Annotated in this window: 137 protein-coding genes and 1 pseudogene; 85 read left to right on the top strand and 53 right to left on the bottom strand. The window is 36.0% G+C overall.

Translation table 11 applies throughout. From position 1 onward, the window contains the following. Together AC07N0_RS18820 and AC07N0_RS18815 are read right to left on the bottom strand one after the other, a co-directional pair. Window positions 1-2627, bottom strand: a 2627-nt coding sequence (locus AC07N0_RS18820; protein ID WP_494590485.1) for a DUF6443 domain-containing protein, incomplete at its 3' end; no start/stop codon positions are given. 309 nt (window positions 2628-2936) lie between these two features. Then, window positions 2937-3605: a LuxR C-terminal-related transcriptional regulator gene (locus AC07N0_RS18815; protein ID WP_494590483.1), complete on the bottom strand. Its 669-nt coding sequence runs from the start codon at window positions 3603-3605 to the stop codon at window positions 2937-2939. Between the two features lie 1653 nt (window positions 3606-5258). On the opposite strand from AC07N0_RS18815, the gene AC07N0_RS18810 reads away from it, so the two are divergent. Beyond that, window positions 5259-5807 (top strand): transposase, encoded by a 549-nt coding sequence (locus tag AC07N0_RS18810; RefSeq protein ID WP_494590482.1) that lies wholly within the window; start codon window positions 5259-5261, stop codon window positions 5805-5807. On the opposite strand, the gene AC07N0_RS18805 is transcribed toward AC07N0_RS18810, so the two are convergent. After that, on the bottom strand, window positions 5739-6734 hold the full coding sequence (locus tag AC07N0_RS18805; RefSeq protein WP_494590481.1) for an IS110 family RNA-guided transposase: 996 nt from the start codon (window positions 6732-6734) through the stop codon (window positions 5739-5741). The genes AC07N0_RS18810 and AC07N0_RS18805 overlap by 69 nt on opposite strands. A 625-nt stretch (window positions 6735-7359) precedes the next feature. Between AC07N0_RS18805 and AC07N0_RS18800 the strand changes: the two genes are divergently transcribed. Together AC07N0_RS18800 and AC07N0_RS18795 are read left to right on the top strand one after the other, a co-directional pair. Continuing rightward, on the top strand, window positions 7360-8244 hold the full coding sequence (locus AC07N0_RS18800) for a hypothetical protein (RefSeq protein ID WP_494590480.1): 885 nt from the start codon (window positions 7360-7362) through the stop codon (window positions 8242-8244). A 63-nt stretch (window positions 8245-8307) separates the two neighbouring features. Continuing rightward, window positions 8308-10950, top strand: coding sequence for a DUF6443 domain-containing protein (locus AC07N0_RS18795; protein ID WP_494590479.1), 2643 nt, complete (start codon window positions 8308-8310; stop codon window positions 10948-10950). Here the strand turns inward: AC07N0_RS18795 and AC07N0_RS18790 are convergent. Both AC07N0_RS18790 and AC07N0_RS18785 read right to left on the bottom strand, forming a co-directional pair. Further along, complete coding sequence (locus AC07N0_RS18790) at window positions 10936-11451, bottom strand: RHS repeat domain-containing protein (RefSeq protein WP_494590489.1); 516 nt, start codon at window positions 11449-11451, stop codon at window positions 10936-10938. The two genes, AC07N0_RS18795 and AC07N0_RS18790, sit on opposite strands and share 15 nt — an antisense overlap. Before the next feature lie 257 nt (window positions 11452-11708). Further along, a complete protein-coding gene (locus AC07N0_RS18785) occupies window positions 11709-11867 on the bottom strand; it encodes a hypothetical protein (protein ID WP_494590478.1) in 159 nt (52 codons plus the stop codon). Between the two features lie 349 nt (window positions 11868-12216). Between AC07N0_RS18785 and AC07N0_RS18780 the strand changes: the two genes are divergently transcribed. The 6 genes from AC07N0_RS18780 (at window position 12217) to AC07N0_RS18755 (ending at window position 17403) form a co-directional block, all read left to right on the top strand. Continuing rightward, window positions 12217-12684 (top strand): hypothetical protein, encoded by a 468-nt coding sequence (locus AC07N0_RS18780; RefSeq protein ID WP_494590477.1) that lies wholly within the window; start codon window positions 12217-12219, stop codon window positions 12682-12684. A 6-nt stretch (window positions 12685-12690) separates the two neighbouring features. Continuing rightward, window positions 12691-13386: a hypothetical protein gene (locus tag AC07N0_RS18775; RefSeq protein WP_494590476.1), complete on the top strand. Its 696-nt coding sequence runs from the start codon at window positions 12691-12693 to the stop codon at window positions 13384-13386. 154 nt (window positions 13387-13540) lie between these two features. Then, the gene (locus AC07N0_RS18770; protein WP_494590475.1) at window positions 13541-14605 is read left to right on the top strand and encodes a leucine-rich repeat domain-containing protein; all 1065 of its coding nucleotides are present in this window, start codon (window positions 13541-13543) and stop codon (window positions 14603-14605) included. Then, window positions 14599-14991: a leucine-rich repeat domain-containing protein gene (locus tag AC07N0_RS18765; RefSeq protein ID WP_494590474.1), complete on the top strand. Its 393-nt coding sequence runs from the start codon at window positions 14599-14601 to the stop codon at window positions 14989-14991. Before AC07N0_RS18770 ends, AC07N0_RS18765 begins: the two co-directional genes overlap by 7 nt. Window positions 14992-15007: 16 nt before the next feature. Then, window positions 15008-15562, top strand: a complete 555-nt coding sequence (locus AC07N0_RS18760; RefSeq protein WP_494590472.1) for a hypothetical protein — start codon at window positions 15008-15010, stop codon at window positions 15560-15562. Between the two features lie 20 nt (window positions 15563-15582). Beyond that, entirely contained in the window at window positions 15583-17403 is a 1821-nt protein-coding gene (locus tag AC07N0_RS18755) for a T9SS type B sorting domain-containing protein (protein ID WP_494590471.1), read from the top strand. Window positions 17404-17849: 446 nt separating this feature from the next. Here AC07N0_RS18755 and AC07N0_RS18750 read toward each other — a convergent pair whose 3' ends face one another. The 7 genes from AC07N0_RS18750 to AC07N0_RS18720 all read right to left on the bottom strand — a co-directional run bounded on the left by AC07N0_RS18750 (window position 17850) and on the right by AC07N0_RS18720 (window position 27622). After that, the gene (locus tag AC07N0_RS18750) at window positions 17850-18311 is read right to left on the bottom strand and encodes an SRPBCC family protein (protein ID WP_494590470.1); all 462 of its coding nucleotides are present in this window, start codon (window positions 18309-18311) and stop codon (window positions 17850-17852) included. 139 nt (window positions 18312-18450) lie between these two features. Continuing rightward, on the bottom strand, window positions 18451-19371 hold the full coding sequence (locus tag AC07N0_RS18745; protein ID WP_494590469.1) for a helix-turn-helix domain-containing protein: 921 nt from the start codon (window positions 19369-19371) through the stop codon (window positions 18451-18453). Between the two features lie 12 nt (window positions 19372-19383). Beyond that, window positions 19384-20283, bottom strand: a complete 900-nt coding sequence (locus AC07N0_RS18740) for an NmrA family NAD(P)-binding protein (protein ID WP_494590468.1) — start codon at window positions 20281-20283, stop codon at window positions 19384-19386. Window positions 20284-20524: 241 nt separating this feature from the next. Further along, on the bottom strand, window positions 20525-22201 hold the full coding sequence (locus AC07N0_RS18735; RefSeq protein ID WP_494590467.1) for a RagB/SusD family nutrient uptake outer membrane protein: 1677 nt from the start codon (window positions 22199-22201) through the stop codon (window positions 20525-20527). Between the two features lie 41 nt (window positions 22202-22242). Further along, window positions 22243-25527 (bottom strand): TonB-dependent receptor, encoded by a 3285-nt coding sequence (locus tag AC07N0_RS18730; RefSeq protein WP_494590466.1) that lies wholly within the window; start codon window positions 25525-25527, stop codon window positions 22243-22245. 198 nt (window positions 25528-25725) lie between these two features. Beyond that, the gene (locus AC07N0_RS18725; RefSeq protein WP_494590465.1) at window positions 25726-26835 is read right to left on the bottom strand and encodes a FecR family protein; all 1110 of its coding nucleotides are present in this window, start codon (window positions 26833-26835) and stop codon (window positions 25726-25728) included. 196 nt (window positions 26836-27031) lie between these two features. Then, entirely contained in the window at window positions 27032-27622 is a 591-nt protein-coding gene (locus tag AC07N0_RS18720) for an RNA polymerase sigma factor (RefSeq protein ID WP_494590464.1), read from the bottom strand. 444 nt (window positions 27623-28066) lie between these two features. Here AC07N0_RS18720 and AC07N0_RS18715 point away from each other — a divergent pair, with 444 nt between their 5' ends. From AC07N0_RS18715 to AC07N0_RS18690, 6 genes are all read left to right on the top strand, one after another. Further along, the gene (locus tag AC07N0_RS18715; RefSeq protein ID WP_494590463.1) at window positions 28067-29710 is read left to right on the top strand and encodes a glycoside hydrolase family 28 protein; all 1644 of its coding nucleotides are present in this window, start codon (window positions 28067-28069) and stop codon (window positions 29708-29710) included. A gap of 75 nt (window positions 29711-29785) precedes the next feature. Beyond that, entirely contained in the window at window positions 29786-30781 is a 996-nt protein-coding gene (locus tag AC07N0_RS18710) for a pectinesterase family protein (RefSeq protein WP_494590462.1), read from the top strand. Between the two features lie 19 nt (window positions 30782-30800). Beyond that, a complete protein-coding gene (locus tag AC07N0_RS18705) occupies window positions 30801-32438 on the top strand; it encodes a glycoside hydrolase family 43 protein (protein WP_494590461.1) in 1638 nt (545 codons plus the stop codon). 9 nt (window positions 32439-32447) lie between these two features. Then, window positions 32448-33641 carry a glycoside hydrolase family 88/105 protein gene (locus AC07N0_RS18700; RefSeq protein ID WP_494590460.1) on the top strand — a complete coding sequence of 398 codons (1194 nt, stop codon included), beginning with the start codon at window positions 32448-32450 and terminating at the stop codon, window positions 33639-33641. Window positions 33642-33674: 33 nt separating this feature from the next. After that, window positions 33675-34661, top strand: coding sequence for an alpha/beta hydrolase fold domain-containing protein (locus tag AC07N0_RS18695; protein ID WP_494590459.1), 987 nt, complete (start codon window positions 33675-33677; stop codon window positions 34659-34661). A 62-nt stretch (window positions 34662-34723) separates the two neighbouring features. Further along, on the top strand, window positions 34724-35644 hold the full coding sequence (locus tag AC07N0_RS18690) for an alpha/beta hydrolase (protein WP_494590458.1): 921 nt from the start codon (window positions 34724-34726) through the stop codon (window positions 35642-35644). Window positions 35645-35784: 140 nt separating this feature from the next. On the opposite strand, the gene AC07N0_RS18685 is transcribed toward AC07N0_RS18690, so the two are convergent. Continuing rightward, the gene (locus tag AC07N0_RS18685) at window positions 35785-36252 is read right to left on the bottom strand and encodes a DUF6428 family protein (protein WP_494590457.1); all 468 of its coding nucleotides are present in this window, start codon (window positions 36250-36252) and stop codon (window positions 35785-35787) included. Window positions 36253-36321: 69 nt separating this feature from the next. Next, complete coding sequence (locus tag AC07N0_RS18680; RefSeq protein ID WP_494590456.1) at window positions 36322-36651, bottom strand: ArsR/SmtB family transcription factor; 330 nt, start codon at window positions 36649-36651, stop codon at window positions 36322-36324. A 99-nt stretch (window positions 36652-36750) separates the two neighbouring features. Between AC07N0_RS18680 and AC07N0_RS18675 the strand changes: the two genes are divergently transcribed. From AC07N0_RS18675 to AC07N0_RS18650, 6 genes are all read left to right on the top strand, one after another. Beyond that, a complete protein-coding gene (locus tag AC07N0_RS18675) occupies window positions 36751-37074 on the top strand; it encodes an ArsR/SmtB family transcription factor (RefSeq protein WP_494590455.1) in 324 nt (107 codons plus the stop codon). A gap of 6 nt (window positions 37075-37080) precedes the next feature. Continuing rightward, complete coding sequence (locus AC07N0_RS18670) at window positions 37081-37545, top strand: SRPBCC domain-containing protein (RefSeq protein WP_494590454.1); 465 nt, start codon at window positions 37081-37083, stop codon at window positions 37543-37545. Next, window positions 37545-37676, top strand: a complete 132-nt coding sequence (locus tag AC07N0_RS18665; RefSeq protein ID WP_494590453.1) for a hypothetical protein — start codon at window positions 37545-37547, stop codon at window positions 37674-37676. The genes AC07N0_RS18670 and AC07N0_RS18665 overlap by 1 nt, the downstream gene beginning before the upstream one ends. A gap of 26 nt (window positions 37677-37702) precedes the next feature. Then, window positions 37703-38281: a YdeI/OmpD-associated family protein gene (locus tag AC07N0_RS18660; protein ID WP_494590452.1), complete on the top strand. Its 579-nt coding sequence runs from the start codon at window positions 37703-37705 to the stop codon at window positions 38279-38281. Window positions 38282-38324: 43 nt separating this feature from the next. Then, window positions 38325-38891 carry a DUF4256 domain-containing protein gene (locus AC07N0_RS18655; protein ID WP_494590451.1) on the top strand — a complete coding sequence of 189 codons (567 nt, stop codon included), beginning with the start codon at window positions 38325-38327 and terminating at the stop codon, window positions 38889-38891. A gap of 168 nt (window positions 38892-39059) precedes the next feature. Next, window positions 39060-40832 (top strand): hypothetical protein, encoded by a 1773-nt coding sequence (locus AC07N0_RS18650; protein ID WP_494590450.1) that lies wholly within the window; start codon window positions 39060-39062, stop codon window positions 40830-40832. A gap of 72 nt (window positions 40833-40904) precedes the next feature. On the opposite strand, the gene AC07N0_RS18645 is transcribed toward AC07N0_RS18650, so the two are convergent. Beyond that, window positions 40905-41732, bottom strand: a complete 828-nt coding sequence (locus AC07N0_RS18645) for an SGNH/GDSL hydrolase family protein (RefSeq protein WP_494590449.1) — start codon at window positions 41730-41732, stop codon at window positions 40905-40907. Between the two features lie 196 nt (window positions 41733-41928). Between AC07N0_RS18645 and AC07N0_RS18640 the strand changes: the two genes are divergently transcribed. From AC07N0_RS18640 to AC07N0_RS18630, 3 genes are read left to right on the top strand one after another with little or no spacing between them, the layout of a single operon-like run. Continuing rightward, the gene (locus AC07N0_RS18640) at window positions 41929-43023 is read left to right on the top strand and encodes a Fic family protein (RefSeq protein ID WP_494590448.1); all 1095 of its coding nucleotides are present in this window, start codon (window positions 41929-41931) and stop codon (window positions 43021-43023) included. Window positions 43024-43034: 11 nt separating this feature from the next. After that, window positions 43035-44351: a glycerate kinase type-2 family protein gene (locus tag AC07N0_RS18635; RefSeq protein WP_494590447.1), complete on the top strand. Its 1317-nt coding sequence runs from the start codon at window positions 43035-43037 to the stop codon at window positions 44349-44351. A 12-nt stretch (window positions 44352-44363) separates the two neighbouring features. Continuing rightward, window positions 44364-45698: a GntP family permease gene (locus AC07N0_RS18630; RefSeq protein ID WP_494590446.1), complete on the top strand. Its 1335-nt coding sequence runs from the start codon at window positions 44364-44366 to the stop codon at window positions 45696-45698. A gap of 46 nt (window positions 45699-45744) precedes the next feature. On the opposite strand, the gene AC07N0_RS18625 is transcribed toward AC07N0_RS18630, so the two are convergent. Both AC07N0_RS18625 and AC07N0_RS18620 read right to left on the bottom strand, forming a co-directional pair. Further along, a complete protein-coding gene (locus AC07N0_RS18625) occupies window positions 45745-46806 on the bottom strand; it encodes an AI-2E family transporter (protein WP_494590445.1) in 1062 nt (353 codons plus the stop codon). A 140-nt stretch (window positions 46807-46946) separates the two neighbouring features. Further along, window positions 46947-47831, bottom strand: a complete 885-nt coding sequence (locus tag AC07N0_RS18620; RefSeq protein WP_494590444.1) for a diacylglycerol/lipid kinase family protein — start codon at window positions 47829-47831, stop codon at window positions 46947-46949. A 62-nt stretch (window positions 47832-47893) separates the two neighbouring features. Between AC07N0_RS18620 and AC07N0_RS18615 the strand changes: the two genes are divergently transcribed. The 3 genes and pseudogenes from AC07N0_RS18615 to AC07N0_RS18605 all read left to right on the top strand — a co-directional run bounded on the left by AC07N0_RS18615 (window position 47894) and on the right by AC07N0_RS18605 (window position 50336). Next, a complete protein-coding gene (locus tag AC07N0_RS18615; protein WP_494590443.1) occupies window positions 47894-48880 on the top strand; it encodes an App1 family protein phosphatidate phosphatase in 987 nt (328 codons plus the stop codon). Between the two features lie 61 nt (window positions 48881-48941). Continuing rightward, window positions 48942-49628, top strand: a pseudogene (locus AC07N0_RS18610) (CoA transferase subunit A); the annotation flags it as partial. Continuing rightward, window positions 49611-50336 (top strand): 3-oxoacid CoA-transferase subunit B, encoded by a 726-nt coding sequence (locus tag AC07N0_RS18605; protein ID WP_494590488.1) that lies wholly within the window; start codon window positions 49611-49613, stop codon window positions 50334-50336. The pseudogene AC07N0_RS18610 and the gene AC07N0_RS18605, both read left to right, overlap by 18 nt. Before the next feature lie 84 nt (window positions 50337-50420). Here the strand turns inward: AC07N0_RS18605 and AC07N0_RS18600 are convergent, their stop codons facing one another. From AC07N0_RS18600 to AC07N0_RS18565, 8 genes are all read right to left on the bottom strand, one after another. Beyond that, the gene (locus tag AC07N0_RS18600; protein WP_494590442.1) at window positions 50421-52127 is read right to left on the bottom strand and encodes a RagB/SusD family nutrient uptake outer membrane protein; all 1707 of its coding nucleotides are present in this window, start codon (window positions 52125-52127) and stop codon (window positions 50421-50423) included. A 145-nt stretch (window positions 52128-52272) separates the two neighbouring features. Then, entirely contained in the window at window positions 52273-55413 is a 3141-nt protein-coding gene (locus tag AC07N0_RS18595; protein ID WP_494590441.1) for a SusC/RagA family TonB-linked outer membrane protein, read from the bottom strand. A 55-nt stretch (window positions 55414-55468) separates the two neighbouring features. Next, the gene (locus tag AC07N0_RS18590) at window positions 55469-56347 is read right to left on the bottom strand and encodes a carbohydrate kinase family protein (RefSeq protein WP_494590440.1); all 879 of its coding nucleotides are present in this window, start codon (window positions 56345-56347) and stop codon (window positions 55469-55471) included. 31 nt (window positions 56348-56378) lie between these two features. Continuing rightward, window positions 56379-57707, bottom strand: coding sequence for a sugar porter family MFS transporter (locus AC07N0_RS18585; protein ID WP_494590439.1), 1329 nt, complete (start codon window positions 57705-57707; stop codon window positions 56379-56381). Between the two features lie 195 nt (window positions 57708-57902). Continuing rightward, window positions 57903-60599 (bottom strand): substrate-binding domain-containing protein, encoded by a 2697-nt coding sequence (locus tag AC07N0_RS18580; RefSeq protein ID WP_494590438.1) that lies wholly within the window; start codon window positions 60597-60599, stop codon window positions 57903-57905. A 154-nt stretch (window positions 60600-60753) separates the two neighbouring features. After that, the gene (locus AC07N0_RS18575) at window positions 60754-62286 is read right to left on the bottom strand and encodes a glycoside hydrolase family 32 protein (protein WP_494590437.1); all 1533 of its coding nucleotides are present in this window, start codon (window positions 62284-62286) and stop codon (window positions 60754-60756) included. 313 nt (window positions 62287-62599) lie between these two features. Next, the gene (locus tag AC07N0_RS18570) at window positions 62600-66076 is read right to left on the bottom strand and encodes a PAS domain S-box protein (RefSeq protein ID WP_494590436.1); all 3477 of its coding nucleotides are present in this window, start codon (window positions 66074-66076) and stop codon (window positions 62600-62602) included. A 339-nt stretch (window positions 66077-66415) separates the two neighbouring features. Then, the gene (locus tag AC07N0_RS18565) at window positions 66416-68863 is read right to left on the bottom strand and encodes a glutaminase family protein (protein WP_494590435.1); all 2448 of its coding nucleotides are present in this window, start codon (window positions 68861-68863) and stop codon (window positions 66416-66418) included. 211 nt (window positions 68864-69074) lie between these two features. Between AC07N0_RS18565 and AC07N0_RS18560 the strand changes: the two genes are divergently transcribed. The 7 genes from AC07N0_RS18560 (at window position 69075) to AC07N0_RS18530 (ending at window position 81423) form a co-directional block, all read left to right on the top strand. Then, window positions 69075-72212, top strand: a complete 3138-nt coding sequence (locus tag AC07N0_RS18560) for a ligand-binding sensor domain-containing protein (protein ID WP_494590434.1) — start codon at window positions 69075-69077, stop codon at window positions 72210-72212. Further along, complete coding sequence (locus tag AC07N0_RS18555; RefSeq protein WP_494590433.1) at window positions 72212-73000, top strand: response regulator; 789 nt, start codon at window positions 72212-72214, stop codon at window positions 72998-73000. Before AC07N0_RS18560 ends, AC07N0_RS18555 begins: the two co-directional genes overlap by 1 nt. A gap of 388 nt (window positions 73001-73388) precedes the next feature. Beyond that, window positions 73389-74021, top strand: a complete 633-nt coding sequence (locus AC07N0_RS18550; protein WP_494590487.1) for an RNA polymerase sigma-70 factor — start codon at window positions 73389-73391, stop codon at window positions 74019-74021. Window positions 74022-74202: 181 nt separating this feature from the next. Then, window positions 74203-75171, top strand: coding sequence for a FecR family protein (locus tag AC07N0_RS18545; protein ID WP_494590432.1), 969 nt, complete (start codon window positions 74203-74205; stop codon window positions 75169-75171). Window positions 75172-75406: 235 nt separating this feature from the next. After that, window positions 75407-78781: a TonB-dependent receptor gene (locus AC07N0_RS18540; protein WP_494590431.1), complete on the top strand. Its 3375-nt coding sequence runs from the start codon at window positions 75407-75409 to the stop codon at window positions 78779-78781. Window positions 78782-78793: 12 nt separating this feature from the next. Then, window positions 78794-80167 carry a RagB/SusD family nutrient uptake outer membrane protein gene (locus AC07N0_RS18535; RefSeq protein ID WP_494590430.1) on the top strand — a complete coding sequence of 458 codons (1374 nt, stop codon included), beginning with the start codon at window positions 78794-78796 and terminating at the stop codon, window positions 80165-80167. Window positions 80168-80295: 128 nt separating this feature from the next. After that, entirely contained in the window at window positions 80296-81423 is a 1128-nt protein-coding gene (locus AC07N0_RS18530; protein WP_494590429.1) for a redoxin domain-containing protein, read from the top strand. Window positions 81424-81503: 80 nt separating this feature from the next. Here the strand turns inward: AC07N0_RS18530 and AC07N0_RS18525 are convergent, their stop codons facing one another. Continuing rightward, window positions 81504-83036: a SulP family inorganic anion transporter gene (locus AC07N0_RS18525; RefSeq protein ID WP_494590428.1), complete on the bottom strand. Its 1533-nt coding sequence runs from the start codon at window positions 83034-83036 to the stop codon at window positions 81504-81506. A 193-nt stretch (window positions 83037-83229) separates the two neighbouring features. On the opposite strand from AC07N0_RS18525, the gene AC07N0_RS18520 reads away from it, so the two are divergent. Continuing rightward, entirely contained in the window at window positions 83230-83742 is a 513-nt protein-coding gene (locus tag AC07N0_RS18520; RefSeq protein ID WP_494590427.1) for a RidA family protein, read from the top strand. A gap of 63 nt (window positions 83743-83805) precedes the next feature. Here AC07N0_RS18520 and AC07N0_RS18515 read toward each other — a convergent pair whose 3' ends face one another. The 7 genes from AC07N0_RS18515 to kdpF form a co-directional block, all read right to left on the bottom strand. Further along, window positions 83806-85485: a HAMP domain-containing sensor histidine kinase gene (locus AC07N0_RS18515; RefSeq protein ID WP_494590426.1), complete on the bottom strand. Its 1680-nt coding sequence runs from the start codon at window positions 85483-85485 to the stop codon at window positions 83806-83808. Window positions 85486-85577: 92 nt separating this feature from the next. Then, the gene (locus tag AC07N0_RS18510; RefSeq protein ID WP_494590425.1) at window positions 85578-86696 is read right to left on the bottom strand and encodes a sensor protein KdpD; all 1119 of its coding nucleotides are present in this window, start codon (window positions 86694-86696) and stop codon (window positions 85578-85580) included. A gap of 1 nt (window position 86697) precedes the next feature. Next, on the bottom strand, window positions 86698-87777 hold the full coding sequence (locus AC07N0_RS18505; protein WP_494590424.1) for a porin: 1080 nt from the start codon (window positions 87775-87777) through the stop codon (window positions 86698-86700). Window positions 87778-87895: 118 nt separating this feature from the next. After that, window positions 87896-88468 carry a K(+)-transporting ATPase subunit C gene (locus AC07N0_RS18500; RefSeq protein WP_494590423.1) on the bottom strand — a complete coding sequence of 191 codons (573 nt, stop codon included), beginning with the start codon at window positions 88466-88468 and terminating at the stop codon, window positions 87896-87898. 64 nt (window positions 88469-88532) lie between these two features. After that, complete coding sequence (kdpB, locus tag AC07N0_RS18495; protein ID WP_494590422.1) at window positions 88533-90578, bottom strand: potassium-transporting ATPase subunit KdpB; 2046 nt, start codon at window positions 90576-90578, stop codon at window positions 88533-88535. 106 nt (window positions 90579-90684) lie between these two features. Then, on the bottom strand, window positions 90685-92394 hold the full coding sequence (kdpA, locus tag AC07N0_RS18490; RefSeq protein WP_494590421.1) for a potassium-transporting ATPase subunit KdpA: 1710 nt from the start codon (window positions 92392-92394) through the stop codon (window positions 90685-90687). A gap of 3 nt (window positions 92395-92397) precedes the next feature. Then, window positions 92398-92475, bottom strand: a complete 78-nt coding sequence (kdpF, locus tag AC07N0_RS18485; RefSeq protein WP_407652867.1) for a K(+)-transporting ATPase subunit F — start codon at window positions 92473-92475, stop codon at window positions 92398-92400. A 448-nt stretch (window positions 92476-92923) separates the two neighbouring features. On the opposite strand from kdpF, the gene AC07N0_RS18480 reads away from it, so the two are divergent. Both AC07N0_RS18480 and AC07N0_RS18475 read left to right on the top strand, forming a co-directional pair. Continuing rightward, window positions 92924-93493 (top strand): Crp/Fnr family transcriptional regulator, encoded by a 570-nt coding sequence (locus AC07N0_RS18480; protein ID WP_494590420.1) that lies wholly within the window; start codon window positions 92924-92926, stop codon window positions 93491-93493. Between the two features lie 76 nt (window positions 93494-93569). Further along, window positions 93570-94307, top strand: a complete 738-nt coding sequence (locus AC07N0_RS18475; RefSeq protein ID WP_494590419.1) for an SDR family oxidoreductase — start codon at window positions 93570-93572, stop codon at window positions 94305-94307. Between the two features lie 116 nt (window positions 94308-94423). Here AC07N0_RS18475 and AC07N0_RS18470 read toward each other — a convergent pair whose 3' ends face one another. After that, on the bottom strand, window positions 94424-95473 hold the full coding sequence (locus AC07N0_RS18470; protein ID WP_494590418.1) for an acyltransferase family protein: 1050 nt from the start codon (window positions 95471-95473) through the stop codon (window positions 94424-94426). 270 nt (window positions 95474-95743) lie between these two features. On the opposite strand from AC07N0_RS18470, the gene AC07N0_RS18465 reads away from it, so the two are divergent. Further along, window positions 95744-96082, top strand: a complete 339-nt coding sequence (locus AC07N0_RS18465) for a zinc ribbon domain-containing protein YjdM (RefSeq protein WP_494590417.1) — start codon at window positions 95744-95746, stop codon at window positions 96080-96082. A gap of 62 nt (window positions 96083-96144) precedes the next feature. On the opposite strand, the gene AC07N0_RS18460 is transcribed toward AC07N0_RS18465, so the two are convergent. Continuing rightward, on the bottom strand, window positions 96145-100269 hold the full coding sequence (locus AC07N0_RS18460) for a hybrid sensor histidine kinase/response regulator transcription factor (protein ID WP_494590416.1): 4125 nt from the start codon (window positions 100267-100269) through the stop codon (window positions 96145-96147). 226 nt (window positions 100270-100495) lie between these two features. Here AC07N0_RS18460 and AC07N0_RS18455 point away from each other — a divergent pair, with 226 nt between their 5' ends. The 5 genes from AC07N0_RS18455 (at window position 100496) to galA (ending at window position 110787) form a co-directional block, all read left to right on the top strand. Then, window positions 100496-103483: a SusC/RagA family TonB-linked outer membrane protein gene (locus tag AC07N0_RS18455; protein ID WP_494590415.1), complete on the top strand. Its 2988-nt coding sequence runs from the start codon at window positions 100496-100498 to the stop codon at window positions 103481-103483. Window positions 103484-103501: 18 nt separating this feature from the next. Then, window positions 103502-105109: a RagB/SusD family nutrient uptake outer membrane protein gene (locus tag AC07N0_RS18450; protein ID WP_494590414.1), complete on the top strand. Its 1608-nt coding sequence runs from the start codon at window positions 103502-103504 to the stop codon at window positions 105107-105109. Window positions 105110-105133: 24 nt separating this feature from the next. After that, complete coding sequence (locus AC07N0_RS18445; RefSeq protein ID WP_494590413.1) at window positions 105134-106189, top strand: SusE domain-containing protein; 1056 nt, start codon at window positions 105134-105136, stop codon at window positions 106187-106189. Between the two features lie 6 nt (window positions 106190-106195). After that, entirely contained in the window at window positions 106196-107245 is a 1050-nt protein-coding gene (locus tag AC07N0_RS18440) for a glycoside hydrolase family 53 protein (RefSeq protein WP_494590412.1), read from the top strand. A 137-nt stretch (window positions 107246-107382) separates the two neighbouring features. Beyond that, entirely contained in the window at window positions 107383-110787 is a 3405-nt protein-coding gene (gene galA, locus AC07N0_RS18435; protein ID WP_494590411.1) for a beta-galactosidase GalA, read from the top strand. 70 nt (window positions 110788-110857) lie between these two features. Here galA and AC07N0_RS18430 read toward each other — a convergent pair whose 3' ends face one another. Continuing rightward, entirely contained in the window at window positions 110858-111568 is a 711-nt protein-coding gene (locus AC07N0_RS18430; protein ID WP_494590409.1) for a FadR/GntR family transcriptional regulator, read from the bottom strand. Window positions 111569-111943: 375 nt separating this feature from the next. Here AC07N0_RS18430 and AC07N0_RS18425 point away from each other — a divergent pair, with 375 nt between their 5' ends. The 10 genes from AC07N0_RS18425 to AC07N0_RS18380 all read left to right on the top strand — a co-directional run bounded on the left by AC07N0_RS18425 (window position 111944) and on the right by AC07N0_RS18380 (window position 128284). Beyond that, on the top strand, window positions 111944-115216 hold the full coding sequence (locus tag AC07N0_RS18425; protein ID WP_494590408.1) for a SusC/RagA family TonB-linked outer membrane protein: 3273 nt from the start codon (window positions 111944-111946) through the stop codon (window positions 115214-115216). A gap of 18 nt (window positions 115217-115234) precedes the next feature. Continuing rightward, window positions 115235-116770, top strand: a complete 1536-nt coding sequence (nanU, locus tag AC07N0_RS18420) for a SusD family outer membrane lipoprotein NanU (RefSeq protein WP_494590407.1) — start codon at window positions 115235-115237, stop codon at window positions 116768-116770. A gap of 71 nt (window positions 116771-116841) precedes the next feature. Continuing rightward, the gene (locus AC07N0_RS18415; protein WP_494590406.1) at window positions 116842-117768 is read left to right on the top strand and encodes a dihydrodipicolinate synthase family protein; all 927 of its coding nucleotides are present in this window, start codon (window positions 116842-116844) and stop codon (window positions 117766-117768) included. Window positions 117769-117775: 7 nt separating this feature from the next. After that, window positions 117776-118924, top strand: a complete 1149-nt coding sequence (locus AC07N0_RS18410) for a hypothetical protein (protein ID WP_494590405.1) — start codon at window positions 117776-117778, stop codon at window positions 118922-118924. After that, window positions 118921-120162, top strand: coding sequence for an MFS transporter (locus AC07N0_RS18405; RefSeq protein WP_494590404.1), 1242 nt, complete (start codon window positions 118921-118923; stop codon window positions 120160-120162). Before AC07N0_RS18410 ends, AC07N0_RS18405 begins: the two co-directional genes overlap by 4 nt. After that, the gene (locus tag AC07N0_RS18400) at window positions 120149-121360 is read left to right on the top strand and encodes an AGE family epimerase/isomerase (RefSeq protein ID WP_494590403.1); all 1212 of its coding nucleotides are present in this window, start codon (window positions 120149-120151) and stop codon (window positions 121358-121360) included. Before AC07N0_RS18405 ends, AC07N0_RS18400 begins: the two co-directional genes overlap by 14 nt. A 2-nt stretch (window positions 121361-121362) precedes the next feature. After that, a complete protein-coding gene (locus tag AC07N0_RS18395; protein WP_494590402.1) occupies window positions 121363-122529 on the top strand; it encodes a sialidase family protein in 1167 nt (388 codons plus the stop codon). A gap of 30 nt (window positions 122530-122559) precedes the next feature. Next, window positions 122560-124119, top strand: coding sequence for a sialate O-acetylesterase (locus tag AC07N0_RS18390; protein WP_494590401.1), 1560 nt, complete (start codon window positions 122560-122562; stop codon window positions 124117-124119). 253 nt (window positions 124120-124372) lie between these two features. Next, window positions 124373-127171 carry a DUF7133 domain-containing protein gene (locus AC07N0_RS18385; protein WP_494590399.1) on the top strand — a complete coding sequence of 933 codons (2799 nt, stop codon included), beginning with the start codon at window positions 124373-124375 and terminating at the stop codon, window positions 127169-127171. A 63-nt stretch (window positions 127172-127234) separates the two neighbouring features. Beyond that, window positions 127235-128284: a sugar phosphate isomerase/epimerase family protein gene (locus AC07N0_RS18380; protein WP_494590398.1), complete on the top strand. Its 1050-nt coding sequence runs from the start codon at window positions 127235-127237 to the stop codon at window positions 128282-128284. An 82-nt stretch (window positions 128285-128366) separates the two neighbouring features. Here the strand turns inward: AC07N0_RS18380 and AC07N0_RS18375 are convergent, their stop codons facing one another. From AC07N0_RS18375 to AC07N0_RS18365, 3 genes are all read right to left on the bottom strand, one after another. Beyond that, on the bottom strand, window positions 128367-129218 hold the full coding sequence (locus AC07N0_RS18375) for a glycoside hydrolase family 16 protein (protein ID WP_494590397.1): 852 nt from the start codon (window positions 129216-129218) through the stop codon (window positions 128367-128369). A 33-nt stretch (window positions 129219-129251) separates the two neighbouring features. Beyond that, a complete protein-coding gene (locus AC07N0_RS18370; protein WP_494590396.1) occupies window positions 129252-130247 on the bottom strand; it encodes a glycoside hydrolase family 43 protein in 996 nt (331 codons plus the stop codon). 223 nt (window positions 130248-130470) lie between these two features. Further along, complete coding sequence (locus AC07N0_RS18365) at window positions 130471-134649, bottom strand: two-component regulator propeller domain-containing protein (RefSeq protein ID WP_494590395.1); 4179 nt, start codon at window positions 134647-134649, stop codon at window positions 130471-130473. A 442-nt stretch (window positions 134650-135091) separates the two neighbouring features. On the opposite strand from AC07N0_RS18365, the gene AC07N0_RS18360 reads away from it, so the two are divergent. From AC07N0_RS18360 to AC07N0_RS18345, 4 genes are all read left to right on the top strand, one after another. Beyond that, a complete protein-coding gene (locus AC07N0_RS18360; protein ID WP_494590394.1) occupies window positions 135092-138127 on the top strand; it encodes a SusC/RagA family TonB-linked outer membrane protein in 3036 nt (1011 codons plus the stop codon). A gap of 70 nt (window positions 138128-138197) precedes the next feature. Further along, a complete protein-coding gene (locus tag AC07N0_RS18355; protein WP_494590393.1) occupies window positions 138198-139904 on the top strand; it encodes a RagB/SusD family nutrient uptake outer membrane protein in 1707 nt (568 codons plus the stop codon). A 52-nt stretch (window positions 139905-139956) separates the two neighbouring features. Then, entirely contained in the window at window positions 139957-143082 is a 3126-nt protein-coding gene (locus tag AC07N0_RS18350; protein WP_494590392.1) for a SusC/RagA family TonB-linked outer membrane protein, read from the top strand. Between the two features lie 30 nt (window positions 143083-143112). Beyond that, entirely contained in the window at window positions 143113-144831 is a 1719-nt protein-coding gene (locus AC07N0_RS18345) for a RagB/SusD family nutrient uptake outer membrane protein (protein WP_494590391.1), read from the top strand. A gap of 250 nt (window positions 144832-145081) precedes the next feature. On the opposite strand, the gene AC07N0_RS18340 is transcribed toward AC07N0_RS18345, so the two are convergent. From AC07N0_RS18340 to AC07N0_RS18330, 3 genes are all read right to left on the bottom strand, one after another. Beyond that, window positions 145082-145981 carry a helix-turn-helix domain-containing protein gene (locus AC07N0_RS18340; RefSeq protein WP_494590486.1) on the bottom strand — a complete coding sequence of 300 codons (900 nt, stop codon included), beginning with the start codon at window positions 145979-145981 and terminating at the stop codon, window positions 145082-145084. Between the two features lie 128 nt (window positions 145982-146109). Further along, window positions 146110-146961 carry an SDR family NAD(P)-dependent oxidoreductase gene (locus AC07N0_RS18335; RefSeq protein WP_494590390.1) on the bottom strand — a complete coding sequence of 284 codons (852 nt, stop codon included), beginning with the start codon at window positions 146959-146961 and terminating at the stop codon, window positions 146110-146112. Between the two features lie 207 nt (window positions 146962-147168). Then, window positions 147169-149880, bottom strand: a complete 2712-nt coding sequence (locus AC07N0_RS18330) for an exo-rhamnogalacturonan lyase family protein (RefSeq protein ID WP_494590389.1) — start codon at window positions 149878-149880, stop codon at window positions 147169-147171. Between the two features lie 165 nt (window positions 149881-150045). Between AC07N0_RS18330 and AC07N0_RS18325 the strand changes: the two genes are divergently transcribed. The 3 genes from AC07N0_RS18325 to AC07N0_RS18315 all read left to right on the top strand — a co-directional run bounded on the left by AC07N0_RS18325 (window position 150046) and on the right by AC07N0_RS18315 (window position 155069). Then, window positions 150046-150735 carry a DUF6250 domain-containing protein gene (locus AC07N0_RS18325; protein WP_494590388.1) on the top strand — a complete coding sequence of 230 codons (690 nt, stop codon included), beginning with the start codon at window positions 150046-150048 and terminating at the stop codon, window positions 150733-150735. 255 nt (window positions 150736-150990) lie between these two features. Continuing rightward, the gene (locus tag AC07N0_RS18320; RefSeq protein ID WP_494590387.1) at window positions 150991-153468 is read left to right on the top strand and encodes a glycoside hydrolase family 95 protein; all 2478 of its coding nucleotides are present in this window, start codon (window positions 150991-150993) and stop codon (window positions 153466-153468) included. Window positions 153469-153629: 161 nt separating this feature from the next. Continuing rightward, a complete protein-coding gene (locus AC07N0_RS18315; protein ID WP_494590385.1) occupies window positions 153630-155069 on the top strand; it encodes a sialate O-acetylesterase in 1440 nt (479 codons plus the stop codon). Between the two features lie 184 nt (window positions 155070-155253). On the opposite strand, the gene AC07N0_RS18310 is transcribed toward AC07N0_RS18315, so the two are convergent. The 3 genes from AC07N0_RS18310 to AC07N0_RS18300 all read right to left on the bottom strand — a co-directional run bounded on the left by AC07N0_RS18310 (window position 155254) and on the right by AC07N0_RS18300 (window position 161956). Further along, the gene (locus AC07N0_RS18310) at window positions 155254-156981 is read right to left on the bottom strand and encodes a RagB/SusD family nutrient uptake outer membrane protein (RefSeq protein WP_494590384.1); all 1728 of its coding nucleotides are present in this window, start codon (window positions 156979-156981) and stop codon (window positions 155254-155256) included. A 67-nt stretch (window positions 156982-157048) separates the two neighbouring features. Further along, on the bottom strand, window positions 157049-160654 hold the full coding sequence (locus AC07N0_RS18305; RefSeq protein WP_494590382.1) for a TonB-dependent receptor: 3606 nt from the start codon (window positions 160652-160654) through the stop codon (window positions 157049-157051). A gap of 189 nt (window positions 160655-160843) precedes the next feature. Beyond that, window positions 160844-161956, bottom strand: coding sequence for a FecR family protein (locus AC07N0_RS18300; RefSeq protein ID WP_494590381.1), 1113 nt, complete (start codon window positions 161954-161956; stop codon window positions 160844-160846). 1318 nt (window positions 161957-163274) lie between these two features. Between AC07N0_RS18300 and AC07N0_RS18295 the strand changes: the two genes are divergently transcribed. The 9 genes from AC07N0_RS18295 to AC07N0_RS18255 all read left to right on the top strand — a co-directional run bounded on the left by AC07N0_RS18295 (window position 163275) and on the right by AC07N0_RS18255 (window position 179801). Then, window positions 163275-164693, top strand: coding sequence for a replication initiation protein (locus AC07N0_RS18295; protein WP_494590380.1), 1419 nt, complete (start codon window positions 163275-163277; stop codon window positions 164691-164693). A 242-nt stretch (window positions 164694-164935) separates the two neighbouring features. After that, complete coding sequence (locus tag AC07N0_RS18290) at window positions 164936-165889, top strand: ParA family protein (protein ID WP_494590378.1); 954 nt, start codon at window positions 164936-164938, stop codon at window positions 165887-165889. Window positions 165890-165897: 8 nt separating this feature from the next. Further along, window positions 165898-166839 carry a ParB N-terminal domain-containing protein gene (locus AC07N0_RS18285; RefSeq protein ID WP_494590377.1) on the top strand — a complete coding sequence of 314 codons (942 nt, stop codon included), beginning with the start codon at window positions 165898-165900 and terminating at the stop codon, window positions 166837-166839. Window positions 166840-167070: 231 nt separating this feature from the next. Next, entirely contained in the window at window positions 167071-167520 is a 450-nt protein-coding gene (locus AC07N0_RS18280) for a hypothetical protein (protein WP_309918438.1), read from the top strand. 258 nt (window positions 167521-167778) lie between these two features. Beyond that, window positions 167779-171279, top strand: coding sequence for a hypothetical protein (locus AC07N0_RS18275; RefSeq protein ID WP_494590375.1), 3501 nt, complete (start codon window positions 167779-167781; stop codon window positions 171277-171279). Window positions 171280-171318: 39 nt separating this feature from the next. Further along, entirely contained in the window at window positions 171319-172902 is a 1584-nt protein-coding gene (locus tag AC07N0_RS18270) for a hypothetical protein (protein WP_494590373.1), read from the top strand. A gap of 63 nt (window positions 172903-172965) precedes the next feature. After that, the gene (locus AC07N0_RS18265; protein ID WP_494590372.1) at window positions 172966-175719 is read left to right on the top strand and encodes an endo-acting ulvan lysase-like protein; all 2754 of its coding nucleotides are present in this window, start codon (window positions 172966-172968) and stop codon (window positions 175717-175719) included. Window positions 175720-175994: 275 nt separating this feature from the next. Then, the gene (locus tag AC07N0_RS18260) at window positions 175995-176765 is read left to right on the top strand and encodes an SDR family oxidoreductase (RefSeq protein WP_494590371.1); all 771 of its coding nucleotides are present in this window, start codon (window positions 175995-175997) and stop codon (window positions 176763-176765) included. Window positions 176766-177104: 339 nt separating this feature from the next. Then, on the top strand, window positions 177105-179801 hold the full coding sequence (locus AC07N0_RS18255; protein WP_494590370.1) for a family 78 glycoside hydrolase catalytic domain: 2697 nt from the start codon (window positions 177105-177107) through the stop codon (window positions 179799-179801). 58 nt (window positions 179802-179859) lie between these two features. Here AC07N0_RS18255 and AC07N0_RS18250 read toward each other — a convergent pair whose 3' ends face one another. After that, entirely contained in the window at window positions 179860-180447 is a 588-nt protein-coding gene (locus AC07N0_RS18250; protein ID WP_494590369.1) for an HD domain-containing protein, read from the bottom strand. A gap of 100 nt (window positions 180448-180547) precedes the next feature. Between AC07N0_RS18250 and AC07N0_RS18245 the strand changes: the two genes are divergently transcribed. Both AC07N0_RS18245 and AC07N0_RS18240 read left to right on the top strand, forming a co-directional pair. Next, window positions 180548-181126, top strand: a complete 579-nt coding sequence (locus tag AC07N0_RS18245; RefSeq protein ID WP_494590368.1) for a Crp/Fnr family transcriptional regulator — start codon at window positions 180548-180550, stop codon at window positions 181124-181126. 379 nt (window positions 181127-181505) lie between these two features. Continuing rightward, window positions 181506-181907: a hypothetical protein gene (locus tag AC07N0_RS18240; protein ID WP_494590366.1), complete on the top strand. Its 402-nt coding sequence runs from the start codon at window positions 181506-181508 to the stop codon at window positions 181905-181907. Between the two features lie 86 nt (window positions 181908-181993). On the opposite strand, the gene AC07N0_RS18235 is transcribed toward AC07N0_RS18240, so the two are convergent. Further along, complete coding sequence (locus tag AC07N0_RS18235) at window positions 181994-183874, bottom strand: DUF4139 domain-containing protein (RefSeq protein ID WP_494590365.1); 1881 nt, start codon at window positions 183872-183874, stop codon at window positions 181994-181996. Between the two features lie 374 nt (window positions 183875-184248). Here AC07N0_RS18235 and AC07N0_RS18230 point away from each other — a divergent pair, with 374 nt between their 5' ends. The 13 genes from AC07N0_RS18230 to AC07N0_RS18170 all read left to right on the top strand — a co-directional run bounded on the left by AC07N0_RS18230 (window position 184249) and on the right by AC07N0_RS18170 (window position 211608). Next, window positions 184249-185463 (top strand): DUF2264 domain-containing protein, encoded by a 1215-nt coding sequence (locus AC07N0_RS18230; protein WP_494590363.1) that lies wholly within the window; start codon window positions 184249-184251, stop codon window positions 185461-185463. A gap of 25 nt (window positions 185464-185488) precedes the next feature. Further along, entirely contained in the window at window positions 185489-186814 is a 1326-nt protein-coding gene (locus tag AC07N0_RS18225; RefSeq protein ID WP_494590361.1) for a BNR repeat-containing protein, read from the top strand. A gap of 65 nt (window positions 186815-186879) precedes the next feature. Continuing rightward, a complete protein-coding gene (locus AC07N0_RS18220) occupies window positions 186880-188094 on the top strand; it encodes a glycoside hydrolase family 88 protein (RefSeq protein WP_494590360.1) in 1215 nt (404 codons plus the stop codon). A gap of 86 nt (window positions 188095-188180) precedes the next feature. Then, window positions 188181-189554 carry a family 43 glycosylhydrolase gene (locus tag AC07N0_RS18215; protein WP_494590358.1) on the top strand — a complete coding sequence of 458 codons (1374 nt, stop codon included), beginning with the start codon at window positions 188181-188183 and terminating at the stop codon, window positions 189552-189554. A 312-nt stretch (window positions 189555-189866) separates the two neighbouring features. Next, on the top strand, window positions 189867-191390 hold the full coding sequence (locus tag AC07N0_RS18210; RefSeq protein WP_494590357.1) for a glycoside hydrolase: 1524 nt from the start codon (window positions 189867-189869) through the stop codon (window positions 191388-191390). Window positions 191391-191546: 156 nt separating this feature from the next. Beyond that, entirely contained in the window at window positions 191547-192224 is a 678-nt protein-coding gene (locus AC07N0_RS18205; protein ID WP_494590355.1) for an RNA polymerase sigma-70 factor, read from the top strand. A gap of 62 nt (window positions 192225-192286) precedes the next feature. Then, on the top strand, window positions 192287-193270 hold the full coding sequence (locus AC07N0_RS18200; protein WP_494590354.1) for a FecR family protein: 984 nt from the start codon (window positions 192287-192289) through the stop codon (window positions 193268-193270). Window positions 193271-193354: 84 nt separating this feature from the next. After that, window positions 193355-196897, top strand: coding sequence for a SusC/RagA family TonB-linked outer membrane protein (locus AC07N0_RS18195; protein WP_494590352.1), 3543 nt, complete (start codon window positions 193355-193357; stop codon window positions 196895-196897). Window positions 196898-197137: 240 nt separating this feature from the next. Next, window positions 197138-200395 carry a SusC/RagA family TonB-linked outer membrane protein gene (locus tag AC07N0_RS18190; RefSeq protein WP_494590351.1) on the top strand — a complete coding sequence of 1086 codons (3258 nt, stop codon included), beginning with the start codon at window positions 197138-197140 and terminating at the stop codon, window positions 200393-200395. A gap of 39 nt (window positions 200396-200434) precedes the next feature. Then, window positions 200435-202441, top strand: coding sequence for a RagB/SusD family nutrient uptake outer membrane protein (locus AC07N0_RS18185; RefSeq protein WP_494590349.1), 2007 nt, complete (start codon window positions 200435-200437; stop codon window positions 202439-202441). Window positions 202442-202459: 18 nt separating this feature from the next. Beyond that, window positions 202460-203374 carry a DUF5017 domain-containing protein gene (locus AC07N0_RS18180; RefSeq protein ID WP_494590347.1) on the top strand — a complete coding sequence of 305 codons (915 nt, stop codon included), beginning with the start codon at window positions 202460-202462 and terminating at the stop codon, window positions 203372-203374. 44 nt (window positions 203375-203418) lie between these two features. Continuing rightward, on the top strand, window positions 203419-205716 hold the full coding sequence (locus AC07N0_RS18175) for a hypothetical protein (RefSeq protein WP_494590346.1): 2298 nt from the start codon (window positions 203419-203421) through the stop codon (window positions 205714-205716). A 174-nt stretch (window positions 205717-205890) separates the two neighbouring features. Continuing rightward, window positions 205891-211608, top strand: coding sequence for a cellulose binding domain-containing protein (locus AC07N0_RS18170; RefSeq protein WP_494590344.1), 5718 nt, complete (start codon window positions 205891-205893; stop codon window positions 211606-211608). Window positions 211609-211678: 70 nt separating this feature from the next. Here AC07N0_RS18170 and AC07N0_RS18165 read toward each other — a convergent pair whose 3' ends face one another. The 3 genes from AC07N0_RS18165 to AC07N0_RS18155 all read right to left on the bottom strand — a co-directional run bounded on the left by AC07N0_RS18165 (window position 211679) and on the right by AC07N0_RS18155 (window position 217423). Then, window positions 211679-212638 (bottom strand): sugar phosphate isomerase/epimerase family protein, encoded by a 960-nt coding sequence (locus AC07N0_RS18165; protein WP_494590343.1) that lies wholly within the window; start codon window positions 212636-212638, stop codon window positions 211679-211681. 538 nt (window positions 212639-213176) lie between these two features. Next, complete coding sequence (locus AC07N0_RS18160) at window positions 213177-215300, bottom strand: outer membrane protein assembly factor BamB family protein (RefSeq protein WP_494590342.1); 2124 nt, start codon at window positions 215298-215300, stop codon at window positions 213177-213179. 209 nt (window positions 215301-215509) lie between these two features. After that, entirely contained in the window at window positions 215510-217423 is a 1914-nt protein-coding gene (locus AC07N0_RS18155) for a YgiQ family radical SAM protein (protein ID WP_494590340.1), read from the bottom strand. 359 nt (window positions 217424-217782) lie between these two features. Here AC07N0_RS18155 and AC07N0_RS18150 point away from each other — a divergent pair, with 359 nt between their 5' ends. Then, on the top strand, window positions 217783-219111 hold the full coding sequence (locus AC07N0_RS18150) for a sigma-54-dependent transcriptional regulator (RefSeq protein ID WP_494590339.1): 1329 nt from the start codon (window positions 217783-217785) through the stop codon (window positions 219109-219111). Between the two features lie 206 nt (window positions 219112-219317). Here AC07N0_RS18150 and AC07N0_RS18145 read toward each other — a convergent pair whose 3' ends face one another. From AC07N0_RS18145 to AC07N0_RS18135, 3 genes are all read right to left on the bottom strand, one after another. Next, a complete protein-coding gene (locus AC07N0_RS18145) occupies window positions 219318-221657 on the bottom strand; it encodes a T9SS type B sorting domain-containing protein (protein ID WP_494590337.1) in 2340 nt (779 codons plus the stop codon). 335 nt (window positions 221658-221992) lie between these two features. Beyond that, window positions 221993-222616: a hypothetical protein gene (locus tag AC07N0_RS18140; protein WP_494590335.1), complete on the bottom strand. Its 624-nt coding sequence runs from the start codon at window positions 222614-222616 to the stop codon at window positions 221993-221995. Beyond that, a partial coding sequence (locus tag AC07N0_RS18135) for a hypothetical protein (protein ID WP_494590333.1) occupies window positions 222606-223304 on the bottom strand: 699 nt, incomplete at its 5' end. The genes AC07N0_RS18140 and AC07N0_RS18135, both read right to left, overlap by 11 nt.

The raw sequence follows: 223304 nt of genomic DNA, 5'->3' as shown, positions 1-223304 counted from the left end.
CCATCAGGGTCAGTATATTTAATTGGATTATTAAACACATAACCATAAGGCGTAAATGATTCTTGTCCTCCATCTTCATGAGATGGGTCTACCGTCATCCATCTAGCTATTTCGGGGTTATACATTCTAGCTCCGAAGTCATACCAACCCACTACATCCTGTGCCTCCTTACCATTATAATATCTATCATTAGCCTTTGCTGATGCCTCTGCACTAATACCAGTTACTGTTCCGGGCACCAATAATCCAAAAGCACTGTAACTATTACTCTGCCATAACTGAGCATCCTGCTCATCATCTATGACTACCCGTACATTCCCTAAATGGTCTTTGACAGCATAATAATAAACATATTTACTCTTGGTACTCTCCTCTGTCCACCCTTCTCTCTTTAATACATGTCCTTCCTCTGTCGCGATACGATTGGGTACTAAATCATTATTCTCATTGGTCGTATACTCTACTGCCCCTACATAAGTTTTTTTGACTGTACCAGTACCTGTACTGATATAAGATAACTTATTGCCTGTACCATCCCACACATAACTCTGTATTACACCCTTTGCCTTACTGGTACCACTGGTAACACCACTTACTTGCCTCACCAAATTTAATACATTATAACTAATTGTTTCTATGCCTTTGTCTTTATCTTGGGTTAAATTGCCATTATTATCATAACTAAAGTCATCCCCTGTAGCATTTACATCTGCATAACCTGCCTCCAAAAGTTCACTATCGGCTACCTTTAATAAACGATTGCCTTTACCACTGTTGCTATAAGTATAAGTTAGATTATCAGCTATATCTGTAGTACTCGTATTAACATGTCTGCTTCTTTTAAGCGTACTGATATTACCATTATCATCATAAGTAAGCTCTTCATCATAATAAGCTTGTTTGCTTTCGTCTAGAGCACTTATCAAACGATTGGCTCCATCATACACAAGACCATAGGAACCTCCATTCCAAGAATACTTCTCTATGTTACCATTATACTGTTTCTGGGTAGCATATTCTAGTTTTACATTAAAGTTGAGTTTCTCTGCACTTGGTGCATTATCATAAGCGGTCTTATCCACCAACCGATAAGCACTACTCTCTGTCAACCAGTTACGGATATTATACTTAAAATACTGTGTCTCTGCAAACTCTGAATTTGGATTGCTCTTCAAATACTTAGCAGGCATTCTTCCCATTGATTTTCTATCTAACCTCCCTAATCCATCATAATGAAGATTGTTTAATAGATGAGGTACTTCCTCACGGGTCTTGCTTGAGATAATCTCTACTATCCTGTGACAAATACTCCTGAGTCTATCTGCATGATCATACTGAAGACTCTTAGTAAGTGTTAAAGTCCCTAAGCTATTGCCTTGGACTGTTTGCTCTTCAAGAACTGTTCCTGTATAAGAACGTTTTAAACAAACTGTTTCAAAAGGTGATGAGCCTACTGCATAGTATTCTTTATAACTCTTTACTATTCTTCCTCTACTATCATAGTATACTCTATTGGATAATCCTGTTGCTACATAAGTCCCATCAGCCTTAATCACACGTGTCTGACCGCCTGTGACCAATCCTTTCTTGACTGTTAAATCTATATTGGCATAATCACTTGCACTATTGGTAGTACTAAGCCAGCTAGCATCATCTAAACCATCTTCTCCTAGTCCATCATAATATGTTTTGGTAAGCCATTCAGTTCCTACCCCTGTTGACTTTACTCGGTTCAAATCATCATAATTGGTATAAGCTGAAATTCCTGCATTTCGTTGATTGCCGTCTTGAGAAGTAATTAAAAGGTCTTTTTCATTGTATGTCATTGACACATAGTCTGAACCTGGTACTTTCTTTTGGGTCATATGACCTTGGTCATCATAACAATACAAAAAAGCCAGCTCTGTTACATTTGTTAAATCAGTACTAGTAAATTCTGTATTATTAGTGGCAGTTAGATTGGATGAAAGCAAGGGTGGGAAAACAGCTCTGAGTTGTCCCCAATCATCATAGACATAATAGGTATCTAGTTTTTTGGATTCACTTACGAACACGCGTTTCATGACAACCCTACCCAATTTATCTTTATATTCTCGTATTCTATTCCCGCCAGCTTCGGTGGTATTGTTTTCATCAAGGGTCTCTGTTACCCATAATTGGTTGGCAGCATAATAGCCGATAAAAACTAGTCCTCCAGCAATATGCCAACTGTTATCTAGTTTGTTCCCACTGGCATTAAAAGCTTCAAAGAGTTTTACTTCGTTGTCAGTATTGGTGGAGTATTTAACTTTTATGGAATGGTCATCTAGTTTATTGGGGTTCTCAGAGATTTTCCAATCAGCTCCTGGACCTGCTTGTTTAGCAATTCTATTCAAGGGAGAGGCTTCATAGATAGTAATGTTATAGGGGTTGGCATCCCCTAGGTTACTGGCAGCACTGACAGGGGCATTGGATTGGTATTCACCTTTACCACCTACAAGGGGATATGGTAGATACTTTTTAGATTCTCTGCCTAGGGCATCATAGGTGATGTGAGAGACTAAATCCTGCCCTTGTCCCCCAGCATGGACAGCGACTGTTTGAGTGGGTCTACCCAGACCATCTAAATAGGTAATGGTAGACTGCATCAAGTTGGGATTGGAAATACTGCCAGAACCAGACTTGTAAATTGTCTCCCGGACAAAATTCTTATCAGAACTTTGAGCAGATATGTAATAAGGTAACAGAAGGAAACAATATATTGTTTTAAGTAGAACTTTATTCATATAACATTTCATGGTTAAAGTTTTTAACTGTATTTACAAGTGTATTCCTACGGACTTTAGGATATTAATCGTACAAATTAATATTAAATTAAAATATTGTGAAATCGTCTAAATGGTTGATTTTTCTTTAAAAGAATCAACCATTTAGACGATAACGATATATTGTATACGTCAATTGTTGATTAATGCAAATGATGTAAGTCTTTTCTTTCTTTTTATATTCATCTTTTCAGAAATCTTATTTTTATGTGTTCTTACAGTACTAGTACTAATTGATAATAATTCGGCGATTTCTTTTTCTGTTCTAGCTTGTACTAACAAATCCCAAACTTCCATTTCTCTGTCAGAAAGTCTAGTTAGATTAAAAGATTTTTTCTTTAGAGTCTTTTCTTTTTCTAAGTTCGAGTTTTGCTGAAAATCACACATATCGGAGAATATAATACGATTTCCTCTAAAAATCTTTTTTAAACAAGAAATAAAATCATCAATACCACAGCTTTTTTGAATAAATCCAACTGCTGGAGATGACAAAAATGCTCTTAAATATTCGGGCTTAGAAGTATTTCCATAAATTATCACTTTTGTACTAGGGTTTAAACGATTCAATTTTTTAAGAAAACCAAACCCCCCGCTATTTGGAAGCTCATTATCAATTAGTAAATAATCAGGTTTATGAGTATTCAATAATTCAAATAAATTTATCCCGTCATTAACTATGTAGGCTGACTGAAAAGATATCCTAGATTCAAGTGTGGCAATAAGTTCTGCTTTAAGTTTATCAGACAAGGCAATCATTAGGGTAGGTACCGCCTCCTGTGTAGGCAAGTCAATTTTTTTCATAAGCTATTAGTGAGTTATTATGGTTAAGTGGGTTATTATTAAAGGAATAATATAGATATATTAAAAACTCTATTTTATATAAAATTATAAAAAATCTATAAATATTAACAATAAATTATAATAAAAATCTCGTCGAATTTTTTTCTACAAAAATTATAATATCTTATTTCATTAAATATAAGATAGTTTATTCTGTATTTCATCTTATGCATACATGTAAACTAGCTTTTGATAAATAGCATTACACGTATAGTTTACTTTCTATTATCTGGAAAGATTTGAAATAGTAACGGCTGTCATAATATTTCGATAGAAAGCATACTTATGGATAAGAATTATTCCCTGACGTATATACTTATACTATTCGTGTTGAAGAATTTAAAGTTTGTTAAATTATATAAGGATTCTTTAATGTTTCCTCGTTAGGGAATCTATTGGTATTTCTTCTCTTAACACTTTTTGAGACTGATTCAGCTTTTATTTAAGCTAAGCAATATATTAAACTATATTTTTAGTTTAATATCTTAGCATAGATACTACTATTTCCCTAAATTTATTTCATAATTAATAGCGTATATACTAATATGTTATTAATCTTTAGTTTGCCATAATCTTCTAATAAATTACAAGGAGTAAAATAATAAATTAGCATTTTATTTAAATGAATGAAATGCTAAAAAGGCAAATGATAGATACTACACTAGTAAGAGTAGACAAATAAGTTTTTGAATATACGTTATAATACTACTTGGAATTTCTACAACTTTATAATACATAACCACTATCTAAACATAATAAACAATGCTTCGAATTTTAATTAGTGTTTTAGTCATTAGTTGTGATGTTAGAGAGAGACACTTGATTATAAAAATAGTTGTGCTACTACTACAATGTATTTTATAGTTACAAACCAAGATATTGATCTAGTTTAATTGGATACATCTTCTTTTTTATTAAAAGAAAACTTAGACAAAAATCGGTATCCTAAAAGAGAAGCTGGTGCAGAATATCCAGAAGCAGGACCACTTAGCAGGGGAGCACAATATTGACGCCATTTTATCAAAAAAGCTGTAAATTAAAAAAACAGAATCTATTTTTTTAATGAAAAAACATTAAAAAAAATAATTTGGAAAATGTATGTAAAATATATAAAGCTATCTACAGATGAATTGGAAAAGATAAATTGGACAGTAGATGTCTGTTTATGAAACTATATTTTGATATTTACTTATTGGTAATAAGTTTTGAACGGTTAGTATTTCATTGAAGCAAAATTATAAACTCATCATTATTTAATGCTTTATGTAAAGCCTCCCCAAAAATTATCTTTCATAATGTCATTATATGAATTAATCTGGGGTCAAATTTTCAAGAAATAATGCTTGATAAAAACTCACAGGATGGAATAAATGTTAAACATAAAATAATTTTAAATTTTAAGAAAAAATATAATTTAGCAAACCTTTGTTGTAGTGCTAAATTTTTATAATGAAGCTGTTTAAACAAATGAAAAACATTCCCAAATAAGTGAGAATTTTGTGGTGTCGAATCATAAAACATCACTTAATGAGAATGCTGAGTAAAAATACAATATAGAAGTGGATTATCCCACATTTATCAGTTGGAAGTCGTATTTTTGAGCCTACGGTACCTTTGTCAGAACTAGTTGAAGCTATTTTATATCGATTAAAAACAGGTTGCCAGTGGCGAGAATTACCAACAAAAGAGTTCTTTGGTGGTGCTATTCTGTCATGGAATACAGTTTATTATCACTATAATAAATGGTGTAAAGCAGGTTGCTGGAAAAAGATTTTCATTAATTTACTCAAAGAAAATCATCAGCATATTGATTTATCAAGCCTTGCTTTAGATGGTTCTCATACGCCTGCAAAGAATGGAGGAGAGTCTGTTGCTTATCAAGGACGAAAGTCTTGTAAAACAACAAACTCCTTATTTGTAACTGACAATCAAGGTATTGTATTATCAATGAGTACTCCTCAAGCAGGTAACCATCATAATTTATATGAAATAGAATCCCTATTTATAGAACTCTGTAACATCATGAAAGGTGCTAATGTTAATTTGGACGGTTTATTTGTAAATGCTTATTCAAATCTAAAAGATTTCTATGACTTAAACAAGAGAAAAGGAATAATTTTCGTCATATTTTTGGTTTTTATTAACGCATGCAAAAACTCTTAAAATGAGTTTATTTCTGACATTGTTAATAACAAGCATTTTGTTTTTGCCTTCATTCACTTTACGTTGGTAATAGGCTTTAAGTTCTTTAGAATATTGAATGGCTGATAATGCTGCTAAATGAAGCAAAGACTTTAGCTTCTTGTTGGCAATGGGACTGACTTTAGATTTTCCCTTTCGCTTGCCAGAAGACCTTTCAAATGGGACACAGCCTGCATAAGAGCCAAATTTTTTAGGATCATCAATGTCTTTGAATTCATTAGTTGTGATAATAATTTCAGTAGCAGTTACACTACTGATACCTTTCACAGAGGTAATAATTTCAAACAAGTGGGCTAATTCAGGGTCATTTTTGATGAGTTGTTCTATTTCTTTTTCAATGTTTTTAATATCTTTTTTAAGAGCATTGATAGAGTCCTGACAAGCATCGCAAGTACTTTTATGAGCCTTTTTACCAATAAAGTTCTTAGCATCACTTAAAGGTGTTTGAAGCATTTTAGCAGCATTCTTTAAACGTAAACGGATAGCTGTTAATCTGTCAATCTCTTGTATCACCTCTCTTTTAGGAGACCATAAACGTGGATTTTCACGATTTTTATAGGCATATTGAGCAATCAGAATAGAATCTAATTTATCTGTTTTACCTCCCATGCTGTCATTTATCTGTCGAGCATTTTCTACCCATATAAATGCTTGATTAGCAGACAAGTAATTCAAGAGTATGTTATTATAAATACCCGTAAACTCCATGCAAAAAAGGCTGTTATGAAAACTGAAATCAGTTTGTTTTTTGAGTTGTTTGATAAAGCTATCGATACCTGTTTTGTCGTTGGTAACTTCTAAATGAAAAAGCACTTTATTAGAATTTACTATCGCAAAATCCAATTCGTTTTTTGAAACATCGACACCAATGAAATAAGTTTTTTCCATACCTTTGAAATGATTAAAGATGAAAAGGCCAACTATTTAGACAATTTCGATACTTTTCTCATGGGTCATTAACCCTCATTTCTATTTGAATTTGTCGCCTAAATAATTCCAGTAGAGCTTTGAATCGAACCATGGGTTTTACCCTGCCGTTGCGCTAAGATATCTCTACTGGAGTTGGTCTTTAATACTCTAAGTTAAAAATATATCATTAGAATATTTATATCATTCAAATCTAAAAGCCGTTGCGATTCAATTAAATTTAAAGAAGCTTGTAGTAAAGAAGGTATTATTTCCAATATTAAACCTAATGGAAGGAATACACAACAGGAGGATTTGAGTCCAATTGGAACAAACATTTTTGATGAAGAGCTTTATAAAGGACGCTATGTGATTGAACGAACCAACGCTTGGATTGACGGATTTAAAGCCATTTTGATAAGATTTGAATTTTTAGTTCAAAATTGGATGTCTCTTCATTTCATGACATTCTCAGTCATTTTTTTACGTAAAATCAATAAAAAAATAAAAGTTTAAACAGCTTCAATATTTAAATGAAATTACTCCTATTGAATCACAAAAAACTAACTATTCTTTCACAGTTTATCATGCTTATTTAAAAAGGCAAGTGCAACGTAATTATGACTATTCTGACAATAATTATACAGAAGATGAAGTAAAGTGTTTTTATAAAAATGATACTGAAATACCTGTTGCCTATCGTACTACTTATCCAGGTAACCATTATCAAGTCGTAAAAACAACTACAAAAGATTCAAAGGGTAATATTATTGAAAACTGGAATAAATATGCAGGTGATTTTAATTTTGGAGTTACTAGCACAACCGTTCAAGAATGCCAAACAAACTATGTAGAACAAGTAGGATGGACTTATGATTGTCAAAATGTAACTACCTCTGTATCACAGACTCCAACAGACAATGAACCAAAAGCAATTAAACAACTTTTAGATAGGAATATGATTGCTACACCCATTGAAACATTCACTAAAAGAAATAATAAAATTATAAATGCCAGCTATTTAAATTATCATCTTGAAAGTTCTCCAAAAGCTCCATTACCAAAAGAAAGTTATAGCCTGAAATTGTTCCCTTTAGATAGTTTTACAGAAGCAAAATGGACAGGGTCAAATAATCAACCAAACAGAACTATTGACAAAAGTCCAAATTATGTTCTTTCAAATACTATAAATAGTAATAACGCTTATGGTTTGCCTACAGAGTCGAAGGTAAATTTTGGTGCTAAAACTACGATGACTTATCAAACGAATGATTTATTACCATATCAGACTACAAATGGTTCTGGAACAGTCGAAGCACAGACTTCTACAGTAACCTTTGATTCTCCAATTTTTGGTGTTACTAAACAGACTGCTCCTAATGGTATTTTTACTACTAATGTTTATGAGACGGGAACTGGTAGATTGATTAAAGTATTAGATCGCTTTGGGAATATCATAAAGCATATAGAGTATAAACCTAAAGGTCAGTAGATTTTTCTATTTACGAAGAACATACAAATAAGTACACTTTTCCTCAATTGAAAAGAAAATAAGATGAAAAAACTATATCTACTATTAATCCTCTTTTGGGGAATAACGAACACCTTTTCTCAAACACTTAATACTGATAATACCAAAAATCGTGTTATTGTTAGGGTTCCTAAAACAGCTACCACTAATCATCTAGGAGAAGAAAATGTTGTAACTACTACCATTGAATATTCTGACGGTACAGGTAGAGCGTTACAATCAATTGGTTACAAGATGAGTCCAAGCAAAAATGATATCATCTCGAGTAGTACTTTTGATGTTTTTGGAAGACCTGAAAAAAACTATTTACTTTACCCTAGTACAGCATCAAATGGTTCTTACCAGTCCGATATACAAACTGGAGCAAATAACGCTTATGGAGATGCTGCACCGTTTTCTAAAATTGTTTATGATGCATCAGGAAGACCCACTACTAAATTTGGAGTAGGATTAGACTGGCATAATAACAATGTTAAAGTAAGTGAAAATACAGAGATTGTCACCACAACCTTTGAATACTATTATACTGATGAGTATGTTCATGCCAATAGTATTCAAAAAGGAAGCTACGCTGCTAATATTGTTACCAAAAAAACTACAACAGGTGAAGATGGCAAACAAGTAATAGAATATGTTAACAAAGAGGGGAAACTTTTAAGACAAGAAGCCTCTGGATTGGTTACGCAATATGCTTATGACCCTTTAGATAGGCTTGTTTGTATTATTGTACCAAAAATGTACGGTACTACAGATTTTAACATCAGTGACAAAAAAGAGTTAGTATTTGCCACTGATTATGATGAACAAGGTAGAGCTATTAGATCCTTATCTCCTGGTGGTGGGTGGACAGAGGTTGTATATAACAGACTTGGTCAAGCTGTAATGTCTCGGAATGAACGACATATTGATAATTATCAATGGCTTGTAACTAAATATGATGTGTTGGGTAGAGTAATCATCAAGGCTGTTCTATTTAATGATGAAACCAGAACTGTTTGGCAAACACAATTTGATAATCAAACAGGTAATGTTTACGAAACGCGTGAAAATCCAACTGTTGAAGGCTATAGCAATACAACACCACCTCTTTTAACGAGTGGAGCCTGTAAAATTGTTAACTACTATGATAACTATAGCTGGGGATTGCCTACCGACTTTGCCTGCACCGTTAGTAATAGACAATACCTTAGTGACGGCAATTTAAAAACACTTACAGGGCAATTAACAGGCTCAAAAACGCGTAATTTAACAACCAATGATTGGCTGACTTCAGTAGTGTATTATGATGATGAGGGTCGAATTATTCGAACACATTCTGTAAATCGTTTTGGAAGTATTAATACTACTACCAATGAATATTTATATTCTGGTGAATTAAGTAAAGAAACAGTAGTCTATCGTAAAGGTGGGCAAAATGAACTAACTATCATTACTCGTTATGAATATGATAATGCTGGTAGAAAACTCAAGGCATTTCATAAAGTTGGAGCTAACCAAGAATTAGAGATTGCTAATTATGAATATGATAATGTAGGTAGACTCTCTATTAAAAAAATACAACCTGGTACTTATAATATGTCATCAGGGGGAGGGACTAACTATCAAAGTAATATTACTATTACAGGTAGTGTAAGCAATAATTCTTCTATTGCAACATCAGAAGTGCTTTTTTCTCCCAATGCTGACGTTTATGCCAATTATGATGCCTACATTGGTGCCAATACGGGGGGAGGAACAAGTGCTAACGCTTTGCAGATAGTTAATTATAACTATGATATTAGAGGACGATTAAAGACCGTTAATGGTGGTGCAAATAGCTTAGAAGCATCACAGAATCATCTTTTTGGAATACAGTATGGGTATAAAGCACCTACTTCTAATGGTACTTATACGGATTTACTACAATCCCAGTCTTGGATTTCAAAAAGTAGACCGAGTACCCGAAGTTTCACCTATAGCTATGATGCGAAAGATAGACTAAATGGAGCTACTTATGCTGGTGTAGGAAGCGAAGATTATACCCTACAAAGTGTTGGATATGACGATAATGGCAACATTACTTCGTTGGCAAGAAAAGGAATGAATAGCGGAACAGCCACTGCACCTGGTGGTTGGGGAGTGATTGATAACCTAACTTATACTTATGCTACTAATTCTAATAAATTACAAAAAGTACAAGATGCAGAAGCTAATAATAAACCTGCAATAGTACAAGACTTTAAAGACCGAAATACTGCTTCAGATGATTATGAGTACTATAAAGATGGCAGTCTGAAACTAGACCGGAACCGTGAAATAACAAGTATTACTTATAACTATCTTGGGCTTGCTGAAGTAATTACTTTAACAGGCAATAATAGATCTATCCAAAACATCTATGATGCTTCTGGGCTAAGGATGTACAAAATTATCAAAGATGGTACTGCTGAAAAACGATATGATTATGTAGGAGATATAATCTATCGTGATGGAAATCCATACAGCATTAACCATGATGAAGGTAGAGTATTAAAGGGAGGGTCAAGTGATTTTAATACTTATGAATATCAATATAGAGACCAACAGGGTAATCTTAGGGTAGCGTATCGTCAATCTACAGCGACAGTTTCTGGACAAAGTAGCTTTGAACCACAAGACAAAGTAACAGAAACTTTACATGCCCCCTGAAACTAATCCACCAATTGCACCTCTAGCAATATTTCCTCCTAATGTTATTCCCTCTCCCAATAAATTTGTCATGCCAGCCCCAACTGCACCACCAATCATACTTGAAGCAAACCCACTCAAGAAAGATTTCCCATAGTCCCCACCATTCCCTTGGCTTATCATGCCAGAAATATGACCACTGAATAGTGATATCATCAATAATGGCATAAAAGCAAACCTACCATCTGGATTAATTCCCATATTTGGCTTATTCCCCATTCCCACATAAGGAGAAGAAAACTGTCCTGCAGGGTCTTGAGTATGCCAAATACCTAATGCAGGGTCATAGTCACGCCAGCCAAAAGAGTCATAATTTAATCCAAAAGCATATTCTCTTTCTTTACCTTGGAAAAGGTTTTCATCACCACCATTGGTTGAGTTAGTGGTTTCAATACCTACTAATTCTATTCCCCAAGGGTCATAATGGTTTTCTTGTACTACAACAGCAGGCTCTTGCGTAATAGTCAGGTTATCAAAATATACAGGACTAACATTATCAGCACCTGTTAATACCTTTATCTTTCCATCAGCAGGCGCTTTATATTGTAACGTAAGCTCTTCCCAAGAGTCTTTCGCTTCAACACTTACAGGTACACTACGGGTTTCAACGACACGGTCTGCGGTATCTAAAACCTGTATTTTTAAATAAGCTTGTGGTTGTTGTCCTCTTTCAACCGTTTTAGAGCCATATTGTATTGGTACTGCAACGCCCCCTCGAATTACCCAACGCTCATCTTCTCTAGCTCCTGCTGCTGGGTTTTGGTTACACTTTCCTTACCAAACCACAGAATTGGCAACCACAATTTACGTCTTTTCTTTTGTTTCTCAAATTCATAATGAGCAAAAACTTTGGCAGTAATTAACTCGCCTGCTTGCACAAGAATGGTTTTTGATGGTCCTTCCCCTTGAGATACTTTATCAGAAAAATTGCCTGTATAAGAAGCTTGAGTACTTAAAAAAGGCTCTACATTATCGGCATTTCAGGAGGTGTAAGTTCTGCTATTCAGGGGGGTAATGTTTGGAAAGGAATACAAGGAGGTGGCATTAGTGGTGCAATTACAGGAGGAATTCGTCATTTAAAAAACACAAGCTAAAATAGCAGCTTCTGTCAAAGCGCCTGAAGGGTATAGCATAAATGACCCATTACCGTTTGATAAGGATGCTATTAATGATTTTGCTAAATCTAACTTTGGAGAAGATTTTAAAGAAAAATTTGGAGTTAATAATTTGACAACGGCCTCTGAATTCAGAGAGCAGCTAGGTATGCATTACGATAAAGAGTCAGGAGATATTTACAGATTCCACCAAAATGAAAATAAAATATTTTCAGATGGGATAACAATTTATAATCAAATGCCTTCCTCTCCAATGAGTGATATTTATATTTCTAAGTCAATACTAAGTAATAGCAGAAAACTCTACACTGTTTTAGGGCATGAATTTATACATGCTTCTCATTATAAAATGGGGCTATTTGAGGCTATGATGAAAAAATATGGTAATGAGACTGGCGCGAAGCTTTTCAATACATTTACCGAAGCTTCTGCTTACAGTTATTCTTTAGTATCAGCAAAAAGTATGAGAGAATTTAAATATGCACAATTTTTTAGGGATTATCCTAGTGCAACTAATAATTTTAGAACACCGCAAGCTTTTGGCTGGAGAAAATTTGGAGTACCAACAACCCTTAAATAAAAGCACATGAAAAATATAATGATTTTTCTCCTTATTTTCTCTTTATTCCTAAGTTGTAAAAAGCAAAAGGATAAAGATTCTATTATTCCGATAAAACTAAGTTTATTATATATATCTCCTTATGAGAAAAGATTTGAGACTGGATATGCATTAGAGGCACGCATAATAAATATTCAACATCAGAATATTGCTTTTCGCTCACCTAAGATTTCATTTGAACAACTGGATTCCACTGGTAAATGGCAAAGTATTTTTGATCAAACAGTACTAGATCTTGTTGATAGAGAAAAGTTTTTTCCTAATGAGAAAGATATTGGCTATAGTATCTTAGAGCATGATAAAAAATTTGAAATATCAGAAAATATATTAAAAAAAATAGAAGTACCTATACAAACTAGAAATTTAGACATAATTCAGTCAAACGGAATCTATATGACTTTTCTTAAAAAAGATTCTATCCGAACAATTTCTCGTTCAATAAATACTGTTTTAGATATTCACAATACATTTATTCACAACATTTTAAAGGGAAAATATCGGGCATTTTGTAAAATAAAGGAAGAACATCTATTTCATAAACTCAAATTTTGGAATGATAAGAATCAAAAGTCTGAGTATGAACTCCCTAGCTATTGGGGAAATTTTAAATTTATAAAGGAACCCAAAATCCAAAGTGATACTATTTATTTTGAGGTTTTCTGATTATGAAGTTTCTAATCTCAATCCCTGCTTGGCACCAACTGCAACACTTGTTTCAATAGGTGCGAAAACTAACTTATTTTAAAACTAGCTAGCTTTACTACCCTATTTATTATTTCAATAAAACAATAACAAAACATACAACACTAACCTAATTATGAAAAAATACATTCTCACTAGCCTTCTTTTAGGCTATTTCTACATACAAAGCTTCGCTCAAGTCAACACAACTTCGCTATCAGAGGCTTTGAAAAATGCTGAAGATATACAAAAACTAAAACTCAAGCCAGAAGACATCAATAAGTTTTTGAAAAAAAGTGCATCCTTCAAAAATTTAGAAACGCTTGATATAAGTAATTGTAATTTAGAACAATTACCTCCTGAAATATTAAGCCTTCCAAAACTAAAAGACCTTAATGTAGCTAATAATAAAATTAGTCAATTGTCAACTGACATTGTTGGTAATTTAGACTCTTTACAAAATTTCAATTTAACGGGCAAGAAGCTAACATCCCTTCCAGAGGGATTATTGAAAAAATTTGAAGATAAACACTTACAACTAAAAGATAACCTTATTCCTAATTTACAATTTGGAGAAAAAGAGCTTTCACAGTTACCTCTTTATACGGATATTAATGAAGCCTTGAAAAATCCAGATAAAGTAGTGCGTTTATCTATTTCAAACTTTAAAGAAGTACCTATTGATGATTTAAAGAAATTTACCAATCTACAAGATTTGTCGCTCAATAATAGCTATTTAAAAGAGCTCCCAACGAGTATTGGAGATTTGAAAAATTTACAATCTTTGAGTCTAATTAATAATAATATCAAAGAATTGCCAGAGTCCTTAGGTAAATTAAGTCAGTTAAAATCGCTCACTACCAGCCTCAATCCATTAGAAAAACTCCCTGAAAGTATAGGAGAACTTACACAGTTGAAAAATTTAGATGTTCATGCCAATAAGCTAAAAGAATTGCCCGCCAGTATAGGTAAGCTAGGTAATTTAAAAACCATACAACTTAATGAAAATCAACTTACTAAACTCCCCGATGATTTAGGTAAATTAATAAATTTAAAAGAATTAAACTTGAATCATAATACGCTGACGGCATTGCCAGAAAGCCTTTCTAGTTTAGGGAAACTTGAAACATTAGGATTGAGAAATAACCAATTGCAAGAGTTGACAAAAGGCATAGGCGGACTAAAGGAATTAAAGTGCTAGATTTATCATCTAATCAGCTTAATAAATTACCCAATGAATTAGGGAATCTAAGCAAACTGAAAAGCCTAGAATTACCCCCAAATAAATTAGAGCAATTACCTGAATCTTTGGGAAATTTAAAAAGCCTTCAAAGTCTGAATATAGAAACTAATCAACTTAAAAAGTTACCTGAAAGTATTAGTCAGTTAAAAAACTTACAATCTTTAGATTTAGTAGACAATCCCATTAAAGGCCTTCCAGACAATTTAGGGAAATTAGAAAATCTTCGTAGATTTAACTTTGAAACTAAACTATTAGATAAACTGCAAATGGCTAAATTAAAAGATAGTTTAAAAGGTACTATGTTACCCCAAAGCCAACTAAGAGGAATTTTAAAAGCTTTTTAATCTACAATTGTTCTATATGATTTCTGGAGTCAAGAAAATTATTGTCTTGCTATTAATTCTACTACCATCAATAGCTACAGCCAAACACATCATGGGTGGTGACATCACAATGAAGCACCTTGGCAATAAAGGAGAATATGAATTTACTTTGTCGGTATTTGTTGATAATACAGAAGCTAAAAACGATGAATTTGAAACATCTACTTATTTAAGGGTATATACAAGTAATGGTGGAACAATTGTAGAAGGAATTCCTCTGAAATTAGTTCTTCTTCGTGACCTTGTATATGACAATAAGGCATGTCAACAGTTTTATGGCTTCAAAGCCTCTGAGTTTAAATATGTTGGGAGGTTTACATTTAATGAATATTATAATGACGATAGAGGCTATGCGATTATTTGGCAGCGTTGTTGTAGAAATAATATTACAAGAAATATCGACGTTTCAGACCCAAACGGTGTTGGTACAATGTTTTATTTAAATACAAAGGCTTTTTTGATAAAAATGGAAAAGAGTTTATCAATAGTACTCCCGATTTCAAAACACCCAATGGAAGCTTTGTTTGTGTAAAAGATGCCTTCAATATGAACATGGGGGCAACAGACATAGATGAAGATGAGCTCCGTTATTCGTTAGTAACTCCGTACAAAGGTTACTCAAGTGTAGATTTACTTCAAGGTAGCCTCTATGATTTTATAGATTTAAATAATCCCCCACTTGTTCAATGGCAACCAGGCTTTTCTGCTACTACTGCGATACCCGGGTCTCAACCATTAACAATCAATAGCAAAACTGGCGAAATCAAGCCTACTTCCAGCGAAGTAGGCTTTTTTGCTTTCTCTGTTTTAGTAGAAGAATTTAGGGCTGGTGTAAGAATAAGTGCCGCTCGAAGAGATTTTCAAATAGCTATTATTGACTGCCCGAACTATAAACCCAATAGTCCTACATTGCTCATTCAAAATCAAGTTATACCCAAAGTTTTTGGATGTCCTGGTACTGTGTTTGACATAAGTTTTACACCACCTGATGATAATTTGAATTATCAATGGCAAAAAAATGGTGATAATATATATGGTGCAATATCTCAAAACTATTCAACAAATAGTGAAGGGAGTTATGTAGTTATAGCAACTTACAAAAATCAATGTGTAAGAAAAGCTTTATCAAACGAGATACAAGTTGAAAATGTTAAATTACCACGGATAAAAATACTACCCAAACCTATTGAATTTTGTGAAGGTGAAACAGTTGAAATAGCTGTTAAAGACAGTGTCGATAATCGTTATCAATGGTTTAAAAACAGGCAAGTGATTACTGGAGCAAACTCCTTCAGTCAAAAGATAAATGAAGCTGCGGAATATATTATTCAGGTAAAAGATAAAAGTTTTGATTGTCTAAGAAGTGACACGCTTATTGCTAAAACATTCATTAATCCTGAAGTTACCATTCTTGCGAAGGAAATAGATGTTTGTAAAGAAAATATAGTTGATTTAAACGCTGATATTTTAGTTGCTAGCACAGGAAAATATACATATCAATGGTTTTTAGATAATCAGGTAATTCCAAACGCTACAACTAATACTTTACAAAATTCAAAAAAAGGAAACTATCAAATCAAAATAACAGATGATAACAATTGTAAAGCTGAATCGCCTACTATTTTGATTAATGAAAAGCCAAGTGGCACAGTTGTATTTGATTCCATCAATGTTATTTGTGGTACTACTAATAAACCTATAACATTGATGGTAAAGCCTTCAGGAGGTATTTTTACAGGAACTGGTATTAATGGTAGTACTTTTGATCCTGCCATGGCTGGTCTTGGTAGTTTTCCTATACAATACGAAGTAAAAGGAGATAATGGATGCTTGGGTACAAGCAAAAGAATGATAGTTGTGGAAGAACCTATAAAGATTGAGATTCAGCCTGTGTTTAGAATGAACAAAGGAGAACCTATAAAACTAACCAATAAAGTGAATCTCCAAAATTTACTATTTGAATGGTTGCCTTCCGATTATTTAGATAATCCTTTAATCCAAATTCCAAGCACAAATCCTCTGTATATTCAAGAATACACTATCAAAGCTCATTCTTTATTGGGCTGTGAAGCACAAGCAAAAACAATTATTTATACTGAAAGTAGACTATATATCCCTAATATTTTTACTCCTAATGGTGATGGGGAAAATGACACATGGGAGATTGCTAATATTAAAACATTTACCACTTCTGAAATAATTATATATAATCGTTGGGGTGAAGTAGTTTTTTATTCAAAAGGCTATGAAAAACCATTTGATGGAAAATATAACGGTGGACAAGAATTACCCTCTGGTGTATATGCTTATAGTATTCTAGCTGAAGGTCTTGAAAATCAGGTTTATAAAGGTTCATTAACGTTAATTCGTTAGAGATGAGCTATTTCATGTATTAAAATTTTGCTTTGCTTGAAAATTATTTTTGATATTACTTTACGATATAATCTGCTCATCTTCTGTGTGGATTTTGCATTTCATCTGAGGTGGTTTATTTGAAAAATACAATTTTATGTTCCTCTAATATTTTTGTAAAGTTACTAATTTATGAGGCTACTGACTTCATACCGTCGGTTAATAATTCCAACCCTATTAGCTATATACACGCCAAATAATATCCACGTTAGTTCGGTCTTTTGACTCTTTACTTTTATTTTACGAGTAAATCCTCCCACAGAACAATTCTGAAAATTGACAATACTGACATTTCTAGAATTGTTTTGTTTGTAATATATTGATAATTAAATAATTATGGTCATGAAGGAAAGCCAAGACTGTCTTTTTAATACTGATTATACTAAATACAAAACCTAACAGTAGCTTTAAGCAATCATTTTTATTAATTCATTCTCAAGTCTATCCATGTTTTCTTCGTTTTTATCGACCACAAATGGTTTGATTTTGTTACATTCCTCTGCTGAATTAAAAAGCATTTTAAAAACAACTTTTGTATTGTTGCTAGCTACTTCATCAAATGTTGCCACTACTTGAAATAGCGGCTTAGAATGACGTTTCCATGCAATAAGATTTGGTTTATCTATCTTTATAAACTCACATTCATTGGCATAATTCCCTTTATCTGGCCCGTGCATGATAAAACTCCATTTACCTCCTTCCCTTAGGTCAAACTCGTTAAAAGTGTTGGTAAAGCCTGCTGGCCCCCACCAATTTTTTAAATGATTTGGGTCGGTCCAAGCCTTATAAACAATGTCTCTTGATGCATTTACAATTCTTGAAGTTACAATTTCACAATCTGGAGTTGTCGAGATAATTTCTGATGCCATCTGTATAATATTTTTTTGCTCAAATAAACCTATCATATTAATAATGTCAAAGATAGTAATGTTTAAATTACTACATCTATTTTTATAATATTGGAAGACTTAAAATTAAGTTAGCGATTAGGCGTTTTTCTCAATCACTTTAATTAAATGACTGCCTAAATTCCAAAGGTGAAAAGTTGGTTTTTTTCTTGAATAAATTACCGAATGTTTGGGGATAATCAAACCCTAATTCATACGCAATTTCACTGACAGACAAATCAGTCGTTGATAATTTTTCTTTTGCTTTATCAATTAATTTGTCTTGTATGTGTTGTTGGGTGCTTTTTCCTGTCAATATCTTCAGTAAGCCACTTAAATAATTGGGAGATACATTTAATGTCTCCGCAATATATTGAACTGTCGGAATCCCTTTTTTCAACAAAGCATCGTTATTGAAATAGTCAGCAAGTAAATTTTCTAATTTTTCGAGAATTTGATGATTAGCTTTTTTACGAGTAATGAATTGTCGATGATAAAACCGTTCTGCATAATGAAGTAATACTTCTATCTGTGCAACAATTACACCTTGGCTGAATTTATCAATGTTAGTATAATATTCTTGTTGGATATTTTGTATGATATTACCAAGGATTGTTTCTTCTTTGTCCGACAGAAATAAAGCCTCATTCACGGCATAATCGAAAAACTCATATTGTTTGATCGTTTTTGCTAAAGATGTATTCCATAAAAAATCGGGATGGATGAGGAGCATCCATCCCGAATGTTTTACATGTATATTTTGTCCAACTTCAACGCTAAAAACTTGATTAGGGGCCATAAAAAACATCACGCCTTCATCAAAATCATATTCCTGTTGTCCGTATTTTATTTTGGTATTTGGATTTCTTTTTATTGAAATAGAATAAAAATCAAGTATCCAACTACTCAAATTACTATCAGTAGAATGTTTGATTTCAGCATAATTTATCACACTGATTAAAGGGTGCTGTGGTTTAGGTAAACCTCTTAGCCGATGAAACTCGGTGATTGTTTTTATCCTTTGAACTTGATTATTAGGCATTTTGCTTTTATTTTATTGTTCATACACACGAGCAAATTCTTTTGCAAAATCTACAATTTTCACCTTTCCCAATATAGGTCTGTGGCGATTATAATCTTCATATAATACATCGCCTAGTCTACTTGCATTCATGTCCACAAAACCTTTGGCAGTTTGTGGATTCATTCCTGCCGCTACCATATTATTCAGCATTTGTTCATCAGGAATTGCTATCCATTTTAAGTCGGGTTTGCCGATTGCTTCTCCTAAAATTTTGGCAATTTCATTGGGCGATGCTTCATCACTTGCTATGTATCGAATTTCTCTGCCATCAAATGGTTTTTCAATTTCTTCGGCAATCACAGAAGCGATATCTAAAGGAGAAACCCAAGGCTCTTTTTCATCACCGCCATAATTAGAAACAATTACGCCTTGTGCTTTAATCGTTCGTATAAATGCAAACATATTATAATAAAAGCCAACAGGACGCATAAATTTGATGGAAACATCATTAGGCAATTGCTTCAAAAGGTTTTCAACATGATAATGAAAAGCAAGTATACCATTTCCTGTATCAGTATGAGCACCAATACTACTAAGATGAACAACGTTCTTTACGCCAGATTGTTCAATAGCCTGTTTATAATTATTGCCAATGTTAGTAATTTCAGCGATTACATCAATATTATGGTCAAAAAAAGCATTCTCCCCAAGTACTTCCATCACATACACTACATCAGTGCCTTTGAAAGTTGCTGATAAAAAACCAATGTCTTCCATTGTGCCAATCGCAGGTTTTGCTCCAATTGCTTCAATGTCTTTTACTCTTTCGGCTTTGCTACTGATAACCGTAACTGAATGCCCTTTTTGTACTAACGCTATGGCCAGTGGCTTGCTAATGTTCCCGAGAGAACCTGTGATGACTATTTTCATTTTTCCTATTTTTTATTTGATACAAAGTTCTGCAACAAACAAAATATAGGAATAAGCAAATCTACTTTTGTCCTAATAAAATATAAGGTTGATTGGTTACTGGATGGGCTGAGGATGGATTGATACGCTGAATTATGAGGTTTTTTAAAAGGTATAGAACTATTTTAGTATCTATTACTTACTATTATCACAAATACACAGATACGATTTGTACCTGTGTATTTGTGGCAAAGAGGTAAACTTAATTATATCCAGGGTTTTGGATAAATTCGTTTTTATTTTGGAGTACGTCAATCTCTACACGTGGAATCGGACGTAGCAAATGGTAAGCTTTAAGGTTTGGTGCTGCATCAGGATTGTTTTTGATTACTCTATCAAGCAATTTTCCAGTGCGTTTTAAGTCAAACCAACGGAGTTGTTCACCAACAAACTCTCTGGCTCTTTCATCCAAAAGAAAATCCAGCGTGATGTCTGAAGACTTTACAAGCATATCTTGTGATTTGCCGGGTAAGGCAGCACGTTGTCTTACAACATTCACATAGCTGGCTGCTTTTGTATTATCACCCAATTTCATACTTGCCTCAGCAGCAATCAAATACATTTCTGGTAATCTGAATACAAATGCATCACGTTTGCTATTTACCACGTCTTTTGATGCACGGGTAGGGTCAGCAAATTTTAATAATGCAGGGAAACGCCAGCGAGGAATATTTGGCAAAGTGTTAGCTTGATAAATATCATTAACATCATAAATAGTGTACGGCTTCGACTTACGATAAGCTTCCGTTACAGCTTTTTTAGACACTACTATCACAGTATCCCCCAATTTTGTACCTGCTGGAAGCGTGCTAGGGTCGTTTGCTGTCCATACTGTACGGAAAGAGCCACTATACCTTGCATCTTTGGTTTCATCATATAAGTCGAGCAAGAATTTTGATGGCATATATTGTACCAACGGACGACCTGTTTCTAAATCATAATTCCAGCCATTTACGCCAATAAAATATGGTAAATACAATACGTGTCCATGGTTTCCACCTTCCCATAACCAATAATAACCCAAATCGTCATAGCGACCATAATCGTTGATGTTATTGTTTTCTGAATAATTTACAAACCAAATAACTTCAGTATTAGTACTACCACTACTATTGGCAACATCCCAGATAGCCTTGTAATTGGTCATTAACTTAAAATTGTAACTATTAATTACCTTGTCGGCCATGGCTACTGCTTCCGTATTTTTATTTTTAGTCAAATACAAACGAGCTAATAAAGCGGCTACAGCAGGTTCTGTAATACGGCCTCCTTGTGGTGCCGTTACACCTTTCAATTGGCTTAAGGATAATTCTAAGTCACTGAAAATAAGCTTATAGATATCATCAACAGAATTTCTCAACGCTGTAGTTTCAGGGCTTGTCGTCGATTTAGTTCTTAGAGGAATATCTCCAAAAGTTTCTACCAAATGATAGTAATAAAAAGCTCTTAAAAAACGAACTTCTCCTTCACGAACAGCTTTAAGATTGGCCGATAATGGTGAGTTAGCAATATTCTCCAGAGCAGTATTACAAGCATTAATGCCACGATAAAAGCTTTTCCAAACAAGCAAAAAACCACTTTCTGTTGCTTGTAAATTAGCACTATAATCATGAAAATAAGTATATGATGTAAAAGCTCCGGGAAGCATTTCATCTGTGCCAGCTTCAGTCAGAAGATGCCCAATCACTTTTCCATACCATATACGAGTAGGTGCATAGCAAGAATTTACTAAGCTTTCTACTCCTTCAGTAGTTTTGTAAAATTGGTCGGCTGTAACAGTATTTTTATTGGTTTCAACAAGAAAGTCTGAGCAGGAGTTTAATCCAAGCGTTCCTGTTAATCCGATTGAAACAAGTATTGTTTTGATAAATTTTTTCATTTTCAAAAATATTTTAAGGGTTACCTTCCACAATCAAAAAACTAGAAGCTCACATTTAGCCCAAACACAATTTGTTTGGTTAATGGAAAATCAACCGAACCACCACGTTCAGGATCGTAATCTTTTATCTTACTGAATGTGAAGAAGTTCTTCGCAGTAGAATAAATCGTTACGGCACTCAATGGGGTCTTTTTCAATAATTCTTTAGGTAAACTATAACTCAAGCGGATGTCTTTAATTTTCCAAAACGAACCATCGGTATAACTAAGCGTAGAGAGATATTGGTCTGTACGGTTCAAGTAAGGGCGAGGATACGCGTTTGTCGGATTTTCAGGAGTCCAATAATCTGCCACAGCCGTTGTTCCACCTGGGTAAAAATAACCTAAATAATCGCTGGCAATCATTTGTCCAACTCTAGCGTATATCAATACCGAAAGAGACAAATTACCATAAGTAAAATTGTTGGTAATGCCACCCGACCATTTTGGCGAAGCTTGTCCCAATACAACTCTATCCTCACTAGCCGTGATTTTACCATCTCCATTTTGGTCTTTTACCTTAATTTCCCCTGGTGTTTTACCATATTTAGCAGCGTCGTCTTTTTCTGAAGTTTGCCAGATACCTACTTTTTCATAGTTATAGAAAACGCGTAGGGGTTTGCCCACAAACCAAGCTTTGGCTACATCGTCACCGCCAGAACTAAGGGCTATGATTTCTTCTTTGAAGGTAGCAAAGTTGATGTCCGTTGACCAACTGAACTTTCTTCCAGATACGTTGTGAGTAGAAACTACAACATCTATCCCTCTTGTCTTGGTTTTTCCAACATTGGCCACTGTAGTGCTATAACCAGTAAGTGTAGGCAAAATACGGTCCATCAGTAGGTCGCTTGTAGTAGTATTATAAATATCCACCGTACCAGTTATCCTGTTTTTCAGGATACCAAAATCTAGCCCTACGTTTACAGTGGCTGTTTTTTCCCAACCTAGTTGTTCATTAGCAAGCGATTTTGGCCAATATCCAAAGGCAGGAGTTTCATCGAATGAATAGGCAATTTTGCTTAATCCTCCTTGTGTTTGATAAGGAGAAATGGCACTATTACCCGATATACCGTAGCTGGTTCTTAATTTTAGTTCAGATAGCACATTTTGAGTATTAACCATAAAAGGCTCATTCAATACACGCCATGCTAACGCTAACGAAGGGAATGATGCCCATTTGTGCCCTGGTGCAAGTACTGAGGCACCATCAAAACGAATTGAACCTGTTACAAAATATTTGTCATTGAATTTGTAATTTACTCTCCCAAAGAAAGATGCCAATGAACTTTCAGTAAGACTACTATTGGTAAGAATGTCCTTAGTATTCGTACCGATATTATAGAAAAGTGCTGAAGAGAATGGCTGGTCTTTTCCTTCTGCCGAAAAATTAACAGTACGATAACTAATCATACTCGTTCCAACCATGGCATTGAAAGAATGTTCTTTGATACTTTTGTTGTAGTTCAAAACATTTTCCCAAGTCCAGTTACGATTTCTTGCATCTATCAAAGCAGACCTAGAATAACCACTATTCACCCCTGCAACTGTTGTGTTTTTACCTTCAAAAATACCCTGCTGACTACTAAAAAGATCAATATTAAAGCTTGAACGAAGCGAAAGCTCTTTGACAATATTCCATTCTGTATAGCCAAGCATAAACAATCTGCTACTGCTAGTTAAGTTGTTATAATTATCCTGGCTTTCATCTAACAATGGGTTGTAACTTACAGAGCCTGGGAAGGGATAGGTTTTAATTGAACCATCTGCCTCATAAGGTTGCCCTAAGGTAGAGTTTTTGATAAGGTTCCAAAAACTAGTATTACGTCTTTGCTGAGTTGAGGTATTGAAATTAAGCACTACGCCTAACTTAAGGTCGTTAGTAACTTGGTGGTCTAAATTCAAATGTTGAACAAATCGCTTAAGTTCGTCATATTTCAATAAGCCTTTCTCATCAAAATATTCTGTTGATAAACGAAATTTTGTTTTTTCAGAACCGCCTGATACAGCAATATGGTTGTTTTGTACACTACCATCATGTAGCATTAGGTCAGCCCAATTGGTATTAACACCTTTGTTGATGTTATCCATCAATACATTAAATATTTTTGGGTCATCCGCCGTGCTATTCCATTGACCAGCTGCCCTGTAAGCCTCACGAGTCATTGCCACAAATTGTTGTGTATTAGTTACTTGCTGATAAGTAGACAGTAAGTTTAAACCATAATAGTTATTAAACTCAACTTTAGTTTTACCTGCCTTTCCGCTTTTGGTTGTAATTAATATTACACCATTTGCCCCTCTCGAGCCGTAGATTGCAGTAGATGAAGCATCTTTTAATACTTCAATTGAGCCTACATCATTAGGGTTTATGTCAATATATGCACCATACTGCACGCCATCCACAAGAATCAAAGGCTGGTTAGAAGCATTTAGAGAACGATTACCACGAATAGAGAAACTCATCGAAGCACCACTTTCCCCACTGCTACGGGTCAAATCCATCCCTGCTACTTTCCCTTGTAATGTTTCTAGTACATTGGTTACAGGCGTAGATGTAATTTGTGCCTCTTTAATAGAAATCACTGAACCCGTCAAATCTCTTTTTTGTACCTGACCGTAACCTACTACTACTACTTCATTCAAAGCATTATTTTCAGGCACTAATTGTACATCAATATTGGTTTGGTCGCCTACTGATTTCTCAACAGATTTATATCCTACAAAGCTATAAACGAGTACAACGTTTTTTTGAGGGATAGACAATTTGTAGATACCTTTAGCATCAGTTGACGTTCCTGTTCGTGTATCTTTAATAACAATATTTACCCCTGGAAGCGCATTGCCATTTTCGTCAATTACTTTTCCTGATACAGATATATCAACTGGAATGATTTGTTCGATAACCGATGAAACCTCTGCACGTGGCTCAACTAAATCGAGCACAATTTGAGAACCCGCCACCTCATATTTTATTTGCAAAGGCAAAAGGAGCTTATTAAGCACTTGTGCAAGAGTAGTATTGTTTAACGATAGCGATACTTTTCTCTCACTATCAATTATACGTGAGCTATACACAAATCTTACATCTGTATTTTTTTCGATAGTATGTAATACATCCTTTACACTTTGGTTTGTCACCTTGAGTGACAAATGCTGAAGCAACACTTCTTGCCCTCTGGATGGTAATGCCAACGAGAGATTCGCAAATGCTACAATCAGACAAAGTTGGTAAAAGGTCAGTTTCATAATTTGCCAGACAAAATGATAATTCTGTTGAATTTTTTTCATAACTTTGATACGTTAAAATTTAGACGATTTTGACAATAAGATAGCTGCAATCCTTCTGTAGGATTGGATGCTGAGGAGTCGATAAACTGGTACTTTATCGGCTCTTTTTTCTAATAAAGAGTTGATTGTTTTAGTTGATTTGTATTACATAAGCACTGAGATTTTTTTAGTTAGACATGTTTTCCATAACTGTTTTATTTATTGGCATCCTTGGCCAGTAATCACTATTTTCCCCTCCGTAAGGATATAGTTAGCCCTGACCGCCTTGCATATTAGGTGGAGCTTTTGGTTAAGTGGTTCATCTGTAAGTGAAGCCGTCACGGGGCAATTCCCCATTAAATGCTCATCATAATCTATCTTTAAATGATACGATTGCTCTATACGACTAAAAACTTCTTTCAGACTGGTTTCATTGAATTCAAACGAAAGTCGTTCAATTGGGGTAACAGTTGATACTGTTGAAGAAGGAGTAGCTGTTTGTGCTTGTATTTCACCAATATTGCTGTCATTCACTACTACTTGTTCTCCTGGTAATAGCACAAAACCTTCTAACTTTTTACTATTTGTTTGTTTGATACCTTCTTCACTATCGGCTAAAAATACCGCTACCCGACCCGTTTTTACATTAACAGTTACTTTGGGCGAGCCAGAGAAAGCCTTAACCGTAAAGCTTGTGCCTAATACCTTGGTAATAACCTGATTAGCGTGTACTAAGAAAGGTTTATTATGGTCTTTTGCTATTTCAAAAAATGCTTCTCCAGTTAAAAATACTTCTCTAAAATCCTTCGTAAAGGCTTTAGGATACGATATTTTGGCTTCTTTTTTCAATAAAACAGAGCTTCCGTCAGGCAGATTAACTACTTGTGGAGCTTCATTTTTATTCGCTATTTCTATTAGCTCGTATTGTTGTTTGGCGGTTTGTACCTGTACTAAATAAGTATTATTTGTCTTAGGAGTTACTACGTAATTCCAAGAGAAACCAATTCCAATTAAGATAACTGCGGCGGCCGCCCAAGCCCATTGTTGACGAAAATTCATCCAAAACGATGGTTTTTCATAGCTATCAATTTCTTCAAAAATAGATGACTTTAATTCATCCATTTCATTCTGTGTGAAATCAGATTCGCCTACTTGGTGGGCTAATAGCACTAATTGTCTTGCTAATTCCACATCTCTACGTTTAAAGGGATAGGTTTCGAGCCAATTTTGCCAAAAATTTTCCGCAGCCAAATCCGTGGCATTTACCCATTGGATAAAGTACGAATCTTGAGCAAGCTCTTCAGGAGTATATGTTACGTAAGCATTCACAGTCAATACAGTATCTTAAAGTTTGAAAAATAGGTAGACATACAATATGAGCCTATTAAAACTCATAAAATTGCCTCAAGCCAATCGCTTAAAGTATAAGGGACATGGTATTTAAGCTAGGTTAAATTGTCCTTTATATATAAAGAGAAGCCTTTTTGATTTTACTACTAAAGAAAATCTGTATTTTTTTAATTTTTTAAGTAAATAATAGGAAGATTAGTAGACTTACCAAATATGAAAGTTGTCTACGGAGCTTTGATAGGGCGTTTTGAAGGGTATTAGCCACTGTTTGCTCTTTTAAACCAAGCAAATCAGCAATTTCTTTTAATTTTAGATTAGAATAATATTTCAGCGTAACGATTTCTCTTTCACGTTCAGAAAGAGATTTAAGTGATTTTTCTAGCTGTATGTCTTGTTGATGCTCTGCTTCAATTTGGCATAAGCGTACTTCTGGTGACATTTCGTCTGTTAAAACATACGATGGCTGAATCGCTGAATCATAAGATTCAAAAGATTCATTTTTCATGAGCTTCTCAATCGCTCTGCGAACACAACGGTATAAGTAAAAACGTACTTGTACATCCTGACTAAGATTGTTTCGATACAACCATAAATCTACAAAAACATCTTGTACGGCATCTTTAGCCAAAGCTCTATCCAACGAAACCTTGTAGGCATAGTTTATCAATTCTTTACCCGAGGCATCAAAAAGCTCACTAAAGGCTTGTTTATCTCCTTTAATAATTTGTTGCCAAAGATTAAGATATATTTGATCGCTAGCCGCCATGCTACATACTATTTTGATTAGAAAGATACAATTATTACTTAGATTAGTATTAAAAGCAACAAATATAGGAATTATATTTTCGTATTTCCAAAATTACTATGGGGCTTCTCTCTCAGTTGTTTCTACTTTGGGGGCTGAAAATGTCGATTAGTTGATTTGGCAACGTTGCCGGCAACGATTGCATAAAAAAAACAAAAAAAATATTTGTTTGCTTAGAAAGATTGTGAGAATTTCGGGAAAGTAAACCGAATGATAACTCAACTTTGTTCGTGTTTAATGCTCTTCCATAGCAATAATCATTATCTCCGTACATACATAATAAGCTTTAATGACAGTTAGAGACTGTCATGATTCTTTATTGTGCTTACCATACACTACCTTGTCATATTGATATTAGGGTAAGTTATTATCGCTTAAAATTTACTAAAATAAAAATCATTATTCATGAAATGTACACACTTACGATGGATGGTTGCCTTTTGGGCATTATCTACTTTCAATGCAGAAGCTCAAAAATCATCTGAGTACAATTGGGAACATTTACCCAAAGTTGTACAACCAACATTTCGAAAAGATACCATCAACATCCTGTCAAAAGGAGCAAAGCCTGATGGTATAACGCTTAATACCGAGGTTATTAATAATGCTATTATAGCCTGTAGCAAAAAAGGTGGTGGTGTAGTATTAGTTCCTAAAGGTTTATGGTTAACAGGCCCTATCGAATTAAAAAGTAATGTAAACTTACACCTCCAAAAAGCAGCGACGCTTTTATTTACAACAGATAAAAGTAAATATGCTTTGGTAGAAGGAAGTTACGAAGGCAAAAAAGCAGCTCGTAATCAGTCACCGATTTCGGGTACTGGGCTTGTAAATGTAGCCATTACTGGTAAAGGAATTATAGATGGCAACGGGGATGTTTGGCGTGCAGTAAATAAGGCACAATTGACAGAAGGAGAGTGGAAAGAAAAAGTTTCTTCGGGTGGTATTGTAAGACCCGACGGTAAAGTGTGGTACCCAAGCGAACAGTTTTTGAAGGCAAGTACTGAGGGCAAAAGTATGTTATTGACAGATGGCAAAAAGCCTCAGGATTTTGCTGATATAAAAGATTTTTTACGTCCTAATTTAGTCGTATTGACACAATGCAAAAAAGTGTTGCTTGAAGGTATCACTTTCCAAAATTCCCCTGCTTGGTGTTTACACCCTTTGATGTGTGAAAACCTTACTTTGCGAAATCTGACTGTAAAAAACCCAGAGTATGCGCATAATGGAGATGGGATGGATATTGAATCTTGTAAGAATTTCTTGATAGAGGGCTGTGCATTAGATGTGGGTGATGATGCCATTTGTATTAAATCAGGAAAAGATGAAGAAGGACGTAAACGAGGTATGCCAACAGAAAATGGCGTTATTCGTAACAATGTAGTGTATAATGGACACGGAGGTTTTGTGATAGGTAGCGAAATGAGCGGTGGCGCACGTAATATTTTTGTGTATGACTGTACTTTTATGGGTACTGATAAAGGATTAAGATTCAAGTCGGTACGTGGTAGAGGCGGTATTGTAGAAAATATTTACGCTAAAAATATTTATATGAAAGACATAGCACAAGAGGCTATCTTCTTTGATATGTACTATTTCGTAAAATTTGCTACTGATAGCCCAAGAGACGAAAGTCCAGTGGTAAATGAAGGCACACCGATTTTCAGAAACATGAAATTTGAAAATATTGTTTGTCATGGTGCTACCAAAGGAATTTTCATTCGCGGTTTACCTGAAATGCCTGTTAAAAATATCACGATTGAAAATGCAACATTACAAACTGAAATCGGTGTAGAATTGATAGATGCTGCCGAAATTACCTGCAAAAATATTACCCTTTATACCGCAAAAACAGAACCTGTAGTTGCTATCGAAAATAGCCAAGCCTTGGTATTTGATAAAATTACGTTGGGGGCAACTGCCAAAAGATTTTTCACCATCGCAGGACAGCGTAGCCAAAATATCAAAGTCCTTAATACTGACTTCGAGAAATCACAACAAAAGATAACGTGGAAAGACGGTGCGACAGAAGCGGCTTTAGTAAAATAATCTATGACTGCTAGGAGAGGTGAACGATTCACCTCTCCTAAATGCTAGGCTCAATCATTACATTATAATCGACACATGAAAAAAATACTCTTTATCCTGCTTTTTATAGTAGGGTTAGCGGATGCTTTTGCCCAAAATTCAAAATATCCGACCAAATTTACGGTTGCCCAAGATGGCTCAGGAGATTTCAAAACAATACAAGAAGCCGTTATGGCTTTTCGTGACCACTCCCAAGAAAGAGTAACGCTATTTATTAAAAACGGGATTTATCATGAAAAGGTTGTTATCCCTCCTAACAAACCTAATCTTCATTTACTGGGTGAAAGTAGGAGCGGGGTTATCATTACGAATGATGATTATTCTGGGAAAGCATACCCTAACGGACAAAAAGATGCTACAGGAAAAAGTCAATTTAGTACTTATAATTCTTTTACCTTTTTGGTGGATGTGCCTGATATTATTATCGAAAACCTTACGATTCAGAATACCTCAGGACGAGTGGGACAAGCTGTAGCATTGCATGTAGAAGGCGATAGGTTTATATGCAAAAACTGCTTGATTCTGGGGAATCAAGACACGTTATATGCTGCTAGAGAAGGAAGCCAACAATATTATGTGGATTGCCAGATAGAAGGGACAACAGATTTTATTTTCGGGAAATCTATCTGTGTTTTTGAGAAATGTATTATCAAAAGCCTCTCTAATTCTTTCATTACTGCTGCCGCAACGCCTGCTTATCAAGCTTACGGATTTGTCTTTTTAGATTGTAAACTCACAGCCGATTCATCAGCCCAAAAAGTATACTTAGGTCGTCCTTGGCGACCATATTCTAAAACTGTTTTTATAAGAACAGAAATGGATAATCATATTCTTCCTATAGGTTGGAACAACTGGGGAAATACCGATAATGAAAAGACAGTTTTATACGCCGAATACGTATCTTACGGCTCAGGAGCTAATACAGCTCAGAGAGTAGCATGGAGCCGTCAGTTAAAAAAGAAAGAGGCTGATAATTATAGTGTAGAACGCATTTTTGGGTCAAAAAGTACTATTAAAAATTGGTGGAAATAGCTTTAAAAATACAATGATGATGCTAAAAAAATACGTTTATGCCCTCTGTCTTTTGAGTTTCTCGTTACAGGGTCAAGTACAAAAAGATAATTATATTTCTAAGGTTTGGGTAGCGGACTTAGGAAATGGGCAGTACAAAAATCCTGTATTAGATGCAGATTATTCTGACCCAGATGTGTGTAGAGCGGGTAATGATTTTTATATGACAGCTTCAAGTTTTGATGCTGTTCCTGGCTTACCCATTTTACATTCTAAAGATTTAGTCAACTGGACACTCATTGGTCATGCGCTAAAACGTCAGCCTCCTGTTGAACATTTTTCTAAAACTCAACATGGAAATGGCGTTTGGGCTCCTGCTATTCGCTATCATCAAGGTGAGTTTTGGCTTTATTATCCTGATCCAGATTTTGGTATTTACTTAACCAAAACTAAAAATCCAGCAGGTGAGTGGTCAGAACCAGTATTGATTGAAGCAGGGAAAGGGTTGATAGACCCTTGTCCTTTGTGGGATGAAGATGGACAAGTGTATTTGGTACACGGTTGGGCTGGCAGTCGTGCAGGCATCAAAAGTGTATTGACAATCAAAAAACTAAATGCCAGTGGAACGAAAGTAATGGATGAAGGCGTAATCGTTTTCGATGGACATGAAACTGACCCAACATTGGAAGGACCTAAGTTCTATAAACGCAATGGTTATTATTACATTTTTGCTCCAGCGGGTGGGGTCTCTACAGGTTGGCAATTAGTACTTCGTTCTAAAAACGTATATGGACCATACGAACGGAAGGTAGTAATGGATCAAGGGAAAAGCCCTGTAAATGGTCCACACCAAGGCGCATGGGTAAATACAACAACGGGTGAAGATTGGTTTTTGCATTTTCAGGATAAAGACGTATATGGTCGTGTGGTGCATCTGCAACCTATGAAATGGGTGAACGATTGGCCAGTGATAGGCATTGATCCAGATGGCGATAATAAAGGCGAGCCAGTGCTTACTTACCGTAAACCCAATGTTGGTAAAACGTACCCAATAGTTACTCCTGCCGAGTCGGATGAATTTAATACCAATACACTTGGGCTACAATGGCAATGGCAAGCAAATCCAAAAGGCATTTGGCATAGTATGACCAACCAAGGACACTTACGTTTGTATTCTTTCAAAGTACCCGACGAAGCTAAAAATTATTGGGAAGTACCGAATATTTTACTCCAAAAGTTTCCGACAGAAAACTTTATGGCTACTACGAAAGTGATTTTTACACCCAACACTCGCTTAGAAAATGAGAAAACAGGCTTGATAATTTTGGGGAAAAGCTATGCTACTATTGCCCTGAAAAGTAAAGGCAAAGATGAAATAGCATTGGTGTACACTGAATGTAATAAGGCATCAGAAGGGAAGGCAGAAACAGAAACGACATTGGCTACTGTTCCCGCCAAAACGCCTGTTTATTTACGCGTAAAAGTGATGAAAAATGCAAAATGTCAGTTCAGTTATAGCATTGATGGAAAAGAATTTAAGCAAGTTGGTAATGAGTTTCAAGCCATTGTAGGGCATTGGATTGGTGCAAAGATTGGACTGTATTGTACTCGTATTTCTCAAATTAATGATTCGGGCTATGCTGATTTTGATTGGTTTAAGATTGAACCTTTACCTTAAAAACAAAAGATGATGAAAAGAAGAGATGTCCTTAAAATGGCTTTAAGCTACGGCGGTCTATCAATAATATATCCATCGATTAGCTATGGGAAATCACAAAAACCTTGGTCGATACGCATGGCTGATTCAGACATCAAGCGTAATCCAGAAGGGTGGATGTTAGATTTTTCTAAAACACCCCGTTGGAATTATTGTAATGGACTTGTATGTACTTCCCTTGAAAAGCTTTGGAAAGCCAAAGGAGAAACCAAGTATTATGAATACATCAAGAAATATGCTGATGACTTGATTTTGCCAGATGGCACGATTAAAACGTATGCTTTAGATAACTATAATATTGATGCTGTTAATTCTGGTAAAATCCTATTTGCCTTATACCAACAAACGGGTGATAGTAAATACCAGAAGGCGATACAAACCCTACGAACGCAGATGTTAACACATCCCAGAACAACGGAAGGTGGATTTTGGCATAAAAAAAACTATCCGCATCAAATGTGGTTAGATGGGCTATATATGGCTACTCCTTTTTTGGCTCAGTATGCACAAGTGTTTAAAGAACCAGCCCTGTTTGATGACGTAGCTAAGCAAATCAAATTAATTGATGTTCATAACAAAGACGTTACAACAGGTTTGTATAGCCACGGTTGGGACGAAAGCAAACAAGAACGCTGGGCAGATAAGCAAACAGGGAAGTCGGCTCATACTTGGGGTAGGGGCATGGGGTGGTATGCTATGACTTTGATAGATACCCTAGATTTTTTTCCGAAAAATCATCCTGAGTATCCAAAAATACTACAGATTACTCAAAGCGTGGCGCAAACATTGAAAAAATATCAGGATATTTCAACAGGTCTTTGGTATCAGGTTATGGATGTGGGAGCAAAGGAGGGGAATTACCTAGAAGCCTCAGCCTCAACGATGTTTGTCTATTTTCTTATCAAAGGAGTCAGAAGGGGTGTAATAGACAAAAAATATTTAGCCACCGCTCAAAAAGGATATAAGGGTATTTTAAAACATTTAATCAAAGAACAAGCAGACGGAGAAATAACGATTACTGATACCTGTGCAGGGGCAGGCTTGGGCGGAAAGCCTTATCGAGATGGCAGTTATGAATATTATTGCCAAGAAGCTAAACGTGATAATGACCCAAAAGCCGTTGGACCGTTTATTCTGTTAGCCCTTGAGTTTGAGCAAATGTAAGCGTAATCTGAATGATGTTAAAAATCACTTACTATGAGAAAAAAGAATTTTTATATACTGGGTATTCTCTTTGTTGTAGGGAATACCCTTTGGGCACAAAATTATAAACCCATTCCCAGAGATACATCTTACAATGTAAAAAAGGTACATGGGCAAATAAAGAAAGAATATCCGTATGCTATCCCTGTACCACACCAAACCCCAACATCGGTAGCAGAAGCACGAGACTTAATCTATGCTCATTTACCGCAAACTCCTTTTGGTCCAAGAGATTTACACTTAGATATTTTTCATCCAAGAAAAAAGGGTAAATACCCTGCGTTAGTGATGGTTCATGGAGGGGGATGGCGTTCAGGAGAAAAGTCGATGCAAGTACCTTTAGCACAGTTAATCGCAGCAAAAGGTTTTGTAACAATTCCTGTTGAATACCAACTTTCGTTAGAGGCTTCTTATCCAGCAGCCTTGCATAACCTCAAAGCTGCTATTAGATGGGTAAAAGCACATGCGAATGAATATGACATAGATACTACAAAAATAGCTATTTCGGGTTGTTCGGCTGGTGGACAACTTGCATCACTAGTAGGGCTGACTAATGACTTCCCTCAATTTGAGGGAAGTATGGGTAATCATCTGGGCATTTCTAGTAAAGTAAATGCTATTGTTGATATAGATGGAACAGTTAATTTTTTAGCTCCTTCATCATTGAATTTACAAAGAAAAAGTGATTCCCCTGATGCCGCATGGCTAGGAGGGCTTTTTCATGAAAAACCATTGGTATGGAAAGAGGCATCGCCAGCCTATTGGGCTACAGAAAAATCGGTTCCCATGCTTTTCTTAAATAGTGGCTATTCTCGTTTTCACGCAGGTCAGGACGAGCTAGTGGGTCAATACCAAGAATGGGGTATTTATCATGAAGTACATCAGTTCAATGTAAAAGTACATCCTTTTTGGTTGTTTCATCCTTGGGCAGATGAATCAGCGATGTACATTGCTGACTTCCTCAAAAAAGTAATGAAATAGCTTCGTTATCAGGTATTTATATTCAATTTAGTTGTATAAATATGCCACTTAATTCAAATAAGATGAAAACTCAAAAACAAATCGTTGTCTTTCTAGCAGGTATATTCCTATCTTTTACCTTACAAGCGCAGGAATTTATTCCTCTTTGGCCTAAAGGCAAAATGCCCAATACCAAAGGAATGCTACTGAAAGACAGTATTGCTAATGAAAGAGTATATAAAGTAGGCACGCCCGGAATGTACGCCTTTTTCCCTTCTCAACAAGAAAACAAAGGGGCAGCAGTGGTTATTTGTCCCGGTGGTGGCTATGAACGTTTGGCTTATGTGATTAGTGGTATACAGTTGGCGAAGTGGTTTAATACCATGGGAATTTCAGCTTTTGTACTTAATTATAGATTACCTAATAGTCCCGATCTTATAAATCGGGAGATTGGTCCGCTTCAAGATGCCCAACGAGCCATAAAGGTGATTAGAAGTAATGCGCCTAAATGGGGAATAAAAACAGATAAAATAGGTATTCAAGGTTCTTCTGCTGGAGGACATTTGGCAAGTTTGGCAGGCGTAACTACAAAAGATGTATCTTATATTGGTGATACGTTAGATAAATATTCTGCAAAAGCTAATTTTATGATTTTGGTTTCTCCAGTGGTGGATATGGGCAATTACGCACACAAGGGAAGTAAGAAAAATTTGTTAGGACTAAATCCTTCTAATGAACAAATCAATCAATATTCAACACATTTACAAGTAACAGACCAAACGAGTCCTGCTTTTATTGTTTCAGCTTTTAATGACAACACGGTCGACTCGCATAATAGCCTTTTATTATATCAAGCTTTATTAGAACACAAAGTAAGTAGTACTTTACATATATTCCCTCAAGGCGGACATGCTATTGCACTACGAAACAACCCGGGTTCTACGGAGTTATGGACAGAATTGTGTGAGCGGTGGATGATAGAAGCAGGGATTATTAGTCGATAAGGAGATTATTCAATTATTTTTAGCGAGGTCCTTAAGTACCTCGCTAAAAATAAACCATGAGTACCATTGAAGCTGACTAAGATATTGTGTTTAGTTTTTTACTTAACATAAGGTAAATTATACATCAAAAAACTAATGGTTTAACAACAACCTGAATTTGGACTACAACAAGCATTACCATCCAGTTCTATTAAGTTTATTTTTTGTTTTTCCGTAGGAATGCCACAAGCATCATTTGCCAAACACGCTGTTTGTTTATTCTTTAGAATAAAATGATTTCCATTAAATGCTAAGGCATATTTACAGATAGTTTCAGCTTGATATTCCACTTCAATTTCAGCATCCTCGATACCTAACTTTTCTTCGGAAAGCTTGATGATATTAAGTAGCTTAGTTGGTTTTAACCTATGCTCATAATCATTTGCATCCCATAATTGGAAATTGATTACTTTCTCATTTCTTATCGTTCCACCACAATCAATAAAGTGTTTTGTAATCATGCCTATTTCTGTCACGTGAAAATGCTCTGGTACAAATGTGCCACTCTCTAATTGAAATTCCACATTATTTAATGTTGGTAAGATTTCTTTGATGTTTGATAATTTCATAAAACGCTGATTATTAAGATTAAATGTTATATTGCAATATTACGATATTAAAAATCATAAAAAATGATATTAACAGCATTGATTAACTTTTACATTTTGTTCAAAGAATAGGTCAAACAACTGTTGAACTTCATTCCATTTTTTTTCTTCAATGCAATAGCAAACAGATTTCCCTTCAATGGTTCCCTGAATGATACCGATGTTTTTTAATTCCTTTAAATGTTGTGAAATCGTTGCCTGTGCTAATCCCAATTCATCAACCAAATCATTACAAATACAGGCTTTCTGATTGATAATATGCTGAAGTATTGCTATTCTTGCAGGATGTCCTAGCACTTTAAACAGTGATGCCAAGTTATTTTGTTCGCCTGTAAATATCTCTGATTTAGTCAGTCCCATTGATTATATTATTATATCGCAATATTACGATATTAATATTGAATCTGCAATAGTTTTCTAAATTTTTCCAAAAAAATTATATAGTTAAATAACTACATAATGAATTTACGCAGAGATGTTTTTCAGGCAATTGCCGACCCGACTAGAAGAACCATTTTGCTATTGGTGGCTTCTCAATCAATGACAGCTGGTGCGATAGCCTCAAATTTTGAGACTGCCAGACCAACTGTGTCAAAACACTTACAAATACTGGTCGAGTGTGAATTATTAGAACAAGAGCAAAATGGCAGAGAAATTTACTATCGCTTGAATCCAGAAAAAATAAAAGCAATAGCAGACTTTATTGAGCCATTCCGCTTAATGTGGGATGATAGATTTAATAAGTTAGAAGCCCTTATGAAAGGATATAAATCAACGGAATAAAATAAGATGGAACCCAAAACAAAAATTAATGCTGAAGATGGCAAACAGGAGTTAGTAGTTATCAGAGAATTTGATTTGCCAGTGGAATTACTTTTTAAAGCCTATATCGAGCCTGATATTGTTGAACAATGGATGGGCACAAAAGTGCTGAAACTCGAAAATAAAAAGCATGGCAGCTGGCAATTTGTAACCACCGACCTCAAAGGAAACAAGCATGGCTTTAATGGCGTAATTCATGAGTATAGTTTAAATCAAAAAATCACTCGGACGTTTGAAATGGAGAATACCCCTTTTGATGTCCAGTTGGAGTTTTTAGCATTTGAAAAACTTACTGAAAATACTAGTAAATTGAGTATGCACATCGTGTACAAATCTGTTGCTCTTAGAGACCAAATGTTACAGTTACCTTTTGCACAAGGCATCAATATGGCTCATAATCGATTAGAAGACATTGTGAAAAAAATGATATAATGATGACAAAGAAAAACAAAATCATTTATTGGGTTGCTACTAGCTGGTTGGCGCTAGGAATGCTATCAACTGGGGTAGTACAGTTATTGAAAAGGAAAGAAGAAGTAGATGCTATTACCCATTTACAATAGAAAAATTATTTCAACAAATAATTAAGATGAATCCAAAGGTTGATTTTTATTTTAATAAAGCCGAAAAGTGGCAAAAGGAATTAGAAAAGTTGAGAATGATTGCGCTTGACTGTCTATTGACTGAAGAATTGAAATGGGGTGTTCCTTGCTATACTTTCCAGAAAAGTAATATTGTTTTGATACATGATTTTAAAGAATACTGTGCATTTTTGTTCTTCAAAGGAGCTTTATTAAATGATACAAATGGTATTTTAATTCAGCAAACTGAGAATACGCAGGCAACACGCCAGATTCGGTTTACGAATGTGCGGGAAATCGTTGAATTAGAATCTATCATCAAAACGTATATCTATGAAGCTATTGAAGTAGAAAAAGCTGGACTGGAAGTCACATTTAAAAAGACTGAAGAATTCATTATTCCTGACGAATTTCAGCAAAAATTAGACGAAACACGTGAGTTGAAAACTGCTTTTGAGGCCTTAACCCCTGGACGACAAAGAGCATATCTTCTTTATTTTGCTGCACCCAAACAATCCAAAACTCGAGAGGCGAGAATTGAAAAATATATAGAACATATTCTTAGCGGAAAGGGATTACAAGGATGAATACTAGAAAATTATAGCTGTATCAATATAAAAGAAAAACAACATGAATATCAATAAAAATAATTTGTCTCCAGAAGAATCTGCGCATTTACTCAGCGTCTTAAAAGCACGTTTTGAGAAAAACATGAACAGACACCAAGGCATTGAATGGGCTAGCGTACAAGCGAAACTAGAAGCGAATCCTGAAAAATTATGCTCGCTTGATGAAATGGAAGAGACTGGAGGAGAGCCAGATGTGGTTAGTTATGATGAAAATACGGGCGAATATATTTTCTATGATTGCTCAGACGAAACGCCCAAAGGTCGTAGAAGTATTTGTTTTGACGGTTCAGCGCTAGCATCAAGAAAAGAACATAAGCCAGCAAACAATGCAATAGATATGGCAAGTGCCATGGGTATAGAAATTTTAACAGAAGAACAATATCGTGCATTACAAAAACTTGGAAAGTTCGATGCAAAAACATCTAGCTGGATACAAACGCCTGCTACCATTCGAAAATTGGGGGGTGCTCTTTTTGCTGATTTTCGCTATAGTACCGTCTTTATATATCACAATGGCGCAGAATCTTATTATGCCGCTAGGGGCTTTCGTGGGGCATTAAGAGTTTAATTAATAAGCATCTCCTACCCTACTCTGCCTAAAAAATATATAGCTAAAATGAATACCCATAGAGCCAGATAGCCCAGTAAAAAGACTAATGTGTTACCATTAAGTAAGTAAATAAATCAAGTGTTAATCTTTTACAAAAGACAACCCTTTACTTTTATCCTTATCATAATGGAACATATTACACGACAAACTTTTTTACAACAATGCTTTGGATTAGGAACATTGGCAGTGCTATCACCAATAGTGAGTTATGCTCAACATGAAAGTACTTCAGACGAAAATTTTTACCAGCAAATAGTGCAAGCTAATAATAAAGAAGTTGCTAAATTATTAACCGTTTTCTCTTCTGATATAACTGAAATTCGTAGACGATTAGGGTTTGATTTAGCCAATTTAGCCGCTGGGTATGCTGAATCTACCTCACAATATTACCAAAAAGAGGAATTGGTCGTAGCAATGACTAAAATTATTCGCTTTATCTTGAAAGCTCAGCAAACAGATGGTACGCTTAATTTAGGTAATTTGGCCTCACCACCTGATACTGCATTCATTCTTGAACCTCTTTGTGTTGCGGCTACCATTTTTAAACACAACACTTCGCCTGTGCTTGCAACATTAAAAGAGGTGCTCAAAGAGTTTATCCTGAAAGCAGGAGAATCGTTAAGAGTTGGAGGTATTCATACTCCTAACCATCGGTGGGTAGTATCGGCGGCTTTGGCACAGATAAATGATTTATTTCCTAATCCTGCTTATGTGAAACGCATTGATGAATGGCTTTCTGAAAATATTTATATTGATAGCGATGGGCATTATTTGGAAAGAAGTATGATTTATGCTGAGGTGACGGATAGATGCTTGATTACGATGGCTCGTTTGCTAAAGCGTCCTACATTGTTAGAGCCTGTTCGTAAAAACCTCAATCTAACGTATTTTTATATAGAACCAAATGGTGATTTGGTCACAACTGACTCAAGGAGACAAGACCAATTTATGACTATTAATGTGCTGAATCATTATCATGATTATCGCTACTTAGCCATTAAAGATAATAATGCAGCATTTGCCTCAATTACAAAATTCATAGAGAAGGTAAAAGGGTTTGACGAAAAAATAATGGTTGATTTATTACCATTTTGTTTAGAAGAACCCACCTATTTAAAGCCACTTCCAACGCCTAAAGCTCCATCAGTAAATTTTGAAAAATTCTTTAAGACAACCAACTTGGTCAGAATCCGAAAGAATGATACAACTTCTACGATTTTTGGAGGAGCAGATTTTCCTATAATTATTGCTTCTGGGCGTTCAACAAATTCAAATTTATTTGCTTTTAGAAAAGGTGAAGCTATTTTAAAATACCTTCGTTTTTCAACCGATTTTTTCAGTACAGGTTATTTCCGTAGCCAAGGGATTGCTTATAAAGATGGGAAGTACATATTGCATCAAAGAATCGAAGCACCTTATTACCAACCTTTGCCTAAACAGTTTAAGAAAGCCAATGGTGATTACAAACATGCTCCAAGCACGGATGGGAGATTTTGGAATAAAATGGATTTTGAACATCGCCCACAAAGCAATGTCAAAATGATGGATACAACTATTAGTATTGAAGAAAAAGATGGTATTAATGAATTGGTATTCAGTTCAAAAGGCACTGATGGCGTATCAGTAACCATTGAACTATGCTTCAAAGAAGGGGGACAATTAACGGGTGTGAAAGAAGTAGAAAACTCGCCAAATAATTATTTATTAGCAGGCAAAACAGGCGAATATACTTATGGGAAGGATAGTATAAAATTCGGACAAGGAATAAACCAACATACTAAAATTAAAAGTTTGGAAGGTGAAATGTACAGCTCACATTTTGGAACTTTGAAAACAGATGGCATGTATGTATACCTCACAGGTATTACGCCATTTGAACACAAAATTACGATTGGATAAATTAAAACGGTCTGTGAACTAGCTTGTTTCACAGACCGTTTTTTTTAATATTGTCAATCATCAATATTACAGCTATAATATATTTTTCATCACTTTAACCAACTTTTTAGTGATTACTTCATAGCCTTTGTCAGATGGATGCAGTCCATCGTAAGTCATATCGATGGCTTCAAGGGGGTAAGGGTATTCATCCGTTTCTGCATTATAAGGTACATCTATAAAGGCTGGATAACGATAATTTTTGTATGTTCCAGTTTGTGAATCTTTCAAACGTTTGAAATGAACGAGCTTCGCTATTTTTAATTTTTTAGTATGGTATAAATCAACTACAGGAATGTTTTCAAGCTTTCCTATGGTGTTCACCGCCTCGGCAAATTGAGATAATTCTTGCCCCTTTTTCTCCCTGTACGAACCATACGCATTGTTTTTTGGATTGGCAATGTATACAAAGTCTGCACGTTGCATGGGCGTAATCAAGATAATTTTGGCATCTTGATTTAAGCTCTTGATTTTATTGATAATTATTCTGAAAGAACCATATACGGTATTATATCCCGTTGCATTTTGATAGTCGGTCAATGTACCGAGTGTTCGCCCCTGCCACCAATCATTCGTTCCTAAAAATATTGTATAAACATCTGCTTTTACTAAACCAAGCTTTTCTATTTGTTCAGCAATTCTTACAGAAGTCCACCCATTATGACCTTGGTTGATGTATTCCACCTGAGGAAGCTTTTCTACTACCCCACTCATATAACCTTTGGTAATCCTATTACCTGTTTCCTTAGGATGGTCGTTTAAATAAGTAATAGAATCTCCAATGGCTACCCAAGTAATTTTTTCGGGAGAGAAAGAACTTAATATACCAATCAGGAATAATAGTAAAAATTTTGTTTTCATATTAAATTTTGTTTCTGGATTTATGCAAATGTATGCTATCATTATAGCAGTTATTGATGTGTTATGAAGGTAACATATGCTTTGCGATAAAATTAATGTCTACGTGTTCTTAATAAAAGCTTGCGGTGAATAATAAAAACATTCTCCGCATAATATGCGGAGAATAAATGCTATATTCACCGCATAATCTATTTTTATGAGCAGTTACATACATCAACATATCAATTGGACAGCCTTCACGTGGGACGATTCTGTATTATCGATGCCCCTCGGTAAAGTTAGGAACTTGCAGGGGAAATTGATGGGCAAAATGGAGCAATTAGGTTTTGTCCTTCAGCAAGAAGCCTTTTTGGCAACGCTTACTTTGGATGTCCTGAAATCAACAGAAATTGAAGGAGAGTTTTTAAATCCTCAACAGGTTCGCTCGTCTCTAGCAAGGCGTTTAGGAATGGATATTGTTGGATTAATTCCCTCAGATAGAAATGTGGATGGCATTGTAGAAGTAATGTTGGATGCTACACAAAATAATCAAATTCCGCTCAGTGACGAACGGTTGTTTAATTGGCACGCGGCGCTTTTCCCGACTGGGAGAAGTGGCATGTATCCTATCACGATAGCTAGTTGGCGAACAGGCGATATGCAGGTAGTGTCGGGAGCAATGGGTAGAGAAAGAGTACATTTTCAAGCACCTAAAGCTTCGTTATTAGCTCATGAGATGCACCAATTTATCACATGGTTTAACGGAACACAGGCTATCGACCCTATCATGAAAGCAGGAATTGCACACCTTTGGTTTATAACGATTCACCCGTTTGATGATGGAAACGGAAGAATTGCCAGAGCCATTACTGATATGCAATTATCCAAGGCTGATGGTAGTTCTCAGCGATTCTTTAGTATGTCTGCACAAATTCAAATACAGCGAAATAGTTATTATGAAATATTAGAAAAAGTACAAAAAGGAACGTCTGATATTACACTTTGGCTTACATGGTTTTTAGACTGCTTGACCAAAGCATTATTAAATACAGATGTCATTTTAGAAAAAGTATTGGCCAAGGCAAGATTCTGGGAAAAACATAGAGATACCCCTTTGAATGAGCGACAAAAGCTTTTACTGAACAAACTGATGGATAATTTTGAGGGTAAACTTACGTCCTCTAAATGGGCTAAAATAGCCAAATGCTCATCGGATACAGCTTTAAGAGACATTCAAGATTTGATGACAAAAGAGATTTTACAGAAAGAAATGGCGGGCGGGCGAAGTACTAACTATGAATTGATTTTTTAAAGTTTTTCAGGATGACTAAGGATATTATACAAATTTTTAATGCTGCTGTCGATGCTGTTAAGCCTTCACAATTGCTTAGCAATTATCTATTAGTGGAAGATGATGCTATTCAAATTTGCGGAGAGTATTTCCCTAAAAATATTATACAGCATATTTATGTAATAGGTGCAGGGAAAGCAGTAGCTGCCATGGCATTTGAAACGGAAAAGATACTAGGAGATTATATCACAGCAGGCGTTATTACAACAAAATATGGACACAAAATAGCTACTGAAAAGATAAAAGTCTTAGAAAGTGCCCATCCTATACCCGATGAAATGGGTGAAATGGCTGTAAAAGCTACAATTGATTTATTACAGGATGTATCCGAAAACGATATCATCATTTGTTTAATAAGTGGCGGGGCATCATCATTATGGTGTGATGTACCCACTGGATTATCTTTGCAAGAAATACAATCAACCTTTGAGCTTTTAATAAAATCAGGAGCAGGAATTGATGAAATTAACATCGTCAGAAAACACCTCTCAGCCATCAAAGGAGGACAATTAATTCGGTATTGTGGGAAAGCAAAAGTATTTTCATTGATGATTAGCGACGTCCCCAACGATGATTTAGGCGTTATTGCTAGTGGCCCTACTGTACCAGATTCATCTACTTTTCAAGAGGCAATGGATGTGATTATAAAATACGATATTCTTTCTAATTTGCCTGCCAACATTAACGATTATCTACAAAAAGGCATTGATGGAATAATTGACGATACTCCTAAGGCTGGGGATGAACTTTTTAAAAATACCACTACTCGGATTATTGCTAATAACATATTAGCTCAATTGGCTGCTGAAAAAAAGGCTAAAAGATTGGGTTACAAAACTATGTTAATTCCTGAGATTGTAACGGGCAATACAGTAGTCGAAGCTAAGCAATTTATCAAGACAATATTAGCACATACAGATGACAAACCTATATGCATTATACAGGGTGGTGAAACTACTTTAAAAGTTACTGGTCATGGTAAAGGTGGACGAAATCAACACTTTATGTTAGTAGTTTTACAAGAACTAAAGAAAATGAATATTCTTGATACCAATATTGAATTTTCAATATTAAGTGGTGGTACAGATGGCACAGACGGTCCGACGGATGCCACTGGTGCCCTGATAAACAGGGAAGCAGTAGCAACAATTATAGCAAATAATTTATCCATAGAAAGCTATTTAGTGAATCATGATGCATACCATTTTTTTGAGCAAACAGGAAACTTATTGATTACAGGCCCTACACAAACCAACGTGATGGATATTATGATTGCTATCATCCAATAAACTATCTCAAAGATGTCCTATTATTTACTTTTCATTTTAGTCGCCAGCATTAGTTTTATTGTATGGGCAACCGCTTATAAAAAGCTTAATGCTTTCTTTGCTTTAACGCTAGCAGCACTCTTTGTAGGGTTATTAAGTGATTTGACCCTTGTTACGATAGTTGCTACGCTAAAAATTGGCTTTGGACACACCATGGAAAAGATTGGTCTCCTCATAATACTCGGTACAACGCTAGGGATTATTCTTGAAAAGACGGGTGCTACAACGAGTATGGCCAATGCGATTTTAAAAATGGTGAATGAAAATAATGCTCCCGCAGCCATTGCTTTAACAGGCTTTATCATAGGCTTTCCTATCTTTTGTGATAGTGGTTTTATTATTTTAAGTGGGTTGAATCATTCACTTGTCAAGAAAACACATCATCGTATGCCAGTGATGGCTACTGCTCTCGCTACCTCCTTATATGCGGTTCATTGTCTAGTCCCGCCACATCCCGGTATAACTGCAGCTGTAGGAACAATAGGGGGCGATTTAGGAATGGTAATGCTTTGGGGAATTGCCTTGGCAGTGCCAGTAGCTTTGATAGGCTATTTTTGGAGCATTTGGCAAGGAAAAAACATTACACATGAGTACATTGAGCAAGAGAATGTAACCATATCAACAGATTTTTCACCTTCTGCTACCCGTTCGTTTTTGCCAGTATTACTGCCGATTGCCTTAATAGGAATCAAATCAATTGTATTTTTATTTACTTCAAAAGAAATGAATGAACAATCGGCGCTGCTTAAATTAATGGCATTTATAGGAGAGCCAGTTATCGCATTGGCTATCGGAATCCTTGCTTCTTTAACGCTAATAGAAAAGCGGTACAAAAAAGATTTATCTCATTGGCTCACCGATGGCGTAGATAAAGCAGGAATGATTTTAGCCATTATTGCTGCTGGAGGAATGTTTGGCGAAATGCTTCAATCAACGGGTATTGGAAAAAATTTGGGAGAAATGTTAAGTGGATATACGCTTGGAATATTCTTTCCATTTATTATTACCGCTATTTTAAAAACAGCTCAGGGGTCATCTACCGTTGCTATTATTACAGCATCGTCCTTAATTACCCCAATGCTTGCTTCATTGGGGCTTAATAATTCTGTAGACTTAACGTTGACTATTCTGAGTATGGGTGCTGGCAGTATGATGATAAGTCATGCCAACGATGCCTATTTCTGGGTAATTAGTAGATTTTCAAACCTTGAGACTGCTACAACCTTAAAAGTATATAGCACCGCAACACTGGCAATGGGTATTACGGCACAGGTAATTATTTGGGGGTTATCTTTCCTACTACATTGATAATAATTGATACATTATTTTCAATATTATCTGTAGTCATCGTCGCTTATTTGCTTTTAGTTAGCTTTGAAATGCCTTTTTTCAACTTAGCGGCTAAGTCATTATCATCTTTCTCATAGTCGATTTCACCAATTAAAAATCCATAAGGTTTTAAAGGATCAATATGGTCACAAATAATTTTTAGGATAGCTGTTAATGGAATGGCTAAAATAATGCCCGGGATACCCCAAATAAGTTCACCAACTACTAAAGCAATAATAGTAAACAAGGGGTTTATCTTTACTTGTGGCCCTAAAATGAGGGGTTCTAATACCCATCCTTGGATAAATTGAACAACTCCATAAACAGCAACAATACCTCCTAATACAGATGGGGAACCACCGTGTAAAGCTGTGACCAATATGGTAAGGGTAGTACCTGTAATATTACCTACAAAGGGGACAATCTCTAATAATCCACACAAAATGGCAAAGAATATAGCGTTTTTTACGCCCAAGATACTGAACCCAACACCATACATAATCCATAAACAGACAATCATTTTTGAAAGACCAAATAAATATTGTTGAGAAACATTAGTGGCTTTACTAAGGATTTGCCCCATTTCATGCTGTTGGTTGGACGGTACCAGTTTCAAGAAAAACTTTTTTATATGATTGCGATAATATAATAAAAAGAACACATAGGCCAATAATAAAACTAATGCTGTGACTAGCCCAGCAATTGATGACAATGTCAATTGCATAATGCTACCAAGTGAAGGTTGTTCTTGTTTTAATATTTTGGATTGCTGTTCTACAGATATTCCAAGATGATTGAAGATATATTCTTGTACGCTTACTCCCCATTTAATCGCTTTTTGTTTAATTTCAGCCATGTCTTTTACTAGCTCGGAAACTTTCCAACCGAGTAATGCCATTAAGCTAGCCATGATTAATACTAGAACGAGCAAGCAAATAAAAGCTGACAACCCTTTATGCAGTCCTTTCTTCTCTAAAAAATTACATAGCGGTATAAAAAGGGTAGCTAAAATACTTCCAATCAGTAATGGAATCAAGAACTCTTTTGCAAAGTGCATTCCTGCCAAAACCAGAAATAAGAGAAGCATTTTTTTTATGATGGAAGTATTGGTGATAGTCATTTTTAATGATGTATTGTTAGAAATTGGTGGAAATTAGTGTACGAAATAGCAATAGACTAGTTTGCAATTTTCAAAATATTTAGGTGTTATCATACTATATTTAGTATCTACTTTAATGCAGGTACAATTATTTCAAGGGCCTCAGGCATAATTGAAGCTTTTACTTCTTTTATTTTACCCATATATTCTCCATCTATTTGAAAATGCACTTTTTTAGACGAGCGCATGGTGAGTGAGGTAGTCTGAAAAACTTCTATTTTATCAGGGTCATATTCCTGATGTTGAGATATCATTTTAAAAATTTCATAAGGAGATATTTTCTTGATGACTATTACCTCAAATAGCCCATCGTCAAGTTTGCCAATAGGGTTAATAACTGCGCCACTTCCATATTGGGTAGCATTGGCAATCACAATCATCTCGGCTTTTAAGTGATGAACTTTATGATTGGTATGTATAGCCACTTCCATCAATGGATTTTGCCACAGTACCTTCAAAGAAGCAATTAAATATCCCCACATCCCACGAATACCCTGTTTTTCAAACTTTTTAATGGCATAAGCGTTTAAACCTATATCACTCAGGTGAATACATAATTGGTCGTTGATTTTCGTTAAATGAATTTTTTTAATAGTCCCCGTTACCAGTGTCTCTAAAGCTTGCTCTGGATTATTGCTGATGCCTAATTCTTTTGCCAGTCCATTCGCTGAACCTGCTGGTAATATGCCTAAAGGAATATTGGTGTTAATCAAGCATTCGGCCACTAATTTGACTGTTCCATCACCCCCAACCGCAATTACTTGATTAGGAGAAAACGCTAAGATTTTTTGATTAATGGCTTCCGTGGTACAATTCTTTTGTAAATCATATATTTCGATAATATATTGTTTTAAAACAAAGTATTCACTGATTAATAAAGACCAATTTCTGGAACTACTCCCTGCACCTGTATTGACGATAAAGAGTAATTTTAGGATATTCTTTTCCTGCATAGGTAAATACATAATTATACTAAACAATCTCTTATATAGTATCTTTTAAATTTATAATTAAAATGAGAAAAAAATCATACCAGCGAAATGCCACAGTTAAAGTATATCATGGATATGGGCATCAAGATAACCTTATTGTTTATGGTCATGTTTTAGCAGGAAATCCGCCACGTGCTGTTGTTGACAATCACCTTATCTCTAACATTATTCATTTAGTGAAGATATTTTCTGTAAAACCCATTGCGGGAGTTAAGGTACGTTTGCAGTGGGACAATCAGTATTATTATACCAAAACAGCGAGTGATGGCTTTTTCAAGTTCGAATGGAAATCTGCTAGTAAAATTGTAGCAGGATGGCATGCAGTTTTTATAGATTTAGTAGGTCCACATGATAAAGTATTGGCTACAGGAGAAGGGAAAATTTTTGTACCAGAAGCTACTCAATATGGATTCATTTCGGATATTGATGATACCGTACTGGTCTCACATTCAGCTAAAACGGGCAAAAAATTAAGGGTGATGTTTACTAAAAACCCCCTAAGCAGAAAAACGTTTGCTGATGTAGTGAAATTTTACAGATTGCTTTCGTTGGCTCATACTGAACCAAACTTATTGAATCCTTTCTTTTATGTATCTAGTAGCGAATGGAATTTGTATGATGATTTAAACGTTTTTTTTAAACATAATCAATTGCCCAAAGGAGTATTTTTATTGAATGAGATTAAACGTTGGTATCAATTATTAAAAACAGGAGCCACAAAGCACCAAGGAAAATTAATGAGGGTAGTAAGACTGTTTGAAGCATTTCCTAAACAACGATTTGTCTTATTAGGCGACAATTCACAAAAAGACCCTGCTATTTATGCAGCCATTGCCAATAAATATCCAGACAAAGTTGTGGCTATTTATATCAGGAATGTAAGCCCTAAAAAAGAAGAAATTACGTTATCTTTGATGAAGTCGATAACTAATAAAAATATTCAGACTTGTCAATTTGAACATACTGACGAAGCTATTTCGCATGCTAGAGATATAGGGTTGATTGTTTAGTATAGAGAAATATAATCACATCGAATATAGTTGAAAATAATCTTCAAAAACAGTCAAGGAAATGATTAATAAAGTAGTGAATACTGCCCAAGAAGCAGTAAAAGATATTGAAGATGGTGCGGTGTTAATGTTGGGGGGCTTTGGTTTGTGTGGTATTCCTGAAAATAGTATTGATGCTTTAATCCAAAAGGGAGTAAAGGGGTTAACCTGTATTTCTAACAATGCTGGTGTGGATGATTTTGGAATAGGATTAATGCTGAAAACGCGTCAGGTAAAAAAAATGATTTCATCTTATGTGGGAGAGAATAAGGAATTTGAAAGACAATTGTTATCAGGAGAATTAGAAGTTGAACTTATCCCACAAGGCACGCTTGCTGAAAGAATTCGAGCTGGAGGCGCTGGCATTCCTGCTTTCTTCACGCCTGCTGGTGTGGGGACAGAGGTAGCGGAAGGAAAAGAAGTCAGAAAATTTAACGGTAAAAAGTATTTACTAGAAAGTGGATTAAAAGCTGATTTTGCTATTGTAAAAGCATGGAAAGGGGACACAACAGGCAATTTAATTTTCAAAGGAACGGCACGGAATTTTAATCCTATGATGGCAACAGCGGGTACCATTACTATTGCTGAAGTAGAAGAGTTAGTACCAGCAGGAACCTTAAATCCTAATGATATTCATACAGCAGGAATTTATGTTCACCGTATTTTTCAAGGGAAAGATTACCAAAAAAGAATAGAACAAAGAACAATTGCAAAACCAGTAGTATCGAAAGAAACAGCATCTCCTCCTATCCTAGGAATTGGGTTAGATAAAAATCAGATAGCCAAGCGAATAGTACAGGAGTTGAAAGATGGCTATTATGTCAACTTAGGGATTGGCATTCCTACATTGGTGGCTAATTATATTCCAGCAGATATTAATGTGATTCTACAATCTGAAAATGGCTTGTTGGGCATTGGTCCTTTCCCGACAGAAGAGCAAGTGGATGCTGATTTGATTAATGCAGGTAAGCAAACCGTAACCATGCTAGCAGGGTCTTCATTATTTAGCTCTGCCGAAAGTTTTGCCATGATTCGTGGCGAACATGTAGATTTGACTATTTTGGGAGCAATGGAAGTTTCGGAAAATGGGGATATTGCCAATTGGAAAATCCCTAACAAAATGGTGAAGGGGATGGGTGGTGCAATGGATTTAGTAGCATCTGCTAAAAATATCATTGTTGCCATGCAACATGTAAGTAAAGACGGGAAGTCTAAATTATTAAAGCATTGTAGTCTACCAATAACAGGAATTGCCTGTGTAAAAAAAATTGTCACAGAGTTAGCAGTATTGGAAGTATTACCAGAAGGAGGGTTTAAGTTATTAGAAATTGCTCCAGGCATTAGTATTGAAGATGTACAAAAGGCAACAGAAGGGAAATTGATTGTAGAAGGAGAAATCCCAACGATTAGCATTTAGAATTTATTTATAAAAGAAAAAAGATAGCCTTAATAGCTATCTTTTTTTCATTATTCCAAATCTGTAAACCCAATTTATCAGATATTAATATCCTGGATTTTGCTTGTATAAGCCATTGGTGAAGGTAATTTCTGCCTGTGGAATTGGCAAATACTCATCTCTCCCAGCGGTAAATTTAGCAGTCGCTAAAAAGGTTCTTTTCGTTTTTTCTATGTTGATATAGCCATTCAATGTAGGCTCTGCAATGCCCCAACGTACTAAATCAAAGAAACGAGAACCTTCAGTTGCAAATTCTAAACGACGCTCCCATTGCAATGCTTTACGAGCAAAATCTTGTGTCCAACCTGTAGCTGAATACTGTTTTACATTATATTTTGAAGCGAATGTACCGTCTAATTTTTTCAATCTACCTGTACTTTCAGAAGCTCTTTTTCTGATTTGATTGATTAATGGTAGTGCTTTATCATGCTGACCTAGTTCAATATACGCTTCTGCTTGAATTAATAGGATATCATCATAACGAAGGATGTCATAGTTTTTAGCAGTTCCCATAAATGGTCCAAGTTTGAAATACGATGAACTAGTAGCTAATTGTTGAAAACGCATCGAGTGGAAATTACCATATACGCCAGCATCACGCACCCAGCTATTACTGAATGGTTTTGTATTATCGTACTTATATGGATGCCCGTCTATACCTACAGTATGGTCAAGACGCGTATCAACTGTTGCGGTTGCTAAATCAACATTTCCATTATTAAAGGTGTCGAATAATGGTAAGCCGTTGGCATCAGTAGCATGAGCATTTACCAAATTCTGACTTGGAGCATGAAAGCCACAACAGCCATATTGAGGAGCACCATGTGGGTAATTTAATCCATCTTCAAAACTCAAACGACCAGCCGTTGTTCCATCATTAATCGTAAACTGAATAGCGAATATTGATTCTGGTCCATTCTCAGTTTCTGGAAGAAAATTATCAGCAATGTCTCCACTTAAACTATATTTTCCAGACGAAATTACTGCTTGTGTTAAAGTAACTACTTCTTGTAACCTTGTTTTGTTGATGTTGGTTACTTTATGATTATTATCTTGTTCATACGCCTGATATAATCTTAATTTAGCTAAATATGCTTGGGCAGCCGTTTTGTTTGCTCTTCCAATTTCTGGTTGACTAGCAGGTAAATTATCTACAGCATATTGTAAATCAGCGGCAATTTTATTCCATGATTCATCATTGCTGAGTGTATTTGATACTTTTAGAATATCGTCACTAGAAGCGGTTTCATCAAAAATTGGAATATTTTTGTATAAAAGTTTCATCGTGAAATAACTGTGAGCTCTCAAGAAACGTAATTCTGCCAAACGGATTTTTTTATTTGGATAACTCGTTTCCGAAAGCGTATTTACCGCACGCAAAGCCACATTACATCTTGAAATAGATTTAAACAAATTTTGCCAAGTACGCGTAACGAATGAACCAATCGTTGGAGTGACTAAATTGTAATGCTCGATGGCATCAATTTCACCCACGTCACCAGTACCACCCCCGCCTTTATAAGCATCGTCTGAGCGAACACTACCGTATACCCAATTGCTATAAATAGGACCAATCATGTCACCGTTGCCGATGGCAGCATACGCCGAAGTTACTAATCCTTCAATCGCAGTTGGAGAGGTTAAATCTGAGGATGATAATACCCCCGTAGGCGTATATTCAAGGGCATCTTTGCAAGCACTTAAACCAAGTAAGCCTGCAACAAATATGATTGGAAGTATCTTATTTTTCATGTTTTTTAAATTTGAGTTTATAAAAGCTGTCGGATTTCGTTAGTCAGCCTTCAGCTTTAAAATTTATATAACAACTACTGTTGAATAGTGTTATTTGCTAAGCGTTATTAAAAAAGCTGACATCTGATAGCAGATAGCCGAATGCTTAGAATGACGCATTAACACCAAATGTAAAAGTCTTCGGAATTGGAACTGGGCCGAGGTCAATGCGTTCTGGGTCTGGACTTAAATAACTACTGCTTTTTATCCAGAACAAGTTTTCAGCCATGACATAAAAACGAAGTCTTGAGAACACTACTTTCGGTTGAAGTGTATAACCAAACTGAATATTACGTATTTTGAAATACGAAGTATTCACCATGAAATAATCAGAAGTACGTCCTTCATTGTTATTATCCTTCAGCGTTAAAGCAGGAACATTTGTATTAGTGTTTTGTGGCGTCCAACCGTTGAATACCCCTGGTCCAACGTTTTCTCTACTCTTCATTAAATTATTAAACAACGTATATACATCAAAGCCTGATCTACCTGCTACACCCGAACCAAAGATGGCTAAATCAAAGTTTTTGTATGATACATCTAGTCTTAAACCATATTCAAGTGTTGGAAGCGTTGTGCCAATCCAAGTTCTATCTAAGTCATCAATTTTACCATCACTGTTAATGTCTACATAACGGATTCTGCCTGGCCCTGCTCCTACTTGCGTTGGTGCAGCATCTACTTCTGCTTGCGACTGGAAAAGTCCGTTAGTTTTATACCCGAAAATATCAAACTGAGAATGACCGATAATTGTATTAACTAAGTTCCCTGCATACGCTGGGCGTACATTTTCAGGCAATTCTGTGATTTTATCTCTGAAATGAGCAAAGTTTGCCGTTACATTATATTTAATGCCATTCTCAACTTCACCATGATAGCCTAATACAAATTCCCATCCTTTGTTAGATTTAGAAGCACCATTTACTGCTTTTGACTGACCTTCACCGAGGGCAGAAGCTACAGGAGGTGTAATCAAAATCCCTGTTGTTTGGCGAGTAAAGTAATCAAATGAACCAAAGATTTTATTGTTTAGGAATGCAAAGTCAATCCCTGCATTTATCTCTTCAGTAGTTTCCCATTTCAAGGCAGAATTTGCTGCTTGGGTCTGAACAAAACCTGATGGCAAAGTCCCTGTGTTAGCGCCTGATAATGAATAAGCTGTACCAATGTTCATGTATTGCTCCCAGAAACCTCCAGATAATTGTGCTTGTGTAGTTCCGTATCTTGTGTCAAATAAGCCAAAACGAGCTAAATCACCGATTTGTTGATTACCCACACGCCCTACTCCTACTCTTGCTTTTAATTCTGTAATCAGTTTACTGTCTTTCAAGAAATTTTCTTTATCAAGCTTCCATCCGAATGAGGCAGCAGGGAAAATACCATATCTGTTATCAGTACCAAAACGTGAGGAGCCATCACGACGGATAGTAAGAGCTAATAAATATTTATCATCCAAATTATAATCAACACGACCAAACTGTGAGAACAAACGATGACCCGTTGACCCCCCCGATACGGTAGTATTTCCTGTACCAGCATTCAGCGTAAAGTAATCTTCCGTTTGTAATGCATAACCTTCTTTCTTAGTAGTTTGGAAATCTAAATCAGTTTTGATGTATTCCGTACCCGCTAAAAATTTAAAGTGATGTTTTTCGTTTAAATCCCAGTTATAGCGTAATGTGTTTGACCAAGTAACGCTTAGGAAATGATTCTGGTCGAAAAGCAAGCTATTCGTTGTACGGTTGAATGCACCTTCAGAGAACGTAGGCGTAATTACTTTATTCAAATACCTTGAATCGTCTGCTCCGATATTGGTTTTGAAAAACAAGTTTTTAATAGGTTGAATTTCAATAAAGACATTTCCAAAAGTACTCAAACGGTTTGCATTATTCCATTTTGCAATGTCTTGCATGTGTAATGGGTTATTTCTATCAGAATAACCACCACCCGAGGCACCTGCATAAGTAACACCATCTTTTTGGAATACAGGAATTGTTGGAACCAACGTAACTGCTAGGCCAGTTGTTGATGCTCCTCCCAAATCGTTAGCAGTTAATGTTTCATTGGAATTGGCAATACGAAGGCTAAGACCGATTTTTAATTTATCATCAAAGGCACGGGTAATGGCGTTGATACTACCATTCAAGCGGTCATAATTTGTGAATCTTAGCATCCCTGTATTTTTGAGTTGACCAAAGTTTACTTCTAACGAAGAAGTTTTATTACCCGTCGAAAGCGTAAAATCATTTCTAGTAACAATACCTGTTTTATACATTACATCTTGCCAGTCGGTATCACCTACAGGAGTATTTGGGTCGCCCCCTACAAAAGGTTTTACCGAAACGCCATTTAGAACAGGATTGCTATAGTTTTTATTCCAATCAAAATTATAGATTTCACCATAACCCGATGCTGGGTCTTGTCCGTCGTTGATGGATGCTTGCCAAAGGGCTTTACCTCTATCAATGGCATTCAACATTTTAAAACGCATCGCTTTTTCAGACTGAAAAGAGACACTACTATTGAACTGAAATTCTATTTTGCCATTGGTATTACCACCATTTTTAGTAGTCACAATAATTACTCCATTGGAAGCACGAGCACCATAAATAGATTCAGCCGAAGCATCTTTTAATACTTGTACAGACTCAATATTAGTTGGGCTAATGTTTTGAAATACTTCTGGACGAGTGGTTGGAATTCCATCAATGATATATAATGGGTCATTATTTCCCAAAGTATTTGCTCCACGAATCAAGATTCGGCTGTTTGAACCATTCGGAGAACCATCTTTTTCAATATACAAACCCGCGACACGTCCTTGCAAGGCTTGCATAGGGTTTCCCGAACTAATATTTTTTAGAGGCTTCATATCTACAATGGCTACTGCTCCTGTTAAGTCTTGCTTTTTAGAAGAAGTATAACCAACTACTACAACTTCGCTAAGTTCTTTTCCGGGAGTCAGAGAGACAACGATATTACTCAATCCTTTTATCGAAACGTCTTTAGTTGTGTAACCAACAAATGATATGGTAAGTGAAGTAGCACTTTCGGGTACTGTGATGGTAAAAAGCCCATCTACATTTGTTGAAGTTCCTTTAGGCGTACCCGTAATGAGCACATTGGCGCCAATAAGCGTCTCATTTGATTCAGCCGCCACTACTTTACCAGTAATGGTTCTTTGCTGTGCGAGGGCAAGTTGTACCGTACAAAGCAGCACGGTAATGCTCAGTAAAAAGTTTTTCATGTTGAAATTGTTTAGTTATTAAAAATTCAGGGAAGGAAATACAGTTAAATCAGACTTACATCATAGCCATTACTTGGGTTTCTGAAATCTGAGGGGTTGCTCCTTGATAAGTAGCTACTAACGAACCCATTGCACAGGCAAATCGTAAACTTTCAGCAGGATTTTTTTGCTGTAACAAATTCTTGAGTAATCCAGCTAAAAAGGCATCTCCGCTACCAATGGTATCTTTTACCTCAACAGAAAACCCTTTGTTTTGGTAAAACACTCCATCTTTCAATAAAATGGCACCATCTGCTCCTAATGTTACACAGAGTGTTTGAATATCAAAACGTTTGGCTAAGGCTAACATGGCTGTTTCTAAGACTGGAGATTCGTCGTACCAACTTGCAATCAAAGCCAGTTCATTTTCATTCATTTTTACCATATCTGCAATTTCCAAGAAGGATGTCACAGATGCTTCATTATAAAATGGCGTTCTGAGGTTCACATCAAACACTTTGAATTTTGCCTGTTTTAGTAATGCTTGCAAGGTATTAGCGGTAACCTCACTGCGTGCTGCCAAACTACCAAAAATAAATACATCCGTATTTTGTACTGCTTCTGTGAGGTTATCTTCTGGCTGGATATAGTCCCAAGCAACAGGATGAACAATTTTGTATGTTACTTCATTTTGATCACTCACATTGGCTTTTACAACGCCCGTTAAATGTGTTTTGCCATGCTGAACTAGTTCGGTGGATAAGCCTTTTTGGCTTATTACCTGAATCAATTCTTCTCCTAATTCATCATCGCCAACGCGACTAATAATCAATGGGTTAAGTCCTAAATTTTTTAATTGAACTGCTACGTTCATGGGGGCTCCGCCAGCTTGCTTTCCAGTAGGGAGAATATCCCAAAGCATTTCGCCAAAGCAGATTATTTTTGGATTAGTCATTGTTTAAATAGATTGAAATAATAATTGTGTACTAATGCATTACGATTGTTTTTTCCACGCCTTCCAAAGAAGTCCCTTTGGTTTCAGGCATAATTTTCAATACAAACAATAGTTGCAAAACCATCATCGAAGCAAAGAATGTGAAGGTAACGCCCCCACCAAATGTCTCTGCGATATAAGGGAATGTAAAAGTGATGATAGCCGCTAAAATCCAATGCGTAAAACTTCCTAAGGCTTGTCCATAAGCACGTACTTCATTCGGGAATATTTCTGAGATAAATACCCAAATAACAGCCCCTTGAGAGAACCCAAAGAAGGCAATAAAGATGAATAAATAGAAAGAAACATTAAGACCAATATTGCCACTGAAGAAGGCCTGAGCTACTAATACCAACGAACCAATTAAGCCTATAGAACCCCAAAGCATCAATACTTTTCTGCCGAATTTATCAATTAACGAAATGCCTAAAAGCGTTGATACCAAGTTAATTAAACCGATTCCTGCCGAGGAAAGAAGTGCGGAATCTTTTCCTAAACCAGCCATTTCAAAAATACGAGGGGCAAAATAAATAATGGCATTGATTCCCGAAACCTGATTGAATACAGCAAATAATACTGCCAACATTACGGGCTTACTATACGTAGGTTTGAATAAAGTTGTAAAATTACTTGAAACGCTAGTTGCTGCATGACTACGGATAGCTTCAATAATTTCTTCCGAGGTTGTGGCGTCTATTTCCTCCAATGTTTTTCTAGCAGTTGCGACATCTCCTTTTTTGAGAATTAACCACCTCGGACTTTCAGGAATAATAAAAACAGTTACTAAAAATAATATAGAAGGGAGGGCTTGTACTCCTAACATCCAGCGCCAAGCATTCTCGCCAATATCTGCTAATAAATAATTAGAGAGATAGGCAATCAATATGCCGAATACTACATTAAATTGAAACATGGCTACCAAGCGACCTCTTTTGTGGGCTGGAGCTATTTCAGAAATATACATGGGAGCCACCACAGAAGAAACACCCACGCCTAGCCCTCCTAAGAATCTAAAAACTAAAAAGACACTCCAGTTGGCAGCATAGGCAGTACCTAAGGATGATAGTAAATAAAAGATAGCTACTAGTAATAAGGTTATTCTTCTTCCATATTTTTCAGCAGGCAAACCACCAATTAAAGAACCTAAAACTGTTCCGATTAAAGCAATTGAAACGGTAACGCCATGTTCAACTACGTTTAGATTCCATAATTTTTGTAGCGTTTGCTCTACGCCAGAGATTACTGCGGTGTCGAACCCAAAAAGGAATCCCCCTAAAGCTGCAGAGAGTGCCCACAAGAATATTTTAATGTTTTGATTCATGGTTAACTTTTATAAGTTTTTTGATGAACCAAAATTAGAAGAATATTATAGGGATGTCTGTAAGTATTCTTTCAAAGAGTATCTGTATTGATACATTTATACAATGTATTGATTTACAGCATTATATGTTAAATTAAAATATTTAAAATATTGTTTGAATGTAAATATTGATACAGCGTTTTAATAAATGATACATCAAGAATTTCGCCATTCAGAGGGGGTTTGATTAGTCTTTTGTTTAAAGAAAGTGGTAAAGTAACTTGGATTGTTAAAACCCGTTTCATAAGCTACTTCGGCGATGGTTTTATCTGTTTCTTTTAAAAGTGCCTTCGCTTTTAATAATTTAAAATCACCGATATAATCAGTTACATTTTTGTTAGTCAACGCCGAAATCTTTCGGAATAATTGTACACGCGACATTCCTAATTCTTTACTCAGTTTCTCAACGGACAAAGAACTATCATTTAGATTCTTTTCAATCAATAATTCAAATTCTACTAAAAACTTACGCTCACTTTTTTGAATTTGACTAGGGTTGGTAATTTCACTTGAAAAACGGCGACGCATCCTATCCCTATTTTCAAGTAAACCTTTTATCTTTTCTTCTAGCAATTGCTGATTAAAAGGTTTTGAAATATAAGCATCTGCCCCAGCTTTTGTTCCTTCAATCTGGCTTTCCATTTGTCCTTTTGCTGTTAACAAAATCACAGGAATGTGTGAAGTCCTAAAATCATTTTTAATTTTTTGGGTAAGCGAAAATCCATCCATTTCAGGTAACATTACGTCACTGATGATTAAATCTGGAATATTATCCAAGATTTTCTCCCATCCTTTTTCTGCAGTTTCTACGGCAACAGTATTGTATGATTGATTGAGCTTTTGACTGAGAAATTGATTTAAATCTTGATTGTCTTCTATCAATACAATGGTATTATCGTGCGTCTTTGAACTACTTAAAACCACAGGCACAACGGGTTCTATATTTTCACGAGCATATAGACTTTTAGTTACTTCGGTTTCACCACTTTTCAGTTGCACAAAAGGCAAAATGATTTTAAAAGTAGTTCCCTTTCCTTTTTCAGATTCTACTTGAATATCACCTTGATGAAGGGAAACGAATTCACGTGAAAGGGCTAAGCCTAAACCTGTACCCAAGGAAATATTCTGATTGCCCCGATAGAATAAATCAAATGCCCGCTCTTTTTCTTCTTTACTCATACCGATTCCATTATCTGAAATCAATATTTCAATTTTCTCAATATTCTTTAACAACGAAATATGTATCAACCCACCGTTAGGAGTATATTTAAAGGCATTAGAAATGATATTGAATAGTACTTTATCAAGTTTTTCCGTATCAAAAACCATTGGCATGATGCTAAACGGACAGATAAATTGTAAGTCTATTTGTTGCGTTTTTGCCTTTACATTGAAGTCGGCTACAATTTCTTTTACAAAACCCACTAAATCTTGTTGACTTACTTCTAATTCCATTTTGCCAGCATCTACTTTCCTTAATTCAAGTAATTGGTCTACCAGACGTAGCAACCTATTCGCATTTTTATGAATTAACTGAAGCGCATATCTGGTTTCTTTAGCATCCACAGATTTACGTTGAAGAATATCTTCTGTTGGGGTTAGAATCAGGCTCAAGGGCGTACGAAATTCATGAGAAATGTAAGAGTAAAAACGCAATTTATCTTCTGTTGCTTGTCGAGCAAGTTGCGAGATACGTTCAATCTCATCTTTCTGTTCAAGAATCGCTCTATTCTGATTCCCTAAAATTTGATTCGATTTTTGTTTCTCTCGTAGTAAATAGAACAAGATTAGCCCTAGTAAGAGTACCACTAATAAAAAAACTACCGTCAGGTAAAGTGTATTTTGCTGTGACGAAAAGATACGAGTCAGGTCTTTTATTCTTGTTGCTTGACGTTTAATATCGTCTTCTTGTTCTTTAATCTTTTGATATTGTGCCAACATGATTCCTACATTTTCACTATCGATAATGGTAGTAAAAAGTTGATTCTCTTTATTAAAAGGCTGTTTTTTCAAAATTTTAACAGCCGTTTTGATAGCTTCTTCTCCACCAGTAGGATACAATATAGTAGCAGATAATATACCTTTGCTGACTAAATCAATTCCTTGATTATCGCCATACAGTCCATCTACACCAATTATTTTTTTATTCAAACCCAAGCTTTTACAAACATCGGCTACCATGAGCGCAAGCCTATCATTATGAGCAAAAATCAAATCTATATCAGCGTGTTGACTCATAATAGCGTAGACCTGATTCTGTAAATTTTGAGGTTTACGTGCCGAAAAGACCGATTTAACAAGCTTTAGGTTAGGGTAATGATTAATTGTTTTTACAAATCCTTGATGCCTATCGATAGTCGGGGATGTTTTTGCCCCTTCGCCTACTACAAAAATATTGCCTTTGCCATTTAAAATAATGTTGGCATATATTCCTGCATTTTGACCTATCAACTTATTATCTGCCCCCACAAAAGCTGTATATTTTTCTGAAGTTGTTTTACGGTCTACAATTACCACGGGAATACCAGCGTCGTATGCTTTTTCAATAATAGAAGTCAGAGGTTTTGCTTCATTAGGCGATACGATGATTAAATCTACTTTTTCATTAATAAATTGTTGAATTTGTAAAATCTGCTTATTACTGCTACCATTGGCATTAGAAATAACCATATCAATATCATTATGAAAAGTAAGTTCACGTTCCATTCCTTCAATCATAGTCTTACGCCAATTGTCGCTCATCGTACACTGCGAAAAACCAATACGAAATGTTTTTTCATCCTTACTGCTCTTACAAGCATACAGCATCAAAACTATGCAGATTGGTACTAATATTTGATATATTTTTCTCATGTATTTACGATTAAGAAATGGTATAAGCTGATTTTGTTTCAAGAATCAATTATTCAAAAGGAGTAAAATAACTATGCTTTATAAGCAGAAAAAGATAAACTGCTGGATTTTATTATCCAACAGTTTATCTAGTTGTACGCTACATCAATGAATTTTATTTCCAGCTTCTTTTCAAATTCCAGACTTTCAGTGCCTTTACCTTGATGGGAGCTCCTGAAGTTTTAATGTTCATTTTTGTATAATCTTCGTTCGGAAAGAAAATTTCCGTCATAACTGTCGTGCCATCGTCTGCAAATAATTCGGCTGAGGATACATCAAAAAACAAATGCATTTTGATGATATTACTGTCAGATAATCTTGGTGCAATATGAATCTTTGAAGCAAAATCTTTTGAAAAATCTACTTTGCCCGACTTTGTTCTATCACTAAAAAAAGTATTATTTTCGCTGTTATAGCCAATTATGTATTTCTCACCTTTTGCATTAGATATTTCAATATTAACGATGTCATTTGTCTTAGGCTTTTCAAATGATAACTCCACTTCTGATAAAGTAGGAACAAAACTTATCTTAGTATTTAAATCTAAAGAATCTTTGATGGTTACATTACTTACCTGCAAAGGTTTTTTAGCCAAATTTCTTAATGCTTGAAGTTCTTTGACTGGTGTTGACGCAAGTCTATATCCTTGGCTTGTTGCTTTCAGTGTCAATTCTCTCGGTAATGTAGCAGCACTTCTCCATTGAGTAGTTGGAACAATATTAGCATATTGCCAGTTACTCATCCAGCCGATTAAGATTCTTCGACCATCTGTTTTGGGAACATCTGACCACGTTACTCCTGCATAATTATCTTTGCCATAGTCTAGCCAAACACCCTTTCCATTGGTTACACTAGGCTTGAAAGACTCGTCTAGTACAAATGTTTTACCATCAAATTCACCAATGAAATATTGCGTTCCCGAGCCTCCATTTAGCGCACCTGGATTGATATTGACAATCAATACCCACTTGGTAATTTTACCGTCTTTTAAAGGAAATAAGTCTGCACATTCCCAAACACCACTATGATTTCCCCATTCTTTCCCAAAGCTTCCTGATTTCGACCAGTCTTTTAAATTCTTTGAAATCCAAAATTCATGATGATCTTGTACGGCCAATGCCATAACCCATTGCTTACGTGCTTCATCCCACGATACTTTCGGGTCTCTAAAATCACGGACACCTTGATTTTTGATGACAGGATTATTGGCATATTTTGTCCAAGTACGACCTTTATCATTACTATACGCTATGCCTTGGCTTTCAAAATCATTTTTTCCAGCTTTTTCAGCAGCCATATTATGATAAGTAAAAATAGCAATCAGTGGCGGCTGATTGTTAATGCCAAAACCACTTGTATTATTCCAGTCTACTACAGCACTTCCAGAAAAAATATAGCCTAAACTATCAGGATATAAGGCAATTGGGAGGTTTTCCCAATGAGTTAAATCTTTGCTAATAGCATGACCCCAGTGCATCGGTCCCCAAACACTTTGGTCTGGAAAATGTTGATAAAACAAATGGTATTCCCCTTTATAAAAGAACAGTCCATTGGGGTCATTCATCCAAGCCTTTGGTGGAGAAAAGTGATAATTAGGGCGATGTTTTTCGTGATATAAATTCGTACTTTGTCCTATTCCTTTATGCATGATAAGTAATAGTAGAACGACACAAAATACAGTTATACGTTTAAGAGTTTGAAAGTAAATCATTTTTTTCCATCATTAAATAGTGAAGTAAATGTAAGGCATTAATTTATGCCTTTGAATGATTCAAAATTATCAGTCTTGCTTTTTAAAATGATGTATTAATCTTTCCAATAATTCCAAATTTGATACAATCAATAACTTACTAAAAGTCAATCAGTTATATTTTAAAAAAGTAGTGTCGCTATTAATATTGTTACTAAAAATCAAATAATGTTACTATAAAACAAAACGGGTACGGTATTTTATAATCATCTTAATTTAGCAGAGGCCTAATAGTCTGTGATTCATAAGGGAATTTTAATGTAAAAGTTGTACCTGCGCCTTCTTCACTGACAAAGGAAATCTGTCCTCCCAATTTATTCGTAAACTCTTTGGTGATGGTCAATCCAAGTCCTGTACCTTCGATATGCAAAACATTGTTTGCTCGATAGAACAACTCAAATAAATGTTCTTGGTCACCAAAAGGAATTCCCAAGCCATAGTCTGTGACAACAATGTGATAACAGTCAGGATGAAATAGTAACGTTAGGCTTGGATTTTTTGAACCCACTGAATATTTAAAGGCATTATTTACCAAATTGCTAATAATATGATTTAGAAACGAGGTATTTGAAACAATCAGTTTATGGTCTTCTGGCAGATGTATATCCAATCTTCGATTATCTTTTCTATCCAAATAATATTGTTGATTGATATCATTAATTAATTGTACAATATCAATAGATTCAAGATGATGTTCTTTCGTATTTATCGCCGTTTTTTCAAGCAATAATATATCACGCAATATTTCGGTCAATCGATTTGATTGAGAAATAATCTTATTTAAATGAAGTTTTATTTTTGTTTTCAAGGTTTCATCCTCCATCATGTTTACATAGATACCTAGGATATCAATCCCACTTACGATAGTTGCAATTGGTGTTCTGAATTCATGGGAAGCAAGAGCCGTAAATCTGGTTTTTAAGATATTGATTTCTTTCTCTTTTTCTAGTGATAGTTCTAATTGTTTAAGCTGTTTTTGGGCTTCTTCGGCCATTTTGATTTGAGTAACGTCTCTTTCTATAGAAATCCAATGGGTAAACCAACCTGTTTCGTTTGCTACAGGAATAACAGTGAAGTTTATCCAAAATTTTTCTCCATTTTTCTTATAGTTAATAAGAGTAACTTCGGTAGGCTCCCATTTTCTTAAAGATGTACTTAACCGATACAACTCTTTTTTATCAGATTCTTCTCCTTGCAAAATACGCGGAGTCTTTCCAATTACTTCTTCGGCAGTATAGCCTGTCATTTTTGTAAAAGCCTCATTTACATATAATATTCTTGGCCCCGGATGATCAAAAGGTTCTGCTTCTGTAATCATAACAGAGTCTTTCGTATTGACAACGACAGACTCTAGTAACTTTAATTGCTGTTCTCTCTCTTTTTGCAAAGTGACATCCCTCATTGCCCCTACCATTCTTATGGCTTTTCCGTCACCATCTCGAATAGCAAAACCTTTGTCTATAACATACGCATAACTTCCGTCAGGTCGTTGGTAACGATATTCATCTTCCCAATTATTGATATTACTATTATTTTCAATTACTCGCTTAATTCCTTCTACTACCCTCGTTACATCATCAGGGTGTATGTTCTTAATCCAAGAGTCGATAATAGATGTAAGTGGTTGATAGGTATGCCCGAATATATTCAGGTAGCCCTCTCCCCAATACAACGTTTGTTCCTGTAAATCCCAATCCCAGATGGCATCAGACGTTGCCTTGGAAACAAAGTTGTAACGTTCATTACTTTCCACAAGGGCTTTTTGTGCATTTTTTTGTTCAGTGATATCTTGAACTGTCCCTTCAAATGAAATAATTTTCCCTGCATCGTCCTTAATAGGCTTACCAATCTCATGAATCCATTTTAAGTGTCCATCAGGCAAAATAATTCGATATACTATATCAATCACTTTGTTTTCATCTAATGCCTCAGTCTGCTTTTGAACGAACATTTCTATATCATCTGGATGAATAGTATTAAAAAACGATTCAAAATTCAGGTCAAATGAGTTTTTAGAAAGTCCCCAAAGCGTATAGACCTCATCGGACCAATATAAATGTTGTTGCTCAATATTAACTTGCCAATACCCTAATTTTGCAATACTCGTTGCCGTACGAAGTTTTATTTCACTGTCTTTTAATTCTTGTAAAACAGCTTCTTTTTCTGTTACGTCATTGATGAGAACAAATGAAACCCTTCTTCCATTATAATCCATTAAATGACCTATGACTTCTACTTTTAATAAGTCATTATTTTTTGTTTTATGAATCCAGATACGTTTGTGAATCTGTCCATACGTTTCTTCACTTTGGGTTACAGCATATACTAGTGGTTTTTCAGATTCGGGTCTTACATCTAAAATAGTTAATGATAACATTTCTTCACGGGTATAACCGTATTTTAAGAGGGCTTCATCATTACATTCAACAATTTCTAAAGTCTTGAAGTCCCAAATAAACATGGGCGAAGGGTTGTTATCAAACAAATATTTATATTGTTTGGCAGATTCTATCAGGGCAGCTTCACTAGCTTTCTTCTCAGTAGCATCTTTGGCAACACAATAATTTATATTTTCTACGGCATCCCAACGACCAGACCAAACCATTGGAACAATACTTCCATCTTTTCTAATAAATCGATTCTGAAAATTAGTAGTTTCGATACCACTTTTAACATCAATACCACTTTGTTTGGTAATATCGTGGTCATCCTGATGAACAAGGTTCATGAAATTAGTACCGATAAGCTCCTCTGGTTTGTAGCCCCAAATTTTAAAACAAGCAGCACTTATTTGTACAAAATAACCGTCTCCATCTATCGTACAAATAATATCCAGCGACGAATCCATGATTTTGTTCAATTCATCTTTTGTTTTCTCTAAGGCAATTTGCTGTATTTTTTCATCGGTGATATCTTGAAATACCCCAAACAATTTTAAAGGATTCCCCTCTTCATCTTTAACAATACTTCCTCTGGAAATGATATGTTTTATCGTATTATCTTCTAACACAAATCTTTTTTCAATCCTGTATTCTTTCCCCGTTTGCATGGTATGCTGCATTTCTTCGATAGCCAATGCTCTATCATCGGAGTGAATTACGCCTAATCCTTTTTCAAAGGTTACCTCAAATGCCTGAGGTTCATAGCCACAAATGATAAATACGCCATCAGACCATTGTAATTCATTAGTAACAAGGTCTAGTTCCCAAGTACCAAATTTTGAAATAGTTTCTGCTTTTTTAAGTAGTTCATTTCTTTTGTCGATGATAATATTTGCTTCAGCTAATTGCTGTTTCAGCACAAAATTCTCCGTAACATCTATCATTGAATGCATGATGGAAATAATCTCTCCTTTATCATCAAATACGGGAGTATGTTCTATTTCCCAATATCTATTTTTGATAGCTGAATTATTTCCATGAAAATCATATTGCTTACCCCCTATTTTATGGGACACTTTATACTTGATAGCTTCATTTAACGAATGCTTTAATTCAGCTATTGAAGCAGCATCAATAGAAAATACGTCAAAGATGCTTTTGCCTATTAAATCAACAGCTTGTAGCCCACAAATTTTGGTGTAGGCTTCACTCATTTCAACAATATTAAAATCTTGATTATTATTTGATAATATCAAGATTGGCAAAGGAAGTGTTTTGAGTAGATGGCGAGAGAGAATAGTACTCATATATTTATATTTAAAAAGGTCAAAATAAATATTCTTGACGACTAGTTCACTACTTCAATAACAATGCCATTCTGGATAATATGCATAAATAATTGTATTATTTCACTAGTTTGTATTTTGCTTCAAAAGTACTTGATTGTTTTGTAAAATCAGTAGAATCTTTTGTTAGAAAATACGATTAACGCTGATAGGTGATATAAATCATAGAATACCATAAAAAAGATAGGGGCTAATTCAGATTTGAATAGCCCCTATCTTTAGATTAAGTATAAATGGTTAAATCTATTTAACTACTAGTAATTGTATTAATGTTAAAAGTTGTTTATTGCTAGCCTATTTTTACTTATTCTTCATTTTTTGTTCCAATACCTTCATAAAATAGCCTCCCACTACGCTTCTTGCCTGAAAACCAACCATTTTGCCTGTAGTTGTTTGATGCCAGTCACTAATAGGTACTCTTGATGATGTTTTGGTGGCATAGTCAAACATTGGGTTTACCAACGCTTCAAAATCTTTGTAGTCGTTTGCCAAAACGGATGTCCAGATTACCCAGTCAGACTTTGTATAAGTAGCTCTGCTATCAAGCGGTAATCCAAACTCATTTTGCTTGGTTAAATAAAACTTTATTTCCGTATCAAATACCTCTTTCGGAAAATAATTTAGGTTTAAAACCTTGTCCCAAACCAAGTTATATTTTTGACTCCACGTCCCTTTTTTATCGAAGGTTAAAGCATAATGGTCGCCATCTTTTGCCATCTCAATCCATTTTGTCACAAAGCCTTTGGTAATCGCATCATATTTCTGGAAAGTAGCTGTTTCGCCCATCTGTTTCGCCAATTGCGTAAAGGTTTCAAGAGCCACAATCGCCTTAGCAGAAAGGTTGATGTTGCGTGCCAAATGACCCGCAAAGTCGTCTGTACATAGCTGATTAGCAGGGTCAAATCCCTCTTTTGTAAGAAAATCAGCCCAAATGTTCATTATTTTCCAATGCTTTTTGGCATAATCCGTATTCCCTTCTGCTTTACAAATGGCTGCTACTAGAATCATCACATTACCACATTCCTCTACTGGCATATCTTCGCCATAGGTTTGTCCGTTAGCAAGCGGATAAGTCCCTAAATCGTGTGCAGGGAAGGGTTTGGTCCATTTGCCACTTTCGCTATAATAAAAAATTCCGTTCAACATCCCTTTCATTAATTCAGGATTATAAATCAGAAAAAGTGGTGCTGATGGGTAAGTTATGTCAACGGTGTTGATAGACCCATTACTGAAATTTTCTTTTGATAAAAATAAGATTTCTCCTTCGGGGTTCTTTAATAATTTATGGGCAGCAATACTCTGACGATACGCCAATTCACATAATTTGGCATATTTTTCTCCTCCTGCTTTCAAAGCGTCATTATAAATCATCTCATTAATACTTTCGCATTTTTTGATGATAGAACTATATTCTTTGGATGCCAAGTCAAGTTGATGTTCTATCGTTGTCTGACCATTGCTATTCCACCAAGGGCGTAGATTTTTGCCAAAATATTGGATTGAATACAAATCGTCATAGCCTAGCAAAATCATCTGTTCTTTTGCTGAACTTGCGATTTTGCCCATGTCTACAATAGTATTGAGTACTAATTTTTTACCCGTCAAAATGTCCTTAGTAGTTGCTTGAAACGGATTCAGTAAAGTCTTAGTGATAGATTGTTTCACATTCGCTCCAGAGGGCGTTGCTACATACATATAACCCCAGTCAATGCGAAGGTCATCACCTTTCTTCTCTAAAACAGCCTGTTCTTGAGTCCCAGCTTTCAAGATGCTTAGGTTATTATGCTTGTATTTTTCAGCATTAATTTGTTGCGAGCTTGTATTAGTAGCAATATCAGTAGAAGCTCCTACATACAGTTTTACCTGATGTACAGCATTATCATTTGCCTTTACTTTGGCACTAATATATGAAACTGGTCTGGCTAAAATGTCAAGGTCATTGATTAATAAAGGAGAGGTGAAAGTTAGGGTAAGGTCTGTTTTACCACAAGTAAATTCATAAATGGTTTGTGTGGCATTTAGCTTTACACTTTTTTGTTGAGCAAGGTGCATACTGGTATTTGCGACAGGAATATTCTTCTGAACAATACCGATGTCCAATAATGCCTCACCGCCAGTATTGATTACATGAATCGCAAAAACGTTTTTCCCTTTCTTCAATTTACTTTTCATGTCATTCGACATAGGCAAGTACAAATATTTACCTGCACAACAACCTGCATCAAAAATCAACGCTCCGTTCAAATATACTTTTACGTTGTCATCATGTTGAAGTTTTAAGATGGGGTCTTTTAGGTTAAGCGTTTCAAGCGTAAATTCACGACGAACCCAAATGTCCTTACTCAACCATAAGGTTTTAGAAACCCCTTTGGTATTTCCAAAAGGTGCTAAACCATTCTTCCATTGACTATCGTCAAAATCTGGGCTCATCCAATTAGTCGAAGGACTCGTTTCTGTATATTTTGTAGCATAATTTACTTCATCACCAGCTGGAAGTATTGCTTTGTAGCTAATAGGTTCGTCACCTAAAAAGCGATAGGTTTGTCCGTCTACATTCAACATACCGATTAAAGAATGGTCAGTGCCTGTCCAGTGTTTAGTAGGCGAGGCATTCAAATTATCGGTAGTTGACCAAATACTAAAATAAGGGTCATGGGTTATAAGCGGATAAGCTGGAGCTTTGGTACTTTGGGCAAAAGTTAGGGCCATTTTACAAAATACCAAGCCTAAAAGAATCAGTTTTTTCATTATGTTAAATTATTGAATATATTTATTTGACAGCACACCTAAACAAATGGATTTGAAGAGATGGATACAAAATTAGAGTTTCAATTCTCCATACCTAATTCACTAAGTATCATTATTTCTTCAAAATGTTTCATTTTATTTTGCTTGTCCTATAATTTCATACCTTTATAGCACAAAGGCAGTCTTTCATTATTAGCGTCTATTTTACTTTTTGAAAAAACAAAAACATATATCATTCCTTTTACGAGCCATCGCTATTTTGTCGTTTTGTTCATACCATGGTATGGCTCAATCATATTTTTTCAGGCATTATCAGGTCGAGAATGGGCTTTCAAACAATACTGTTTATTGTACAACCCAAGATAAAAACGGCTTTCTGTGGTTTGGCACCAAAGATGGTCTAAATCGTTTTGATGGATATCATTTTAAAATTTATAAAACTACCCAAGGGCTTCATGACTTTAAGCCAGACTTGATTAATTGTTTAAAAACGGACAAAAACGGCGTGTTGTGGGTAGGTTCGACCAAAGGATTATTTTATTTTGATAATCAAAAAGAGCAATTAGTGCGTTTCTTGGATTCAGGGAAATTTAATGAAATCAATAGGTTAGAAATAGATGGTAAAAACCAACTTTGGTTTATTGCTCAGTTAACACTTTGTCGATACAACTTTGAAACAAAAACTACTACGGTTTTTCCTTTGCCTAAGTTTTTTCCTGCTACTTCACTGGCAATTGATAATGATGGAGAAGTATGGACTTCTACAGACAAGGGAGTAATTAAAAAATTTAATGCAAAAACGAGTGCTTTTGAAAGTTATGATATTTTTAAACATTCGCCTAAGGTTTCTTCACACTGGATACATAAAATGTATTTTGTGGACAAGCACACCCTATACATTGGCACTGCCAGCCAAGGGTTAAAAGAATTTGATATACCGACTGCCACCTACAAAGATGTTTTGAGCATAAACCCTGATAAAACCAAAGTGCATGTACGCGATATTCAACAATATTTAGCTCATGAATTATGGATTGCTACAGAATCGGGCATTTTTATTCTGAATACCAATACTAAACAATTTACTAACCTTAAAAAGAAATTTCTTGATCCTTTTTCTTTGTCTGATAATGCCGTTTATTCTCTTTGTAAAGATAAGGAAGGCGGTATTTGGGTAGGTACCTACTTTGGCGGTATTAATTATTATGCAAAGGAACATTCCCTATTTCAGAAATATTTTGCTGATAATTCAAAGAAATCTATCAGTGGTAATGCCATCAGGGAGATTTGTGAAGACCGCTTGGGAAATATTTGGATTGGTACAGAAGATGTGGGACTCAGCAAACTAAATCCAAAAACGGGAGAAATTACACAGTTTATGCCCACAGGAAAAAGTACGAGTATTGCTTATTCAAATATTCATGGATTATTGACCGCAGGCAATGATGTATGGATAGGCACATTCGAACATGGGTTGGATATTATGGATATCCGCACAGGAAAAGTACGGAAGCATTATAATGAAGGCCCAGGGAAAAATGATTTGAGAAGTAGTTTTATTGTTAGTTTTTTGCAAACTAAATCTGGGGACATTTATGTAGGTAATTCTAATGCTTTGTTAAAATATAATCCTACAATTGATGGTTTCGAGGCAGTACCAGAAGCCCCCGCTAATATTTGGGTGTCATCGCTAATAGAAGATTATAACCATACTATTTGGATGGGGACGCATTGGGGAGTATTTTATTTTAATCCTACAACCAAAGAAAAAGGATACTTCAGAAATGACCCTAACAACAAAAATAGTCTGACCAATAATGATATCAATGCTATTTACGAAGATAGTAAACAGTGTATATGGTTTTCTACAGAAGGTGGCGGTCTTTGTAAATTGAGCAAAGACAGAAAAACCCTTACAAGTACTACCACTAATGATGGACTTCCTAGCAATTTTATTTACAAGGCATTGGAAGACAATAATCATAAAATGTGGGTGACGACCTCGAAAGGATTAGTACACCTAAATCCTGACAATAAAGAGATGGTAACGTATACTAAAGACAACGGTTTACTGAGTGACCAATTCAATTATAATTCGGGATATAAAGATGCCACAGGGAAAATGTATTTTGGAAGTGTAAAAGGAATGATAACCTTTGAGCCCGATAAAATTATAAAAACCAATAGTACAGCCCCAATTTATATTACTGATTTTCAAGTAGATAACAAGGAACAAACCATTGATGGGAAGCATTCTTTTTTGAAGAAATCAATTATTTATACCAATGAAATCACGCTACCTTATGACAAATCGTCTTTTAATATCGACTTTGCAGCCTTGAGTTATGTCTCGCCAGAAATGACGGAGTACAGCTATTTTATGCAGGGATTAGACAAAGAATGGACAGCCATTAAGCCCAATCGTAAAGTATATTTCACCAATCTTTCACCAAGAAAATATACTTTTCATTTAAAGGCCTTTATTAATGGCAATTGGAGTAAAGAAGAAAAACTATTGGTCATCAATATTTTACCACCGTGGTGGGCTACCATCTGGGCTTATCTCTTATATGCCATTCTTGTATTATCGCTGATTTATTACTTATTACGAAGCTATCTTACTATTATTGAAGATAAAAAAGCAAAAGAAATCTATGAAGCTAAGATTGACTTCTTTACCAATTTAGCCCATGAAATCAGAACTCCCCTTACATTAATAAAAGGGCCTGTGGAAAATCTACTTGAGCAAGTAGACGGTATTCCTGATATTAAAGACGATGTAATGATGATGGACAGAAATACCAATCGCCTCATTGCACTAGTAACACAAATTCTGGATTTTAGAAAAGTAGAAACGAATAGCTTTACGGTAGATTTTGTACGAGTAAACATTACTGAAATGTTGAAAGACGCTTATTCAAATTTTGCGTTATTAACCAAAAAACGAAAGTTGGATTACACGATAGCATATCCCCCCAACGATGTTTTTGTATTGGTTGATGAAGAAGCACTGAATAAAATTCTCAGTAATCTTTTTAGCAATGCTATTAAATTTGCCCAAAAGAAGGTAGCCATTCGGTTGTTACCATTAGCTGAAAGTCCTGTTTATATTACGATTGAATTTGAAAATGACGGATTGAGTATCCCCTTTGAGATGAAAGAAAAGATTTTTGAGCCTTTTTATCGCCTGAAAGAATCCAAACAAGAAGGAACAGGCATTGGCTTAGCATTGGCGAGGTCGTTGGCAGAATTACTTCATGGAGATTTATTTTTGAAAGAAACGATAGATGGCTCAATTGTATTTGTATTAAAATTACCTGTAGAAATCAACTCAACGCTTAGAAATTAATGACAAACGATATGCAACCCATCATTTTACTTGTTGATGACAATGAAGAAATTCTAGAGTTTTTAGAAAGAATGTTAAGAAATAAATATACTATTCTGAAAGCCGAAGATGGAGCAGAGGCATTGAAAATATTGGAACGAGAAGCTATCCAGTTGGTTATCAGTGATGTAATGATGCCCGTGATGGATGGGTTTGAGTTATGCAAAAGAATAAAATCTAACTTTGAATTTTCACATATTCCAGTCATACTGCTTACGGCAAAAAACTCAATCCAAGCAAAAGTAGAAGGGTTAGAATTAGGGGCAGATGCCTACATTGAAAAACCTTTTTCCAAAGAATATCTCCAAGCTCAAATGGCAAGTTTGTTAAACAATAGAAATATTATTCGAGAATATTTTGCTAGTTCTCCCTTGATTCATATCAAGAGTATGGCGCATTCCAAAGCTGATGAATTGTTTCTGGAAAGCCTACATGATACGATTACCAAAAACATTGAAGATACAGATTTGGATGTAGAAAAACTGGCCGAAATTATGAATATGAGCCGTATTACCCTCTACAGAAAAATTAAAGCTATCTCTGTCTTAACTCCCATCGAATTAATCAATATCACTCGCCTCAAGAAAGCAGCAGAATTGTTAGCCCAAGGAAATCATCGCATTTTCGAAGTTTCTTACATGGTCGGCTTTAGCTCACAAAGTAACTTTGCTCGCAATTTCCAAAAGCATTTTAATATTACACCCACAGAATATATGCACTCAAAGCAATTGGAAAAAGAGAAAAAATAGTCTTTGATTGATACATAAATATTTTACGGAAAATAGAACTATATGACTATCATATAGTTTTTTTTATATTTTATCGATTCAATTATACGACAAAAAGGCGAATTATTTTGTTCAATCAGTCTTATTATATAATTTTGCCTATAGAATATATAGATTAATAATATAACGAAATGACATCATAAATATACGTTCTGTGCTAATTTCACCAAATTCATTGATTTTTCTGCAAAAAAAATATTAATTGGACTGGATTTACCATTAAATCGATTATATTTTGTTTATTTCTGCTTTAAAGGCTTTAAAAACACATTTATTAGAAAAATTATAAATTCTAAATAAGTTGTTTGTAGCTTTATGATTCGTATGGTAAGCGTTATTATTTTTCGTAATTTCACGATACTCTTTTCTTTTCAAAATCTTTACCTTTAAAGAAATAAATAAAACGATATCACATACTGACCAAGAACTATACCTACTGATTCAGCAAGGAGAAACCACTGCTTTTGATGAAATTTATGAAAGATATTGGGCAAAACTTTATGCATTTGCTTATAATAGACTAAGGGAAAAAGAAGCGTCTGAGGAAATCATTCAAGATGTTTTTGTTTCACTCTGGTCTAATCGCCAAAACCTGCAAATTAATAGCTCACTCTCGGGCTATCTCTTCCAAGCTGTCAAGTATCAGATGCTCAATTTCATGAAATCGACTCAGGTACGCAATAATTATATTGATAGTTTTAATCATTTCAGAGATGCCTTGTTCGACGATTCGACCAATGAACAAATGGCATTGAATGATTTAAAAATGATGTTGGAAAAAAGCATTACAGAACTCCCTGAAAAATGTCAGGAAGTATTCCGACTCAGTAGAACACAACATTTAAGTATTCAGGAAATTTCGCTGCAATTAAACATTTCCCATAAAACCGTTGAGAATCATTTAACGAAAGCGTTAAAGCATTTGCGAAATTCATTGGGTGATTTTCTGGTTTTAAGCATTTTCTTCGAGCTATTTACCTAATTAAGTAGCCATTTTCAGGGTTAATTTGTGCCTAATTAAAAAAAAGGTTATTTTTTTCATTTTGAGATAGGTGTATATCGCCTTTGCATTTACTTCACTATATGAGGATACATAAAATATTATTTGGGCATTTATGAATCTTCCAAAATAATATTTTATCTACTCAAACTTTAAAACAACTATGGGAGATTCAAAACTTATTATATTAATTGAGAAGTACCAACAGGGCGTTTGTACAGCGGCTGAAAAACGAATGGTAGAAGAATGGATGGATTCGTTGGAAACTGAACAAAATTCTTTTGAGGATATCAAAGAAGCCGAAAAGCTTGCTATCAAGCAAAGGATGTTTTCTAAGATTAAGCAAGATGTAGCAGTTTCACCCCGAAAGTCGATACGTTTTTTTAACTGGGCCAATTATGTTAAAATAGCGGCGGTGTTGGCCATACTGATTGGATTATTTGCTTTGGGTCCAATAGGCTATGATGTGTTTGATTTAAAGAATGAAACGATAATAGCTACTTCAGATGGGCAAACAAAGAAACTAATGCTGTCTGATGGTAGTATTATTTGGTTGAAAGGTAAAAGTACGTTGACATATCCAGAACACTTTGACCAACAGAATCGGGAAGTCAGTCTAAGTGGCGAAGCGTTGTTTGAAGTAGCCAAAGATGCTAATCATCCTTTTATTGTGCATTCTGGTCAAATGGATACTCGCGTTTTGGGTACAAGTTTTAATATTAGACCCATCGGTGCACATATCGAAGTAGTGGTTTTCACGGGTAAAGTAACGGTTTCGTTACCTAATACGAATAAACAAATGTTGATTCTACCACTGGAAAAAGCCATTTGTATGCCTGCTGAAAAGGAAATAAAAGCACAAGTAAACGTACAAAAAGAAGAATATTTGGCGAACACAGAATACAATATGAATTTTGAAGATGCCAAAATGAGTGATATTCTTAAGAAGATTGAGGCAAAATTTGATGTGACGGTAAAGTTAACAGACAACAGTTTGCAGAATTGTTTGATTACGGCTGACTTCACAGATCAGTCTTTAGTGAAAACATTTGAAGTACTTTGCCAGACGTTGAATGGCACTTTTGAGAGAGAAAACAATACCGTATGGCTAAAAGCAGAGGGATGTAATTAGCAGATTGGGCACTTGGCCTTACGGATATAATGCTTGTATAAAACCAAACTAAATAATCAATAAATCAAAACAACGTAATCCTTAATGACAGAAAAAAAATCTTAAAAAAAAGGCAAGAGTGTTCCCAGCACTCCTGCCTTGGCTAACTCCATTTCATCACACCGTTTGATAACGGTGATGAGAAACTATTGTCTTATTCCTCCATTTCAACAAAGAATAAAACCCAATCAAAGGTATGATAGAAAATTATCGAATCAAAGACTTAACCCTAAGAATTATGCGGTTTACAATGCATCAAGCCATCATAATTATGATTTTTACGGGAATCATCAACGCTCATGTAAATTTTGCGCAAGGTGTTCTCAATCAAGGTGTTTCTATAAAAATTGAGAACGTTTCACTCAAAAGTGCTTTGTCGCGTTTAGAAAAAGAAGCTAAAGTAAAGTTTGTTTATAGCAGTAGCCAAATCAATTTAAATCAAACAGTAAGTGTCAATTCTTCTAAAGAAGCACTTGGGAATCTATTGGATGGCCTGCTTAAGCCAATGGGTATTAAATATGCGGTGAAAGACGAACATTTAATTATTTTATCCAGAATTCCAGCAACTAGTATTTCGCTTAATTCATTAAAAGGAAACAATTTACCGAATACATCTACTGAGTCGGAACAAAAGGAGGACGTTACAGGTACTGTTACCTCTGCCGAAACGGGCGAACCTTTAATAGGGGTATCTGTAACTGCCAAAGGTACACCATTCGGAACAATAACCGATGAACACGGAAAATTCCGCATCTTGGCAAAAAGGGGATACATCCTTTTATTTACATACGTAGGCTATGAGTCATATACGGTAACTATAGGAAATGTTACTGACTTGAAAATAAGTCTTAAGCCTTCGCAAAAGGCATTGGATGAAGTAGTAGTGATAGGTTATGGTACTTCCTCCAAAAAGATTAATACAGGTTCAGTAAGCTCTATTACTTCAGCAGAGATTAGTAAGCAACCAGTAGCTAATGTATTAGCAGCTTTGCCTGGGCGTATTCCTGGTGCTCAGATTGCTCAGAATAATGGTCTCCCTGGAAGTGCCGTACAAATCCAAATTCGTGGTCAAGGCTCGCTTTCATCAGGGACAATCCCTTTGTATGTAATTGATGGTGTACCTTTTACTAACTTCAATGGCGGTTCGCCTGCTACAGACAACTTGAATGCTTTCGGTACTTCGGGAGCTAACGGTGGTGTAAGCCCTTTCAGCATGATTAATCCTGCTGATATTGAACGTATTGATATTTTAAAAGATGCCGATGCTACTTCTATTTACGGTTCTCGTGGTGCAAATGGCGTTGTATTAATTACTACTAAAAGAGGCAAAGCAGGAAAAACAAAATTTGATGTAAATGCTTCCACTGGGTTTAGTGAATTGAATCGCTTTATCCCAATGCTTAATCCAGAGCAGTATTATGATTTAAGAACACAGGCATTCAAAAATGATGGAGTAACACCTACTGCCATCAACGCTCCTGATTTATTAATGTGGGATAAAACCAAAACTACCGATTGGCAACAATATTTTTTAGGTGGAAAAGGCAAAATTAGTGATGTTCAAGCTACATTATCTGGTGGTGATGCTAATACTCGTTTCTTATTTAATGCAGGTTATAGAAATGAAACAACCATTTTACCAGGTGATTTTTCAAGCAAAAGGTTTTCTAGTCGCTTGAATCTAGACCATAACTCAAAGAACAAAAGATTGAACGTTGCCCTTGCTGTAAGTTATTCAAAAGATAACACTAACCTACCCCAAAGTGACGTAACGATGGTGTACAATCTACCTCCTAACTTACCTTTATACGATACTAACGGTAAATTGTTTTGGTCGACAAGTTTTACCAATCCGTTATCAAGTTTGATGAGAACGTATATATCTAATACAACCAACTTGATTGGTAATGCAAGTGTAAAATATAATGTTTTTTCAGGCTTTAATATCAAATCAAACTTTGGCTATACCATTACAGATTTAGATCAAAAAAACCTCACTCCTGCTTCGGTATTAAACCCTGCTTCAAACCCTACAAGTAACTCGGTTTTTGCAGACAACAAGGCCCAAAACTATATTATTGAACCAACAGCAGAATATACAAAGGAAATTGGTCAAGGTAAATTATTGGCAGTAGCTGGAGCAAGCTGGCAACACAATACTTCTGATGGTTATTACATAACAGGAAGCAACTATAGTAGCGAGGCTTTGTTGAATACGCTTTCGGCAGCGGGTTTGATTACAATTAATTATAATAATATTGTAGAATACAAGTATAATGCTCTTTTTGGTCGTGTCAACTACGATTGGAAAGGTAAATATTTTGCCAATGCTACTTTCCGTAGAGATGGTTCTTCTCGTTTTGGCCCGAACAACCGTTATGGAAACTTTGGAGCTTTGGGTGCTGCTTGGGTATTTAGTGAAGAAGATTTTGCTAAAAAAATACCTGTCTTGAGTTTTGGTAAATTAAGAGCCAGCTATGGAACTACTGGTAACGACCAGATTTCAAACTACTTATATTTACCATTATACAGCACATCAGGAACGTATTTGAGTAACCCAGCGATGAACCCAGTTACATTGCCAAACGCAAATATTCAATGGGAGACAACAAAGAAATTGGAAGTAGCGTTAGAGTTAGGTTTCTTGAAAGACAGAATCTTGTTTACAGCAGATTATTACAACAACCGTTCTAGTAATCAGATTGCATCTTTACGTTTGCCAATCCAAACAGGATATAATTCTATTTTATCAAATCTACCTGCACTTATTGAAAACAGTGGGTTAGAATTCGATTTGAGTACTACGAATATCTCAACTGGTGATTTGAAATGGACTTCTACGTTTAATATTACTTTGCCACAAAATAGATTGGTTGAATTCCCAGGGTTAGAGAACACTTTCTCTAGTTCATCCTACATTGTCGGGCAACCTATTAACCTTACGAGATTGCTTCATTATTTAGGCGTTGACCCTAAAACAGGCGCAGCACAATATGAGGACATTAATAAAGATGGAGCCATCACTTTTGATGACCGCTATGTTGCTAAAATCGGAACGCCATATTATGGAGGATTAGGAAATAGTGTTTCTTACAAAAACTTTCAGTTAGATTTCTTTTTCCAATTTAACCATCGTTTTGGACAAACGAATATCATCAATAACAGACCAGGGACGTTGAACAACCAAAATATCTCGTATCTGGATGTTTGGAAAAAAGAAGGAGATATTACAAATATTCCTGCGGCAACTACTACTGCAGGGAATGCGGTGTATAATTCATATAACTTCTTTAGTTCATCTGATGCTTTCTGGGGAGATGCTTCCTATTTGAAATTCAGGTCTGCAAGCATTGCTTATAATGTGCCTAAAAACATGGCTAAAGTATTGGGTATGACAAACTGTAGAATATACGTACAGGGGCAAAATTTGTTTACATGGTCTAAAAATAAATATATTTTAGATACAGAAACTACTGTACCTGGAGGGCCTTCTGGCTTGGGAACTGGTGTAATCGCACAGGTTTTACCACCCCTTAGAACTATTATGTTTGGTATCAATTGCTCATTTTAATCAAGGAAAAATATGATAAATATTCATAAAATAAAAGGAGTATTCTGGGCAACAGCCATCGCTTCTTTATCACTTTTATCTTCGTGTGAGTCGTTCGTAGAGTTAGGAGCACCACCGACACAAGTAGTTTCTGAGGATGTTTTTAAATCAGATGCTACCGCAACAAGTGCTATTTTGGGGTTGTATAATAACAACAACATGACCCAATTTATCCAAGGAAGTACATTTTTCCCAGGGATGTCTGCGGATGATATTCAATACAATGTGGTAAACACTACGTATGACGAATTTGAAAACAATGCATTAAGTACTACAAATTCTTTGGTAGAAAATACGATTTGGTTTTATACTTATCAGCAAATCAAAAATGCAAATAATGCAATTGTGGGCTTAAATAAATCCCAGACGCTAACGCCATCTGTAAAAGAACAGTTATTGGGTGAAGCAAAATTCATTAGAGCTTTATCGTACTTCTATCTGGTAAATCTATTTGGCGACGTACCAATGTCATTGACCTCTGATGCTGACTATGAAGCAAAAGCGACTTTACCAAGAACGCCAGCGACAGCTATATGGGCTCAGATTATCACAGATTTAAAAGAAGCTCAAACACATTTACCTACAACTTACGTGGGTACTTTCAAAGGACGTGTCAACAAACATGCCGCCACAACATTGTTGGCACGTGCCTATTTGTATAACAAAGATTGGGCAAATGCTGAAGCTCAGGCAGGGCAGGTAATTACGGCTCAAGCTTATACGTTACCTGCAACAACTGATGCTTTTTTAAATACTAGTTCAGAAATTATCTGGCAAGTAGCCAACACAACTGGAGTATCTATTTTTGGAGGTAACTATTTAGCAGCTACGGGAGTAACACCTAATTATTCTTTGTATGATACTTTATATAAATCATTTGAAGAGGTAGATTTACGCAAGACCAATTGGACGGGTATTACTAAAATTGGAACAACGAGTTACTACTTTATCAACAAGTATAAAGTAAGAACAGGCACAGGGAATGAATATAATATTGGTTTACGTTTTGCAGAATTATACCTGATTCGTTCTGAAGCACAAGCACAACAAGGCAAACTTGCGGAAGCGAAAGCCGATGCAGATATTATTCGAAAAAGAGCGGGTTTAGTAGCTTTGGCAAGTACAATTACTAAGGAGCAACTCTTGTTGGCGATTGAGAAAGAACGAAAACTAGAATTTTTTGGAGAGTGGGGACACCGCTGGTTAGATTTAAAACGTACCAATAGAGCTGATGCTGTAATTGGTGGACAAAAACCAAAGACATGGAAATCGACTGCTGTGCTATACCCAATTCCTGAAAATCAGCGATTAGCGAATAAGAATCTAACTCAGAATGCGGGCTATTAATTATTGCGTGAATTGTGATTTAATGATTGTGTTGGTAATTAAGCACACAAAGTGCTTAATTACCAACACTCCTCTTTTTTTTACATCATAAGTTTTAACAAAACATTTCCAACAACCAACGTACGATTATGAAAAAATTATTAATGGCATTAAGCTTATTGGCTTTGTCTGCTTCAAGCATAATGGCTCAAACGAAGCCTGCTAAAGAAAAAGAAGCATTATACAATGTTAGTGGAAAAATTGAAGGAGTTAAGGATGAAAAAATCTTTATCTCTACGTATAATGGCAAAGGTTTTGATATAGATTCACTGGTAAGTACCGACGGAAAATTTGCGTTCAAAGGCAAATTAAAGTATCCTGCCATTTATAGTTTATATTTAAACCCGAAGAAAGACCGCCTAAACATATTTGTACAAAGTGGTACTATTTTAGTACAAGCAACCAAAGATTCTTTGAATAAAGGAACTGTAAAAGGTTCGGCTTTACACACCGACTGGATGGTACACAGAAAACAAATGGATGGTGCTTATGCATTGATGAGCAAGGGCGATAATTTGTACAAGACTGTTCAAAAAACTAAAGACCCTGACAGTGTTGCGCTGCGAAAAACCGCTCATGACTTGTTTGTTGCTGGTGAAGCTTATGCTGATAGCATCTGTAAGCAATTCATTACTACGCACCCTAATTCTACCATCAGCCCATTCATTATTAATAGTTATTTTATGAGAGCGGGCTCTGAAGATAAAGCTAAACAGTATTATAATCTTTTGGCTAAAAATGCACAGGACTCCTATTATGGAATAAGCGTAAAAGAATTTTTAGATAAAGCTGCTTTAGTGGATGTTGGCAGAATGGCTCCAGCCTTTAGCATGGCAGATACTACAGGCAATGCTTTTACGTTGGCGTCTCTAAAAGGAAAATATGTATTAGTTGATTTTTGGGCAAGCTGGTGTGGTCCTTGTAGAAAGGAAAATCCAAATGTTGTGAAAGCGTATAATGAATACCGTGATAAAAATTTCGAGATTGTAGGCGTATCTTTAGACGACAAAAAGAACAACTGGATAAAAGCCATTAATGCTGATAAATTAACGTGGGTTCATGTTTCAGATTTGAAAGGCTGGCAAAACGAGGCTGCTAAAATGTATGCTGTAAGTGCCGTGCCAATGAATTTCTTGTTAGACAAAAATGGAAAAATCATTGCGAAAAACCTCAGAAGTGAAGAGCTTCACAAAAAACTAGCTGAACTAATTCACTAATCTTATCATTCTTATTGGTTTGTATATGTACAATTGCATATACAAACCAATAATACTTGTAATCATATTAGCGTAAAAACTCAATCCTCTACCACTTGATAAGTAGGGTCTTCCAGAATATTTACTTCAATTACTTTATCAGCTCTTGCTAGCAATGCTCTGGAATCAGGACTGAGGTGAGTAAGTTTTACTGTTTTATTGTGTTGAGCATAACGCTCAGTAATTTTATTAACTGCCTCTATGGCACTCATATCAGCAATTCTACTTTCTGCAAAATCAATGACTACTTCGTTCGGGTCGTTTACAACATCAAATTTCTCTATAAAAGCAGTAGTTGAACCAAAGAACAGCGGTCCATAAATAGCATAATGTTTTACGCCTTTATCATCAATGTATTTTCTGGCTCTGATGCGTTTGGCACTTTCCCAAGCAAAAGATAAAGCAGACATTATAACGCCTATTAATACCGCCAAAGCCAAATTATGAAACCAAATGGTAATGCCCGCTACCAACACTCCAATAAAAATATCTTGATTTGGCATCTTATTGATGATTTTAAAACTCATCCATTCAAATGTACCAATTGCTACCATAATCATCACACCAGTAAGTGCCGCCATTGGCAAGCTTTCAATAAGGGGTGAGGCAAAAAGAATCACTGATAAAATAGCTAGCGAAGCAATAATCCCTGAAAGGCGGGCTCTGGAACCTGCTGAAATATTTACCAACGTTTGGGCAATCATTGGGCAACCGCCCATGCCAAAGAAGAAGCCATTTAAAATATTGGCTGCTCCTTGTGCCAAAGATTCCCTGTTACCATTCCCTTTGGTTTGAGTAAGCTCGTCAACCACATTCAGCGTCAGTAATCCTTCGGTTAAACCTACACCAGCCATGATTAAACCATAAGGAAAAATAATTTGTAAGGTTTCAAATGTAAAAGGAATATTAGGAAGATGAAAAGGTGGAAATCCACCCGACACAGAGGCAATATCTTTGACTGTTTTGGTTTCAATATTAAAAACGAATACCCCTATCCCAACGACAATGATAGCCATTAAGGAAGCAGGAACGGCTTTGCTGATTTTAGGGAAAATTAAAACAATAGCAATTGTTAAAGCCACCAAAGCCAACATGGTGTATAAGGGTGTCGATGATAACCAGACTGATTGTCCATTAACAATTGTTTTGAACTGCTCAATTTGTGCCATAAAAATAACCACAGCCAAACCATTGACAAAACCAAACATGACGGGCTGGGGTACTAAGCGAATAAACTTACCAAGTTTAAACAAGCCTACCATTATTTGGACAATCCCTGCGATAACAATTGCCCCAAAAACATATTCTAATCCATGCGATTGCATTAAAGCAATAAGTACAATTACCGTTGCACCCGCCCCGCCCGAGACTAAACCTGGTCTTCCTCCGAAAATAGCCGTTACAAAACCCATAATAAAAGCTGCATACAAACCCATCAACGGTGGAAACCCTGCTAATATAGCAAAAGAAAGCGATTCTGGAATCATCGTCATGGCAACGGTGAGTCCTGCTAATATTTCTACTTTATAATCTACCTTTTTTGAAAAATCAAAAATATTTAAATACTTAATCATTATTTATATTTTACAATATGATGCTCTTTATTATAAAAGCAAAGGTAAGTCTTAAGGTTTTGGAATCAAAAATTAGTCCATGCTGCCCAAAACACATGCTTAATAAATGCTTAGTCCTTACAATGTGCTTGAATATCTAATAATTTTAAACAATATTTGAGTATTGTTCATCCTTACTAAAACAACAATCTTCATGAAGAAAATTCTTCTTTTCCTCGCTTTATTCCTTAGTCTTCAAACGTTTGCCCAAACGCCAGAAGAAAATTTAGCCAAACTAGGCATTACTTTACCAGCCGTAGGACAACCCATTGCCAGTTACGTTAATGTAGTGCGTACAGGAAATTTATTATTTCTGTCAGGAAAAGGTCCTTTAAAAACAAGTGGAGAATATATCACAGGAAAATTAGGGAAAGACTTAACCATAGAAGAAGGAGCCAAAGCCGCAGAACTAGCTGCTACTCACCAATTAGCGGTATTAAAAGCCACACTAGGCGATTTAAGCAAAGTAAAAAGAATCGTAAAAATAGTAGGATTCGTGAATAGCGACAGTCAATTTTTTGATCATCCTAAAGTAATCAATGGATGCTCAAATTTGATGATTCAGGTATTCGGAGAAAAAGGGAAGCACGCACGTTCTGCTGTAGGAGTAAGTGCTTTACCTTTAAATATGGCGGTTGAAATTGAAATGGTTGTAGAAGTAGAATAACGTTTAATTCGTTCTTTATGTAGCTTTGGGGTTATTTAATTCCTAAAGCTACAAGAAACAACACTAAACCCTCAACGAAAAGTAAAAAGTACTGCCTTCACCAACGACAGACTCTACCCAGATATGTCCGTTTTGAGCTTCAATGAACTGTCGGGCAATGGCCAATCCTAACCCTGTACCCTTCTGGCTATCAGGTGTTTGAAAATATTTGTCAAATATTTTTTCTAGGTATTCCATTGCAATACCTTTTCCAAAATCTTTTACCGTAAAAATCACGATATTGTTTTGACGAATGGCAGAAACAATAATTTTACTATTTTCAGGGCTGTATCGAATGGCATTTGTTAATAGATTTACCAAAATCCAAGCTGTTTTTTCTGCATCAGCTTGCACTTTTGGAAGATTACCCGAAAGTTGTACTTCAAGTTCAATATTACTTTGTTGAGCCTGAAATTGCACTGCCGAAGTAGCGTATTCTATAATTTTATGTGGCTCAACCTCTTGCATGGTCAAAGAAATTTTACCACTTTCTACTTGGGTTAAATCCAATAATTCACCTGTTATATTCAATAATCTTTGGCTGTCTGATTTGATGTTTTCTAATAATTGGCTTTGTTCAGTATTCAAGGTACCTACTTTCTCGTTTTCCAATAATTTCAGACTCATCTTAATGGCTGAAATAGGGGTTTTTAATTCATGCGAAATGGTAGCGATAAAATTAGTTTTGGCTTCGTCCAATTCATGAAAACGAGTGATATTCTTTAATAAAATTACTTTTCCTAATACTTTATCATTACTTTCTACGACTAGGCTTTCTTTAGTAAAATAACTTTCCCGCTCGTCGGCATAGATTTTAATTTCTTTGTTGCCGTCTTTTTCATTCAAAAGTGTTCTTAATAAATCATTATAAAGTGCGATGTCTGGAGCATAATTACCTATTAAATCATCGGCTTGTACATTCAACATTTTAATCGCTACAATATTGACGAACAGTATTCTATTCTTTTCATCTAACCCAATTACGGCATCATTCAGGTTATTAATAATGGCTTCTATCCTACTCTTTTCAAACAATATCTTAGCCAGATTTGAGTGTTCATATTCGTTCAATTTTTCTGCCATTGAATTAAATGCAGAAGCCAATTCTCCAAACTCATCTTCCGAAGAAAAATGTAGCCGTTGTTCATAATTCTTATTCGTAATTTCTTGAATCCCTTTTGTGAGTGCTTTGATAGGATTAGCAATATAAGATGGGAAGTTGACGATAAAGGTGAAGGTCAATAACATACAAACGATAGCCACTGTTTTTAGGTAATTACTTGCATTCTCTGCCGTTTTTAGGGCTAAATCATTTTTCCTGATAATCCCTTGTTGATTCAATTCAGCGATTTTAAATAATGCTTGGTTGAGTTTTGTCAAATGCGTGGCTGAGGCATCTTTCTTGAAGGCTATATACTCGTTTCTTAATGTCTGTGTAGCTTCTTTTTCGCCGACTTCGGTTACGTTATGTGCTTGTTTATCCAATAATTGCTCAAATGTCTTTTGCTTTGCTTGGTCGGGTGTCCAAGTATTCAAGATTACCTGCATACCTTGCACATACTCTAATGACTCAATATTGTCACGCAGAATTTTACTGGAATCTGCTTTAAGCTGATTAAGGTAATAAGTTCCCATGCCACCCAACAGCACGATGACAGAAAATAGGAAGAATAATCCCAGTTGAAGTTTTGCTTTGATTTTCATGGTAATTAGCTGTGAGTTGTGAGCAATGAGCTTTCAGCTTTTTTTGATTGCCTGCCAGTGAAATAATAGACAACCATTAATGAGTAATCTATTTAACTTAAAATAACAATATCAATATCTGAGGACGATAGTTTTTTCAGTAACTGATTGAATAAATTCGTCGCCAAGATAATTCTGAATAAACTAAAATGTGGCTTCCCGATACAAATCGTTGTGATTTCATATTTTTCAGCTACTTCTACAATGCTTTTTGCCACCGAATCACTTTGTATTCTGATAACTTCCGCTCCTAATTCAGTAGCTAGTTTTAGGTTGTTAATCAAATGTCGCTGAGTAGCTAAATTTATTTTATCACTCGCTTCCGAAGGTCTTTGTACATACAAAACAAACCATTTAGAATCGTAATGCGATGCTAAACGAGCTGTTTTTCGAATAATATTTTTAGAAGTATTGGCATTAGAACTGATACAAGCCAAGAATCGTTCGTGTGTGAACTTACTGCTCGCTACTTCATTAAATACCTTTCTCTCTACCTGATGAGCTACCTCTTTCAAGGCTAATTCTCGCAACTGCAAAAGCTTAGAGGGCTGAAAGAAATTATTCAAGGCTGTTTCTACTTTTTTCAAATCGTAGATTTTACCTTCTTTCAACCGTGTAATTAGTTCATCAGCCGTTAAGTCAATGTTTACTACTTCGTCAGCTTGTTGCAAAACCCAATCGGGTACTCTTTCTGTTACTTCTACATTCGTAATTTTCTTTACTTCATCGTTAAGGCTTTCAAGGTGTTGAATATTAACCGCAGAAATAACATTGATGCCAGCATTCAAAATCTCCATGACATCCTGCCAACGTTTTTCGTTCTTCGAGCCTTCTATATTGGTATGAGCCAGCTCGTCAACAATAGCAATTTCGGGACGTTGATTGATAATTGTTTGAACGTCCATTTCCTCTAATTCCTTGCCTTTATAAAAAAGTTTTCGCCGTGGAATAATCGGAATACCTTCTAGCAAAGCATGGGTTTCTGCTCGGTTATGAGTTTCGACATAACCAATTTTTATATTGACATTGTTACGAAGCAAGGTGTGGGCTTCTTGCAACATTCTAAATGTTTTGCCCACACCAGCACTCATGCCAATGTATATTTTAAACTTCCCCCGCTTCGACTGACGGATTAGTTCAAGAAAATATGCTGCTGACTGCTCTTTTTGCATCTTAAATTGAGATAGCGATTGAGGTATTCAATGAAAAATTATCCTTTACGGTTTGCCCTTCTTTGATAAAAATATTGTCTTTACTTTCTAATAATCTTCCTTCTATTCGCCAAAGGATATTATCACTGGCTTTATAATCTACATTAAGCGAATATCCGCTTGTCTGAAAACCATTAGGTGTATTAGTGGCAATAATAACGCCATTTTTATCCTGATAATACTCCCAGCGAACTGCCCCAGACCACTGAGCATTGGGTGTGTATTTTAAAATAGCAACAGGACTGTACCAAGTGTTATAATCTGACGAACCTGTTGACGCTTGTTCTAAACCATAGTCAAACCCTGCAATCAGACCCCATTTTGTAGATACTTGAAATATTCCATAAAGGTTTGAAAAGTATCTTTCTTGCTTTTTATTACTAGGTTTATCATTACCTATAAAAGTACTCCAATTCAGGGTAGTTTTATCATTGGGTTTAAACTGTACTTGTGTACCTAAAGCAAGTGTTTGGTTACCATCTGGACGTTTTATTCTCTGCCAACCATTCAATACTAAGCCTGAAAGCATCCATCGATTATCTTGATTGATAAAAGTAACTTTAGCCCCAGACTCGTAATAAGGCGTATTTTCTGCTAAAATACTTCGGGTTAATGTCCAACAATCGTTTGAAATAGCACTTTCAAAACCAATGTGCGATGGCATAATACCTGCATCTAACCAAAGGTTTTTGTTTTTAGATAGCTTTACACCAATATTGGCTTCGAAAACGTGTTGCAAAAGTGATGGTTCGGCCGCTAAATTATACTGTGCATACGTACCAGCCATCAAGGCTAAATTGGCACGGGTGTTTTCGGTACTATAACTGCCTTTGATAAAACCCAGATTCAAATTAAACTCATTGTGTCGGTTATGATTATACAAAAAGCTTGGTCTTTCATGATTAGCTGGTTGATTAAAATCATAAACATAATAGGTTTCCAGATAAGCCGACCAAGTAATGCTTGGTTTACTTTCAGTTTGTCCAAAAATACTTGTTTGAAAAACGAACAAGGCAATCAAAGTAAAATAAATAGTTTTCATGATATGAGATTGTTTTTGTGAATTGTTTTATCTCATAGTTTTATAGGTTTAGCTGTGAGCTATCAGCTTTGAGTGATGAGCATTGAGATATAATTACTCACTACTCCTTGCTCAAAGCTTATGGCTCACGGCTCAAAGCTTGTAGAGCAATATTCAATTTTAATACATTTACTTTTTCTGTTCCGAACAAACCCAAAAGAGGCTTTTCGGTTTGAGCATTTACTAAGGCTATTAATTTTTCTTTTGATATATTTCTGATTTTGGCAATTCTATCTACCTGTACCAAAGCACCTTTTGGTGAAAGGTGTGGGTCTAGTCCACTACCTGAAGCTGTTACTAATTCAGATGGAATCTCAGCTTTAAGAACGGTTGGATTATGCACCAAAAAGGTATCAATACGAGCCTGTACTTGTGCCAAATAATCAGGGTTTGTAGTCCCTTTGTTTGACCCCCCAGAACCAGCAGCATTGTAACTCACAGCCGAAGGACGGCTATTAAAATACTGGTCTTGGTCAAACTTCTGACCGATATTATCCGCTCCAACAATTCTTCCATGATACTCAACAAAAGGCACTTTACCTTTGCTAGGAGCAAACTGTGCAAAGCCTAAAACCACTAAAGGATAAATAATAACGAATAGCAATAAACACATCAATGTGAGTTTAAGTGCTGGGAATAATTGAGTTTTCATTGTCTGAATAAAATGAATTTGAAAATTTGAAGATGTGGTGATTTGAAAATGGTTTTTCTTTTCCTTAGAAAAATAATCCAACTGCTAAATCCAATACTTTAATTCCGATAAAAGGAATGACAAGACCACCAACACCGTAAATCAATAAGTTTCTTCTTAATAAAGCACTCGCTCCGATAGGCTTATAATCAACCCCTCTTAAAGCCAAGGGAATTAAAGCAGGAATAATCAATGCATTAAAAATCACAGCTGATAAAATGGCACTTTCTGGCGAATGCAAGTGCATAATATTGAGCCCCTGTAAGCTTGGGATACTAGCAATAAACAACGCTGGCACAATGGCAAAGTACTTGGCTACGTCGTTGGCAATCGAGAACGTAGTTAATGTACCACGGGTCATTAATAATTGCTTACCTATTTCTACAATCTCAATCAGTTTAGTAGGGTCATTATCTAAATCCACCATGTTACCAGCTTCTTTGGCAGCCACCGTACCAGAGTTCATGGCTACACCTACATCAGACTGAGCTAAAGCAGGAGCATCGTTCGTACCATCGCCCATCATGGCTACTAGTTTACCACTTGCTTGTTCGGCTTTGATATAATTCATTTTATCTTCTGGTTTGGCTTCAGCGATAAAATCATCTACCCCTGCTTTCTCAGCAATGTATTTAGCTGTCAGAGGGTTATCACCAGTTACCATTACCGTTTTGATACCCATTTTACGCAAACGTTCAAAACGTTCTTGAATACCCGGTTTGATAATATCCTGTAGTTCGATAACACCCAACACTTTTTCGTTTTCAGTTACTACCAACGGTGTCCCTCCGTTACTGGCGATGAATTTTACTTTATCAGTAATTTCAGCAGGGAAAGTATTGCCTGCATTTTCAGCAAGTTTTCTCATAGAATCAAAAGCACCTTTACGAATACGTGTTCCGTTTGGCATATTTACGCCTGATGAACGAGTCTCAGCCGTGAATTTTATTAATTCTACATCACTTTGTAGTACTGGAATCTTTAAACCATGACTAGCCGCCAGTTCAATAATCGATTTACCTTCGGGAGTATCATCTGCTAAAGAACTCAAAATCGTGGCATTCATAAACGTTTTATTATCTGTGCCATTTGCTGCATAAAAATTAGTTGCTTTACGGTTACCGATGGTGATAGTACCTGTTTTATCCAACAACAAAACATCAATGTCTCCTGCTGTTTCAACCGCCTTACCCGACTTTGTAATTACGTTTGCCCGTAAAGCTCTGTCCATACCAGCAATCCCAATTGCAGAAAGTAAACCGCCGATAGTAGTAGGAATTAAACAAACAAATAGTGATATAAAAGCCGCAATCGTTATGGGTGTGTTAGCATAATCTGCAAAAGGTTTAAGGGCTACACAGACAATGATAAAAATAAGGGTAAAGCCAGCCAAAAGGATTGTCAAAGCTATTTCATTGGGCGTTTTCTGACGAGAAGCTCCTTCTACCAAAGCAATCATTTTATCCAAAAAGCTTTCACCAGGTTCTGTCGTAACAATTACTTTAATTTTATCAGAAAGCACCTTTGTACCACCCGTTACAGATGATTTATCACCACCTGACTCACGAATGACTGGGGCAGATTCCCCCGTAATGGCCGACTCATCAATAGTAGCCAAGCCTTCAATGATTTCACCATCGGTAGGAATAATATCTCCTGCTTCACACACAAAAACATCTCCTTTTTTCAACTGAGCTGAATTTACGATTTGAATCTCGTTCAAATACATTTCCCCAACCGAACGAATTAGTTTGGCTGGTGTTTCTTCTCGGGTTTTACGGAGAGAATCAGCTTGGGCTTTACCTCTTGCTTCGGCGATGGCTTCGGCAAAATTGGCAAATAAAAGGGTTAGCAATAAGATGATTAAAACCGTTAGATTATAAGCAAATGAGCCTTGATCTGTATTGTTGATACTATAAATCGTAACAAATAGCATCACTAGCGTTCCTAATTCAACGGTAAACATGACAGGGTTGCGGAACATTATTGTTGGATTTAGCTTTACAAAAGAAGCACTAAGTGCTTCCTTGACTAAATCTGCTTGAAAAAGCGAAGTTGGTTGGGTTTTCATTGGAGTAAGCTTTAAGCTGTGAGCCTTGAGCTATCAGCTTTGAGTATTTTTAAGTATTTTATTTTTTTTGCATTATATGCAAATCCGAAGTCTGAAAGCTTATCGCTCAAGGCTTAGAGCTAAAAGCTGTAAAATATTCCGCAATTGGTCCTAATGTCAGTGCTGGGAAGAATGATAGGGCTGCTACGATAAAAATTACGGCAAAAACCATCAATCCAAATGTTCCAGTATCGGTTTTTAAAGTACCTGCACTTTCAGGAATATATTTTTTATTAGCTAAAATTCCTGCAATGGCTACTGGGCCAATAATTGGCAAAAACCTACTGATTACCATTACAATACCACAGGTAACGTTCCACCAAACGGTGTTGTCGCCTAGCCCTTCAAAACCAGAACCATTGTTGGCAGCAGAAGAGGTATATTCATACAGCATTTCTGAAAAGCCATGAAAACCAGGGTTATTTAACCAGCCAATATCTGGATTTTTAACAAAGACATAAGAAGATAGAGCCGTTGCACCCAAAATCATCAGCGAGTGAAGCAAAGCGATAATCGTTGCGATTTTCATTTCTTTTGCTTCTATTTTCTTGCCCAGAAACTCAGGTGTACGCCCAACCATTAAGCCTGAAATAAATACCGCAATGATGATAAAAATATAGAAGTTCAAGAACCCTACTCCTACCCCACCATATAGTGCATTAATCATCATACCCAACATCGTGAACATCCCCGTTAGTGGCGTAAAGCTATCGTGCATAGCATTCACTGAACCATTTGAGGTAACTGTTGTAGCAATACCCCAATAGGCAGATGCCGCAGGGCCAAAACGGACTTCTTTGCCTTCCATACTGCCTAGTTGTTGGGTAATCCCCATTGTCGAAATATCAGTACTTCCTTTCATTTCTAAATAGATAGACGGAATCAAGAACAACAGAAAACCAAGTGTCATTACTCCAAAAATGGTATAGGCTAATTTTTTACGTTTTAAATAATAGCCCAAAGCAAAAACCATCGCTATCGGAATCAACAGGATACTGCCTACTTCTACAATATTGGTTAGGTAGTTGGGATTTTCGAGTGGGTGAGCAGAGTTTACGCCAAAATACCCACCACCATTTGTTCCTATTTGTTTAATACCTATCATAGCCGCAGCAGGACCACGAGAAACCTGCACAGTATCGCCTTGCATTGATATAAATGAAGCTTTACCTTCTACGTTCATCGGTGTGCCATTGTATAAAACAACCAACGCAACAACTAAAGAAAGTGGCAATAAAATGCGTGTACAGGCTTTGAGGAAATAATTGTAAAAGTTGCCTAGTTTATCAGTAGTACGTTCTTTCATGGCATTAAATACCATCGCACAAACAGCCATACCAGCACCAGCAGAGATAAATTGGAATAAAGTAAGACAAGAAATTTGTCCTAAATAAGACATCCCACTTTCGCCTGAATAATGCTGTAAATTGGTATTTGATAAAAATGAAATAGCTGTATTAAAGGCTAAATCTGCTGACATCGATGGGTTTCCGTCTGGGTTCCAAGGCAACCAACTTTGGTTCATTAGTACAAACATTGCCCAGAAAAACCATAGTAAATTAATCGTCAAGAGGGCTACTAAATGCTGTTTCCAAGTCATCTCTTGTTTAGGATTGATACCTGAAAACTTAAAGAAAAGTTTTTCAATAGGATTGAAAATTGAGTCGAGAAAAGTAGCCTCGCTACCAAAAACTTTTGCGATATATTTCCCCAATGGAATAGCACAAGCTATCGTGAGGATAAAGGTGAGGATTACTCCTAAAATTTCAGTATTCATTGCTTAGAATTTTTCTGGTTTTAATAAAACATAACACAAATAGCCAAATACGGCGATGGATAGTGCAAAGAGGGCTGTCATCATGATTTATAAGAATTTTTAGATTCGTTTAAGGTTAAATGTTTTCAAAAAAATCTATGGCTTTTAAAAAGAATGCGAAGCATAAAAGCCCAGCGAGTAAAAGAATGAAAGTCATCATGGTTTTAGTTTTTTATTTGATAACCTTATGCCAAAATATGAGCCAAGAAAAGGAAGAGAATTGTTACTCACTGAAAATCAATAAGATATATTTTTGGATGATTTTTGAGTAATAAAAAACCCTTCCAAAATGGAAGGTTTTTTGTCAGAATGGAAAGGAGTTATTTTTCTTAAGCGTCGGCTTTAAACCCGTCGAGCATACTCATGGCATGACTGAGGAGTGTTTTGTTTAGATTCAAATTATCTTATAGTCATGCCATGAGTTGATATTTACACACATTTTTTGCCAAATGGCAAATCCAGAGAAGATAACTTTGACTAACTTGCTATCATGAAAGAATTGATAGAATATTTATTGCGATTTGGAAATTTGAACCAACAGCAAATTGACTTCATTGCTACCAAAGCCAAGGAAATAGTGCTTCATAAAGACGAATATTTTTCAGAAGCAGGTAAAACTTTTCGGCACGTTGGCTTTATGTTAGAGGGTATTACTCGCGTTTGTTATTATAACAATAAAGGCGAAGAAATTACTAAATACTTTATTGAAGAAAATAATATCCTTGTAGATTTTGAGAGCTTTGATAATGAACTTCCTTCAACTGTTTATGTGCAAGCCATTACTGATTGCAGAATCATCATTTTTTCAAAAAAAGATTGGCAAGAATTGCTCAACACCATTGTCGGTTGGGATGCTATTGTGCATAAAATTATTTTAAAAGCATTAATGCAAAAAGTAGAACGAAGAAGTCCTTTGGTTTCAGAAGACGCTACAACACGCTATTTGAAGTTCATGGAAAGATACCCTACTGTTGTGAACCGTATTCCGCTTTCTTACATCGCTTCTTATTTAGGCATTACTCAATCTTCACTAAGCAGAATTAGAAAAAATATCCGCTAAATCGCTTTTTGCCAAATGGCAAATGATTTCATTTTTAAACGATGCAACTTGCATCATCAATTTAAAAACAACAAAAATGAAATCAGTATTAATTACAGGAGCCAATAGAAGTATTGGTTTAGAAATAGCAAAACAACTTTCACAAAAAGGCTTGTTCGTTTATTTAGGAACACGTGACCTTGAAAAAGGAGAAGCAGTTGTAACAACACTAAAAGAAGATGGATTTCAGAACATCAAAGCGATTGCAATAGATGTTACTAATCTTGATTCAATTGTTGCTGCTAAAAATAGTATCGAAAACGAACAAGGTAAATTAGACATTTTGATAAATAACGCAGGGATAAGCGGAGATTTTCCTCAAACTGCTTCAGAGACTTCCATTGATGATATTCAAAAAGTATTTAACACCAATTTCTTTGGGGTTATTAGGGTGACACAAATATTTTTGGAACTGCTCAAAAAATCTGATAGTCCACGGATTAGTAATATTACTTCGGGGCTTGGCTCTTTGACATTACATAGCGACCCGAATTGGAAATACTACCCTTTTAAATCAGCAAGCTACGGAACGTCTAAAACTGCGTTAAACGCTTATACTGTAGTATTGGCTTTTGAGTTAAAAGACTTGTCATTTAAAGTAAATGCGATTGATCCAGGCTATACTGCCACTGATTTTAACCACCATAGTGGACCAGGAACAGTAGAAAGTGCGGCGACTTTTATCATTAAACATACATTAACAGATGAGAACGCTCCGACAGGACAGTTTTACAGCAATGACATAGAGGATGAAACAGGAATAAGTCCTTGGTAAAAAGTAATTCTTATCCTTAGCGAGTGACTTAAGTCACTCGCTAAGGATAAGAATTAGACTTGACAGCTCAACGTTTAAGTTGTTCTGAAACTTTCAGCTTAGGAATATAAAGTACCTCACTTTTTGGCTACTAAATACTTTCTAATAGGCTTATCAATAAATACCATAATGCCTGTTGCCCAAAGCACTAAAAAGCAAGTGCCTCCCACAATTACCCAAGTAATTTGGGTAATATCTGGCTTAAAATGAGATAAATAACTAGCAAAAATCCATATAAATGCATAGTGAGTCATGTAAAGTGGATAAGAAAGTTCTCCCGAAAACTGACAAACCTTTTGTGTTATGGAAGATAATTTAGTGCCTGCTCCTAAAGCGATAAGTAATGGGAAGTAAAACACTACTATTAAAAGTTCAACTAGCCAATTATTAGCAAAGACGGGTATCATAAAAGCAACTACTAGCATCATTGTTAAGCTTATAAACCCAAGTTTATTTCGAATAATCCATTGACTTCTATTGATTAATAACCCTGCCAAAAAGGAATATGCCAAGCGTGCCCCTCCGTCCCAAAAATTGTTTTTGCTCCATCCTCCTACTAGATTTCCAGCACGATAACTTACCACTCCAAGGATTATAGCCGTTAGGACTACTAGCACACTCAATAAACGACGACTAATTTTATGTAATAAAAAGGCGTATAAAATATTGGCAACATATTCCCAGAATAACGACCAAGCAGGAGCATTAAAACCAAATAAATTAAAGAAACGGTCTTCCATCAACGGAAGTGGTATCACAAAAATAGACCCTATTGCTAACAAAAATATCTTTCCAAAAGTATAATTACTCACAACATTTGTCCACGGACTGCAAAGAAAACCTATTACTCCTAATAACGTTCCTATTACTACCAAAGGGTGTAACCGAATTAATCGAGCTTTGAAAAAAGCTAACTTTCCCATTTGTTCGATTCTATCATCGTAGGCATAGCCTATTACAAATCCTGAAAGGCAAAAGAAAAAATCAACAGCTAAATGACCATGTCCTATAAAGTTTTTACTATAATCGGTATATACACATTCAGCAAAATGAAATACAACTACACACAAAGCTGCTATTCCTCTCAATCCATCTAATACTTCAAAATGTGGTTTGTTTTTTATCATTATTTTTTGTTTTAGGCTTTAAGAGAACTTTATCAGTAAAATATTACTTTGAACTCTTTTCGCATATTTATTCAAAGCGAAATATAAGACATCTTCAGCATTTTATAGGGGTTTTTATAGGGTTAATGCTATTATAGCTTCAGAGTAATAAGAAATTCAGTCGTAGCTATTTATGATTCAGCGTTTACAGACTTATTAATGAAATATGCTTACTTTTGTAGCTTATTGAATTATCTAACCGAGTAAAATCATCATTATTAAATTAATTTCATGTCTGAATTTTCACCTTGCCCCAAATGTAATTGTGAGTACACTTATCCAAGCGATTCGCTATTAGTGTGTCCTGAATGCTTCTATGAATGGAATCCTGATGAAGTAGAAACCGAAGATGCGGGTTCGAAAATAGTAGATTCAAATGGTAATGAGCTTAAAGACGGTGACACTGTCGTTGTCATCAAAGATTTACCTGTCAAGGGCGCTCCTAAAGCCATTAAAGCGGGGACTAAAGTAAAAAATATTCGTCTTACTGATGGCGACCATAATATTGACTGTAAAATTGATGGCTTTGGTGCGATGGCCTTAAAGTCTGAATTTGTTAGAAAAGCGTAATAAAAACATGAGTCATTCTGAAAATTCAGGATGACTCATGTTTTTTATTCTATCCCTTCCATTTACTTTTTCAAGTCTTTCAAAAATTGCATCGGCGTTTTTCCAAATTCATTTTTGAAGGCTTTGGTAAAATACGATTGTGTCTGAATTCCTACATTATACATTACTTCGGCAATAGGCATATTTTGTTGGGTCATTAGCTGTACCGCTTTTTTTAATCTAATACTTCTGATAAAATCACCAATCGCTTGCCCTGTTAGCTCTTTTACTTTAGTATACAATTTTGTACGACTCATTCCCATTTCTGCGCAGATATAATCTATATTCATTTCTGGATTACTCAGATGTGCTTCAATCATTTGAATCAACTCTGTAAGAAATGCTTTATCTTTTTGAGAATGTGCCAACTCTACAATCTCCGTAAGTTGGTCGTTACCATACTTCTCTTTTAATTTTTGTTTCTGTATAAAGATATTTTTAATAGTCAGTTCTAATAATTCTATGCTCAATGGCTTTGAAAAATAAAAATCTGCTCCCGACTCCACCCCTTCTATTTTTGATTCTGTAGCATCTTTGGCCGTAAGCATCAAGAATGGGATATGGCTAATCTCATCGTCGTCTTTCACTTTCTTACAAAACAGATTCCCATTCATTACTGGCATCATTACATCGCTAATAATCAAGTCGGGGAAAGACTCTTTTGCTTTTTCATATCCTAGTTGTCCATTAATAGCCTCTAAAATATGATAATTTTTATGAAGAGCTTCTTTTAAAAATGTTCGTAATTCATCATTATCGTCAACTACCAAAATGGTGGGCTTGGCTAATGATTCTGTAGCTTTTAAGGATTTTTTTTCAGCAATTTCTTCGTTGATAGGAATATCTACTTCATATTTTGAAGAGATACTTTCTAGCTTAATCAAAATATCTTTGTGTTTTATCCATCGCTCTTTTTCAGTATAATCCTCTCTTTTACAAGGTATTCCGATAATAATTTCACTACCTTTTTCTTTTTCACTATATACCCAAATGCTTCCTTTATGAAGTTTCGTAAGGCTTTTCACAAAAGCCAAACCAATACCTGAACCCAGATGGGCCTCCGTAGTTTTATAATATCGTTCAAATAAATTAGGCATTGATTCCTTAGAGATACCTATTCCATCATCTGACACCCTGATATATAGATAGCTCGAACCTTTGTATTCATGCGGTATTAATAGCTCATTGGTATATTTAGGTTGATAATTTTCAAGCGACTCCATTACCTCTAAGGTGATGTGTTTGCCATTAGCAATATATTTAAAGGCATTACTGAGAAGGTTAATGATTATTTTCTCAAGAATCTGACGGTCGAACCATGTTTCATCCAATTGATTATTTTGAAAAACTTCAAAAGTAATTTTCTTTTCGTTTGCCAAATCACTGAATTCTTCTGAAATCTCTTTTAGAAAAGTATTTACATTTCCTTCCATTACATTCAATTTCAATACGCCTGATTCTACTTTCCTAAAGTCCATTAACTCGTTGATAAGGCTAATTAAGCGATTGGCATTTCGGTACATTAAATCATAATAAGGATGAGCTGGCGAAGTAGGAAACTCTCTTTTTAGTTTTTCCAAAGGGCCCAATATCAGGGATAAGGGTGTACGAAATTCATGAGAAATATTGGTAAAAAACTGTAGTTGTTCTTGGTGAATTTCCTCTTTTTTCTGTTCCTCTAATTGTTGGATTTCAAGCGTTCTTTTAAAATTATAGAAGGCTGCTATTCCACTTAAAATAGACAAAGCTACTAATGTTTTAAACCACCATGTAGCCCAAAAAGGAGGCGTAATATTTACCTCAATAGTATAACCTTTTTCATTCCAAACACCATCATTGTTTGTTGCCTTAATATGAAAGGTGTAATCTCCGGGACTTACATTTGTATAAGAGGCTTTTTTCTCATTATTTACATAAATCCAATCCTTATCCCAGTTTTCTAATTTATAGGCATATTGATTGTTTTCGGAAGCTGTATAATTGAGGGCTGCAAAACCAAAAGAAAAAGTTGATTGTTTGTAACTAAGGTCAATTGATTGAGCAAAACTAATATCTTGTTTCAAAGGAGAATCTTCGCCGATATCTACTTTTTTATTGAATAGCTGAAAATCAGTAATATAAACAGGCGGTGTAAAAGTATTCGTGGTAATTTTATGCGGATAAAATGTATTGAATCCATTCACTCCTCCAAAAAACACTTGTCCATCTTTGGTCATCAAAGAGGCATTTGCTTCAAATTCTAGTCCTTGTAATCCGTCGGCAGTATTATATTTCTTTATGCTCATCATTTGTGGATTGAGCTTTGTAATACCATTAGAAGTAGCAATCCACAAATTCCCTTCATCATCTTCTACGATTCCCTTGATAAACTCTGTATCAAGGTTTGCCTTTGAAGTAAAAATAGAGAAAGTATTCTGTTGCTCGTTGAAAAGGTAAAGACCCATTTGTCCTACCCAAACTCTCCCTCTTTTATCCGTAAAAATGACTCTCAAATCTGGCTTTTTACTATCATTATTAAAATAATGTGTAAAAGTCTGCGTGGCAGTATTCAAGCAATTCAAGCCCGCATCATCAGTTCCAATCCAGATATTACCTTTCTTATCTTCGTTGATGGAAATGATATTATTCCCTTGTAATTGTGACTGGTTATTTTTCCCATAGATAACCCTAGTAAATTTGCTTGTTTTATGGTCAAAAAGATTTAAGCCTCCATAATAAGTAGCAATCCATAAGTTTTGTTTACTATCTTCAAATATTGTCTGAATGTAGTTTGAACTAACACTATTTTTATCGGCTGGATTATTCAAAAAACGACTGAAAGTGTTCGTTGCACGATTATATAAGCTTAATCCCCCACCCCAAGTTGCTACCCATAAGTTCCCCTTTGTATCTTCATTAATATCTAATACTTCATTAGAGCCAATCGTATTTTTATGGAAAGGACTGTATTTAAAATGTTTGAACGATTTGTCTTTTCGATTAAATAAATTCAAGCCCCCACCATCTGTCCCAATCCAAATATTACCTAAACGGTCTTCACAAAAAGCTTTCACATCATTATAACTCAAGCTATTGATGTTTGGCTCTTGCCGGAACAAAGTAAATTTTTCGGTTTTGGGCATGTATAAATTAATCCCCCCACGGTGCGTACCGACCCAAAGATTTCCTTGATTATCTTCAAAAAGGGCAGAAACTGTTCGCTGCGAAAGACTATTAGGGTCTTCGGGACGATATTGATAGTTTAAAAAACTCCCTGAAACTGGATCAAAAAGATTCAAACCTCCATTAATACAACCTACCCAAATATTTTTTTTATCATCTATCAAAATCGCTTTGACTAAATTATTGGCAAGTGATTTCGCTTGAGTTTCCTGATGACTATATTGTTTGATTGTACCTAGTTGATGATTATAGATAATCAAGCCATTTCCATTAGTTCCTATCAAAAGATTGCCCTGTTTGTCTTCATTAATACAATTGACTGCATATCCTTTTAGCGAAAAGCTAAGATTAGCAAAAGCATCTATTTTTCGGAAAGTCCCATTGTGGGTATCAAAAAGTTGAATGCCACTTTCTGTTCCCACCCAAAGGTTATGACTACTATCTTCAAACAAGCAATTGATATGGTTATCATTAAGAGAAATATCAACATTTTGCTTTTTGCGATAAGCGATAAAGTTTCCATCAGAAGATTGTAAAAGATTTATTCCCCCACGCGTGCAAATCCATAGCCTTCCTTTACTATCATTTTTAATGCACGTAATATAATTATCAGTAATGCTTCGTGGTTTCTGAGGATTGTGTTTAAATCTGGTAAAGGTATTCTTTCGTTCATTAAAACGGTTCAATCCGTTAATTGTACCTACCCATAAAGTCTTGTTTTTGTCTTCGTGAATGTAAGTAATGTAATTATCACTTATGCTTTTTTCGTCATTTGGATTATTCTTAAAAACTACGATTTGATTGCCATCATACCTATTCAATCCGTCTCTGGTACCAAACCACATAAAACCGCGACTATCTTGATAAATAGTTTCGATAGTGCTATTCGATAGCCCTTGTTCATTGGTAATATGTTTAAATTTTAAACTTGGAATTTGCGCGTAAGTCAAAAAGCCTAAACGCCAAAAAATGAATAGGGAAGTCAATGATAAAATAACGTTACGCTGATTGAATTGATGCATTAATACTGTGTCTTAATTATATAATATTTAATCTAAAATAAATCATTTTTTAGCTAGAACGCCTAATTCTCCAAAATTAGAACAATAGCACCAAAATTATGATTGCTGAGATAAAAGTATGCATAATATCCTCTCTAATTTTGACTTTTAAAATAATTAATAGTATTTTATTTATATCGAAAAAATTAAGATGAGAAAAAAATTATTGTACTATGTCTTGGCTATCATTAGTATATTAACCAGTATTAATGCCTCTGCACAAGATAGAATGATAACAGGGCGAGTAGTAGAGTCATCCGAATCGGCCTTACCTGGTGTAACGATAACTGTTAAGAATAAAAAGACAGCAGCCATTACAGACGGCAAGGGGGAATTTAAAATAATGGCATCTGTTGGGGATATCTTGATTTTTAATTCCGTTGGTTTTACTAAACTTGAATCGACTGTCGGAGCCGCCACCGTAATGAATATTGTGCTGGTTCCTGCTACTACAGCTTTAGACGAAGTGGTAGTAGTTGGTTATGGAACTTCAAGGAAAAAAGATTTAACAGGTGCTGTTACCACCATCACTTCCAAAGATTTCCAAACAGGAGCAATCACTACACCCGAACAATTGATTTCGGGGAAAGTTCCTGGGGTCTCTATCATTTCAAACAGCGGTCAGCCAGGGGCTGGAAGTACCATCAGAATCCGTGGTGGGTCGTCATTGAGTGCTAGTAATAACCCTTTAATTGTTATTGATGGTGTTCCTTTAGAAGGGGAAGGCGGAATCGCTGGGGCATCTAATCCACTTAGCTTTATCAATCCAAATGATATTGAAACATTCACGGTACTGAAAGATGCATCGGCATCGGCCATTTATGGTACAAGGGCATCAAATGGGGTAATCATCATTACCACCAAAAAAGGAAAAAGTGGTGCTTTAAGGGTGAATTTCTCTTCGGTAAATTCAACTTCAAATATTACTAAACAAGTAAGTGTATTGAGTGCCGACCAATTTCGTGCAATCGTAAATGAAAAAGGAACAGATGCTCAAAAAGCAATGCTTGGCAAGGCAAATACTAATTGGCAAGATGCTATTTACCAAACAGCCTTTATGACTGATAATAACCTAAGCCTTGGGGGCGAGGTAGCAAAATTGCCTTATCGTATTTCTTTGGGTTTCCAGAACCAAACGGGGGGTTTGAAAACAGATAAGTTACAAAGAACATCTTTATCCATAGCTTTGAATCCTACTTTCTTTGAAAACCACCTTAAAGTAGATATTAGTCTTAAGGGAAGTATGCAAAAGGCAAGATTTGCGGCTACTGGTGCGATTGGTTCAGCGATTAGTTTCGACCCTACTCAACCTGTATATGCCACGGAGAATCCGCAAAGATTTGGAGGATACTTTGAATGGTTAGACAGAACCAGTGCTACAGGCTTAGTTAATTTAGCAGGTAGAAATCCTTTGGGACAATTAGAACAGCGTTTTGATGAAAGCACTCCCCAGAGAAGCATTGGCAATATTCAGTTAGATTATAAATTCCACTTCTTACCTGAATTGAGAGCCAATTTAAACTTAGGCTATGATGTATCAAAAGGTGCAGGAACGGTTTATGTTACAGACAGTGCCGCTATTGGTTATGTAGCCAATGGTGCAGGCGGAACAAACAACACGTATAAACAAACAAAGCAAAATACGCTTTTGGAGTTTTATCTGAATTATGCCAAAGAATTGAAAGATATCAGAAGCAAGTTTGATATCATGGCGGGATATTCGTTCAATAATTATAAAACGACGAACTACAATTATGCTAGTTATAATGCTCGTGGTGTAAAATATCCAAATACCGACCCAGCTTTTCCTTTTGATACGCCAGAAAACACGTTGATTTCTTTCTTCGGTCGTGCGAATTACTCCTTGAATGACCGTTACTTCTTAACGGCTACACTTCGTCGTGACGGCTCTTCTCGCTTCGCTCCTGCTAACAGATGGGGACTTTTCCCTTCTATTGCATTGGCTTGGAACATCAAGGATGAAACTTTCTTAGCTAGCAGTAAAGTGATTTCAACCCTTAAAATAAGAACTAGTTACGGGATAACTGGTCAGCAAGATGGTATCGGAAATTATGACTATTATTCCTATTTTGCCTTGAGTTCTGCGAATGCTTCTTATCAGTTTGGTGATACTTTCTATCAGGGTTATCGCCCAGGTGGCTTCTATAGCAACCGTAAATGGGAAGAAACAGCTTCTAAAAACATCGCTTTAGACTATGGTTTATTTGATAACCGAGTAAAAGGTAGTGTTGATTTTTATGTAAAAAATACGAAAGACCTACTCAATAATATTCCACAACCAGCAGGGGCCAACTTTACAGCATTTATTGTAGCCAATGTAGGGTCGATGGAAAACAAAGGCGTAGAGTTTAGTATTAACACACAAATCATTAGAAAAAACAACCTCACTTGGAACCTTGATTTCAATGCTACTTACAACCAAAATACCATCACTAACCTGACAGTAGTACCACAAGACAAAAACTATCCTGGCTTTCCATCGGGTGGTATTGCAGGCGGTATTGGCGGACAGTTTGCCTTTATCAATGCTGTTGGTTATAGCAAAAGTACTTTCAATTTATACAAGCAGGTATATGACGAAAATGGAAAACCTGTAGAGGGTGTATTTGTAGATAAAAATGGCGATGGCATTATCAATCAAGATGACCTTTACAAAGGCAAAAGTGCTGTTCCAAAAGTATTCTTGGGACTTAGTAGCTCTGTTAATTACAAAAAATGGAATCTGGGCTTTGTAATGCGTGCTTCGTTTGATAATTATGTTTATAATAACAACTTTAGTCAAAGTGGCGTGTTGAGTCAGATTACAGGGAATAGCGTACTTTATAATGCATCGAGCAATTATTTAGATACGCAGTTCAAAGGGAATAGTCAACAATTATTGAGTGATTATTATATTCAAAATGCTTCGTTTATAAGAATGGATAATGCCAATTTGAGTTATGATTTAGGTAAATTCTTGAAAAATAGTACTGCTAATTTACGCATCAATGCCAGCGTACAGAATGTCTTTGTCATCACTAAATATAAAGGTTTAGACCCTGAAGTTGCTTCTGGTATCGACAACAGTTTGTATCCTCGTCCACGTACCATTGCTTTAGGCTTGAATCTTGACTTTTAATAAAATTCGACAGAAAAAATGAAAATAAAATATTTAAAAATAGCCATATCAAGCCTAATTATTTCTATTACAAGTGCTTGTACTGATAAGTTAGATTTATTACCGACCAATGATATTACTGCTGAAACGGTTTATAAAACACCCCTTGGGTATAAACAAGCGTTGGCAAAAGTATATTCAGCCTTTGCCTTGACAGGTAATACAGGAGGTACTGGAAGCCCCGATATTCCATCACAGATTATTTCTGACGAAGGAAACTCAGATTTCCTTCGATTATACTGGAATTTGCAAGAACTTACTACCGACGAAGCCTCATGGACTTGGCAAAATGATGCAGGTGTAAAAGGATTAAAAGAAATGAGCTGGTCGGCTATCAATCCTATTATCAATGGTATTTATTACCGTGCGTTCTTCCAAATTACCCTTTGTAATGATTTCATTCGCCAGTCGTCTGATGCCAATTTGAGTAAAAGAGGTATCACAGGAACAGATGCCGAAAACATCAGAAAATACAGAGCAGAAGCCCGTTTTATCCGTGCTTATCAGTATTGGGCTTTGATGGATTTGTTTGGGAATCCTCCATTTGTGACAGAAAATGACGCTGTAGGTGCTATTCTTCCAAAACAGATTCAGCGTAAGGATTTGTTTACTTATATCGAAACAGAATTAAAAGCGATTGAAAACGATTTAGTAGCTCCTGGTCAAAACGAATACCCACGTGCTGAAAAATCTGCCGCTTGGGCATTATTAGCGCGTTTGTATTTGAATGCAGAAGTATATGCAGGCACAGCCAAATACACGGAGGCTATTACTTATTGTAATAAAATAAAAGCTGCGTCCTTCTCATTACATCCAAATTATCGTGAATTGACTTTGGCAGACAATCATTTGAATACCACTGAAAACATTTTCATGATTGCCTACGATGCTACTAACACCCAAAACTGGGGCGGAACTACTTATCTAGCACACGGTCCTGCTGCTGTACCAGGTGATATTTCTGGAACGAGTGGTAACTGGGGTGGACTTCGTCATACACAAAATTTTGTTGATTTATTTACTGATGAAACGGGTAATACAGACCAAAGAGCACAGTTTTATACCGTAGGACAAAATCGTTTGATGGCGGAACTGTACAAAGGTACTGATGGCTATTCGTCGAATAAATATCGTAACAAAACACGTACAGGTGCCAAAGCCCCTCATGCAGACCCTGCTGGAAACTGGACAGACATTGACTTTCCATTGTTTAGGTTAGGCGAAATCAACTTGACTTATGCAGAAGCCGTATTAAGAGGTGGAACAGGTGGTGATGTAGCAACTGCTTTGACTTATATTAACCAATTGCGTACTAGAGCTTATGGTGGAAAAACCACTGGCAATATTACAGCTGGTCAATTAACGCTCAATTTTATCTTAGATGAAAGAGGTAGAGAATTGTACTATGAGGCTCATCGTAGAACAGATTTAATCAGGTATAAAAAATTCACGACTGGTGCTTATTTATGGGCTTGGAAAGGCGGCATTGCTAATGGAAGATCTGTAGAGGATAAGTACAATCTTTTCCCGATACCCTCAAATGACCTATCATCCAACCCAAATCTGGTACAGAATCAAGGTTATTAATGATTTAAGAAAATAGAGACTATCATGAAAAATATATTCAGAATACTATTAATAAGCCTCATAAGTATTGGTGTTTTTTCTTGTGAAAACAATGAAATAAAAACCGTTATGAGTAGTAAGGGTGAAGCATCTGTGCTAAGTTCTTCTAAAACAAGTTATGTGCTTACACCAGCAACAGCCAACGATTCTGCTGTAGCATTTACTTGGAATCGTGCCAATTATGGATTTCAGGCTGCTGTACGCTATACCTTACAAATTGCCAAGGCAGGCACTAATTTTACGGCACCGAAAGAAATTAGTTTGGGCAACACAGTACAGTTAAAATATACTACTGCTGATTTTAATCAGTTAGCCATCATCATGGGGCTAAAGCCTAATGCTGTTGGTCAGTTAGAATTAAGGGTGAAATCTTATATTTCAGATGCTGTAGCAGATATATATTCTAATGTTTTATCTGTTTCAGTGACCCCTTATTTAGTCGTAATTAATTATCCATCGCTTTGGGTAGCAGGCGACTTTCAAGGATGGGACCCAGCATCAGCACCAAAAATTTCTTCAAGAAATGCTAATGGTATTTATGAAGGCTATGTTAATATTGTTGGTGGAACACATCAATTCAAATATACAAGTCAGCCTGATTGGAATGGTACAAATTATGGTTGGGTAAGCAGTACTACCACAGGTAGCGATGTAGCAGGTACCTTTAGTAGTAGCGGTGGCAATTTGTTTGTGCCAGAAGACGGTTATTATCTCTTGAAAGGAAACACTAACAGTAATACTTGGAGTGGTACTAAAACTACGTGGGGAATCATTGGTGATGCCGCAGCAAATGGTTGGGCAGACGACGTGAAAATGACTTACGATGCTGCAAAAAATGTTTGGAAAGTAACCACAGTCCTAAAAGCGGGAGGATTGAAATTTAGAGCAAATAGTGCATGGGCTATTAATATGGGCGATACGGGTGCAGATTTAAGTTTAGAATACGATGGAGACAATATCGTTATTCCAGCGAGCTTAGCGGGAACTCGCACCATTACACTAGACCTAAAAGCAGGCAATTATACTTACACAATTGAATAAAATAACATGAATAAATTAATTAATTTTCTTTTTTGTTCTCTTTTGTTGTTATCATGTAGCAATACAAGTAATAACGAAGTGATTGAGCCAGTGAAAGAAACGCCAACTTCTGGTTTTGCAAAAGGTGCTGATGTAAGCTGGGTGACAGAAATGGAGGCCACTGGAGTAAAGTTTTATAATACTTCGGGACAAGCGATGGAATGTATGGCCCTGATGAAATCATTGGGCATGAATTCTATTCGCCTAAGAGTTTGGGTAAATCCTTCGCCAGCCTACAATAATACTCCTGATGTGGTTGCCAAAGCCATCCGTGCTAAAAACTTGGGCTTACGCATCATGATTGATTTTCATTATAGTGATAATTGGGCTGACCCAGGTAAACAAACCAAACCAGCTGCTTGGGCTAATTTGGATTTGGAAGGACTAAAGTCTGCTATCGGAAAACATACTACCGACGTATTAACTGAGCTAAAGAAAAATGGGATTACACCTGAGTGGGTACAAGTAGGTAACGAAACGAATGACGGTATGTTATGGCCGACAGGAAGAGCATCTACTAACATGAGTGCTTTTGCCCAAATGATTAACGCTGGCTATGATGGTGTAAAATCTGTTTTTCCAGAAGCAAAAGTTATCGTCCATATTTCTAATGGTTACGACAATCAACTTTTCAGATGGATGTTTGATGGCCTAAAAGCTAATGGCGCAAAATATGATGTTATCGGGATGTCTCTTTATCCTACTTATGCACCAGATTATGCTGCTGCTGGATGGGCAAAAGTTAATCAACAATGTTTGACTAACATGAACGATATGATAAGTCGCTACAATAAAGAAGTAATGATTGTAGAGGTAGGAATGCCTTGGGATGGCGCAGCGGCATGCAAGCTGTTCCTAAGTGACATTATCACTAAAACAAAATCAATCAGTAATTCAAAAGGATTAGGTGTACTTTATTGGGAACCTCAAGCGCATAACAATTGGGTTGGTTACACGCTAGGTGCTTTTGATAATTCAGGCAAACCTACTATTGCGATGGATGCTTTTTTACCTTAATAAATAGTAAAAATGATTTTTTTGGTTGAAAATCAATTGAGATAGGTAACTATAATGCCTATTGATGCTTTTTTATTTAAATTTCCTCTGTGTAAATACAGAGGAAATTTTTAACTATTCTTACTGTTTTAATAATTATGCAAAATCACAAATACTTTTTGTTAACAGGATTCCTCCTGTTATTTACTATTGTATCATTTTCACAGGCTACACAAAGGCAACGAATCAATTTTGATAATGATTGGAAATTTCATTTAGGACATACCTCAAATCCTGAAAAAGACTTTAATTATGGTATTACCAAGGTTTTTGTAAAATCTGGTAGTGCCGAAAATTCTGCGATTGATGCTCGTTTTAAAGATAGCACTTGGGCGAAAATCAATCTTCCGCACGACTGGGCTGTTGAATTACCTTTTGCCAAATCGGAGGATTTGAACGTAGAAGCTCACGGTTTTAAGCCTGTCGGTGGTTTATTCCCAGAAACAAGCGTAGGTTGGTATAGAAAACACTTCAAAGTAGCTCCTTCTGACTCTGGAAGTCGTTTCCAAATCCAGTTTGATGGTATTTTTAGAGATGCTAACATCTGGATAAATGGCTTTTACTTGGGCAATAATAAAAGTGGTTATCTAGGAGTCGCTTATGATATTACTGATTTTATTAATTTCAAACGTGAAAATGTAATTGTTGTGCGGGCTGATGCTTCACAATATGAAGGTTGGTTTTATGAGGGTGCAGGTATCTATCGCCACGTTTGGTTAAATAAATATTCCAACTTACATATCAACACTGATGGCATTTTTGCTCATGCTAAGATACAAGATAATAAAGCAATCATTCATGTAGAAACCAGTGTAAGCAATGAAAACTTCTCTCCTACTAACTATACGTTGACATCTTATTTAATTGATAGGTCTGGGAAAATGATAGGAAAGTCTATCGACCAACCTTTATCTCAACCTTCTCTTGAAGAAAAAACAACTAAACAGAGTTTTACTATCAGCAATCCACATCTGTGGACTTTAGAAGACCCTTACTTACATAGAGTAGTCGTAGAACTTAAAGCCAACGGACAACTCATAGATAAACAAAGCTTTAAATTTGGCATAAGGACTATTGAGGTAAAAAATAATGGCGTATTTCTGAATGGAAAATATGTAAAAATATTGGGTACAAACAATCACCAAGACTATGCAGGAATTGGTAGTGCATTGCCCGATTATTTACAATATTATCGCATTAGTTTGCTCAAAAATATGGGTTCGAATGCCTATCGAACCAGTCACCATGCTCCTACTCCAGAATTATTAGAAGCTTGTGATAGTTTAGGGATGTTAGTCATGGATGAACAACGCTTATTAAATAGCGGAACAGAATACATGACGCAGTTTGAACGGCTTTTAAAACGTGACCGAAATCATGCTTCCATTTTTATGTGGAGTATCGGTAACGAAGAAGGTGGTATCCAGACCAATACATTTGGTAAAAGAATAGCCTTATCGCTCATTGAAAAGCAGAAACAATTAGACCCTACGCGTACTTCTACCTATGCTGCCGATTTAGCCAATGTGTATCGTGGTGTGAACGAAGTGATTCCCGTAAGAGGTTTCAATTATCGTCAGTTTGCTGTAGAAGACTATCATAAAGCACATCCAACACAACCTATTCTTGGTACTGAAATGGGTAGTACTGTAACAACCAGAGGAATTTATGAAACAGATTCTATCAGAGGTTATTTACCTGACCAAGATATTACTGCTCCGTGGTGGGCAAGTAAAGCAGAAGAATGGTGGAAATTATCAGCTACCAATGATTTTTGGCTAGGTGGTTTTATCTGGACAGGCTTTGATTACCGTGGCGAACCTACTCCTTTTCGTTGGCCTAATGTCAATTCTCATTTTGGCGTAATGGACGTTTGCGGTTTCCCAAAAAACATTTATTACTATTACCAAAGTTGGTGGACGGATAAAGATATTCTGCATATATCTCCTCATTGGAATTGGTTAGGCAAAAATGGCAAACCGATTGATGTTTGGGTTAATAGCAATGCTGATAATGTAGAATTATTTTTAAATGGAAAAAGCTTGGGCAAAAAAGATATGCCTAGAAATGGTCACCTTCAATGGTCGGTGAACTATGCCCCAGGAAAATTAGAAGCAGTAGCTTACAAAAATAATAAACAGCTAACCACCAAAGTAGAAACCACCGGCAGACCTACCGAAGTAGTGGTGACTCCTTATAAAACCACTACTTTGGCCGATGGTAAAGATGTAAGCATTATTAATATCAGTGTAGTGGATAAAGAAGGTCGAGAAGTACCCGATGCTGATAATATGATACGATTCTCGTTGAAAGGTGATGCTAAAATCATTGGTGTGAGCAATGGTGACCCAAGTAGCCATGAACCAGACAAATGTATTGATGGCGCTTGGCAAAGAGCTTTATTCAATGGCAAATGTCAGGTAATTGTACAAGCGGGGACAAATCCCGATTTGATTAAATTTGAAGCTACAGCAGCAGGTTTATTTACAGGTTCAACTGATATTGTAACGATTTCTCCTGAAAAAGTAGCCAAAATTACGATTGATAAAACCTACGAATTGAAAGGAGAAGCAGCCAAAAATCGTTCGGTTGATAAAATGATTGGCGCTGACATTTCATTCTTACCAGAACTAGAGGCTAGAAATGTGAAGTTTTCTGACAATGGCGTGGAAAAAGATGCTATCCAGATTCTGAAAGAACATGGCTTCAATTATATCCGCTTGCGTATTTTTAATAATCCTGCCAATGCCAATGGGTATTCTCCTAACAAAGGTTTTTGCGATTTAGAACATACTAAACTAATGGCAAAAAGAGTAAAAGCTGCTGGCTTGAAGCTCTTACTTGATTTCCATTATAGCGATTATTGGGCAGACCCAGGTAAACAAAATAAGCCTGCTGCTTGGGACAATTTACAATTTGCTGAAATCAAAAAATCATTGTTTGATTATACCAAACAAGTAATGCAGGAATTGAAAGACCAAGGGACTGTTCCTGATATGGTACAAATTGGTAATGAAGTTAACCATGGGATTGTGTGGCCTGATGGGAATGTGCAAAACCCTGACGAATTGGCACAGTTGTTAAATGCAGGCACCGCCGCAGTGAAAGCTGTTGATACCAATGTAGTAATGATGCTTCATGTAGCCTTAGGTGGTCAAAATCACGAATCAGTTAATTTTATTGATGGGATGTTGGCAAGAGGAGTGCATTTTGATGTCATAGGCGAATCATATTATCCTAAATGGCATGGTACTACGGATGATTTAAGAGATAATTTAAGTAATCTTATCCAACGATATAACAAAGACGTTATCGTGGTAGAATATTCGCAGTTGAAAGAAGATGTCAATGCGATTGCTTTTAATTTACCCAACGGAAAAGGGAAAGGTACTTGTATTTGGGAGCCTTTAAATACTTGGGAATCAATCTTCCAAAAGGATGGTAAGTCAAATCAACTATTGGGCGTTTATGATAAACTGTCAAAGCAGTTTTTAGTAAAGTAAAATGATTGCTCAAGACCTTCTCTCTGATTAGAGAGAAGGTCTTGAGTTTATCAGCAAAGATATTTCTTGATTAGCTAATCAAACGAGCAAAGTGGTTTTCCAAGTGGTTTCTCATACCGTTTCTGAATAATTCGGGCGAGCCATTTTCCAGAATGTCAACCAAACCTTTGTGTGACACAAACTTCTTCATTTGAACCTCTTTTTTTAGGAGTCCACTATTATGGACATAATCAAAAATAGGCAAAAGCATACTTTGAAATGTCTTCATTGTTTTGTTCCCTGTTATCTCATACAGTTTTCCATGAAACTGAATTTCATGGTCGATATTAAATAGATGTGTTTCGCTTGAGGCAGGTTCATTTTTCACAATTTCCTTCAATTCTTCAATATCTTTAGGTGTTATTTTTTGAAAAATAAAATCAGCCATTCCTATCTCTAATACCAGCCTGATTTCAAAGATTTCTTTCAAAGTCTCTTCATCAAGAATATGGGGATTCATGCTTTTACCCATAATTCCAAAAATATCTGGACTTGTAATCACAGAACCTTTTTTCTTTTTCGATTCTATCATCCCCATTGTTCGCAATCGGGTTATTGCCTCTCGAATGACAGTCCTGCTTACTCCTAGTAGTTCTACCAGCTCTATTTCTTTAGGGATTACATCCCCCACTTTCAGTTTCCTACTTTGTAATAATTCAACCAGGTTGGCTTCTACTTTATCTACCAATGAACTGCTGTCAACGGTAGTAAAGTTATTATTATTAATAGCATCTTTAATCATATTATGTATAACTTATTTTCGGTAAAAGTAAGATTTTTATTTGATTTTACTATCTATTATATCTTTTTTGATTATAAAATGCCTTAAATAGGCAATCAAGCACTTTTATAGATAATAGCATTGAATACTACAAAAATACACGTAAATAATGCTTAATTATTACAAAACTGTAATTATTTACTTATTTTTGAGTATTAAGTATTACATATTTACTAGTCTTGTCGGAAAGAATAAGTAATTAATAGGTCATAAAAGCTAGTATTTATTACTATTTTATGATTAAATGTAAAATTTTTTGATTTTTATTTGGAATATGTCAGATATAACTTCTACATTTGTTATGTCATACATAATACATTAAAACTATCTTCCATTATGAAAAATATTTATCTGAAAATTTGCTTAGTAACAGCTTGTTTTCTCTTTGCATTAACGACATGGGGACAAACAAGAAAAATTATCGGAAAAGTTACCGCTAATGATACGGGCGAAGAACTTCCTGGAGTATCAATCATTATAAAAGGAAAAACAGTAGGAACCATTACCAACGAAAAAGGAGATTTTACGCTAGCTGTTGATGAAGGGGATATCCTTGTAGTAAGTTATGTTGGTTATCTTAAAGAAGAAATCAACATTAGTAAATCTCCTACTATTGCTATCAAACTTAAAAACGATATTACTGCCCTCGGTGAAGTTGTTGTGGTAGGATATGGAACACAATCAAGAAGGAATATCACTAGCTCGATTGGTAAAATTGATAAAGACATCTTGGCTAATAGCCCCAGAGCCAACGTAGGAACAGCCTTGCAAGGGTCATTAGCAGGTTTGCAGGTAGTAAATCGCTCAGGTACCCCTGGAGCAGCTCCTTCAATTTTATTACGTGGTGGAGCATCAATCAACACGCCAGGCTCTCCGTTGGTAGTTGTTGATGGGGTTATTAGAGCCTTGAATGATATTGCTCCCGACGATATTGAGTCTATTGAATTGTTGAAAGATGCAGCATCTACTGCTATTTATGGCGCAAGAGCCAACAATGGTGTGATTCTTATCACGACCAAACAAGGAAAAGCAGGGACTGCTAGAGTAAGCTATAAATTTACCACGGGTTTTAATAAAAACAGAGAAGGTTACAAATACATGAATGCTAGAGACTATATTTATTATAACAGGCTCGGCAATTTGAATTCTGGAAGAACCCTCGCTCAGGTTAATTCATCTCGTGGATATGGTTTGTTGACTGATGCCGCTAATTTGGCGTTGTTTGATATCAGAGTAAACAATGCAGCTAACGCTGGTTTATTATCACAAGGATGGCAAGCGATGGACGACCCTTATGGAGGCTCAATTTTATACAAAGACCACAGTGGAGAAATAGAAAATCTTGTTTTTAGAAATACTACTACACAAGACCATTACCTAAGTGTTGAGGGTGGTAACGATAAAGGAAAATACTTTGCTAGTTTTGACCATTATAACGAAGATGGTGTCATTGTAGGCTCTGATTACAAACGCTATACAGGGAACATCAATGGTTCTTACAGAGTGAAACCTAATTTGGAAATAACCACAGGCGCAACTTTCTCAACGTCTTCACAGAATGGTACCTTGGCCTCAGAATCAAACGTACTTTATAGAAGTTTAGCTATTTGGCCAACGATGAATCCTTGGTTAGATTCTCTAAAAACAATGCCCAACCCTGGTAATAGCATTAGTGATGGAAATCCGTTGTATTGGTTACAGAAAACAAAAAGAAATAGCGAAGTCAATCGAATTACAGTAAATGCTTCTGCCAAATATGATATTGCTAAAGATTTATATGTAAAGGTCAGCGGTAATGCCTATTTATTCGAATCACTTAATCAATCTTTTAATTTAGCGACCCAGACGTATACTAACTTATACACCAATCCTCCGTCGTTTAACAATGCTACTCGTGCATCTACTGCATTATTTTCAAGGTCGGTACAACAGCAATATAATGCCATTATCAATTATCAAAAGGCTATCGCAGATTTACATCACATTAATGCAATGTTAGGTGCTGAGGTATTCGGTCAGAAAAGTTTTGAAATGCAAGTAAGTGGTCAGAATGCACCAACTGATGATATTGAGACAGCTAATGCGTCTACGACTTTTGCTGCAGGAAGTAATTATTCTTTCAGAGATGAATACAAAATTTTATCTCAATTTGGTCGCTTAAATTATGATTTTGATGAACGTTATTTACTTAGCTTAGTAATAAGACGTGACGGAGTTTCGAGCTTAGCAGACGAAAACCGTTATGGTATTTTCCCTGGTATGTCGGCAGGATGGAATCTTCATAAAGAAAAGTTCTTTCAAGAAAGCTTTTTAAACAATTATGTCAGTGCATTGAAACCAAGATTTAGTTATGGCTTCAATGGTAATGTAGCGGGTATTGGTAACTACGAAGTACAAGGCGTATATGGTTCTCAGGGTAATTATAATGGTAGTCTTGGTTTTTTGAGCACCAACATTATTAATTCAGGACTAAGATGGGAAAAAAGCAAAACACTAGATGTAGGATTAGATATTTCTTTGCTAAAAAATAGATTGAACATTTTATTCGATTATTACGATAGAAGAACCAGCGACTTATTGACCAATTTAACTTTGCCTAGTTATGTAGGATACAGCTCAGTAAGAACTAACTTAGGTACTTTTCAGAACAAAGGTATAGAGGTAACCGTTAATGCAACGATTCTTAAAAATCCTAATGGATTGAGTTGGAATCTAGGTGGAAACGTTTCGTTTACGAGCAATAAGATTCTTCAATTACCCTACAATGGCAACGAGAACAATCGTCAGGGCGGTTTACAAATCTATGACCCTACACAAGGTAAAGTAGTGTGGGTAGGTGGCTTGCAGGAAGGACAACCTTTGGGCGCTATTTACGGATTCAAACAGGTATCAATTTTCAAAAATGAGGAAGAAATCGCTGAAATTGCCGCTAATAGAGTGGATAATATTGCAGGAATTGGCGGTCCTTCTACCTCAATGGCGAACAAAATCACACCGGGTGATGTAAACTGGCTAGATGTAGATAAAAACGATATTATTGATTCAAGAGACCAAGTATATTTAGGAAACATTACGCCTAATATTACAGGTGGTTTTACCTCTAATATCTCGTTCAAAGGGCTTTCACTCTTCACTCGATTCGATTTTGCATTAGGACATACCATTTATAACGACTTGGTAGCCCGTACCTTAGGGAATTATCAAGGAACATTCAATTACATTGAATTACAAAAAGAAGCATGGTCGCCCACGAATACCGATACCAATATTCCAAAGGTATATTATGCTGACCAAGTGGGAGCGCCAGCTGGTAAAAAGAACTATACAAGGGCTAATAATGGCGGACAGGTACTCAACGGGAATAATTCGCAATTCTATGAAAAAGGCGATTATTTAGCTTGCAGAGAAATTACCGTTTCTTATGATTTGTCAAAATACAGACTCTTAACCAAGTGGTTTTCTCAAGCACGCGTTTACGCTAACTTCAACAACCTATTTTATATCACCAAATTTAGCGGACCATCTCCTGAACCTCCAACAGGTGGCATTTATGCAGGTACATATCCAACACCCAAATCTGTAGTTTTAGGTGTTCAGGTTTCATTTTAATTATTAAAAAATACTTTCATGAAAAATATCATTAAAGCAATATATACATGTTTAGGTATCTGTTTGATGCTTACTTCGTGCAACACTAACCTTGACTTAACCCCTGTTAGTAGTATAAGTGACGCCAACTATTGGAAAACTGCCGACCAGTTTGATGCCTTCGTTTCGGGGATTCATGTGCGTTTTAGAAGTCATAATGCCAATTTTCAGGCTTTAGGAGAATTACGTTCTGACATATTTGGTACAGAAGCCAATAGTCCGAGTACTTTTACTGGCGAAGCCACCCAAGGCTTGGAAAGAATGTGGCTACAAACGTTGGATTTAGATAATACAGGCGTAAGTAATTTTGGAGGGTTTTATAGCAATATCGTTCAAATCAATTTATTGATACATAAACTAAATACTACCAATATTGTTACGAGTGCAACCAAAGGATACTATTTAGGAATTGCCCATGGATTAAGAGCCTATTATTACTTTCACCTTTTGAGGTCATGGGGCAATGTGGTAATTCAGACAGACCCTATTTTATCCATCGACATCTCTAATCTTGCCAAAGCGGCCTCGCCTGAAGCCGAAGTAATGAGTTTGATTAAAGCTGACCTTGAAAAATCTGAGAGCAATTTTGGGAGTAATTATACCTTCAGAAATAGTAAATCATATTGGTCAAAAGCGGCTACCTTGATGCTTAAAGCTGAAGTATCTCTTTGGAATAGTTATCGTGGGGGTGGTACAGTAGATGCTACCACAGCTTTGAATGCCTTGAATGATATCAAAACGAATATTCCAAGCTTAACCCTATTACCTAGTTATAGTTCAGTTTTTGCTTCGGCTAACAAAGGAAACAACGAAATTATTTTTGCCATACGCTACGTACTCAATGAAGCTAGTATGACTTTTATTGCGGGTAGCTTTGTGCCACAATCAGGACTTATTGCAAACTTCTACGACCTAAATGGTTCGAGACAATTTAATGTGACAACCGACAACTGGGGTGGATTACTCCGTGCTCCTATCCGCATAGCAACTTACCAAAAGTTTGATGATGCTGATACTCGAAAACTAGCATCTATCCAACCAGCTTTCAGCAAAAAAGGTACAGGTTTTGAACTTGTAGGCTGTTTTACCAATAAATATCAAGGTGAACAAAATGCAGGGTCTAGAGCTTTTACAAACGATTATCCAATCTATCGCTATGCCGACTTATTATTAATGATGGCCGAAGCAAAAGTGATTTTAGGACAAAGTCCTGCCACAGAAATAAACCTTGTGAGGGCTCGTGCTTTTGGGACTCAGTACAACGATAAAAAATATGGCTTTCCTAACCAAGCGAAAGATGTTAGCCCTATTAATGCCATTTTGGACGAACGATTATTTGAATTCATTTTTGAAGGCAAACGCTGGTATGATTTACGCAGAGTAGGCAACAATTATGTGTTTGCTAATACGACTGTACTATCTAGCGAAGTCTATAAATTATTATGGCCAGTTGATAGAAACTCCCTGACAAACAATAGGTCATTAATACAAACACCTGGTTATCCAGCATTTTAATAATTTCTATAGAGCAAGTAACATTACTTGCTCTATACTACTGAATCTCATTAAATTAAATAGTAAAAAATATGAAAAACTCGCATCTCACAGGACTTATTGCTGCACCTTTTACACCCATGCATGCCGATGGAACACTTAATGTATCTGTTATCCCTCAGTATTATCAAATGCTAAAATCTAATGGTGTTACAGGAGCATTTATTTGCGGTTCTACAGGCGAAGGAGTATCTATGACGCAGCAAGAAAAAAGAGTTGTTGCTGAAGCATGGGCAAATTGTACAAGGGATGATGCAGACTTTAAGGTAATGATGTTTTTAGGAGGCACTAGTATTACTGATTGCAAGGAATTGGCTATCCATGCCAAAGGGATTGGGCTATATGCTATTTCTTTTACAGCTCCTTTTTACTTTAAACCTGCTACCGTTGAAGTACTTGCCAATGCTTGTTTAGAGGTAGCTTCTGTGGTACCAGATATGCCATTGTATTACTATCATATTCCTGTATTAACAGGCGTAAATTTTGCGATGTATGATTTATTAAAAGCCATAGATGGACGAATTCCTAATTTTGCAGGCATCAAATATACTCATGAAGATTTCATGGACTATCAATCTTGTTTGACATATTGTGATGGAAAATATGATATGCTGTGGGGGCGGGATGAAAATATGTTATCAGCTTGGGCATTAGGAGCCAAAGGAGCCGTAGGGAGTACTTTTAATTATGCCGCACCACTGTATCATCAATTAATACAGGCTTTTGAAGATGGCGAGCTAGATTTATCTCGTAAACACCAGATGACATCTATTGAGATGATTCGCTTATTAGGTAAATATGGTGGAATTTCTACGGGTAAGGCATACATGAAAATGATTGGGATAGACTGTGGTAAATTTAGAACTCCCGTTAGGAATATGAGCAATGAGCAATTTGAAGATTTTAGAAAGGATGTAAATTCATTGAATTTCTCCTTATTTTGCTCTAAATCTATCTAAAACATTCATGAAACAGCTATTAATGTCATTATCTTTTTTAACCTTAAATAGTATTGCTCACAGCCAGTCAATCAAAAATATAGATTGGTCTGTGGTTAGTCACCTTCCCGTGGCCGAGGGTCATAGTAAACAAATGGGATTGGCAGGACCAGTAGCTGGATATCACAGGGATGTGCTAATTGTTGCTGGAGGTTCAAATTTTGAAGATGGGCTTCCTTGGGAAGGTGGAAAGAAAAAATATTTTGATGATATATATGTCTTGAAAAAGGATGGTCAGGGTAAATACCTTTGGCATAATCATACTTTTAAGCTACCCCAAAATATAGCCTATGCCGTTTCGGTAAGCACATCTAATGGCATTCTTTGCATTGGAGGTGAAAACGAAAAAGGATTGAGCAATAGCGTTTTTTATATCCAATGGAATGATTTTCAACAGGATATACAATTTGTTTCGCTACCAAGTTTACCAATATTACTAACCAATGCCACTGGCACAATCGTCAATAATCGCTTTGTTTATGTAGCAGGGGGCGAAATAGCTAATGGTGTTTCTAAACAATTGATGGTATTGGATATCGATAATCCTCAGGTAGGATGGCGAATAATATCTCAGCTCCCACAAGCTGTATCACATGCTGTTTTGTTGAATAACAAAGAACAGCTTTTTTTAGTAGGAGGACGGAAACGAAATGATAATGGCATTAGTAATCTTTATAATACTGTTTTTGCTTTCAATCTCCTCAATAATACTTGGACAGTTAAAAGCAGTTTGCCTTATGCTTTATCCGCTGGTACTGGGCAAGTATTGTCTCCTAATTTTTTACTGATGTTTGGAGGAGATAGAGGCACTACTTTTCATCAAGTAGAAACCCTCCTTAGTCAAATACAAGTAGAAAAAAATGAGGAGAAAAAAGAGGAGCTCATACAACAAAAAAACCAGCTTCAACACCAACATCCTGGTTTTAGTAAAAATGTGCTTGCCTATAATATTTCAGCTAATAAATGGACAACGCTCAATCCGATTGATGCAACTACAGCCGTCACAACCACCGCCATGGTATGGGACGGCAATATATTCATACCTTGCGGAGAGATAAAAGCAGGCATTCGCACAGCCAATATCCTGATTGGAAAATTTAACATGACAAACCCATGAATGCATCAAAAACATACAAATGGTTGGTAGTAGCCTTGCTTTGGGGAGTAGCCTTGCTGAATTATTTAGACAGACAAATGCTTTCAACGATGAAAGCGAGTATGCAGGTATCTATTCCAGAACTACAAACAGCTACAAATTTTGGTTATTTAATGGCTGTATTTTTATGGATATATGGCTTGATGAGTCCGCTAGCAGGCATTATTGCAGACCGAATTAATAGGAAATGGATTATCGTAGGAAGCCTTTTTGTGTGGTCAGCGGTTACTTTCCTGATGGGTTATACCACCTCGTTCAATCAACTCTTTTGGTTACGTGCCTTGATGGGCGTCAGCGAAGCATTGTATATTCCTGCGGGACTTTCTTTGATTGCCGATTACCATTCTTCTCAAACAAGGTCTTTAGCAATAGGTATACACATGACAGGGCTTTATACAGGGCAAGCCTTGGGTGGTTTTGGTGCAACTGTAGCTAATTATTTTTCATGGCAACAAACTTTTCATTCATTCGGTATGATAGGTATTGTGTATGCTATAGTGCTTTTACTATTCTTGAAAGAAAAGAAAATAGTCGTTGAGCCATCTCAAAGTATTACGCCTACTCCGTCCAAAACGTCCTTGACAAAAGATTTAGGGGTATTATTTTCTAATGCTTCTTTCTGGATGCTCCTTTTTTATTTTACTATCCCAAGCCTGTCTGGTTGGGGTATCAAAAACTGGTTGCCAACACTATTTGCCCAAAATCTTCATATCGAAATGTCAAAAGCAGGGCCATTATCGACAATTACGTTAGCAGCCTCATCATTATTAGGCGTAATAATGGGGGGAATCTTATCGGACAAATGGGTTCAGCATAACATTAGGGGACGTATATATATTAGTACCATTGGCTTAGTACTCACCGTTCCTGCATTGTTATTACTTGGCTTTGGGCATAGTCTTATACATTTAATAGGCGCCGCCCTTTGTTTTGGGTTAGGTTATGGCATGTTCGATGCCAACAACATGCCCATTCTTTGTCAATTCGTCTCCACCAAACATCGAGGCACCGCCTATGGTCTTATGAATATGTCGGGCGTTTTTGCAGGAGCATTTATTACTAATTTATTAGGAAAATCTACTGATAAAGGCAATTTAGGATATGATTTAGCCATTTTAGCAGGCTTTGTATTCATTGCTGTTGCCCTTTTTATTGGCTTTATCAAACCCAAACACAATGATTTTAATGACACAGTTTAATCAGACAACGATGCGCTATTCAAACCAAAAACTGGGTGAGTTAAGAGATTTTTATAAAAACCAATTGCTCAATAATACCATCCCTTTTTGGTTTCCCAGAAGTATAGATACTGAATATGGAGGTTATTTATTAATGAGAGATCAGCAAGGAAATTTAATTGATGATGATAAAGCAGTCTGGATTCAGGGTAGAGCGGCATGGATGTTATCAACGCTGAACAATACTTTTGAGCATCATCCATTGTGGATAGAAGGTGCTAAAAGTGGAATCGATTTCTTGAATAAACATTGCTTTGATACTGATGGGCAAATGTTTTTTCATGTAACTAGAGACGGACAACCTATTCGTAAAAGAAGGTATTTTTTTTCTGAGACATTCGCCACCATTGCCAATGCTGCTTATGCTAAAGCCACTGGTGACCAACAGGCGGCTAAACAAGCTAGATTTCTTTTTGGCAAATGTATAGAGTATGCTACCAATCCATCATTATTGCCTGCTAAATTCACAGCCGTTCGCCCTTCTAAAGGAATTGGTGTGCCGATGATTATGATTAACACGGCTCAACAATTAAGAGAAACGATTGGCGACGACCGTTGTGATGAATGGATTAGTCGATGGATTGACGAAATAGAGAAAGATTTTGTAAAAGACGATATTCGTTGTGTCATGGAAAGTGTTGCACCAGACGGCAGTATCATCAACCATATTGATGGCCGAACCCTTAATCCGGGGCATGCCATGGAAGGTGCTTGGTTTATTTTACACGAAGCCAAATATCGTAATAACGACCCACATCTGATTGCACTAGGCTGTAAAATGCTAGACTATATGTGGGAAAGAGGATGGGATAAAGAACATGGCGGTATTCTTTATTATAGGGATGTTTATGAAAAACCCGTGCAGGAATATTGGCAAGACATGAAATTCTGGTGGCCACACAACGAGGTAATCATCGCCACGCTATTAGCCTATTTGATGACAGGCAATGAAAAATATGCGCAGTGGCACCAGATGGTGCATGAATATGCCTATTCACATTTTCACGATACTGAACATGGAGAATGGTTTGGATATTTGCACCGAGATGGCAGTGTGGCTCAAACCGCTAAAGGCAATCTTTTTAAAGGACCTTTTCATTTACCTAGACAAGAATGGTATTGCTATAAAATTTTAGCTGATTATTTAAAAGAAGAATAACCATGAAACAAAACATATTATTATTCCTGTGCCTTATTTTACTAGGTCAATCTTATACCCATGCTCAACAAATACCTGTATTCGTTTCGGGGAATGAAGGGCACAAATCGTATCGCATCCCTGCCATTATCAAGCTTCCCAAAGGTGATATATTAGCCTTTGCCGAAGGTAGACTACAAGGAAGTGGCGACTTTGGTGATATTAACATTGTGATGAAACGTAGTGCAGATAATGGTAAAACTTGGAGTAGCCTATCTACCATTGTCAACTATGATACCCTACAAGCAGGGAACCCAGCACCTGTTTTTGATGATTCAGACCCAGCTTTTCCTAAGGGTAGAATTTTTCTTTTTTACAATACTGGCAACAATCATGAAGGCGAAGTAAGAAAAGGGAAAGGACTGAGAGAAGTATGGTACAAAACATCAACAGACGGCGGATTTACTTGGAGTGAAGGCGTGAATATTACCTTGCAAGTGCACAAACCCAACCAACCTACTACTAATCCTGCTTATAATTTTAAGGAAGATTGGCGTTCTTATGCCAATACGCCAGGACATGCCACACAGTTTATTGCAGGAAAATATAAAGGCAGAATTTACGTAGCTGCCAATCACTCGCAAGGAAATCCACAGAAACAATTTGCGGATTATTTCGCGCATGGATTTTATACAGATGACCACGGACAATCTTTTAAATTAAGCCAGACGATTGAAATAGCAGGTGGAAATGAAGCTACTGCTACGGCCGTTTCAGGAGATAGGTTGATGTTGAATGCCCGTAATCAAAAAGGAGATATCAGACAAAGGATTGTAGCGATAAGCAATGATGGCGGTCAAAGTTGGGATAAAACATTTTATGATGCTAACCTTCCCGACCCCGTGTGTGAAGGAAGTATTTTGACAATTGGAAAGAAAAAGGGAAAACATATTCTGGCGTTCTGTAATGCTGCTGATACGCAGAAGCGTAATAACCTAACATTAAAAATCAGTTTTGATGATGGACAAACGTGGGCTATTACTAAACTAATAGACAAAAGTGATGATAAAGATAATCATGATTATACAGCCTATTCTGATATTGTTCAGACAAAGCGTAACGAAATAGGTGTGTTATATGAAAAAAATGGATATACCCAAATAGTTTTTACTACGGTAAAATGGAAATAAATCAACTGGATTAACCTGCTCATTTTTTACATGAAAAAACGTTTCATTATCCTTCTCTCTTTTGTCATTTGTTGTTTGTGTCATACTTCAATAGCACAATTACAATTACCTATTATTTTTACAGATAACATGGTTTTACAACAAAACATGGAGCTACCCGTTTGGGGAAATTCTTGCAAAAACTGTAAAGTAGAAGTTAGCTTCAATGATATTACCAAAAGAACTTATTCAGATAATAATGGACAATGGAAACTGCGACTACCGTCTGTAAAAGCGGGTGGTCCGTATACCTTAAAGGTTAGCGATAAACATACTACTATCCTATTAAAGAATATATTAGTAGGTGAAGTTTGGCTTTGCTCAGGACAATCAAACATGGAATGGCGACTTGAGCAATCTAGCAATGCCAAGGAAGAAATACCCAATGCTAATTTTAATCAAATCAGGTTGTTCAGCATGGTCGCACAAAGCAAAGCGCGTCCTTTAGCAAATGTAGTATTTAGTGATAGCCTGCTTGATGCATTACAGAAGGGAACTTTTTATGAACCAACAACTTGGCAAGTTTGCACGCCGTCAAGCGCATCCAAGTTTTCAGCGGTGGCTTATTACTTTGGCAAAGCGCTTCATCAAAAACTGAATGTACCGATTGGCTTAATTTGTAATGCTGTTGGCGGTACTACCACGCAAGCATTTATCGACTCGGTCAGTTTGGCATCACACCCACAGTTACAACAATTTATTGGGTCAAAAAATGGCTTAAAATGGTTTGAAACAGCCAAAGAAATTCATCCGTGGGTATTGGAACGAAGCAAAGAAAATCTGCAAAAAACGTTGAATGATAGCAACACAGCCCGTACTTTTTTACATCCATTTGCTCCTTCATTTTTGTATAAAAAGGGTATTCAACCTTTGGTACCTTTTGCCATCAAAGGTGTGATTTGGTATCAGGGTGAATCTAATGCAACTCATCCTGCCATTCATGACGTTTTATTTGAAACCTTGGCTAAAAATTGGCGTACAGCTTGGCAACAAGCAGATTTGCCTATTTACACTGTTCAATTACCTGCTATTGCTAACCGCAGTCGGTGGCCAGAATTCAGAGAAAGTCAAATGAGATTGAGTGAAAGTATAAAAAATTCAGGAATAGCTGTTATGATTGATACAGGAGATTCATTGGATGTTCATCCCACTCAAAAACAAGTTGTGGGTCAACGCTTATCATTATTAGCTTTGGCAAAAACGTATCATCAACGTATAGTCTATACAGGACCAATCCTAACACGCTTTGAACAAAAAGGCAATATCGTTCATCTTTATTTTAGCCATGCCAATAACCTAAAAACGAGCGATGGGCAAGCGCCGAAAGGATTTGTTTTGCAGGGTTATAACCTTGGAGCAACACAAGAAACGATTGTTGATATAGATGATAAGGTAACAATACTTCCTACAGAAATAGTCATAACATTACCAACGTATATACAGGCTATTCAAATAAAATATGCTTGGAAGCCTAACCCATCCTGCAATATTGTTAATGAGGTAGATTTACCCCTTGCTCCTTTCAAAATAGAATTGGATGGTAATTTTTAGATAAAATATTTTTGATTGAATTTCAGACAGTAGTAACAATTTTGTTGCTACTGTTTTGTTTTATCACTGCTTATTATTTTAAGAAATACCAACTAATTATTTGAAAATAGATGCTCCTTCCTCAATACTATCTATTGCTCAAATACCGTCGTTGTCTGGTCTTGTAAGGTAGTTGTCGTTTTTGTTTACATAATTAGTTTCAAAGTAAGTACATTTGAGAAATGTTTATTTAATCCAATTTTTACTGCAAAAAATGAAAAAACATTTCCGACAATTTCCTTCTAAATCAAAGACTAAGGTTAGTTTAGTGCTTGTTTTTCTAGCATTAGCCTTGTGTTCTTTTATCATTGCTAAACCTGAACAGGCACGATACCTCGCTCATCTTTATCCCATCTTTCCAGCAGATAGTCTACCAAAAGTAAAAATTCCTGATGGTGTTGACCCAAACGATGAAAACTGGAAGGGCATTGATTTAGAACCAAAGCAACCTGTACAGCCTCTTTCACCAACAGATGAAGCAGCCCGTTTTCTTTTGCCCCCAGGCTACCATATTCAACCTATTCTTACAGAACCTGCCATTCAACAACCGGGGGCAATTGCCTTTGATGGCAATGGTAGAATGTATGTATTAGAATTACGGTCGTATATGTTGGATGCAGACTCTAAAAATGAATTAGAACCTACTAGCAGGATTTCGAGATGGGAAGATAAAAACAACGACGGCATCTATGAAAGTGGAACTACTTTTATTGACCATTTAATTTTTCCCCGTTTTGTATTGCCGTATGGAAAAGATTGTATCTTGACGATGGAGTCTGATGCAGACAACGTCTATAAATATACAGATACAAACGGCGACGGGAAGGCGGATAAAAAAGAACTTTTCACTACTAAATATGGTCGTTCGGGCAATGTAGAACATCAACAAGCTTTTATGTATTATGGGATGGATAATTGGTTGTATAGTACGGTCAATGCTTTTCGTGTAAGAGAAACGCCTAATGGTGTCATTAGAGAAAAAACTGGTTTTAATAGAGCTCAATGGGGTGTTACGCAAGATGACGATGGGAAATTGTGGTTTCAAGGCGGGGCAAGTGGCTTGCCTTCCTATTTTCAATTTCCTATTCATTATGGTAATTTTGAAGTACCGAATGAATTTGCCAAAGGTTTTGATGTGCCTTGGGGTGCCGCCGTAAAAGTAGCTGATATGCAAGGAGGAATGGACGAAATCAGACAACCCGATGGCTCATTGAACAGGGTAACAGGTTCGGCGGGTAATGATATTTTCCGTGGCGACCGACTTCCAGAAAATATCAAAGGACAATATTTTTATGGCGAGCCTGTGGCAAGAATAGTAAGACAAATCAATCCAGTAGTTACTGAGGGACTCACTACGTTACATAATGTGTATCAAGAGCAAAAATCTGAATTTATTCGTTCTACAGACCCACTCTTCAGACCTGTTGATATGGCAACCGCTCCCGACGGTACGATGTACATTGTAGATATGTATCATGGCATTATTCAAGAAGGGCAGTGGACTCAAAGAGGTTCTTATTTAAGAACAAAAATCGAACAATACCAATTAGACAAAGTAATAGGCTTAGGCAGAATTTGGCGAATTACTTATGACGGTAAAGAGCGAGATAAGAACCAACCTAAAATGTTGAACGAAGCATCAGCCTTATTAGTAAAACATTTGGAACACCCCAACGGCTGGCGACGAGATGCTGCTCAACAATTATTAGTATTAAAAAAAGACCTTTCTGTAGTGCCTGCTTTAAATACAATGGCACTTACCCATAAAAATGTACTGGCAAGAATTCATGCCTTATGGACATTAGAAGGATTGGGGGCTTTAAAAACAAGTGTAGTTCAAAAACTCTTGAAAGACCCCTCACCTCGGATTCGGATTCAAGCATTACGTGCTAGTGAATCGCTCTATAAAGCAGGAGATAAAAGTCTGGAAGCAGCTTATGTTACTAGCTTAAGCGACCCAAATACTGATGTAGTAATACAAGCAATGATGACGGCTAAAGTATTGAAATTGCCAGATTTAGACAATGTCATAAAATTGGCGATGGAAAAAAATAAAGCCGAAGGGGTGAAGTTAGTAGGAAAGCAGATTATATCACCACCTAAATCTACCAATACAGGCCCTTTTGGTGCATCAAGCCTCAGTAAAGAACATCAAGAAGTAGTGGCTAGAGGGTCTGTGATTTACAATGAATTATGCTCGCAATGTCATGGCAATAATGGAATGGGGACACCAGCAGGATCAGGCAAATTAATGGCCCCAGCCTTAGCAGGTTCATTACGAATTCAGTCACATCCAGAATATGCCATCAGGGTAATATTGCATGGAATGGAAGGTTCGATTGAGGGGAAAACGTATACTGCTGGCGTGATGGCAAGTATGAAAGACCAATCTGATGAATGGGTAGCAGATGTAGTTTCGTACATCAGAAATGGATTATCAAATGATGCCTCCGTCGTTAGTCCACAGCAAGTTGCCCTGATAAGAGCAAAAACAGCAGGACAAAAAACATTGTATCAATTTGAGAAAGTACTTAAACAAATTCCTAAAGAAATTTTGCCTCAAGATGGCCTAAAAATAACGGCAAGCCATACCGCATCTACACGCATTGGCGGAAACATTTCGCCACTAAGTGCCTTCACTTACGAGGGTTGGTCGACGGGTATGACTCAAGAAAAAGGAATGTGGTATCAAATTGAATTTCCTACAGTTACTAATGTAACAGAATTAAGATTTAATGCTCCACCAAATATCAAAAAAGGTTGGCAATATAAGCCTAATACGATACCACCTTATATTCAAATTTATCCAAGAGAATATACCATTGAAACATCTACGGATGGAACAAATTGGCAAGAAAATATCCCAGTAATGAAAGGGAATGAGGGCGAAAATATTATTCCGTTGAATACTAATAAGACTAAATTTTTACGCCTGAAACTAAACACTAGCATCGCGAAAGATGGAGATGAAATTCCTTGGTCTATGAGACAATTAAAAGTATATGGGCAATAGGTAATACAGTTTTGAATGTAATAATCAACTAACATATTTATTGGTATTTGACTACTTAATAACATGAAAAAAGAAAATAATTTATCAGTAACTCGTCGCCATTTTTTAGGTGCAACCTCTGTAATTATTGGAAGCGCAGTATTAGGAGGCAATAAACTTTGGGGAATGCCAGCCATTATTAAGCATTTGAACAAACCTAATTCATTGATTAATGGCGTACAGATTGGTGTAATTACGTATTCATTCAGAGATATGCCTGACCAAAGTGCTGAAGCGACCTTGCAATATGTATTAGATTCGGGTGTAAGTGCCATTGAATTAATGGGCGACCCAGCAGAGACATTTGCAGGGAAACCTAAAAATCCTGTTGATTTCCGTTCGGCCTTTCCATTAATGAGAAAAAGAAGCGAGAAAAAAGAACTAACGGAAGATGAACAAAACAAACTAGCAGAAATAGATGCGCAAACAAAAGCCTATAATGCAGAAGTAAGTAAATGGCGCCTTACCGCATCTATGGATAAATTTGAGAAAGTCCGTAAGATGTATAATGATGCAGGCGTAAAAATTTATGCTTTTAAACCTAATGCATTTGGCATGCAAAACTCAGATGCTGATATTGAATATGGCATGAAAGCAGCCAAGGCACTTGGAGCGAATCAAGTGACGCTTGAACATCCAAGTAATGATGCGCATACACTTAAACTAGGAACCATTGCCCAAAAATATGGTATCAAGGTAGGCTATCATGGTCATGAACAACAAACACCAACTTTTTGGGATACTGCTCTAGCACAGTCGCCTGCAAATGCTTTAAATATAGATTTAGGACATTTTGTGGCGGCAGGTAATCAGAATCCTTTAGATTTTATCAAACTCAAACATGATAAAATTGTTAGTATGCACATCAAAGATCGCCAAACACCTGCACATGGTAAAGGAAATGTAGTATGGGGACAGGGCGATACTCCTATTACAGAAGTATTAACGCTGATGAAAAATCAGAAATACTCCTTTCCTGCTACAGTAGAATTAGAATATCAAATACCTGAAGGTTCTTCTTCTGTCGCTGAAGTAAAAAAATGTGTTGAATACTGTAGAAAATCTTTGAGCTAATGCTCGTCTTTTGAGGAATCATAAAAATAGTTATTCCTTCAATGAAAATGCGCATTGAAGGAATAACTATTCTCTTTTCTTACTATTCTTTTTGGTATACTCTTACATAATCTACTTCAAAACGACTTGGGAAAGTAGTTTTATAAGGGTCTCCTCCATTATCACCACCAATTGCTAAATCTAATAACATATAGTGTGGTTGCTGAAAAGGATTAAAGCCTGTGCCATCTTTATTGACTAAATCTTTCATCAATACTTTATTCAATAATTGGTCGTCAACGTATAAAGCAATAAAATCTTTTTCCCAGTCCATACGCCATACATGGAATTGTGCAGCCCAATTGGTTCCTCCTAGCGAGTCAACAGAGAAAGTATTACTATGCCATTCGGTTCGTTTGTTCGCAGACAAACATGCGATATTGGCAAGTAATCTACCTCGATAAAACTCCATGATGTCTATTTCTCCATTAGCTGGCCAGTCTTTCTCTACTCCCAAAGTCCACCAAGCAGGCCATATTCCCTGACTAATATCAATTCGAGCGCGCATTTCAAAACGTCCATATTGCCATGTTTTCTTGCCAGCGGTAATCATACAGCTAGAAGAAAAGTCAATCATTGGTCGGTTTTTTCTCCAATCCTTACTGCCTTCTACATAATTAGGATTAGGCTTTTGCTCTCTTTTAGCCTCTATGACCAAATACCCATTTTCACAAGTTGCATTTTGTGGCTGATACCATTGCAATTCATGATTTCGAACAAATCCTTTTTCATAAGACCAATTAGCTGAATTGGGTTCTCCATTTTTATCAAATTCATCCGACCAAGCTAGTTTATAACCATCCTTCGTCCATTTTTTTTGAATAGTTATATCTTGGGCTACTGTATCAAAAACAAATAATAATGCTATTATTAATACAAACAAATTCTTCATCATATTACAGATTTGAGGTATAAAATTCATTTATTATTATTGGTTAAAGCTGTCTAATTTCCAAGTATCTTGCCACGAAATCAATGGTTTTCCTTCTTTAAACTGTATTGGTAACCAAAGATATCTGCTGTCTTTTAAGTCTTTAGGATTCCATTTGTCAGCCATAAAAATAAAGGAGTCTTTTTTCCCTACAACAGGTAGAATATACGTTGACTGCCCATTAAATGTTTTTTCTGCCAAAGGCCCATTCATAGGGTCTTCTATTAATTTCCAAGGACCAAATAACGATTTTGAAATGTGCAAGCTGGCTTTATTAGGTGCCCAACCTGTGCAACCACTCGTAATTAAATAATAAGTACCATCTTTTTTAAAGACTGCTGGCGCTTCACGGTGATTGCTGAACAAAAGTGTATCTTCGGTAGTAGCCGAAAGATAATCATTCGTCAATTTAGTAATGCGTAAGTCGTAGTTCTCACGGGCAGAATAAATATGATAAGCTGTGCCATCGTCATCCACATACAATGTCATATCTCGTGACATGTGTCCATTCGGGCGAAAGCTTTTTAAATATACAAAAGGGCCTGTTGGTTTATCACTTATTGCTACACCTGCTCTGGCAGCACTATAGCCCTTTTTAGGCAATTCTAAGTGAAACCACATTACATATTTTTTGGTTTTGGCATTGTATATTACCTTCGGGCGTTCTATCAAACCACCAACTGCAATTTCGCTGGCAGGGTCATCAGATTTTGCCAAGGCTACTCCCTCATTTTTCCAGTTATACAAATCCTTAGATGAATATACGCCTACTCCTTCAGATGCCGTCGTTCCTCTTTTTTCTCCATACCAATAGTATGTTTTGTTGACGTATAAAAGTCCGCCACCATGTGCATTAATTACTTCGCCATTGCTATCATTCCAGATACTTCCTGGTTTAAATGCGTTTTCCTTAGTACTAACACTCGTTTTTTGTGTCTGACAGCCTATTAATATAGCCACTGCCAACAACAATACATTTGCAGAAATTCTCATTGCTTATAATTGGATAAATTGTTCCCTTTTAAATAACTAGCATTGTACAAAACTATGAAGAGATTGAAGTATTATAAGGGGGGATTTTCGTCAAAAAGGAGGGAGAATATTTAGGTATAGCCTTATATGGATATATTGTAGCTTAGTTCATTTTTTGAGATGAAAAATTTACCCGTTCAACTGGGCATTCTTTCATGTTACAAATGAACTAAGCTATATTGTACTAACTATTACTGCGGTGTTGTTTGGCGTACTCAGAAGGAGGCATATTATAAATTCCTTGGAACATTTTACGGAAGTACTTAATATCTTCTATTCCTACCATCATAGCCACCTCTGAAACACGCAAATTACCTGAACCAAGGAGTTGAGCTGCACGTTTCAGACGAATATCTCGGATAAATTCTACTACTGATTGCCCCGTGATAGCCTTAATTTGTCGATAAAAGGCAGATTGACTCATTCCCATCTCTCTTACCAATATCTGTACATTAAAATCCGAATCACTCAGATTATTCTCGATAATTGCCATTGCTTTCTCTAAAAGCTGTTTGGTTTCATCTGGAATATCTACTTGTGTGGGTTCTAACAACAATTTTCGTTGATAATACTCTCTCAATTGTAACCTACTTTGAAGCATCGTTACAATTTTAGCCGTAAAAATCAATGGATTAAAGGGCTTGGCCATGTATTCATCTGCACCAGTCTCAAGTCCTTCTAATTCATGTACTGCCGCCACCCTTGCCGTTAAGAGCATCACTGGAATATGACTAGTTTTAGGATGTTGTTTAATTTTCCGACATAATTCTAACCCATCACTCCTTGGCATCATTACATCACTAATTACTAGGTCGGGTAATAATTGTAAGGTTTTTTCCCAACCATCTAAACCATCTATTGCTGTAAAAACCTCATAATTTATTTCGCAGAGCTGTTGTAAATACAAACGAAGTTCTTCATTGTCCTCTACTATTAATATTCGGGTAGTATTTGGGATTTTTATCGGTACTTTTTCTGCTTCTGTACGCTCTACCTCGGCGAGAGTAGTATTTACCGTAACCTTTTGAGGCTCTAATACTTCATTTTGAATTTCATGTATCGCTAAATGTGCTTTCCCAAAAGGTAGTTTTAACTGAAAGGTTGTTCCCTCTCCTACTTGGCTTTGCACACAAATCTCTCCTGAATGTGCTTCAACAAATTGTTTCACTAGGGATAAACCGATCCCAGTTCCCATGATTTTCATGGTTTCTGTATGCGATGCCTGAAAATATGGGTCAAATATTTTATCAACTTCATCGGTCTTCATCCCCATACCCCAATCTTGAACTCTAATTTCTAAATAATTATCCTTCAGCTTTTTCTGATTAAATACCGCCACCTCATCTGGTGAGCCTATTACAGATACTTGTATTCTTATTTTACCACCTTCAGGCGTGTATTTAAAGGAATTCGAGAGTAGATTGGTCAGGATGATTTCTAATTTACTCCAGTCAAAATACATATTGATTGGCTCTTTGGGCATACTGATGGCATAATCAAAATAGCATTCATCCGCTTTTAATTTAAAAATCAAGAATATTTCTTGAATAAAATGCAAGATATTTCCTTGGGTAGCACGCAAAGAAACGTGCCCTGATTCTACTTTCCTGAATTCTAATAATTGATTTACCAGTTCTAATAGTTTCCGAGTTTGTTGATGCATCAGTACGACTTTATCCTTCATTTTAGATTCTACCGATACTAATTCTTCCATAGGTCCTAAAATCAGGGTAAGAGGAGTACGTAACTCATGTGATACATTCGTAAAAAAGCTTAGTTTTAAGTCTGTAATTTCTTTCTCTTTTTCAGCCTTAAATTTTTCCAAAGCAATCGCATTTTTCAAGGCTTGTCTTGCTAAACTAGCCTTACGATAGACGATGAAAGCTGATATTATTAAAAGACTATATAACGTATATGCCCACCACGTTTTATACCAAGGGGGTAATACCATTATTTTCAAAATGGCAGGGCTTTTAGACCATTGTCCTTCACCATTATAGGCTTTTATTTCCAACACATAGTCTCCCGCCGAAAGGTTAGAAAAACTTGCTGTTCGCTGATTAGCAGTGGTATAAACCCAGTTTTTATTATAACCTTTTAATCTATATGCATAAATATTTTTTTGTGGATTATTGTAATTCAGTCCAACAAATCCAATCGAGAAATCATTTTCTCGGTCTTTTACTGTAATACTTTGGGTTTGTTCCAAAGGCTTTTCAAGCACTACTCTTCCATTTATTTCTTCGCCTACTTGTACGGGTTTATTATATATCCGAAAATTCGTTAACCGTACTACCGAAGGATTCTTATTAGGACGAATCTCTTTAGGATTAAAATAAGTTAGTCCCCTAATCCCTCCAAAATACAATATACCCTCGGCATCTCTGGTGGCGGCTCCTACTTTAAAAGAATTACTCTGCAAGCCATCTGCTACATCATAATGTAGCGACTGCCCTTTTAATGGATTATAGCGTAATAGTCCGTCACCACCAATCCACAAGTTTCCCTCAGCATCATCCTGTAAACTTTCTATATTAGGATATGGCAAGTTTATTCTTTGTACAATGTCTTCTCCTTGGGCATTTGTCGAAATTTTGTTTAAGCCTGCGCCAATGGTTCCTACCCATACATTTCCAAATTTATCTTTCAGCGTGGGCCATGCATAATTGCCACTTAGGCTATTTTTATTATTACGGTCATAGCTAAAGTGTTTTAATAAACTAATACCTTCTTGTTTCACTTGAATTTTCAACAACCCTATATCTCGTGTACTTGCCCATAAAACATCTTTACTTTTATCGTACATCAAAAAAGTAAATGAGCTAGTTTTTAACGGATTCTTATCTCCCCAGAAACGTTCTAATAATTTACCATCCTTGTTTAAACGAAGTAGCCCTAGTTCAAAAGTAGCTAGCCAAATGGTGCCGAATCGGTCTTCAATGATGCTTTCTATACTGGTATTATAAAGGGTTAAATCTTTATCTATTTGTATAAACCGTTCAGACTTACCTCCATTAAGTTTTATTAACCCTAAATACCTTGTACCAGCCCACAAAGTACCGTCGTTGTTTTGATAAAAAGCAGAAACATCAACACCTGTAGCATCAGCAGGGAGGTCTCTACTCAAAAAGTTCTGGTAAGTCCTTGTATTAAAATCATACTTCGAAAATCCGTTACGAGTTCCTATCCAAAGCCAGTTTTTGATAACATCTTTATGAATACAGTTGATATAATTATTAGGCAGAGTAGGATGTTGGGAGAACTGGCGCTGTAAATTATAAAACGGTTTTCTACGCAAATTCACCCTGTTCAGTCCACCAGCAGAGGCTGCCAGCCAAATGCTCTGATTATTATCTTCAAAAACTTGGTGAATCCTTCCCGAATTAATACTGTTTGGGTCACCATCTAAAGGTAAAAAGATAGTAGATTTATTGACGTCAATTGGTAAAGCCTTAGCAATGTTTGGTGTTTTGGGTGTCCAAAAGTGTAGCCCATAATTCGTACCTACCCAAAGTTGATTGAAGGAATCAAGGTAAATACATTCAATTTCTGACAGGTTCTCCATCTCGATTTCGGGCTTTTTGGCTATTAGTCGCTTGGCTTTGCTAATCCACAAAAGTTGATTATACGTTGCTACCCACAAATTCCCATGAAAATCAACATGTATTGTTCTGATATAATTTCCCTCTAAGGCTGCTCGTCGAACTGTCGAACTTTTAGGTGACACATACCAAAGTCCTTCGGCACGGGTAGCAATCCAAACGAAACCTTCTTTATCACAAACAATACTCGCTACCTTATACGCTATTTTTCGATTAAGCACAATGTGTTGTACACTTTCCAGTTGATTGTCGGCATTTACTTTAAGAACAAATATCCCATTCCTACTTGTACCCACCCAAATTCGCCCTAATGAATCCGAAGCAATTGAAACAACATTGGTTACTCTAAGCTGTTTTATCAAATCCTGATTAATCGCAGGGTTGGCTTGTTGTGTTACATTAATTACTTTATCATGTTTTACATCTAACAAATTTACGCCTGCACTTTCGGCTCCAATCCACAACCGTCCCCTCTCATCTACATGCAAAGTATGGATACGATTGCTAGGTAATCCATTATCTGGATTCACGGGCATATCGTATTTCTTGAGTTCATAACCGTCGTAACGACTGATACCATTATTAGTACCCGTCCATATAAATCCTGATTTATCTTGAACTACAAACATAGCATCACTATGCGGTAATCCGTCATTTACAGTAAGGTGTTCAAATCGAAATTTAGCAGTATTAGATTGTGCCAAGCAAAGGCTTGGTATGATGATGGTTACTAGAAAAATATATTTTAAATGCCACTTCATAAATAAGTATTTAATTCAACAATATTAAAAAAGGTATGGCATGATTAAGTATAATGCCCAAATACCTTCTTAATACAACTACAACAAAGTTTGTCATACAAAAGGGAATAACAAAAGGTTTTTATCAAATCAGCCCGAAATTATTTATCCGTATGCCTATTGCCAATTGCAGATGATATAATTGGCTTATCTGTGCGTTGTGGTGCATATTTAAAAACTAACCTGTTTTATTTCTTTAAATTAAAGAAATAGCCCCTCAACAATCTTTAGGTGTGATTTTCACCCCCTTTTTATACGAAAAAAGCACCCTATTAGCTTAATTCTATTAATTAGTTTTGCATTATTCAAATTTAATATTTGATAAAATGTAGTTAAAACTTCATTACCTTTTTTACTATGTGCATTATTAAAAACGATTGCCAAAATTCAAAAAAACAAAACTATGATAAAATTTTTACGTAAGCGCTGTCTTTATTGGTATCCTTTCTGTAGGATTGCTCTAACGGCAACATTCGTGTTTAACGCTTTGTTTATGATTGCCCAGTCGACTGAAAACAAAACGACTGATGTTGGATTATTTTCGCCCGTTGTAATTGATGAAAATGAAGAGCCTCTTGCGAACATTAGTATTAGCAATAAAACCAATGGTTTGAAAGCAAGCACTGATGCAGGCGGTTTGGCAACTATTAATGCAAAGAAGGGTGATAAGCTAGAAATTTTTGCTTCGGGTATTAAGGTTCAAGATTATATCGTTGGTGATAAACTTTCACCTTTGATTATTCTAAGTACTAAAAATCCAGCAGTGCTTCGTTCAAAACCTCTTCGTAGGCTGTTCAATACTAGCATACAAAATGATTTAACGGCTACTTCTTCTCAAGCTGTATTCAACAGTGACTTGCAGAAATCAGCAGTAACCTCGGTATTGAGTGCTTTGCCTGGTAGACTTGCAGGAACTTTTACAAATCAGTTTACTGGTCAACCCGGAAGCGATGGAACAGGTATTTCGCTAAGAAACCAAGGTCCTCTGGTAATTATTGATGGTATCCCTCGCCAACTTACAGTTTTTGATATTGAGGAAATCGAATCAATTACTGTATTAAAAGATGCCCTATCAACCGCCATGATGGGTGTACGTGGTTCTGATGGAGCATTGGTAATTACCACTCGCAAGGGCAATCCTAACAACGCCAGAATGTCGTTTACTGCTCAAACGGCTATTCAACAACCTCTCCGTTTTCCAAAGGCTCTTAATTCGTACAACTATGCGAGTTTGTATAACGAGGCTTTGAAAAACGATGGTTTGGCTCCTATTTATTCAGAACAAACTTTACAAGGTTATTTAAGTGGTTCTGATAAGTACCTGTATCCTGATGTGAACTGGAGAGACCAAGTCCTAAATTCTTCATCAAGACAAGACCGCTATACTTTTAGTGCAACTGGGGGAAATAGCTTCTCTAAATACTTTGTATCGTTCGACCACATCAACCAAACTGGTTTGTTGAAAGAAAGCGATATCAATGCCTACAATACTAATAATAATTTTAAATCATATACTATTCGTTCGAATGTAGATTTACAATTGAACCCTAGGTTATCGGGTGGTATTTATCTATTGGGAAGAATCTTGAATGGTAATGATGCGGGTGTTGGAACGAACTCTATCCTTTCGGGGCTTATGAATACGCCTAACAATGCATATCCTGTATACAATCCAGACAATTCTTATGCAGGTAATCAGCAATTTCAAAACAACCTTTGGGCACAAACTGTTGGTTCGGGCTATCAGCAAAACTTCAAAAGAGATATGCTAGCAGACTTCTATCTAAAAAGAACTTTAGATGAAGTAACACAAGGACTATGGGTTAGGGCTACGGGATCGTATTATGCTACGCTTTCTGAGAACATTTACCGTGGTAAAAACTTTGCTGTTTTCCAAAGAAATATTTCTCCGTCGGGTCAAGCAAGTTATCAGCAATTTGGTGCAAACAGCGACCAGTCTAACGGAAATGGTATAGATTATCAAGGACGTTCGGATTATTTGGAATTGACATTAGGGTATGACCGTACATTCAACAATCATGGTTTTACTGGACTCTTGTTGGCGAATCGTCAGAATTCAGTATCAGGCTCTGATTTACCTTTAACTTATACAGGAACATCAGGAAGATTTAGCTATAACTATTCGAAAAAGTATATTGTTGAAATGGCTTTCGGATTGAATGGCTCAAACCGCTATCCAGATGGAGGTACGACAAAATATGGTTTCTTCCCATCAGTTGGTTTAGCATGGAATGCTACCGAAGAAGATTTCTTAAAATCACAAGAGTGGCTTTCATACCTAAAAATATTTGGGTCGTATGGTAAAACAGGTAATGATAATCCGGGTTACTTCTCGTACATCCAACGTTACTTTGATAGCAACAGTGCCTTCTTTGGCACAGGTGCTGGTTCAAATACCTCAATTACCGAACAGCCTATCGCTAATACAAACATTACGTGGGAAAAAGCTAATAAATTGAATCTTGGTGTTCAAGGGGCTCTTTTCAACCATCAATTAGCTTTTACGGTTGAATATTACCGAATGAAATATTACGATTTGTTGATGCAACGTGGTCATAATACTGAAATTTTGGGAAATACTTACCCGACTGAAAATATCGGACAAAATCAATACTCAGGTGTAGATGTTCAACTTTCATGGCAAAAAAGCATTAAAAATGTTAGTGTTTATGCAAGCGTGAATGCTGGTGTTCAATCATCAAAAGTATTATATATTGATGAAGTAAATCAGCCTTTCCCATGGATGCGACGTACTGGTCAACGTGTCGGACAAGGTTTTGGTTATGTAGCAGACGGTTTATTCCAAAGCACTGCTGAAGCTACTAGCTCACCAAGTATGATTGGTTATACGCCACAAGCTGGTGATATTAAATACAAAGACTTGAATGGTGATGGCGTTATTAATCAATTAGACCAAGCTGCTATTGGTACTCAAAGTCCAATGATTCCTTTTGGTGCTAATCTTGGATTCCACTGGAAAGGATTTGATTTTTCTGCATTGTTCCAAGGTGTAGTCAACAGAAATATCTACTTACAAGGTAACACAACATGGAGCTCAACATGGCCATTTCAAAATGGTGGTTTTGGACAAGCGTTCGAAAAACATTTAGATCGTTGGACGCCAACGAATACTGATGCTTCTTTTCCACGTGTATGGGTTGGTACTAATGTTTATAACCAAGCTACCTCATCATACTGGATGCGTTCTGGAGACTATGTACGCTTGAAAAACATTGAGCTAGGCTATACTTTACCTGCAAAACTACTAGGTAAACTGAAAGTTGGTTCAATACGTGTATTTGCCAATGCTATCAATGTGTTAACATTCAACAATGATAAAACGATAGACCCTGAGAGTTTCCAAAGTAATTATCCTGTTCAACGACTTATCAATTTTGGGGTGAATTTAAAGCTGTAGGCTGTGAGATGTATGATATCATTTAATCAATGAAGTCTTATAATCACCAATTTCCTAAATACTAAAAAAGATGAATAAAAAACTATATACAAGCCTTCTTTTATTGGTTTTGTCAATGTCTTGGACAGCCTGTGAAAGAGTTGAAACTGAGCCCCGTGACTGGATTAAAGAAGATTTAGTTTGGGATCAGCAAGATAAAAATGCCACATTAGCGGTTTTCTTCCTAAACGATATTTATAATTATATCCCTAATGGGTTTAATCGTATTGGTAGAGCTAACAATGCTAACAATGGTGATTTCCTTGATACTGGTGCAGGTGATGCTATCCCTTCAAGAACCAACCGTGCTGTAGAATACTACACAAATGGTATCATCAGTGTGGTAAACAACCCTGACCCATATTGGGGTAATAGCTATGCGGGTATTAGAAGAGTAAATATATTCTTGGCTAATATCGATAAAGTACCTGCTACTGCTGCAAGTATTGTTACTTGGAAAGCTGAAGCAAGGTATATCCGAGCGCACCTTTATTTTGAGTTATTAAAAAGATATGGTGGTGTTCCTTTGATTGCTGATAAGGTTTTCACGATTGAAGATAACCTATCTCTCCCAAGAAATACTTTTGAAGAATGTGTAAACTATATCAAAACAGAATGTGATGCAATAAAAGGGAGCTTAACACCTGAGCCTGTTTCTGACAACAACTGGGGGCGTATTCCTAGAGGAGCAGCTATTGCTTTAAAATCTCGCTTGTTATTGTATGCTGCAAGTCCCCTTTTCAATGGTGGTGGTGTAAGTACCAACCCAAGCCTAAAAACTTTGAATGGTTATGCAAGTTATGACGTTGCTCGTTGGCAAAGTGCTTTAGATGCGGCTAATGAGTTGATAAACCTTAACTACTACGCTTTACAGGCTTCGTACAATAATATTTTTGTAGTAAAGAAAAACACAGAAATTATTCTTGCTAAACAAGTTGCGAACAATACTGACATTGAGAGTTTTAATGCACCAATTGGTTATGGTTCTCCGGCGGCTAGTCAAGGGCTTACAAGTCCTACTCAGAATTTGGTAGATGCCTTCCCGATGAACAATGGTTTAGATATTAGTAATCCTCTTTCTGGATATTCGGCACAAGCTCCTTATCTCAACCGTGACCCACGCTTGGCTTTAACGGTATTCTTTAACGGACAAACATGGTTAAAACGTAATGTAGAGACTTTTGAAGGAGGTAAGGATAAGCCAGGAGGCAATTTGGTTCAAACCAGAACGGGCTATTATCTTAGAAAATTTATGGCTGATTTTGCAACCAATACTACTTACACCAATCAGAGTCATAACTTCCCTATATTCCGTTATGCTGAAATTTTATTAAATGCAGCTGAGGCACTCAATGAGCTAGACAAAACGGAAGATGCAGTAAAGAGAGTGATAGACATTCGTAAAAGAGCAGGTATAAAAGCAGGAACGGATAATCGCTACGGCATAAAAGCAGCGATTTCGAAGGATGAATTAAGAACATTGATTCAGAATGAACGTAGAATAGAATTAGCTTTTGAAGAACATAGATTCTGGGATTTACGTCGCTGGAAAATCGGGGAATCTGCTTTAAGCGGTGCTTTGATGGGTATGAGAATTACTACTAAAACAGATGGTACGTTCAATTATGCCCCTGTGCAGGTGGGTAATATGGTTTTCTCAAAGAAACTTTACTACATGCCACTTCCGTATGACGAAACATTGAAAAACCCAAGTTTGATTCAAAACGAAGGTTGGTAAAAATGACACAAGCATTAGCTTATGAAATCATGAATAAAATTCATTAGAATTTATGAAAAAACTAATATATATCCTGTTTTTACTTACCGCCTTCTCTAGCGGCTCACTTTATGCCCAAGGGCAACTCGTCAGTGGTGTTGTTTCTGATGCTAAAGAGACCCTACCAGGCGTATCTGTTTTCGAAAAAGGGAAAACAACTAATGGTACCTTAACCGATGAAAATGGTAAATTCCGCATTACTTTAAAAGGACAAAGTGGCGTATTAATCTTTCGTTCATTGGGTTATAAACAACAAGAAGTGCTAATCACTACACAAACTAATCTGAATGTAGTGCTTGAATCTGAAGACAAAAGCCTCGACGAAGTAGTTGTTGTAGGGTTTGGTCAACAGAAAAAACTTACCTTAACAGGGGCAGTAAGTTCGGTTTCTGGTCGCGAAATTCGTGAAAACCCAGCAGCCAGTTTACAAAATGCTTTGGCGGGTAAATTGCCAGGTTTTTTCTCGCAACAACCTTCGGGTCGTCCTGGGGCAGATGGTGCCAACTTTTATATTCGTGGGGTTAGTTCGTACAACGGTAACAACCGTCCTTTGATTATTGTAGATGACGTTGAATTCTCTTATGACCAATTTGCAAGAATTGACCCTAACGAAATAGAAAGTTTATCTATTTTGAAAGATGCCTCTACTACTGCCATTTACGGCGTAAGAGGTGCCAATGGTGTAGTAGTAATCACTACTCGTCGTGGGAAAGAAGGACCACCACAAATTTCAGTAAGAGTAGAAACGGCTCTGTCTCAGCCAACTAAAATTCCTACTTACTTGAATGCTTATGAGAGTGCTAAATTATATAACCAAGCACAAATTAATGATAATGCTGCCAATCCGAGTCCATCGTTTAAACCTCGTTTTTCTGATCAGGATTTAGCATTATACCAAAATGGTACAGACCCTTACGGTCACCCAGATGTAAACTGGAAAGACGTTTTATTTAAAACTTTCAGTAAGCAATACAGAGGTAACTTAGATTTGTCTGGTGGTACACAAAGAGTAAAATATTTTGTGTCAGTAGGATATTTGAACCAAGATGGTATGTTGAAAGACTACGGTCAAGACCAAGGTGTAAATAGTAATTATTATCACCAACGTTATAATTACCGTTCAAACCTTGACATGAGTGTTACAAAAACACTTGACTTACGCTTAGACTTATACGGAAACTTTGCGCAGGTAAATACGCCACAAGTAGGTAGCCCATTCGGTTATAACGATTTGTTTTATGATTACAGCAGTTTTGCTACATTAGCACCTTTTGCTTATCCTGTTTATAACCCTGATGGGTCATTAGGATATAGTAGTTGGAGCCGTAACGAAAACCCAAGTTATAATGTAAACAACGTTGTGGGTCGTTTGAAATACTATGGTTATAGCCAAAGCAATGAAAGTAATATCAACTTCATTGGGTCGGCAAAACAAAAGTTGGATTTCCTTACGGAAGGATTAAACATCCAAGGACGTATTTCTTTTACGAGCAATTATGCTTATACTAGAAGTATGACGCGTGATCAGTTTCCATCTTTTATCTATAACGCAACTGCCAACACTTATGAAGCCCGTGACCCTAACGTATATAGAGTAAGAAGATTCTTTATTGGTTACGACCCTAGAAGTACTTCAAGAGTATTGAACTTGCAGTTTATCTTAAACTATGACAGAACTTTTGCCAAAGCTCACCACGTATATGGTTTGGCATTGTTGAACCGTAACTCGAATACTGCTTCAAATACTAATGGTATTTATAACTTTATTCCAAGCAATTTCCAAGGGTATTCTGGTCGTTTGGGATATGATTATAAAAACCGTTATTTATTACAATTGAATGCAGCCTATAATGGTTCAGACCGTTTTGTGAGTGACAAGCGTTTTGGTTTATTCCCAGCGGCTTCGGCAGGATGGAATATCTCTGAAGAACCTTTCTTCCAAGAAAGTCGTCTATATAAATCAATCGATTTACTTAAAATTCGTGGTTCGTATGGTATCGTAGGAAATGATGCATTGGGTAGTAGTTTCTCTTATTACTATCAGCAAAACTATGGTACTGGAAATGGTGTGGTACAAGCAAACTTTGGGTATTCGAGCAACGGTTACAACAGTATTTTTGAAGGAACACTTGCTAATAATGACGTAACGTGGGAGAAAGAGAAAAAACTAGACGTAGCGCTTGAATTTGGTTTATTCAATAGCAAATTAACAGGTAGTATAGATTTCTTTGATAACAACCGTTACGACATTCTTACTACTCGTGGTACTATTTCTGCTATTTTCGGACAAGGTTTACCTCCTGTAAATATTGGTAAAGTAAACAACCGTGGTTATGAGTTAGAATTAGGATATCAAAGTCCTACTTACAATGGTTTCTCTTATTCAATAAAAGGAAATTACTCGGTAGCTAAAAACAAAATTGTTTTCCAAGACGAACCTAGTTCATTGTATCCTTATCAATCTTATACAGGTAACAGCATCGGGCAATCAAGAGTTTATACATTCATCGGTTATTACAAAAGTGCAGATGATATTGCCAAAAGCCCTACAACAGCCGTGCCTGTACAACCTGGAGATTTGAAGTATGCCGACTTGAATAACGATGGTAAAATTGATGGTTATGATATGTCTGTAACTGGTAATCCGAATACACCAAACACAGTTTATGGTATCAATTTGGGGATTCGTTACAAAAGCATTAGCATCAGTGCCAATTTTCAGGGAGCGCGTAATTTCAGTGTGAGAGGAACGTCGGAATCTATCCGTGCTTTTGCCTCTAATCTAACCGCTATACACCAACAAGCTTGGACGCCAGAATTGGGTGATAACGCCAAATATCCACGTCTTACTTTATTAGGTGGAATTAGTGACCCTGCTGGTTATCCTTCAACATTCTGGCTAATTCCAGGCGATTACCTTCGCTTGAGAAATGCACAGGTGAATTTTGAAGTACCAAGTAAGTTTTCACAAAAAATTGGTATTCCTCAAATCCGTATCTATGTAAATGGTTCAAACCTACTTACGTTTACTAGCTTAAGTAAATTGTATGAATTTGACCCTGAGATTACATCTGGTACTGATAGAGTGAGTTATCCACCACAAAGACTTATAAATCTTGGCATAAGTGCCACATTCTAAGTGTTTAACCATATTTGAACTAATCGTTTCATGAAAAAAATATTGTTGATTGGATGTATCATTGGTAGCCTTGCCGCTTGCAAACCTTCTGGTGATTTCCTAGACCCGAAAACAAATGCTTTAACCGAAGAAACGGTTTTTAGCGATAGTACTCGTACTGTATCTTTCTTATTCCGTATTTACGGAGACGTTGGCTTTAGTTTTAACAAAGGCCGTTGGGATTCTCACGGGAATACCGAAGAAGCAACCGATGATGCTGAATACCGTTATTCAGGTACTGGGCAAAAAGCGGTAGTACTTTATAGCGGTACAGGTAGCCCGACTAATTTTCCTTTCCTTGAATTTTGGTCGACACCTTATACTAATATACGTAGAGTAAACCTTTTGTTGCAAAAGCTTCCACAAACTCCTTTGTCAGCTAAGCTTAAGGCACAAATGGCTGCTGAAGCGAGATTCTTAAGAGTTTGGTATTACAACTGGCTATTGATTAGCTTTGGTGGCGTGCCTATTATCAAAGACAAGGTGTATGACATCACCGACTTTGTGAACGAGCCTCGTACTTCTTATGCAGAGTGTGTCTCTTATTTGACTAGCGAATTGGATGCGATTGCATCACAGTTACCTACAAGAACTGAGTATTCAGAGCAAGATTACGGTCGCATTACTAAAGGTGCATGTTTAGCCTTGAAATCAAGAATTTTGCTTTACGCTGCTAGTCCATTATTCAATGGTGGTGCTGAAACACAAGATGCAAATTTGGCTAAATTGGTAAGCAATCCAGCCTATGATGTTAATCACTGGCAAAAAGCTGCTGATGCGGCATTGGCGGTAATCAATTCGGGTGAATATAGTTTGTATAAGGATAATACTACTGCCCCTGGCTATGGTTTTTCTCAGGTATTTTTGAATAGAGTAAATGCAGAGTATATCTTTTTCCAGAACCGTGCTGCCAATCGTGACATGGAAGGTTTTTATAATATGCCAACCAGAGGGGGGGGATATAATGCAATGCCTACGCAGAATTTAGTAGATGCCTTTCCAATGAAAAACGGCAAAGCAATTACTGATGCTACTTCGGGATATGATGTGAATAATCCTTATAAAAATCGTGACCCTAGATTTGCCAATTCTATTATTTACAATGAATCGTTGTATTACTTAGCATCATCAAATACGTTGAGTCCTGTTTATACGTATGAAGGTGCAGCCTCAGATGGATTTACGTTAGCTGGACAAACAACTGGGTATTATACGCGTAAATTGTGTGATGTAAATATTTCATCTAATAGTAGTTTTAATGCTAATAGAGGTTGGCCTTTACTTCGCTATGCAGAAATATTATTGAACTATGCTGAGGCGATTAATGAAGCTGGTAAGCCAGATTTGGCTTATAGTAAATTAATTGAACTACGTGATAGAGCTGGTATCGAGCCAGGTGCTAATAACCTTTACGGATTAAAAGCTGGTATGACAAAAGAAGAAATGAGAGAGGTAATCAGAAATGAGCGTCGCATCGAATTAGCTTTTGAAGACCACCGTTGGAACGATATTCGTCGTTGGAAAACAGCAATGGTTGTTAGTAACGGTTTTAACAAACGTATGCGTATTGTTAAAACAGGTAATACTTATACTTACCAAGTTACTGAATCTATCAGACGCCATAATTTCCGTCCAGAAATGTATCTTTTACCAATTCCTGATGCCGAAGTACGTAAAGCTCCTGCAATGCTACAGAATCCAGGTTGGTAGGTAATAGTGAGTGAATTGCGAGTTAGTGAGTTGTGAATTTGGAATTCACAACTCACTTTTTTTATTATATGGGTTAATAATAATTCTCTTAAAACCAGGCATTGAAGCCCTTATCCCTAGCGAGGGACTTAAGTCCCTCGCTAGGGATAAGCATCTGATTATTAGAAATTTATAAACTCATGGGTAATCAATAGCCTTTAAATCCCTCCTTATACGAAATCCAGTAATTCGCTAATTTACTAACTTGCAACTAATTCAATCGATACGCCGATGGATTCATTTGTAATTGCTTTTTAAAAAAGTTATTAAAATGGGCAGGCTCTTCAAACCCCAAACAGTAGCTTATCTCTGAAATATTCCAATCTGTGTGTTTTAACAAAGCCCTTGCCTCGTTTATTAATCGTTCTGTGATTAAATCAGTAGTCGTTTTGCCTGTAGTGATTTTAATAGCCCTGTTCAGGTGATTTACATGCACATATAGCTTTTCAGCAAAATCTTTTGCCGAACGTAATGAAAACCTTTGCGAAGGCGATTCTATCGGGAATTGGCGTTCCAACAATTCTGTAAAAACAGCCGTAATCCTAGAATTAGCATCAGGGTGTTGATAGAGTCTTTCGGTAGGCTCAATCTTCATCGCCGCATGAATCATTTCTGTAACATAATTGCGGATAAGGTCATATTTATAGCGATAATCTGAATTTATTTCCGTCATCATTTTCAGAAAAATTCCACTAAGGTATTCATCTTGTGCTTCATTCAATAAAAAAGCAGGCTTCCCTCCTATCTTGAACATCGGCAAGTCATTGATATTACTTCTAAGGTTTTCGGTAAAAAAGGCTTCCTTAAAAATACAAAAGAATCCTGTTGTTTCTCCAGAGACTAACTCCCATGTATAAGGTACTTGTGGGTTAAAAAAAATGAGCGTTGGTCCATCTATTTCAATGCTTTTATCAGCATAATGATAAATATTACGTCCTCTGATTAAGCTCACTTTATAAAAATCTCTACGACTATAATTGATAGGTGTTCCCCCTGCGATGCAGTCTTCTAATCTAAAAACATTAAAATGCCCTAAATCCTGTTTTAAGTTATCAGGAAGGTAGTTGAATTTATGTTGATAAAAATCTTCTAAGGTCTCAGTCGTTGATATCATTTGTATAGATTTATTTCAAAGCCCAAAACCTGCTCAAAAAGCAGGTCAGGCATAATTTACCAAATTATCGTTTTCTTTAAAAGAAGTATGATTGATTATTTTTCCTTTTACAAAATCATCATGTCTTAATTATCAAACCCTGTGGCAGTAGCTAATGCTCTTACACTTTCTAAATCCTGTTTTACAGCTTCCATCTTCACTTCTGCTAAATGGTATGCATCTGCCCCTAAAAATAAATGCAAAGGTGGTTGTTGAGATTCAGCTATTTTGATAAGCACTTCTGCGGCTTTTTCTGGGTCGCCATTCTGGTTACCATCGTAGTCGTTTTCATGCGTGCTTTGTACTTCACGCACTGTTTGATAGTCTTTAATTTGGTTTTTAGGAACACTCAAAGAAGAAGCACTTAAGAAATTCGTTCTGAAATATCCTGGTGAAACGATTGTAACGTTGATACCAAAGTCCTTTACTTCTGCGGCTAATGATTCTGAAAAACCATGCATGGCAAATTTAGTAGCACAGTAAATTCCAAACCCTGGAAATGCGCCTGTAAATCCACCGATTGAAGCAATGTTAAAAATATGTCCAGCTTTTTGTGCTCTTAAATAAGGTAACGCTTGACGAATAACGTTCAACGAACCAAACACGTTTACTTCAAAATTCTGACGTGTTTCTTCATCGCTCAATTCTTCTACCGCACCCACTAAACCGTATCCAGCATTGTTGACGATTACCTCAATTTTACCAAAGTAATCTACCGTTGCTTTAATCCCTACTGCTACACTTTCTTCTTGCGTAAGTTGTACCGCTAATGGTAAAAAGTTGTCTGAAACGATACCGACTGCTTCCCTAAGTTCTGCTATATTTCTTGATGTAGCGGCAACTTTTTGGCCATTATTTAATAGTTGTTTTACTAATACAAGCCCTAAACCTTTAGATGCTCCAGTAACAAACCATACTTTTTGTGATGTATTTTCCATTTTGCTAATTTTGTTTTGTTTGACAATGTTTATTGTTTTGAACGATACAAAATTAGTGTAGGAATCAAACAGCGTTATTGCGGTAAACAAAGCAATACTTGCAAAATTCAAACAATTTATTTTTGCTGTATGCGATAGGCTATAAGCTTTAGTTGAAAATTTATTTAATATTTTCATTGCCTAAAGCTTATAGCCTATCGCAAAAAATTACTCTAACTCCTTACTAGCAAAAGCTAAACACTGCATCGCAGCTAAACCCCATTGAGCTACGCTATTGGTTGAAATACCAACTCCTTCGTCAATAGGATTGAGGACTTTGGGGCCTGCCAATTTTGTAATTTGCGTTGATGGCTTTCTGATGCCTCCCTCTCCTGCATAAAATTCTTTCCATGCACGCTTTCCTAATTCGGGATTCTTATTCCGCTTGGCCGCAAAAGCAGTTAGTCGTGCATGTCCTTGCTCTAAATTTAGTTTCTTCAGACTTTCGCCCAATACAGCTTTTTGTTCCTCGGCTGTGCCGTTGTACAATTGACAATATTGTAGCCACGCCTTCTCGAAAATAGGCATATCTACTACATCAATTAACTCAGCACATATTTCTGCTAAACCAAAAACTGCACTCAGGTGAGATACCGAAATCTTTTTAGCATCTTCCTGTTGGTATTTTCCTGTTGCTAGTTCCATAATAGCCCCTCCTGCAAAAAAGCCATGTGCTTGTTCTGCAATGGTACGCATACTATTTAATAACTTAGCTTTAATCTGTGGGTTCTCAGTACGTTCCCACTCAGTAAGCCATGCGGCAGACAATGCCCCCCAGTCTGTACCAAAAGAAACACTGGCATATTCGCCTTTAGGGTCTGATAATGGTGCTTTTTGTCCAATTTTTCTACCTGGAATAATGGTTCTGAGGGTTCTATCAGCATTTACTTGCTCTCTCATCAAATCCCCTACTCTTTCGTCAGCTGTCAGGTAGTAATAAAAACGACGGTTGGCTGCTGTACTAATTCTGAGTTGTTTGGCACTACAGCCCCAGTGTTGTACATTATGGCGTGAACCAAGTGGACTGAATCGACCAATATGGTGCACATCTACTTCGCCTGTATGGCGAGTCATGGCTTCTGCCATTCTGAATACATCGCTTCTGCCTGTTCTTAAGAAATAGTACCAAAGCCATAAGTCTGTAGAGAGTTCAGAGTTATCCCAAGCAAATCCCCCAACATCATATTTCCAAACGTGACGGTCTTGGTCATAACTATGCATTACATCCCCAAAATTCCAGAAACCATACCAACGGCGTTGGTCAATCTGTTTTTTATAATAGTCAAAATGAAAATCTAACTGATTTTCAATGGCTTGCTTTTTAGGAGATGTTTTATCGGGCAAACTAAACGCACTCCCGAAAATACCTACTCCTGCTAAATATTCAGGAGTTGCTACAAGCAATGGAGGTTCTTGTATTTGCTGAGCAATATCCGTCAACATTTCATTGGAAGGTGTTTCTGCCAAAGCCCATATTTGCAATTCACTGGTACGTGCTACGCCAAAAGGTCTGCCAAATTCAGGCTCATAATCTTCATAAGTAATATCAAGGGCATTTAATTGTTTCTCGTAGGTGTCTTCGCCCATTCCATCATGATAAACACGCAAATCCATTGCTGGAGATTTAGGTGCCCAAAGCCATAACGTTACTTCGCCTAAAGCAGTATGGGCATTTTTGATGTCTATCTGCGCAGGGTGACTCTGCCAGAAATTGCGGATACCAAAAGCCAATCCTCCCTTTGGTGTACCTAAATAACCCGTTCCGCTAGCACGACCACCATAAGCCGACTGCACCCACGAGTAGCCTGTTTTGGTTCTCTTCTGAATATCAAAAGCATCGGGCGTACCTTGAAAAAGCGTATAATCTCCAAAAGCTGGAATATATTGTATGTTTTTAAGCACATTATCAGGTATCTGAGTTACCGTCTTCCCTCCTATCTGAGCATCTAAAGCTACTCTTCCCGCATCTCTTCTTAAACCTGATAACCCTTGCACAGCTTCAGCGAATACGCCTTTGTTTTCTCCTACAAAACGTATATGCCTGTCATACAATGGCTCATTCAAAGGCACTGCAAAACGGATGCCTAGTCCTTTGATAAAATCTTTGTTTTCATCTCCATCATAAATAATAGTATGCAACATCCTGATAGATTCAGCTTCAGCATAAAAATACAAACGCACTACAAAGGGTAATATGCTTTTTTTCTGAGCATTTTCGTGTGTTCCTTCTATCTTAATAACGGCCCTTATGGCTCCGCTTTGCTCTACTGTTACTTTATTGATTTTTCCTTCAAAAGAATCGATACTGAATGACTCTCCTCCTTCCACCTTGTCTTGTACAGACAATACTAATTTGCCATTTTGGGCAATCTCTTTTCCTGCACTTCTCAAAGATGTAATCAGCGTTTGTCCAATTTTGCTGATTTCACATTGAATCTTTCCCGTATCTATTTTAATACTTTCAGCTCCCTCCTGAACTATCAATGAAGTAGTAGATTTGCTACTTTTACCAATTTTCAATTGTACCTTTTCTGATAGCTTTTCATTTTTACTAATCGCATGGGCAGTCCACTTTAAACTACCATCTGGCCAATAAGCCAATGGCCAAGTCTGAGTAGGAATGATGTTCTCATTACTTACCAAAGTAAGTTCTGTTCCTTTTTTCAGCTGACCTTTAGGCCACGGTGTGCCCCAAGTAGTTCCTTTGAAAAGGGAAGAGTATGGGGTATCTAACCATGATAAGGGTACAATATTGGGAGCAGTGATGACACTTTTTTTATCTTGGCTATTTGCAAACGAAGATGCTAAAGGGAGACCAGCGGTAACAATCATTGATTTCTTTACGAATGCTCTACGGGTAAAAGAAAAGGGTGACTTCATGTATTTAGAGTTGTATTGTGGATTTTTGCCGACACTCGGCTTGACGATGCTGTTAGTGATTGAGTAAATGTCCAAAGCTAAATGCTTATGTTGCCAGCTCAAGGCTAAAAAGCAATTTTTTCAGTAATTTTACCCAATTATTTAACTAAAATATACTTTTGATTCGTGAAAAAGCTAATAATCTTCCTCATATCCTCTATTTATTTACTTCAAACTGGCTGTAAAAGCAGTAATATTAACCATCAAAAAGAACTTTATTCCGAAAATTTCAATGGTAAATTAAATACTAAAAAATGGGTTTCAGAAATTGAGCCTTTAGCCAACTCTAAGGTATATACCGATAATGGCAAATTAGTCTTAGATATCAAAGGTGGTGTAAGCGTATGGTTCAATCAACCTCTACAGGGTAATTATATGATTACTTTTAAACGTAAAATCATCGTAAATGGTGGAGCAAACGATAGACTTTCAGACCTCAATGTATTTTGGTTAGCAGAAGACCCTGCTAATGCCAATCTGTTTACCCGCTCTGGTAAATTCGAAGATTACGATAATTTAAAAATGTATTATGTTGGCATGGGCGGTAATACCAACACGACTACTCGTTTTAGAAAATATCAAGGCAATGGTGACCGAACGCTTTTAGCAGAAAAAAACGATGCTCACTACCTATTAAAAGCTAACCATGAATATCAAATAAAGATTATTGTCAAAGGCAATGTTACTAGTTTTTGGGTCGATGATGAAAAATTCTTTGAAGCTAGCGATGAACATTTTCCTAGCAAATCTTACTTTGGTTTTCGTTCTACTTTTTCACACCAAGAAATTTGGGATTTTAAGGTTTTTAAAGACTAAAGTACTTTAAGACTAGAAGATTTAAGGAATAATGGATTTTCTCCTTACCCCTCTCTTAGCTATCTTACTTTTTTTGACATTATGCTCTTTGTAAAATCAAAGAACACAAAAACGTATGAGTATAAAGCTTGTCATTATCCTTTTTATGCTAAATCATCTTTAAAGAGTATTATTCTCACATCGTCTTAAATAAGCGATGCCAGATGTTTATTGCCTTTATGTTAATCTTAGATATAACCTTAATGAATTGTGAAAATGACAAAAAATCTATTTAAAAAGACATTAATTATTGTATTTCTTCTCACTTTTTCAAACTTTATACAGGCACAAAAATCCCTCGTTTTGTGGTATGATAAACCATCGGGTAAAGTTTGGGAACGAGCATTACCAATCGGTAATGGTAAAATCGGCGCAATGGTTTATGGCAATGTAACTCAAGAGGTATTACAACTAAACGAAACTTCTGTTTGGACGGGCAGTCCAAATCGTAATGATAATCCAGATGCGTTAGCTTCATTACCTGCTATTCGAAAATTAGTTTTCGAAGGTAAACAAAAAGAGGCTGAGATACTGGCTGGCAAGACCCTCCAAAGCAAAAAATCAAATGGACAAATTTTTCAGCCTGTCGGTAGTTTGAATTTGCGTTTTGATAAGCATGACAATTTCAGTAATTATCGTCGTGAATTAGATATTCAGCGTGCTGTTAGTACTACTACCTATACTGTAGATGGTGTGCGATATACCCGAACAGCCTATGTATCTGCTCCTGCTAATACTTTGGTTATGCGAATTACCGCCAACAAGCCTAACAGCATATCTTTTGATGCCTTTTTTACTACTCCACAAAAGGATGTTAAAATCAGCACCAATACTAGTAAGCAATTAATATTACATGGAGCTACCGCTGGTCATGAAGGCGTAGCAGGAGGTGCACTAAAATTCAATGCACAGACAACTTTTAAACTACAAGGGGGAAATATTACTGCTAATGATACCCTTACAAGCATTGCTGGAGCAAATGAGGTGACTATTTACGTAAATATCGCCACGAATTATAATAATTATAAAGACCTGACAGGCAATGAAGTTGCTAGATGTCAAACAGCCTTACAAAAAGCTATTTCAAAACCTTATGCCACTTTACTCAACGAACATATCGCTAGTTTTCAGCATTATTTTAATCGGGTAAAATTAGATTTAGGTCATAATCCAGTAGCAGAAAGCAAGCCTACTGATGTTCGTTTAGAAGAATTTAGAACCAATAATGACCCAACGTTTGCTAGTTTATACTTTCAATACGGTCGTTATTTATTAATATCTTCTTCCAATTCTGGTGGACAACCTGCTAATTTACAGGGCATTTGGAATGAAAAAATGTTTCCTTCTTGGGATAGTAAATATACTATCAACATCAATACGCAGATGAATTATTGGCCTGCCGAGAAGACCAACTTATCAGAAATGCACGAGCCTTTGTTGAAGATGATTAAAGAGTTGTCAGAAACGGGACAGGAAACAGCCAGAACGATGTATGGTTCAAGGGGCTGGGTAGCACACCACAATACAGATTTGTGGAGAATAACAGGACCAGTTGACCGTATTTTTTGGGGTGTTTGGAGCATGGGCGGGGCTTGGCTATGTCAGCATTTATGGGAACGTTATCTTTATACAGGCGACAAAGCATACTTGGCAGAAATTTACCCCATCTTAAAAGGCGGAGCTTTATTCTTTGTCGATGATTTGGTGGAAGACCCTCGAAATAAATACTTGGTCATAAACCCAGGAACTTCTCCTGAAAATGCTCCTGTTGCTCACCAAGGTTCATCTTTTGATGCTGGAGTGACAATGGACAATCAGATTGTATTTGATATGTTGAGTGTGACGATTCGTGCGGCAGAATTATTAAAAAAGGATGATAAATTGGTGGATACGCTTAAAGCTGTTCGTAAACGCTTATCGCCTATGCGCATTGGTCAGCATAATCAAGTACAAGAATGGATGGAAGATATAGACGATCCGAATGATAAGCACCGCCATATTTCTCATTTATATGGCTTATTTCCTTCAAGTCAGATTTCTCCCTACCGTACACCAGAATTATTTGTAGGCGCTGGCAATACACTTAATCAACGAGGAGATATTTCAACTGGCTGGAGCATGGGCTGGAAAGTAAACTGGTGGGCAAGAATGTTAGATGGAAATCATGCCCATAAATTGATTCAAAACCAATTATCACCCTTAGGAGTAAATGCGGCTGGTGGGGGTACTTACCCCAATTTGTTTGATGCCCATGCCCCTTTTCAAATAGATGGAAACTTTGGCTGTACTTCAGGCATTGCCGAAATGTTGGTACAGAGTTATGACGGAGCTATTTATTTACTACCTGCTTTACCCGATTTCTGGAAAGAAAAAGGAAGCATTACAGGCTTGAAAACACGTGGTGGTTTTGAGATTGTAAAAATGACATGGGAAAATGGGAAAATTAAAAGCCTACAAGTTAAATCAAATATTGGGAGAAATTGTCGTTTGCGTACTGTTACTGCGTTAAGAGGTAAAAATGTTAATTTACAAATTGCCAAAGGAGAAAATAGTAATCCATTATTTGTAACAGAAATAACTGAAAGACCTATTATTTCGCCAAAAGCAACGATTAAACTTCCAGAAATTACTCCGACTTTTTTATATGATTTTACCACTCAAAAAGGTAAAACCTACACATTTGAAGTTTTATAATTTTAAAGTAAAATTAAGTAGTTAAAATAGCCTAAATGTCAGTGTTTGATGTTTAGGCTATTGTTTGTATTGACCATCTTATTAGTAAATGTTTGTAGGTAATTGCTTTTAGTATTATTATAACACATAATAAAATTTTTGAATATCAATTAATCTTTCCCATGAAGAAAATCATCTCCTTCCTATTAGTTAATATCCTATTACTTTCTGCAATTCAAGCACAAATTCATTTACCTAAGGTATTGGGCAGTAACATGGTTTTACAAGCCAATAAACCTATTACGATTTGGGGATGGAGTAGCCCACAGAAAACCTTATCTATACAATTTGGCACACAGCAATCTGTAGCACAAGCCGATGAAAAGGGATTTTGGAAAACTACGTTACAAGCCGAAAAACCTTCTTTTGAGCCTAGAGAATTGATTATTTCAGGTGATTCAACCATTGTATTAAACAATATTTTGGTGGGTGAAGTATGGCTATGTTCGGGACAATCGAACATGGAATATCCTATGAGTTTATTGAAAAATTATGCAAAGCCTCAGAAGGGTATCGATAGTTCGGCGATTGATTTAACCCAACAATATCCTAGTATTAGATTATTCACAGTTGATAAAAAAGTTAACTTGACAGATATCAGCACAAAGGGCTGGTCGGAAGCAGCAGGCGAAGCCATGGGAAAAGCATCGGCGATAGGATTTTATTTTGCTAAACAATTACAAAATACCCTTAATGTACCCGTGGGCATTATTAGCTCTTCTTGGGGTGGTAGCCGTATTGAACCTTGGACACCCCTCGAAAGTTACCAGTCCTCTCCTTTTTTTGCGAAAGATTTAGGCGAAACTAGTAAAATAGATGGTTCAGATATTGGCAAAAACTATGAAAGTATGATTGCGCCATTGGCACCTTTTAGTATCAAAGGCATATTGTGGTATCAGGGTGAATCCAATTGTATGTTGAACGAGACTTTACGTTATACCGAAAAATCAAAACTACTGATTGATGCTTGGCGCAATAAATGGGCTGATGCCTCCCTCCCATTCTATTTTGTACAGATTGCCCCTTATTATTATAGCAAACGCAAAGACAAAATAAGTCATACAAACGAAACCCTTCCTGAGTTTTGGGAAGCTCAAGCATTAACGCTTAAAATTCCAAATACTGGAATGGTAGTAGTAACCGATTTGGTAGATAACCTTAGTGACATACATCCTTCATACAAATGGGAAGTAGGAAAAAGAATATCAGCCATTGCTTTAGCTAAAGATTATGGACAAAAAGATATTCCTTATAAAAATCCTCACTACAAAAAAATGAAGGTTAAAAAGGGCAATATCATCCTTCGTTTTGATGAGGTACAATCTTTTAAAACAAATGATGGAAAAGAACCTAATTGGTTTCAGATTGCAGGTGACGATGGTAAATTTCTAAAAGCTAAGGCTGAAATACAAGGCAAGAAAATTATTGTTTCGAATACCGAAATAGCCAAACCTAAATACGTACGTTTCGCTTGGGATGAAACTGCGATGCCCAACTTAGTGAATGAGGCTAATTTGCCCGTTGTCCCTTTTAGAACAAATGGCTTAGATTGGAAATATTAAATTATAACTTAACCAATAATTAGTAGCAGATAATCATTGCAATTTATTTAATCAATTCATTCATTTACAGATTATTATAAATAATAATACGAAATAACATAATTGTACTTTTTAAATAGCTTAAAAAATAGGGACACACAATGTGTTGTCCCTATTAAAAGAAATATAATATATAAGTAATATTTTACCAACCTGTATTCTGTACAAGATTAGTGTTTAATTGTAGTTGTTGTGATGGAAGCGGCAATAGATAATGTTTTTCTTGCCATGTTCTACTCGACTCCAAACGATAATTACCATTGACAACATTATTTTTGATACCCGACCAATATGTTTCATAAGCTGTACCAGTCCACGTAATTCCTTCAATTGGCTTTGGCATTTCTACTTCAGCCGTTTTCCAGCGAATCAAATCATCTCTTCTAAATCCTTCTAAATACAACTCGATGGTTCTCTCTCTTCTAATTTCTGTTATTAAATCAAGTCCATTCGTTTGTACAAAACCATTGCTTAATTTTGGCATGGTCTTATTTACACGATTACGAACCAAATTAAGCGACTTATCTAAATCCACATCTGATATTGCTCCGTTTCTTTCATACACCGCTTCAGCATAGTTTAATAATACTTCTGCATATCTGATGACAGGATAGTCATACCCCTCTTGATTATCGTCTAAACGTCTTTCTGTACAAAACTTTTGGTTGCCATATCCCGAAGCAGTATTTGATTTATGCTTGCCTCTTGATAAAGCAAGTTCAGCGGCATCTCCTTTCCAGTTTGTTCTAGCGCCAGGATTTTCGTTATCAAAATAATAATTTCCATCAAGCATCATATTATATTTCATACGACTATCTCTATTTTGGTATTCGGAAGTAGTCGTCGCAAAACCCTTAAACAATGGCGATTTTTCAATAGGTAAACCGTCTTTGCTAAGATACATGGTAGCGAATTTACGAGTAACCCATACAACATTGTTTAACAATGTATGAGTAACATTAAAACGTATCTGACGTGTGGCAAAATCATATCTATTTGCTAAAATATACTCTTTGTTAGCTGCTTTAGTAATATTAGCAGGGTTTGACTGCTGGTTTTCTAAGATAAACAGATATTTCTGAGCAGAGTCTCCTAAGGCAACTGGTGCAAACAATTCATATTGAACACTTTTAATCACCTCATCGGAATTAGCAATGGCTTTATCCAATAAAGTATTCGCACGTGTTGTATTTCCTCTTGATTTTTGCCATGTTCCTTCATACAACGCTACTCTTCCTAAAAAAGCTTGTGCTGCTCCTTTGCTTATTCTTCCCTTATCAGTTGCCGCAATAGCACTTTCAGTTGGTAATGTGGCAATGGCAGCTTCTAAATCCTGTACAATAAAATCCACTACTTCATCCCGACTATTTCTTGGGTTAGTAAGCTCTTGTGAAGTAGTTGTCAATAATTTTGAAACGATTGGTACTCCTCCAAATTGCTGTAATAAATCGAAATAAATGTATGCTCTGAAAAATTTCGCTTCGGCCACATATTTCTGTATTTCAGCTGGTTGACTATAACTAGTTGCTTTATCCAATAAATAATTGGTTGCACGAATCCTTGCAAAAGCTGTATTCCAGTTACCATCAGATGCAGGAATAGTATTGGAACCATTGCTATAAACAGAGCCTCCTGTCACAAAAACGATATCACTACGACGGTCTGAGTGGGGATTATCATTAATGATATCCGTAAAAGTGCGTAAATACGTATAAAATTCATTGGCAGCTAGTTTAAACTGATCAGCAGTTTTCCAGTAATCTGCATCAGAAATCTCATTGATAGGTTTCATATCAACCAAGCTATTACAGCTAACGTTGGTTAATAATAGTCCTGCTAGTGCTATTTTTAAATATCTATTGTTAAATTTCATTTCCTTATTAATTTTAAAAATTCTCATGATTGTAATTGTACACAATGAAATATCATCTATCTAACTTCTAGAATGTTAAGTTAACACCAAAAGTAAAGTAGCGATAGAAAGGGAAACGCTGACTAAAGGTGCTTACACCACTGTTGTCATTGTCTCCAGAGTTGGATACAGTTCTTGGAGCTTCAGGGTCCCAACCATCTTTAATTTTTGAGAATTCAAATAAATCATTTCCTGAAAAGTAAACTCTTAAGCGTTCAATTTTAGCTTTCTGAGTTATGCTTTTTGGAATGGTATAGCCTACTACTATATTTTTCAATCTTAAATAAGAACCGTCTTCAGCTATCCAGTCAGAAGGAAAATAGTTATAGTTATTGATAGTTCCCGTACTCGAAATACGAGGCAAAGTAGCATCTGTTCTTGTTGGTGTCCACCATTGGTCTTGGAAAGCCGCGTTCTGCGCTTGGAAAATTACAGCTGCAGGAGTACGCCAGTTTCCATCACGAATGATTGTTCTTTTGCCTACCCCTTGGAATATAAAATTCACATCAAAGCCTTTGTATTCTATTCCACCATTGAATGAATATGATAAACGAGGTCTGTCTGTTCCTAAAAATACAGCATCTTCAGGGAAAGTGATTTTCCCATCGCCATTTACATCCTTAAACATATTATCACCTAAGGCCAATTTATTATTTGCTTGTGCTGTTTCTGCACCTGCTGGCATACCGATATTATTACCTGTGATGTATTTTCTGTAATTAGCCAATTGTTCAGCCGTTTGAATACGTCCGTCATACACCAAGCCAAAATAAGAATCGATAGGATAACCTTCAACGGCACTATTGAAACCTCTGTTGGCACTACTGATAATATTTTGTCCCCCAAAATTCACTAATTTATTTTGGTTGTCTGAAATATTACCTCCAATACGGTACGAGAAGTCCCCAGTTTTATCTCTCCAGTTCAATGATAAATCCCATCCCCACACAGATAAATCTCCATTATTTCCTTTAGGAGCTGAAGCACCAATCACAGCAGAATATGTTCTACTCAATAACATATTATTATTTCTTTTCCAGAAATACTCAAACGTACCTGATAGTTTTCTATTTAATAGTGTAAAATCAAGTCCTATGTTTTTAGATTCCAATCTTTCCCACGTACGGTCATAAGCTACCAATGTTCCTGTTGGTGCTACACGCACTACTGGACTAGTACCAATAATTGGATAGTTGGCATCAGTAGAAGATGTTGAATATGCTAGATTCAAGAATTGGATATAATCATAGTTATCAATACCACTTTGGTTACCCATTATACCATACGAACCTCTTAGTTTTAATTCATCAAATATGCCTAAATCCTTCATAAAGGTTTCTTCACTTAAACGCCATCCAGCTGAAATACCGTAAAATAATTTCCAGCGGTCTTGTGCACGGAATTTTGAAGAACCATCATAACGTGCATTAGCCTCTACAAAATATTTATCTGCATAATTGTAGTTCAAACGACCGAAATAACCACCCAGTGCTGTATGATATTGACTTTCTCCAACGGTTTTTGAAGTACCATCACCTGTACTTAACGATAACGACGGCGGTACATTAGCCAACACATCAAAAGTTTTAGCGATATAAATGTTTTTCTCAAAACGCTCAAACTGTGCTCCTACTACTCCTTTGATGTTATGTCCATCCCCAATTTGCTTATCATATTCTAAATATCCATTCAAGTTATAATTAGCTTCTTGTCTGGTAGAACGTTGGTAAAAGCTACGGGTAGGCAATGTTGAAAGTAAAATATCGCCTGCATAATTATACCAAGGAATAGCGTTTCCTAAAGTTCTGATATCTGTATTGAACAAATAATATCCAGCAAATCCTACTGCTTTAAATGATGGAGAAAAGTTGTAGGTTAAATTTACGTTAGTATTTAATCTGTTATTATATTCATCATTATCACCACCCAAGTTAGCAATCTGGTTGACAGAAGCATTGGCTAAACCTGAACCCCAAATATATGGTTTACCTGTTAAGCCTAATCCACTTAAAGGCTTACCTGGCTGATTTCCATTACTTACAATATCTCCAAGGTAAGTTGGTTGTGTAATATCTTGTTTTTCAAAAGAGATATTTGTCTCCATTCTCAATTTACTAGTAAACTGATAATCATGCGCCATACGGAAGTTATAACGCTTGGCTGAATTATTACCTACTTTCAATAAACTTCCGTCGTCTAAATATCCTAGGGAAATACGGTAACCTGCTTTTTCTGTTCTACCTGATATACTCAACTGATGTTCAGATGAACGAGCATTTCCCCATAACATATCTTGCTCTGTTCCGTTGAAAAAGGTAAAATCTTTAACATCTGAGAATAAACTTGCTCCGTTCGGACTCATAGCATCATATTCTGCTTTCGTAAGCCATTGTTTTCCAGCAGCCAATGCTAACATTGATACGTTGCCGTAATTATACCAAATATCTGTTGGTGTAAATCCGTCAGCAGTTCTGGCTTCTTTCATCATTGGTCCCCAACCATTAATATCAATTAACTTTGGCAATAGACCTACTTTTTTAAAGGATGTAGAAGCATTGTATTCAATCGTCATTTTACCAGACTTCCCTCTCTTAGTAGTAATCAAAACAACGCCACCAGCTGCTCTAGACCCATAAATAGCCGCCGCACCATCTTTCAAGAATGAGATATTTTCTATATCATTTGGGTTGAAAGAATTCAAGGCACTTACACTTGGCACAGGAACACCGTCTACAATAACCAAGGGTTCTGTAGCATTGGCCGATGAAGCACCACGAATTTGAAAATTCCATCCCTCACGACCAGCCTGAGCTGAACTACGAGTTACCGTTACTCCTGCTACTTGACCTTGTAAAGCCGCTAATGGACTTGACACAGGGCCTCTGTCTTTAAAAGTAGCCGCATTAACTGTTGATACAGAACCTGTTAGAGTTGCTTTTTTTGCAGTACCATACCCTACTACCACCACCTCTTCTAGTGATTTAACATCGTTTGCTAGCGTTACGTCTATGTTTATACGTTTACCTACAACAATTTCTTTTTTCTCAAAACCCACAGAAGAAAATATCAAAACAGCCTTCTCATCAGGTACTGAAATAGTATAATTACCCAAGGCATCAGAGGAAGTTCCTTTTTGTGTTCCTTTAATGGATATATTAGCACCAGGTATCCCCTCTCCCTTTTCGTCAGTTATTTTTCCTTTTACTAACTGGTCTGCTTGTATTAATTCAGTGCTTAAATTTTCAATTGTACTAATATTAGCAATCGACTTCAAGCCTCTTTTTAATATAATTCTGTTTCCTGTTAATTCATAATCTATTTTTAGTGGACTTAATAGTCTGTCTAATACTTTATTGAGTTTTTCGTTTTCAGCATTAAATGATATTTTCTGTTTGCCATCAAAAATTTGATGGTTGTACATAAACTGTACTTCAGAAGCTTTCTCGATTGTATGTAAAATAGACTCAATATTCTGATTATATAATTGCACTGAAACTTTGCGTTCAAGTATTTCCTGAGCGATTGTCTTATGAGCTTGTGCGATAGTTGTGAATACAATCGCCATAAGTACTTGATACAGACTTATTCGCATGATTTTTAAAATTGTTTTTTGAAATAGTAATCTGTTTTTCATACATTTGTTTGTTTTGTCATTGTTCTGATTTTGGCAAAATTCTCCCAGCCACACATTTATATGTGTGTAATCTTAGCCAATGGATTTTCGGGGGTTCACAAGGCGAGAGTGTTGCAGCACTTTCGCCTTATTTTTTAATACATTTTTTCTTTGATTGGGCTATTTCATCATACATTTTATTGGGTTAATTTAAATACATCCTTTGCTATAAATTATTATTTGTGCATCGATAACTTCATATCTTGCATCTATTGTTTTACAAATCAAAAGTAGTTTTTCGAACAACGGTTCATCAGCCAACGAAGCCGTCAAATAACAATTCTTCATTACATCTTTATCAAACATTACTTTTAGTCCATATGATTCTTCTAACTTCTTAAATACATCTGCAATCGGTGCATGGTCAAACTCAAACAAGTTTTTTTGAATTGGCATCGCTAAAATCTCAGGGTTCTCTACTGTCGACCGTTGCATTCTTTTATCTACCTCATCAAAAACCACTTGCTGATTTGGCGTAAGTACTAAACCATCTAATTGTGTTTGGGTTTGTTGTTTATTCAGGTTTTCTTCTGTTCTTTCAAATACCGATACCCTACCCGTTTTTACAATAACTTTTACTTTTTTAGAGATTTTATCACTTTTAACCGAAAAGCTTGTTCCTAATACTTTAGTCACTAAATCATTGGCAAACACATAAAATGGTTTTTGTGGGTCTTTGGCAATTTCAAAAAATGCCTCTCCTTCTAAATATACCTCTCTCTTTTCCTTAGCAAAGGTTTTTGGATAACTAATCTTACTTTCATTTTGCAGGATTACAATGCTACCGTCTGCCAATGCTACTGTTATTTGATGCCCTGTGGAATTTTCTTTTTCTATCAAATCATTATTGACTAATTCTGATTCAGTTGAATGGAATAACATATCACCATACCGCATACTTCCTGTTTGTTTCACAAACCACCAAAATCCGCCTAATAACATGGCCACAGATGCCGCTACATAGAAAAACCGTCTTGTGAATAAAAATGTCTTCAATTTTGATTGAACCTCGTCTTTTTCATCTAGTTTTAATTCAAGTTTTTCTAATTCTTCTTGTAATTCATCATCTGATATTTGATTAAAGGCATTTGTAATTGATAATAATATATTTTTGCTATTTTCAATGTCTTCTCTTTTCTCTGGATTATTGTCTATCCAATTCTCCCAAAATATTGTATCGTAATCATTTCCTTCCAACACCCATCTCCTGAATGACGCGTCAGAAGCAAAATCTTCTGGTCTATAGTTTTTATAATGCTGCATAGGAATTATTGCACTTTATTTGGTTTCATGATAAAGATGTAGAAGTGTAAATGAGATACCCTTTTTATTAAATAATATTTTAAATTATTTATAATATGTTGTTTGCTAGCCTTAAAGGCTCGATTACATATTATATTAGCACAATAGCATTGGGTCCACAATGAACCCAATGCTATTGTGCTAATACCAATACTACAAGTGAGACAATTTGAATGTCTTTACATATATCTTAATATTATTATTTATTTCAAGGCTTTTTCCTTTATAAGGTTGTTTTTTAATGTTTTTCAGGCTACCCAAGATAAAAACACATCAGTACCGATATTTAAAAGAGACAATTTGAATGCATAAGCGAGATAAATTGAATGGATTTCAATACTGAAAGATATTACAAGTGAGACTTTTTGAATGTATCTTTTACAAATCTGAAGCGAAACAAATGATTACAAAGAGAGACAAATTGAATTAATTTTAAGTAGTTCAGATGACCAATAAAATAATGAAGCGAGACAATTTGAATGAATATATAAGTATTTGCTAGTCAACAAACTGAGACTTTTTGAATGTATTTCAGGTAAATTTTATTAACTCAAACAGAGACAAATTGAATTAATACAGGTGTTTTAATTAATCATTTTTGTTTAATCAACAGAGACATTTTGAATTAATTAAAGTGTATTTTAATAGTCAAATTATGCTAAGAAACGAGACAATTTGAATTAATTTTAAAAATTAGAGGAAACGTTTTAGACCACTAAAGAGCGACAATTTGAATTAATTTTGAATCTATTTAGTGATTATATAAAAAATGTTAACGCCTAGTCCAATCCCAACAAATATTTATGCTTAAAACCCATTAAAAAATTAGCATGATTATTTTAAAGTTAAAAAGCATGCCTTTTGGGGCTTAAAGCCTTGTTTTAAGTAAAAAACTTTTTAAATAAATATAAAAAATAAAAAATCATCAATTTAGATTCCTTTGTTGTTTTTATTTTTTTAATATATTTTAAATATTTAATGATTCATAACATGTTGATTTTTAATGTTTTATATCACTATAGTGAGACAAATTGAATGCACATTAGAGACAATTTGAATGTGCAAGTGAGACAAATTGAATGCAGACTAGAGACAATCTGAATGTACAAGTGAGACAAATTGAATGCAGACTAGAGACAAATTGAATGTTTAGTGTCAGATAGTGCATAAATATATATTTTAAGAATTTTGTTGGTTATCATTGAAGTGTTAAATTGCAAGAGATTATTACAATTTAGAAGTCTCTTTCCTCTGTTGATATCTATGTTTCAGTGTAGCTATGGGAAATAAAAAAACGGATAAAGTTGCTAATGCAATGGCAGCCGTATCGCAATCACCCTTCAAGTTAGTAAAAAGTAATCCTGTAATCAATGCTCGATATGATTTGAGTACGATACAGGTTAAAATACTTTTGCACATGATTTCTAAGATAGATCATACCAAAGATAGACTAGATACCATCACTATTTCTGTACAAGAGTTTAAGAAAATAACAGGAATCAGTACAACAGCCATTTATTCAAGGATTAATATTGAATTAGATAATTTTCTAAAAAAAACCATTTATAACAAATTTGATGGTGGTTTAATTAATACTACTATCATAGCAGGTTATACTTATAACAATGGTCTTGGAAAGTTTAATATAGACTTTTCACCTACGTTAACGCCTTATTTATTACAACTCAAGACTAATTTCACTGTCATTGACATTCGGTCACTTTTACAATTAAAAAGTATTTATGCCATCAGATTTTATGAATTTTGTAAAGAATCTGAAAGACTAGGCACATTTAAATTTGAAGTTGAAAAGCTAAAGGATATTCTGGGGTTGGGTGACCGTTATGCTAAATATACCGATTTTAGAAAAAGAGTAATTAATGTAGCCCAAAAAGAATTGCAGGAAACTAGCGATTTGTATTTTACTTACGAAGAAAAGAAAAAAGCTAATACGGTAGTATTGTTGGTTTTTACGATTCATAGAAATGATAATGTAGCCGTACCAAACGATGATAGTAGTATCATAGAAGCTACTTTCGAAGTTGTAAATGAACATAAAAAGAAGACGGCTGAAAATAAAGAACTCAGCGAAATTTTGAAATTAATTGGAGAATATGGAGCATCAGAGGATTTGATTCTGAAATGGTTGCAAGTATATCCATTTGAAACAATCAAAGAAGCAATTGCTTATGTTTTTGCAGAAGCAAAAGGAGGGAAGGCTATCCGAAATACAGTTGGCTACATTATCCAATTACTCGAAGACGACAAATTTGCTGAATTATTAAAAGAAAAAGAGACAAAACAAAAAGAGGAAAGAGAGAAAAAAAGAAAAGCACATTTAGAAAAAGCCCGAGAAGAAGGCTTGAACATGAATGTATTTAATCTTAAAAAGAAATATCATACCTATTGTCAGAATAGGATTATTGAGTTGATGCAAACGGATGAAAATTGTTATGAATATGTGGTCAATAAGTTAAGTACTTCATTAGAGACTCAATTCTCTTTTGAATCGTTTAAAAAATATTATAGCAATACCGTTTCGATTGAGAATATTATTCAATACTTAGACATTAATCCATCTTTTAATGGAGCTATTATTTCAATTGTAGAAAGCGCTTATAAGCAGCAGATTCATGCCCATCCTGACGCAGTAGCCTTACAAAAAGAGGGAAAGAAAATAGGGATAAATCTTTTGTAAAAACGATTGAATTCAGCACGATTTATCATCATCTTCTCTCATGAACGTATATTTAAATACGTTATACTAATCTTTGTTTTTATTCCTAATCATTCAGAATGAATGATGAATTCATTACGTTTAAGCAAGTTTTCAGGAAATGTATCATTTAATTAGATTATTATACATTTTTTTGTTGCATATTTGTTACATAAATAATAGATTTGTAACAAATATGTGATAAAATCCTAAATCATTTAGAAATGCTTACACAAGAAAATGCTTTAAAATTCTTTAGACATAATCCTGCGTTGTCGATAGCAGGGATAGAAAAAGAAGCATCCTTACCTTCAGGTACATTAAGACAGGCAGTGGCTGGAAATCGTAAATTAAATGAAAACCATTTAGTTGCTTTAGAAGGGGTTCTGATGAAATACGGTTACTCTAAAGATTTATACCAAAAAGCCAGAGTAGTTTCCGTAGTAAACCATAAAGGTGGGGTAGGTAAAACTACCACAGTTTCTTGTTTAGGCGAAGCCATGGCCAACAAAGGTTTTAAGGTATTGATGATTGATTTAGACCCACAAGGGAATTTATCGCAAATCTTAGGGATTGAAAACCCAGAGGTACAGGTAGCAGATTCATTAATTAATGATGCCGAATTTCCAGTAGTTCAGATACAAGAAAATCTATATCTTTCGCCTTCTGACATCGATTTAGCCAAAGCAGAATACGAATTAATATTATTGACAGGAGGAGATTTGCGTTTAAAAAACCGTATTATTCCTTTACTGAGCGAGTTTGACTATGTTTTAATTGATTGTCCACCTTCCTTGGGCAAACTTACTGTATCAGCCATGTATGCTTCTGACGCTTGTTTGGTGACAATGCTTCCCGAAATGGCGGCAATGAAAGGGGTGAATACATTATTGGATAAAGTACATGATGTAAAGAAAAACCTGAATCCGATGTTGGATATAGACGGCTTGGTTTTTACGATGGTAAAGAAGAATTCGGTGCATGATAATATCAAAGAAGCCGTTCGAGAAAATTTACCAATTAGAATTTTCAAAACAGAAATCAAACATTTGGTTGATTTTCAGAAAGCACAGGTAATGTTGAACACTATCTCAAAATTTTCTGGAACTTCAGAAGCTGCCAGATTGTATGCTGATTTCTGTAATGAATACATTGAATACCTTCAATTGGTTAAATAAGAGGAAAGATGAAAAAACTAGATTTAGGAAAAGCCATTGCTGCGACAACAAAAAGTACGTTTGTTAATAATAAATTGATATCTGACGAACAAGTAAAAAAGAACATTGAAATTCTGGAAGAACTAAGGGTATTTATTCCTCCTTTGGGAGCGGAAGAATTTTCTTTGTTAGAACAAAATATCATCAAAAATGGCTGTCGGGATGCTTTGACTCTTTGGGAAACTAAACGAAGTGCGATTGAAGCAGGAGCAGTATATCCCGATGAACCGATTTATGTGTTGGTTGATGGACATAACCGTTTTCAGATTTGTAAAAAGAATAATTTAAATTTCAGTGTACAACTCATGCCTTTCAACTCCAAAGAGGAAGTGAAAGATTACATGATTGATTTACAACTGGGAAGAAGAAACCTGAGTCCAGAACAAGTATCATATTTCAGAGGGTTAAGATTTTTGAATGAAAAAACAGGTCCAGGTAAGTATGACAGAACTGGGCATTGGGTCCACAATGAACCCAATGCTACTACGCCAGAAAAAGGTAGAACGGTTGAGAAATTAGCGAAAGAATATAAGGTCGGAACTTCTACCATTAAAAGAGATGGTCAATTTGCAGAAGGATTATCTAAAATTGAACCTGCATTGAGAAATGAAATTTTGACTGGTAAAAGAAAAATTGACAAAAAGGTTATTCAAACACTGGGAAGAATTACGGATGATATTGACTCTATTACTACCATAGCAGATATTGAAAAAGTGGTTGAAGCAAGCGGTTTAGGAAATAAACCATCCACTAAAAACAGTAAGCAGGAGATAAGCTATGATGGCTTAAGTGTGTGGACAAATAACCTTGCTGAACAAACAGAAAAAGTATATACAACCAGAAGCAAAGAAGACTTTGATGACCTTAAAAGATTATTGGATGAATACGGTACTTTTTTAGGTATTCTATAATTCACTTTTGAATAAAGGGGTAGGAGAGAGGGTAAGCTTCTGGACTATTTCCTACAAAAAAACTGATGTAAATTACATCAGTTTTTTTGTAGGAGTACCTATCAACTATATCATTTTTGTATTAATATGTATTCAGGAATAAGAATCAGCTACGAAAGACTTTTTAATTCAGCAGATTTTGATAATTTTTGTAACTCAATTCAACATTACACTTTTTAATGTGTTAAAAATATGAACTACGTAGTAATGAAAGGTAGTACAAGTCAAGGGGGAAATATGCTTTCAGAAAAAGAGATAAGACAAATTAATGGTGATGCGAATAGGTTAAATCATTCGTTGAGTCCTGAGATGCATGAAAAACTTAATAAAATTTTAGCTGATGAAGAAGTAGCCAATTTCTTTTATGCTAAACTTTATACTACTGCGTTACAACTACTTTTTAACACAACTAAAATTAGCGAAGACAGGAATACACCTCTGAAAATGCAAGATGTATTAGAGCCACTTGGAATAAAATATTTTCAATACAAAGCATTGTTGCAAGGCAAAGGGAAAGCAAGTACCTTGAATCAACTAATCCATGCCTTGGCTTTGCAGGGAATTGAATATAGTAAATTATTACATTCTGAAGCATTGATTGAAATGGCCGATGATTATATGACACACATATTAGGGAAGTAAAACTATTTATAACTACCTCAATTACTACATTAGTACGAATCCTCTCTTTTGGCATACCACATTTCCTGTATTATTTAGCTAAATACTTTCAAAAAATAGGGTATGTAGTCCTTCCTTTTCCTTCTTTATTCAAATTTATTAGATTAAGTAAATATTTAATGTTTGTTATTGAAGAATGCTTAATCGATTTAGCTCTCAAAATAAAATCACTAAATCAAACGAGCTAGACTAATTAGCTAAAGTCTGGTGTCATAACTAATGAAAAATATATTCGCAGTCCTAATTCTTTTCTTTACATCATGTTATCAATTAGTAGCAAGCTCAGAAACTTTATTTGAAAATATAGGCAAAGGAGATTTCTCTGATTGGAAGGGCGTATCAGGGGTTGATAAAGATGGTGCTGTTGCGCTAACAAACAACACTATTACATATCGTTATCTCGATGGCAAACGCTACAACAAAGGATTTAGGAGAATAGACGAAGGCGTAAAAAACTATACACCTTATTATGGCATTAGGTTTTGGATATATTTAGAAAAAGACGACCATACAAGCCTGCAAATTACCTTAAGTACCGCCAACTATAACAAAGACTATCTAATGCCCGAAATACAGGCAAATGTTGCTATTAATAATAAGGGTTGGCAACAAATAATAATTCCCTTCAAAAGCTTTGGCATAAAAACTGCCCAAAGACAAGCCTTTTTACAGGCTGTTAAAGAGGTTAGTATTAAACAAACAAGCTCCAATAATCACCCAATACTTATTAAGCAAGTTCAGCTAACACAAGGAGAAGTATTAGCCGTTAGAACAGACATCAAAGGGAAATCTGGGGCGAAAGGGACAACTGTAAAGTATGAGTTGAATGTCGGAAATACAAGCGATAAAGTACAATCAGTAAATTTGAGTACAAACCAATATGGTTGGGAGTCGATGGTTACAAGCATTGAACCTGCTGAATTTGATTTGAAACCTGCTGAAAGTAAAACCTGTATAGTAACTGTCAAAATAGTGGATAGAGTGCCCCCAGGAGGAAGGGAAAAGCAAAATATTGTAGTAATGGCAAATGGAAGGCAATTGCCAGACGCAAGTATTGAGCTAATTACGGCATCAACATTGCCTAGTCCGAATATTCTCCATACTGCAGACCGCTGGCAAGTAGTGAGAGATAAAGTAATGAACTATGATTGGGCTAAAAAGGAAAAAGATAAATACATCCAATTAGCAGATAAATGGATAGTACCTGCATTGGCTACGGAACTGACTAACGATAATGCAGATAAAGGAATGCAGTTGTTTCAAACGCAGGAAGAATACAACTTAATGGCATCTGGCATAGCTTATCAGTTGACGGGAGATAGAAAGTATGCTGAAAATATAGCTGTTTTTATGCGTCGATTGAGCGACCCAATCAAGGGATATGCAAGCACATTCAGAGGATGTCATCAATCATTTGTACAAGAAGGGCATTTTTTCCAACATATTGCCATGGCTTATGATATGGTCAAGACAGCCAATGTATTTAGCCCGACAGATGAACAAAACATTGAACATACCTTTCGATTATTTATTGAAACCGTGCAACTAGATATGCGTCAAGGTGCTATTAATAACTGGAAACTGAGTGAGATGTGCGGTGCATTATATTGCGCCTTGGCTATTCAGGATTGGCATTTGGTGGAAGATATATTTTATAGCCCAAGTGCTATCGTTGATCATCTTGCTCATGGCGTGATGAATGATGGTTGGTGGTACGAGTGTTCTGTCGGATATAATGTTTGGTGCGCAACTGAGTTTTCGCAAGTTGCATTGGCATTAGCACCTTGGGGTATTAATTTCAAAGATATGCAAATCCCTATCGGGACTACACCCTATTATTCATTAATGCCAGGGGCTATTAAAGGCACAGGGAAAAATGGAATAAATTATGACAAGTGGGGACCGATTAAAAAGAATAGTATTTGCCTAAAAGATATGTGGGATGCCATCCCAAAATTTGCTGATTATAGAGGCGTCATGTTTGGCGTAAACGATGCACAGGAAACAATGGTGGGTGGCGAAGGATATGACCTTGCCTATTACCTCTTTCATGACCCAGAATATGCCGCTATCGTAAAGCGAGGTACGACCAGAGATTTATTGTATGGTGTCGCCGACCTTCCAGAAACTAATTCGGTATTAGATAAGCAATCTGCTTATGCAGATAACATGGGCATTGTGATGCTACGTTCTCAAAAAGAAGGTCGTCCAATAAATGAGCAAATACAAGCATCTCTGCATTATGGTACACATGGTGGTGCTCATGGGCATTTTGATAGAACAGGATTGTTAAGCATGTCTCGGTATGGTCGTAGCTTTTTTAATCCCGAAATGGTTTGGTATGGTTACCCGTCGTATATGTACAAATTTTATGTTCAGACTTCTCTGACTAAAAATATGGTAGTGGTTGACCAGAAGATGCAAGAGGCAACCGAAAGTTTCCAAAAACTTTTTTATACTGGGAAAATAATGCAGGCTAGTCTGGTAGAAACCAACTCTCGTTGGAGTAATCCGCCCTATGGAGGAATGGTTTATGATTGGGCAGGGAATATATCTTTTGCTGAAAAAACGTGGCAGGAAGGACAATCCATTTTTGTGCCTCAAAAAACACCTGAATATGGACAAGTAACTGGACATACTGAACCTATCCAACAACAGCGTCTGATGGTGATGACTGATGACTATATCGTATTGGCAGATTATCTGAAAGGAGAACAAGAACATACCTACGACTGTCTTTTTCAAATGAAAGGTTTTCAGGGTCTAGAAGCCACGAATAAAAAGTTGGTAAGACATGATGCTCAAATGAATACTGACCCACTGGGAAGTGCTCAGTTTATTACTGATTGTAATTGGTGGACTGTCAATGGGACATCTAAAGCTAGCTTTTTTACTTGTTGGGGTAAAGATTGCGACAATGGAGGTACAAGAGTTCCTTATAGTGTTGACGGTGATTTGAAAATAGATGTTTTTTCTGCTTGGCCACAACAAAAAGAATTGATGATTGGTACTGCTGCTGAGGCACATCCTGTGGCTAAACAAGTTCATTTTGCTATTCGCTCAGCAGGAAAAACCTTGCAAGAAGGTAAAACAGGAACGTGGGTATTAGGAGCCGTAGAGATTAACCAAGCGATAAATAATATTACGGCATTAGAATTAATTACAACAACTTCTTCCGATAAAACGAATACACTTTTTTGGGGAAATGCCCGCATCGTCCTGACAAATGGGAAAGAAATACCGATTTCATCTTTACCACACAAAAAGAAGAATATACAAAAACCAGCACAGGAAGGAAAAGATTATTATGGAGGTCCTATAAAAATTGCAGGGAATGTTATACAAACGGCTTTACCAGCTATGCCAACTAGTGTTAAAGATACTGCCATTATTGTAGTAGACCTATCAGGCGTAAAAGCAGTTGCCTTTAAAGCTACTTTAGGAGGAGATTACCCTTTGGGAAATGAAGATGCGAGACGCAAAACGTATTCCTCAAGAAGTAAGGGGAAAGAAGCCAATTTTATCACGGTTATAGAGCCTTATGAAAAACAATCCGTTATCAAGAAAGTAGAGGCCTTGACGAGCAACAAAGTACGTGTAGCACTTAAAGACGGTCGGGTGCAAGAAATAACGATAGACGGTTTTAATGGAAATAATCCAAAAATAAATATCGTGGAAATGCTAAATGATAGGGTATTGAGAACGGAAACTAGTAATTAAACACTCTAATAAGTCCGATTTTAAAAATAATCATCAAGAATGAAAAATGTATTCATACTGATTTTGTGCATCATTTCTTTCACGGTCAAAGCACAGGTTTGGCAATGGTCTGTTCAAGTGCAAGGGATGATTCATCCTGAAACAAATAGCAATCCACAAGCTTTTCTTTGGATTCCTGAGAACTGTAAGCAGGTAAAAGGTGTAATACTTTGTATGCATAATATGGTGGAAGAAGGAATGCTTGAAAATGCCAACTTCCGAAAAACGATGGCTGAAATTGGCTTTGCAGAAGTATGGGTAACACCGGGATTAGACATCACTTTCGATTTCCATAAAGGCACACAAAATCGTTTTCAAACCATGATGAACGATTTAGCTGAGGCATCGGGATACACGGAATTAGCTACTGCACCAATTGTACCTATGGGGCATTCAGCCATGGCAAGTTACCCTTGGAATTTTGGCGCTTGGAATCCAAACCGTACTTTGGCAATGGTATCAATTCATGGAGATACACCTTTGACGAATCTAACGGGTAGTGGTCGACCAAATCCTGATTGGGGAAATCGCACTATTGAGGGTGTTCCTGGATTATTTGTCATGGGAGAATTTGAATGGTGGGAAAACAGACTAAAGCCTGGATTTGATTATGTTGCCAAATACCCAAAGACACCCATTTCATTTTTCGCCGATGCTGGTCATGGACATTTTGATTATAGCAATGCGATGGTCGAATATGTAGCGATGTTTATCAAAAAAGCAGCTAAGTATCGCTTGCCCAAAAACAATGGTAAAATGCTTATTCCAATAGACCCAGCCCAAGGTTGGTTGATGGATAGATGGCGGAAAGATAGTCTTGCCATAGCGAAACCTAATGTATATACGCGATATCAAGGAAATCATAAGGAAGCATCTTGGTGTTTTGATAGGGAAATGGCAGAAAAAACCGAAGAATTTTATGCTAAAGCACGCAACAAGAAGAATCAATATATTGGGTTTGTACAAAATGGAGCTGTTTTAAAGCCAGTTAAAACCCATGCTAACTATCAGTTGAAATTTATGCCTTTGGCAGATGGCATTAGTTTCAGATTGAATGCCTTTTTCGCCGATACGTCTAAAATAAAGCCTGTCACTGACTTTGCTACGACCAAACTCATCATTGACCGTATTTGTGGACCAGTAAAAAAACTAGACGATTCCACCTTTCAATTGAATTTTTATAGAATGGGGTTTAATAATCCCAAACGAAGTAATGATATTTGGTTATTAGCTCATAATGAGGGAGATGCAAAATATAAATCTGCTGTTCAACAACTAGATATGCGTTTTCCTTTGAAAAATACTGAAGGCATTTCACAGAAAATTGACTTCAAGCATATCGATAACCAAAAGCTTGGTGTGAAAAGTATGGTGTTGAAGGCTACTGCAAACAGCAATTTACCAGTAGAGTTTTATATAAAAGAAGGGCCAGCGTATATTCAAGACAGGCACATCATTTTTACTAAAATTCCCCCTAAAACTAAACTGCCAATGAAAGTAACAGTTATTGCTTGGCAATACGGCATTGTTGGAAAAGTACAAACTGCTGAACCCGTTGAACAAATTTTTTATATAGAAAAATAAGAGGCAATATACCTCAAGTATTGCTAGAGCTTATAAATACGTCAATCGTTAAAAAACTAGAGAATGAAATATCCTCAATCGTTAATATTCAGTTTAATAATTTGTCTATTATCAAATATTACTTTAGGCCAAATAGCCTTACCGAAGCATTATCCTCAGGGGTATCCACGTATACAGGATGATACATTAAGAAACCCGACGAGTAAATTAAAAGTTGAGGTAGATATGTATGTGAATCGTCATCAAAGCGATAGTAGTTGGATAGTTTCTCGCTTACAAATGTATTGGAAAACCAAATCCACAGAAGTATTTATCAAAGGAGGCGTATATGACCATGCCGAAGGAACGGCTCCAGTACCAACAGTAAGGTTTCCCGGTGCCAGAGATAATACAACCATATTTGGAGCACCAAAACTTGAAGATATTCAGCCTTATATGGATGATGCCAGAGGCGTACTTTTGGTAAACCGTTCGAAACCTGAGCAACCATTAGAATGGGCAGATATTTCAAAAACAGGAAGAACACTAGAAGCTATCAATACTAATATTATGCGGATAGCGGCTTCGGCAAGCACATTGTATCGCAGAACAGGAGAAGAAAAGTATGCACGACTTGCTTTTGATTTATTCGATACTTATATGACGGGTATGTATTATCGCAAAGAACCTCATGATTTAAGCAATGGGCATCATCAAACAATCACAGGTTTATCAACTTTTGAGGTCATCCAAGAAACGGCAATGTTGATCAATCTGACTAAGATTTATGATAATATATTCAATTACGTTAGTAAAAAAACACCCAAAAAGCTTACAATTTATTCAGACACCTTTAGAAAATGGGCTGATTTGCAGATTAAAAATGGAGTAGCCTATAATAACTGGGATTTAATTCAAGCCAAGAATATTCTTGAAATAGCTTTTATCTTGGATGAAAATAAAGGCTATAACGATGCCAAGGGAAGTCAATATTATTTGAATCAAGTATTAAATGTTGACTCTGAACGTCAATGGTCAATTGCTAAAGTCTTGAAATTAGGGTATGATGAAAACACAGGTATTTGGAATGAATCTCCAGGCTATTCTGCGGGTGTTTTACACGATTTTGTTGGTTTTGTAGATTGGTTTGATAACCACTATGACTATGATATTTTACCCGAATTACCAGTTATCGAAAAAGCCGTTTTAGCAGAAGCACAATATCTTTTTCCAAATGGTTATACTACTGCTTTTGGCGACTCTCATTATCATGCTGTAAGTCTTGAAGCTGCCGAAAGAATGTTAGAAAATGCTAAAAAATATAATAAGCGAACTGCTAACGTAAAAGCTTATTCAACATTTATTCAAGCATTGAGCAAGCATAAAGCTATGGCAGGCTTGAATCATAATAATGAAAGTAAGGGAACGACCATTAACAATGCTGACATTAGCACTTTTGCTACGCCCATTTTCTCAGCACCATCGGTTAGTTACTTTGCTCAACGGAATGGCATGAATCCTAAGAATGGCTTGATGGTGGCAATGGCAGGGTCTAAGGGAAATCATATGCATGCCAATGGAATTTCGATGGAGATTTACGGTAAAGGAATTATTCTGGGGCCAGAGAGTGGGATAGGGACAAGTTACTTTCAACAAGATTACGCTGAATATTATTCTCAATTTCCTGCCCATAATACGGTCGCAGTTGATGGTATCTCGGCTTATCCAGTCATGAAAAGTAATCATGGTTTTGATGTGCTTAGTTCATATCCTGCTTCAAATCAGAAGGACGGCTATTTTAGTCCAGTTACTTTTGGTGAATTATATTTTTTAGAACCCGAATCTCAATCAGACCAAAATCGCTTAACGAGTATTATCCGTACGAGCGATTCTACGGCTTATTATGTTGATATTTTTCGTTCAAAAAAGCAAAAGGGTGGCGATAAAATGCACGATTATTTTTATCATAACTTAGGGCAGGAACTGGTATTATCTTCTACTAAAGGAATTCCATTAACGCTGACTGAAACGCCTAAATTATCTTTTGCAGGAGGACATCTATTTGCCTATGATTATTTCTGGAATAAAAAATCGATAACGACGTCTGAAGATTTTAATGCTACGTTCAAACTAAAAGTGAAAGACCGTGAAGATGTGTTGATGAATGTATGGATGAAAGGTTCGCTCAATCGTGAAATCTTCTCGGTAAAAGCCCCACCAGCTAAAACATTTAGAGGCAACGTGATGATTCCAGATAGCATTGCAGCTTTATCGATGCCAACTTTAGTGGCTCGCCAGTCGGGTGAGGCTTGGAATCAACCCTTTGTAGCTGTTTATGAGCCGTCAACTTCAAAATCTCCTCGTTCAATTAAATCTATTGAAAGTTTTACCCCTAATAATACTCCTACTGATTTTGTAGGTTTAACGATTGAGAGTAATACAGGGGCTAAGGAATTGGTATTCTCCAATGCAGCAGGAAAGGCTGTGACGTATGGAAATATTAAAACTGAAGCCGTTTATGCGGTTGTAAGTACAAAGGCAGAAGGGTTGAATTATATGTTTTTAGGAAAAGGAAAGCAAATCACCTATCAAACCTATAGTATTAAAGCTAAAGAATTAACCACGGCAGTTTTAGAAAAGAAAGGTAGTCAACTATTCTTTTCAGCAGAAAAACCTGTAGAACTAAGTATTCCAGAATCGATAGGAAAAACGAATATAAGTTTAACACAGCAGGGAAAAGTATTGCTAATTCAAGGAAAAAAAGGAATAGAAAACGGTAAAAAAGTTATGGTTTTTCAGATGCCTTCCTGTAATTATGGTGAGATTTTGATAAAGTAAATTGTTTTTTATCCCTGCAAATTCAAAATGTCATTTTGAATTTGCAGGGATAAAATTATTATAAATCAAGAAAACACTATAAAATGCAAAGAAGAGATTTTATCCAAAATAGTATTGTTCCTTCGGAAGGAACATTGATTATATTATAATTACACTTTGATTGAACAAGTATAAAATATTAAATTTCAATGAGATTGATTGTTTAATTAGAAAAGTATATTGTTTTGTATTAATATGGAGGATTATAAACCATTTATTAAAAATAGATAATTGAAATGAATACACTTGACTTATTTCGCCTTGATGGCAAAATTGCATTAGTGACAGGTTGCAAAAAAGGAATTGGCAAAGCAATGGCTTTGGCTTTAGCAGAAGCAGGTGCTGATATTATTGGCGTTTCGGCTTCGTTAGAGCTTTCAGGAAGTCAGGTAGAAAAAGAAGTAACCGCTATTGGTAGAAAATTCAAGGCATATCAATGTGATTTTTCAGACAGAACAGCACTTTATGCATTTATCAGTCAAGTAAAAACAGATTATCCCCTCATAGATATTCTGATAAATAATGCAGGAACAATTTTAAGGAATCCAGCCGCTGAGCATTCAGATGAATATTGGGATAATGTACTGAGCATTAACTTAGATGCGCAATTTATCTTAACCCGCGAGATAGGTAAAATGATGATTGCTCAAGGGAAAGGAAAAATAGTATTTACGGCTTCATTATTAACTTTTCAAGGCGGTATTAATGTACCTGGTTATGCTGCTAGCAAAGGAGCGATTGGTAGTTTGGTAAAAGCCTTTGCCAATGAATGGGCATCAAAAGGCATAAATGTAAATGCCATTGCGCCAGGCTACATTGCCACAGATAATACAGAAGCTTTGCGTGGAGATGAAAACAGATCAAAAGGGATATTGGATAGAATTCCAGCAGGACGTTGGGGAGAAACAGAAGATTTCAAAGGAGCGACTGTTTTCCTTTGCTCAGACGCTTCAAATTATGTGCAAGGGACAATCCTAACGGTAGATGGCGGTTGGATGGGCAGATAATTTCCTAATCACTTTTATAATAATTGCTAAAACGTCTTTTTAAAAGGCTTTTTTTTATGGCCAATTGTTTATGTATCAATAATATACAATAATAATATTCGGAATATTTTGTATAATGTGTTGAAAGTGAGATAGATATGTTTTTAAATGCGATTTGTGATAAAAAAGTGATTAAAAATAAGGGTAAGTACATGAGAGTCTTTGTTTTATTCCAAGATATATTTATACTTATTTTATGAATAAGTAGTATGTTTTATTGATTTTGGCGTTAAATACTCCAGACTATTCAAAATTATCATGCTATTACCATCATTTTTATCTAATATCCAATTAAGAAACATGAAAAGAAAACTATTATTTTTTGCCTTTTTTTTAATGGCAAATCTTTCAATGGCTCAATTAAAACTTCAGCAATTGAAAACAGAAAATCGAGTGAATCCTATCGGTATTGATGCAGAAAAACCACGATTTAGTTGGATACTTAGCACCGACAAAAAAAATGTGCTACAAACGGCCTATGAAATTCAGGTAAAGAAAGGCAAAGAAACTATTTGGTCGAGTGGAAAAGTAACTTCGTCATCTTCCATTTTTAATAATTATGGAGGTGCTCAATTACCTTCAAACACACGGTTTATTTGGCAGGTACGTGCTTGGGATAACCAAGGACAAACGTCAGAATGGGCAACAGCTAGCTTTCAAACAGCTTTAAACAAAACAGACTGGAAGGCTAAATGGATCAACTCGGGCTTTGCAAATGATACTGTAAATGGCGTAGTACCGATGTTTAGAAAAAGCTTTGAAACGAAGAAGAAAATTACGAATGCTACCGCTTTTGTAACCGCGCGAGGATTGTACGAAATTCAATTCAATGGCAAAAGAATGGGCGATGCTTATTTAGCCCCCGGTTGGACTAGTTATAACAAACACCTTCAATATCAAGCTTATGATGTCACCAATTTACTAAATGTGGGCAAAAATGCTATTGGTGCTACCTTGGGGAGTGGTTGGTATAGAACACGTTTGGCGTGGGTACATCAACAAAATATTTATGGGAAAGAAACGGCTTTGCTTTTCCAGTTGGAGTTAACTTATGCTGATGGTTCAAAAGAAACTGTTATTTCAGATAATTCATGGAAAGTAGCTGAAAGCGACATTCTTTATGCTGAAATTTATAATGGCGAAACAATTGATGCTCGTAAAAGAGTGGCTAACTGGGCAAGTGTAGGTTTTAATGATAATAATTGGAAAAATGCTGTTGAAAAGACTTTCCCGATAGATTATATCAATGCTTCTGTGAATGAACCTATCAAAAAGCATGAGAGCTTCAAACCAGTAAAAGTATTTAAGGCGACGAATGGCGAGACAATTTTAGATTTTGGACAAAACCTTGTAGGCTGGGTAACACTTACTGCTCAAGGAAAAGCGGGGGATAAAATTACACTTTCTCATTTTGAGATGATGGATAAATTGGGTAATCCATATTTTACTAACCTTCGTTCAGCTAAGGCACAAGCTACTTATATTCTGAGTGGTAACGGCAAAGATTTCTTCGAGCCACATTTTACTTTCTTTGGCTTTAGGTATGTTAGGGTAGAGGGCATTGAAGGAAAAATTAATCCAGAAGATTTTACCGCTTATGCTCTTTACTCGGACATGGAACAAACAGGAAGCTTTGAAACGTCAAATGCTTTGGTAAACCAATTACAGAAAAACATACAATGGGGACAAAAAGGAAATTTTTTGGATGTGCCGACAGACTGTCCGCAACGTGATGAGCGTTTGGGTTGGACGGGCGATGCAGAGGTATTTTCAAGAACAGCCTCTTATAATTTTAATGCCAATCAGTTTTTTGCTAAATGGTTGAAAGATGTAACCGCAGACCAATATCCAAATGGTGCGGTACCACACGTTATTCCTGACGTACTGAAAGCTACTGGTTTTGGACAACCTATGCAAGCGGCAGGCTGGGGCGATGCAGGTATTATTATTCCATACAATGTTTTCGTAGCCTTTGGTGATAAGCAAGTATTAGAAGACCAGTATGCAACCATGAAAAAAAGCGTGGAGTATATACGTAAAGAAGCCAAAAACGATTTATGGAATACAGGTTTCCAGTTTGCAGACTGGCTGTCGTACCGTGTAGATGATTCTAAAGGAATGATTGGTATGAAATCGGCCATTACTGATAATTATTTAGTAGCCCAATGTTTTTATGCCTATAGTGTGCAATTGATGATTAATACTGCTAAGGTTTTAGGTAAAAACGATGATGTTAAAGACTATGAAAGTCTATTGGCTAAAGTGAAAAAACAATTTCAGAATGAATACATGACGACATCTGGAAGATTGATTTCTGAAACACAAACGGCTTATATCTTAGCATTACAATTTGATATGTTGCCAGAAGTACTTCGCCCACAAGCAGTAGAAAGATTAGTTAGCAATATCAAGTCTTATGACTATCATTTAACGACGGGTTTCTTAGGTACACCATTTTTGAATCCTGTATTGAGTCGTTTTGGCAGAAATGATGTAGCCTATAAATTACTTTTACAAGATACTTACCCTTCATGGTTATACCCGATTAAAACACATGGTGCTACAACCATTTGGGAACGTTGGGATAGTATGAAATCAGATAGTACTTTTCAAGACCCAGGAATGACATCCTTCAACCATTATGCTTACGGAGCCGTTGGCGATTGGATGTATAGAAATATTGCTGGCATTGATACCAAAGAATTTGAAGGAGCTGGTTATAAGGGTATTTCCATAAAACCTCAATTGGGCGGAGAATTAACCTATGCAAAAGGAAGTTTGAAGACCAATCACGGTTTAGTATCATCTGCTTGGAAAATTGAAAATGGTAAACTTTTATGGGATGTAGAAATCCCAGCAAACTCGACTGCCACGCTTACTTTTCCTACCAAGAAATTAGCTTCTATCATGGAAAATGGCACAAGCATCAAAGCCACCCAAAGCGGAACGCTTGATGTAGGCTCTGGGAAATATGCTTTTGTGATGGATATTGAATAAGAATAAATAATACTTAAAGGGCGTCTTTGTTTTGATTAACAAAGACGTCCTTTAAGTATTATTTCAAAATACCTTTATCAACAGCCTCATGAAGTTGATTTTCAGTATATTCCCAAATAGTAGTTGAGCCTTTTACTATCCCTTTTGTTTTTTCAATGACAGTGTCATAACTAACATTAAATTCTGCCCAAGTACCTCCATTATTTGACATATTTTGTAAAATAGGCTCCAGTCTGTCCATGGTTTTGGCAAATTTTGCTTCATTACTTTTGCCTTCTTCAAACTCTTGCCAGATACTGATAAATTCTTGTGCTTGGCTCTCAGGCAAGATGCCAAAAATGCGATGTGCGGCAATTAGCTCCTCTTCAGTATTTACATGATTTTTGGTAGTATCATACAAAAAAGTATCTCCCGCATCAATCTCAACGATATCATGGATTAACACCATTTTCAATACCTTTAGAATATCAATAGAAGCATTAGAATGTTCTGCTAAAATCAATACCATCATAGCCAAATGCCAACTATGTTCGGCATCGTTTTCATTTCTATTACTATTGAATAATTTGGTTTTACGTTGAATATATTTTAGCTTATCAATCTCTTTGATGAATTCGATTTGTTTTAATAATTGGTTTAATTGCATATTGATGTTCGTTTTATATTTTCTAATTTTAACTTTATAGGCTACAAAGAAAAAATAGGCTTTGCTTAGTTAAAAGGACAATTGTCTCAAATCCCTAAAAATGATTAGAATTAATAAAGAATTATTGAATTATGTTAGCCACCTATACCATTTAGGTACAGAAGGAAATATTATTGAACAAACTTTTGAACCGACCGAACAAATTATAAAAAATGGGCAAAATGTATTTTCTGTATATGTCATTAAAAGCGGGATGGCTAAATGCTATTTAACAGAAGATACTGGAAATGATTTTATTCAAGAATTTTTTGGAGAAGGAGAAATATTTGGAGAAATAGAAGCCATCAGAGAAGATATTAGTTTTTGTACCATTGAAGCTTCCTCTCCATTGGTTTTGTACAAAATACCTTTAGCGTATTTTAATGAATTATTATTGAAAAACCATGTTTTCAATCGCTTGATATTAAAAGCATTAGCCAACAAAATAAATTATAAAGCCATCAGGCATTCTTATAATCAATCACATCCTGTTGAGTCTAAATTGTTAAGGTTAAAAGCTAATTTCCCAGACTTTAATAAACTTATATCCAAACAGGAAATCGCTAATTATTTAGGCATTACTGTAAGAAGTCTTAACAGAACGCTGAATGATTTGAAAGCTAAAGGATTGATTAGTTGAGGCAGACACAAGATATTAGATTTAAGACGCTAGAAATAAGAAGGGGCATCTTTTCAAGAATAACAGATTAATTGTAATATAATTTTTTAGAACAAAAAGGAGTTAGATGTTGAATCTAGCTCCTTTTTGTTTAATACAATCCATCCAGAAATAATAAAGGTATCATTAAAAACCTAAAATTCGTCCTCAAATCGAACACTAACTGTACTATAAGCGTACACTTTTAAAATAACAGAAAAATGTTAAGTTATTGATATTCAGAGACTTGAATTTTTTGGCACACTTCTGTTAATAGTATTAGCATGATTGAAAAAATGTAAATAAAACATTTGACCTCAACCTTTCAAAATAAATACTTTAATTTCTAAACAACAAAAAAATGAAAACTTTAGTAAAAACATTCGCAATCGCTTTATTATCAGCAGTATCATTTATCAGCAATGCAACGACAGATAATAATGGAAACTTAAACGCCCAAAAAACTTTCGCAGTTGGGGTTTATCAAACGATTAATACCATGAAAATGAATGTAATGGTAGAGAAACTAGCAGGCAAAAGATTATCAGTGATTTTAAAAAGTGAATCAGGAGAGGTACTACATGCTGAATATATTAGAAAAAATGATACGGCCTATCGCGGTAAATTTGACCTTCAGGAATTAGAAGATGGTAAATACACATTCGAAATCAGTGACGGAGAATCTAAAATAGTTAAAAATGTACAAGTAGGAACGGTAAAACCTCAGCCAAATACATCAGACCGTTTTATGTCTTTGAACTAATAAGATTTGATTAACCATAGACCTATTGAAAACAAAAGGGTTGTTCTAATACGAACAACCCTTTTTGCTTTCAATTAAAATTCTTTTTACTCCAATACCACAACTTGATTTTTAGGATATTTAACGCCATATCTTATGACATGTTTTTTCTCTTGTTTGGCAGGAAGCTCATATTTCCACGTAAGGATTTTACTTTCCTTGTCCATTGTTGCTTCTTTGTATTCTTGTTCTTCTACCGAAATTTCTTTGGTAGTAGAAATTGGGAACTGATCTTGAATAACGATATTAATGTTCTGCTGTTTATTATTTCTTACACTAATTTCGTAGGCTCTGTTTTCTGTTTTATTGTTGCTCAAAAACTGTTGGTTGCTAAACTGTTTTAGCTTTTTACGTTCAATAATAATTCCTTTATCTTTCCCTAACGAAATATTGAGTGTATCCTTAGCATGACGAACATCTAAAATAGATTTACCTAAATAGGCTCCTTCCAGATAAAGATTTACTTCGCCTTCTAATAAATTAAGTTCTTGCCAGTCAATCAGTTTAGCTGTTAAGAATGCATCTTTTTCTAATTTAGGAACAGCAAAATATTCATACAAAGCAGGTACAGACTGGTTTTTAATATCTACCGAATATACCTTGCCATCATTCAAAATGGTATAAGGCACTTCTATATCAAAAACCAGCGTAGTAGGCTGATACTTTTCTGTCGTTTCTAAAGGGGCGGCAGCAACTGAAGTTATGCTACTACCTGTTAGAGACATCTTACGCTGAGCTCCATATCCTACAACAACTACTTCATTTAGTTGTTGTGTATCTTCTTCCAAGGTGATATTAACAATCTTACTATTGATAAATGCCTCTTGCTTCTTATAGCCTATGTATGAAACCACTAAGGTTTGAGCATTCTCAGGAAGTTTCAAGGTATAATTGCCATTGGCATCAGAGGCTGTTCCAATACTCGTGCCTTTTACCATAATCTGGACTCCTGGCAAGCCCAAGCCTGTTCCTCTTTCGGTTACAGTTCCTCTTACCTCATTGCCATTTGAAAGACCTTGCACCTTTGATTCCAATGTTTCAGATAATTCATTTTTTGCCTGACCAAAATATAAGTACCATGGTTTTAAATTTGGAGCGATTCCACTTTCAGTTGGGTCACCGTTAGAGATAGTCATTTTTACATCTTTCCAATCTTCCCCTGAACTCTGATATACATTGGCTTTTAAAGATAAATCAATAGGGCTACTAATATCTTTTACCCTTAAATCGTAAGTGGCATACCAACCTGCATTTTTTACAAAATAGCTCAAATCGAAAGAGGCTGCGCCTTGTTCTTTGGCAGAAACAGTTACCAATACCTCGCTAGTGGCATAATCATTGGTTTGATTCAAGGCTTTTAATTGATAGTCTAACATACGTATACTACTATCTATTTTCTGAATATTCCTTTCATGGTCTATCTGTTTCATCAATACCTCCGAAAGTCTATTTCTTTGAAAATCAACGGCTTCTTTTAAGTCAGCTGTTTTTACACCTGTGTTACTTCCACCGATAGACTGGTTTTTAGTAAGCATCGTTTCTTCATTTTTGAAAACAGAAAACATACTCCTTTCGACACGTAACTTTGTTTTCAGACTTTCTTTTTGGTTTTCCAATACAGTGATTTCTTCTCTTCTTTTTTGCTCATTTAGATAATTGCGTTGATGAATAACTGACAAAATAGTAAAGTTGCCAAAGCCTTTTACTTGAATACTTTGTACATCGATATTCGGAGAAATACCTGAGAACACCAATTCTGATTTGCCTGCTACAAGATTCGTTTTAGCTTTTCTGCTAACTTGCGCTCCACTGGTGAAGACGGTGACTTTCTCTATTTTAGAACTAACTGTTTGTTTTTTGTTTTGAGCAAGAGCCATTTGCCCAAACATAATGATGCTTAAAAGGCAAAGTGAGATGTTTCTTTTCATGTGATAGTTATTGGGTTTAATAATTGAGCTTAAAAAAGATTTGTAGACAATATTTCGTGTAATAACATTTATATAAACAAATTTATAATAAGTTTAGTATTTAAAACTACTAAAAACTTAGTTGATTAGCGTTAGCTATTCATTAATATTTCTTGGAGTGCTTTCAACATGAATAATCGTAATGATTCCTCTAGTCCACAAATCCTAAAGTCCCCAAACAGAAAGGGGCTAAAATAGTCTAATAGTAGGGTGAAAGTAAGCAAATGTTATACATACTTTGAATCGCATGGGAGTTCAGTATAAAAGGAGTAGAAATTGTATATATCTTCGCTTTTGCGAGTAGGATAAATCTTTTAATTTTTACTAGGCTCATTATGTTTAAAAAATTATTTCTTGTCTGTGCACTCGTTTTACCTGTAGGTTTATACGCACAGCAAACCACCAATAACGACCGTGCTTTTTGGTTACAACATCTTGACCAACTAGCAAAACCCATCTTAAGTAGTCTGGCAAAGGATAGCCTTCGCATTGTGATGCCTCAGACGATGTCTAAATTTATCGACAATCCTAATACTCGAAAAGAAGTAGCCTATTTAGAAGCTTTTGCCCGACTAATGAGCGGTATTTCTCCGTGGTTAAATTTAGAAGGAGGTTCGGCAAAAGAAGTAGCCCTTAGAAATCAATATAGAAATTACGCTCTAAAAGCCATTGCCAATGCTGTAAACCCGAAAGCAAAAGATTATATGGCTTTTGAAAAAGGGGGACAACCACTCGTAGATGCCTCTTTCTTGGCCTTGGCTTTAGTGAGAAGTCCTTGGTTATGGGAAAATCTTGATGCGCAAGCAAAAGAAAATGTTATAAAAGCGTTTTTAGCCACCCGAAATGTTAAGCCTGGCTTTTCTAATTGGATTTTGTTTTCGGGCATGATAGAAACTTTTTTCTGTAAATATGGCTATGCTTGGGATAATCTACGCGTAGAATATTGCTTCCGTCAATTGGAACAATGGTATGTAGGCGATGGTGTTTATTCTGATGGTCCACCCTATCATTGGGATTATTACAATAGCTACGTAATCCATCCTTATTTGGCAAACATGATCAAAGAATTAAGTTCTAAAACAAATATGTTTAACTGGACTGCCGATAAGCTTAAAACCAGAAATGAACGCTATGCTGTTATTCAAGAAAGGTTAATTAATAATGATGGTTCTTTCCCAGTTACAGGACGTTCTATTGTGTACAGAGGGGCTGCCTTTCATCATTTAGCAGATATTGCATGGCGAAAAGGGTTACCTAAAGAATTAAACCCTGCACAAGTGCGTAGTGCTTTGACGGCTGTTATCAAAAAAACCACTGAAAGTCCAAGCACATTTACCAAAGATGGTTGGTTAGCTATCGGACTATACGGTTCACAGCCTGATTTAGCGGATGTATATATTACTACAGGAAGCTTATATATCTGTGCCAACATTTTATTGCCGTTAGGTTTACCCGAAACAGATATTTTCTGGAGTAGCCCAGCAACCAAATGGACATCTCAAAAGGTATGGTCTGGCGAGTCCGTATTAGGCGACCATGCCGTTGAATAAATTTGAATAGTATAAATCCTTGTTCATGAATTATAAAGTACTCATAACCGTAGCTTTTTGTAGCATTGTTTTTTTTGCCAAAGCACAAGACAATATTCAAACTGTTGAAGTAGGAGAGGGTTGGGCGAAGAATTCGGTCAATGCCGTAGTTTTCCGTAAAAACTCCTTAGTTTCTTTTAAGAATTACCAGTTTATAGCCTATTATGATGCTGATGCTTTTGTGGTACTTGGCAAGCGAAAATTAGAACAAAAGAACTGGGAATTACAAAAGACAGCCTTTAAAGGGAATGCTAGCGATGCTCATAATTGTATTTCAATAATGGTTGATGGCGATGGTTATTTGCACTTATCTTGGGACCATCACAATAATGCCCTTCGGTATGCGGTTGGTCAAAAACCATTTTCGTTGACGATGGGAGAGAAGCAAAGCATGACGGGGCGTACAGAACAAAATGTTTCGTATCCTGAATTCTATCGATTACCCAATGGAAACCTCATGTTTCTTTATCGAAATGGTGCTTCTGGAAAAGGTAATTTAGTGATGAATCAGTATGATTTGAAAACTAAAAAATGGAATAATATCCAAGAAAACCTGATTGATGGCGAAGGAAGAAGGAATGCTTATTGGCAAGCATGTTTAGACAAACAAGGAACAATCCACCTTTCGTGGGTATGGCGAGAAAGTGCTGATGTTGCCAGTAATCATGATATGGCTTATGCTCGTTCAAAAGACGGAGGCAAAACTTGGGAGACTTCACAAGGAGTTCCTTATCAATTACCCATTACTGCTAATAATGCTGAATATGCTTGTAAAATTCCTCAAAAAAGTGAATTAATCAATCAAACTTCCATGGTAGCAGATGCAGAAGGGAATCCATACATTGCTACTTACTGGCGAGAAGCTAATGAGAGCGTGCCACAATACCATATTATTTATTTAGCGAATAAACAATGGCAAGTAAACAACCTTGGCTTTAGAAAAACGCCCTTTAGTTTAAGCGGAGTTGGTACAAAACGTATCCCTATTGCCAGACCGCAGATTTTAGCGTGGTCATCTAAACAAAATACGTTATCAGCAATGCTCATTTTCAGAGATGCTGAAAGAGACGACAAAGTGTCTACGGCTTTATGTACTAATCTTGCAGCAGGAAAATGGATATTGAAGGATATTAGCGAAGCCTCTGTAGGTTCATGGGAACCTACTTATGATACCGAACTTTGGCAAACGAAAGGAGATTTACATCTTTTTGTTGAAAAAGTAGACCAAGCTGATGGCGAAGGAAAAGTAAATAATCCTCCCCAAAAAGTACAGGTATTAGAATGGAAGGCATTAAAAAAAAGCAGTAAATAAAGGCTTAATAATGGCTTTAAGAATGAAACAAGGATTAATAAACCATATATTACAATCACAAAACTATGAAACATTTTTTTAGCATTGCAATCAATACAGTAATGATATGTTTGATTAGCGTGTCGTTATCGACAGCACAAACAACCAAGGCTCATCCAAGTAGAGCAATTTTGCTAAAAACAATCAAGCAAAACTTTGAAGATGCGGGTAAGCAATATAAAGTGTTGATGAAAAATCTTCCTCCAGACAAATTCCCTAAAACCTATTTTCCAAAAACAGGTAAATACGAATTCAGTGGTTCTGAGTGGTGGTGTAGTGGTTTTTATCCGGGGTCATTATTGTATATCTATCAACAAACAAAGGACGAGGCTTTGTTGAAAGAAAACAATAGGATTTTAGGGGTATTAGAAAAAGAGAAATTTAATAAAACCACGCACGATTTGGGTTTTATGATGTATTGCAGTTTTGGCAATGCAAAAGATATTGCTCCTAAACCTGAATACAAAGATATTTTGATTCAAAGTGCTAAATCTTTGTCAACACGTTTTAATCCGACGGTGGGTTGTATTAAATCATGGGATTCAAAAAAAGGAGACTTTCTGGTAATTATTGATAATATGATGAACCTTGAATTACTTTTCTGGGCAACGAAAGTAACAGGGGATTCTAGTTACTATAAAATTGCGGTGACTCATGCTAACACGACAATGAAAAATCATTTCCGCGCTGACTATAGTTCATACCACGTAATTAACTATAATTCGGAAACTGGAGCAGTACAACAGAAAAAAACAGCACAAGGTTATGCAGATGAATCTGCTTGGGCAAGAGGTCAGGCTTGGGGACTTTACGGTTATACAGTGATGTATCGTGAAACGAAAAATCCGATTTATTTAGCACAAGCTAAAAAGATTGCGAACTTTATTTTGACGCACCCTAATTTACCTGCTGACAAAATTCCTTATTGGGATTTTAACGCTCCTAATATTCCAACTGCCCTACGTGATGCTTCGGCGGCATCTGTAATGGCTTCGGCATTATTAGAATTAAGCGGGTATGTGGATAAAAATTTAAAGAAAACGTATATCAAAGATGCTGAAACAATGATTTATTCATTATCAAATGTGCCTTATAAAGCAGCTATTGGAACAAATGGTGGATTTTTAATCGAACATTGTGTGGGGCATATTCCTCAAGGTACTGAAGTTGACGTACCTTTGACCTATGCTGATTATTATTATTTGGAAGCGATGAAACGTTATAAGGAATTAAAGAAATAAAATATCCATATAATAAATAATTAAAGCCTAGTGCAGGTATGTTTTTGCATACCTGCACTAGGCTTTAGCACTAAACCACCAAAAATATGACAAAAAGAATACTCTTTTTATTAAGCATTGTGTTGTTGAATGTACAATTGATTCAAGCTCAAAAATCTGTCAATAATAACCCTGTTATTCCAGACTTGATAGCCGACCCAAGTATTATTCAGTTTGGAGATACATTTTATTGCTATGCCACTACCGATGGCTACAACAAAGGTCTGGCTACTGCTGGTCCACCTGTACTCTGGTCATCTAAAGATTTAAAGACTTGGTCTTTCAAGGGGTTTTATTTTCCCGCTGCTGAAAAACAATTGTTCTGGGCACCCAGCTATCCTGTAAAAGTAAAAGATAAATACTACTATTATCCTACAGTAAATCATGATATTTATGTGGCAGTGGCAGACTCCCCAGCAGGGCCATTTACTTTAGCAAAAGGGGATTTCTCTAAAGCCAATACCGCGCCATTATTAAAAATGGATGCGCCAAAAGGAACAAAAGGGATTGATGCAGAAGTATTTATCGATGATGACCAAAAGCCATATCTTTTTTGGGCACAACGTGGAGCAGGACGATTGAATCCTGATATGGTGAGCTTAGATACCACATCAATTGTTAAATTGCCTACAAAAAGAGGGGGATATTCTGAAGGACCTATTTTCTTCAAACGCAAAGGCATTTACTATTATCTTTATACATTGAGCGGTCATGAAAACTATGTGTATGCTTATCAATATAGTAAAGTATCACCATTCGGTCCATTCATTTATCCAGAAGATGATATTATCGCTAAAACAGATGTGAAAGAACAAATCTATGGGCCGGGGCATGGCAATGTATTTCATATCAAAGATGATTATTACTTTACCTATTTAGAATTTGGGCGGTCGAGTACGAACAGACAAGTATGGATTGATAAAATGGAATTTAATGAAGATGGAACGATTAAGCCTATCCAATTAACCAATAAAGGCGTTGACCCATTTCCTAATCTTGTGAAGAAAGGAATTGATATTCAATACGCCGAGGCATCTTCTACATTAGCAGATTATAAAGTGCCTTATGTAAAAGACAAAAGCATCAATAGAACCGAAACCTATTTGCCACAAAATGCCCTTGACGGAGCAAATGGCACTAGATGGATGGCCAATACTAACGATAGTACAGCAACTTTTACAGTAAATTTAGGAAAGAAAACAGCCATCAAAAAGGTGGAATCTTATTTTGTAAAGCCAACGGCTGGGCATGCCTATGTATTAGAGTATTCAACAGATAATAAAAGTTGGAAACCTTATGGAGGTCACCCAGATATTAAAATACAGTCGCCACACATCGACGAACGTAGCATAAAAGCACAATATCTAAGGTTAACCTTCTTGAAAGGAACAGCAGGGTTATGGGAATTTAGAGTATTCTAACTTAGAAGAATCAACATAGGATATCTTCCAATAGATTGTAATTCATTTTCTTTTTAAAGATTCGATAAAAAAATAACCTTTAAATAAGATTCTTCATGTACTTCAATGATTTTGGTAAACATTGAAAACATTCCTGTTCAAGCAGATATTTTTGTATTTCTGTAAGCTTCTACCTTTTTTCCATTTCAATAATAATCGTCGTGATGCTTACCATCTGGATAATCTAAACAAATGAGCTTAAAATCAAACAGAATACTCCAAACCCTATTTAAAATGAGACAGGTAATTATTTGTTGTTTTTTTATTTCCATAATGAGCTGCTTACAGGCACAGGTGATATCAGATAACATAAAAACAGCAGTAGTAAACAAAAAGCGAACGATTAATATTGATGCCACTAAAACGTATCAAAAGATAGAACATTTTGGAGCTTCTGATGCGTGGTCATGTCAATTTGTGGGTAATTGGCCAGATATAAGCAGAAATGCTATCGCAGATTTATTGTTCAGCCAAGATACTAGTAGTAACGGCCAACCCAAAGGCATTGGTTTATCGCTTTGGCGATTCAACATTGGTGCAGGAAGTACTGAAAAAGGAGTCGACAGTGGCATTAAAGATGAATGGAGAAGGGCAGAGTCTTTTTTAAATGAGGATGGTACATACCAATGGGATAAACAAGCTGGTCAAGTATGGTTTTTGAATGCAGCTAACCAACGAAAAGTTAATCAGTTCTTGGCCTTTACAAACTCTCCTCCGATTCAATATACCTTTAATAAAAAGGCATTTGCCACCGCTGGAAAATCCAATCTAAGTGCCGATAATTTTGATGCCTTTACTAATTTTCTTACCACAGTAATAAAAGGGATTAAAGATAAAACAGGTATTATGTTTAATTACATAAGTCCTGTAAATGAACCACAGTGGGAGTGGAGCGACGGAGGGCAAGAAGGAACACCTTTTAAAAATGATGAAATTGCGGGAATAACACGTTCATTGAGTGCTGGGTTATTAAAAGAAAAATTACCCACAAAAATTAATATAGCAGAAGCTGGACAACTAGATTTTCTATATTCAGGGCATAATAAACCTGCACAAGGGAATCAGGTATTTGATTTTTTCAACCAAACGTCGCCAAACTATGTGGGAAATTTGCCTAATGTAGAAAAGGCAATATCAGGACATAGTTATTTTACAAGCTCTCCTTTTACACAAGCTCGTGATAAAAGAAAACTTTTAGCCAATAAAGTAGCAGAGATTCCTTCTTTAAAATATTGGATGTCTGAATACTGCATTCTTGGCGAAAACTCAGGTGAAATGAATGGCAGTAAAAAAGACCTTGGCATAGACCCAGCGTTGTATATAGCACGAACAATTCATAACGATTTAGTAAATGGAAATGCAACAGCTTGGCACTGGTGGTTAGCCATCTCTCCTTATAATTACAAGGATGGTTTAGTCTATATTGATAAATCAACATCGGGAGGTAATTTTAGTGCAAGCAAAATGTTATGGAGTTTTGGGAATTTTAGTCGATTTATACGCCCTAATGCAGAGCGTATTGCGGCTGACATTGACAATGAAGATACCGAAAATGTATTGCTAGTTTCTTCTTATAAAGACCTTACTAGTAAGCAACTCATTACAGTAATCATCAACACGGATATTAATCCTGTTGACGTAAGACTTTCAGTAAAGAACATCAAAGTCAATAGCGTTAAAGCTTATGTAACTTCTAAAGACGCTGATTTAAAACCACAAACAGCTACTAAAATCAATCAAGTTATTACTATTCAAGCTCGCTCTATTACTACGTTGGTTAGTACATTTGAACGATAAAAATAACGTCGTTAAAATTTTAGAAGAAAAGTTGTGCAAAAAGAGTACAATTTGTAGTTTTTTTTATCTTTAAGATAGAAGATAAAAAGGAATAGCGACAAATGCATTGCTGTTTTCGACGAAAACTACTTCTCAAGCAAAATATTAACGAAAGGAATGAGCATTTTGAAAGATAACATAGCGATTCAAGAAGAAGGAGACAACATGTTTACTTTTTCAATCAGTGATAATGTGCGCGAAAATCAAATCAAACTGCTTGATACTGAATACTTGATTAAAGAAGCTTTTAATCAAAATATCGATAAAGGTATCGAAATGCTTTTTGTGAATTATTATTCTATTTTGTGTAATCATGCCATTCGTTATGTGACGTCAAAGGAAGTAGCTGAGGATATTGTATCAGATATATTTTTTGATTTTCATAACAAAGAGCTATACAAAACCATCATAACCTCTTTCAGGGCTTATTTATTTATGTGTGTAAGAAATCGGGCTTATGATTATATCAGGGCTGAAATCCGCCATAAAAATACTTCACTAGATGATGCTGTGTATATAGCAGGAGAAATAGATAATCATCCCGATGCTGTCACACAATATGAAGAGCTGTATCAGGATGTAGAAAAAGCGATTAATGCAATGCCTTTGAAAAGAAGGGAAATCTATTTGTTAAATCGTTTTGAAGGGAAGAAAAGCCAAGAAATTGCAAATGATTTAGATTTATCTATTAGAACAGTAGAAGCACATTTATACCAAGCAGTACGCCAAATAAAAGAGAGCCTACAAGGAAAATGGTATTTGTTTGTAGGGTGTTTTGTAAATTTATTTCTCTAATTTTTAATGCCACTAAGTAATAAACTCTTAGCTTTCGTCATATAAGAAATACGAAACGATTTATGAAACTACTTATCACAAAAGAATATTTATATAATTATTTCGACGGCAAAGCAAACCATCTACAGAAACAATATATAGACGAATGGATTAAAGAGCCCAAGAATAAAGAGTTTTTCTATGAATGTTTAGCAACATGGGAAAAAGAACATCTGCAATATTGGGCACCTGCTGAGCAGGGATATCAACGGCATCTAGCAAGAATGAAGCAATTCAAAGTAGATGAAAATGAAGAAAAGCCTTTGCCACCTGTTCAGCTAAAGAAATCTTTTCCCTTCATGATAGCGGCTTCGGTGGCTTTGCTTTGTATGCTTGGACTAGGATTTTTTTATAAAAAAGAAGAACTGTTTTATAAACACTATACAACAGTTTATGGCGAAACACAGCATGTGGTTTTGGAAGACGGCTCAGAAGTATTTCTCAATGCTAATTCATCTTTAAAAGTACCTCGCTTTGGGTTTAATAATTATGCTCGCTCGGTTTTTTTAGCTGGGGAAGCTAGTTTTTCAATCAAGCATCTGCCCAATAATCAAAACTTTATCGTTAATACAGCCAATCAATTTGAAGTGGAAGTGTTAGGAACAGAATTTTCAGTTTTTAGTCGCCAACGTGGGGGGAAGGTTATATTAGCAAAAGGGAAAGTACAGTTTCGTGGTCAAGACATGCAAATTATGATGAAGCCTGGTGATTTAATAAACATCAATAAAAACGGAGAATCTGTATTGTTGAAAAATAAAAATCCCGCTATTTTTTCATCTTGGAAAGAACACCGCTTTGTTTTTGACCAGACTACGATGCAAGAATTAGTCTATATCTTTCAAGAAAGCTTTGGTGTGGAAGTAGTATTGCCTGATACAAAGATAGAAAGTTGGACTGTTTCGGGGGCATTTCCTGCTAAAACCGCTGATGAATTATTAGAAACTATCTCAGTAGCCGCCAATTTTACCTATAAAAAAGAAGGTAATAGAGTATTTATTCAACTTTGATTTTTAAGCAATTGGCTTTTTTTTTAGATGCTATAAACACTGATTTGATTAAACAGATACTTGAAATCCGAAAGCATATTTAATATGAAAATAAACTTACTATCCTTTTGTTGTAGGATTATTTTAGTAGGTTTCTTTCTGGTTGAAAATAACCTACAGGCTAATTGTTTATCAGTTGAAAATCAACAATATATCATTAAGCAAACACCTAAGAAAACGCTCAAAGAAATTCTTCAAGACATAAAGAATCATTATCAAATTGATATTATTTTTTTCGACAAAAATGTTGATGGACTTTTTGTGAACACCAATGTGTTGAATTTGAAGAACACACTAGAATATAACTTAGAAAAATTATTAAAGCCATTCAACCTTGGTTATACTAAAACCAAAACAGGTGTTTATATCATTTATCCTACTAAAGAACAGTCTTCTAAAGACAATGCTCCTCCTAAAAATCCAGCAAATAAAGAGTCGTCACTTCTCAATGCTCCTACTTTAATTAATATCACAGGTATTGTAAAAGACAGTACTGGAAAAGCAATACCTGAAGCCAATATCGTTGCTAAGGATAGTAAAAATGGAACTTATACTGATGAAAATGGCACCTTTAAACTGTCGGTACCCATCCATACTACGTTAATATTCAGTTATATAGGATTTAGGAAACAGGAAATTTTAGTAGGAAATCAGACTAACCTTGATGTTACTTTATATGAAGAAACCAATACGTTAGACGAAATAGAAATCATTTCAACAGGGTATGAAACCATTACTAAAAGAGACCACACGGGGTCTACTGGAAGTGTTAGAATGTCAGATTTAGCCAAAGCCCCTGTCCGTTCGCTTGACGAAGCCTTGGCTGGTAGAATCGCTGGCGTACAAGTAGTTTCGCCCGACGGACAACCCGGTGCAAATAGTGATATAGTCATTCGAGGAATAGGTTCTATTTCTCAAAGTACTGCCCCTTTGTATGTAATTGATGGATTCATTCAAGAAAATATCAATTATAATGCCCTGAATCTTGACGATATTGCTTCGCTTGAAGTGTTAAAAGATGCCTCGGCGACTGCTATTTACGGAGCGAGAGGCTCAAATGGTGTTGTGGTAATTACGACGAAAAGAGGCAAAAAACCAACACCCACCTTTATTTATAATGCCTACTATGGTTCGCAGAGCATCATCAAAAAGTTGGAATTATTAAATGCTTATGAGTTCGTAAAGCTACAAACAGAAATCAATCCTACTTGGGCAACACAACATTATTTTAGCGATGGTAAAACGCTGGAAAGTTATCGGAATGCTCCTTCAATTGATTGGCAAGATAAAATGCTTCAAGAGGCTCCTTTCCAGAACCATTCATTATCGCTTTCTGGCAGTACAGGCAAAACGAGTTATTTACTTTCTGGTAACTTTGTAGATCAGCAAGGCATTATTATTAAAAGTGGTTTCCGTCGCTATCAAGGGCGACTATCGTTAGACCAAGCAATCAATTCACATCTTAAAATTGGTATCACCAGTAATTACAGCATTGTGAATATGTATGGTAATGTTGCCAATACTCAAACCTTACCCATTGCTAAAGGAGTTACCAATCATCCTTCGAATAATTTAATGTATAGTATTTGGAGTTATAGACCTCTCAGTGGTTTACTATCTTTAAAAGAATTTCAAAATACGTTAGAAGACCAAGGGGCAGGCAATACTGATTCAGACCGTTTCAATCCCTACATCCAAACCATCAACGAGTTAAACGAACGCACCACTAACGTATTGACATCGAATGTGTATTTGGAATATTCATTCAATAAAAACTTGAAACTTAAACTCTCAGGAGGTATTAATGCTCAGGAAGATACCCACAATCAGTTTTATAATAGTCAGACAAAATCAGGAAGTGTACTTTCATATTTAGGACAGCTCAATGGTGCAAATGGCATTGTAGAGTCAGAACGTATATTGAGTTATCAGAATGAAAACGTACTGTATTATAATAAACAATTTGGGAAAAAACACGTGCTGAATATGCTAACTGGATTTACTCTTCAAAAAAACACAATCAAATCCAATTGGTTTACAGCTATTCAAGTTCCCAATGAATCATTGGGCATCAATGGTCTGGATGAAGGAATTCCCTATAGGGTCGGGCGTTCTTCCACATCGAATGCGATTATCTCATATTTAGGTAGAGTAAATTATGGGTATCAAAACAAATACTTATTGACATTGACCATGCGGGCTGATGGCTCCTCAAAATTTTCCGCTAATCATCGTTGGGGATATTTTCCGTCAGCAGCACTGGCTTGGCGACTGAGTGATGAACCATTTATGAAGAAACTATTGTGGATTTCAGATGCCAAAATGAGGGCAAGCTTTGGGCTGACAGGAAATAATAGAATTGCCGAAAATGCCACGTTGTCAAGTGTTTCTTATAATATTTACAATAATAGAGCGAGCTTTAATAATGAAGTAATTCAAGGGGTTGGCCCTGCCTCTATTGCCAATCCTAACTTGAGTTGGGAGACGTCTGCTATGCTAGACGTAGGGATAGAACTGTCTTTTTTTAATAACAAGGCTTCTTTTGAAATAGACTATTATCAAAAAAAAACCTATGATTTGTTATTAGATGCTAATATTTCGAGCACGACAGGTTTTGTTAATGCTATTCAAAATGTGGGCGATATTCAAAATGAGGGCTTAGAAGTGACGTTTAATTGCCTTACCCTTAAAACGAATAATTTTACATGGAAGAGTAATTTTAACATTGCTTTCAATAGAAACCAAGTTCTAAGTTTGGCTAATAATGAGATTGCTCGTTTAGAAAATGCTGTTTCTAATTCTTTCTCGTCAGAACTCGCTAATGTGCCGCTATATATTGCCAAAATAGGGAAGCCCATTGCACAGTTTTATGGATATCTATCAGATGGCTTGTATCAACTAAACGATTTTGACAAAATTAAAACTGGTACTACCACTACCTATATTTTAAAAGAGGGCATCCCTTTTGCAGGCACAAACCGCAACACTATTCAGCCGGGGGACTTGAAACTAAAAGACATTAATGGAGATGGTTACTTAAATAATAATGATATGACCGTGATCGGTAGTCCGCTTCCCATTCATATTGGGGGATTTACGAATACTTTTACTTATAAAGGTTTTGAATTACACCTGTTTTGTCAATGGTCGTATGGTAATGAAGTATTTAATGGCAATCGATTGATGTTGGAAGGTATAACTACAGGCGATAATCGAGGATTGGGACTTAATATGTTGGCGACTTATGCTGACCATTGGACATTTGATAATCAGACTGCCCGTTATCCCCGAGCAATTCCGAACCCAAGCACTAAGCGTGTTTACTCCTCTGATTTAATAGAAGATGCCTCTTATTTACGATTAAAGACACTTTCCTTAGGATATAACGTTCCTTCAAAGTATGTAAAAGCTTTGAAAATGGAACAAATACGCCTTTATCTATCTGCACAAAATCTTCATACATGGACATCCTATCAAGGACCAGACCCAGAAGTATCCACAAAAAATAGTCCGTTGACCCCTGGTTTTGACTTTTCACCCTATCCCCGCGCTAAATCAGTTGTATTTGGCATCAATCTTACGTTTTAAATACCTCTTTTATTCCATCATTAACTAGTGTTAATTTTTTTGAAAAAAAAATAAAAATGACTAAGTAATAGTTTATCCTTATTCGTCATATAAATATAAACAATCAACGACTTTCTTGTACTTATGATAGTTTAATGGCTTAATCGTCTGATAAATAAGGTTTTAAGCAAGTATTGTGTCTTAAAGCATAATCGATTAACTATAAATTTCTGTATAAACAACAACATATTACGATAAATCATGCAAAAAACTACTACTCCATTTCTATTGACTATAATGTTGCTAGCAGTCCAGTTGCTTTCAAGCACTGTTGCTGCCAGTCCACATTCAGGCAATACAAATATTTATTTTCCACTTAGCACATCATTAGCAGACCAAACGTATACAGGTACTGTGAAAGGTGCGGATGGCGAAACACTAGCAGGCGTTACTGTGAGCATAAAAGGAACAACAAAAGGCGTTGTGACAGATAAAAATGGGCAATTTAAAATAACAGTTAGTCAAGCAAAAGCCTCTCTTGTTTTTAGTTTTATTGGCTATAAGAAACAGGAAATAGTCTTGGGAAATCAATCAGTATTGACGATTACCTTGCAAGAAGAAACCAGTGTATTGGATGAAGTTCAAGTAATTTCTACAGGCTATGGCTCTGTTTCTAAACGAGATTATACAGGCTCAACGGGCGTAGTAAAAATGTCAGATTTCGAGAAAGCTCCCGTTCGTTCATTTGATGAAGCCTTAGCAGGTCGCTTGGCAGGCGTGCAAGTTACCTCTGCCGACGGTCAGCCAGGTTCAAATGCTGATATTGTGATTAGAGGAACGGGTACGTTAAGCGGTAGCACAGCACCCTTGTTTGTTATTGATGGTTTTATTCAAGAATCTGCTAATTATAATGCCTTGAATCCGAGCGACATAGAATCAATAGAAGTATTAAAAGATGCTTCTGCCACGGCTATTTATGGTGCTAGAGGGGCTAATGGGGTGATTATTGTAACCACTAAAAGAGGGAAAGCCGCTAAACCAACGATTACTTATAGCACTTATTTTGGGACACAAAAAATTGCTAAGAAAATAGCCTTATTGAATGCCTATGAGTTTGTGAGACTGCAAGCCGATATAAATCCTACATGGACAGCTGCCAATTATTTTACAGATAGCAAAACCTTGGAAAGCTATAAGAACGTTGAGGCAATAGATTGGCAAGATAAAATGTATCAGGAGGCAGCCTTCCAAAATCATTCTCTTTCTTTGGCTGGAAAATCAGGCAAAACATCTTATTTGCTATCGGGTAATTTTGTAGATCAAAAAGGACTTATTATCAATAGTGGTTTCAATCGATACCAAGGACGTTTGGTTTTGGACCAAGAAGTAAACAATAACTTAAAAATAGGCATTACCAGTAATTATGGGGTCACAACCAGTTATGGTAATGTAGTAAATACACAAACGGTCTCTGGCAACACAGGCTCAGTGAATGATGCTAATTATAACTTAATTTATAACGTTTGGTCATACCGCCCAGTAAGTGGTTTGATGAGTATTACAGATTTAGAGAATACTATAGAAGATGGTTCAAGTGCTAACACAGACCTTGATAGATTTAATCCTTATATACAGGCAACTAATGAAATAAATGAAAGAACACAGAATGCTTTCTCATCCAATGCCTATTTGGAATATAAGTTTCTAAAGAATTTTAAATTGAGGATAACTGGAGGAATTACCCTAAACAACGAAGAGCAGAGACTTTTCTACAATAGCCTTACCAGAACAGGTAGTCCACTCACCCGTTTTGGTGCTACCAACGGACCGAACGGAGCAATCAATACCAGAGGAACGTTGAATACACAAAATGAAAACTTATTATTTTATGATAAAAAAATTGGCAAAGACCATTCAATTGGTGCTTTGGTAGGGATTACACTTCAAAAAAACACAAATAATAGTCGATCATTCAGTGCTTTGCAAGTTCCTAACGAGACACTTGGGATTAATGGTTTAGATGAAGGGACACCTTTTCGTGTAGGGGTTGCTTCAAGTACCAATACGATGATGTCTTATCTAGGAAGAATTAACTATAGTTATAAATCTAGGTATTCATTAACAGCAAGTATGCGTTCCGATGGTTCGTCAAAGTTTAGAGAGAGTCATCAATGGGGATATTTTCCATCGGGAGCCATTGCATGGCGTTTTATGGATGAACCTTTTTTGAAAAAATGGAACAAAACTATCTCAGATGGAAAGTTAAGAGTGAGCTACGGCATTACAGGCAATAACAGGGTTTCCGACTTTGCTACTTATGCCACCGTAACTACGCCATTTAATAGTAGGTACGCTTTTAATAATGTTGTTACGGTCGGTTCGGCACCTTCAACGATTGCCAATCCTGACCTTACTTGGGAAACGTCATCCATGCTGGACGTCGGTTTAGAACTAGGGTTTATCAATAATAGAATAAACCTTGAAGTAGATTATTACAAAAAGAAAACCTATGATTTATTATTAAATGCTACCATTTCAAGTACAACGGGCTTTAGTTCTGCTTTTCAGAATGTAGGAGATATTCAGAACGAAGGCTTAGAATTTACTTGGAATAGCTTGAATGTAAAATCAAAAGATTTTTCGTGGAGTTCTAATTTCAATATTTCTTTTAATAGAAATAGAGTACTCAGACTTGCCAACAATGAGAATGCGATGTTAACGAGTGTGTCGGGTTCTTTCTCTGGCAACTTAACTAGCTATTCCTTATATGTAGCAAAGGTAGGTCAGACAGTAGCACAATTTTACGGTTTTATTGCTGATGGATTATACCAACTAAGCGATTTTGATATTTCTAGAAATGGTACTGCTACAAGTTATGTGCTTAAAGATGGCGTGCCTTATTATGGCACAAAAGCGAGTATTCAGCCTGGGGATGCTAAATTAAAAGATTTGAATGGAGATGGCTTATTGAATAATAACGATAATACGGTGATTGGTAATCCTTATCCTTTGCATATTGGCGGGTTTTCCAATGCCTTTACTTATAAAGGATTTGACCTTAACGTATTTTTTCAGTGGTCTTATGGAAACGATGTATTCAATGCCAATCGTATCATGATGGAAAGTACAACTACGGGTGATGATAGAGATTTAGGAATGAATTTTTTTGCTAGTTATGCTGATAGATGGAGTTTGACAAACCAAGATGGAGAATTTCCACGAGCAAGAACAAATGCTGGTGGGGTAAGAGTATTTTCAAGTCGCCATGTGGAAGATGGTTCATTTATCCGTTTGAAAACGGTTTCTGTGGGCTATAATATTCCTCCAAAATTCCTGAAAAAAGCAGGTATTTCAGCATTGCGAGTTTATGCTTCAGCACAAAATATTAAAACATGGACAAACTATCAAGGGCCAGACCCAGAGGTATCAACTAAAAATAGTGCATTAACGCCTGCGTTTGACTTTTCACCCTATCCAAGGGCTAAAGTAATGGTCGTAGGATTAAATCTTACGTTATAAGCACTTTTTATCATCATTATATTCGCATTATATCATATTATGGAAAAACTAAGATTATTGATATTGGGTATTATTAGTATGTTTTGCATAAGTTCTTGCAAATCTTTCTTAGAACCCGCACCTGAAGATTTTTCGTTAACAACGACCTTCTATCAAAACGAACAGCAAATAAATTATGCCCTTTCAGGGCTATATGCCAACTTGAAAAATTCGGGATTAGGCGAAAACTATTTGGTAAGATGCACGGCATCGTCAGATGAAGGATATTTTTATAGTGCTACAGAGCAAAGTCCAGCTACTTATTATAACATTTCTGGCGACACCTACATTTCGGGTGTTTGGACAAACGCCTATACTGCCATCAATTATACCAATAATCTACTAGATAATATCGGTCGTTCAACGGGCTTGTCGGTATCAGTAAGAAACCATGCTATCGGAGAAGCCAAGTTTTTAAGAGGGTACTATTATTTTATGCTTGCTCAATGGTTTGGAGGAGTGCCTTTGCATTTAAAATCAAGTGAATCAGCCCAAGATGGAGTTCGTCCACGTACACCAGTGAAAGAAGTGTATGACCAAATAATCGCAGACATGACAGAAGCAGATTCTTTACTATCCGACCAGACAACCGCCACGTTGGGGTATTCAGAGCGAGTAACGAGAGATGCCGTTCAAGGAATATTAGCAAGGGTATGTTTATTTGCTGCTGGCGACCCTGTGAATGATACGAAGCGTTTTGCAGATGCTTTAAGTTGGGCTACAAAACTTAAAAATTCAGGTAGACATTCATTAAACGCTGATTTCAAGCAAATATTTATTAATCAAATTCAAGATAAGTATGATGTAAACGAATCTATCTGGGAGACGGGCTATAATTATATTTCTCCCACCTCAACCTTGAATACAGCAGGCGTTGTGGGTATTTATAATGGAGTAGCACAGACATATGCCCCTACTATCAATGGAGCTGTGAGCTATGATAGTGGATATGTGTATGGTTATCATAAAATCCATCCACGGTTGTATAAGGCATACCAAGCGGGCGATACGCGTAGAGACTGGACGATTGGGAATTACAATAATACGAATGCTGTAAAAACGTATCTAAGCCCTACTCAATTATGGGAAAGAATGCCTGCTAAATGGCGTAGAGAATACGAGACTGCCATTAATAAATCTCAACAACGAAGCAATTCTACTAACATGCCATTACTACGCTATTCAGATGTATTGTTAATGTTTGCAGAAGCTGAAAACGAAATAAATGGCCCTACGGCGTTGGCGTATGATGCTGTAAATCAGGTACGAAGAAGAGCGATTGTTAGTACACCAGTAGTGGATTACATCACAATGACCAACCAAGGGACAGGTTATACAGGAGTCGGCTATGCGAATGTTCCAACGGTAACTGTAACAGGTGGGGGTGGTTCTGGTGTAAAAATTATAGCAACCGTTGTATCAGGAAGAGTACATTTGATTTTGACAAACCAAGGAAGTGGATTTGCATCAAATCCTACTATTACGATCGGAAATCAATGGACTGCTAATACTATCTATGCAGTAGGGACACAAGTAGCTGCCAATGGTAGGTTATATACCGTTACAACCGCAGGCGTGAGTACAAATACTGCACCGACTCAAACCTCGGGAGCATCTAGTGCTAGCACTACAGGAGCTATTTTTACTTATGCAGGAGCCGCAGCAGTTGCTACTGCCACCATCAGTGCAAAACCAGAAGTTGATTTACCAATGGGACTTTCAAAAACCGATTTTAGGAAAGCAATTCAGGATGAACGCTACAGAGAATTAGCCTTTGAAGCCCTTAGAATAGGAGATTTAAGAAGATGGGGAATTTTAGTAATGACCATCAAAAGTATGGCGAATGATATTAATGGATTAGTGGCTAATATTCCAGCTGCTTCAACGGCAGTAGCTTCCCCAGCGCTAGCGCCAGTTAATAATATTTCGGCAAGGGATGTTTTTTGGCCTATCCCTATTAGAGATTTGATATTGAACCCTAAAATGACACAAAACCCAGGTTTTTAAGTATAAAATATAATTACCATGAAAAAATATCATGTATTGTTGCTGATTATCCTACCTATTCTATTGGTAGCCTGCAATACTGTAGAGTTTGTTTCTCCTACTTTTGACGTTAGAACGGATTCTACAACCTATAAAGTTGGGAAAAATGTCACCTTCTATTTTGAAGGCACACCCGATAACATCACTTTCTATTCTGGAGAACTAGGAAAAATGTATGAGTACCGAAAGAGAAGCAAAGCAGATAGTGCCGTCAATCAACTATCGTTTAATACACTTTGCACGGCTACTGGTCAGAATAATAATTTAAGTGTGTTGGTATCTAAAGACTTTTCGGGTGCTATGGACTCTGTTAGTATTAAAAAAGCTGTTTGGACAGACATCACAAGTCGTGCTAAATTGGCTACCAATACTACCAGTACGGCATCGGGGATAATAGATTTATCAGATTTTCACTCAGCCAAAGATTCCTTGTTTGTAGCGTTTCGATATAAGAGTAATCTATCTACAAGTGCTTCAAGAGCAAGGTCTTGGACAGTTAGTAATTTTCAGATGAAAAACGTATTCCCCAATACGGCTACTTATTTACATAACACATCAACTTCTGATATTCGATTGGTAGGAATACAGACATTGAGCGTGAAAAGTGATACGCTTAAATGGACTTTAACGGGTTCGCTAGTGTTTGCACAAGGCTTAGTGGATTATTCGTTGGGTGGTGATGACGATTGGGCCATCACAAAACCTTTTAATTTATCGAAAATAACACCTGATGTGGGTGTGGCCGTCAAAAACACCTCACAGCTAATTACTAATTACAGTTATCAGTTTAACAAAGCGGGGACTTATAAAATAATATTTGTAGGGAGCAATAGTGCGAAAGACAATCAATACGCGGAAGTTGTCCGTGAATTAATTATTAAGGTTATTCCATAGTCAAGCTGTTATCTGAAACATTCACATTTAAGTTATTCAAGCTAATGAAAAGTAAAGCACGAATGCTGATAGTAGGTATTTTGAGTCTATTTTGTACAAATATGATGGCTCAGGTATCAGATCAATTATATTTTGGAAACAAAGAATCTGATACAAAACATCAGCTACAAAATAATAATACGAAAGTAATTGAAGGCGGGTTAAAACAATCTGCTATCGTTTTGCTACCACCGCCTAGTCCTTCGTGGACAGGTGGTTCGGTATCTTTTATCCTAAACATAGATAAAGAAAAGCCAAATTATATTACTGCTAAATTCTGGGGGAACGATATTACTCAAAATCGCCTATACTTAGTTTGTGAAGGTAAGCAGATAGGAGCAAGGCATTTGGGAGAGGTAGATATGCTAGATATTGGGAATGATGCTCCTTTTTATAACAACCGTTTTTTTTATACTACACTGCCATTACCATTGTCTCTGACAAAAGGGAAAAGCCAGATTCAAGTGGAAATTAGGAGTAATGGTCCAATATGGGGTTATGGGCAAACTTGGGATAAATACCAAAAAAATATGGAAGAACCTACCCGTGGTATTTATGCCGTGTATGCGCATATTAATCCTGATTTTGCTCCTGATAAAAAAGAAAAACAAGGAGGAGTCCCTAATTCTAAAATTAGGAAATCGCCTAATGAAGAGGTTCTAGTGCATTTAAAAGAAAGAGTAAATGATGAAATCACAACTTTACTGAAATCCGTAAAACCGCTTTCACAAGTGCAACTACAGTTTTTGGCAAAAGCTTATCATACATCATGGTCAGTGGCATATCATAATCCTGACGTGATTAGAGCAACATTACAAGGAATTGATGAGTTGTATAGAAAGTATTTACAAAACCCTAAATTAGCTTATTCAGACCCTGCTACTTGGAATGCAGAATGGTTTGGTTTAGGAATTTGTGGACAAGTAATCTATTTACTACGCAATGAATTAGCTAATTCTTTCAAACAAACAATACCAGCATTAGCAATAAGCAGACAGGAAGCATATACGTCAATGTTAGTAGATTGTAGAATTAGTCACCAGCAACACCGTCGCCTATATACGAATCAATCCATGATTAATGACCTTTATGGAATATATTATGCCAATAAAGGCTTGCAAGTGATTGCCCCTGATAAAGCTTCTGACGAAGGCAAAGTACTTCACTACTTATACGAATCTGTGGGATTAGAACCTTGGCTAGGCAGTGAGGATATCAATGGGAATCCTACCAAAACAGCAGGAGATAATTATTGGCAGTTAACCGCCAAAGGATTGACCAAAGAATTAGGCTATGTAGGTAATTATGGTGAAGTATTAGACTGGGTTGCAGAAATTTATGAAGCAACCAAATCTGATTTAAACCCTAATGGTGATGCTAAAATCAAGGAACAGATTGAAAAAATTGCTTTAGCAAGAACCTATTTCCGCTATCCTACCGTAGATAATGAAGGCAACCAAGCGATGCGTGTAGAGACAGTCGTAGGTTGGCGAGATACGCATTATCCCGGTGATGTTTGTTATGTTCAGCGTCCTTCATGGGATGGTGGTCCTTTTCAAATAGCCTCTGCCACCATGCATCCTAAATTGGTCGCTTATTCACAGAAAATGCTGGCAGACAACCAATTTTTTGCTGTTTTAGAAGAGCAAATGAAAAACACAACCTTTAGAATAACAGCAGGACTATTAGAAGTACCGAGTCAATATGAAGCGATTAAAAACCACCAACCACTAATTGATGAAATGCCATTAGGCTGGAAACAGCCTAACTTGGTGTTCTCTGATGAAGAAGATGGCGTAATCGTCATTAAGAATAACCAAGAAATCTTATTCGCTTCGTTGTACTGGCGTGCAAGAAATGCTATCAACAATTTGGCAAGGGTACATTATATCACCCCCAATTATAGTAACATTGCTACTGTAGCTGTAGCAGAAAAATTTGAAGATAGCGGGAACACGCATACAGTGCCTAATTATACTAATATGGCTTTTGGAAATGGAGGCTTAAAATATCCCGATGGCTTGGTGTTAGCCCATGCTGGAGAAAAACAGCCAATTGCTAAAATACCTGAGGGGATGAAGTATAAAATTGGCGACGAAAATCCTTATGCTGGGCGAGCTAATTTTTATAAATTAGAATATGGAAATTATTTCATTGTGATGAATAATTCTAAAACTGATATCTCAAATGTCGTCATACTGCCTCGCTTTAAAAAAGCCATTAATGTAGCTACAGGTGAACAAATAGCGACAGAAGTTATTAGCCTAAAGGCTATGAGTAGCACTGTTTTGTATAAAAAGTAATATTTGCCATTTTATAAATTGCTTGTAGGAGTATAAAACATACTTCTATATTTTCATGCCTTTTCAACAGTAAAAAATGAATTTTACCCAAAGATAAATGCTTATCGGCTAAGTGTTTATTGATGTGTATACGTCTTTATATAAACCTTAATGCAATCACAAAAACCAATAATTATGAAAAATTTTTACCGTTTATTACGGGGGCTCGTGCTGGGCATCCTTGTAAGCTCTATTGGATATTCCCAAGGAGGTAACCCTCTCATCCATCCGGGGTTATCCCACAAAAAATCAGATTTAGACCGTATGAAATATATGGTGCAGGCTGGCTTAGACCCTTGGAAAACCTCTTTCCAAAACTTCTCTGCCAATCAGTACGCCAACTATAATTATACCGTGCGTGGAAATTCAAGTATAACCACATTAGTAGAAAATTCTGCAACGACTGGGTATAATTATGAGCTCTTTAAATACGATGCCTTGGCAGCTTATTATAATTCATTGATGTGGTATATTACTGGTGATGAACGCCATGCAAAGAAATCTGTTGAAATTTTCAATGCTTGGTCGAACCTGACAAGAATTGTATCTAATGGTACCAAAGCTTTGGATGCAGGAAGGGTTATCTGGAAAATGCTTGAAGGAGCAGAGATTATCAAAAATACGTATTCTGGTTGGAATCAAGCTGATATTGATAGATTCAAGGCCATGTTAGTGTATCCGGGATATTCAACAACGGTAGAGCCAACGGCAGCCATCAATAGTCAAGACGCTACTTTTTATTGGTACATGTATAATGGTGATTATGGACGTCATGGCAACCAAGGTATTTTTGCCATGCGAGGTATTATGGCAATGGGGGTATTTTTAGATAATAGAGTAATGTATGAACGTGCCTTGAAATATTTAAAAGGTGAACCTCACCGTTCAGATGATTTGCCTTATCCTTCTGGCCCAACGATTACCACCACTAGCCCTGCTAGTACTTCAAATGAATATTATAACGAGTTCTCTTTGGTGTCGCCATACATTCAAAACACCATTACTGATTATGGCTATAATGAATTGATTCAGAATTATATATGGGAAAACGGACAATGTCAGGAGTCGTCCAGAGACCAAGGACATGCCGTTAGTGGAGTTTCAAATATTCTTACGATGTGCGAAATGGCGTGGAATCAAGGTGACGATTTATATAGTTTTTTAGATAATAGACCTTTGCTTGGCTTAGAGTTTGGGATGCGTTATAATGCTTCTTTAAGTTATTCTTTTCCTGACCAAACATCACCTTGGGAACCAACCGTTGAATCAGGAGAATTTATTCGTCGCAAAGACCGAAGTGGGCGTTGGGAATCGTTGAAAATAAACCCTTGGAATGGGAATAATTTAACCGATTTAACCCGTGGAACTTCTTTTAAATCAACATCAGCCCCAATTCATGAATTAGCACTTGGGCATTATAAAGACCGCATAGGCGTACCTAGTGAAAAATATAAATGGACAAAACGAGTGTTCGATATTTCCATACAGGAATCAGGTTATGAAGGTCAAGGTTTTCAGGTAGATCACCCAGGGTGGGGCGGTTTAACTTTCCGAAGACCATCTCTATGTGCAGGTGACCCTTGTAAATTTATTAATGGACAGCCGTCATTTATGATGAATAATTTTCCGGGTGTGCTAGAGGCCGAAAACTTTGATTATTTTGTTGGGGATGGACAGAATAAAAGTTATTATGACCTATCTAGTACTAATACAGGTGGGCAATATCGTATCAATGAACGCGTAGATATTGTGGCTAGTACTGAAGGTGGGCATCATCTGACTTCTTTGGAAAATGGCGAATGGCTCAATTATACCGTTAATGTTCCAACGATAGGACGGTATAAATTGGACATGAAATATGCCGCTTTGTTAGCAGGTGGAAAAATCAAAATAGAGTTTAATGGAATTGATAAAACAGGAGAAATCATGATTCCTTTTGGTGGGTCAGATGGTAGTCAACATTGGAAAAATCTTATACTTTCTCCTTCTTTTACACTCAATGCTGGTGTGCAAAGTATGCGCATAAAAATATTAGGCACTAGCAATACTTTTGAGATTAATAATTTTACATTGACTTATGTAGGAACTTTGCCTGCTCAAACAATAAGCTTTCCTGCTATGGCAGTAAAAGTAGTTGGCGATGCTGATTTTAATCCAAATGCTACCGCAAGTTCAAGTTTGGCAGTTACTTATAGTAGTTCTAATACTTCAGTGACTACTATTGTCAATAATCAGGTTCATATTGTGGGAGCTGGTACTACGGTTATTACAGCGTCTCAAAGTGGAAATGATGATTATGCGGCTGCTACGAGTGTATCTAAACCACTGGCAGTAACCAATATTGCAACAGGAGATTATGTATCTACAGGTACAATGAACTGGAATGGTGGAACATGGAATATTGCTAATGGAAGCGGGGGATATAGTGGCACAACTACTACAGCACCTACGGCTACAACTAATGTCCATGTTTTGTCGGGTCATAATGTTACGTTAGCGACTACAGCGGGTGTGTGTAAGAATTTAACCGTTTATAGTGGAGCAACGTTGACGGAAACGATTGCCTTGACAGTCTCTAATACCTTGATAATGAATGGTACCATGACACACTCTGTTGCCATAACAACGGCTAATGATGTAGTCATTGGCGGTACTTGGACGGCGTCGAATAACTTAACATCTTCCAAAAACATCATTATCAATGTAGGGGGAACTTACAAAGGAACTACTACCGCTGGTGGGTCGGTTGTAAGTTTGACGTTTAATGGAGATATACTACAAGTAGATGGAACATTGGGAGCGACTACAACCAAAACGAATGGAGAAAGCATACGTTTATACACAGGCGGTACAGGCACTAAAACCATTACAGGTACAGGAAAAGTAAATATTGCTAGATTTCAGCCAGCTACGAATGCCCCTGCTCAGCAAATAATTATCGATATAGACATGAATTTTGGCAATAATACTACTGCCACAAGCGGGGTTAATAGTTTCTCTTTATTATCTGGAAATGCAGCTAAAACACTCACGATTAATGCAGGAAAAACAGTAGCATTAACGCATCAGAATGCATCATTCCATGCACCAACCAATGCGACTGAAACCAATACAAACACTGCTTTAGCATTAGGAGGTACTGGTAATTATGGTGATATGACGTATAATATCTACGGAACTTTAGATGCCAGTTTATCACCTTTTGTATTGTATTCAAATACGAGTGCTACTAGTCCAACGCCTGTTCAAGCATTGACTGTTAATGTAAAAAATGGTGGCGTATTGAAAGTCGGAGCCAATGTGCGTATGGCAAAAAATGTCAGCACACAAAGCATAAAGGTTAATGTGGAAGATGGGGGAATACTTGATGGCTCAACAACAGCATTGAATTTAACAACGGCACCTATTTCAGCCAATGGGCATACGAGTAATGGAACAGGCCTTCTTTGGTTTACATTAGCGCCAAGTGCTGTTTATAAACAGTTGGCCGCAGCCAATGTAGCTACACCATTATGGATAGGGACATCTAACACAAGTTATAATTCAGTAACGGTTACACCTGCTACAGGAACAATATTCACCGTTGGAGTACAAGAGGGTAATACGCCTGCTGGTTTATTAGTACCATCAAAAGCATTGAATCGTACTTGGACGATTACACCTGCCATTGCCTCTACGACAAATATACAATTAGGGTATAATAATGACCAAGGCAATGCTGATTTCAATCCATCAGCAGAAGTGCAGTTGATGAAGTATAACTCAATAAATACAACTTGGGAATCGGCTAGTTCTTTAGTGACGCCAACAGTGCTGACAGCTACGAGTAAAAGTGTGAATTTCTCAGGTGTCAATAGCTTTGGTTTTTTTACAATAAGCAATGATTTTATTCAATCTCAAAGTATCACATTTAATGCCTTACCCAACAAAACACTTGAGGATGCAGATTTTGAGACAGGAGCAACAACTACTTCTGGATTAGCAATTTCTTATAGTAGTGCTGATACATTGGTTGCTAAAATTATAAACAATAAGATTCATTTAGTCGGTGCTGGTACTACGATAATTACGGCGTCACAAGGTGGTAATAATCTTTATAGTCCTGCTGTTTCGGTCAGTCAGTCATTAACTGTTTCAAAAATCTCACAAAATATCACGTTCAATGCGATAGCAAACAAAACTTTAGGAGATGCAGATTTTGATGCAGGAGCTACAGCTAGCTCAGGCTTAAGCGTTTCTTATACGAGTGCTGATACGTTGGTGGCAAAGATTGTAGACAATAAAATACATTTGGTAGGAGCAGGGACGACTACGATTATAGCTTCGCAAGAGGGTAATAATCTTTATAATCTTGCGGTATCAGTGAGTCAGTCATTAATGGTTTCAAAAATATCGCAAAGTATTGTTTTCAATGCACTAGCAAATAGAACATTGGGAGATGCAGATTTTGATGCAGGAGCTACAGCTAGCTCGGGCTTAACCGTTTCTTATGCGAGTGCTGATACATTGGTGGCAAAGATTGTAAACAATAAAATACATTTGGTAGGAACAGGGACGACTACTATTACAGCTTCGCAAGCAGGGAATAATACTTATGCTGTTGCTACAGAAATAAGTAGAACGTTGACAGTAGTTGCTGTATTAAAAGTAAAATATCAAGATGGTGATAACAATCTGGCAAACAATCAAATAAAACCAAATTTGACGATTTATAATGAAGGTTCAGTTGCTATTCCTTATAATGAACTCACAGTTAGGTATTGGTTTACAGCTGAAAATTATAAAGGCATCAATACTTGGATAGATTATGCACAGTTGGGGAATAATAAATTGAAAATAAAATATGTAGCCTTGCCAAATGTAAGAACAGGAGCATTAGGGTATATCGAATATAGTTTTGAAGCGTCAGCAGGCAATTTATCAGCCTATTCAAATTCAGGCATTATTCAATCTCGTTTTGCCAATATCGATTGGTCGAATCTTTCTGAAAGCGACGATTATTCTTATGCTAATGCAAGTTCTTATGTATTCAACGAACACATTACTTTATACAGAAACGGACAACTAGTGTATGGTGTTGAGCCTGCCACTGTAGCAAACGACCTGAAAATTAAGGTTTACACTGCTAGTAAAACGGCATCAACGAGTAATACGATTAGTACTTATCTAAAAATCAATAATGAAGGAAATGTACCAGTAAGCTATGGAGATTTAAAAGTACGTTATTGGTTTACGAAGGAAGGAACACCCTCCTTGAATTATTATTTAGATTATGTGGCGTTGGGTAATGCTAATATTCAAGCACAATTTACCACGCTCAATCCTGTAAAAACAGGGGCTAATACTTATCTGGAATTGGGTGTAAATACAAATGTAGGCACTTTATATCCTTTAAGTAGCACGGGAAATATTCAATACCGAATTGCCAAAACAGATTGGTCAAATTTTATTCAAGCGGACGATTATTCTTATTCAAGTAATTCCGAAATGGCGTTGAATGATAAGATAACAGTGTATTATCAAGGACAATTGATTTACGGCACTGAACCAACTAGTAATTCAGGAAGCAGAATGTCTGCAAGTCTTGAAGAACCATCAAGTTTTGAGGTAAAAGTACTAGGTAATCCAATCGTCAATAATCAATGTGAATTAGATATTAGTGGTACGGAAGGAGCAATATTAGACCTTAGTTTAACCAATATCCAAGGAATAGAAGTCTATCAACAATTGATTCAAAATCCACAAAACGCAGAAAGGCTTTCGATAGGAATGAATAATTTAGCAAGTGGGATATACTTGTTGAGAGTCAGCTCGGGAATAGAAACAAAAGTGATTAAAGTAATCAAACAATAAGCATATTATCATTTATTCGTAGCTGGTGACTTATGTCACCAGCTACGAATAAATGATTTTAAGACTAATCTTATATAAGATTCTTTTTAATATAATCGTAACTCATTTTAACACTTTCAAATTTATCTTCTTTATAAATCTGGTCTTGTTCTACAAAAATATATTGAAGGTCTTTGTTATGCGCAAAAATTTCTTTGAAATTAACGGCTCCAGTACCTACTTCAGTAAATTTCACTTCGCGTAGAGTATCGAAAATCCCTTTTTTGTTGGCATCTGGATACACCGCTTTGGCGAATTGTTTATCAATATCTTTCACGTGCCACATGACAAAACGTTTTGGATATTTTTTGAATAACGCTACAGGATCTTGTCCTGCTTTTACTGTCCAGAACAAATCCAATTCAAAACTTAATAATGCTGGGTCTGTTTCTTCTAACAGGATTTGATACCCCGATTTATTATCTTGTAAAATCTTAAACTCCCAAAAGTGATTATGATAACCCAATTGTACCCCAGATTTATGACACAATTCACCCGCTTTGTTTAATTGCGCTGCCATAAATTTATAGTCATCCAATGTCATTTTGTCGATTAAACCAAATGGTGGTACTGGTACAACTAAATATTTCTGTCCTAAAGTGGCAGCTTGCTCAATTTGAAACTTTAAGGCATCATCTTTACCATTGTTTGGTGTAAGGTAGTCGTTTAGTTGATAATGCCCACTGTGTGTTACAAGATTATTGTCGGATAATAATTGCTTTAATTCACTCGCTTTCAAATTCCAAAATAAATCTTTGCTAGCATCACCAGTATAACCAAAAAAAGTTTCAACGTGGTTGAAGCCAATTTTTGAAACTTTACTGATAGTTCCTTTTACATCTTTTGATAATTCATCACGAAGGGTATATAATTGCAAGCCTATTTGTTTAGGCTTAGCAAACGACCGTGCTATTAGCATTTCTGACTGTGCCATCAGTAAGCCTGCACTTGCCAATCCCATCTTTTTGAGAAAGTCTCTTCTTTGATTCATGTAATTTTCAGGTTGATTTAAGATATATGTATTGTGTTTTTGATTGATTTTCTAAATTGGATAAATACTCTTTAAGTACTATTTTATCATTATGATACAATAGTACAAAAAAATACATTATTGCCAAAATATTAAATATTTTTATTGAAATAATTATAAATAAAAGCCAGTCACTATTAAATCATCTGGATAAAGTATTTGATGATAATATCAAAAAGTGTAAGTTTTCAATCATTAATGTTATTTAAATGGCAGGGGCAATTCTTGAAATGGGAATACCAATAGTTGCTATAAATTATCAGTGGATGCCAGAAAATTTGTAAAGGACTGGAATAGTCATGAAGCAGCTTATCATTGTGATATTGGGAGTGGGCATATTGCCACCAAGATATATTTTATCAATAATGGATGTTATTTAAGTCTGCTAAAGGACTAGAGACAAAGAAGATTCATCTAAATAAAATAAGAGATTTTATCAAAATAGCCTTATACAGGCGATAGATCGTCGACCACTATTGCGGTAGCCGACTGTTATATTTTACAAAGAAAAAGCGATATAGCTATCTCCTTTTTTAGTACCTAGCTTAGTACCACCACAAGCTATGACGATATATTGTTTTCCATTCAATAAATAGGTACTTGGTGTAGCAAAACCAGCAGCTGGTAGCTTTGTTTCCCAAAGAATATCGCCAGTTTTTTTATCAAAAATTCTGAACATACCATCTTTCGTAGCGGCGATGAATAATAGTCCACTTGCTGTAACAACAGGGCCACCATAATTTTCAGAGCCTGTGGTAGGAATGCCTTTGGCTTTTAGTTCTGGATATTCTCCAAATGGTTTTTGCCAAAGTTGTTTACCTGTATTTAAATCAATGGCTGTAAGTGTTCCCCAAGGTGGACGAATACCGGGATAGCCCTTAGAGTCAATGAATTTGTTGTACCCATTGAATTGATAAGGAATGTAAGGCGTCTTATCTTTGGCGTTTGAAACAGTTGCTTCTACTTTTTCATCACCAAACAAGAACGCAACCAAGGCCTGTCTATCAATGGTTGAAAGATGAGCAAAGCCTGGCATCATTCCTTTTCCTGAAGCAATGATTTTAGTGACATATTCACGGTCTCTTCTTTGAGAAATATCTACTAGCGAAGGATAGCCACTTTTAGGATTTCCCTTGAGTTCTTTGCCATGACATACCAAACAAGTATTGGTATAAAGTCTTTGTCCCGGACTCAAGTGTGCAAGTTCATCCTCTTTCGGGGTTGATTTTAGGCTAAATATCCAAGCCATTTCGTTGGCGTTTACATACATGATACCGTCAGGGTCAACGGCTGCACCACCCCATTCAGCCCCACCATCTGCGCCAGGATATAACAAAGTCTCTTTTTTGTTAAGAGGTTGGAATAAACCTTTTTGGGATGATTGGATAGTTTTTAATAAAGCTGCTTTGTCGTCTGAATAAGGGTTCACATCTGCTTCAGTAATAGTTTGTCTAGAAAAAGCAGCAGGCAAAGTAGGAATTGGCTGTGTTGGCCATGTACTTTCTTCGGGTATGTTTGATTTAGGGAAAGGTGTTTCTTTAATAGGAAACAACGATTTACCCGTTACTCTATCAAATACAAATACATGTCCTGTTTTAGTTACTTGAGCGACAGCATCAATCTTCTTCCCGTTCTTTGTAATGGTTACCAAGTTTGGAGGAGCAGGCAAGTCTTTATCCCAAATATCATGGTGAACAAATTGAAAATGCCATAATCTTTTGCCAGTGTTGGCATCTAAGGCAATCAAGCAATTAGCAAATAGGTTTTGCCCTTTACGATTTCCGCCATAAAAATCAAATGCGGCTGAACCAGTAGGCACAAAAACAATTCCTCTTTTACGGTCAACAGCCATTCCAGCCCAGTTATTGGCTCCACCAACTTCGGTATTTTTGTAAGTATTTTTTGGCCAAGTATTGTATCCAAATTCGTTAGGTTCGGGAATAGTATGAAAAACCCAAGAGAGTTTACCTGTGCGTACATTAAAAGCTTGCACATTGCCTAAAGCGGCATCTGCACCTTCCGAAAGACGCAGGGGCATGATGATGTTATCTTCATATAAAGTACCAGGGGTATTTGAAATGACAAATTTATTGATGGCTGTACTTCCCAAACCTTCTTTCAAACTCACTTTGCCTTTATCACCAAAGCTTTCTATTAGTTGTCCAGTTTTAGCATCAACAGCATACAAGTAAGAACCGAGAGCAAAGATGATTCTAGGTACATCAGCATCATTTTTATCTTTACTTTCCCAATAAGTAACCCCACGATTGGTATTGAGAGAAACGTTGGCTGTGTTAGTGAATTTCCACAATTCCTTCCCTGTAGCAGCATCCAATGCAAAGAGTTTATTGGTAGCTGTAACAGCATACATTACGCCATTTACTATAATCGGGTTACATTGTACTTGTCCAGAATCAAGGGTATGATATTCCCAAGCTACTTTTAATTGATTGACATTTGATTTATTAATTTGCGTAAGACTAGAATAGTGATTACGTTCTGGTCCTCCTAGGTATTCACTCCATCCAGTATTTTCATTATTTGGATTATCCTTTTCTGGCAAATAGGCCGCTGTTAATAAGGCTGTCGCCAAAAATGCCAATACTAGATAGATTTTTTGCATAAAGTTGTCAATTTAGTTGTACTCAGTCTATAGTTCTTAATTGGTAAATGAGATTCAAACCAGCATCCAGATACATTTTAAGGCTTTTCAAATTTACATATTTTATGACTTTATTCATACTTTTGCTATAGGTGCTTATACTGAAAGCCTTGGAGAAGAATATAAAAAAATAAGGTGTTCAAATTATACAATTTTGAACACCTTATTTTTTATCGTCTGAAATTATTTTTTTTCTTTTGTGTCTTAGTGACAAGGTCTTCACCAAGAACCTTATCAATGGCTGCCTGCTTTTGGCTTTTCAACAAACGTTCAGCCAAATCTGGACGATTGAGTTTGTGCAAACGCTTACGAATCCAATCTTTAAATTCCGGTTTATACCAAAAGAAATAATTATTCTGATTTAACTTTTCTTCCTTGGTTTTTGCTGTAATGATAGGCTGTAAGGTATAAGGATGTACCCCAGAATAATAAATTACTTCTGCCACCGTCATAGGTGTTGGGGTAAAATCTTGTACCTGTTCCAATTGAAATCCTAAATCTTTGGTTTCAGCAGCAAGGTTTGCCATATCAACTTCTTCACAACCTGGGTGTGATGAAATAAAATAAGGAATCAACGGTTGTTTCAAGTTATGCTTCGCCTGAATGTTATCATATTTTTCTTTAAATTTTCTGAAATATTTAAAAGAAGGCTTACGCATTACCTTTAAGGTGGCATCAGAAGTATGCTCTGGAGCAACTTTCAAACGACCAGAAACGTGGCGAGTTATCAACTGCTCCATGTAGATATCATGGTTGCCGTCTTGGTTATTTTTATTGAAATCATCCACCAATAAATCATAACGAACCCCCGAACCAACAAAGGCTTTTTTGACACTTGGGTGAGCATCCACTTTTTTATAAATCTCCGTCAGTGGTGTGTGTGAAGTATCCAAATTCGAACAAATAACAGGGTGAATACAGCTCGGACTTTGACAACGGTTACAAATTGATTCATCTTTCCCTTTCATTTGGTACATATTTGCTGAAGGTCCACCCAAATCAGAGATATATCCTTTAAATTCAGGGTGTTTCACAATTTGATCCACCTCCTTCATGATTGATTTCTCACTGCGCGAGGCAATAAATTTGCCCTGATGTGCTGAAATAGTACAGAAACTGCATCCCCCAAAACAACCACGGTGCATATTAATCGAGAACTTAATCATCTCGTAAGATGGAATCGGACCTCTCTTTTTATACTTAGGGTGGGGCATACGGGTATAAGGCAAATCAAAAGAAACATCCATTTCTTTTTCCTCCATTGTTTTAAAAGGAGGATTAATCACCAATGTTTTATCGCCTACTTTCTGAATAATTCGGTTGGCTTGCCATTTGTTCGATTCCACTTCCACCACCTTAAAATTAGCAGCGTATTTGATTTTATCTTTCAAACAAATTTCATGGCTTGAAATCTCTACAGTATCCCAATTGTTGAATTCTCCAAGAGGTTCGGTAGAGGGCTGTAAATACGAAATCTGGTTGATGTTGCGGATGGTATCTAAAGGAATTCCTTGTTTTACCATGCGCAAAATTTCACGAAGTGGTTGTTCGCCCATTCCATAAACCAACATATCGGCTCCTGAATCGTATAGAATAGAAGGTAAAAGCTTATCTTGCCAGTAATCATAGTGCGTAACACGGCGAAGAGACGCTTCAATACCACCAATTAATACTGGAACATCAGGGTATAACTCCTTTAAGATTTTGGTATAAACGGTAGTAGCATAATCAGGACGATAACCTGCTTCGCCGCCTGGTGTATATGAATCATTTGAACGCAGACGTTTGTTGGCAGTATAATGATTCACCATTGAATCCATACAGCCAGCCGTTACGCCAAAGAAATATTTTGGTTTCCCTAATTTTTTAAAATCACGTAAATCATCTTTCCAATTGGGCTGAGCCACAATGGCAATTTTGAATCCCTCACTTTCTATAATACGACCAATCACAGCCGTTCCGAAAGCTGGATGATCTACATACGCATCCCCTGAAATTAGAATTACATCTAATTCCTCCCATCCACGTTTTTCAACCTCTTTTTTGGTCAGAGGCAACCAGTCGGTTATTGGTCTTTCAATCATAGCACAAAATTACGCAAGAAATCAATGACAAAAGTCATTTCTAGTGAATTATTAAGCCGATAAAAACTATTTATTAATGACTATCAAATTTATAATCAGCTAATTAAAAGGAGTTTACTCATTTTATGCCCAGTTATTTGACGACTTTTGTAAACAACAATGGCTGATATTTTGCATCAAATTCTAATGATACCCGTTGTTACTTAGCAATCATAAATCGTGCCTACTTAGAGATATTTACTTCAATACTTTTTTTGATTGAAATCTGTCTTTGAAAAAACGGGAAAGTCGAAATGCTAAAAAAACATTAATTTAGCCGAATATAAGTTAAATTGGGCAATAGCCCAGAGCATATAAGGATGAAAGGAACGGTACTGATTATCGATGATGAAAAGCAACTCAGGGGGTTACTCAAAAGGATTATTGAGCTAGAAGATTATGCTGTTACAGAAGTAGGAGATTTAAAATCTGCTTGGAAGATCCTTGAAAATCAGGCGATACAAGTGGTATTATCAGATGTAAAATTGCCTGATGGTAATGGTGTGGAGTTTACTCAAAAGTTTAAAGAAAAATACCCACAGCTCGAAATAATCGTAATGACTGCCTATGGAACTATTCAGGATGGCATCAAAGCCATGAAGAATGGCGCTTTTGATTACTTAGTAAAAGGAGACGATAACGAAAAAATATTGCCTATGCTTAGCTTGGCAATGGATAAAGTACAAAATCAACCATTAACGGTTCAGAATACGCATCAAGGATTTGATAAAGTGCTTGGTAAATCTAAACAGATTAAGGAGGTAATTAGCTTAGCCCAAAAAGTAGCTAGAACCAATACGACTGTTTTATTGACAGGTGAAACAGGAACAGGGAAAGAAGTTTTTGCAAATGCCATCCATCAGGAAAGCACAAGAACATCCAAGAATTTTGTGGCCGTAAACTGTGCTACGTTTTCCAGAGAAATCCTTGAATCTGAATTGTTTGGACATAAGGCAGGTTCGTTTACGGGAGCTACCAAAGATAAAAAAGGGTTGTTTGAAGAAGCCGATGGAGGTACTATTTTTCTGGATGAAATCGGTGAAATGTCTTTGGATTTACAAGCCAAATTGTTAAGAGTACTTGAAACAGGAACATTTATGAGGGTAGGGGATACCAAACTTATCAAGGTAGATGTTCGGATTATTTCAGCTACTAATCGGGATTTGAGTCAGGAAGTGAACGAAGGTCATTTTCGCTCTGATTTATTTTATAGGCTTTCGGTTTTTCAAATTGCTCTACCACCACTTCGTGAACGAAAAACAGATATTGAGGTGCTTGCTCGTTTCTTCACGAAAGAGTTTTCAAAGAAATTCAATATTCAGATTGGTGACTTACAACATGAATTTCTTGAGAAACTAGAAAATTATGACTGGAAAGGTAATATCCGTGAATTAAAAAATGTCATTGAAAGAACCATTATCTTGAATGAAAATGGACAATTGACGGTAGATAGTTTACCGATTACGATTCAATTTCCTACTGAAAATAGTGCTACAAAATCTTATTCTTTTGATTTACAAACCATTGAAAAACAGCATATTCAAAAAGTACTAAAACATACAAAAGGTAATAAAACCGAAACTGCCCGCCTATTAAACATTGGACTGACAACCCTTTATCGCAAAATCGAAGAATATGGAATAAATTAGTTATTATTTCTAAAATCTCCGAAAATCAGCGTTATTTATCTCTGAAAATTTGCCGGGAATAAATAAAACTAGCTGTTTTTTAATATTGGTTGTAAAAAGACAAACCCCAGCATACTACAACAAAGGTAGAAAAAGTGGACGTCGCCAAGAAATAGCTAAAAAAGCAATATTGTCTGAAACTTATTATAAAAAAAGGCGTAACCCAATCACCGAGCAATTAATAATGAACCATTAAAAAGAAAACCTTTACTAGGTATGACAATTCTGTAAATATATGTATCTACAGGTAAAGGTTCATTTTTATAGTTACCATCAAAAGGAGTTGTATAGCCTTTTGAATAAAACACTATATCGCCCCATCTATTATAAATACTTACTTCAACATCATGATAACTTTCTGTTCCTGATAATATCCAGTTATCATTTTGAGAATCACCATTAGGAGTAAAGGCATTTGGTATCCAAATTTTTTGTGTAACATTTACTTTAACTGTATCTTGAGATATACAACCTTGGTCATTAGTCAAAACTAAAGTATATGTCACTGTCTCACTTGGTCTGGCAACTGGTGATGCTATTTGCCCATCAGAAAGAGTATTGTCAGGGAACCATTTATATTTAAAACCCTTAAAATCAGGTGCCACTAAAGATACACTTGCCCCTTTCCATATATTAAATTCTTTGGGGGTTAAATTTAATTTAAAAGGTTCTGAAATAATGATATCTCTTTGAGCAGTCCCAGACTGACACTGTAATAATCCTTTGTATTCATAGCTAATTGCATGCTTCCCAAGTCCTGCCAAATCTGGATTGAACGTTCCTTTATTTTGATCAACAATTCCTGAACCTTTAAAAATACCACCACTTGGATAAGCTTTCAACGAAATTACTCCTTTATTGAGATCACATATTGGAGGAATACTATCCATTTTAATTTCCTCTTTTGATACACTCTCAATTTTTATGACGTCTGACATTTTCTTGCAATTATTACTATTGATAACTATGACAGTATAATCACCTTTGAGACTAGCAGTATATTCAGGTTTAGTAGTTGTAGTAAGGCTAACTCCATCTACTTGCCATTCATATTGCAACTCATCTCCTTCATTCGCTTTTAATAAAATTGTTTCTCCTTCACATATTAAGTTACTGGCTCTATCGGATTTAAGTTCTGCTTCTGGATTCATAAACTCTTCTACAAAAATCGTATCACTTACAGCTGGACAATTAGTAGGCTTTGTATTATCAGCAATGGCAACAAAATACTTACCACTTTTATTGACTTCTATTTTCTGCTCAACATTATTGAGTATTTGCTCATCCTTTAACCATATATAACTAAAATTATTACCCTCTAATGGCGCTTCAAGCAGAACTTTTCCCCCTTCACAAAATGACTTTTCACTTGCTTTCAATTTAACATTTTCGTTTTGTAGTTTAAGGGTAATTTGTCTCGATGTCCTTGATTTAGTACATTGATTTTTAAGGGATACAGTCAAATTATAAATACCCGGTTTATTGGCAACTAGCTTATCATAATTGGCATCAGGAATATTATCTCCATCTAACTCCCATTGGTAATTCCAGTTTGGGTTAGTCGTAGCTTGAAATGTGACCTTATCACCAAAACAAATAGTAGGGTCTGTCCCCGGCCTTTCTAATACTGAAATAACAGGGTCTGGTAGATTGGTAGGAATAGGACAATCAATCACCTTTAGTTGAAAATCTCTTTGTGTAATACCTAGTTTTACATAAACCCTTCCTATTTTTCTATATTCTGTACAAATTACCGAAAAAACAAAAAGTCCTAATTGATTTGGGGTTACTGTAATAACACCTCTTTTACCATCCACACTTAAATTAGGTGAACCCGGAATAGTGTTGGATAAACCATATCCTGTCTGCCAAGTGATATTGGTAAATGGCCCACTCCATAGTCTTTCTGTTTCAAAAATGGTTGATTTACCCAATAGTGGTGTGGCTAATTCATAATGAAGAGAATCTCCATCTACATCTTTTGCATTAAAATTGTATTTAAAAGGGTCATTTATACATACATATTCACCACTAAGGACATTGAATGAGGGTGTGGAATTTAGAAACAGCTTTCCATTACGTTTCATCGGAGGAAATTCCGTATAAAACGCCATACTTGCTAGATGAGAACTGACAATATTTGTAATTCCTGCATTTCTACAACAACGATCATGATAGATATAATATCCTGTTGGGTCCTGAAAGTTCTCTGGGTCTACTTCCCATACATTCTCATAAGTAACTTCTATGATTTTTAACTTATTAAGTTTAGCACAATCTTCATTACTATATTCAAATAAGGTCTGTTTACTTATAGGCAAGCCAATTACAGTAATTGATTTGTGATTGCTTTTCTGGGATATACCCACACTTTCAACTGTGTTGGGGATATCGTTTGATGGGTTAAGGGCATTGAAGTATAATTTCAATATAATTGTATATTTACCAGGGGTCTTACCGATAGCCTGCATTTCAATATGCCCACCCACAATATGATCAGCCCTCAAACAGGTTGCTGTTAGTAATAAGAGTGTGAAACTGCAAACAATCTTAATAAACATATTCATAGATGAATGATGTAGGGTTTCTAGTGATATTTTATTGTCTTTATTATTTGGCTTACTAAAATTAAAACGCTTATTTTCTTTTGGTACTATAACTATTCTTCTGCCATACCTGAACATCCTGCTCATCATCTATTACTACACGGATATTGCCTAAATTGTCTTTACTAAGCAATACTTAATATCACCTGTCTTTACGGTGTGTTGCTGTCGCATAGGTTGTTGGTGAAAAAACACCAACAACGGCAAAATGATATTTTCCTATGAAGTACTCTCTTTCAGTTAAAAGCGGAATATTTTTTTGGTATACCTGACTCTTTGCTTGATAATTGTACCAGCAGAGGAAACATTATAGGAATATCAGTCAAAAGTAAGTAAGCAATTTTAGGATTACGTAAATCATAAATTACTTCATAAATATTCTTTTCAGAGAAATCTATTTTCTGATTAATAGGTATTTTTTGAAATCTTTTATAAGGTATTCCTTTGACTAAATATGAAAATTTTACATCTTTTTCATTATTAAACAAATCTTTTTCTAGTGATTGTATTTTTGTTTTGCGAAAATAATTTACGTCTTTTCGTAAAATTACAGGCTTATCAAATTGGATAAGTACATTATTGAAATTTCTCTTATCTGCAATGATAACGTATTTTTCTCCATCTTGAATTCCAGAGAATGGACTATTCTGATAATTAGACCATTGTTTTTTATCAAGTGTATATGTCAAAAAAATTTTCCCTATTCTAGGAGAAACGTTTCCAATTGTTTTTACTCCATTTTGTATAATTTCATGTGAGTCTTTTTTATCAAAATATATGATAATATAGACAATTAAAAACATACCTAATAAGGCTAATAGACTATGAATAGTTTCTTTTATTATTTTATTATAGACCATTTTCTTTTTTAATTTTATCGCCTTTTGTCCCAGCCGCTACTGCTGTACCTAATTGTGCTATTTTTCCTACAACATTTGCATTTTCATTCGCACTAGATAATTTACCTTTTGCTTCTGATAACATTTTCGAACCCAAAGCTTTCCCTTTCTCAGTAAATGCTTTAGATAAAAACTTCTCCGAAGAAAGAATTTGCTTTTCTAATGCTTTTATCAATTTATTGCTATTAAAAAGGCCCTTTGCTACACTCCCTCCCACTTTTCCTGCCATACCTCCTCCAGGTCCTAACGCTAAATCTGCAACAGCAGTTTTTCCTTCTTTTTTTCCGTTAAATACAGTTTGAACACCTCCATTTTCCTCCGTTTTCACATCTATAGATGCTTTAACACCTTCGCTTGCTACATCTAAACCAATTTTCAATAATTTAGCAACTTTGCTTGATGTATTTAATACACTCAAACCACTTGTTGCAGCGCCTACTGCTGTTGCAACACCTACATCTGCCCAATCAATATCTGTCAACCTCTTACCAGAAAAATGATTTACAGCCATCTGTGTTCCTACTTCGGTTACAAAACCAATAATACCTCCAGCGACTGCTGTTGGCAATTTTCCATCAGGGTCAGTATATTTAATTGGATTATTAAACACATAACCATAAGGCGTAAATGATTCTTGTCCTCCATCTTC

It is taken from the genome of Arcicella sp. GW821-FHT09D11, from assembly GCF_059416265.1.
Note: the sequence above shows the minus strand (reverse complement) of the source record. Positions and strands in the feature narration are given on the sequence as shown.

Excerpts from the sequence above, each read along its gene's own strand:
- AC07N0_RS18815 (WP_494590483.1), bottom strand. The coding sequence starts at position 3,605 with ATGAAAAAAATTGACTTGCCTACACAGGAGGCGGTACCTACCCTAATG.
- AC07N0_RS18805 (WP_494590481.1), bottom strand. The coding sequence starts at position 6,734 with ATGGAAAAAACTTATTTCATTGGTGTCGATGTTTCAAAAAACGAATTG.
- AC07N0_RS18795 (WP_494590479.1), top strand. The coding sequence starts at position 8,308 with ATGAAAAAACTATATCTACTATTAATCCTCTTTTGGGGAATAACGAAC.
- AC07N0_RS18775 (WP_494590476.1), top strand. The coding sequence starts at position 12,691 with ATGAAAAATATAATGATTTTTCTCCTTATTTTCTCTTTATTCCTAAGT.
- AC07N0_RS18770 (WP_494590475.1), top strand. The coding sequence starts at position 13,541 with ATGAAAAAATACATTCTCACTAGCCTTCTTTTAGGCTATTTCTACATA.
- AC07N0_RS18760 (WP_494590472.1), top strand. The coding sequence starts at position 15,008 with ATGATTTCTGGAGTCAAGAAAATTATTGTCTTGCTATTAATTCTACTA.
- AC07N0_RS18755 (WP_494590471.1), top strand. The coding sequence starts at position 15,583 with ATGGGGGCAACAGACATAGATGAAGATGAGCTCCGTTATTCGTTAGTA.
- AC07N0_RS18750 (WP_494590470.1), bottom strand. The coding sequence starts at position 18,311 with ATGGCATCAGAAATTATCTCGACAACTCCAGATTGTGAAATTGTAACT.
- AC07N0_RS18745 (WP_494590469.1), bottom strand. The coding sequence starts at position 19,371 with ATGCCTAATAATCAAGTTCAAAGGATAAAAACAATCACCGAGTTTCAT.
- AC07N0_RS18740 (WP_494590468.1), bottom strand. The coding sequence starts at position 20,283 with ATGAAAATAGTCATCACAGGTTCTCTCGGGAACATTAGCAAGCCACTG.
- AC07N0_RS18735 (WP_494590467.1), bottom strand. The coding sequence starts at position 22,201 with ATGAAAAAATTTATCAAAACAATACTTGTTTCAATCGGATTAACAGGA.
- AC07N0_RS18730 (WP_494590466.1), bottom strand. The coding sequence starts at position 25,527 with ATGAAAAAAATTCAACAGAATTATCATTTTGTCTGGCAAATTATGAAA.
- AC07N0_RS18720 (WP_494590464.1), bottom strand. The coding sequence starts at position 27,622 with ATGGCGGCTAGCGATCAAATATATCTTAATCTTTGGCAACAAATTATT.
- AC07N0_RS18715 (WP_494590463.1), top strand. The coding sequence starts at position 28,067 with ATGAAATGTACACACTTACGATGGATGGTTGCCTTTTGGGCATTATCT.
- AC07N0_RS18710 (WP_494590462.1), top strand. The coding sequence starts at position 29,786 with ATGAAAAAAATACTCTTTATCCTGCTTTTTATAGTAGGGTTAGCGGAT.
- AC07N0_RS18705 (WP_494590461.1), top strand. The coding sequence starts at position 30,801 with ATGCTAAAAAAATACGTTTATGCCCTCTGTCTTTTGAGTTTCTCGTTA.
- AC07N0_RS18700 (WP_494590460.1), top strand. The coding sequence starts at position 32,448 with ATGATGAAAAGAAGAGATGTCCTTAAAATGGCTTTAAGCTACGGCGGT.
- AC07N0_RS18695 (WP_494590459.1), top strand. The coding sequence starts at position 33,675 with ATGAGAAAAAAGAATTTTTATATACTGGGTATTCTCTTTGTTGTAGGG.
- AC07N0_RS18690 (WP_494590458.1), top strand. The coding sequence starts at position 34,724 with ATGAAAACTCAAAAACAAATCGTTGTCTTTCTAGCAGGTATATTCCTA.
- AC07N0_RS18685 (WP_494590457.1), bottom strand. The coding sequence starts at position 36,252 with ATGAAATTATCAAACATCAAAGAAATCTTACCAACATTAAATAATGTG.
- AC07N0_RS18680 (WP_494590456.1), bottom strand. The coding sequence starts at position 36,651 with ATGGGACTGACTAAATCAGAGATATTTACAGGCGAACAAAATAACTTG.
- AC07N0_RS18675 (WP_494590455.1), top strand. The coding sequence starts at position 36,751 with ATGAATTTACGCAGAGATGTTTTTCAGGCAATTGCCGACCCGACTAGA.
- AC07N0_RS18670 (WP_494590454.1), top strand. The coding sequence starts at position 37,081 with ATGGAACCCAAAACAAAAATTAATGCTGAAGATGGCAAACAGGAGTTA.
- AC07N0_RS18665 (WP_494590453.1), top strand. The coding sequence starts at position 37,545 with ATGATGACAAAGAAAAACAAAATCATTTATTGGGTTGCTACTAGCTGG.
- AC07N0_RS18660 (WP_494590452.1), top strand. The coding sequence starts at position 37,703 with ATGAATCCAAAGGTTGATTTTTATTTTAATAAAGCCGAAAAGTGGCAA.
- AC07N0_RS18655 (WP_494590451.1), top strand. The coding sequence starts at position 38,325 with ATGAATATCAATAAAAATAATTTGTCTCCAGAAGAATCTGCGCATTTA.
- AC07N0_RS18650 (WP_494590450.1), top strand. The coding sequence starts at position 39,060 with ATGGAACATATTACACGACAAACTTTTTTACAACAATGCTTTGGATTA.
- AC07N0_RS18645 (WP_494590449.1), bottom strand. The coding sequence starts at position 41,732 with ATGAAAACAAAATTTTTACTATTATTCCTGATTGGTATATTAAGTTCT.
- AC07N0_RS18640 (WP_494590448.1), top strand. The coding sequence starts at position 41,929 with ATGAGCAGTTACATACATCAACATATCAATTGGACAGCCTTCACGTGG.
- AC07N0_RS18635 (WP_494590447.1), top strand. The coding sequence starts at position 43,035 with ATGACTAAGGATATTATACAAATTTTTAATGCTGCTGTCGATGCTGTT.
- AC07N0_RS18630 (WP_494590446.1), top strand. The coding sequence starts at position 44,364 with ATGTCCTATTATTTACTTTTCATTTTAGTCGCCAGCATTAGTTTTATT.
- AC07N0_RS18625 (WP_494590445.1), bottom strand. The coding sequence starts at position 46,806 with ATGCTTCTCTTATTTCTGGTTTTGGCAGGAATGCACTTTGCAAAAGAG.
- AC07N0_RS18620 (WP_494590444.1), bottom strand. The coding sequence starts at position 47,831 with ATGCAGGAAAAGAATATCCTAAAATTACTCTTTATCGTCAATACAGGT.
- AC07N0_RS18615 (WP_494590443.1), top strand. The coding sequence starts at position 47,894 with ATGAGAAAAAAATCATACCAGCGAAATGCCACAGTTAAAGTATATCAT.
- AC07N0_RS18600 (WP_494590442.1), bottom strand. The coding sequence starts at position 52,127 with ATGAAAAATAAGATACTTCCAATCATATTTGTTGCAGGCTTACTTGGT.
- AC07N0_RS18595 (WP_494590441.1), bottom strand. The coding sequence starts at position 55,413 with ATGAAAAACTTTTTACTGAGCATTACCGTGCTGCTTTGTACGGTACAA.
- AC07N0_RS18590 (WP_494590440.1), bottom strand. The coding sequence starts at position 56,347 with ATGACTAATCCAAAAATAATCTGCTTTGGCGAAATGCTTTGGGATATT.
- AC07N0_RS18585 (WP_494590439.1), bottom strand. The coding sequence starts at position 57,707 with ATGAATCAAAACATTAAAATATTCTTGTGGGCACTCTCTGCAGCTTTA.
- AC07N0_RS18580 (WP_494590438.1), bottom strand. The coding sequence starts at position 60,599 with ATGAGAAAAATATATCAAATATTAGTACCAATCTGCATAGTTTTGATG.
- AC07N0_RS18575 (WP_494590437.1), bottom strand. The coding sequence starts at position 62,286 with ATGCATAAAGGAATAGGACAAAGTACGAATTTATATCACGAAAAACAT.
- AC07N0_RS18570 (WP_494590436.1), bottom strand. The coding sequence starts at position 66,076 with ATGAGTACTATTCTCTCTCGCCATCTACTCAAAACACTTCCTTTGCCA.
- AC07N0_RS18565 (WP_494590435.1), bottom strand. The coding sequence starts at position 68,863 with ATGAAAAAACTGATTCTTTTAGGCTTGGTATTTTGTAAAATGGCCCTA.
- AC07N0_RS18555 (WP_494590433.1), top strand. The coding sequence starts at position 72,212 with ATGACAAACGATATGCAACCCATCATTTTACTTGTTGATGACAATGAA.
- AC07N0_RS18545 (WP_494590432.1), top strand. The coding sequence starts at position 74,203 with ATGGGAGATTCAAAACTTATTATATTAATTGAGAAGTACCAACAGGGC.
- AC07N0_RS18540 (WP_494590431.1), top strand. The coding sequence starts at position 75,407 with ATGATAGAAAATTATCGAATCAAAGACTTAACCCTAAGAATTATGCGG.
- AC07N0_RS18535 (WP_494590430.1), top strand. The coding sequence starts at position 78,794 with ATGATAAATATTCATAAAATAAAAGGAGTATTCTGGGCAACAGCCATC.
- AC07N0_RS18530 (WP_494590429.1), top strand. The coding sequence starts at position 80,296 with ATGAAAAAATTATTAATGGCATTAAGCTTATTGGCTTTGTCTGCTTCA.
- AC07N0_RS18525 (WP_494590428.1), bottom strand. The coding sequence starts at position 83,036 with ATGATTAAGTATTTAAATATTTTTGATTTTTCAAAAAAGGTAGATTAT.
- AC07N0_RS18520 (WP_494590427.1), top strand. The coding sequence starts at position 83,230 with ATGAAGAAAATTCTTCTTTTCCTCGCTTTATTCCTTAGTCTTCAAACG.
- AC07N0_RS18515 (WP_494590426.1), bottom strand. The coding sequence starts at position 85,485 with ATGAAAATCAAAGCAAAACTTCAACTGGGATTATTCTTCCTATTTTCT.
- AC07N0_RS18510 (WP_494590425.1), bottom strand. The coding sequence starts at position 86,696 with ATGCAAAAAGAGCAGTCAGCAGCATATTTTCTTGAACTAATCCGTCAG.
- AC07N0_RS18505 (WP_494590424.1), bottom strand. The coding sequence starts at position 87,777 with ATGAAAACTATTTATTTTACTTTGATTGCCTTGTTCGTTTTTCAAACA.
- AC07N0_RS18500 (WP_494590423.1), bottom strand. The coding sequence starts at position 88,468 with ATGAAAACTCAATTATTCCCAGCACTTAAACTCACATTGATGTGTTTA.
- kdpB (WP_494590422.1), bottom strand. The coding sequence starts at position 90,578 with ATGAAAACCCAACCAACTTCGCTTTTTCAAGCAGATTTAGTCAAGGAA.
- kdpA (WP_494590421.1), bottom strand. The coding sequence starts at position 92,394 with ATGAATACTGAAATTTTAGGAGTAATCCTCACCTTTATCCTCACGATA.
- kdpF (WP_407652867.1), bottom strand. The coding sequence starts at position 92,475 with ATGACAGCCCTCTTTGCACTATCCATCGCCGTATTTGGCTATTTGTGT.
- AC07N0_RS18480 (WP_494590420.1), top strand. The coding sequence starts at position 92,924 with ATGAAAGAATTGATAGAATATTTATTGCGATTTGGAAATTTGAACCAA.
- AC07N0_RS18475 (WP_494590419.1), top strand. The coding sequence starts at position 93,570 with ATGAAATCAGTATTAATTACAGGAGCCAATAGAAGTATTGGTTTAGAA.
- AC07N0_RS18470 (WP_494590418.1), bottom strand. The coding sequence starts at position 95,473 with ATGATAAAAAACAAACCACATTTTGAAGTATTAGATGGATTGAGAGGA.
- AC07N0_RS18465 (WP_494590417.1), top strand. The coding sequence starts at position 95,744 with ATGTCTGAATTTTCACCTTGCCCCAAATGTAATTGTGAGTACACTTAT.
- AC07N0_RS18455 (WP_494590415.1), top strand. The coding sequence starts at position 100,496 with ATGAGAAAAAAATTATTGTACTATGTCTTGGCTATCATTAGTATATTA.
- AC07N0_RS18450 (WP_494590414.1), top strand. The coding sequence starts at position 103,502 with ATGAAAATAAAATATTTAAAAATAGCCATATCAAGCCTAATTATTTCT.
- AC07N0_RS18445 (WP_494590413.1), top strand. The coding sequence starts at position 105,134 with ATGAAAAATATATTCAGAATACTATTAATAAGCCTCATAAGTATTGGT.
- AC07N0_RS18440 (WP_494590412.1), top strand. The coding sequence starts at position 106,196 with ATGAATAAATTAATTAATTTTCTTTTTTGTTCTCTTTTGTTGTTATCA.
- galA (WP_494590411.1), top strand. The coding sequence starts at position 107,383 with ATGCAAAATCACAAATACTTTTTGTTAACAGGATTCCTCCTGTTATTT.
- AC07N0_RS18430 (WP_494590409.1), bottom strand. The coding sequence starts at position 111,568 with ATGATTAAAGATGCTATTAATAATAATAACTTTACTACCGTTGACAGC.
- AC07N0_RS18425 (WP_494590408.1), top strand. The coding sequence starts at position 111,944 with ATGAAAAATATTTATCTGAAAATTTGCTTAGTAACAGCTTGTTTTCTC.
- nanU (WP_494590407.1), top strand. The coding sequence starts at position 115,235 with ATGAAAAATATCATTAAAGCAATATATACATGTTTAGGTATCTGTTTG.
- AC07N0_RS18415 (WP_494590406.1), top strand. The coding sequence starts at position 116,842 with ATGAAAAACTCGCATCTCACAGGACTTATTGCTGCACCTTTTACACCC.
- AC07N0_RS18410 (WP_494590405.1), top strand. The coding sequence starts at position 117,776 with ATGAAACAGCTATTAATGTCATTATCTTTTTTAACCTTAAATAGTATT.
- AC07N0_RS18405 (WP_494590404.1), top strand. The coding sequence starts at position 118,921 with ATGAATGCATCAAAAACATACAAATGGTTGGTAGTAGCCTTGCTTTGG.
- AC07N0_RS18400 (WP_494590403.1), top strand. The coding sequence starts at position 120,149 with ATGACACAGTTTAATCAGACAACGATGCGCTATTCAAACCAAAAACTG.
- AC07N0_RS18395 (WP_494590402.1), top strand. The coding sequence starts at position 121,363 with ATGAAACAAAACATATTATTATTCCTGTGCCTTATTTTACTAGGTCAA.
- AC07N0_RS18390 (WP_494590401.1), top strand. The coding sequence starts at position 122,560 with ATGAAAAAACGTTTCATTATCCTTCTCTCTTTTGTCATTTGTTGTTTG.
- AC07N0_RS18385 (WP_494590399.1), top strand. The coding sequence starts at position 124,373 with ATGAAAAAACATTTCCGACAATTTCCTTCTAAATCAAAGACTAAGGTT.
- AC07N0_RS18380 (WP_494590398.1), top strand. The coding sequence starts at position 127,235 with ATGAAAAAAGAAAATAATTTATCAGTAACTCGTCGCCATTTTTTAGGT.
- AC07N0_RS18375 (WP_494590397.1), bottom strand. The coding sequence starts at position 129,218 with ATGATGAAGAATTTGTTTGTATTAATAATAGCATTATTATTTGTTTTT.
- AC07N0_RS18370 (WP_494590396.1), bottom strand. The coding sequence starts at position 130,247 with ATGAGAATTTCTGCAAATGTATTGTTGTTGGCAGTGGCTATATTAATA.
- AC07N0_RS18365 (WP_494590395.1), bottom strand. The coding sequence starts at position 134,649 with ATGAAGTGGCATTTAAAATATATTTTTCTAGTAACCATCATCATACCA.
- AC07N0_RS18360 (WP_494590394.1), top strand. The coding sequence starts at position 135,092 with ATGATAAAATTTTTACGTAAGCGCTGTCTTTATTGGTATCCTTTCTGT.
- AC07N0_RS18355 (WP_494590393.1), top strand. The coding sequence starts at position 138,198 with ATGAATAAAAAACTATATACAAGCCTTCTTTTATTGGTTTTGTCAATG.
- AC07N0_RS18350 (WP_494590392.1), top strand. The coding sequence starts at position 139,957 with ATGAAAAAACTAATATATATCCTGTTTTTACTTACCGCCTTCTCTAGC.
- AC07N0_RS18345 (WP_494590391.1), top strand. The coding sequence starts at position 143,113 with ATGAAAAAAATATTGTTGATTGGATGTATCATTGGTAGCCTTGCCGCT.
- AC07N0_RS18335 (WP_494590390.1), bottom strand. The coding sequence starts at position 146,961 with ATGGAAAATACATCACAAAAAGTATGGTTTGTTACTGGAGCATCTAAA.
- AC07N0_RS18330 (WP_494590389.1), bottom strand. The coding sequence starts at position 149,880 with ATGAAGTCACCCTTTTCTTTTACCCGTAGAGCATTCGTAAAGAAATCA.
- AC07N0_RS18320 (WP_494590387.1), top strand. The coding sequence starts at position 150,991 with ATGACAAAAAATCTATTTAAAAAGACATTAATTATTGTATTTCTTCTC.
- AC07N0_RS18315 (WP_494590385.1), top strand. The coding sequence starts at position 153,630 with ATGAAGAAAATCATCTCCTTCCTATTAGTTAATATCCTATTACTTTCT.
- AC07N0_RS18310 (WP_494590384.1), bottom strand. The coding sequence starts at position 156,981 with ATGAAATTTAACAATAGATATTTAAAAATAGCACTAGCAGGACTATTA.
- AC07N0_RS18305 (WP_494590382.1), bottom strand. The coding sequence starts at position 160,654 with ATGAAAAACAGATTACTATTTCAAAAAACAATTTTAAAAATCATGCGA.
- AC07N0_RS18300 (WP_494590381.1), bottom strand. The coding sequence starts at position 161,956 with ATGCAGCATTATAAAAACTATAGACCAGAAGATTTTGCTTCTGACGCG.
- AC07N0_RS18295 (WP_494590380.1), top strand. The coding sequence starts at position 163,275 with ATGGGAAATAAAAAAACGGATAAAGTTGCTAATGCAATGGCAGCCGTA.
- AC07N0_RS18290 (WP_494590378.1), top strand. The coding sequence starts at position 164,936 with ATGCTTACACAAGAAAATGCTTTAAAATTCTTTAGACATAATCCTGCG.
- AC07N0_RS18285 (WP_494590377.1), top strand. The coding sequence starts at position 165,898 with ATGAAAAAACTAGATTTAGGAAAAGCCATTGCTGCGACAACAAAAAGT.
- AC07N0_RS18280 (WP_309918438.1), top strand. The coding sequence starts at position 167,071 with ATGAACTACGTAGTAATGAAAGGTAGTACAAGTCAAGGGGGAAATATG.
- AC07N0_RS18275 (WP_494590375.1), top strand. The coding sequence starts at position 167,779 with ATGAAAAATATATTCGCAGTCCTAATTCTTTTCTTTACATCATGTTAT.
- AC07N0_RS18270 (WP_494590373.1), top strand. The coding sequence starts at position 171,319 with ATGAAAAATGTATTCATACTGATTTTGTGCATCATTTCTTTCACGGTC.
- AC07N0_RS18265 (WP_494590372.1), top strand. The coding sequence starts at position 172,966 with ATGAAATATCCTCAATCGTTAATATTCAGTTTAATAATTTGTCTATTA.
- AC07N0_RS18260 (WP_494590371.1), top strand. The coding sequence starts at position 175,995 with ATGAATACACTTGACTTATTTCGCCTTGATGGCAAAATTGCATTAGTG.
- AC07N0_RS18255 (WP_494590370.1), top strand. The coding sequence starts at position 177,105 with ATGAAAAGAAAACTATTATTTTTTGCCTTTTTTTTAATGGCAAATCTT.
- AC07N0_RS18250 (WP_494590369.1), bottom strand. The coding sequence starts at position 180,447 with ATGCAATTAAACCAATTATTAAAACAAATCGAATTCATCAAAGAGATT.
- AC07N0_RS18245 (WP_494590368.1), top strand. The coding sequence starts at position 180,548 with ATGATTAGAATTAATAAAGAATTATTGAATTATGTTAGCCACCTATAC.
- AC07N0_RS18240 (WP_494590366.1), top strand. The coding sequence starts at position 181,506 with ATGAAAACTTTAGTAAAAACATTCGCAATCGCTTTATTATCAGCAGTA.
- AC07N0_RS18235 (WP_494590365.1), bottom strand. The coding sequence starts at position 183,874 with ATGAAAAGAAACATCTCACTTTGCCTTTTAAGCATCATTATGTTTGGG.
- AC07N0_RS18230 (WP_494590363.1), top strand. The coding sequence starts at position 184,249 with ATGTTTAAAAAATTATTTCTTGTCTGTGCACTCGTTTTACCTGTAGGT.
- AC07N0_RS18225 (WP_494590361.1), top strand. The coding sequence starts at position 185,489 with ATGAATTATAAAGTACTCATAACCGTAGCTTTTTGTAGCATTGTTTTT.
- AC07N0_RS18220 (WP_494590360.1), top strand. The coding sequence starts at position 186,880 with ATGAAACATTTTTTTAGCATTGCAATCAATACAGTAATGATATGTTTG.
- AC07N0_RS18215 (WP_494590358.1), top strand. The coding sequence starts at position 188,181 with ATGACAAAAAGAATACTCTTTTTATTAAGCATTGTGTTGTTGAATGTA.
- AC07N0_RS18210 (WP_494590357.1), top strand. The coding sequence starts at position 189,867 with ATGAGCTGCTTACAGGCACAGGTGATATCAGATAACATAAAAACAGCA.
- AC07N0_RS18205 (WP_494590355.1), top strand. The coding sequence starts at position 191,547 with ATGAGCATTTTGAAAGATAACATAGCGATTCAAGAAGAAGGAGACAAC.
- AC07N0_RS18200 (WP_494590354.1), top strand. The coding sequence starts at position 192,287 with ATGAAACTACTTATCACAAAAGAATATTTATATAATTATTTCGACGGC.
- AC07N0_RS18195 (WP_494590352.1), top strand. The coding sequence starts at position 193,355 with ATGAAAATAAACTTACTATCCTTTTGTTGTAGGATTATTTTAGTAGGT.
- AC07N0_RS18190 (WP_494590351.1), top strand. The coding sequence starts at position 197,138 with ATGCAAAAAACTACTACTCCATTTCTATTGACTATAATGTTGCTAGCA.
- AC07N0_RS18185 (WP_494590349.1), top strand. The coding sequence starts at position 200,435 with ATGGAAAAACTAAGATTATTGATATTGGGTATTATTAGTATGTTTTGC.
- AC07N0_RS18180 (WP_494590347.1), top strand. The coding sequence starts at position 202,460 with ATGAAAAAATATCATGTATTGTTGCTGATTATCCTACCTATTCTATTG.
- AC07N0_RS18175 (WP_494590346.1), top strand. The coding sequence starts at position 203,419 with ATGAAAAGTAAAGCACGAATGCTGATAGTAGGTATTTTGAGTCTATTT.
- AC07N0_RS18170 (WP_494590344.1), top strand. The coding sequence starts at position 205,891 with ATGAAAAATTTTTACCGTTTATTACGGGGGCTCGTGCTGGGCATCCTT.
- AC07N0_RS18165 (WP_494590343.1), bottom strand. The coding sequence starts at position 212,638 with ATGAATCAAAGAAGAGACTTTCTCAAAAAGATGGGATTGGCAAGTGCA.
- AC07N0_RS18160 (WP_494590342.1), bottom strand. The coding sequence starts at position 215,300 with ATGCAAAAAATCTATCTAGTATTGGCATTTTTGGCGACAGCCTTATTA.
- AC07N0_RS18155 (WP_494590340.1), bottom strand. The coding sequence starts at position 217,423 with ATGATTGAAAGACCAATAACCGACTGGTTGCCTCTGACCAAAAAAGAG.
- AC07N0_RS18150 (WP_494590339.1), top strand. The coding sequence starts at position 217,783 with ATGAAAGGAACGGTACTGATTATCGATGATGAAAAGCAACTCAGGGGG.
- AC07N0_RS18140 (WP_494590335.1), bottom strand. The coding sequence starts at position 222,616 with ATGGTCTATAATAAAATAATAAAAGAAACTATTCATAGTCTATTAGCC.